Genomic DNA, 230686 nt, shown 5'->3' on the forward strand with positions numbered 1-230686 from the left:
GGCGTGGAAAATTGCTGGAGCTTGCTCGCTCTTAAGCCTGGCTCGATCCTTTGTGGCGAGGGAATTGTGGGAGCAAAGCTTGCTCGCGATACAGGCGCCTCGGTCCCTGAAAGACCGCAGCGCATCCATCGCGGGCAAGCCTTGCTCCCACACAGCGATGCCTCGCCACAAGTTTTTTAGCGGTGCAACACGTACTGCCCCTCAAACTGCACCGCCACCTCCTCGCTGCCGGTATTCATCACCCGCGTGTGCAACGCCAGCCGGGCCCGTCCGTAACGCCGGTAGGTGGCCAGGAAGCGCTTCCAGATCTTTTCCTCGGGCGCTTCGCACACGACCGTCGCATCGCGGGTCACCGGCAGTGGATAGCTGATCTGTCCTTCCTGAATCACGATATGCCCGTCTTCGATGCCTTCCTCGCGCAAGGCCAGGTGCAACCAGCCCCAGCCACCGAGCACCGCGCCGCAATACAGGCTGCCACCGAACATGGTGCTCTTGTGATTGACGTTGGCCGCAAGGGGCAAAGACAGGCGCAGTTGCCGGGCCTGCCAATCGAGCACCTTGAGGCCCATGTCCCGGGTCAAGGGGATGTCGTGGTGCAGGATTGATTCCAGGTAACGACTGTCGCGGTTCATTGCGGGGCCCTTTGCTTGAACGGGAAATGACGATAACTCAATCGGACTCATCGGCCGAACCGTGGCTGCTGTCGCCGAAGTTCAGCCCATGTTTGCGTAATTTGTCGTGCAAGGTCTTGCGTGGAATGCCCAAGGCTTCGGCCAGGCTGCGCACCGAGCTGTGGGGGCGGGCCAGTTCGGCAGCGATCAGGGTTTTCTCGAAGTTTTCCACCTGCTCGCTCAAGCCGCCACTGACCACTTCCACCGGTGCGCCGGGGCTGCCGTCTGGCGCGGCGTTGTCCAGGGCCAGTTCCAGGCCCAGGGCAAAACGTTCGGCGGCGTTCTGCAACTCTCGCACATTGCCCGGCCAACTGTGGCGCAGCAGCAACGCCCGTTGCGCCGGTTGCAATTGATGGGGCGGCAGGCCGTGGCGAGCGCTGGCTTCGTCGGCGAAGTGCTGGAACAGCATCAGCGCATCCTCTCCCCGTTCGCGCAATGGCGGTATGCGTAGCGGGGCGACGTTCAGGCGGTAATACAGGTCGGCGCGAAAACGCCCCTGGTCGGCGGCCTGGCGCAGGTCTTCCTTGGTCGCGGCGATCACGCGGATATCCAGCGGGATCTGTTGATTGCCCCCCAGCCGCTCCACCATGCGCTCTTGCAGCAGACGCAGCAGCTTGACCTGGACATCCAGGCTCATGCTTTCGATTTCATCCAGAAACAGTGTGCCGCCATTGGCGAACTCGAACTTGCCGATGCGGCGTTTCTGCGCGCCGGTAAACGCGCCGGGTTCGTGGCCGAACAGCTCGCTTTCCACCACCGACTCGGCCAGGGCCCCGGCGTTGATCGCCACGAAGGGGCCGTTGCGTCGGCCCGAAAGGTCATGCAATGCACGGGCGACCACTTCCTTGCCGGCGCCGGTTTCACCGAGGATCAACACGTCGGCGCGGGTGGCGGCCAATGCACCGATCTGCTCGCGCAGGCGCAACATCGGTGTCGATTGGCCGACCAGGCGGGCGCTGAGTTCATGGCGATCGCTCAGGGCCAGGCGCAGGCTGCGGTTGTCCAGCACCAATCGGCGCAAGGCCAGGGCCCGGCGTACGCTGTCGAGCAGGTGATCACTGGCGAAAGGCTTTTCCAAAAAGTCATAGGCCCCGGCGCGCATCGCCTGCACCGCCAGCGGCACGTCGCCGTGGCCAGTGATCAGCAGCACCGGCAGCTCTGAGTCCTGGGCGTGGAGTTCGCTCAGCAATTCGAGGCCGTCCATGCCCGGCATGCGAATATCACTGACCACCACCCCCGGCCAGTCACGGGGCAGTTGCGCGGCCACGCCCTTGGCTTCGGCCAGGGGCAGGATTTTCAGGCCGGCCAGGTCGAGGGTCTGGCTCAAGGCCTGACGCAAATGGGGATCGTCGTCGATCAACACCACCTCAATCCGGTTGTCGATGGTCATACACTTCGGTCCTCGGACGGTTGCAGGCTCACCCCGGGGGCGCCAGTGCGCAGTTTCAGGGTAATCAGGGCGCCGCCTTCCTTGTGGTTGGCGAACGACAGTTCGCCGCCAAAGGCGCGCATCAAGGTGTCGCAGATCGCCAGCCCCAGGCCAAGGCCCTGGGTGCGCGTCTTGGTGGTGTAGAAGGGTTCGCCGGCGCGGCCCAGGGCCTCCATGCAAAACCCCGGGCCGTTATCGCGGATGTACAGGTTGACGCCGGTTTCGGTGGCCTGGGCACTGAGCCAGAGTTTGCGCGGCGGGCCTTTCTCGGTGAGGGCATCGAGGGCGTTGGCCAGCAGGTTGCCGAGCACCTGGCGCAAGCGGGTTTCGCCGGCCTCGACCCACAGCGTGGCGGCCGGCAAGTCGCGAATCAGTTCCACTTCCATGCTGCGTCGGCGTTTGGCGAGCAGGGCCAGGGCATCGTCCAGTGCTGGCTGCAGGGCGACGCTTTCCGGGGCATGGCGGTCGCGGCGGGCGAAGGCGCGCAGGTGGGCGATGATCGACGCCATGCGCCCGGTCAGTTCGCTGATCAGCTTGAGGTTGCCCCGGGCGTCGTCGGTGCGTTGGTGATCGAGCAAAATCTCGGCGTTTTCCGCGTAGCTGCGAATCGCGGCCAGCGGCTGGTTGAGTTCGTGGCTGATGCTCGCCGACATGGTGCCCAGGGCCGACAGCTTGCCGGCCTGCACCAGGTCATCCTGGGCGCGGACCAACTCCTGCTGGGCCTGTTCGCGCTCCAGCACTTCCTGCTTCAACCGTCGGTTCAGCCCTTCCAGGTCACTGGTACGCTCGGCCACCCGGCCCTCCAGCTCTTGGCGGGCCTTGGCTTCGAAGGCGATCCGATCCAGGTAATGGCGCCTGCGTTGCATCATCAACCCGAGCAACAGCATCAAGACCAGCAACGCCGCGCCACCGATGGCGACGACGGTGCGCACCGGACGATCAATCAGCGTGCGCGGGGCGAGAATGCTCACGCTCCAGCCAGTTTCCTCGATGGACTGGGTCTGGGTCAGCCAGGCGTTGGCGTCCAGGTTCAGCGGCTTGGGATCACGGGTCGGATACGGTTGTACCGCGCTGATGGCCTTGCGCTCATCGTCATTCAAGGGCCGGGTCGCGCGAAATCGCCATTCCTGTCGCGACGTAAGGATGACCACGCCGTTGTGGTCGGTCACCAGCAATTGTTCGGGGGTCTTGCCCCACAGGCTTTCGGTGTGGTCGAGGTCGACCTTGACCACCAGCACGCCGATGACTTTTTCGCGGTCGTGCACGGCGGCGGCAAAGAAGTAACCGCGCTTGGCCGACGTCGTGCCCAAGCCGAAGAAGCGGCCCAGGCGTCCGGCCATGGCTTCGATGAAGTACGGCCGGAAGGCGAAATTGCGCCCGACGAAACTGTCGTGTTTGTCCCAGTTCGACGCGGCCAGGGTCTTGCCGGAAGGGTCCATCAGGTACATGACTTCGGCGCCGGTCTGGGCGCTGATGTTTTTCAGCAGCCGGTTGGCGTTGCCTTGGGTCACGCCATCGTCCGGGGCCGACAAGGCGGCGCGCAAGGCCGGCAGCTCGCCGAGAATCTGTGGCAGCACCTCATAGCGATGCAGCGTGCCCAACAGGTTGGCGACGTAGAGGTCCAGGGTCTGGCGGTTCTGCCCGGCCAGTTCGCTGCGGTAATAACGTTCTGCCAGGTGCTCCAATGGCCACAGTAACGGCGCCAGGCACAGCGCGAGCAAGGCCAGGCTGCGCCAACGGGGTCTGCGGGGAAGGGTGGAATTCATGAGCCTCGGGCGCCTGTGGTGACAGGCGTATTATGCCTAGTTGCCTCGCAAATACTATTTGTAAGGCCTTACCAGGCTTGTCCGGCAAGGCACTGCTGCAGTGCGCTTCTCCAGTCCGGTTGGCTCACCCTCCATTCCTTGCGCAGGCGGGTGCAATCCAGGCGCGAGTTCAGCGGCCGAGGGGCCGGCGTCGGGTAAGCGCTAGACGCAATGGGCTCCAGCTGCGCACACGGTTTGTGTCGCTCGAGCAGGTTTTCGCCGATGGCCTGGGCGAAACCGAACCAGGACGTCTCACCTTGGGCCGTCAGGTGATAGGTACCCCAGGCGCCGGGGTGGCCGGCCTGCCAGCGCTCGATCAGTTGCGCCGTACTGTCGGCAATGGTACCGGCCCAGGTCGGTGCACCGATCTGATCGGCCACCACCCGCAGCTGCGGTTTTTCCTGCAACAGGCGCTGCATGGTCAACAGGAAATTTCGGCCCGCGGTGGAGTACACCCAACTGGTGCGCAGGATCAGGTGCTGGCCGCCAGCCTGGTGGATGGCGTTCTCGCCGGCCAGTTTGCTGCGTCCGTAGACACTCAGCGGGTTGGGCGTGTCGTCCTCGGTGTAGGGGAGGGGCTTGAGGCCATCGAAGACGTAGTCGGTGGAGTAGTGAATCAGCGGGACGCCCAGTGCAACCGCTGTCTGGGCCAGGATGCCAGGTGCCGTGGCATTGATGGCGAACGCCTGCTCCGGTTCACTTTCGGCCTGGTCGACGGCCGTGTGGGCGGCAGCGTTGATGATCAGGTCAGGCCTCAGCGCCTCGATGGGCGCGCGCAGGGCGTCCGGTTGCGCCAGATCGAGCTGGTCGCTGCCGCGCACGATCAACTCACCCAGGCCGCTCAGGCGCGATTGGAGCGCCCGGGAAACCTGGCCATTCCGGCCGATGATCAGGATACGCAAGGGGGCACTCATGGGAACAGGTCGGCCTCGTGCAGGGCCTTGCCGTTCTGGTCCTTGGCCGAAAGGATCGGCGTGCCGTCGAGCTCCCAATCGATGGCCAGCTGCGGGTCGTCCCAGCGAATGCAGCGTTCGGCCGATGGCGCGTAGTAGTCGGTGGTCTTGTAGAGGAAGTCTGCTGATTCGCTCAGTACGACGAAACCGTGGGCAAACCCTGGCGGCACCCACAGTTGCCGATGGTTCTGCGCCGACAGGCGTACGCTGGCCCACTGGCCGAAGGTCGGCGAGCTGCGGCGGATGTCCACCGCGACATCCAGCACCTCCCCCGCGGTGACGCGCACGAGTTTTCCCTGGGCCTGTTCGATCTGATAGTGCAGGCCCCGCAACACGCCCCGGGTGGAGCGTGAATGATTGTCCTGGACGAACTGCAGGGTGCAGCCGGTTGCTTCGGCAAACGCCCGGGCATTGAAGCTTTCGTAGAAAAACCCCCGGTCGTCGCCGAAGACTTTCGGTTCGATGACCAGGACGTCCGGCAAGCGGGTGGCGATGACGTTCAACGTGTCTCTCCGGCGATCTTGAACAGGTACTGGCCGTAGCCGGTCTTGCCAAAATACTGGGCGCGTTCAAGGACGTGCTCGCGGCTGACCCAGCCTTGCTGGTAGGCAATTTCTTCCAGACACGCGACTTTCAGGCCCTGGCGATGTTCGATTGTCTGCACGTATTGCGAGGCTTCCAGCAGGCTATCGTGGGTGCCGGTGTCCAGCCAGGCGAAACCACGGCCGAAGCGCTCGACGTGCAGGTCGCCGCGTTGCAGGTAGGCATTGTTGACGTCGGTGATTTCCAGTTCGCCGCGCTTGGACGGTTTGATGGCCTTGGCGATCTCGATCACGTCGTTATCGTAGAAATACAGGCCGGTCACCGCGTAGCTGGATTTGGGCGCGGTGGGCTTTTCTTCGATGGACATCGCCCGTCCTTCTGCATCGAAATCGATCACGCCAAAACGTTCAGGGTCCTTGACCCAGTAGCCGAACACTGTCGCGCCACTCTGCCGGTTGACGGCGGTCTGCAATTGTTCGCCGAAATGCTGGCCGTGGAAAATGTTGTCGCCCAGGATCAGGCACACCGAGTCGCTGCCAATGAACTGCTCGCCGATCAGGAACGCCTGGGCCAGGCCATCGGGCGTCGGCTGCTCGGCGTAGCTGAACTGCACGCCAAACTGCTGGCCGTCGCCCAACAGGTTGCGGTATTGCGGCAGATCCTGGGGGGTGGAAATCACCAGGATGTCTTTGATGCCGGCGAGCATCAGCACCGAGATCGGGTAATAAATCATCGGTTTGTCATAGATGGGTAATAACTGTTTGGAAACCCCGAGGGTAATCGGGTGCAGGCGGGTGCCGGAGCCGCCGGCCAGAACGATGCCCTTCATCATGCAATTGCATCCTTGTTGTCGAGCGAGCCCAGGCGCTCGCCCTGGTAGCTGCCGTCCTGGACGCGTTGGCACCACAGCAGGTTTTCGAGGTACCACTGCACGGTCTTGCGCAGCCCGGTCTCGAAGGTTTCCCGGGGTGTCCAGCCCAGTTCCCGCTCGATCTTGCCGGCATCGATGGCGTAGCGCAGATCGTGGCCGGGGCGATCCTGGACGAAGCTGATCAGGTCGGCATAGTGCTCGACCCCTTCGGGTTTGCGTGGCGCCAGTTCTTCGAGCAACGCGCAGATGCTGCGCACCACGTCGATGTTTTTCTGCTCGTTGTGGCCACCAATGTTGTAAGTCTCGCCGACCGCGCCTTCTGTGACGACCTTGAGCAGCGCACGGGCATGGTCTTCGACGAACAGCCAGTCGCGCACTTGCTGGCCGTTGCCGTAGACCGGTAATGGCTTGCCGGCCAGCGCATTGAGAATCACCAGTGGAATCAGCTTCTCGGGGAAGTGAAACGGCCCGTAGTTGTTCGAGCAGTTGGTCAACAGCACGGGCAAGCCATAGGTGCGTTGCCAGGCACGGACCAAGTGGTCGGACGCCGCCTTGCTCGCCGAATACGGTGAGCTTGGGGCATAGGCGGTGGTCTCGGTGAACAGATCATCCACACCGTGCAAGTCGCCATACACTTCGTCAGTGGAAATATGATGGAAGCGAAATGAGCGCTTCTGCGGCTCGGGCAGGGTCTGCCAATAAGCTCGAGTGGCTTCCAGCAGGCTGTAGGTGCCCACGATATTGGTCTGGATGAAGTCCGCCGGGCCATCAATGGAACGATCTACGTGGGACTCGGCCGCCAGATGCATGATGGCGTCAGGCTTGAATCGCGCCAGCACTGCACTGACGGTCGGTTGATCGATGATGTCGGCCTGGACGAATTCGTAGCGGCTGTCGTGATCGATGCTGCTCAGCGATTCAAGATTGCCGGCGTACGTCAGCTTATCGAGGTTCAGGACCTGGTGTCCGGTATCAAGAATCAAGTGCCGTATGAGCGCCGAGCCGATGAAGCCGGCACCGCCAGTGATGAGAATGCGCATCCGGGTAAGCCTTTTTTCGTAAGACGACAGAGCTTTGGGAGCATAGCTTGTCGGCATGGCGGGGGCGGTGCAAGCGAATATCCCATGGACACGTCCTCCCCATATAGCCGTTCAGGAGAGCTGTGCATATTTTTGAACAGGAGGGGTTGCTTATCCCTCGACTCAGTGGCGTGATAGGCATCCGAACAAAACCACCTCAGGGGTCGTTGTATGCCACTCGCTACGTTGGTTCACCGTGCCAGTTTGCCAAGCCCACAGATCAGCGCCGAGCAAGCGCTGGTGCTGTTGCGCTTGAATTACGGACTCAGCGGCGACCTGCGACCCCTTGGCAGCAACCAGGACCTCAATTACCGAGTCGACAGCGAGCTCGGGCGTTTTGTGTTGAAAATTTGCCACGGCGACTACGCTGTCCAGGAATTCCAGGCCCAACACGCTGCCCTCAAGCAGTTGGCCGGGCACGGCGCGGTGAAGGTGCCGCGGGTGATTACCGCCAGCAACGGCCAGGACCTGCTGACATTGGACGTCGACGGGCAAGCGGTTCATATGCGACTGCTGGAGTACATTGACGGGCAGTCCCTCACGCAGCTCAAACACCTGACGCCCGAGCTGGTGACCGGCCTGGGCCGCCTGTGCGCGGAAATGGACCTGGCCCTGGCGACATTCGACCACCCAGGCCTGGAGCGCACCCTGCAATGGGACGCGCGCCACGCCCCCGCCCTGATCGATCACCTGTTGCCTGTCATCGACGACGATCAGCGGCGCCAACTGATCGCCGAGGTCGCGCAACAGGCCGAGCGGCGCTTGCAGCCGCTCAAGGCCAGCCTGCCGGTGCAGGCGATCCACATGGACATCACCGATGACAATGTGGTCTGGCAGCGCGATGCCCACCGCCAGTGGCAATTGCAGGGCGTCATCGATTTCGGCGACCTGATCCGCACTTGGCGCATCACCGACTTGTCGGTGACCTGCGCCGCCCTGCTGCACCACGCCGACGGCGATCCGTTCTTTATCTTGCCGGCGATCAAGGCCTACCACGCGGTCAATCCCTTGCAACGTGAAGAGCTGCTGGCGCTATGGCCACTGGTCGTGGCACGCGCCGCGGTACTGGTGCTCAGCGGTGAGCAGCAGGTTTCCATCGACCCGGACAACCAATACAGCCGCGACAATCTGGCCCATGAGTGGGAGATTTTCCGGGTCGCCCATTCGGTGCCCCTCGAACTGATGGAAGCGGCGATTCTCACCGCCGTCGGCCACAGCCTGCCGGCCATTGCCAGCGAAGGCTTTGCGCCGCTGTTGCCGACCCTGGTGGGGCGTGAGTTCGCGCTGATTGACCTGGGTGTACTGAGCCCGCATTTCGAGGCCGGCAATTGGGAGCAACCGGGGATCGACCAGCGCCTGCTGAGTGAAGCCGCTGGCGTTCACGGCCTGGCCGCCAGCCGCTACGGGCAGTACCGGTTATCCCGCACCCGGCCGGACAGCGCCGTCGAGCCCGATACTTATCCACTGCACGTGGAGTTGAGCGTTCCTCGGGGGACGCCGCTCGAATCCCCGTTCGCTGGGGTCGTGCACAAGACGGCCGACGGCCTGTTGCAGCTGGACAGCGCGCAGTTGAGCGTGCGGCTGTGGGGCGTGACGTCGCCGCTGCATTCCGGCGCGGCACTGGTCAAGGGGCAGGTGCTGGGCGAAGTGACGGGACCGTTGCGGGTCCAGTTGTGCCGGGGCGCCCAGGTGGATCCACCGCTGTTCTGCACACCTTCCAGGGCATTGGCCTGGCAGGCGCTTTGCCCTTCGCCGGCGGTGCTGCTGGGGCTGGCTTGTGATGCCGAGCCGGAGATCGATCCCGAGGCGCTGCTTGCCCGGCGCGATGCGAGCTTTGCCCGTTCGCAGAAGCACTATTACGTCGATCCGCCGCGTATCGAGCGCGGCTGGCGCAATCACCTTATCGACATGCAGGGCCGCTCCTACTTGGACATGCTCAACAATGTCGCGGTGCTGGGCCACGGCCATCCACGCATGGCGGCAGTGGCTGCCCGGCAATGGTCGCTGCTCAATACCAACTCGCGTTTTCACTATGCGGCGATTGCCGAATTTTCCGAGCGCCTGCTGGCGCTATCGCCCTCCAACATGGATCGGGTGTTCCTGGTCAACAGCGGCACCGAGGCCAACGACCTGGCGATCCGCCTGGCCTGGGCCTACAGCGGCGGACGGGACATGCTCAGCGTATTGGAGGCCTACCACGGCTGGTCGGTGGCGGCCGATGCGGTCTCGACCTCCATCGCTGACAATCCCCAGGCCCTGAGCAGCCGCCCGGACTGGGTGCACCCGGTGACCGCGCCGAACACCTATCGTGGCGAATTCCGTGGCCCCGACACTGCGCCGGACTACGTGCGCAGCGTCGAACACAACCTGGCGAAAATCGCCGAGAGCAAACGCCAGCTCGCCGGTTTCATCTGCGAACCGGTGTACGGCAACGCCGGTGGGATCGCGCTGCCGCCCGGTTACCTCAAACAGGTCTACGCGATGGTGCGCGAGCGCGGTGGGGTCTGCATCGCCGACGAAGTACAGGTCGGTTACGGGCGCATGGGCGAGTTTTTCTGGGGTTTCGAAGAGCAAGGCGTAGTGCCGGACATCATCACCATGGCCAAGGGCATGGGCAACGGCCAGCCGCTGGGCGCGGTCATCACCCGCCGGGAAATCGCCGAGGCGCTGGAAGCCGAGGGGTATTTCTTCTCATCGGCCGGTGGCAGCCCGGTCAGCTGCCAGATCGGCATGGCGGTGCTGGATGTCATGGAAGAAGACAATCTCTGGGAAAACGCCCGGGTAGTGGGCGGGCATTTCAAGGCTCGGCTGGAGGCCTTGATCGACCGCTATCCATTGGTCGGCGCGGTACATGGCTCCGGGTTCTACCTGGGCGTGGAACTGATCCGCGACCGCGACACCCTGGAGCCGGCCACTGAAGAAACCACGGCGTTGTGCAACCGCCTGCGAGCGTTGGGGATCTTCATGCAACCGACCGGCGATTACCTGAACATCCTCAAGATCAAACCGCCGATGGTCACCACGCGCCAGAGCGTGGATTTCTTCGTCGATATGCTGGTGAAGGTCTTGGACGAGGGGCTGTAACTCATCTGGAACGCCAGGCTGTAAAGCTGTGTTCTCCTGTGGGAGCGGGCTTGCTCGCGAAAGCGGTGTGTCAGTCACCGCATAGGTCGCTGACCCGACGCCTTCGCGAGCAAGCCCGCTCCCACAGATATCTCGTTATAAAATCGATTTTTGTCGGTGTTTTCAGCTATTTTTTGATGGTGTTTAGTTTTTCTGACTTTATTAGTCGATATTTATCGTTTATAAAGTTGCCACAGCCCATCGCCCAGGAGATGACCCCATGACAACGTTGCACAGCACTCCCCGCGCGGATGGTTTCCACATGCCTGCCGAGTGGGCGACCCAGACCCAGGTCTGGATGATCTGGCCCGAGCGTCCGGACAATTGGCGCTTGGGTGGCAAGCCCGCGCAGGCCGCCCACGTAGCGGTCGCCAAGGCCATCGCCCGTTTTGAACCGGTGACTGTGGCGGTGTCTGCGGCCCAGTACGAAAATGCCCGGGCGCGTCTCGACGTGCCGAATATCCGCCTGGTGGAAATGTCCAGTGACGACGCCTGGGTCCGCGACACAGGGCCGACGTTTGTCATCAATGACAACGGTGAAGTGCGCGGTGTCGATTGGGATTTCAACGCCTGGGGCGGTTTCGACGGTGGCCTGTATGCGCCGTGGAGCCGTGATGCGCAAGTGGCCGGCAAGATCCTCGAGATCGAGCGCAGCCCGCGTTATCGCACCGAAGGTTTTGTGCTCGAGGGCGGCTCGATCCACGTGGACGGCGAAGGCACCCTGATCACCACCGAAGAGTGCCTGCTCAACCGCAATCGCAACCCGCACTTGAGCCGTGAAGAGATCGAGGCGGTGCTCAGCGCGCAGTTGGCGGTGGACAAGATCATCTGGCTGCCTGATGGTCTGTTCAATGACGAGACCGACGGCCATGTGGATAACTTTTGCTGCTACGTGCGGCCGGGTGAAGTCCTGCTTGCCTGGACCGACGACCCGCAAGACCCGAACTACACCCGCTGCCACGCAGCGATGAACGTGCTGCAAAACAGCACTGACGCCAAGGGACGCCCGTTCACAGTGCATAAAATGCCGATTCCGGGGCCGTTGTATGCCACCGAGCAAGAGTGTGCCGGCGTGGATGCGGTGGAGGGTTCCCAGGAGCGTAACCCGTCGGTACGGCTGGCCGGTTCCTACGTGAATTTCCTGATCGTCAACGGCGGCATCATTGCGCCAAGCTTTGACGATCCGCTGGACATGCCGGCCAGGGACATCCTGCAGAACCTGTTCCCGCAGCACGAAGTGGTCATGGTACCGGGGCGTGAACTGTTACTGGGGGGTGGGAATATCCATTGCCTTACACAACAGCAACCTGCGCCGCGGGCAAAATGAGTGGCGATGTAACAGCTGGGTGATATCGACCGCGCCGGCTCTAGGTCGGTGGTTTTGGATCCATCCCGGCAAGCCCGCGGCCCGATGGGGGCGCGGGTTTTTTTGTGCCTGTTTATTGGCGTGACGGATACATTGGCATAGCTCTTGTATCTGTACTTCGGCAGTTCTGGGGAGAGAACTGAGTTGTTTTGTCATAAACCTTGGATAAATTGGCCGCTCATCAACCAGGAGAGGGCGCTGGAATGAATATGATAAGCGAGCGCACATGCCATCCCTTGGCCGTTAATGGTGAGTCGCTTCAAGCCTTGGCGCAGTGGTTGAAGTCCAACGGAACGCGTCAGATCAGAGAACCTGATCCGCGCCGGATGATCGTTGAGCGTTACCCCGCTGGCCTGTTCAGCGAGGCGGAGCTGGAAGCGTTGTGGGATGTGATGCAAGGATAGAATTCGACGGATTGATAAAAAGCGCTGGCCGGGATGGCAGCGCTTTTTTTGTGTCCGCCGGACTTGCGGGCTGATGCAACTCGTGTGGGAGCGGGCTTGCTCGCGAAAGCGGTGTGTCAGGCACCGCATATGTAGCTGACCCGACGCCTTCGCGAGCAAGCCCGCTCCCACAGGATCAGTGTTCACCATGGGTATTCGACCGATCCGCGAAACAGATTGAAAGCCATTCCAGCGTTTTTCCGCAGCGCTCCAGAGACTATCCTGCCGCCATCGAATCCTCGTGGCTAGCGGAGTCCCCATGACCACTCTTCATTATATTTACGATCCGCTGTGCGGCTGGTGTTACGGCGCCAAGCCGTTGGTGCAGGCCGCCCGGACCGTTTTACCGGTCATTGCCCATGGCGGCGGCATGATGACCGGTGCCAATCGCCAGCAGGTCTCGCCGCAGTTGCGCAATTACGTGATGCCCCACGACCGACGCATTGCCGAGCATTGCGGGCAACCATTTGGCGAGGCCTATTTCGAAGGTCTGCTGCGCGACCACAGCGCCGTGTTCGATTCTGCGCCGCCGACCGCCGCCATCCTCGCTGCCGAACAGCTCGGCGGCCACGGCCTGGAGTTGCTCGGGCGCCTGCAAACCGCACACTACGTCGAAGGCCGGCGCATCGCTGACGAAGCCGTCCTGCTGGAGCTCGCCCAAACCATCGGCCTGCCGGCCCAGGCGTTCCTGGCGGCATTGAGCACGGTTGATGTGCAAGGGCATATCAAGGCCAGTCGCACCCTGCTGGCCCAGGTCGGCGGCCAGGGTTTCCCAACCTTGGCCTTGGAACAGGATGGCCAGTTCACGCTGATCGACATCGGCCCCTGGTTCGGCAAGCCCGAGGCATTCGCCCAATGGCTGAGCCAAGCCCTGCCGGAGCAGGCCTCTGCACCCTCGGTGGCCTGCGGTCTGGACGGTTGTTCGTTTTGATCGATTCTTAGATGTTTTTCGCCTAATTACAGACGATTCACGAAATTGACACACCGTTGAGGGCGCGACTAGGATTCGTCCTACGCCTGTGGCTAACAGCCATGACTCTTAAATAATAAAAAGGCCCGACACGATCACTCGTGGGCGGGCCTTTTCATTATTTTCAGGAGCAAGAGTCCGAAAAAGAGCGCAAAAGCGCCATTTCGGTTGCCCGCCGCAGTGCGTATCAACCCGTACAAGGAAAATAATCATGTTGAACAAGCGCATTAGTTTGATCGCACTGGGGATCTTGAGCACGACACACGCCATGGCCAACGACCAGGCGCAGTCCAAAGGGTTCGTTGAAGACAGCAGCTTGAAAGTGCTGTTGCGCAACGCTTATATCAACCGCGACTACAAAGATGGCAACGAAGACAAGGCCGAGTGGGGCCAGGCGGCCATCGCTACCTTCTCGTCCGGTTTCACCCAGGGCACCGTGGGTGTAGGTGTGGATGCGTTCGGCCTGTACGCGCTGCGCCTGGACGGCGGTAAAGGCCGCAGCGGGGCGGGCGGCATCGACTTCTTCAAGCAAGGCGACAGCGGCAACGCCGCCGATGATCTGTCCAAGTTCGGGGCAGCGGTCAAGTTCCGCGTCTCCAATACCGTGCTGGCCTACGGTGACCAGATGCCGGCCCTGCCGGTGCTCAGCTATGACAACTCGCGCCTGCTGCCGGAAAGCTACACCGGCACGCTGATCACCTCCAAGGAGATCAAGGGCCTGGAACTCAATGCCGGCCGTTTCACCGCCGAATCGCGCAAGAGCGCCGAAGGCCGCGACAGCGGTGGCCTGAAGTCGATCAACGTCTTGGGCGGCAGCTATCAGTTCACCGAGCAGTTCAAGGCCTCGCTCTACGCCTCGGATGTCGAGGACGTATTGAAGAAGCAATACGTGAACGCCAACTACGTGTTCCCGCTGGCCAAGGATCAGTCCCTGACCCTGGACTTCAACGGCTATCGCACCAAGCTGGACAACAGCTACGTTCGTGAAAACAACGTCACTGGCGACGACAACAAGATCTGGAGCCTGGCTGCCACCTTCGCCACAGGGCCGCACAGCTTCACGCTCGCCCACCAGCGCAGCACCGGCGACAGCAACCTGGGTTATGCCTACGGCGGCTATCAGCGCGAGCAGAATCGGGTGGGTGATGGCGGTAACACGATCTACCTGGCCAACTCCTACTGGTCCGACTTCAACGCTGAAGACGAACGCAGCTGGCAGTTGGGCTATGGCCTGGACTTCACCACCTTCGGCGTACCGGGCCTGACCTATAACGTCGCTTATGTGCGTGGCGATAACATCACCACGTCCACCAGCGAAGGCGGTACCGAGCGCGAGATCTTCAACCAGTTCAAGTACGTGGTCCAGAGCGGCCCGGCCAAGGACTTGAGCGTAAGGTTGCGCAGCTCCGTGCTGCGGGTGTCGCAGAAGTCCAGCGAGTACAACGTCAGCGGCAATGAGCTGCGGGTGTTCGTGGATTACCCGATCAACGTCTTCTGATGCCTGATCAGGTTGTAAGTCTATAAAATCGTGGCGAGGGAGCAAGCTCCCTCGCCACGATTGATTCATGCCTGCCTGAAGTGAATAGCGTTGCGACCTCAAACTCGGGTCCTTTTGGCTTTCGGCGCAAAAAACACCGCTGTAACCGCCTGTATTCCCGAGCAAATGTCGTACTAATGCAACTTTACCCACCGTTTCAAGCGCCGCTTGAAATGCCTCAAATACTTTCTCATGGACGTAAATCCTGCACCTACTAGATTAGGCCGCTCAACGCAGCGGAGACCTATGAAAAATGATCGTTCTGAACAGGGAAGTGGGCGAAGCGCTAAGACGTGACAAATACGTCAACGTTCGCGGTGGGGACTTCAACCTCTACGGTCATTTCGGCGATTTTGTCCGGCTGACCAAAAGCTGGGAAAACATGGAGCCCGACAGCTACTACGGCCAGGCCGAGTCAGGCATGCGTTTTCGTCGCTACAGCGACTTCGAATACAACCCTACGACCCGTGAGCTCACGCAGCTCGAACACCGGGCCTACGTTCAGTCCAAGGCCAACAATAGCTATGTCGGCGGACTGGAGCGGCACTTCGAGGACTTTTCCAACGAAGTGATCAATTCGCCGGTAATGCGCAGCCTGATCGACACGGACTTCGAGGTTTACAAGAACGTCCTGCCGCAGGAATTGCACGATGAAATCTGGCAGTGCCAGATCCATCAGATCCGCATCGAGATCAAGCCGGGCAAACAACTGGAAATCACCCCCGAAGGGATTCACTGCGACGGCTATCCGTTCAGCGGCGTGCACTTCTGGGGCCGTCAGAATGTGGCAGGTGCGGAAAGCCGCTTGTACAGCGCCCAGGAAGAACAGCTGGCGGCGACGACCTACGAGGACATCCTCGACACGACGTTTTTCCTGGATCGCGACATGCGCCATTACGTGACCCCGGCGCGCAACACCCATAGCCATGACATGGCGTATCGGCAGATCCTGGCCATTTCCTTCTCGCGGCCCGGGACCGCTTTCGACATTGTTCGCTGAACGGCTCGAACCCATGGACGACTCGACGCAGCAGGTTCTGTTGCGCCGGGCCATGGTCCGGGACGCCGAGCGGCTGGAGCGGTTCTTTCGCGGTTTCGACGAGGTGTCGTTCTGCGAATGGCAGGACGCCCGATTCTTGCGCGGCGTGTTGTTGCAGGACACCACCACCGCGTACCTGGCCGTCGATGCGAGCGGTGAAGTGGTGGGCGCGGTGATCGGCGGCATGCTCGGTACCCGTGGCACGATCAATCACCTGGCGGTCAGCCCGCAGCATCGCACCAAAGGCCTGGGCCAGCGCCTGGTCGAAGCCGCATCGGCTGACATGAAGCGGGTCGGCGTGCTGCGCATGTTCCTTTTCGTCGACGATGCTAATCTGGCCGGCAAGCGTTTCTGGGCCGCCCAGGGGTTCTGTGAGCCCCGGGGTGAAATCACCTTCGAGAGGGATTTATGAACAAGACTTCCAGCCAGCCGCTGGCGGTCGAACCACAAGCCTCGCGTACCTTTGCTGAAGCCAGTCCGGTGGTAGCGGGTTATTTCACGGTTTCGTTTGTGTTCGGTCTGATGGCGGTCAACGCCGGGCTGCCCCTGTGGTTGCCGGTGGCGATGTGCCTGTTCGTTTACGCGGGCGCTTCGCAATTCGCCGCGCTGGCGTTGATTTCCAGCGGTGCGTCGCTGACCACCATCGTGCTCACCACGTTCCTGATCAATGCCCGGCACATGCTGATGTCGGTCTACATGGCCAAGGCCCTGCGTGCGCTGGGGCTCAGCCGTTTCGAGCGCTGGTGCTACGCGGCGGGGCTGACGGACGAGTCGTTCGCGTTCCACAGTGTCAAGCTCGGCAGCGGGGCGCCGGTGAGCGTGCGCTACCTGGTCGGCTTCAACCTGTTCTGCCACACATCCTGGGTGCTCGGTGGCTTGCTCGGCGCCGTGTGCGCGCAATACGCGGCGCACCTCATCAAATACCAGCTCGACTATGCCCTGACCGCGATGATGCTCTATGTGCTGGTTTCGTTGTGCAACACCCGCAACAAACTGATCGCGGCCCTGGCGGCTGTCGTCTGCATGGGCGGGCTGAGCCTGCTGGGCAGCTCGCCATTCAATGTCTTCATTGCCACGTTCGTTGGCTGCGGGGTGGGCGTATGCCTGACCAAACGTTCCTGATCCTGGTCGTGGCCCTGATGATGGCCGTGACCTTCCTGCCGCGCGCCCTGCCGTTGCAGATCAATACCGAACACTGGCCGCCCTTCGTCGCCCGTGCCTTGGAATACCTGCCAGTGGCGATCGTCGCTGCCATCAGCCTGACCCCCTTGCTGATCAAGGATCAGCAGATACAACTTGATCGCCCTGAATTCTATGCCGCGATACCGACGCTGTTATGTGCGTATTTCAGCCGCAACCTGTTTCTCAGTGTGGCGGTGGGCACGGCGGCGTACATCGCGCTCGGTTCGTTCCTGTAGCGTCAGGTCCACCACATCGTGCAGCGCCTGGCCGGACAGCTCCGAATTGTTCACCGCCAGGCGGACCTCAAGGAAGTCTTCGAAGTCCGGGAAAATCGCCAGGCCGTTGCGCAACGCCGCTTCCCGGGATACCAGCCCCAGGCCATCGAGTTGCGTGATCAACGACAACGTCAGCGTTTCACTGCAGGAATACACCATTCGCTGGCTCGACCCATATTCGCCCAGGCCTGCATCGAGAAAGCGCAGGAAACTGTGGGAATACGGACATTCTTCTGCCGGACGCACCTGAAACTTGTCACCGAGCATGCCAATGGAATCGTCTGCGTCGCCACAATGGGCACCGACCACCCGCACCTGCACATCCGGCATGGTGATGCTGGTAAAACCGCCCTGCGGCTGCCCGATCAGGATCGCCAGGTCGAAATCTTCGTTCCTGAGCTTGCTCAGGTTCTCCATCGACTCGGCGTAGCTGAATTCCAGCTGATACTGGGGGAACACAGCGATCAACCGGTCGATCATCCGCCGGTTGAATTCCGCCGGCAGGGTGGTATTGAGTGCCACTCTGAGGGTGCGCTGTCGCGGCGTCTTGAGCGCCGCGACTTTCTCCTCCAACTGCCGGGTGGCAACCAACACCTGATCCATGAAGGGGGTCAGTTCCGAGCCTTGGCTCGTCAACGTCAGGCCCTTGTTCGAGCGCCGGAACAACCGGAAACCGAACTGTTCCTCAACCTTGTTCAACTGCGCCGCCAACGCCTGCACCGTGAGGCACGAGTGCTCGGCCGCTGCCGACAACGAGCCGGTCTGCACGATACGCATGAGGTTGCGTAGGGTTCTGCTATCCATGAGGTAATGCCCTCTGCTTAAGTGGGCTCGCTATTGTTGTGCACCTGGTCCGGGCCAGGCAGTGCATGCTGGCTATCATCATGCACCTTGCCACGATTGTCGCGATTTTGTGCCGAAAAACGCTGGGAGGCGATGGTTGGAGCTTATGCGGAATTTGGGGATTTTGCCCAGTCGGTGCTGGCCGGGATCAATTAGCAGGGTCGTAGGTGGACTGTCTTGCGAAAAATCCTGCGTGAGTCTCGGAACACTCCCAACATCATGGCTGATCGCTCTGATATCCGTCCTTGGAAACTCAGGTTGAAATACGCCCCTTAATACAGGCGATGCCAAACCTGCCGTTATCCATGCAAGGCCGCTTATCCACCTGACGTTGACCCATGGCGGCAGTCCCACCACAATGTTTTTGAGGTAGCGCCAATGTAGCTACAAATTTAGCGATGAGGTTTATTTCATGGGTGCATTATTAAAAACCACCGACGTGCGTTGCCGCATTGATGAGGACTTGAAGGCTCGTGCCACCGAGGTTTTGAACGCCTGCGGATTGAGTGTTAGCGACGCGATGCGTCTTTTCCTGCGCCAGGTTGTTGAGACTCAGGGGCTTCCATTCGAGATACGAGTGCCTTCGGACAAGACCGCCCGGGCCATGATTGAGGCACGGGATATCCGTCAACGATTCAACTCGATAGACGACATGCTGAGAGAGGCTGATGGCGAAACCGGGAGAAAAGCAAAAACGCGCTGAATTGCCGAAGCAATGTGCATATACGTCTGAATTCAAAAAGTCCTGGGAGCGTTACAAACGGGCAGGGCGGCGCGATATGAATGAAGTGCGTCATGTGATGGTCATGCTTTTTTTGGGTGAGCAGCTACCGAGCGAATACATGGATCATGCCTTGACTGGTAACTGGGTTGGATTTCGAGAGTGCCATATTGGCGGTGACTTTCTGTTGATTTATGAGCATTCACGCCCGGATCTGGTTACGTTTGTTGACTTGGGAAGTCATGCCGAATTGTTCAAATAGGGGATCTGTTGAGTCCACTTGCGAATAAAAACTTAAAAATAATCCATATATGTACTATCCTCTAAGCACCACCCCGCGACAAAGGAGCCCAAACCCATGGCGACTTCCTCCATCACGCTCAACGCACAGCAACAACTGGACTCCCCGGACGCGGGTCGAGTCGCGTTGAAGTTTTTCTTCAACCTCATGGCGCTCTGGGGCTGCAGCGTCGAGCAGCAGCGAACATTGCTGGGCAAGGTGGGGAACACGACCTTCTACAAATACAAACAGTTGCCGGAAAACGTGAAGCTGCCTCGCGATACGCTCGAGCGCATTTCCTACCTCATGGGTATCCACAAGGCGCTGAGCATCATCTTCAGCAACAGCCGGGACCGTGCCTATCAATGGGTCAGCAGCCCGAACACCGCGGCACCGTTCAACGGCCAGTCGGCGCTGTCCTACATGTTGACGGGGCGGGTGGTGGACATCGCCGATGTGCGGCGATACCTCGACGGAGTACGCGGTTGATGGTGCCACCACTGGCGGACCCGCAATGGAAACGGGCCTATCGGATCGTCAACAGCAGCTTCCCGCCGATTTCGCTGTTTGAAGACGTACTCGACCCGGAAGACCTGCCCACGGCCTACGCCCTGGAAGCGCTGACCAACGATCGGCTGATGGAACAAGCCGGCGTGCTGTCCCGGGTACGCCCCGAAGACCGCATTTCCGGGCCCGGCTCCTCGCCGGTGATGGCGGCGTTTACCCACATCGGCAAAAGCAGCCGCTTCAGCGACGGCACCTTCGGTGTCTACTACGCGGCCAGCAGCCAGGAAGCCGCCATCGCCGAGACCTGCTATCACCAGGCGCGATTCCTTGGCGCGACCAACGAGCCGGACCTGGAGTTGACCATGCGCACCTACGTCAACAAGGTCGTCAAACCCCTGCACGACATCCGCCACGACCACCCCCACCTCCACAACCCGGACCCCACCGCCTACGGCCCATCCCAAGTGTTCGCCCGACAACTGCGTGAAACCTTGTCGTGGGGGCTGCTGTACAACAGCGTCCGCCTGCCCGGCCACGAATGCGTGGCCGCGTTTCGCCCGCCGGCGGTTTCGATTCCGACGCAGGGCAAGCATATTCGGTATGTCTGGAGTGCCCAGAAGCGGGAGATTTCGTTTGTGTTCGAGGTGACTCAGGTGTGAGTTGGAATAGAAAAGCACCTGACAGAATCAGCAACACTGCTTACAGGGAGTGAAATAAATTCGTGGCGAGGGAGCTTGCTCCCGCTGGGCTGCACAGCAGCCCCCGTTTGTGAGTCAACTTGCCGCGATCAACGCTTGTTCTTCCAGCCATATTTCCTGAACGAACGGATCTGTAATCGCGTAGATCCCATGTCCGCGTCGCATGATGATATTTTCGGCCACCAAGGCAATTACCACGGGTTGAATTTCTTCTATACGAACATCGCGACCCACGGCTTTTGAGTATTCTGCTGCCGCGTCAACGGAAAAAATGCCGCGAGCATCACCTGCTGTCGAGGCGATTTTATTGAAGATGGCTTGAGCCAGACTGCCCAGTTGCTCAACCTTCTCGAGCTCTATGTTGGCCGCGGCGGAGCGCAGCGTACTGGCGATGACAGGCAAGAACAGGTCTGGATTACCCTCTTGTTGCAAGACTTGCCTAAGGGCCTTAAGCATTTCTTCCGGGCGGTTGCCAAGTGTATTGAACGCTTCCGTTGCGACTTCAAGCGACGGCAGTTTGTGCTGGCTGACAGTCATTGCCAGGCGGTTCAGCAGGTACTCGACATAATCGCCCTTCAAGACGGGGTACGCCGTGGAAGTAGCGCCGGAAAAAGCCTGGTTACGTTTTGCTGTGAGTTCGCTGACCTGTGCGCGGTGAGAGCCGGTGCCGATGAACAGAAAGTAGCCCGGGGTATCGGGACGAGGGTTGATGGCGTCACGAGCGGCTTTCAACGCGAGCAACATCTGGTTGCCGTCTTCAGAGGCGATGGCGTGTTGTACCTCGTCGACGATAAGCACTAAATCAGTTTTGGCTTGATCGACAACTTCGGTGAACGCTTGCGCGAGCGTCGTGCCTCCAACATCGCCGACGCCTTCAAGTTTGAACCCGAACTTGAATCCTGCCGCACCGACATCGACGCCGCCGACCCGCTTGAGTTTTTCAAGCAGGCCAGAAGTGGGTGTCTGTAACTCCTGTAGCGTTTTACGAATGGCGTCGTGCAGTAAGGTGGCCGGGTTGGCGAGGGTATCGCTCCAGAGGTCCACGTAAATGACCAGCGCACCCTCTTTTTCCAGTGCTGGGATCAGGTCACTCCGCAAAAAAGTCGTTTTGCCGGTTCTGCGCAGCCCGGATAGAAACAGACCTGAGCGCAAGCCTTCGTCAAGAACCCCCGGATTGAGAAGCTGATTGGCCATGCTTTCAGCCAGTTCAGGGCGCTGGAAAATGCTGCTCATGCAATTATCCTGTTTTATGGATTAGCCATAATTATTGCTGAGCCATAATTTAGCATAAGATTTTGCGCAGGCTGAAAGCGAAACGTTTACTTGCTAATCGTGGGGACTGAAGGGCTGCAGAGCAGCCCAGCGGGAGCAAGCTCCCTCGCCACCGATTGATCAAATCTTGAACTGCTGCACCGAAGCCTGCATCGATCCCGCCGCATCGTTCAATTGATCCGCTGTTTGCGTCAGGGTGTGAATCGAGCGGGTGTTCTCGCGGGACTGCTCGGCAATCGACTCCACTCGCTGGGCCATCTCATCACTGGCTTTGGATTGCTCGGCAATGGTCTGGGAAATTTCCTCCACCACTTCGGCCGCATGCCGGGCACCGGTGCGAATTTCGCTGATGGACACCCCGGCCTGCTGGGCGAGGTTGACGCCTTCGTCCACGCGGCTGACGCAAGCCTGCATGTTCGCCACCGCGTCCCGTGCGCTGGACTGGATGCGCTCGATCATCGCGGTGATTTCCTGGGTGGACTGGGTGGTGCGCGCCGCCAGGTTGCGCACCTCATCGGCCACCACCGCAAAACCACGCCCCGCCTCACCGGCGCGGGCGGCTTCGATGGCGGCGTTGAGCGCCAGCAAGTTGGTCTGTTCGGCGATGCTCTTGATCACCTGGATGATGGAATGAATGTCCTCGGAAGACGCGTCCAGCGCCGTGATCTTGCTGGACGATTGGTTGACCACCTCGGCGATCCGGTTCATGCCTTCCACCACCCCGAGAATCACCTGGCCACCGCTGCTCGCCAAATGCTCGGACTGCGCCGAAATCGTCCGGGCGCTGTCGGCGTGCTGATGGATCTGGCTGATATTCGCCATCATCTGCTCCATGCTCGCCGCCATGCTGGTCGCGCTCTGGGCCTGCTGGTCGGCGCTGGACACAATCTGCCGCGCCGTATCGCCCAAATTCCGGGACGTGCCGTGCAACTCATCGCTCTGGCCGCGGATCGTAGCGATCATCTGCCGCAGATTGGTCTGCATCTGCTCGATCACACCTTGCAACTGACCCAGCTCATCCTTGCTCTGAGCCCCCATCGAGCGTTGCAGATCCCCTTGGGAAATCGCCTGGGTATTGAGGATGATCTTGTTCAGCGGCGTCAGGACCGCCTTGAGCAGGCTCCACGACAACAGCGCCAGCGCCACACACGTGGCCAGCAACGTCACGATCAGCCAGCGCTCCGAGGTGTGAATGCTGCGGTCCTGATGCTCGCGCGATGACTGCGCCTGGTTCTCGATCAGTTCGCTCACCGCCTCGTTGCGCTCCTCCAACGCCGAAAACGCCCCATCGAACTCCGCCCGCAACGCCTGGCCATCCTGGGCACCGTTCAGGGCCTTGCCGATGACTTGCTTGGCTTTATCGATGTAGGTTTCGACCTGTGGCTTGAGCTCGACAATCGCCTTGGCGACATCCCCCGGCAACTTCGCCTCGGCATTTTCGGCGATGACCTTGCGCATCCGCTGCGTATGCTCATCGAACGCCTCCAGCACCTCCTTCGCCCCCTGGGCATCCCCCGGCTTCACCAGCAGAGCGGCGAGCACATCGGCACGAATGGCGTCGTGCATCATGTCCGCCTCCATGTGCTTGCGCATGGCCGAAATACTTGTCTCGTTCTGCACCAGGGCCTCGGTCATGGAGTGATAACCCCACAGCCCGATACCGCCGAGCAGCAACGCAAAAGAAAGACTGACCAACCCCGAGCCTATGACCTTGGTGCGGATCTTCATCGCTTACTGCTCCTGGAGCGGGGAATTCTGGGAAAGTGTAGTCGAGCGCCAGCAGAGCCTTGGAGGCAGGCCAAGCTCTTATTCGAGGCTATCGGCGAGGGAACTGATTAGATGAATACGCCGCAAATTGTTTGGGCCAGGGACAGGGTGAACCTGTGGCGAGGGAGCTTGCTCCCGCTGGGCTGCGAAGCAGCCCTTCTTTAATCCGCTCCTGCAAAAATCCAATGCTGCCCCGCTCGTGAGCAGCATTGCGCCAACGCCGGTTAAGCAGGATTACTCCCCGGCGCCTCCAGCACCTTCACCACGTCGTCGATGACGGCCTTGCTCATATCCTGCAAATAACACGACGCCCAGGCATACCGATCCGTACTGCGAATCATCGCCGCGTCCTCGGCTAGGACCTTGGCAATGTGGAGCAGGTCGGAAGCGTGGGACAGGGCTTCGCCGATGGGGATGCCGCTGTTGACGCGGAATAGCGGGCGGTCGGAGTGGTAGGAGAAGGGGGTTAGGCCTGGGGTTTTGAGGTCTCTGGGATGGGTCATTGCGCACCTCCGCTTGCCAATTGGCGGCGGGTGGTGACTAGCAAAGCGGTAAAGCGAGGCTGCAGCAGATCCATGGCATGCATCGATAAACTCCCATATCAAGTGAGAGCTGCCACGTTCGTTCTCAGGCGAATGGGTGGCAGCTGTGCGCAGGCTGAGAAACCGGAGATACAGGAACCCGGCAGACCCGAAGGTCTCCCACGCACAGCCGCCATTGCACGGAATGCGGACATAAAAAAACGCCGCAAAACGTGGTTCGGGCGCTGTAGCGCCTGCATCTTACTCGGGTTCTCAGGCCCGGTCGCTGAATTGGCAGCGACGGTTGGAGAGTAGCGGGCGATTGGGTAGGGTGCAATCGTGGCGCGATGCTGGCGGGGGAGGTTTAGGTGATTTTATGGATGGGCCATAATTCGCGTGTTGGCCGATGTAGCCGACTATACGACGCGCGCGAAGACAAGCGTCTGGAGGAAATTCCTATGGATGATGAACACGAGCAATTTCAGCAGGACGTGCTCGCGTCCGCGCATCAAATGACATCGGGAGAAACCTTGCAGGTTGTGCCCAACCAGGGCCAGTTGCCTTCCATGGCAGTCCTGATGGGCGAGGATGATGTGGTCTTGATCCATAAGGCGCGAGAGCGGCTTGCTGCTCCCCAACGAGTTAAGGTTTCAATGGATGATCTATAGCCTTGAGTTCGATGGGCAGGCAGAAATGACGCAGTTGCAGTCGGAAGGATACCTTCGAGATCGTGAAGGTGGTGCTTGCTCAGGCCGTTGCAACTCCCCAATCAAGCATTGAAAAGGGGGCCGGCCCGGAAAACTTTAGTGAAACATCCTAAAGACGCCCTTCCAAATCTTTGGTTGGACGCTTGACGGTAAGATGCTCAGCAAACGTTCCCCATTGAGGTTGTCATGGCCGAAATATCTTTGATTCTGCCGGAATACCTTTCTAACTCTCTCACTGACCTGCCCAGGCCGAATGGACTCGGCGATGCCATTCCGCGCGACTGCAGCGAGTACGAGAGGGCGCTGATTGCACAGATTGAAATGGTGGTAGGCGAGGCCGATCAAGGGAAATCTGTCTCCGACAATTTGGTGGCAGAGATCCGTGCCCAGCGCTGGGGGAATATGACATGAGCTAGCGCTATAGGGGATGAAGTGCATCAGGCTCAACGGCGATTCCACCAATGCTCAGAAACAACCAAGGCCCGTATTTCTTTGCGGGTTTCGTTTTGTATGGTGCGGCACCAGACGAATGGTTGTGGTCGACGGGGCTAGATTTTCTGCGGGACTGGAGTTCGGTGGAAAGTTTGGCGTACTTCATCGGTAACTATAACTAAATCAGCTATTTATGACGTTTAGCGAATCGAACCGGGAGGGATTCGTATTGCGCCATCAAATTGCTGAACTTTAGTCTCTTAGAGAACTCCCCTACACCACTCGATAATGGCAGAATCCGTGATTTTGATGATTCTTCTAGTGATTGAAGGTAGCCGCCTTGGCTGGGTATCAGTTGGAGTTTAAAGTGGATTGTGCTGGCGACTTGCTAGCCTAAACAGGTGAGAAAACATGGAGCGTTATAAAAATCTCAGTGGTCAGTCCAATGTGGTGGCATATGAACTGGGCCAAGGGGTGATTACCGTACAGTTTGCCTCAGGGCCTATAGAACCTAAGTGTATGACTCCAACCGCCCCGGCCTAGGGGTGGTCGCGGAGTTGCAGCGACTTGCAGTGGCAGGCCGAGGACTCAACAGCTATATCTCAAGCGTGGTTAAGTCTAATTTTTCTCATAACTACTAACCCGTATCACTAAGAGAAGGTAGCGGGTAACCGCTACCATTCTGATCAGATTATGAGAAGGTCGTAGGGTCGATGGGGAAGTGCATCGTTATGGAATCGATGGGACAGACCACGATTTTTGGCTGGAATAATCAAACAGAAATTGTCCGTAGTCTGTTTCTAGCTTCCTTACGCTAGGCGCCATTGCTGTTGATCTTTCCAACTATTTGGAAATCCCATGACTCTCAAATAATCCACTTCCTGCTGATCCATGATTTCGGCCAGGCGAAGCTTCCACTGGCTGTCTGGGCTGACCAAGTCGGTTAGGTAGGCGAGCATCGTCAATACAACGTATAGCCGCTGTTTGGGCTGCGGCCGGTCGGCGGGAGCCGTTGGGATGGCCCATTCTTTAGGCAAGGATGGTCGTATCGAGAGCTCTCGGTTCCATAGCCGTGAGTGGTGGGCACAGCAGTTGCGAATGAAGGTCAGCGTGTGTAGCCAGGAGGCCAGTACTTCGAAGGGCAGGCTGAATCGGTTGGCGATCGCTTTCTTGTCGGCGCTTTTGCCTATGGCATTGAAGAGAGTAGATACCGTCCCAAGGCTGAGTTCTTCCAGGACTGCCCAAGCGGGCGGCAGCTCAGGGTGGGCATAGGTTGCACCGTAGTAGCGGAAATAGTTGTCACGCATGCGGTTTTCGATCCGCTGTTGCTGGAGCCCATCGGCTTGTCGGCCCTTTTTGATGCGGTCGATATCACGTCTGAGTTTGCTGCGCTCCTTACTCATTTGCTCCCGCAACGGACGCAACAGATCGGGGTGAGAGTATGACGAGGAGAAAACTGACGCGTCAGCTATCCAGTCAGGCCCGTATTTTGGACACATATGATTGCTGATGGTCGCTCGTATGGCGACTTCGACACGTTCGATGGCGTCCATGGTGATGCGCCGCAACGAACCATCGAAGCGGTAGATGTCGACGATTACCTTCAGTGTGCTGCCGGGCTTGAAAGTGTGTTCAGGGTCTGGCTCCTGAAAGGGGCGCATGTAGGGACTCAGGCGAAACAGCGTGACCACTTCGAGAAAACGCATGGCCCGATCATCGTTGGCGATGTGCAAGCCTCGTTGCTTTAGCAGTTCCAATTGCTGTTCTACGCTGAGAGCCGGTTTGTCGAAGGGCCTCATGTAGTTTTCTCCAGGCAAAAAAAACCCGCACGATTTGAGCTTGCTGACTGGGTCAACCTAGGCTTGGCGGGTGTGTTGGGGTGCATTATAGGTAGGTGTAAGAGACCGTCAACGTTGCACTGACGTGAAATTGTAACGAGCAGGCGCGCGAGCAAAGTTTGTTCTGTCGATGCTGATAAGGCGGCGCTGATCTTTATCCAGCTTCCAGGAGGTTTAAACCTTCCAGAAACAACAAAGCCCTCGCATTTCTGCGAGGGCTTCGTTTTGTATGGTGCGGCACCAGACGAACGGTATGTTTCGACGGGGCTAGGTTTTTCGGGCGTCTGGAGTTCGGTGGGAAATTCGGCGTACCCCAACTAGTAACTATAAATAAATCAGCTAGTTATGGCGTTCGGTGGAATCGAACTCGGGATTTTTTAGATGTCAGCACGTTGTCGGTCTGCAAGAAATTCAGAGCCGCATACGGAATGGTAAACCTCCTGAATTCGAACGTTGTCGATCATCCCCTCCGTAGAGAATAGTCAGGAGTTCGCCAAAAACTGCCGTGGCGACAGGCCGCAGACGGCCAAGAGCTGACGATCAACTCTGACAAAAATGACGCCGATTCAAACCTTGTGTGCCATCATCTGACGGGCCGCCTAAACTACTCCAGGACCACCATAAGAGTCTGATATGCCGGATTATGACTTCAAGCAATTATCCCCTCATGACTTCGAGCAGCTCGCTCGCGATCTGCTTCAAGCTCGAGAGGGAATCGTTCTAGAGTCATTTAAGGCCGGAAGGGATCAAGGGATAGATTTTCGACATGCCACCGGTACAGATAATGTCATAGTCCAATGCAAACATTACGTAGGTACCGGGCTTTCTGGGCTCATAAGAGACCTGAAAAAAGAAGCAGTGAAAGCTGCAAAAATGAAATCGCCCCGCTATATATTGGTTACTTCGGTAGGGTTAACCCCCCCGAACAAAGATGAAATCAAGTCTTTGTTCGATGGGATGTTGACTACATATGATATTTTGGGTTCCGACGACATTAATAATCTACTCAGCATCTATCCACAAGTTGAGCAGCAGCATTACAAACTCTGGCTTACAAGCCGCGCAATGCTAGATCGTGTGATACACAATGCATCGCTTACGCAAAGTGATTTTGATGTGGCTCAAGTTCACCGTGACATTCATAAATATGTCAGGAATGCGGCGTATCCAAGATCATTGGAGATGCTAACAAGAGAGCACGTTGTAATTATTTCTGGAACTCCTGGTGTAGGAAAAACATCACTTGCTAAAATGCTATTGTATAAACATATTGAGCTTGGTTTTGAAGCAGTTTCAATTCTGACAGATTTTCAGGTTGGTCGCGAACTTTATCATAAAGGTAAAAAGCAAGTTTTCTATTTTGACGATTTTATAGGTGCAACGTTTTTAGGTGAACAAGCATCCGTTTTTAATCGAAACGAAGATCGTGCCATTGTCGAATTTATTGAAATGATACGGTCATCATCTACTGCAAAATTGATTATGACTACACGCGAGCATATTCTGAGGCAGGCTATCGCAACTTCAGAGAGATTCAGTCACGCGAGTTTAATTGACAGTCGCTGCGTGCTATCAATCGGCGACTATAGTCGAATGCAACGTGCGGAAATTTTATACAATCACATTTATTTTAGCGATTTACCTGAAGGTTATCGGGCTGCCTTATTGTCTAATCGCTTTTATATGGAGATCGTCCAGCATCAGAAGTTTAATCCACGGTTGATAAACTGGCTTTCAACTTTTCAACGTGTCAAATCATCCACTCCAGAAAAATACCAGGATTTCGTTAGAGCCTTATTAGCTAACCCTGAAGAAATTTGGCGCCATGCTTACGAGTTTCAGATTAGCGATTCGGCTCGGAGCATCCTCTTGGCTCTTTATACATACAGCGGAATATGTGAACCAGAACTTTTGGAGCGCGCTTTTTATTCTTTGCACGAACTTCGGGCTCAGCGATATCGTTTTCAGATCAAACCTTCCGATTGGCGATCCGGGCTTGGAGAGTTGAATGGGTCATTCATTCGCCCTGGAAAAAAAATTGAAGTAATTGATCCATCGGTACTCGATATGTTGAATGCGGTCGTTCGTAGAGATACGCCAAACGCGCTGGATATGATCGAGAGCTCCATTCGTTTCGAGCAAATTCGGCGCATATGGACCTTTTCTCTAGATGAAGATAGTCGCGATGTGCTTAAACACCTAATCCACGAATCCCATCGGGTGGCAACAGCATTTGAGCGTCTCTTCATGGCTCCTCGGAGAGTATTTGTTAAAAAAGGCTACTCCTATATTGACGATCGTCTTGAGCTTCGCGTAGGTACGATGATCGACGCAGCGGAAAAACTGCAATCAAGTGGACTTCTTCAGGCGTCCGTAGCAGCGCTTAATGCACTTCTTGTCAGCTGGGAGTCGGAAGTTGCGAATATCGAAATAGGCGTGGACTTACTTAGAAAAATAGAAAACTCTACTTTTGAAGCGTTGCGTAGAGATGCAGCACTACATTCTCGTATTATTCGCGCCTTGGCAAAAGAAGCTTCGACAGGTTGTAGCGCTGAGGAATTAAAAGACTTGTTGATTGTAGTAAAGCTTGAGGGTTTGGACGAGGATCTGAGCACTGATCTATATACGGCTGTCGAGTTCTTTCAAGATAATTCTCTTAGTGATGAGATCCATGAGTGCCGCTCGGTTTCTGAATTTGAGGCCCTCGATGAGACGCTTAGGACTATTGCAGACATTACACAGTTTGATTTTAATAGTTCTATCGAATCGGTGCGTGAGAAGATGAGTGAGTTTGAAAATGAGCAAGCTTCCTACACTGATAACATGTACGAAGATTGGAAAGATTTTCGACACGAGCGCAGCAATGACGATAATGAAATTCACGATATTTTTGATTCTTTGCGCGAAATCAAGTGAACTTCTCAGCCTGCGTCTGGCAGGTAATCAGTCGATGTTCGCTAGGCTTCCTTGTCACAAAACATAGAAAAAATTCCATCAGTCGATTTTAATAACGATTACCACAGCATGTCATCGCCCCCTAGAGTCCCTCTTGTATGCAGGGCTGTAGGGCTACACTAAAGGAGGCGCGCCCTATGGCGTCCCCCTTCTTATGAAAGCTTCGAATTTCAATAGTTTTTATCTAACTAGATAAAACTCCTTCGAGGTCGTTGTTCGAAAAAATTTGCATTATGACCTCCTTTATTAGCCTCTCGCCAAACTCAACGATAAATTCCTCATGTGAATCGCTGAAGATGAACTCCCCGATCTTGTTATGAGCTATCGAGCAGCGTATACGGTAAATCCAGTACGCTGTTAAATTCAATATAAATTGATCGAGCAAACTGCCTGTGCTCTGCGCGATTAACGTTAACTGTTTTGCTCTGGCGAAAGTATGGTCATTGCCTTGAAGAAATGTGAGGAGATTAGCCCATTTCGTGTGGTCAGAAGTTACAGGGTTTCCCTCTTTGGAGTAATCTTGGAAAACAGCTTCCATGATTTGAATGTATGGCGTACAGCTTGCCATGATAGAAAGTAGTGCTTGTGAGTCGGTAACATAATCTTTAAAAATGCCCTTAAGCGACTCAAGTTCTTTCCTTTGATAATCCTTTACAACAGAGCTAAATCCTTCAATGGAGTGCTTGGGTAGACTTCTGATTTTTGAAACAAAGATAACATCAAATAGAAGCTCAAGCTGATGATAGTATTTTAGAAATCGATCAAAACCATTCGCCGCTGATATCGCTCTTTCAAGGTCAGCGTTGTGACGAATTGTTGGCGTGAACATCTTCTTCGAAATTGTTATTTTTGTAATTGTTTTTTTGTATTTAGGGGGGCGCGTTTTGTGAGTGAATCCACCCCAAATTGGGGCGGATTCTAGGAAATCTGAAGTGTATTGAGTAATGAAATCTTTATGAATAAGCAAGTAGTGGCTTTTAAAAATATGTGACTGACTCAGCCCAAATTGGTCGTCGTCTATGTCGTGAATAAATGCATTGAGTTTATGGGTGCTCAACTCGTTTACTGAATAAATATCGCCTGGAGCCCCCATCGGGCACAGCACTCCCAGTAAGTTTCCGTGCTCATCATTAATATCAATATCTTCCTCCGCGTTGATTGAGCATTCTAGCTCGAATACAGGCAGGGCAATAAAATTATTAATAATAAAATGTTCTTCTGCGTTCCATTCAGGATTGAATTCACTGCCAGCATTTTCAAACAGCTGAACAATTGAATGAATATTTTTCGAAACCCCTATAACGTTCATTGATCACTCCGCCGCAGAAGGCCAGCATCTGTGCAGTTTTACTTCGCCGTCTTCGCGGAAAAATTCTTTGAATCCCGTTGCGATGAGTTTCCTTGTTGCAAAACCAACGTTTGTTTTTCTCGCATTCAAACCTGACTTGACTGTATTAAAGCTTACAATGCCCAGTGGGTCGGTTATATCTGCATTTTTTGCATCTTCAATTAATGAGGCGAGCGCATTATCAACTCTATTCTTTTTGCCAAGGTTAATGTATTGAGATATAGCACCGAAAAAAGCTAGCATTACGTTTTCTGTGCCCAGCCATGGGGCGGCGTCTTCGAGAGCATCTCGTTGGATTTGCAGATTATCATCGTCTCTTTCTGCAAATAGCTGATCAAAATCTAGATTAGTATAGTGTTGCCAGCATAGTTGATCTAGCTCATAAAATATCCGTAGATATTTTATATAGTCTTCGAATTGCTCTGTGAGTTCTTGCTCGGTGGAATCGAAAGCATCTTCATCAATTAGACGCTGTGCTACGAGGTTTTCCTTGTCGGTCTCGTGTTGTGCTGTGATAAAAGCGTGATACGACGAGGCGATATTGTTTAGAGAGTACTTGTTTGGCTGAGTTCTTCTTTTTGTGTCTTTCTCTCTGATGATTTCGATTCCGTCAACCTTGTTGACAATAGTTTCTCGGAGCGAAAGAAATAATAGCTCAACTTGGTGCCTCATGGACATTGCCTTTTGTCCAGAGTTAAGCACTATCATTCGATAGATTAATTTGCTGATTTCCGGCTCAAGCCAAAACTCTAAAAGAAGCTCTTGATTTTCTTTGAATTGTATTCCTTCTGATTTAATATCAGAAAGAATAAATGTTCTTTGAAGGCCATCGAGGATGTCTACCACATCATGCCCAGATAGCAATCTTTCCAGTGCAGCATCTTCATCGAAACTTTTAGTTATTTCTTCTACAAGATGATGCTTAACAGATAGCGTTATGGAAGGAAGTAAGGAACCTTCAATTATATCATTCTTCAGTCTCTTATATGCTTTATGAGTTTCTCTTTTGCGCTGAATAGAGAACTCTCCAAATCGCTCTCCGACAATGTCTAAATATCGCTCCGGTGATGCCTGGCAGTATATGACGTGAGAACCACTTTTCAGATCGATCGTTTTTCCGATAACTTTAAATGTCATTGGATGCTCCAAGAAAATTTTTTATGGTTTAAATTTTATGTTGTGCTGGGTGATCCGTCACCATCGATGCCGTAAGCGAGACTTGATGTAGCTGATTCTTGGCTTGAGGTTATTGCTCGACACAGAGATCCATTCCGATGAGTAAATGGTCTCAAATTCTCAATCCGCAAGGTGCTTGTCAACCAGGAATCTAGATCGGGCTCCGGCTGCTGATGACCGAATGTACGTAAGTCATACGGCTGCGGGTGCGGTCGACATGTGAGTAAATACCTACAGCGGGGTGGGCTAGCAATTGACTTGGCCTGCGACCGGCGGCTTTTGGCCGTTTTCTGACCTTCGTTTAGCGGTTGAACTGCCAGGATTTTCCTAGGCGATAAATGAGTAATTGAATGGTCAGCAAATAGTAATAGCGCGTCGATTCAGTGTGCTGGTTTAGGTGGTGATTCAAAAACCATGCAAGGTGTTTTCTCTGCCAAGTCCATGGATTGTCGCGTTGCCAGCGCTCAGCGATTGCTGATTGGATAGCCTTCGCCTGACACAGGTGGCGTTGGCACGTGGTATGCGACCCGGTCAGGACGCCCGCCAGGAACAGATTCATATCGAATGCCGTGCTCATCTGCGGCCACCAATGTAAGCCGACACCACGTCGATACGGCCGTGTCCGAGTTCATAGTTGATTTGCACTCGGGCCTCCTGATCGAGGCGTCGCTCGAGTTGGTAGCAATGGCCATCGTTGATAGGCGCGGGATGCTGGGTGATTTGCTCATAGCGTTCGCATGCAAAGGCCGCCCGTAATTCATGAAAGCCTTTGAGGTTGTGCTTATGGAGGAGGTCCCGTGCAGCGCGGACGATTTCCCGTTGGAATCGAGATAGCTTTCGTTCGGCGCAAGCAGGTTGTGGCTGTCGTCGGGTGAGACCTGTTCGGCGAATCTCAGCGCTTCGCGAATATGCTCATCCACCTCGATCCAACGAGGAGCTGACGCACCCGAACGGCCACCTTTAGTGCCATCCTGGATGTTGATCTTCCCGTAATGTTCAGACTCGCGCTTCAGGCGCGGAAGGTCGGCCAAAATCGCTTCGCGTAAGCGCATGCCGGTGGCTCGCGCCTGCTGGTGTTCGCAAAGTACCTCGACGATTCGCTTCACCTGTTCGCGGTCTTGGCCTTGCGGCACCGAGTGACGAACACTGGTGCGCCGCATTCCCAGCGCCTTACTCGGGCTCGGCACTTTCACATACTGATCACCGCGAAGCGCGGCCATGGTCCGGTTGACGCTGGACAACCGGTTTTGCGCTGTGGCGATGGCCAGCTCACCTTGTTCAACTTGTTGGCACAGGTGCCCGGCGTAGTCCAGCAAGGTCTGCCGATTAATCTGTCGCGCATCGTTAAACCCCGGCCCTTCCTCCGACCGACACCAGCGTACAAACGCGTGCCAGCGATCACTGTGCGCTTTGACCGTCCCGTAATGCCCACCGCCAAACAGATCTTTCAGCGCTTGCGGCCCCGCATAGCTCAATTGCCGGCTATAGCCAAAATTGCGCCCATCCCGTCTATCGACCAATGCCATGATCGAACTTCTCTCGAAGCCAAAACTTTTAAAATTTTCCCCGCGTCATCCCGCCAAGAATGTTGAGTGTTATCAGGGATCAAGGCCCCTGCGACCTGTGAGGGTTGTCCGCTAACGCGGGACTGGCGGCTCCTTACGACCGGGAGCTTGGGCATCTCATGATCTGGCCTCCTGAGCACTTCCGAGGAAGTGGGCGGGTGGAGGCTGCGCTGGCTGACGAGACCGACGCCGCGAGATCTTGAGGCAGGTGAAGGCAGTGATGCGATGACCGGGGCATGCCTGACTGTCAGTCAGGTGCAATCCATTCCGTGGCCTGCGGCACCATCGTCGGCATCGCTGTTGCTGGTGACTTCGGTGTTTGTCACGTCGATTGTCACGAGGGGGAATGCCGCAAAGCCTTGTACGAGTTGGGCTGCAGCAGCGGTAGGAGCGCCCGTCTCTTTCCGGGAGAAAGAGACGGGCGCAGGTTGGCTCAATGAAATGGCCAAGCGGATAGGTTGCTGCAGGGCAGCTATGAAAGGGGGAAGTTGCCGCAGTGGGCACACTGGTAAAAGTAGGCATCCATCACATCGCTGTGACCGTGCGAGCCGCCGGACGCTAATCGCACTTTGGGAGAACCACCACGGTGTGGCGTAGCCTTAAAGGTTCTGGCTACCTGGGTTGCTGTCAAAGACAGCGCTTTGCCCGATCTTTTCTACGCCTGTGGATAATTTGGGTCAAGGCTCGAATTTTCGGGAATTCTGCGGCTGTGGATGAAGTTATCCACCGGTGGAAATCTGTGGTTTTCCACAGACAATTTGCGTGGGCTTTAGATTTTTTAAATGAGGTCCATCCAAGCAGGGCGGCTTTGCAGCCCCGCTTGGATGGACCCGCGTGGAAGGGCGGACAACGGTGATCTCACAGGCTTACCCACGTTTGGATGTGCCACGGCTATTTTGTAGGGCAGTGATGTTGTCGCCGACTGGGTGAGCGAATTCGTGGGGTGTCACATGCCCATGGCGGTTGGCATCAATGTAGTTGCTCCACCACGCCATGATCAGCCGGCGCTGCTCCAGAAATTCAGCTTTGTGGATATACGCGGCGCGCACGCGGTTGCGTTCCTTGTGACTCATTTGTCTTTCGATGGCAGCGTCGGTCCATAACCCGGACTCTAGTAGGGCGCTACAGGCCATGGTCCTGAAGCCGTGGCCGCACACGTCCTTGCTGGTGTCATAGCCGACGTTACGGAGCATGGTGTTCACCGTATTCTCGGACATGGGCTTCCAGTACTTGTGGTCGCCCGGTAGCACCAACTCTGAAAAGCGACTGAGGCTGCGCAGGCGCTCCAGTATTTCGATGACCTGCGGCGATAGCGGAACCATTTGAATGTCGCCGTTCATCTTGGTCCCACGTGTGGAGTTGCGTACCCCTTCAATCGGTGCGCGCGTATCGGGAATTTCCCACATGGCGCGTTGTAGGTCGAACTCACTCCATCGAGCGAAGCGCAGTTCGCTGGAGCGGACGAATACATGCAGAGTCAGTAGCACAGCAAGGCGCGTCAGCTCGCGACCGTTGTAGTTGTCGATGCGTTGTAGCAGTTCGGGTAGGCGGTTGAGGGATAGGGCCGGGCGATGGACTGTGCGCGGCGCGTGAATCGAGCCTGCCAGATCCAGTGCAGGATTCGTGGTGATCTGCCGAGCCCTTTTGGCCCCGCGCATGATGGTGGATAAGTAGTTCTGTACCCTTAACGCCACATCCATGGTGCCGCGTTCCTTGATGCGCTGGGTGATCTCTAGCAGGTCATGGGTATCGAGTTCGGCGATGGGGCGTTGGCCGATCAGCGGGAAGACGTGGGTGCGCAGTCGGCTCATTACGGTTTTTGCGTGGCCTTCGGTCCAGCGGCGGGACATATCAGCGTGCCACTCCAGAGCAACGGTTTCGAAAAGCAGTGCCGCCCGCTGGGCTACGATCCTGGCCTTCTTCTTTTCTTCCATTGGGTCGAGGTTGTCTAGCAGCAACGCCTTGGCTTCGTCTCGCTTACGTCGTGCGACGGAAAGGGTAACGATGGGGTAATTGCCGATGATGAGCGTGCCTTCCTTGCCGTTGGGCTTGGTGTACTTCAAGCGCCAGGTCTTCACGCCATTGGGTTTGACGAAAAGGTACATGCCGCCGCCGTCGAACAGTTTGTAGGCGCGTTCGCGGGTTTTGGCCGTGCGGCATTGCAGGTCGCTGAGGGGGATCGCTAGACGTGGCATGGGGGTACGCGCTCCTGACCGGGAAATCGCAGTACCCCTAACATACCCTCGGGGAAGGGGGATTTTGTTGGATCCCGACAGAGGGTCCTGGAACGAAAAAACCCGCCAAAAGGCGGGTTTTCGGGGCTTCCAGAGCATTCGGTGGAATGCAATGGAGCCTAATGTGGTGCCGGCACCAGGAGTCGAACCCGGGACCTACTGATTACAAGTCAGTTGCTCTACCAACTGAGCTATACCGGCGTGTGGGCGACGATTATAGCGATTGAGTGCGTTCTGTAAACCCCTGAATTCTGACTATTTTTGCACGACCCATGCTCAAGCGCGGCACAGCAGGGCGCGTACTTTCTGCAAGGCTCGCCACGCACGGCTATTTTGCATGGCGTGGAGTTGGGCTTCGGCCTGTTCAGCCCGTTGCAGGGCGGCGCTGAGTTGTTGGTCTGCATCTTCGACGGGGTGGCTGAATTTGTGGCCTTTGCAGAGTTGGAAGCCGTCGAGGTTGCACGGTGGGATGTCGAAGGCGGGTTTGAGGGCCAGGTGTTCCTCGGCGAGGTAGTAGGTGTTGATGCCGTCGAACAGGATGGACTGGTAGCCGGCGTCGGTCACCAGGGCTTCCCAGGTCTGGTCGCGGGCCCATGGGGTTTCGATGAGGATGATCCAGGGGCGCCAGCGGCTGAAGTCCATGCCGCGTAGCACGGTTTCTTCGTGGCCTTCGACGTCGATTTTCAGGAAGTGGATGGGGCGGTCCTGGGCGTATTGCTCGCAGATGGAGGCCAGGGTGCGGGACTGGACGGTCTGGTTGCGCACGTCCATGCCGGCGTCGCGGTGTTGTAGGGCGATGCTGGCTTCTACCGTGGACAGGCCGGTGTCGGCGATGGTGTAGAAGGAAAGCGGTTTCGCCGGCCACGCATTGCAGGTTGATGTCGTGGGGGCGTTGTTGGAAATGAACGTTACGGCCAGTCCATGAGCGTGTCGGCATTGTCTCAATCACGATACGTTGGGTTCTTGTATAGCACGGGCACGGCGGACGCAATTACTGGCACGGAGCAGCACTGAATTCGGCGGTTATGTCGTTTTGCTTAGACGCTTATGCACAACGGGCAGGATGAGGCGCGGGACATCTTGCGATTTTGTGACCGCTTTCGCGTTTCGTCGCAAATGCCTGTTTTCATGGTTTTTTATCCATATGAACAAAAAATGACCAATGCTGATTCGGTCAGGAAATCACGGATTTCTTGGATCCAGGTTTATTTCATCAACAGAGTTATCCACAGGCTGTTTCGTCTCAGCAACGCTCTGCCAGCAACAGCAGATTGCGTGGCGTTAGCGGTGTTTCGCAGAAGGCGCCAAGGCGAACCTGATAGCCTTTTTGACTGAGGAAAAGCGCCCGATCCAGTACCAGCCAAAGCTCCAGCGGCCGTCGGAAAAGGCCTCGCAGCAACTCCAGGTTGCGCACTTCGGCCAGGCGCTGATGGCCTGCTGCTTCCAGGGCGACCCAATCCGGCGTGCCGACTGTGGATAAGTCTTTCAGGGCCGCCAGGTCGGTGCAGTACTGGGCGAAGGATTTTTCCAGCCAGGCGCTGGGCAATGAGGGAGTGGGCAGGTAGTCGTCGCACCCTCTGATTTGCCGTTGCAGCACGTCGAAGCCCAGGCGCCAGGCCATGGAGTGGTCCCGTTGTCTTCTGACGCGCGCGCCAGCGGTGACGCTTTCGGTCTGTGGCAGGCTGAGATCGTCGAGCGACAGTTGTAGGGCAGAGCCCCTGGCGGCGTCGGACAGCGCTTGATAACGCTCGCTGCTGATGCGGTTGTAACAGCACGGCGCGATTGCCAGTTGTGCACAACCCACGGCGCTGGCCAGTTGCATCAGGCGCACATGCAGGTCGCCGCAGGCGTGCAGGGCCACGGGGGTGTGTTCGGCGTGGAGCGCCAGGGTTGCGTCTGCCGCCAACACGTCTTGTTGCAGATGGGTGGCGGGCAGGTGATGGCGCAGGCTCAGTTGTTGGCCGCTGGCGACCAGTGCGGGGTCGTACTCCAGGCAGGTCAGTTGCTGCTCACCGTGCAGCAGGCGTCGACCGAGGTGGCCTTTGCCGGCGCACCAATCGAGCCAGTGGGTCGGTTGGGCGGTGAAGTGCAGGCGGCTGGCGAAGGCTTCGATCTGCTGCCATTTGCGCCCGGGCACGTCGACGTTTAGACGATGGCTTGGTGCTGCGAGCGTGCTGGCCGGCAATTCTGCTACAGCGCTCAATGCGCGGGAGATAGCGGCCAATTCCGGGAATGGCGCTGGCGCGTCTTCCATCAACCACGGCTGATGATGGTCGTTTTCCGCAGCTTCCAGTGAACGCTGGCGTAGCCATTGGGCCAATTCCGGGTGGGACGTTTCCCAAGGCAGTTGCAGATGGGTGAACGGACGCGGTTTCCACAGTGCTTGGTGCGCTGTGAGAAAAACGTCCAGCGCCGTGAAGCGGGCGAGCAGGGCCTCGCCCGTCAGCACGCCGCTGTCAGCGCCCTTGGCAGGCATCGACGCGCAACCAGCGCTCCAACTGCTTGAAGCCTTGCACCAACAGGAAGGACATCAGCAGGTAGAACATGCCGGCCGCGAAGAATATCTCCACCGGCAGGTAGGTCCGGGCAATGATGGTGCGGGCCATGCCGGTGAGTTCCAGCAGGGTCACGGTGCTCGCCAGGGCGCTGGCCTTGAGCATCAGGATTACTTCGTTGCTGTAGGCCGGCAGGCCGATGCGCGCGGCGCGGGGCAGCACGATGTAAAGCAGTGCCTTGGACCGGGACATGCCCAGGGCCCGTGCGGCTTCGATCTCGCCACGGGGGATGGCCTGGATCGCACCGCGCAGGATTTCGGCGATGTAGGCGGCGGTGTGCAGGGTCATGGTAGCCGTGGCGCACCAGAACGGATCCCGCAGGTACGGCCACAAGGCACTGCTGCGCACGGCATCGAATTGCGCCAGGCCGTAGTAGACCAAAAACAGCTGTACCAGTAGCGGCGTGCCACGGAAAAAGAAGATGTAGGCGTAGGGCAACGCCCGCACCTGCCACAGGCGCGAAGAGCGGGCGATGCCCAGTGGAATCGCCAGCAGCAGCCCGGCGATCACGGCGATGGCCACCAGTTCCAGGGTCAGTGTGGCGCCTTGGGCCAGCTTCGGCAGCCACTTGATGATGACGTCCCAGTTCATTGGGTGCTCCTGGTGAATCCACGGGCGGCGCGTCGTTCCAGCAAGTGCATGCCGATCATGGCGAGCACCGTCAGGCCCAGGTACATGAATGCTGCGACTGTATAGAAGGTGAACGGTTGCTTGGACACGGTCACGCCGATTTGCGCATGGCGCATGATTTCTTCCAGGCCGATCACTGAGACCAGCGCGGTGTCCTTCATCAGGATCATGAACAGGTTGCCCAGGCCGGGCAGGGCGATGCGCCACATCTGCGGCATGATCAACCGGGTGAAGATCCGCCACTTCGACAGGCCGAGGGCGACGCCGGCCTCGCGGTGGCCTTTGGGGATCGCCAGGATCGCGCCGCGAAACACTTCAGTGGCGTAGGCGCCAAAGCACAGGCCCAGGGCAATGACCCCGGCGGCGAAGGCGTCGAGGGCGAGGTCGGGTTTGCCGAAATACTCACCCAGGGCACGCATCAGGTTGACGGTGCCGAAATAGATCAGCAGTACCCAGAGTAATTCCGGGATGCCGCGAACCAGTGTCGAATAGGTGCCGCCCAGCCATTGCAGCGGCTTGTGCGGCGAGGTCTTGGCCAAGGCGCCGAGCAGGCCGAGCACCAGCCCCAGGCAGAGGGCCGTGAGCGCCAACTTGACGGTCATCAGCGCGCCGGCGGCAAGCGCCGGGCCGAATCCGTAGAGATCGATCATCATGGGTAGGAATTCATATCGCGGCAGGCTTTGCTAAGGGCCGGCGCTGCCAGGGAGCTGCGCCGGCCAGGCACGTCAATATCAATAGATATTGAACGGGAAGTACTTGTCGTTGATCTTTTTATAGGTGCCGTCGGCCACGATTTCTTTCAAGGCAGCGTTCAGCTTGTCGCGCAGCGGATCACCCTTGCGCACGGCGATACCGATCTTGTCGCTTTCCACCACCGGGTCGCCCTTGAATTCGTAAGCACGGCCAGCATCGGTTTTCAGCCAGTCGTAGTTCACGTATTTGTCCGCCAGGATCGCGTCGACGCGGCCGGAGGTCAGGTCCAGGTAGGCGTTATCCTGGGTGTCGTAAAGCTTGGTGGTGATGTCGCTGCCCATTTCATCTTCCAGCCAGGTGCCGGCGAGGGTGGAGCGTTGTGCCCCGATGACCTTGCCGTTGAGTGAGGCTTTATCGGTTTTGAAGTCGACATTTTTTGGCGCGATGAATTGCAGTTTGTTGGAGTAGTACGGGTCGGTGAAGTCCACGGCCTGCTTGCGTTCTTCAGTGATCGACAGCGACGAGACCAGGAAGTCGAACTTCTTGGCGTTCAGGGCCGGGATGATGCCGTCCCAGTCGGAAGTGACCACTTCGCACTCGACTTTCATCTTGGCGCACAGGGCGTCGCCGATGTCTTTATCGAACCCCACGACCTGGCCGCTGGCGTCCTTGTTGTTGAACGGCGGATAGGCCGCTTCGATGCCCATCTTCAGTTTTTCGGCCGCCATGGCGCTGGCCGAAAAGACCAGGCTGGCCGCTGCGGCCAGGAGGAATTTCTTGTAGGTCTGCATGTGTACTGCTCCGTTAGCGGTTGCTGGACATGAATTGTTTGCAGCGCGCCGAAAGCGGGTTCTCGAAGACCTGCTGTGGCGATCCTTGCTCCTCGACCAGGCCTTGATGAAGGAACACGATTTCGCTGGAAACCTGACGGGCGAAGCCCATTTCATGGGTGACCAGCAGCATGGTGCGTCCTTCTTCGGCCAGGGCGCGGATCACACTAAGTACTTCCTGAACCATTTCCGGGTCAAGGGCGGAGGTGGGTTCGTCGAACAGAATCACCTTGGGTTGCATCGCCAGTGTGCGGGCGATGGCTGCGCGTTGTTGCTGGCCGCCAGACAGTTCGGCCGGGTAGGCGTGGCGCTTGTCGGCGATACCGACCTTGGCCAGCAGCGCTTCGGCCACTTCGACGGCTTCGGCCTTGCTCTGGCCAAGTACCCGGCGCGGCGCTTCGATGATGTTATCGAGCACGCTCATGTGCGGCCAAAGGTTGAAGTTCTGGAAGACAAAACCGATCTCGCTGCGCAGGCGGTTGATCTGTTTACCGTCCGCGGCCACCAGTTCACCGTTCTTTGCGGCCTTGAGCTTGAGCTCTTCGCCGGCCACCAGGATCTGGCCCTGGTTAGGGTTTTCCAGCAGGTTGATGCAGCGCAGGAACGTGGACTTGCCGGACCCGGAGGATCCGAGGATCGAGATCACATCGCCGTCGCGGGCGGTCAGCGAGACGCCTTTGAGCACCTCCAGCTGTCCGTAGCGTTTGTGCAGGTTGCGGATTTCAAGCGCGGGCGTGGCCTGGGCCATGTGCGGTCCTCATGGTATGTGCTCCCTTGCTGTTGGCTGCCTTCCTTGGCGAGGCGGCCAAGCTAGCATGCGTCCGAATGGCAGCCAACAGCGCTACGGGCGGTAAACCGGTGATGTGCGGCAGGTTGTCGCATCGGCGCAGCAGACTGTCGCGCCATCAACAACCGAACGGCCGTTTGAACCTGGTTACCGATGAAAAGTCCGGGGAGTCGCGTAAAAAAAGGCGCGATGGTGCCAGCTTTGGGCGGGGGTTGGAAGGGTTAACCGGATGAGCGTTCGTGTTGTGCCTGTTTATTGTCCTGGGAGGGGATTATCTGAATTCCTCTATTCCAATCCGCAGTGTGGGCAAGTTCCAATCGGTCTAAACCCATGTGGACGATTAATAATCAAACAAGAAGCCTCAATTGGTTTTTTCCAGAGAGCGGGAGTTTCCATCATGAAATCCCTCCACCATTTGTTGTTGCCTTTCGTTGCCATCGGCATCCTGCTGTTCCCCATCGCCCTCAATGCCACCAACCTCGCGCCCATAGACAACACCGGCGTGCAGGTCCAACCCATGCAGCAGAACGGCATCACTTACCTGTCGGGCGGTATCGGTGAGGATGAAGCCCGGGCCATCGGGCAGGCCCAGGGTTACAACTTGCACATGACATTCGCGGTTGGCCCGGAAAACAAATACATCCCGGATGTGGAGGTCACCGTGCAGAACGCATCGGGGCAAACGCTGCTGGCGCTGGATGAGGTCGGGCCGCTGGTTTATGTGCAACTGCCGCCGGGCAAGTACAACGTGGTGGCGACGCGCAATGGTGAGGCGCGGCGCGACACTGCTGAGGTAGGCAGCGGGGCCGCGCGCAACCTGGTGTTCCATTGGAACGGTGACGAATAACCGTCCGGTTTATTCGCTGGCGGGTTCTTCCAGGGTCTGGCGGTAGCGGTCCAGCGCCTCGCTGAAGTCCTTGATGAACTCCGGTGTGCTGAGCCAGCGCTGGGCGCTCTCGCGGTCCATTTCATCGACCCACATGCGGTAGTCCACCAGCATGTCGGCGGCCAGGTTGGTCGCCGCCATGCTTTCGTTTTCGGCGTTTTTCAGGTCGAGCAGGCCTGGGCGCTCATTGATCATCACGCTCAGGGATGCGAGCAGCGTATCGAGCATTTCACTGCGGCTGATGGCCTCGGCTTCGCGCAGTTTGGCGAACAGTTCCAGCACGTAGACCGGCGGCTGGGCGGTGGCGTGGGCCGGATCGCCATACATCGGGATCGATTTGCGCCCGGTCATGCGGATCTGTTTGGCTTTGTCTTTGGCGCGCTTGGCGCGTTTTTGCTGTTTGTTCAGTGAGGCCATTGGGCTTCGGTTTCCAATTCGTTAGGGGAGGTCCGCAACACCTGGATTGGAGAGCAATGGGATGCGGCCGGTGACGTGCAGGATAGCGTTCTTGGGGTAGGCGCTGCTGAAAAAACACACTAAAGGCGGTTATTGGGTGTCGGCTGTCACGTCTTCAAGGCGCGCCCGTTCGCGATCCAGCTCGTTGCGCAGCTCTTCTTCCGTGGGCAGCACCAATTGGTATTGGCTGGCGAACAATTGTTCATGGCCTTGCAAGACGGAGTAACGCACCACCGAGTCGTCTTTGCGCGCACAGAAAATGATGCCCACGGTAGGTTTGTCGTCAGGGCCGCGCTTGAGATCATCGTAGAGACGTACATACATATCCATCTGGCCGATGTCCTGGTGGCTGAGCTCGCCACGTTTGAGATCGACGATCACAAAGCACTTGAGCAGGTAGTTGTAGAAGACCAGGTCGATGTAGAAGTCTTTGCTTTCGGTGCTGATGCGTTGCTGACGGGCAATGAAGGCGAAGCCCTTCCCCAGCTCAAGCAGGAAACCCTGTAGCTGGTCGATCAAGGCCTGCTCCAGGTCCGTTTCCAGTAGCGTGCCGGCGTTGGGCAGGCCGAGGAATTCCAGAACCACCGGATCCCTGACGATGTCCCGGGGGCCGAGGTTCATTTCCTTGATATGGGTGCCGGCTTCCTGCTCCACCGCAGGCCTGTCGCGGCTGGCCAGCAAGCGTTCGTAATAGAAACTGCCGATCTGGCGTTCCAGGGCGCGGGTGGACCAGTTTTGGACTGCGGCTTCGTTCATGTACCAATGACGAGCATTGTCATTTTCGATGCGCAGGAGCAAGCGGTAGTGGGTCCAACTCAATTCGTGACGCAGTGCGTCACACATTGGAAAGGCCTGATAGAAAAGTCGCATGTAGCGCAGATTCGAGGCATCAAATCCCTTCCCGAACCGCGCCGTCAGCACTTTCGCCAGTGACGGCAGCAGCCGTGTCCCATAGGCCGCCCGTTCGGCGCCGCCTTGTTCGAATTCAATGATATGCCGGCCGATCTGCCAGCAGGTTTGTACCTGGAGCGTATCGACGGCACGCAGAACCTTCTGGCGTGCCTGGCGAATCAGCTCACCGAGTTCGTTGATCAAGGGGGCGAGCTGTGGGTCATCTTGAGGCAGCATTGGCGTCATCGCAGTGTCCAGCCATTGAGAGGGGCGGACCGCAAGGATGCTCCGGGCGACGTTTCGATGATGCCGGACGGGGCTGATTGCTTGGGAGGAAAAATAACTGGTTTACGCAGGACGGGTATGACGCCGCCCCATGTTGGTTGACCTTGGTTTGTAGGAACTATCCCTGCAGTCTGTCATCCCCTCTGGCCCCTTGGGTGACAGTCAGACCTTGCCTTGCGCCAGTGCCTGGGATGCAGCCACATAATCGGCCTGGAATTGTTTGCTTTCCACCCAATCCAGCGCGGTCTGCTCATCCACACCGGTGGTCAAGCGGCGGTATTCGATCAATGCGGTAAAGATGAAGTCGGTCGCTTCTTCCTCACCTTCCTGCTCCAGCACCAGCTCCAGCAGTGGATGCCCCAGGAAGGCGATGCACATGGCCTGCTGGCTGATCTTTTCGGCAGCGCCCATGAGTCGGAACATGTCCGATAGGTCCACGGTTTCCAGGTCGATGCGCTCGTCGTTCGGGTCGAGGAAATCGTTCGGCGCAGCAGCACGCTTAGTACGGTTCTGCTTGGCTTTCGCCTTGGCGCGCTGGCTGCGCTTCTGCTGTTTGTTCGCCGATGACATGGTCGGATTCCTGATGGATAAGGCCATCTATCCTACAGCTTCAACGCGCACGCTTCGAATCTCAATCCACTATGAAGAGCGTAGCCCCCGATGAAGTGGAGGAACGATGGGGTTCGGCCTGGTCGGCGACCTGGTAGCTCATGCCGGGCTTGAGCAAAAATTGCCGACCGTCTTCGAGTTCAGTATTGAGCTCGCCCTTGAGGCAAAACAGGATGTGGCCCTTGGTGCACCAATGGTCGGCCAGGTACCCCGGCGTATATTCCACCATCCGCACGCGAATGTTTCCGAACTGCTGGGTGCGCCAATACGCGGTTCCAGTGACGCCTTTGTGTTCGGTGGGCTCGATGGTTGACCAATCGGTGGTGCCAAAGGGGATGCCGGTGATTTCCATGTCGACTCGCTTGCTGGAGGGGAGCGGACGAATGTAGCCGAGTCGGTAAGGCGGAGGAAGAAAATCCCGGGCAATAAAAAACCCCGATCAATTGCTTGATCGGGGTTTTCGGTATTTGGTGCCCAGAGACGGAATCGAACCGCCGACACGGGGATTTTCAATCCCCTGCTCTACCGACTGAGCTATCTGGGCAACGGGGCGCATTAAACGGGTTTTTCAGGGGGGCGTCAAGCAAGTTTTCAAAAAATATTTAACTATTACCGTCGCTTACGATCCGTCCCCGTGTTGAACAGCTTATTCGGATGGCGGTACGTAGCCTTCGGCCTTGGCGTAATCTTCGCCGGAAAAGTACTTGTCCATCTCGCCCTGAAGGTATTTGCGATCGTCGGCGTTCATCATGTTCAGGCGTTTTTCGTTGATCAGCAGGGTCTGGTGCTTCTGCCAGTCGGCCCAGGCCTTGGCCGAGACGTGGTCGTAGATGTCCTGGCCCTTGGCACCCGGGAACGGCGCACGTTCCAGGCCTTCCAGTTCTTCTTTGTACTTGCGGCACATGATGGTGCGGGTCATTGCAACTCTCCTGCGTTCATTACGGCGGCCGCGCGTTCGAGCAAGGTTTTGACCGGGGCGGCAAGGCCCAGGCGCGGCGGGGTGGCGAGGTTATACCAGAGCCAGTCGGCCTCGGCCACGTGATGGCCGGTTTCCCGGACCCGGACCAGCCAGGGTTCGATCGCCAACTGGAAGTGGCTGAAGGTATGCACCAGGCTTGGCATCTCCTGTTGGCTGCCCAGTTCCAGCGAGTGTTGCAGGGCCAGGTGCTGCAGATCGTCGAGGTCGTCGAGTTCCGGCAGGCTCCACAGACCGCCCCACAGCCCCGTGGAAGGGCGACGGTAAAGCAGGATTGCGCCTTCGTGGTTGGCCAGCATCGGCATCAAGGTGCGCTTCTTGGGCACTTCCTTGCGGGGCTTGGGAATCGGGTAGCGGGTTTCCAGGCCCAGCATGTGGGCCTCGCAGCCTTGCTTCAGCGGGCAGAGCAGGCAGCTGGGCTTGCTGCGGGTACAGAGCGTGGCGCCCAGGTCCATCATCGCTTGGGTGTAGGCGTTGACCCGGTCCTGTGGCGTGAAGCGCTCGGCGGTGGCCCACAGCTGTTTCGCAACCTTGGGTTCGCCTGGGTAGCCTTCCTGGGCGGTGAAGCGCGCCAGCACGCGTTTGACGTTGCCATCGAGGATCGGCGCCCGCAGGCCCATGCTGATGCTGGCAATGGCGCCAGCGGTGGACAGGCCGATCCCCGGCAACTCAGTGAGTTTTTCCACGTCCCGGGGAAACTCCCCGTCGTACTGTTCGACGACGATTTTCGCGGTTTTCTGCAAGTTGCGCGCACGGGTGTAGTAGCCCAGCCCGGTCCACAGGTGCAGCACTTCGTCTTCCGGCGCGGCGGCCAGGGCTTGGACGGTGGGCAGCGAGGCCATGAACCGGTCGAAGTAGTTGAGCACGGTACTGACCTGGGTCTGCTGCAACATGATTTCCGAGACCCACACCCGATAGGGCGAGATGGCTTGTTGCCAGGGCAAATCGTGGCGCCCGTGGCGGTCGAACCAGTCCAGTACGGCGGTGGAAAACTGCTCGGCTCTCATCGCTTGAACAGCCCCTTGAGCGCATCTTTGAGTTCGGGGCTGACCTTGTCGCCGAGCTTCTCATCGATCTTGTCGCCGAGACGGTCGCCGGCCAGTTTCGCCGCGACCTTGCCCAGCCCTTCGTTGTCCAGGCGGCAGGCCTTGGCGCCCAGTTCCAGCGGACCGCGGCAGCGCAACGGCCATTCGACGTCGACGTAGCGTTCGTTGACCTGGCAGGCCGGGTCGGGCATGTCGCTCTTGTCGCCTTCGACGATGACGCCGACGCGATAGTCCATGCCCAATACCCGTAGGTCGATGTCGCCGTTGCCGTTGACGGTCATGCCGGGAATGCGGACTTTCAGGTCCGGGTTGTGGGCAACGCCATTGTTGAAAGTGAGATTGCCGTTGAGTTGCTGGAACGGCGTGTCCTTGCCCCGGGGTTCGCCGCTGAGGGTCTGGCGATTGAGGGTGGCGATGCCTTTGCACAATTGCTGTTCGAGGTTGGCATTGAGCAGCACGCCATCGTTGATGACGAACCCGGCGGTGCCGTCGAGGCTGTCGATCAGGGCTTTCTGGCTATTGCCGCTGGCGGTGATCGCGCTGTTGACGGTGACCAGGCCTTTGACCGGTGGATTCTTGCCTTGGCTTTCGATGATCTTCTCGGCAGGGACCCGGTTGATGCGCGTTTGCAGGCTCAACTGTGGCGTAGGCTGGCGCACGTCCAGGGTGCCCTTGGTTTCGAAGTTGCCGCTGTACAGGTCGCCTCGCAGGTTCTCCAGGGTCAGCAGGCCGCCCCGGCCGGTGGCCTTGAGCGCAGCGTTCTGGATCGGCAGTTTATCGAGGGTCAGTTGCCCGAAGGTCAGGTCGGCATCGAGGTCCAGCTTGCTCAGGCGTTCCACTGGAAACAGTCGATCGTTACTCCAGGCACCCTGGGTCGGAGCGCTTGGCAGCGGTGTACTGCCGGCACCGGCCATGGCGCTGGCTTCGGTGTTGCTGACTTCGGCTTCGCGGGCGGCCTTGGAACTGTCGGCTTCGGCGGATTTTGGCGCCAGGTAGCGGTCGACGTTGAATGTGTCGGCCTTGAGTTGCGCGCGCAGGGACTGCTTGGCGAAGTCCTCCACGGCAATGCGACCGCTGAAGTTGCTGTCGTCCACTTTCAGGTTGATGTCGTTGAGCTCGATACTGGTTGGCGTGCCGGCAATGCGGCTGGACAGCTCGACCTTGCTCAGGCTGCCTTCGGCCATGGCGGGGAGTTTCTGGCCGACGCTGTCGACGAACTTCGCCAAATCGAACTGGGCGATCGATATTCCGCCATTCAATTGTGGGGTCTTGTCGAGGTCGTTGACCTTCAGTTCACCCAGGGCGCGCAGTTGATTGAGCGACAGCTTGATGCCGGTCCACTCGGCGACGTTGGCCGCCTTGTCCAGGAGCAGTTGGCCTTGGGCGGCGAAATTCAGGGTCTTGCCTTGCAAGGGGTCGCCGGTGGCTTCGCCGGACAGTTTCAGGTCTTCGAACTTGTAGCGCTGCAGGGCGCGCTCGAAGCGCAGTTCACCCGTCACTTCGGTGCGTACGCGTACGGCCGGCTGGTTGCTGGACAGGAATGCGGTCAGGGTGACCGGGATATTGGTGGAGTCGTGGACCGGGCCGGTGCTCAGTTGGATGCTCTCGGCCGTGAACAGCTTTCCGGTCTGCTCGTCGGTGTATTCGACCCGGGCGTTGTTCACGGTCAGGCTGTCGATGTCCAGGCGGGTCGGCTGGGCAGGTTTTTCGGCCGGGGTGCTGGCGGGCGGGGTCGCTTGTTCTGCCGGTGCCGGCGCGTTCGCCGTCGTCGTAGAGGCTGGCGCCTTGCCGATGTCTTCCCAGTTGCCGTGACCGTTCTTGTCACGGTTGAGCCGCAGGTTCAGGCCTTCGACCCGCACATCGCTCATTTGTACTTCCCGGCGCAGCAGCGGTATCACCCGTACCGAAAGACCGAGCATCTGCAGGTCGGCGAAAGGCTGCGTTGGGCTGGCCAGGGTCGCGACGCTGGCGTCGTGCAACTCAAGGCCCAGCCATGGAAACAGGCTCCAGCCGATGTCGCCATTGAGGGTCAGCTCGATGTGGGCCTTGTCGCGGGCTATCTGGCGGATCTCTTCTTTGTAGTCGTTGGGATCGAACAGGTGGCTCAGGGCAAAGCCCAGGGCCACAATGATCAGCAACAGCCCGAGAAGTACCAGACCCAGGATTTTGCCGAACGCTTTCATGGGCGAATCCTTGTAGGTTGAGTTCAAAATTTAGCCGGGAGTATAACGCTGTGGATTGGTGGTGGTGCGTTGGGACCGCAAATCCACTGTGGGAGCGAGCTTGCTCGCGATAACGGTGTGACAGCCAATGAAGGTGTGCGTGTGCGACCGCCATCGCGAGCAAGCCCGCTCCCACAGTGGTTTCTAATCCTGGACCAACATCAGCCCCAGCTTGGTCGCCAGCGCCTGGGCTTGCAGATGCCCGGCCGGCGCCAACAAATGCAGCTCGGCACCGTTTGACGCGGCCATTCGCCGGGCTTCGCTCACCAGCCGTTCAGCCACGCCACGGCGGCGGGTGATGCTTCGTACGCACAGGTGGGACAAGCGCCAGGCGTTCTGGTGCCGTTGCAGGCGTGCGGCACCGAGCAGGCGGTCATTGAACCGTGCTGCTACCAACGAGCCTTCCTCAAGGCATTGCGCGATCAGTTGCGTGGCATCGCCAAAGGGTTCAAACAGCCAGGCCGGGGCATCCCGGTAGATTTTCTGCAGGTCCTGTTGGTCCTGACAATTGGCGTCAGTAATGAGCTCGACAACGATGGGCATGAAAATTCCTGAAAAAATAAATCGTTAGCCCCCTACAGAAAGCGAGCAAGCGTGCGATAAGACAGATGGCACGAAAAAGGTGATATCACTTTGGTTTTTCTGCCGCGAGCAAATGGTAACCTTTGCCCGTTCGTCCGTCCTTCTGCGACTTGATGTCGCACACTATGGAGCTTCACCAGAAAATACAGCCATGCCTGCGTGCAATGAAGGCTGAGGGTGAGGCGTGGCTGACGGACCATTCCAATAACTGGGGGATACACAATGAGCACGAGCATCACGGCGGACGGCATCGCCGACCAGCCAGCGTTCCTCTCCAAGGAACGTATCATCGCCAAGCCCGGTTTCAACCGGTGGCTGGTTCCACCGGCCGCACTGGCCATTCACCTCTGCATCGGCATGGCCTATGGCTTCTCGGTGTTCTGGTTGCCACTGTCCAAAGCCTTGGGTGTCACCAAGCCTGTGGCCTGTGCACCGGATATGAGTTTCATCTCGCAAGTCTTTTCGTCCCAATGCGACTGGCCGATCTCGATGCTCGGCTGGATCTACACCCTGTTCTTCATCTTCCTGGGTTGCTCGGCAGCCATCTGGGGCGGCTGGCTGGAACACGCCGGGCCACGCAAGGCCGGCGTTGTATCGGCCTTGTGCTGGTGCGGTGGCCTGCTGATTTCCGCGCTGGGTATCTATACCCACCAGATCTGGCTGATGTGGGTCGGTTCCGGGGTGATCGGTGGTATCGGCCTGGGCCTGGGCTACATCTCGCCGGTGTCGACCCTGATCAAGTGGTTCCCGGACAAGCGCGGCATGGCGACCGGCATGGCGATCATGGGCTTCGGCGGTGGTGCGATGGTCGGTGCTCCGCTGGCCGCGGCGCTGATGAACCATTTCGCTTCGCCAACCGGCGTGGGCGTATGGCAGAGCTTCCTGGTCATGGCCGCGATCTACTTCGTGTTCATGATCGGTGGCGCCTTGTCGTACCGCGTTCCGCCAACCGGCTGGAAACCTGAAGGCTGGACCCCAGCACCGAAGAAAGCCGCGAACGCGATGATCACCCATCGCCACGTTCACGTGAACGTTGCCTGGAAAACCCCGCAGTTCCGTCTGGTATGGCTGGTGCTGTGCCTGAACGTATCCGCCGGTATCGGCATCCTCGGCATGGCTTCGCCACTGTTGCAGGAAGTGTTCGGCGGCAAGTTGCTCGGCAATGACCTGCCTTTCGGTCAGCTGGACGCCGTGCAACTGGGCCAGATCGCGGCCATCGCCGCTGGTTTCACCGGTCTGTTGAGCCTGTTCAACATCGGCGGCCGGTTCTTCTGGGCCTCCTTCTCGGATTACCTGGGTCGCAAGAACACCTATTTCGTGTTCTTCGCCCTGGGCTTTGCCCTGTACGCGCTGATCCCGAACCTGGGTCACCTGGGCAGCGTCGCGCTGTTCGTGGCGGCGTTCTGCATCATCCTGTCGATGTACGGTGGCGGTTTCGCCACGGTGCCGGCCTACCTGGCGGACCTGTTCGGTACGCAAATGGTCGGCGCGATCCACGGTCGTCTGCTGACCGCCTGGGCGGCGGCGGGCGTGCTGGGTCCGGTACTGGTGAACTACCTGCGTGAATATCAACTGAGCATCGGCGTTGAACGTGCCGCGGCCTATGACATCACCTTGTACATCCTCGCCGGCCTGCTGGTGCTGGGCTTCCTCTGCAACCTGATGGTCCGTCCGGTCGCCGACAAGTACTTCATGACCGATGCCGAACTGGCCGCCGAACAGGCGCTGGGCCATGACAAAGGCGCCGACAGCAGTACTTCGCTGGAGTGGAAAGCCGCACCGGGCACCAAGTCCCTGGCGATCGCCGCCTGGCTGGTGGTGGGCATTCCGTTGGCGTGGGGTGTGTGGGTGACCCTGCAGAAGACGGCGGTGTTGTTCCGCTAAGACCGTTGCCCTGACCATTAGGTCAGGGCAACCCTAAATGTGGGAGCGGGCTTGCTCGCGAAAGCGGTGTGTCAGTTAACGATGATGTCGACTGATACGCAGCCTTCGCGAGCAAGCCCGCTCCCACATTTGATTCTGGGTGATGGCAAAAATTGCTTGTATGGACATGTCTATCGCCGACAGCGCGGGAGACAACCCGTCAGGGATATCACCTCCCGTGTTTCTGTTTGCCGCTCGCGCCCCTATAATGGCTGCCTTTTTCGCCCAATGATTTTGCGGAGCTGGTGATGGCCGAACGTAAGGCGTCTGTCGAGCGCGACACTCTGGAAACCCAGATCAAAGCCTCGATCAACCTGGATGGCACCGGAAAGGCCCGGTTTGATATCGGTGTACCTTTTCTTGAGCACATGCTGGACCAGATCGCCCGTCACGGGCTGATCGACCTGGACATCGTCAGCAAGGGCGACTTGCATATCGACGACCACCACACGGTGGAAGACGTCGGTATCACCTTGGGCCAGGCCTTTACCAAAGCCATCGGCGACAAGAAGGGTATCCGTCGCTACGGCCATGCCTACGTGCCGCTCGATGAAGCGCTGTCGCGCGTGGTCATCGACTTCTCCGGCCGTCCGGGCCTGCAGATGCACGTGCCGTACACCCGTGCCACCGTCGGCGGCTTCGACGTTGACCTGTTCCAGGAATTCTTCCAGGGCTTCGTCAACCACGCCAACGTGACCCTGCACATCGACAACCTGCGCGGGCACAACACCCACCACCAGATCGAAACCGTGTTCAAGGCTTTCGGCCGCGCCCTGCGCATGGCCGTCGAGCTCGATGACCGCATGGCCGGCCAGATGCCTTCCACCAAGGGCGTCCTGTAATGCAGACGGTCGCGGTAATCGACTACGGCATGGGCAACCTGCACTCGGTGGCCAAGGCCCTCGAGCACGTGGGCGCCGGCAAGGTGCTGATCACCAGCGATGCCGACGTGATTCGCGAAGCCGACCGGGTGGTGTTCCCCGGCGTCGGTGCGATTCGTGATTGCATGGCCGAGATTCGTCGCCTGGGCTTCGACACGCTGGTGCACGAAGTCAGCCAGGACCGTCCGTTCCTCGGCATCTGCGTGGGCATGCAAGCCTTGCTCGAACGCAGCGAAGAGAACGACGGTGTCGATTGCATTGCCATGTTCCCAGGCCAGGTGAAGTTTTTTGGCAAGGGCCTGCATGAAGACGGCGAGCACCTGAAAGTCCCGCACATGGGTTGGAACGAAGTGAAGCAGACGGTGGATCACCCGCTGTGGCACAACATCCCGGACCTGGCGCGCTTCTACTTCGTGCACAGCTACTACATCGCCGCCGGCAATGCGCGGCAGGTGGTGGGCAGCGGTCACTATGGCGTTGATTTCGCCGCGGCCCTGGCCGATGGTTCGCGCTTCGCCGTGCAGTTCCACCCCGAGAAGAGCCATACCCATGGCCTGCAGCTGTTGCAGAACTTCGCCGCGTGGGATGGGCGCTGGTAATGGCCCGCAAGAAACCGCCGATCCTCACCCTCACGCCCGAGCAGGAGAGTGAAGCGAACCGCAAGATCCAGCGGTTCATGGAGGACCGGTTCGAGCTGGACCTGGGCTCGTTCGAAGCGGCGGAAATTCTTGACCTGTTTACCCGCGAAATTGCTCCGCACTATTACAACAGGGCGATTTTCGATGTGCAGACGCACCTTAAAGAAAGGTTCGAAAGCATTGAAAGCGACTTGTGGGCGCTCGAGAAAAACTGATTTTCGAGCCAAGCTGAATATTCGTATTTGAAGGTTTGCCAGATGCTGATTATCCCCGCTATCGATCTCAAGGACGGCGCTTGCGTACGTCTGCGTCAGGGCCGCATGGAAGACTCCACGGTGTTTTCCGATGACCCGGTGAGCATGGCCGCCAAGTGGGTGGAGGGTGGCTGCCGTCGCCTGCATCTGGTCGACCTGAACGGCGCCTTCGAAGGGCAGCCGGTCAATGGCGAAGTGGTCACGGCCATTGCCAAGCGCTACCCGAACCTGCCGATCCAGATCGGCGGCGGCATTCGCTCGCTGGAAACCATCGAACATTACGTCAAGGCTGGCGTGAGCTACGTGATCATCGGCACCAAGGCCGTGAAAGACCCGGCGTTCGTCGCCGAAGCCTGTCGCGCGTTCCCTGGCAAGATCATCGTCGGCCTGGATGCCAAAGACGGTTTCGTCGCCACCGATGGCTGGGCTGAAATCAGCACCGTGCAGGTGATCGACCTGGCCAAGCGTTTCGAAGCCGACGGCGTGTCTGCCATCGTCTACACCGACATCGCCAAAGACGGCATGATGCAGGGCTGCAATGTCCCGTTCACCGCCGCCCTGGCCGCCGCGACGAAGATCCCGGTCATCGCTTCCGGTGGCATCCACAACCTGGGTGACATCAAGTCGCTGCTCGATGCCAAGGCGCCGGGCATCATCGGCGCAATCACTGGCCGTGCGATCTACGAAGGCACTCTCGATGTCGCTGAAGCGCAAGCTTTCTGCGATTCGTACAAAGGCTGAGGACTCACCATGGCGCTGGCCAAACGCATCATCCCTTGCCTGGACGTGGACAACGGCCGGGTGGTCAAGGGCGTCAAGTTCGAGAACATCCGTGATGCCGGTGACCCGGTGGAAATCGCCCGTCGCTACGACGAACAGGGTGCGGACGAGATCACCTTCCTCGACATCACGGCCAGCGTCGATGGCCGCGATACCACATTGCATACCGTCGAGCGCATGGCCAGCCAGGTGTTCATCCCGCTGACCGTGGGCGGTGGCGTACGCACCGTGCAAGACATCCGCAACCTGCTCAATGCCGGGGCCGACAAGGTGTCGATCAACACTGCGGCGGTGTTCAACCCGGAGTTCGTCGGCGAAGCGGCCCAGCACTTTGGCTCGCAGTGCATCGTCGTGGCTATCGATGCGAAGAAGGTCTCCGGCCCGGGCGAAACCCCGCGCTGGGAAATCTTCACCCACGGCGGGCGCAAACCCACTGGCCTGGACGCCGTCGAGTGGGCGAAGAAGATGGAAGGCCTGGGCGCCGGTGAGATCCTGCTGACCAGCATGGACCAGGACGGCATGAAAAACGGCTTCGACCTCGGCGTCACTCGCGCCATCAGCGATGCCCTGGGCATTCCGGTGATCGCTTCCGGCGGCGTCGGCAACCTGCAACACCTGGCCGACGGCATCCTCGAAGGCCACGCCAGCGCGGTGTTGGCGGCGAGCATTTTCCACTTTGGCGAATACACCGTGCCGGAAGCCAAGGCCTACATGGCGCATCGCGGTATCTGCATTCGCTGACTGCTGGACACCATGGCGGGCCCAAGGCACTCTTGGGCACACCATGGATTGCGGTAGCCCGACATGCTCAAACGCCTCGTTCTTGCCTTTGCCGGTGCCACGCTGCTGCTCGCCGGTACCGTCCGCGCCGCTGATACATCGCTGGTGTTACTGACGGAAAACTTCCCGCCGTACAACATGGCCAAGAACGGCAAGAACTTCGCCCAGGACGAAAACATCCATGGCATTGCCGTGGACATTGTCCGCGAAATTTTCAAGCGTGCCGATATCTCCTACAGCCTGACACTGCGTTTCCCCTGGGAACGGATCTACAAACTCGCCCTGGAGAATCCTGGTTACGGCGTGTTTGTCATGGCGCGGTTACCGGAGCGTGAAAAGCTGTTCAAATGGGTCGGCCCCATCGGCCCGGATGATTGGATCATGCTCGCCAAGGCCGACAGCAAGATCGCCCTAGGCTCGCTGGAGCAGGCGCGCCAATACAAGGTCGGTGCCTACAAGGGCGACGCGATTGCCGAGACATTGGCCAAGCAGGGGCTGAACCCGATTGTCGTGTTGCGCGATCAGGACAACGCCCGGAAACTGGTCAACGGCCAGATCGACCTGTGGGCCACCGGCGACCCTGCCGGGCGTTACCTGGCGCGTCAGGAAGGGGTGAACGATCTCAAGACCGTGCTGCGATTCAACAGTGCCGAGCTGTACCTGGCCTTGAACAAAGACGTGCCTGACGACGTGGTTGCCCGGCTTCAAAAGGCCCTGGATGAGTTGCGCAAGGAAGGTCAAGTGGACGCGATCATGGCGCGGTATCTCTGACCGCTGTGCAGGACTGTGCCGCCTTCATCGTCGGATCGCCGCCCGGAGCAAGCTCGCTCCCACAGTGGTTCTGAATCGGACACAAAATTTGTGTTCACAGCAGATCCCCTGTGGGAGCGAGCTTGCTCGCGATGGCGGCGACGCGGTTTTGAAATGGTTCTCAGCGGCTACCGATAAACCCCATCTTTCCCATGCCCGACCATCGCCCGATTGCTGCGCAGGCTGATCATCGACTTGATGTCGATCCATTCGATGCCCTGGGCCTTGAGCTTGGGTAGCTCGCGTTCGAGCACCGCCAGGGTCTGTGGGTAGGGGTGGCCAATCATCACGGCTGAGCCCTGCCGGCGGGCCAGGTCGATGGCGGTCTGGAGTTGCTGGGCGATGGCGGCTTCGGTGCGCTCGTCGTCCAGGAACACATCCCGCGACACGCTGGCGAGGCCGATCTTCTGCGCCTCGGCGGCGGCGACGGTCTGGGCGCTGGTGCGGCTGTCGACGAAAAACTTGTGGCGCTGCTGCAAATTCGCCATCAGCCACGCCATGGCCTGGGGCTGGGCGGTCATGCGGCTGCCCATGTGGTTGTTGATCCCGCTGGTGTAGGGCACTGCCGCGAAGGCGGCGTCGAGGCGCTTGCCCAGTTCTTCGACGGGCAGCTCAGGATGCCAGGCGAACGGCCCGGTGGCCGGGTCCATGGGCATGTGCAGCATGACCAGTTTGCCGGCGCGATGGGCCTCGCGGGCGAGTTCGGCGGCGTGGGGTGTGTCCGGCATGATCGCGGCGGTGACCGGGCCGGGGAGGGCCAGTACCCGGCGATCCCGGGGCAGGTTTTGCCCCAGGTCGTCGATGATCAGGCTCAGGTACGCCTTGTGCGGCGAAGAGGGTGTGGCGGGCGCCGCGTTAACGGCCCCCGCCAGCAGGCACAGCAGGACGAAGGTGAAACGCAGGCCCATCTCAGCGGCCGGACGTGATGTTCAACCCTTTGAGCAGGCTCAGGGCCTGGGCCAACTGATAGTCGTCATCCTGCGGCATTGGCTTGGCCTTGGCGCCTGAGCCGGTCGGCTTGTCGGCACCGCCGTTGCCATTGCCCAGATGACCTTGCAGGTCGGCTTCCTTGAAATATTCGCTGTCCTGCTCGTTGGTGATCTTGGCCTTGCGCACCTCGATGTCCGGGACGATGCCCTGGGCCTGGATGGAACGGCCGTTGGGCGTGAAGTACAGCGCAGTGGTGATCTTCAGGGCGCGGTCGTTGTTCAGTGGCAAGACGGTCTGCACCGAGCCCTTGCCAAAACTGGTGGTGCCCATGACCACGCCACGCTTCTGGTCCTGCAGGGCGCCGGCGACGATTTCCGATGCCGAGGCGCTGCCGCCGTTGATCAGCACCACCAATGGCACGGCTTCGCTCAGGTCGTTGCCGGTGGCCGAGAAGCGCAGCTCGGAGTTGGCGATACGCCCCTTGGTGTAGACGATCAGGCCCTTGGTGATGAAGTGATCCACCACTTCCACTGCCGATTGCAGCACACCCCCGGGGTTGTTGCGCAGGTCCAGGACCAGGCCGTTGAGCTTCTTGCCGTTTTCCTTGCGCATCTTGGCCAGGGCCTTGGCGACTTCTTCGCCGGTCTTGACCTGGAACTGAGTGATGCGGATGTAGCCGTAGCCCGATTCCAGCAACTGGCTCTTCACGCTCTTGACCTGGATGACCGCCCGCGTGAGGGTCACGTCGAACGGCGTGCCACCGTCGCGCACCAGGGTCAGGGTGATCTTCTGGCCGATCTTGCCGCGCATCTTGTCCACGGCTTCGGTCATGCTCTGGCCGCGGGTCGGCTGGCCGTTGATCTTGACGATGAAGTCACCGGCCTGGATGCCGGCCTTGGAAGCGGGTGTGTCGTCGATCGGCGAAACCACTTTGACGAAACCGTCTTCGCTGCCGACCTCGATGCCCAGGCCGCCGAATTCGCCGCTGGTGCTTTCCTGCAACTCGGCAAAATCCTCCGGCCCCAGGTAGGCCGAATGCGGGTCAAGGTTGCTGAGCATGCCTTTGATGGCGTTCTCCAGCAGTACTTTGTCGTCCACCGGTTCGACATAGGCGGCCTTGATCCGGTCCATGACCTCGGCAAAGGTGCGCAGTTCGTCCAGCGGCAGCGGGGCCTTGGTGGTCGCGGCTGTGGCGGCGGGTACCGACGGGGCCGGTTCGGCGGCGAAAGCCAGGGGCGCAGCGATCACGAGGGCGATCGTCAGGGCCAGCGAGGTAAGGCGGGACAAATGCAGCATGTCGAACGAACTCCTTAATAGGATGGGCGCGCTTATCCTTGCGCACGACACCATTGGGCCGGGTCACTGGGGCGACCCTGCTGACGAATAGCGAAATACAGTGCTGGCGTATCCTGCCCGCCACTGTTACCGACCGTGGAGATGGACTCGCCGGCCTTGACCACATCCCCCGCCGCCTTGAGCAGCGTCTGGTTGTGGCCGTACAGGCTCAAATAACCGTTGCCGTGATCCAGGATCACCAGCAGGCCGGCACCGCGCAACCAGTCGGCGAAGACCACGCGCCCGCCATGTACGGCATGTACCTGGCTGCCGGCGGAGGCGCTGATCATCACACCGTCCCACTTGGTGCGGGTGTCGTCGCCGCGGGTTTCACCGAAGCGCGCAAGCAATCGACCATTGACCGGCCATGGAAGTTTGCCTCGTGCCGAACCAAAAGCGCCGCCGAAGGTTTCTCCGGCACTGGAAACCAGTGCGCCGGGGCTGGATTTTGCCGGTTTGCGCGGTGCGTCGCCGGCGTCTGCGTCGGCCTGGGCTTCACGCAAACGCTTTTTTTCGGCTTCCTGCTGGGCGATCAGCGCTTTCTGGCGCGCTTCTTCCGCCTCTCGGGCCTGGCGGGCCAGGGTCTCTTCGATGGTTTTCAACACATTGGCCAGTTCGGCCTGGTCCTGCTCGCGGGCCTTGAGTTTGCTGTCGCGGGCCTTCACGTCGTCATTGAGCTTGGCCAGGGCCACCTGGCGTTCCTTGCGGACCTTCTCGAGCTCTTCGCGCTGGGTGTCGAGGCTGCTTTTCTGCACCAGCAACTGGGCTTGTTGCAGCTCGATGTCTTTTTCGACATTGGCCAGTTGGCGCAGGGTTTCGTTGAAGCTCTTGAGCTGTTCCAGGCGTGCCTGGCTCAGGTAATCGTAATAAGTCAGGGTGCGGGCGAATTTCTCGGGGTTCTGCTGGTTGAGCAGCAGCTTGAGATATTCCTGGCGACCGTTCTGGTAGGCGGCCCGGGCCTGGATGGCGATCAGCTTTTGCTGTTCAGTGCGCGCGCTCTGGAGTTTTTTTTTCTCTCCATCGAGCCGCTGCAGCTCGGATTCGCTTTTCTTCAGCTCTTTTTGCAGGGCCTCGACCTGCTTCTCCAGATTGCCCATCTCGGTCTCGGTGCCGCGCAGGTCTTTCTGCACGCTGGATTTCTCTTCCTGCAACTTGCCCAGCAGCTTTTTCAGCTCGGCAATGTCCTGGCGCGTGGCTTCCAACTGTTGTTGGGTTTGCGCGCGCTCGTCGGCAAAGGCCGGTTGGAGCAGGCAGGTCAGAGCGAGGGCTATCAGGACGCGAAGCATAGAGGCGGGCGACACCAGGGAAAGGGACGGCCTAGTATGCCCGCCCCACGCTGCAAAAAAAACGCCCATTTGGGGCTGTGTGATAACTGGAGCGGTGCAGGGCACTTATTTCCCGCCAAACCCCCGTGGGAGCAAAGCTTGCTCGCGATGACGTCAGCACATCCAACGAAAATGTAGATGGTTAGATTGCTATCGCGAGCAAGCTTTGCTCCCACAGGGTTTGCGGTGATTGATGGATCAATCAGACCAGGATCGAAGTCCCGGTCATCTCCGCCGGCTTCTCCATGCCCAGCAGCATCAGCATGGTCGGTGCCACGTCGGCCAGCACGCCACCGTCGCGGACCTTGAAGTTGCGCTTGCCGACATAGATGAACGGCACCGGCTCGGTGGTGTGGGCGGTGTGGGCCTGGCCGGTGGACTCATCGGACATCTGCTCGACGTTGCCGTGGTCGGCCGTGATCAGTGCTTCGCCGCCGACCTTTTCCAAGGCTTCGACGATACGGCCAACGCAGGTGTCCAGGCATTCCACGGCCTTGACCGCCGCGTCGAACACGCCACTGTGGCCCACCATGTCGCCGTTGGCGTAGTTGACCACGATCACGTCGTAACGCTGGTTTTCAATGGCGTCGACGATGCGGTCGGTCACTTCCGGCGCGCTCATCTCCGGTTGCAGGTCGTAGGTGGCGACTTTTGGCGAGGGGATCAGGATGCGTTCTTCGCCCGGGAAGGGTTCTTCACGGCCGCCGGAGAAAAAGAACGTCACGTGGGCGTACTTTTCGGTCTCGGCGATGCGCAGTTGGGTCTTGCCGTTCTTCGCCAGGTAGTCGCCCAGCACGTTTTCCAGGCTTCCGGCGGCGAAGGCCGATGGCGCAGGAATGCTGGCGGCGTATTGGGTGAGCATCACGAAACCGGCCAGTTTCGGCTGGCGAGCGCGTTCGAACTCCTTGAAGTCGTCCTCGACAAACACGCGGGTCAGTTCGCGAGCGCGGTCGGCGCGGAAGTTCATGAACACCACGGCGTCGCCGTCTTCAACCTTCACCGGCTCACCGATGGTGGTGGCCTTGACGAATTCGTCGCTTTCGCCGCGCTCGTAGGCGGCTTGCAGGCCTTCCTGGGCGGTGGCGGCGTTGAACTCGGCGCTGCCGTCGACGATCAGGTTGTAGGCCTGGGACACGCGGTCCCAACGGTTGTCACGGTCCATGGCGTAGTAGCGGCCAATGAGGCTGGCGATGCGCCCCTTGCCGAGTGCCTGGAACGCTGCGTCCAGCAGTTCGATCGACGACGTGGCGCTTTTCGGCGGGGTGTCGCGGCCATCGAGGAACGCGTGCAGGTAGATCTGCTCGGCGCCGCGCTTGAAGGCCAGTTCGGCCATGGCGATCAGGTGGTCCTGGTGGCTGTGCACGCCACCGTCGGACAGCAGGCCCATGAAGTGCACGGCCTTGCCGGCGGCCACGGCTTTATCCACGGCGGCGCAGATGGTCGGGTTTTCGAAGAATTCACCGTCGCGGATCGATTTGGTCACGCGAGTGAAGTCCTGGTACACCACGCGGCCTGCGCCGAGGTTCATGTGGCCGACTTCGGAGTTGCCCATCTGCCCGTCCGGCAGGCCGACGTCCATGCCGCTGCCGGAGATCAGGCCGTTGGGCACGGTGGCCCACAAACGGTCCAGCACAGGCTTGTTGGCCGAATACACGGCGTTGGATTCGTGGCTGTCACTGTGACCGAAGCCGTCGAGAATCATCAGGACCAAAGGTTTAGGCGTGGTAGTCATGGAATCCACTCGTGGCGGGTTAAAAGAAGACGATGGAAAAGGGACGGGCAGTTTAAAGGTAAGTTCCGACGGCGTCACCGCCGGGCGGGGTTTGGCCGGCCTTGTGTGCTGTGTATACTGGCCGACATTTTAACGCCCTGGAACCTCCTTCGATGGTTGCTCACCTGATTGAATTTGCCACTAACCACTACCTTCTCGTCGGTATCTTCGTCGTACTGCTGGCGTTGCTGGTAGCCCATACGATGCAGGGCGGCGGCCGCAGCCTCAGTACCGCCGAGCTGACGGCGCTGGTCAACAAGGATGCCGGCGTGGTGGTGGACATCCGCCCGAGCAAGGACTACGCCGCCGGCCACATTGTCGGGGCGGTGAATATTCCCCAGGACAAACTGATCGCCCGTATCGGCGAGCTGGAAAAACACAAGGCCAAGACGCTGATCCTGGTAGATGCCCAAGGCCAGCACGCCGGCACCCACGCCCGCGAGCTGATGAAGTCCGGTTTCACCGCTGCCAAGCTGTCCGGCGGCGTTGCGAGCTGGAAAGCCGACAATCTGCCCCTGGTGAAGTGAAATGCCCCACGTTGTTGTCTATTCCAGCGATTACTGCCCCTATTGTTCCAGAGCCAAGTTCCTGCTCCAGAACAAAGGCGTGGCTTTCGAAGAGATCAAGGTCGACGGCAAGCCGCAACTGCGCGCCGAGATGACCCAGAAGGCCGGGCGCACGTCCGTGCCGCAGATCTGGATCGGCAGCACCCACGTGGGCGGTTGCGATGATCTGTTCGCCCTGGAGCGCGCCGGCAAGCTCGACGCACTGCTCAAGGCCTGAATTTCCCACTGAAAGAACCTGAAAGTAAGAAGGATCTGCGATGACTGACCAACAGAACACAGCTGCCAGCGAAGACGAAGCCGCACCGCAATTCTCCTTGCAGCGCATTTATGTACGTGACCTGTCCTTCGAAGCCCCGAAAAGCCCGGCGATCTTTCGCCAGCAGTGGGAGCCGAGTGTAGGCCTGGACCTGAACACCCGCCAGAAAGCCCTGGAAGATGACTTCCACGAAGTGGTGCTGACCCTGTCGGTCACCGTAAAAAACGGTGACGAAGTGGCGTTCATCGCCGAAGTGCAGCAGGCCGGGATCTTCCTGATCAAGAACCTGGATGCGGCCTCGATGAGCCACACCCTGGGTGCATTCTGCCCGAACATCCTGTTCCCTTATGCCCGCGAAACCCTGGACAGCCTGGTGACCCGCGGCTCGTTCCCGGCCCTGATGCTGGCCCCAGTGAACTTCGATGCCCTGTATGCGCAAGAACTGCAGCGCATGCAGCAAGAAGGCGGCGCGACCGTTCAGTAAACGGTCGACGCAAGTCCAATGTGGGAGCGGGCTTGCTCGCGAAAGCGGTGTTTCAGGCGACATTGATGTCAACTGACACACCGCTTTCGCGAGCAAGCCCGCTCCCACATTTGTTATGTGCTGCTATTGAAAGCCGTTCTGCCGCCACGCCTCATAAACCGCCACTGCCACGGTATTGGACAGGTTCAGGCTGCGGCAGCCTTCGCGCATCGGCAGGCGCAGGCGTTGGTCGGCGGGCAGGGCGTCCAGCACGTCGGCCGGCAGGCCACGGCTTTCCGGGCCGAACAGGAACGCATCACCGGCGACGAAGCTGGCGTCATGGAACGGCCGCGAACCCTTGGTGGTAAAGGCGAACAGGCGCGGATGCCCCAGGCTCTCCAGACAACTGGCAAGGTCGGCGTGACGCTGCAAGGTGGCATACTCGTGGTAGTCGAGACCGGCACGGCGCAGGCGCTTGTCGTCCATCTCGAAGCCCAGCGGTTCGATCAAATGCAGGTGGCAGCCGCTGTTGGCGCACAACCTGATGACGTTGCCGGTATTCGGCGGAATTTCCGGTTGAAAAAGGATGACGTGAAACATGCACGGCTCCGCAGATAAAGATGAGCGGCATTCTACGCCGCAAATTGATCGACGTTCGAAGCTAATGCCTCGGGTGATGGGCTCGTTGGCGATCTTTGGCTTGATGGTGGGATTGATGATCGGTCGCTTGACCACGCCTGAGCCGAGTGCGCTGCAGCAGGTCGAGGTGACTGATGGCGTGCTTGTGGTCTGGTTCAACAATGAACCCAAGCTCCATGGGGAAATCGTCGACGGCTCAGTAGCGCTGCTGTTCCAGGCAGAAGGTCGGCCGCAGAAGGGCCAACTCAAGCTCAACGGCAAGGACGTGAACTGGCGGGTGCGTTTGAGTGACAAAGGGTTGTTGCTGACGCTGGTGGCGGCGCGTGCGTTGCGGGGAGAGTGGACCGGCAGCGAGGTCGATGACCGCTGGCGGCTGGAGGTCCGTCTCCAGGAGCAATAAAAGAGGGAATCCCCGGCCTGCCTGTACCAAGGTCCCCAAAACGGGAGGGCGTGCGCTAAGCGCATGGCCCTGGATGTAAAGAAGGGAAACCTTGACCTGCCTGTATCAAGGCCCCCAAAACAGTGGGCTCGATGAGCCCGGTATAAAATGGGGAATCCCCGGCCTGCCTGTACCAAGGTCCCCGAAACTGGGTAGTGATTGGGTTATTGCAGGTGGCGTGCCAGTTTTAAATGGTTTGTCACAAAAACACTGCTGGTGATGCGAAAAGCCCCGTATTCCGGGGCTTTTGCTTTTGTTTGTGCGGTTTTTTTCGAACTGGATCGATTGGTTTTGGCTCGTTGTGCATGCGCAATTGCGGTTCGCAGTGCATTGATGCGGTGCACACAGTCCTTTAAAAAGCATCGCGAGCAAGCTCGCTCCCACAGGGGATCTGCGGTGAACACAAATTTTGTGCCTGATGCAGAACCATTGTGGGAGCGAGCTTGCTCGCGATTGGCCTTCAAGATCAGCGAAGGGTTAAAGGCCGATCAGCCCTCATCCCCGTCATCATCATCCCCACCGTCAACCTTCATCCCCAATTCCTTGATCTTGCGGGTCAAGGTATTGCGGCCCCAGCCCAGCAGCACGGCGGCGTCGCGGCGGCGACCGGCGGTGTGCTTGAGGGCGGTCTCGATCATGATCCGCTCGAAACTGGGCACGGCGCTGTCCAAAAGGCTCGACTGGCCACGGGCCAGGGCCTGGTCGGCCCACTGGCGCAGGGCTTGCTCCCAGTTGGTCACCGGGGCTGAATCCTGCGGCAGGCTCAACAGCTCCGGCGGCAGGTCGCTGATGTGCACTTCGCGGCCCGAAGCCATCACCGTGATCCAGCGGCAGGTGTTCTCCAACTGACGCACGTTGCCCGGCCACGGCAGGTTCTTGAGGTATTCCTCGGTTTCGCTCTTGAGCAGCTTGGGCTCGACCGCCAGTTCCTGGGCCGCGCGGCTGAGGAAGTGCCGGGCCAGGGTCGGGATGTCTTCGCGACGATCCGCCAGGCGCGGGATATGAATGCGGATCACATTCAGGCGGTGGAACAAGTCCTCACGGAATTTGCCGGCGTGAACCAGGGTTTCCAGATTCTGGTGGGTTGCGGCGATGATTCGCACGTCCACCTTGACCGGCGTATGCCCGCCGACCCGATAGAACTCGCCATCGGCCAGTACGCGCAGCAAGCGGGTCTGGGTGTCCGCCGGCATGTCGCCGATTTCATCGAGGAACAACGTGCCGCCGTCGGCTTGCTCGAAGCGCCCGCGCCGCAGGTTGGCCGCGCCGGTGAATGCTCCTTTTTCGTGGCCGAACAGCTCGGACTCCATCAGGTCCTTGGGAATCGCCGCCATGTTCAGCGCGATGAACGGCGACGCCGCCCGTGGACTGTGGCGGTGCAGGGCGTGGGCCACCAGTTCCTTACCGGTGCCCGACTCGCCGTTGATCAGCACGGTGATGTTGGAGTGGCTCAGGCGCCCGATGGCGCGAAACACTTCCTGCATAGCCGGCGCTTCGCCGATGATTTCCGGGGTACGGGCCAGGGCCGGCACCTCTTCCATGCCCTGTTGTTCCTGGGCATGTTGATTGGCGCGCTTGACCAGCGATACCGCTTCATCGACGTCGAACGGTTTGGGCAGGTACTCGAAGGCTCCGCCCTGGTAGGACGCCACGGCGCTGTCCAGGTCGGAATGGGCGGTCATGATGATCACCGGCAGCCGCGGATGCTGTTCGCGAATCCGCGCCAGCAGGTCCAGGCCGCTGGCGCCAGGCATGCGGATGTCGGAGATGATGACGTCCGGTTGCTGACGCGCCAGGCGACTCATCACCCCATCGGCGCTGTCGAAGCTCTGGGTGGTCATGCCTTCCTGTTGCAAGGCTTTTTCCAGGACCCAACGGATAGAACGGTCGTCATCGACGATCCACACGGTTTCACTACGGCTCATGTCGATGTGGCTCCTTGTTCCAGTGGCAGGAAGATCGAGAAGGTGGTGTGGCCGGGGTGGCTTTCACACTCGATCAAGCCCTGATGCTGACTGATGATGTTCTGGGTAATGGCCAGGCCCAGCCCGGTACCGTCCGGACGGCCGCTGACCATGGGAAAAAAGATGGTTTCCTGCAGCTCGGCAGGGATGCCCGGGCCGTTGTCGATGATTTCGATCTTGGTCACCAGGCGATGGCGCACGTGGCCGATGGTGAACTGGCGCATGGCGCGGGTGCGCAGGCTGATGCGACCCAGGCGCAGCTCGTTCTGGCTGCTGATGGCTTGCATTGCGTTGCGCACGATGTTCAGCACGGCCTGGATCATCTGCTCGCGGTCGATCAGGACATCGGGGATGCTCGGGTCGTAGTCGCGCACCAGCGTGATGCAACCCTGGCTTTCCGCTTCCACCAGGCTGCTGACGCGCTCGAGCACCTCATGCACGTTGCACATCGCCAGTGATGGCAGCTTGTTCGAGCCGAGCATGCGATCCACCAGGTTGCGCAGGCGGTCGGCTTCCTCAATGATGACGTTGGTGTAGTCCTTGAGGCTTTCTTCCGGCAGTTCGCGGGCGAGCAACTGCGCCGCGCCACGAATCCCGCCGAGGGGGTTCTTGATCTCATGGGCCAGGCCGCGCACCAGCATCTTGCTGGTTTCCTGCTTGGACAATTGCGCTTCTTCCTTGGTGATGCGCAGCAGGCGATCACGCGGGTGGACTTCCAGCAGCAGCAGGGTGGCGCCGTTGTTCAGGATCGGCGTAACCGCGTAGTCCACGGTCAGGGTCTGGCCGGTCAGCGCGGTGAGCATTGCCTCGCGCTTGGTGAACGGATGGGCCTGTTCCACCGCCTGGCGCAAGGAGTTGAGCGCTTCGGTGGATTCGGTGAACAACTCGCTGATGAACTGCCCGTGGCTGCGCTGGCCACTGACGGCCAGGAGCATCTCCGCCGCCGGGTTCATGTACTCGAGGCGAAGTTCGGCGTCGAGCAGGATGGTCGCGGTAGTGAGGTTGTCGAGCAGCAAGCGGTGTAGTGCGTCGCTAATGGTCATCAGGACCTCTTTTGGAGCGTAGCAACTCGGGACCGGTCCCAAATTGCGCGCGCGATTAATGCGCTGTTACAAGGAAAATGCAAAAACCAAACCAAGGCTCCGAAAAGAAGCGTTTAGAGCCTCAAAAAGGTGTTTTTCGCCCGGTTGCGTGGCATTCAGCCAGCTTTTACGGGTACTTTCGAACCAAAATGGGTTTGTGATCTGAGTAGTGTGCAATGTATTGCACCAATATAGTGCGCAGTCCTGAGTGACGTTAGAAGAACGGCAGGATGCTGCTTTTTTCTTCTTCAGGCTTTTCGGCGAGGGGGCATTCGGGGCGTTGACCGTAGTCGGTCGTGGTGCAGGGCTTGATGCGGCGCTTTTGCGCCAGGGACATGCGTTGCATATGGAAGGGCTGGTTGGCGGTGCGTTCGACGATGCGGTCCTGCTCATCGAGAATTTCTACCGCCAGGTGATGGGTGCCTCGATCAATGTTGCTCAAGGCAAATACCGGGCTCGGCCCCGGCGCGCCCGTCGGCTGGCCGTCGAGCAGCAGGCGGTAGCGGTGGCCTTTTTTCAGGCCGGGTTCGCTGGTGACGCTGACGATCAGTTCGCCTGCGGTGCTGCGTATCGTCGCGTCCGGCTCGGGTATCAACAGTCGGAGCATTTCGTAACGAAACAGCGGCTCGGGCCGGGCTTCGGCGGTGGGCGCCGTTGTTGTGCCCGGCGGCGTTGGCATCCGGTTGCCGGGTGGCAGTTGGACTTTCTTCGCATTGCCGGGGCGCGGCTGGTCGGTGAAGACGCGATTACCCTGGGCATCGATGTAGGTGTAGACCTGCGCCACCCCAGGCAGCGCCGCCAGCGCCAAGCTAAGCGCGAGCAGCCAGCGGATCATGGTTGGTGCACCCGCTGCACGGTGAACGTGACGGTTTCGCTTTGTTGCACGAGGGTGTCCCCGTCGATGATTTGCACCGCCAGGCTGTGCTCGCCCCGATCGATGTTCACCAATTGCAGGCGCGGCACGTTGGTCGGCTGGCCATAGGGTTGCCCGTCCAGCAGCAGCCGGAACAGGTGAGGGCTGCGCAGGCGCGGTTGCGCCCGCACGCCAACGGTGAAGGTGCCGTTGTTGGCGCGCAGGGCTTCTTCGGTGGGGATGTCCGTCAGTTCCAGTACCTCGTAGGCATTGCGCGGCTCGTCGCTGTTGGTGGGGGCTGGCGGTGTGTCCGGGCTGGCCGGGGATTGGCGTTCGATACTGTTGAGCGGCGGCAACTCCACCGTCTGGGCTGGTACGCCTTGGGGCGGCTGGTTGCTGTAGGCGGTGTTGCCGTCGGCGTCGGTGTACTTGTAGATCTGCGCGGCGGCGGGCAGTGCCAGCAGCAACAACAGGATGATTGAAAAGCCGCGACCCATGGAAAATCGACCGAAAACGAAAAGTGATGGATTGCAGCATAGGTCAGGGAGGGTGATTGACCCAAGTTGTTGCACCCAAACCCTGTGGGAGCGAGCTTACTCGCGATAGCGGTATGTCAGTCACTGAGATATTGGCTGTGCCGACCTCATCGCGAGCAAGCTCGTTCCCACAGGGGAAGGGGGGCTGTCTTAAGCTTTTGTGGAGATACACAGCTCTCCGGTCGCTCGGATCAGGGCGAGGCGGTGCACCGGATGTTGCTTGTTGTGGTGGGTGGCTCGGGCCAGCCATTGCGGGCACTGCGGGTCGGTGCGGTAGGGGGCGAAGTCGGCCAGTTGTTGCAGCAGGCGTTTTTGCAACCGGTCGAGTTGCGGGCGGATCTGTCCCACCAGGTCCGGGCGCGGGAGGTCCGGGGCCTTGCCTTCCTGGGCCCAGTCGGACAGGTTGATGTACTGCACCATTTTGTTGGCTTCTATCTGGGCGGAGAAAAACGCTTCCACGGTTTCGCCACTCAGCTTGTAGGCCGGCGCCTGGGCGACAGCCGCGGCAATGACTTCACGCTCGCGCTGACGGTCTTCTACCGGTTTATGGCTGTCCCATTTGCTCAGGGCCACTTGATCGGCCAGGGCCAGGCGTTCGCCAATGGCGTTAAGCAGCGGGGTCAGGGCCTCGGGGGCTTGAGTCGAGGCGGCTTCGGCGGTGGTGGCCAGCAGCGCGGCTGACAGGGCAAGGCAGAGTTTGAAGCGCAAAGTCATGGACAGTCTCGTCTTCTATGGGGGGGGGCGACGGGGCATCATGCACGTAACTGGCGCCCATAAAAAAGGCCTCCCGAAGGAGGCCTTTCTTTATTGCACGCCGTGCGTGGCGGCGCTTACTGGATTAGCAGCTGTAGTACAGCTCATATTCCAGTGGGTGTACGAAGGTGCGAACCTTGATTTCTTCTTCGCTTTTCAGTGCGATGTAAGCGTCGATGAAGTCATCGCTGAATACGCCGCCCTTGGTCAGGAACGCACGGCCCTTGTCCAGCTCTTCCAGGGCTTCTTTCAAGCTGCCACACACCTGTGGAATTTCCTTGGCCTCTTCAGGCGGCAGGTCATACAGGTTTTTGTCAGCGGCGTCGCCAGGGTGGATCTTGTTCTGGATACCGTCCAGACCGGCCATCATCAGTGCAGCGAAGGCCAGGTACGGGTTGGCAGCCGGATCCGGGAAGCGCGCTTCGATACGGCGGGCTTTAGGGCTGTTCACGTAAGGAATGCGGATCGAGGCGGAACGGTTGCGAGCCGAGTAGGCCAGCATGACCGGGGCTTCGAAGCCAGGTACCAGGCGCTTGTAGGAGTTGGTCGACGGGTTGGTGAAGCCGTTCAGGGCCTTACCGTGCTTGATGATACCGCCGATGAAGTACAGGGCGGTGTCCGACAGGCCGGCATAGCCTTCGCCTGCGAAGGTGTTCTTGCCGTCCTTGGAGATCGACATGTGAACGTGCATGCCCGAACCGTTGTCGCCGTACAGAGGCTTCGGCATGAAGGTCGCGGTGCGGCCGTAGGCGTCAGCAACGTTGTGTACGCAGTACTTCAGGGTCTGGACTTCGTCTGCCTTCTTCACCAGCGTGTTGAATTTCACGCCGATTTCGTTCTGGCCGGCAGTTGCCACTTCGTGGTGGTGAACTTCTACGGTCTGGCCCATTTCTTCCAGTGCGTTGCACATGGAGGTACGGATTTCGTGGTCGAAGTCGAACGGTGGAACCGGGAAGTAACCGCCTTTGATACCTGGACGGTGGCCTTTGTTGCCGCCTTCCACGTCCTGGTCGGACATCCACGAACCCTGTTCGGAGAAGATCTTGAACATGGAACCGGAGATGTCGGACTTGAATTTGACCGAGTCGAAGATGAAGAACTCAGGCTCAGGACCGAAGAAAGCGGTGTCGCCGATACCGGTGGACTTCAGGTATTCCTCGGCGCGGTGGGCGATGGCGCGTGGGTCGCGGTCATAGCCTTGCATGGTCGAAGGTTCGATGATGTCGCAGACCAGGATCAGGGTCGGCTCTTCGGTGAACGGGTCCAGGACGGCAGTTTCGTCGTCCGGCATCAGGATCATGTCGGAGGCTTCGATGCCTTTCCAGCCGGAGATGGAGGAACCGTCGAACATTTTCCCGATTTCAAAGAATTCGTCGTCCAGCGCATCACGGGCCGGCATGGTCACGTGATGTTGAGTACCTTTGGTGTCAGTGAAGCGCAGATCAATCCACTTGACGTCATGATCTTTGATGAGTTGAACCGACTTCGACATATGTCCTCCGGGTGGCTTCGGGCGGGTAGTGGAGTGCCCTTAGATATGGGTGATGCCGGCGCGAATACTCTGCCATGGCAACCTGCCTCACAAGGGAGCAAATTGCATGCCAGTGCCCCAGCATGGGTTTTTTGCACCAAATCCACGCTTTTAAAGGCGTAAATCAAAGATTGTCAGACAATAACGCACTGCAATGTGGCGCCGTCAATCGATAATGACCTGTTTTGGTGCATGCAAAACCATCTGCACATAAACTGGTTAAACCTTGAGCAATTTCCGCTATAATCCGCGCCCCCCTTTTTCGGCTGGCCGTTCGCGCGCTGTTTTCATGAAACTAATCGTAAAAGTCTTCCCCGAGATCACCATCAAGAGCCGCCCGGTACGGATGCGTTTCATCCGCCAGTTGGCCAAGAACATCCGTGCCGTGCTCCGAGACCTGGACCCGGCCGTGGTGGTGAATGGCGTGTGGGACAACCTCGAGCTGGAAACCCGTGTCAGCGAACCCAAGGTCCTGAAGGAAATGACCGAGCGCCTGAGCTGCATGCCGGGCATCGCGCATTTCCTGCAAGTCGATGAATACCCGCTGGGGGATTTCGACGACATCCTCGCCAAGTGCATGCTCCATTATGGTGATGCCCTGGCCGGCAAGATTTTCTCGGTGCGCTGCAAGCGTGCCGGCAAGCACCCGTTCAGTTCGATGGATGTGGAAAAGTACGTCGGCAGCCAGTTGCGCCGACAGTGCGGCGCGGCCGGTATTTCGCTGAAAGACCCGCAGATCGAAGTGCGCATCGAAATTCGCGACCAGCGGCTGTTCGTGATCCACAGCCAGCACAACAGCATTGGCGGTTATCCGCTGGGTTCGCTGGAGCAGACCCTGGTGCTGATGTCCGGCGGTTTCGACTCCACGGTGGCCGCCTACCAGATCATGCGTCGCGGGTTGATGAGCCATTTCTGCTTCTTCAACCTCGGCGGACGCGCCCATGAACTGGGCGTGATGGAAGTGGCGCACTTCATCTGGAAGAAGTACGGCAGCTCCCAACGCGTGTTATTTGTGAGTGTGCCGTTCGAAGAAGTCCTGGGCGAGATTCTCGGCAAAGTCGATAACAGTCATATGGGCGTCATTTTGAAGCGTATGATGTTGCGCGCCGCTTCACGAATTGCCGACCGCCTGCAAATCGATGCGCTGGTGACCGGCGAGGCGATCTCCCAGGTGTCGAGCCAGACGTTGCCGAACCTGTCGGTGATCGACTGCGTGACCGAGAAGCTGGTCTTGCGGCCGCTGATTGCCAGCCACAAGCAGGACATCATCGACCAGGCCAATGAAATCGGCACCGCCGAGTTTGCCCGGCACATGCCGGAGTACTGCGGCGTCATCTCGGTCAATCCGAAGACGGCGGCCAAGCGCGGGCGGGTGGAACACGAAGAGAAAGAATTCGACATGGCAGTGCTCGAGCGTGCGCTCGAAAATGCCAGGCTGGTGCCAATCGATCGAGTCATCGATGAGTTGGGCCAGGACATTCAGATTGAAGAAGTCGGCGAAGCGCTGGCCGGTCAGATCATCATCGACATCCGTCACCCGGACGACGCTGAAGACGACCCGCTGAGTATCGCCGGCATCGAGGTAAAAACGATGCCGTTCTATGCAGTGAACGCGCGTTTCAAGGAACTGGACCCTACTCGCCAGTACCTGCTGTATTGCGACAAAGGCGTGATGAGTCGCCTGCATGCCCACCATTTGCTCAGTGAGGGGCATGCCAATGTGCGCGTTTATCGACCGAGCTAAGTGCCCGGGGCTGTTTGCCTGTGGCCTGCGTCACCGGCCCCCCGACGCCGCCGACAGGCTGTAACGGCTTTGTCGGACTCAACGTAAATCGCTGCCACGACCTGTCAGCACACCGAATCCTCTGATCGAGATACACAAGTGATCGAAAATCTACGCAACATCGCCATCATTGCTCACGTTGACCATGGTAAGACCACCCTGGTAGACAAACTCTTGCGTCAATCCGGCACCCTGGAGCGCAACGAGCTCAACGACGAGCGCGTGATGGACTCCAACGACCAGGAAAAAGAGCGCGGTATTACCATCCTGGCGAAAAACACCGCCATCAACTGGAATGGCTACCACATCAACATCGTGGACACCCCGGGCCACGCCGACTTCGGTGGTGAAGTAGAGCGCGTGATGTCGATGGTCGACTCCGTGCTGCTGCTGGTCGATGCCCAGGACGGCCCTATGCCGCAAACCCGCTTCGTGACCAAGAAGGCTTTTGAAGCCGGCCTGCGTCCGATCGTGGTGATCAACAAGGTTGACCGTCCAGGCGCGCGTCCGGACTGGGTTCTGGACCAGATCTTCGACCTGTTCGACAACCTGGGTGCCACCGAAGAACAGCTGGACTTCAAAGTCGTCTACGCCTCGGCCCTGAACGGTATTGCCGGTCTGGACCACACCGCCATGGCTGAAGACATGACCCCGCTGTACCAGTCGATCGTCGACGACGTACCAGCGCCGAAAGTCGACCGTGACGGTCCGTTCCAGATGCAGATCTCGGCACTGGACTACAACAGCTTCCTGGGTGTTATCGGTGTTGGCCGTATCGCCCGTGGTCGCATCAAGCCGAACACTCCAGTGGTTGCCATCGACGCCGACGGCAAGAAGCGCAACGGTCGTATCCTCAAGCTGATGGGTCACCACGGCCTGCACCGCATCGATGTTGAAGAAGCAGCGGCCGGCGACATCGTTTGCATCAGCGGCTTCGAGCAACTGTTCATCTCCGACACCCTGTGCGACCCACTGAACGTCGAAGCGATGAAGCCGTTGACCGTCGACGAGCCAACCGTTTCCATGACCTTCCAGGTCAACGACTCGCCATTCTGCGGTAAAGAAGGCAAGTTCGTGACCAGCCGTAACATCAAGGAACGCCTGGACAAAGAGCTGCTCTACAACGTTGCACTGCGCGTTGAAGAAGGCGACTCGGCCGACAAGTTCAAGGTCTCCGGCCGTGGTGAGCTGCACCTCTCGGTACTGATCGAAACCATGCGTCGCGAAGGCTTCGAAATGGGTGTGGGCCGTCCTGAAGTGATCATCCGCATGGTTGATGGCGTCAAGCACGAACCGTACGAAAACGTGACCATCGACCTGCCGGAAGAATCCCAGGGCGCGATCATGGAACAAATGGGCCTGCGTAAAGGCGACCTGACCAACATGGTTCCGGATGGCAAGGGCCGTGTGCGCCTTGAGTACAACATCCCGGCTCGTGGCCTGATCGGTTTCCGTAACGAGTTCCTGACCCTGACCTCCGGTGGCGGTATCCTGACTTCGATCTTTGATCGTTACGACGTGATGAAGTCCGGCGACATGTCCGGCCGTCAGAACGGCGTCCTGGTATCGGTTGCGACCGGCAAGGCACTGACCTACTCGCTGGAAACCCTGCAAGCGCGCGGCAAGCTGTTCGTCGAGCACGGCCAGGATATCTACGAAGGTCAAATCGTCGGCCTGAACAGCCGCGACAACGACCTGGGCGTGAACCCAACCAAAGGCAAGAAGCTCGACAACATGCGTGCTTCGGGCAAAGACGAAACCATCGCTCTGGTTCCGCCGGTCAAGTTCACCCTGGAGCAGGCTCTGGAGTTCGTGCAGGAAGACGAGCTGTGTGAAGTCACTCCTAAGTCCATCCGTCTTCGCAAGAAGATCCTGGGCGAAAGCGAGCGTACCCGCGCTGCCAAGAAAAGCGGCAACTGAGTTTCGACTTAGTTAGCAGCTAAAAAAACGCCCCTGATTGTGAAATCAGGGGCGTTTTTTATGCCTGGGGTTTGTGTGTCGCTTGTCAGGGCCCTATCGCGAGCAGGCTCGCTCCCACAGTGGATCTTCAGTGGATACAGACCTCGTGTGGGAGCGAGCTTGCTCGCGATAACGGCGGTTCAGACACAGCTGAATCATCAGTCGATCAGAATTTGTCCAGCGTCCGCGGATTACGCTCGCGCTCCACTTCCTTGGGCTTGTAGGCGCAATAGCCTGGCCGTGGCCCGACCCGTGGGTGGTTGCGGCAAGTGTCCGGGCGTTTCTCGTAAATGGTGCACAATCGGCTTTTGCGGTCCAGATAAAGGCAATCGTTGTTGCTCATGCGCTGGAGCGTGAAGATTTCCGACTTCTGGTTGTAGCGCTCGACGATCCCTTCCTTTTGCAGGCGCTTGGCGATGTTCTTCGGCGGGTCGCCCAGTTCGAACTCATCGACGATGCCGATGCGGATCAGGTCCTTGATCTTGACCTCCACCGGCAGCGTGCAGCAGCTCGACACGCAGGAACCGCACATCGGGGCAGAGTACTTGGCCCAGGTATCGAGTCGGTCGATCTCCGCGGCGGCGATCAGGTTGGGCTTCATCATCACGGTTTACCAGCATGCATCAGGGCGCGCGATCATACCGGGACTGGTGAAATTTTGAACGACCATCCGCCAGTTTTTTTTCATCCAGGCCAAACCCGCTCGGATCGGCACGGCCCCTGCATTCATTCGATCATCCGGCAATTCCATGGCGACGATTCTCCGACACTCGGGAAATCCACCGAACCAAGAGCCTGTACCGTCTGTCAGACCGTCTAGGCTCAGACAATTCCATGCTCGTTCGAGGTCTTATCAATGACTCAAGAACCACTTGTTCGCGAAGCCGAAGTTGCCGCATTTCGCGACGCCGTGTTGACCAAGCTCACTTATGCCGTTGGCAAGGACCCGGATCATGCGTTTGATCACGACTGGTTCGAAGCCATTGCCCTCGCCGCCCGCGACCACATGGTCGATCACTGGATGGACCACACGCGACAGATCTACCGCAAGGGCCAGAAGCGCGTTTATTACCTCTCCCTGGAATTCCTCATCGGTCGCTTGCTCTACGACAGCCTGAGCAACCTCGGCCTGCTGGATACCGCCCGCGAGGCGCTGACCGAGCTGGGTGTGGACCTGGAGCGCATCCGTCTGCTCGAGCCGGATGCGGCGTTGGGCAACGGTGGCCTTGGCCGCTTGGCCGCATGTTTCATGGAAAGCATGTCCACACTGGGCATCGCCGGCCATGGCTACGGTATTCGTTATGAACACGGCCTGTTCCGCCAGGCGATCGTCGATGGCTGGCAGCAGGAGCAGACCGAACACTGGCTGGATTTCGGCAACCCGTGGGAGTTCGAGCGGCCGGAGGTGGTCTACCCGATCGGCTTTGGCGGTGGCGTCGAGACCGTGACCGATGAGGCGGGTAAAACCCGGCAAGTCTGGTCCCCGGCCGAAACCGTGCGGGCCATCGCCTATGACACGCCTGTGGTGGGCTGGCGCGGTGCCAGCGTCAACACCCTGCGCCTGTGGCGTGCCCGCGCCGTGGAAGACCTGCACCTGGAGCGCTTCAACGCCGGCGACCACCTGGGCGCGGTAGCCGAAGTGGCCCGGGCCGAAAGTATTTCCCGCGTGCTTTACCCGGCCGACAGCACTGAGGCCGGCCAGGAACTGCGTCTGCGCCAGGAATATTTCTTCGTGGCCGCCTCGCTGCAAGACCTGCTGCGTCGTCATCGCAACATGCACACCTCAGTGCTGACCCTGGGCGATCACGCCGCGATCCAGCTCAACGACACTCACCCGTCCATTGCCGTGGCCGAGCTGATGCGGCAACTGGTGGATGTCTACGACGTGGCTTGGGACGCGGCCTGGCAGATCACCCAGGACACGCTGTCCTACACCAACCACACGTTGTTGCCCGAAGCCTTGGAAACCTGGCCGGTGGGGCTGATGGAGCGCATGTTGCCCCGGCACATGCAGATCATCTACCTGATCAACGCCCAGCACATCGATTCGCTGCGAGCCAAGGGCGTGCACGACTTTGATGTGCTGCGTTCGGTTTCGCTGATCGAAGAGGACAACGGTCGCCGGGTGCGCATGGGCAACCTGGCATTCCTCGGTTCCCACAGCGTCAACGGCGTGTCCGGGTTGCATACCCAGCTGATGCGTAGCACGGTGTTTTCCGAGCTGCACAAACTCTATCCGGATCGGATCAACAACAAGACCAACGGCATTACCTTCCGCCGCTGGTTGTTCCAGGCCAATGCCGAATTGACCTCGATGATGGTCGATGCCCTCGGCCCGAGCGTGCTCGACAACCCCGAGGAGCGCTTGATCGAGCTGGAGCCGTTTGCCGACAAGCCAGCGTTTCGCAAGCTGTTCGCCGAGCAGCGCTTGCACAGCAAGAAGGCCCTGGCTTATCTGATCCACGAACGCCTGGGCATCGCCGTGAACCCAGCGGCGATGTTTGACGTGCAGGTCAAGCGGATCCATGAGTACAAGCGCCAGTTGCTCAACCTGATGCACACCGTGGCGCTGTACCAGGCGATCCGCGCCGAGCCGGAAGTGGACTGGGTACCGCGGGTGAAGATCTTCGCCGGCAAGGCCGCCGCCAGTTATCACCAGGCCAAGCTGATCATCAAATTGACCAACGACATCGCCCGGGTGGTGAACAACGACCCGACCGTGCGCGGCCTGCTCAAAGTGGTGTTCCTGCCCAACTACAACGTCAGCCTGGCCGAAAGCATCATTCCGGCGGCGGACCTGTCGGAGCAGATCTCCACGGCCGGTTTCGAAGCGTCGGGCACCAGCAACATGAAATTCGGCCTCAACGGCGCACTGACCATCGGCACCATGGACGGCGCCAACGTGGAGATGCATGAGCGCGTCGGCGGTGAGCACATGTTCATCTTCGGCCTGACTGCCGAGCAGGTGGAGGCCCGCAAGCAAAACGGTGAGTTCAGCGCCGCGCCGGATATCGCCGCGTCCCATCGGCTCAACGATGTGTTGCAGGCGATTCGCGGCGGGGTGTTCTCGCCGGATGATCCGATGCGCTACGCCGGGTTCGTGGACTCGTTGGTCGATTACGATCGCTTCCTGGTCTGCGCCGACTTCGACTCGTACTGGAACGCCCAGGCCAAGGTCGAAGAGCGTTGGCACGACTCCAAGCAATGGTGGCGTTCGGCGGTGCTCAACACCGCGCGCATGGGCTGGTTCTCTTCGGACCGGACCATCCGTGAATACGCGACCGACATCTGGAAAGCCCTGGAGTAGCATTTGCTGTAAGAAATGTGAGCGAAGCCCAACGGCGGTTGGGCTTCGTCGATATACTAGGCGCCAGTTTCGCCGGGCTGGGGTGTGGCCGGGCTCAGCACTGGAAGTGCCAACAATCCAAATGTGGGAGCGAGCTTGCTCGCGATAGCAGCAGGTCAGGCAATATGAGTGTCGCCTGACACGCCGCTATCGCGAGCAAGCTCGCTCCCACAGGGTTTGGGGGTTTCCACTAGACTGATCCAGGCACCGCATCACCCCGGTTACGCCCGCAACGGGCCGCTTAGGGATATCGACCATGCAATGGATCTTGACGCTGTTGGGCCTGGCACTCGGCTGGGTGGTGGACGAGTCGTTCGCCGATGCGCTGATAGGCGCGCTGGTGGGGCTTGGCATCGCTCAGTCGTTTCGATTGGGGCGCCTGGGTATCCAGGCGGCCAAGCAACAGATCTTGTTGCAAGAGGCCCAGCAGAGCTTGCTCGCGTTGGAGGCACGGCTGGCAGTGTTCGAGCGCGGGGCCGTTGCCGCATCGAGTGAGCCTGCGCCAGCGCCCGAGGTTGTCGTGCCCCAGGCCGCGAAGCCCGAAGCGCGCACCGAGCCAGAGCTGGTCTGGGAGTTGCCGCCAGATCTCGAGCCCGTTCCCACGATGGCCACCCAAGCCAGCCAACCGTTGCCCGATGACGTTTGGAAACCCGCGCCAACCACGTCCAGTCGGCGTGCCGACCGCGACTTCGCGCCGTTGCCCCTGGAACCGAGGGTTTCGAAACCCGCGGCCCCCCGTGGCCCGAATCTATTCGACCGCGCCGTGATTGGCGCGCGCAACTGGCTGTTCGGTGGCAACACGGTGCTGCGGGTCGGTGTGGTGCTGTTGTTCCTCGGCCTGGCGTTTTTGCTGCGCTACGCCACCGAAGGCATGGTGGTGCCGATCGAATTGCGTTACGCCGGCGTCGCGGCCAGCGCGTTGGGCCTGTTGGGCCTGGGTTGGTGGTTGCGCCAACGCAACAGCAACTATGCGCTTATGCTCCAGGGCACCGGGATCGCGGTGCTGTACCTGACGGTGTTCGCGGCCATGCGCCTGCATCCGTTGCTCGATTCCAAGGCGGCCCTGGGCTTGCTGGTGGCGGTGACGGTGTTCTCGGCAATCCTGGCGATTACCCAGAACGCCCTGGGCCTGGCTGCGGCTGCGGCGCTGGGCGGGTTTGCCGCGCCGATCCTGACCTCCACCGGCAGTGGCAACCACGTCGCGCTGTTCAGCTATTTCATCCTGCTCAATGCCGGCATCCTTGCGATTGCCTGGTTCAAGACCTGGCGCCTGCTCAACCTGATCGGTTTTGTCGGCACCTTCGGCATCGGTTTCGCCTGGGGCATGCGTTCCTATATACCGGAATTGCTCTGGAGCACCGAGCCTTTCCTGATCCTGTTCTTCCTTGTCTACCTGGCGATTGGCTTGCTGTTCACCCGGCGCAAGTTGCTGGAAATGAGCGATGCTCCCGAAGATGCCAGCCGCGATGCGCTGTTGCACTGGTCGGCGCGCAAGGGCGATTACGTGGACGGCACCATGCTGTTCGGCCCGCCGCTGGTGGGCTTCGGCTTGCAGTTCGCGTTGGTGCAGCATTTTGAGTTCGCCGCTGCGTTCAGCGCCCTGGCCCTGGGCATGATCTACATGGGCCTGGCGCGGGTATTGATGGGCGGTCGCGCCCTGCTGCTGGCGGAAACCTGCCTGGCCCTGGGGGTGATTTTTGCCAGCCTGGCGATCCCCTTGGGGCTCGACGCCCGTTGGACCGCAGCGGCGTGGGCCGTGGAAGGCGCGGGGATCTTCTGGCTGGGCCTGCGCCAGCAGCGCCCATTCGCCCGGGCTTTTGCCTTGTTGCTGCAGTTGGGCTCGGCACTGGCGTTCGTCAGCGAGTTGCGCAGCGGCGACGGCAGCTTGCTCGATGGCTCACCGCTGGGCGCATTGATGCTCGGCGGTGCCTTGCTGTTCACCTTCCACCAACTGCACAAGGCTGAACCTGAGCACAGCGCCCATTGGGAGCGCCGAGGACTGCCGGTGCTGGCTGTGCTGGGGTTGAGTTTCCTCTATCTGCTGGCACCGCTGTTCTTCTTCACCCACGGCACCGCCATTGCCTGGGCCCTGGCTGGATTGGCAACGCTGTTTGTCGGCCTGCGCCTGCAGTCGCGCAGCTTCCTGTTCACAGCATTCGCGGTGCAATTACTTGGCGGCGCGCTGTTCCTGTTGCGCTTGCAAGGCGCCGAGGGGGATTCGGCGGCGGTGTTCAGCGCGGGCTGGAGCGGTTTGCTCAGCGCCTCGCTGATCGGCCTGGCGTTGATTGGCGGCATGTTGCTGGCGGCACGTGACGACATGGTGCGCAACGATGTCCGGTTGCTGCGCGGCTTGTCGGTGGTGTTGTTGGCGGGGTTGGTGCTGATCAACCTTGCGGTGCTGTTCGTCCTGCCGTGGCAAACGGCGAGCGGTGTGTGGGCGGCCAGCGGCCTGTTGATCATCTGGCTGAGCCTGTACCTGAAGCAACGTGTGAGCTTTGTCTTCGGCCTGCTACTGCAGCTGCTTGGCGGTGCGGCGTTCCTGACGGCGGGGCCGGCGCTGTTGGGGCCGCTCAATGCCGAGGATCTGCGACCGCTGGCCCATAGCGGCTTCTGGACGCCGCTGGTGCTGGGGCTGGCAGCGCTGGTGGGCGCATGGCGCCTGCAACGGGCACACGCGGCGCAGGAACTCGAGACCTTGAGCTTGCAGCGCCTGTCCGAGCTGCTGCTGATCTGGGGCGCCGGTTGGTGGGCGCTGGCGTGGGTCAGCGAAGTATTGCGCTTTGCCCCGGCGAACCTGCAAGGCAGCTGGCTGCTGCTGGTTGCGGCGATCAGCGTGGCGGTATGGACGGTCTTGGCGCAGCGGTTGAAATGGCCGGCGCTGGGGCTGCTGTGCACCTTGTCGATCCCGGCGGCGGGCTGTGTGCTGGGAGCAACGTGGCACAGCCACTATCACCCCGCCGCGAATTTCGGCTGGCTGGCCTGGCTGGCGGTATTTGCCGTGCATTTCCTCTCTCTCAAACGCCTGGCGCCGATGCTGCCGGCCTCTGCGCGCAGTACGGCCCACGTGCTGGGCTGCTGGTTGCTGATGGCGGTGTTGATGCTGGAGTTGCGTTATGGCCTGCTGTTGCTGTCCGAGCAGTACAACGCCTGGCGTTGGCTGGCCTGGGCGATCCTGCCGGGCCTGTACCTGGTGCTGATGGCCACGCCGCGTACCTTGCCATGGCCGGTTTCGGCGCAACCACGGGAATACCGTGTCTACGCGGCGGCGCCCATGGCGCTGTTGATGCTCGGTTGGTTCTGGCTGACCAACACCTTCAGCGATGGCAACTCAGAGCCGCTGCCTTATGTGCCGTTGCTCAACCCCTTGGAGCTGGGCCTGCTGTTCGCCTTGTTCGGTATCTATGTGTGGGCTCGCAACGCCGTGGCGCAATCGACGAACCGTTGGAATCGCGTCGGGCACATCGCCCAGTTGATCGCCGGGGTGTCGCTGTTCGCGTTCTTCACCGCCCTGGTGATGCGCACTGCCCACCAGTGGATGGGTGTCCCGTACGAGCTGGATGCGCTGCTTGAATCGATGTTCGTGCAGGCCGGGCTGTCCATTGTCTGGACCCTGATCGCTTTGGGCCTGATGATCGGCGGGCATTTGCGCCACCGTCGTGAAGTGTGGCTGATCGGCGCGGCGTTGATCGCCGTGGTCGTGGCCAAGCTGTTCTTTGTCGAATTGAGTAACCGTGGCGGTCTGGCGCGGATTGTTTCGTTTATCGGTGTAGGCGTGTTGCTGCTGGTAGTGGGCTATTTTGCCCCGCTGCCACCCAAGCGCCCAGAGACGGTCGCGCAGGATGAACCGCCTATGCCTGTCAGTGAGGGAGTGTCATCTTGAGTCGCAAGTTGAGTCGGATCGGGCTGGGCGTGGTGGGGTTATGGGCGGCATTGTCGGCCGTGGCCCAGGAGCAATCGACGGATTTCGCCCATCAGGTGCCCTTGGCCTTGAGTGGCGAAGGGCCGTGGTATCGCCTCCCGTTGCCACTGGAGGTGCAGTTGCAAGCGCGGCAGACCGACCTGAGCGACCTGCGGGTCTTCAACGTCGCCGGCCAGGCCCAGGCTTACGCCTTGGTGCGCGAGTCGGCCCAGAGCCGGGAAAACCGCACCCTTACCGATGTGAAGTGGTTCCCGCTGTACAACGCCGCCGATGACAACGAGCGCGCGCCCAGTGTGCGGGTGCAATCGAACGCCAACGGCACCCTGGTGGAGGTCCAACCCTCCAGCCGGCTCGAAGCAGGCGAGGAGGAGTTGCGTGGCTGGTTGTTGGATGCCAGCGCGATCAAGGCACCGTTGCAGCAGTTGATCCTCGACTGGACCAGTGAGCGCGACGGTTTCCAGCGGTTCACCATCGAAGCCAGTGACGACTTGCAGCACTGGCAGTCGTGGGGCGAAGGCCAGGTGGCGCGCTTGACCTTTGCCGATGAGCGAGTCGAGCAGCATGAAGTGAGCTTGCCGGGGCAATCGGCGCGTTACCTGCGGTTGCTGTGGGATTCGCCGTCCTCCGCGCCGGTGCTGACCTCGGCCCAGCTGCAAAGCGCCAGCCGCGAAAGCCTGCCGTTGCCGCTGGTCTGGTCGCAGCCGTTGGCAGGCAGCACTGCGAAGGCCGGTGAATACACCTGGCAGTTGCCCATGGGGCTGAACATCGAGCAGGTGCAGGTCGAGCTGAGCCAGGCCAACAGCCTGGCGCCGGTGATCCTGGCCGGTCGCCGTGAAAGCAGCCATCCGTGGCAGCCGCTGGGCAGTGGCTTGCTCTATCGCCTGACCCAGAACGGCCAGGATGTGCTGCAAAACCAATTGCAACTGTCCGGCCAGACCGTACAGCAATTGAAATTGACCGTGGACGAGCGTGGCGGCGGCCTGGGTAGCGAAGCCCCGGCCCTGCGCTTTGCCGTGCGTCCGACCCAGGTGGTTTTCCTGGCGCGCGGCGAAGGGCCCTACCGCCTGGCCCTGGGCAACGCGACAGTGAAAGCGGCCAGCTTGCCCTTGACCACGCTGGTGCCCGATTACAAACCGTCGCGCCTGGCGACGCTGGGTACGGCGACCGTGAACGGCGCGGCCACGTCGACCCCGGCTGCGGCCACGGCAACCGCGCCAGCGACGGTCGATACCAATTGGAAGAAAATCGGCTTGTGGTCGGTGCTGCTGCTCAGCGTGCTGTTCCTCGCGGCGATGGCGTTCAGCCTGTTGCGCAAGCCGCCGGTCAAGAGTTGAGGTGATTCATCGCGAGCAAGCTCGCTCCCACAATAGATCGCGTTCGTCGGAACAACTCGGTCAACTGTGGGAGTGAGCTCGCTCGCGATAGCGTCCTCTCAATCAACAGAAATACCCAAGCGAACCGCTACCCCGTGAACTCAATCCTCCATTCCCCGTCTCATAGGAGGAATTAAGTCCCGACTCGCGCTAAACTGCGCTGGTTTTTCCGTCCCCTATTCTTCGGAGCCGTCCATGTCCCGCGTTACCTTGAGTCGCTATTTGATTGAGCAGACCCGCAGCAACAACACCCCTGCCGATCTGCGCTTTTTGATCGAAGTGGTGGCGCGTGCGTGCAAGGAAATCAGCCACGCCGTCTCCAAAGGCGCGCTGGGTGGTGTCCTGGGCAGCATGGGCACCGAAAACGTGCAGGGCGAAGTGCAGAAGAAGCTCGACGTGCTGTCCAACGAAATCCTGCTCGAAGCCAACGAGTGGGGCGGTCACCTGGCCGGCATGGCGTCCGAGGAAATGGACAATGCCTACCAGATCCCGGGCAAATACCCCAAGGGTGCCTACCTGCTGGTGTTCGACCCACTGGACGGTTCGTCGAACATCGACATCAACGCACCGGTTGGCACCATCTTCTCGGTACTGCGCTGCCCGAACGAGTACCTGAGCCAGAACGAAGCCTTGAATGAAAAGGCCTTCCTGCAGCCAGGCACCGAGCAGGTCGCTGCCGGTTACGCCATCTACGGCCCTCAGACCATGCTGGTGCTGACCCTGGGCGACGGCGTCAAGGGCTTCACCCTGGACCGCGAAATGGGCAGCTTCGTACTGACCCACGAAGACATCACCATTCCTGAAACCACCCAGGAATTTGCCATCAATATGTCCAACCAGCGTCACTGGGAAGCCCCGGTAAAACGCTACGTCGAAGAGTTGCTGGCGGGCGAAGAAGGCCCTCTGAAAAAGAACTACAACATGCGCTGGGTTGCCGCGATGGTTGCCGATGTGCACCGCATCCTGACCCGTGGCGGTCTGTTCATGTACCCGCGCGACAGCCGTGAGCCGTCCAAGCCGGGCAAACTGCGCCTGATGTACGAAGCCAACCCGATGTCGTTCCTGGTGGAACAGGCTGGCGGCGCTTCCACCGACGGTCACCAGCGCATCCTCGATATCAAGCCCGACGGTCTGCACCAGCGCGTGGCGGTGTTCCTCGGCTCGAAGGAAGAAGTGGCGCGCGCCACGGCCTACCACAAGGAATAAATCATGGCCGAGCCCTGGCAGCCGTTGCTCGATTGGTGGTTTGGTTCAGCCAAGACACCGGACGAAATATCGGCTGACAGAGGCAAGCTGTGGTTCGGCAAACGCCATGATCGCCAGGCCAACGAGCGCTTTGGCGATCAGGTCGAGCTGGCACTGGCCGGCGGATTGACCGACTGGGCGCAACGCCCGGAAGGTTGGCTGGCCCTGGTGCTGCTACTCGACCAACTCCCGCGAATGATCTTTCGCGACACCCCCAAGGCCTTCTCCGGTGACCTGCGTGCCCAAGCGCTGGTGGCCCAGGGCATGGCGGCGGGTTTCGACCGGCAACTCAAACCGATCCAGCGGGTATTCATCTACCTCGTACTCGAACACTGCGAAAACCTCGCGGTGCAGAACGAGGCCGTGTCACGGTTTATCGATTTGGTTCGAGAACAGCCGGAGGCGCAGCGGGCGGTGTTTGAAGACAACCTGGATTATGCCGAGCGGCATCAGAGGATCATTGCCCGGTTTGGGCGCTTCCCCCATCGCAATGCGGTGTTGGGGCGCGAGTCCACGGCTGATGAAGTGGAATTCTTGAGCAGGCCTGGGTCCAGGTTCTGATTTTGCTGTGAGGCTGATACCGTCTTCGCGAGCAGGCTCGCTCCCACAGTAGATCACTGTCTCTGTGGGAGCGAGCCTGCTCGCGAAAGGGGCCCGCAAAAGCGCTAGATCCGGAAGCTTCCCACCAACTGCTTCAACCGCGCCGCCTGCTGCTCAAGGTCGGCACAGGCCCGCAAGGTGGCTTGCAGGTTTTCCACGCCTTCCTGGTTCAGGGTGTTGATCTCGGTGATGTCGACGTTGATCGACTCCACCACGGCGGTCTGTTCTTCGGTGGCGGTCGCCACGGACTGGTTCATGCCGTCGATTTCACCGATACGCTGGGTCACGCTGCCCAACCGTTCGCCGGCCTGGTTGGCGATGCTGACGCTGCCTTCGCTCTGGCGCTGGCTGTCGGTCATGGTCAGTACCGCTTCCCGTGCGCCAACTTGCAGCTCTTCGATCATCTTCTGCACTTGCTGCGCCGAGTCCTGGGTGCGGTGAGCCAGGTTGCGCACTTCATCGGCCACCACGGCGAAGCCACGGCCGGCTTCACCGGCGCGGGCCGCTTCGATGGCGGCGTTGAGGGCGAGCAGGTTGGTCTGCTGGGAAATGCTGGTGATCACCTCAAGAATCTGGCCGATGTTCACCGTGTTGCTGTTCAAGGTTTCGATGTTGCCGCACGAATCGCTGATCTTGGCCGACAACTGCTGCATGGCCGCGATGGTTTTATCCACCACTTGTTGGCCATCTTCAGCCAGGCTGCGCGCATCGCTTGAATGTTGCGAGGCGAGGGCGGCGTTCTGGGCGATTTCCTGGGCGGCGGCACCGAGCTGGTTGATGGCCGCGGCCACGCTGCTGGTGCGCGAAGCCTGCTGGTCGGAGTTGTACATCGACGAGTTGGAGGCGCTGACCACGCGCAGGGCAACTTCGTTGACCTGGCCGGTGGCCGAGGCCACTTCACGGATCGAGGTATGAATGCGTTCGACAAAGCGGTTGAACGAAGTCCCCAGCGCGCCGAATTCGTCGTGGCCGTGGATGACCAGGCGCCGGGTCAGGTCGCCTTCGCCTTCGGCGATGTCGTGCATGGCGCGGCCCATGGCCAGCAGCGGTTGCATCAGCACGCGGATCAACATGCCGAGCAGGGCGATGATGAACACCACGGCGATGACCATGGCGATCAGCGCCGAAGTGCGGAACTCGCTGAGCATCGCCAGTGCGGTGTCCTTGTCGAGCACCAGCGCAACGTACCAGTCGGCTCCCGGCACACCGTTGACGTGGGTGAAGGAGATGAATTGGGTCTTGCCGTCGAGGTCGACTTCTTTCACGCCCGGGCTGATTTGAGGCGCGCCGTTAGGGTACGCCTCGGCCAGGGTCTTGAGCACGCGCTTGCTGTCGGGGTGGATCAGGATCTTGCCGTCGGCGCTGACGATGAACGCGTGGCCGTGGCCGCCGAAGTTCAGCGAGTTGATGATGGCGCTGACGCTGGACAGGTCGATGTCCGCGCCGGCTACGCCGATCATCTGGTTCTGGCGCTGTACCGGCGTGGCAACGGTGATCACCAGCTTGCCCGACGAGGCGGCGATGTAGGGTTCGGTGACGATGGTTTGCTGTGCGCTGTTGGCGGCCTTGTACCAGCCACGGGCGCGCGGGTCGTAGTCGGCGGCGCGATTGCCGGCCGGTACCGAGAACATCACACCATCGGTGCCGCCGAAATAGCTGAGCTGGAAGTTGCCGGTGTAGGCCGGCAGGCCCACGGCGCGCTTGAGGCTGTCGGCACCATTGCCGTCCACGGCGATCTGCTGGGCCAGCGATTGCAGCAACTGAATACGGCCGTCGACCCACGTCTGGATGTTACGGCTGGTCAGGTTGCCGAGTTCCTGCATGGAGGTCTCGGTGCTGGCGTGCAGGCTCTGGCGTTGACGATAGTCGTTGAACAGGATGAAACAAGCGAATGCAATGGCTACCACGAGGGCGGCAGCCAGCAGGATTTTATGGCTGAATTTCATGTTTCTGGTCATTAAGAACACTACCGCGGAGGGACGGGTCAGGAAGGGCTGTCAATTTGCCATAACGCAGGATTTTGCGCTGTTACTTTTTATCGGCGCAAAAGCCCGGCCCATCAGGCGCCAAGGGCCCAATCCCGACGAAAGGTACGACGGCGTCACAAACCGGGTGATTCACCGATGAAACACCTCTGCACAGCCAATAAATACTGGGCGCGTCAGGGAACCAGATAGGGGTTTTCTCTTCTAAGGATCAGGTTGGCACCCTGCCACCTCCCTTCGTTCCAGGAGTTACTCCATGTCGCTGCGATCTATCGCCCTGCTGTTTATGTGCGTCGTGTTGACTGCATGCAGCAAGGTCAACCAGGAAAACTATTCGAAACTGTCGGCTGGCATGCCCAAGTCCGAAGTCGAAACGTTACTGGGGAAACCGACCGATTGTTCAGGTGCGCTCGGCATGTCCAGCTGCACCTGGGGCGACCAGAAAAGCTTTATCAGCGTGCAGTACGCCGGTGACAAAGTGTTGATGTTTTCCGGCCAAGGCCTGAAGTAAACCGAGGCCAGAGGCCTGCGGGAGAAAAATAATGATGCGGTTAGTTTTTGTGCTTTTAGCTGGCCTGGTTTTGGCTGGCTGTGCCACTTCTGGCGAAGATCCGCTGGCACCCAAGACGGTCAACAGCGTCAATCTCAAGCGTTACCAAGGGACCTGGTATGAATTGGCCCGCCTGCCCATGTACTTCCAGCGCAATTGCGCGCAATCGGAAGCTCACTACACCCTCAAGCCAGACGGCAACGTGGGTGTGCTCAATCGCTGCCTGACTTCTGACTGGCAGTGGGAAGAAGCCAGGGGCACCGCCACGCCGCAGGTGCCGGGCAAGACCGACAAGCTCTGGGTCGAGTTTGATAATTGGTTTTCGCGGATCGTGCCGGGCGTGGCCAAAGGGCAATACTGGGTGCTGTACGTCAGCGATGACTACAAGACCGCCATCGTTGGCGACCCGAGCCGTCGCTACATGTGGCTGCTGTCCCGTACACCGACCGTCAATAGCGTCGTGCGCGAGGAACTGCTGAGCAAGGCACGCCAGCAGGGCTACGACACCACACGCTTGATCTGGCGCGCGTCGGATCGACAGATGGCCAAAACTTCGGATTGATCGACGCCTGGGACCACAATGTGGGAGCGGGCTTGCTCGCGAATACGGTGTATCAGACACATAGATGTCGGCTGTCACACCGCATTCGCGAGCAAGCCCGCTCCCACATTTTTATCCGCGTTAGCCCAGCAGTTCGCGCAGTACCTGGGTAAACGCCCGGGCGCTTTGCTCTTCGCCGGCATGACGCCCATCGCGCACCACCCACTGCCCGCCGACCATCACATCGCGCACCTGACGATCGCCGCCAGCAAACAGCCAGCGATTGAGGATCCCGTCGCCCTGGGCCGTGGCCAAATAGGGGTCGCTGCCATCGAGCACCAGCCAGTCGGCGCGCTTGCCGATTTCAAGGGCGCCGACCGGTTGCCCCAGAGCCTGGGCACCGCCTTCCAGCGCCGCGTCAAACAAGGTGCGGCCGACCATCGGCTGATCCGCTCGATACAAGCGGTTGCGCCGTTGATCCCGCAGGCGCTGGCCATATTCCAGCCAGCGCAATTCTTCGACCACGCTCAACGACACATGACTGTCGGAGCCGATCCCCAGGCGCCCGCCCTGGGCGAGGAAATCCACGGCTGGGAAAATCCCGTCCCCTAGGTTGGCTTCGGTGGTAAGGCACAGGCCGGCAATCGCCCGGCTCCTGGCCATGATGCTGACTTCCTGGGCGTTGGCGTGGGTGGCGTGGACCAGGCACCAGCGCTGGTCGACTTCGGTGTTTTCGTACAGCCATTGCAGTGGGCGGGCGCCGCTCCAGTTCAGGCAGTCGTCGACTTCCTTCTGCTGTTCGGCGATGTGGATGTGCACCGGGCATTCACGGTCGCTGGCGGCCAGCACGTCGTGGATTTGCCCGGGTGTCACGGCGCGCAGCGAGTGGAAGCACAGACCCAGCGCCTGGGACGGCTGCCCGGCCAGGATCGGCTGCAAGCGTGACTGAAGCTTCAAGTAGTTTTCGGTGCTGTTGATGAACCGGCGCTGCCCGTCATTGGGCGCCTGGCCGCCAAAACCGGAGTGGCTGTAGAGCACTGGCAACAGCGTCAGGCCAATGCCGGCGGCGCTGGCGGCGTGGCTGATGCGCAGGGCCAGCTCAGCCGGGTCGGCGTAGGCCGCGCCGTCGATATCATGGTGCACGTAATGGAATTCGGCGACCGAGGTGTAGCCGGCCTTGAGCATTTCGATGTACAGCTGGCGGGCGATGATACCGAGTTGGTCGGGACTGATTTTTCCGACGAGGCGGTACATCAAGTCGCGCCATGTCCAGAAACTGTCGTTGGGATTGCCCACCACTTCCGCCAGCCCGGCCATCGCCCGTTGGAAGGCGTGGGAGTGCAGGTTCGGCATACCCGGCAACAGCGGACCGCCCAGCCGTTCGGCGCCGTCTGCGTGGGAACCGGCCTGGACATGGGTCAGGACGCCTTCGGCATCGACCTCAAGACGTACATCATGGGCCCATCCACTAGGCAGCAGCGCGCGTTCGGCAAAGAAGGCGGACATGGTTCAACCTCATCGTGCGTAATTTGTATATACATATACAGACGTTTGCCTGGCCGGTAAACTCCGGCAAGCTAGCATTCTTATCCGCAGAACAGGGAACCGCCGTGCCGACTCCGCCTGCCAAACCGCCGCTGGCCGCAAACATGGGTGACAGTCCGGCACCCCTGTACGCCCGCGTCAAACAGATGATCACCCAGCAGATCGACAGTGGAAACTGGCCGCCGCATTACCGCGTGCCGTCGGAAAGCGAACTGGTCAGCCAACTGGGCTTCAGTCGCATGACCATCAACCGTGCGCTGCGGGAAATGACCGCCGACGGCCTGTTGGTGCGCATGCAGGGTGTCGGCACCTTCGTGGCCGAGCCCAAGAGTCAGTCCGCGTTGTTCGAAGTGCACAACATCGCCGACGAAATCGCCTCCCGTGGTCATCGCCACTCCTGCAAGGTCATCACCCTGGAAGAAGAGGCGGCCGGTTCCGAGCGGGCCCTGGCCCTGGACATGCGCGAAGGCCAGAAGGTGTTCCATTCGCTGATCGTGCATTTCGAGAACGACATCCCCGTGCAAATCGAGGACCGTTTCGTCAACGCACTGGTGGCGCCGGACTACCTCAAGCAGGATTTCACCGTGCAAACGCCCTACGCCTATCTCAACCAGGTCGCGCCGCTGACCGAAGGCGAGCATGTGGTCGAGGCGATCCTGGCCGAGCCGAGCGAATGCAAGTTGCTGCAGATCGAAAGGGGCGAGCCGTGCCTGTTGATCCGCCGCCGTACCTGGTCCGGACGCCAGCCGGTGACCGCCGCACGCCTGATCCATCCAGGCTCCCGTCACAGTCTGGAAGGGCGCTTTCATAAATGAGCCATTTGAAGGTTTTGCGCGCGGCAGACTACCCACGCATGCCGTGGAAAAACGGCGGCGGCAGCACTGAGGAAATCACTCGCGATGCCGGCGCCGGCCTGGAAGGTTTCGGCTGGCGCCTGTCGATTGCCGATATCGGTGAGTCGGGCGGTTTTTCCACCTTCGCCGGTTACGAGCGGGTCATCAGTGTCTTGCAGGGGGACGGCATGACGCTGAACGTCGATGGCCAGGCCACGCGGGCTCTGCATCCGCTGGACCCCTTTGCCTTCAGCGGCGAGAGCCATGTCTATTGCACGTTGCTGGGCGGACCGATTCGCGACTTCAACCTGATCTACGCGCCGCAGCGTTACCGCGCGCGGTTGCAGTGGTTGGGCGGCCAGCAGCGGTTTTTCAGTGAGGCGGGAACGGTGCTGGTGTTCAGTGCCGCTCCTGGACTGGCTATCAAGATCGGTGAGTCTGCCGTGGACTTGGGCCTCTACGACTGTTTGCAACTGAGCGGTAACACCGGGTTGGTGGATGTCTCGACCCACGGTCAATGCTGTGTGATCGAACTGACCGCCTGTTAAGAAAACCTGTGACAGAGCTTTTGTGGCGAGGGAGCTTGCTCCCGCTGGGCTGCGCAGCAGTCCCAAAAAGAGGGCCGCTACGCGCCCCAGCGGGAGCAAGCTCCCTCGCCACAAAAAACGCGCTCATTGTTTCCTGTTAGCGCACCAACTTGTTACCGAATGCCCCAGCGTGGCGCAATACCACGCTTTTATGCCCCTCCGATTTCCCCCTCGAAAACCCTCTTGAAAAATTTCATTCGGCTCGGCAGCCCTTAAATCATAAGGCTTGCAGCCAATCCCCCAACCGTTCCTGAGCACCGCCTCCAGCAAGTTGGCCGCTTGATTGCATATGCTTGTACATACAAGTAAAGACGTATGCGTATGAGTCACCGATATTCAACGCAACGTCCGCTGAATCGCTGCCCACTGCCCGGGCTGGTCTGGATTGATCGCTGAGGAGTTTTTGCTGTGACCGACGCTACCCGCAAACCCGAAAAATACCGTGACGTTGAAATCCGTGCCCCTCGCGGTAACACGCTGACCGCCAAGAGCTGGCTGACTGAAGCGCCGCTGCGCATGTTGATGAACAACCTCGACCCGGAAGTGGCCGAGAACCCCAAGGAACTGGTGGTCTACGGTGGCATTGGCCGCGCGGCGCGCAACTGGGAGTGCTACGACAAGATCGTCGAAAGCCTGACCAACCTGAATGACGACGAAACCCTGCTGGTGCAATCCGGCAAGCCGGTGGGCGTGTTCAAGACCCACAGCAACGCCCCTCGCGTACTGATCGCCAACTCCAACCTGGTACCGCACTGGGCCAGTTGGGAGCACTTCAACGAACTCGACGCCAAGGGCCTGGCCATGTACGGCCAGATGACCGCCGGCAGCTGGATCTACATCGGCAGCCAGGGCATCGTGCAAGGCACTTATGAAACCTTCGTCGAGGCCGGTCGCCAACACTACGACTCCAACCTCAAGGGCCGTTGGGTCCTGACCGCCGGCCTGGGCGGCATGGGCGGTGCGCAACCCTTGGCCGCGACCCTGGCCGGTGCGTGCTCGCTGAACATCGAGTGCCAGCAGGTGAGCATCGATTTCCGCTTGAAAACCCGCTACGTCGACGAGCAAGCCAAGGACCTCGACGATGCCCTGGCGCGCATTGAGAAATACACCGCCGAAGGCAAGGCGATTTCCATCGCGCTGTGTGGGAACGCTGCCGAGATCCTGCCGGAAATGGTCCGTCGTGGGGTGCGCCCAGACATGGTCACCGACCAGACCAGCGCCCACGACCCACTCAACGGCTACTTGCCGGCCGGCTGGACCTGGGACGAATACCGTGCCCGTGCCAAGACCGAACCCGCCGCCGTGGTGAAGGCTGCCAAGCAATCGATGGCCGTCCACGTCAATGCCATGCTGGCCTTCCAGAAAATGGGCGTGCCGACCTTCGACTACGGCAACAACATCCGCCAGATGGCCCAGGAAGAGGGCGTCGAAAATGCCTTCGACTTCCCAGGCTTCGTCCCGGCCTATATCCGTCCGCTGTTCTGCCGCGGTATCGGCCCGTTCCGCTGGGCCGCGCTGTCGGGTGATCCGCAGGACATCTACAAGACCGACGCCAAGGTCAAGGAACTGATCCCCGACGACGCCCATCTGCACAACTGGCTGGACATGGCCCGCGAGCGCATCAGCTTCCAGGGCTTGCCGGCACGTATCTGCTGGGTTGGCCTGGGCCAACGCGCCAAGCTGGGCCTGGCCTTTAACGAGATGGTGCGCAGCGGCGAATTGTCGGCGCCGATCGTCATCGGCCGCGACCACCTCGACTCTGGCTCCGTGGCCAGCCCGAACCGTGAAACCGAGTCCATGCAGGACGGCTCCGACGCCGTTTCCGACTGGCCGTTGCTCAACGCCTTGCTCAACACCGCCAGCGGCGCGACCTGGGTTTCGCTGCACCACGGTGGCGGTGTCGGCATGGGCTTCTCCCAGCATTCGGGCATGGTCATCGTTTGCGACGGTACCGACGAAGCGGCCGAGCGCATTGCCCGCGTGCTGCACAACGACCCGGCCACGGGCGTGATGCGTCATGCCGATGCCGGTTACCAGATCGCCATTGATTGCGCCAAGGAACAGGGGCTGAACCTGCCGATGATCACCGGTAAATAACGCAACACCCATGTGGGAGCGGGCTTGCTCGCGAAGGCGGTTTTACATCCGAGGCATGTGTTGAATGACACACCGCTTTCGCGAGCAAGCCCGCTCCCACAAAAAAGCATCGCCCGAACGAGAACAATCCACAGAGGTTGAACCATGGCTGTCACCAGCACACGTGCAAGCAGCAAGCCGTTGATCGAGAAACGTTCGATTGACTACATCCCGGAAGCGGAGAGACACGGTCGGCTGTTGAGCCAGTTCACTCTCTGGATGGGTGCCAACCTGCAAATCACAGCCATTGTCACCGGTGCATTGGCGGTGGTGCTGGGCGGTGATGTGTTCTGGTCGTTGATCGGTTTGCTGATCGGCCAACTGCTCGGCGGTGGCGTCATGGCGCTGCATGCCGCGCAAGGGCCCAAGCTGGGCCTGCCGCAGATGATCTCCAGCCGGGTGCAGTTTGGTGTGTATGGCGCAGCCATCCCGATCGTGCTGGTGTGCCTGATGTACCTGGGTTTCACCGCAACGGGAACCGTGCTTTCCGGCCAGGCGCTGGGCCAGTTGTTTGGCGTCAGCGACAGTGTCGGCATCCTCATTTTCGCCAGTGTCATCGTGCTGGTCACGGTGCTCGGCTATCGGGTGATTCACTTCATTGGCCGTGTCGCCAGCGTTATTGGTGTGATTGCCTTTGTTTACCTGTTCGCTCGCCTGATCAGCCAGACGGACGTTGGCGCACTCCTGCAAATCCGCCATTTCAGCTGGAGCAGTTTTCTGCTTGCGGTGTCGCTCGCGGCATCCTGGCAGATCGCCTTCGGCCCCTACGTGGCGGACTATTCACGTTACCTGCCGAGCAAGACTTCTTCGGTGAAAACCTTTTTTGCCGCAGGCGCCGGTTCCGTCATCGGCGCACAGGTGGCGATGATCCTCGGCGTGTTTGCCGCCGCCTCGGCCAATGGGCAGTTCGCCGGTCACGAAGTGGCCTACATCGTGGGCCTGGGGGGCACCGGTGCCACCGCTGCGCTGCTGTATTTCAGCATCGCGTTCGGCAAGGTGACCATCTCGACGCTGAACTCCTACGGCAGCTTCATGTGCATCGCGACCATCATCAGCGGTTTTCGTGGTCACCTGAACGTAACGCGCCTGCAGCGCCTGGTCTTCGTGCTGGTCATCGTCGGCGCTGCGACGCTGATCGCGCTGCTCGGCCAGCACTCGTTCCTCGGTGCATTCAAGTCCTTCATCCTGTTCTTGCTGGCGTTCTTTACGCCTTGGAGCGCGATCAACCTGGTGGACTACTACTGCATCACTCGCGAGCGCTATGACGTGCCGGCACTGGCCGATCCGAACGGCCGCTACGGTCGTTGGAACGCCCTCGGCATCAGCGTCTATGTCTTCGGTGTCCTGGTCCAACTGCCGTTCATCGCCACCAAGTTCTATACCGGTCCGCTGGTGGAGGCCATGGGTGGTGTGGACATTTCCTGGATCATCGGCCTGGTGGTTCCGGCGGCGCTGTATTACGTCGTCGCCAAGAAGTGGCACAGCGCTGTACCCGATCAATTGATCCTGCCAATCGAGCAGGACACGGTTGACGCACAACCGAGCAGGGCGGGCCGCATTCAAGCGGTCTGATGGGACGTTGACAGGGCTGGATGCCTCTTGACTGCCGTAAGCCAATCCAACTGATTAGGAGCGTCACATAATGAAGTCGAACAAGACCCTGCTGACCACATTGCTTTCCATGGGCCTGCTGGCCAGCGCCGGCGCCACACAAGCGGCGGGTTGGTGCGAGTCGGGCAAACCGGTGAAGTTCGCCGGCCTGAATTGGGAAAGCGGCATGTTGCTGACCGACGTCCTGCAAGTGGTGCTGGAGAAAGGCTACGACTGCAAGACCGACAGCCTGCCAGGCAACTCCATCACCATGGAGAACGCCTTGAGCAGCAACGACATCCAGGTGTTCGCCGAAGAGTGGGTCGGCCGCAGCGAAGTCTGGAACAAGGCCGAGAAGGCCGGCAAGGTAGTCGGCGTTGGTGCCCCGGTCGTGGGTGCCATCGAAGGCTGGTACGTGCCGCGCTACGTGGTTGAGGGCGACGCCAAGCGCAAGCTCGAAGCCAAGGCCCCGGGCCTTAAGAACATCGCTGACCTGGGCCAGTACGCGGCTGTGTTCAAGGACCCGGAAGAACCGTCCAAGGGCCGCTTCTATAACTGCCCGGCCGGCTGGACCTGCGAGCTGGACAACAGCGAAATGCTGAAAAGCTATGGCCTGGAAAAAACCTACACCAACTTCCGTCCAGGCACCGGCCCGGCACTGGATGCGGCGGTGCTGTCGAGCTACAAGCGTGGCGAACCGATCCTGTTCTACTACTGGTCGCCCACGCCGCTGATGGGCCAGGTGGACCTGGTGAAACTGGAAGAAAAACCAGGCGTGGATAAAAGCGTGAGCATCAAGGTCGGCCTGTCCAAGACCTTCCACGACGAGGCTCCGGAACTGGTGGCGGTGCTGGAAAAGGTCAACCTGCCGATCGATATCCTGAACCAGAACCTTGGGCGCATGGCCAAGGAGCGGATCGAGTCGCCGAAACTGGCGAAGATCTTCCTGAAGGAACATCCTGAAGTCTGGCACGCCTGGGTCAGTGAAGACGCTGCCAAGAAAATCGACGCGGCTCTGTAGGTCGAATACTTCCCGGCCAACCGTGGGGCTGGCCGGGACGTTCACCGCATCCACTTGATCGAGAGTCTCTTATGTTTCCCGAAAGCTTTACCTTCTCCATCGCCGATTGGGTCAACGGTTGGGTCGACTCCCTGGTGACCAACTATGGCGATGTGTTCCGGCACATCTCCGACACCCTGCTGTGGGCCATCGTCAACCTTGAAGGCCTGCTGCGCATGGCGCCCTGGTGGCTGATGCTGGCCATCGTCGGCGGCATCGCCTGGCACGCCACCCGCAAGGTCGTCGCCACGGCGGTGATCGTCGGCCTGCTGTTCCTGGTGGGCGCGGTGGGCCTGTGGGACAAGCTGATGCAGACCCTCGCCCTGATGCTGGTGGCGACACTGATCTCGGTGTTGATCGGCATTCCGCTGGGCATTCTTTCGGCGCGCAGCAATCGCCTGCGTTCGGTGCTGATGCCGTTGCTGGACATCATGCAGACCATGCCGAGCTTCGTGTACCTGATTCCGGTGTTGATGCTGTTCGGCCTGGGCAAGGTCCCGGCGATTTTCGCCACGGTGATCTACGCCGCGCCGCCACTGATTCGCTTGACCGACCTGGGCATCCGCCAGGTAGACGGCGAAGTGATGGAAGCCATCAACGCCTTCGGCGCCAACCGTTGGCAACAGCTGTTCGGCGTGCAACTGCCCCTGGCCCTGCCGAGCATCATGGCCGGGATCAACCAGACCACCATGATGGCGCTTTCGATGGTGGTCATCGCCTCGATGATCGGCGCCCGTGGCCTGGGTGAAGACGTGCTGGTGGGCATCCAGACCCTCAACGTCGGACGCGGCCTGGAAGCCGGGCTGGCGATCGTGATTCTCGCCGTGGTCATCGACCGCATTACCCAGGCCTATGGTCGTCCTCGGCACGAGGTGAGCAAATGAGCAACGCAGCCATCAGCAAGATCGAAGTCAAGAATGTCTTCAAGATTTTCGGCAATCGCTCCAAGGAAGCCCTGGAGCTGATCCGCCAGAACAAGACCAAGGACCAGGTGCTGGCCGAAACCGGTTGCGTGGTCGGCGTGAACGACCTGTCGCTGAGCATCGGCACTGGCGAGATCTTCGTGATCATGGGCCTGTCCGGCTCCGGCAAGTCCACGTTGGTGCGCCATTTCAACCGGCTGATCGACCCTACCAGCGGCGCGATCCTGGTGGACGGCGAAGACATCCTGCAACTGGACATGGACGCCCTGCGCGAATTTCGCCGGCACAAGATCAGCATGGTGTTCCAGAGCTTCGGCCTGCTGCCCCACAAGAGCGTGCTGGACAACGTTGCCTACGGCTTGAAAGTGCGCGGCGAGAGCAAGCAGGTGTGCGCCGAGCGAGCGCTGCACTGGATCAACACCGTGGGCCTGAAAGGCTACGAGAACAAATACCCGCACCAGCTCTCCGGCGGCATGCGCCAGCGCGTCGGCCTGGCCCGGGCCTTGGCGGCGGACACCGACATCATCCTGATGGACGAAGCCTTCAGCGCCCTCGACCCACTGATCCGCGCGGAAATGCAGGACCAGTTGCTGGAGCTGCAAAAGACCCTGCACAAGACCATCGTCTTCATCACCCACGACCTCGACGAGGCCGTGCGCATCGGCAACCGCATTGCGATCCTCAAGGACGGCAAGCTGATCCAGGTCGGCACGCCCCGGGAGATCCTGCACTCGCCGGCGGATGAGTATGTCGATCGGTTTGTGCAACGGCGGGCGGCGGTGGTTTGAGGTTGTGGTGGTCGGCGCGCTTTTGTGGCGAGGGAGCTTGCTCCCGCTCGGGCGCGCAGCGGCCGCTTCTTTTGGGCCTGCTGCGCAGTCCAGCGGGAGCAAGCTCCCTCGCCACAGAGGCTATGCCTTAAGCCAGATGTGATGCTGAAATGAATTTTTCATGAGGTTGAAGATGTCCCAGGCTGAAAAAATCGTAATCACCGGCGCCCCGCTGCGCTGGCAGGAGGTCGTCGCCGTCGCGCGCTTCGGCGCTGTGCTCGAGCTGTCGACCCAGACCTGGGCGCGGATCGACAATGCCCAGGCCATCGTCCAGCGCATCGTCGCAAGCGGCGAGCGTGCCTATGGCGTCAACACCGGCCTGGGGGCCTTGTGCAATGTTTCGCTCAAGGATGAACAGCTCAGCCAGCTGTCGCGCAACACCCTGCTCAGCCATGCCTGTGGCGTCGGTGCGCCGCTTTCCGATGAGCAGACCCGGGCGATTATCTGCGCCGCGATCCTCAACTACAGCCAGGGCAAGTCCGGCATCCATCGCCGGGTGGTCGAAGCGCTGCTGGCGCTGCTCAATCGCGGCATCACACCGCAAGTGCCGTCCCAGGGTTCGGTGGGTTACCTGACCCACATGGCGCACATTGGCATCGCACTGCTGGGTGTCGGCCAGGTCAGCTATCGCGGGCAAATCGTCCCGGCGCAAGAAGCCCTGGCCGCAGAGGGTTTGCAAGCGGTGCAACTGGGGGCCAAGGACGGTTTGTGCCTGGTCAACGGCACGCCGTGCATGACCGGTCTGAGCTGCCTGGCCCTGGCCGATGCAACGCGGCTGCTGCAATGGGCCGATGTGATCGGCGCCATGAGCTTCGAAGCCCAGCGCGGGCAGATTGCCGCGTTCGATGCCGAAGTCATCGCCCTCAAGCCGCACCCGGGCATGCAGAAGGTCGGGAGCAATTTGCGGGCGTTGCTCGACGGCAGCGAAGTCATCGCCGCGAGCCTGGGCATTCGCACCCAGGATGCCTTGAGTATCCGCTCGATTCCCCAGGTGCACGGTGCGGCTCGCGACCAGTTGGCCCACGCCCGGCAACAGATCGAAACCGAGCTCAACGCGGTGACCGATAATCCGCTGCTGCTGGGTAGGCCGGAAAACTTCCGGGTCATGTCCCAGGCCAATCCCCACGGCCAGTCGGTCGCCTTGGCGGCGGATCTGTTGGCGATTGCCGTGGCTGAGATCGGCTCCATCGCCGAGCGTCGCCTCGACCGCTTGATCAATCCCCACGTCAGCGGCCTGCCGGCCTTCCTGGTGGCCAACCCCGGCGTGAACTCGGGGATGATGATCGTGCAATACGTCGCCGCATCGCTGTGCGCGGAGAACAAGCAACTGGCGCAACCGGCGGTGCTCGACAATTTCGTCACCTCCGGGTTGCAGGAAGACCATTTGAGCATGGGCACCAACGCGGCCCTGAAGCTGCACCGGGCGCTGGAAAACTGCACGCAGATCCTCGCCATCGAATACCTGCTGGCGGCCCAGGCCTTTGAATTTCTCAAGGCCCAACGCTTCGGCGCCGGCACCGACATCGCCTGGAAACTGCTGCGCGAGCACGTCCCGGCCTATGACCAGGATCGCTGGCTGGCGCCGGACATCGCCAGTGCCGCCGGCCTGCTCAAAGACCCGAACGTGCTGCACAACGTATTACCGAATTTGAATTGATCAAAAAAGCGCCAGCGTGCCAAGGCACCTCTTGCCCACAAGGCATCGCCCAAAAAGCGAAGGTGACGGATAACGGAACATTCCGGAGCGACTGGCGGGTAAAAACAAAACTCTCAAAAGGAGCAATACATGACTGCCTTAAACCTGATTCCCGGCCAATTGAGCCTGGCTCAATTGCGTGACATCTATCAGCAACCCGTGACCTTGAGCCTCGACGCCAGCGCGTCGGCGCAGATCGAGGCCAGTGTTGCCTGCGTTGAACAGATCCTTGCCGAGAACCGCACCGCCTACGGCATCAACACCGGTTTCGGCCTGCTGGCCTCGACCCGCATCGCCAGCGAAGACCTGGAAAACCTGCAGCGCTCCCTGGTGCTGTCCCATGCTGCCGGCGTGGGCGAGCCGATCAGCGATGCGCTGGTGCGGCTGGTCATGGTGCTCAAGGTCAACAGCCTGAGCCGGGGTTTTTCCGGCATCCGCCGGCAGGTGATCGATGCGCTGATTGCGCTGATCAATGCCGAGGTCTACCCGCACATTCCGCTCAAGGGTTCGGTCGGTGCTTCCGGTGACCTGGCGCCACTGGCCCACATGTCCCTGGTGCTGCTGGGCGAAGGCAAGGCCCGCTACAAGGGCGAATGGCTGCCGGCCGTCGACGCGCTGAAAGTGGCTGGCCTCGCGCCGCTGACCCTGGCCGCCAAGGAAGGCCTGGCGCTGCTCAACGGCACCCAGGTGTCCACCGCGTTTGCCCTGCGTGGCCTGTTCGAAGGCGAAGACCTGTTTGCCGGTGCCCTGGCCCTGGGCGGCCTCACGGTGGAAGCGGTGCTCGGCTCGCGTTCGCCATTCGATGCACGCATCCATGCCGCCCGTGGCCAGAAAGGCCAGATCGACGCCGCCGCTGCCTACCGCGATCTGCTGGGCGAGCGCAGCGAAGTCTCCGATTCGCACCAGAACTGCGACAAGGTCCAGGACCCGTACTCCCTGCGCTGCCAACCGCAAGTGATGGGCGCCTGCCTGACCCAGTTCCGCCAGGCCGCCGAGGTGCTGGTGATCGAGGCCAACGCGGTGTCGGATAACCCGCTGGTGTTCGCCGCCGAGGGCGACGTGATTTCCGGAGGCAACTTCCACGCCGAACCGGTGGCGATGGCGGCCGACAACATGGCCTTGGCGATTGCCGAAATCGGCTCCCTGAGCGAGCGGCGCATTTCGTTGATGATGGACAAGCACATGTCGCAACTGCCGCCGTTCCTCGTCGCCAATGGTGGGGTGAACTCCGGCTTCATGATCGCCCAGGTCACCGCTGCCGCCCTGGCCAGTGAAAACAAGGCGTTGTCCCATCCCCATTCGGTGGACAGCCTGCCGACCTCGGCCAACCAGGAAGACCACGTTTCCATGGCCCCGGCCGCTGGCAAGCGTCTGTGGGAAATGGCCGAGAACACCCGTGGGATCCTGGCGGTGGAATGGCTTGCGGCTTGCCAGGGGCTGGATCTGCGCGGCGGTTTGAAGACCTCCACGAAGCTGGAACGGGCCCGGGGTCTGTTGCGTGCGCAAGTGCCGTTTTACGAGAAGGACCGCTTCTTTGCGCCGGACATCAATGCGGCCAGTGAATTGCTGGCGAGCCGGTGCCTGAACGAATTGGTTACGGCGCAGCTGTTGCCGAGCCTGTAAGGGCCTCATCGCGAGCAAGCTCGCTCCCACACTCATTTGGGGTACACCCTGCCCCTTGTGGGAGCGAGCTTGCTCGCGATTCGATTTTGAATGCGACGAGGAAACCGGGATGAAAACCCTCTGGCAAAACTGCCACGCCGCCACCATGGCCCAGGGCGTCTACTCGATCATCGAAGACGCCGCCATCGTCACCCAGGGTGAGCACATTCAATGGATCGGCCCGCGTGCCGAGTTGCCGGCGGGGGACTACCCGGCGGTCAACGACCTCAAGGGCGCCTGGGTCACGCCGGGGCTGATCGACTGCCATACCCACACGGTATTTGGCGGCAACCGCAGCAGTGAGTTCGAGCAGCGTCTGCAAGGCGTCAGCTATGCCGAGATCGCCGCCGCCGGTGGCGGCATCGCCAGCACCGTGCGCGCCACCCGCGCCGCCAGTGAAGACGAGCTGTTCGCCAGCGCTGCCAAACGCCTGGGAAGCCTGATGCGCGACGGCGTGACCACGGTGGAAATAAAATCCGGCTACGGCCTGGACCTGGCCAGCGAACGCAAGATGCTGCGGGTCATCCGCCGCCTCGGCGCCGAGTTGCCGGTCAGCGTGCGCAGCACCTGCCTGGCGGCACACGCCTTGCCGCCGGAATACAAGGATCGCGCCGACGATTACATCGAGCACATCTGCAGCGAGATGCTGCCGGCCCTGGCGGCCGAGGGGCTGGTGGATGCGGTGGACGCCTTTTGCGAATACCTGGCGTTTTCCCCGGCGCAGGTCGAGCGGGTGTTTATCACGGCGCAACAACTGGGGCTGCCAGTGAAGTTGCACGCCGAGCAACTGTCATCCCTGCACGGTTCCAGCCTGGCGGCGCGTTACCAGGCGCTGTCGGCCGATCACCTGGAGTTCATGACCGAGGACGATGCCAAGGCCATGGCCGAATCCGGCACCGTGGCGGTGCTGTTGCCAGGGGCGTTTTACTTCCTGCGCGAAACCCAACTGCCGCCCATGGATGCGTTGCGCAAGCACGGTGTGAAAATCGCCGTGGCCAGCGACCTCAACCCCGGCACCTCGCCGGCGTTGTCGTTGCGCTTGATGTTGAACATGGCCTGCACCTGTTTCCGCATGACCCCGGAAGAAGCCCTGGCGGGGGCGACGATTCATGCGGCCCAGGCCTTGGGCATGGCTGATACCCACGGTTCGCTGGAAGCTGGCAAGGTCGCGGATTTTGTCGCATGGCACATCGACCGCCCGGCCGACCTGGCGTACTGGCTCGGTGGTGATCTGGAAAAACGCGTCGTGCGTCACGGCGTGGAAATCGATTGAGGAGAACGGTTGTGGAGAAGGTCCTGAATTTCAAGCAAGGGCGCGTGCCGCTGTTGATCAGCATGCCCCACGCCGGCCTGCGCCTGACCCCGGCGGTACAGGCCGGGTTGATCCCCGAGGCCCAAAGCCTGCCGGACACTGACTGGCACATCCCAATGCTCTATGAGTTCGCCGCCGAGCTGGGTGCCAGCACCCTGGCCGCCGAGTACTCGCGGTTCGTCGTCGACCTGAATCGCCCCGCCGATGACAAGCCGATGTACGTCGGCGCCACCACCGGTTTGTACCCGGCGACACTGTTCGATGGCGTGCCGCTGTTTCGCGAAGGGCTGGAGCCGTCGGCCGAGGAGCGGGCGACGTATCTGCAACAGGTCTGGATGCCGTATCACCAGGCGCTGCAGCAGGAACTGGCGCGGCTCAAGGCCGAGTTCGGCTATGCCTTGCTGTTCGACGCCCATTCGATCCGTTCGGTGATCCCGCACCTGTTCGACGGCAAGCTGCCGGACTTCAACCTCGGCACGTTCAACGGTGCCAGTTGCGACCCTGCCCTGGCCAGCCAGCTCGAAGCCATCTGCGCCCGCCATGGCGAATTCACCCACGTGCTCAACGGGCGGTTCAAGGGCGGACACATCACCCGGCACTACGGCAACCCGGCCGAACACATCCACGCGGTGCAACTGGAACTGTGCCAGAGCACCTACATGGAAGAGTTCGAACCGTTCAACTACCGCGCGGATTTGGCGGCGCCGACCCAGGTGGTGCTCAAGGAGCTGCTGGAAGGCTTCCAGGCGTGGGGGCAGCAGGCTTACAAGAAATAAAGATCTAGCCATGACTCCTGTGGTGAGGGGAGTTATCTGTGGGAGCAAAGCTTGCTCGCGATACAGGCGCCGCTGTTTCAGAGAGACCGCGTTGTTTTCATCGCGGGCAAGCCTTGCTCCCACAGAACCCCCTTGCCACAGGTTTGTTTTTGTCCTTGAGTCTCGGGAGCAACTGTCGCCACCGTGCAAAACCGAGTCGCCACAGTTCATCTTGACCCCCTCGGCGCTGCGTAATGTTTTGGGCACGGTGCAGCAAGACACCGACCTACAATAATCCGCTGCCGCACGAGACCTTCCCGATGAAAAGACTGTTCAAACGCTGTCTGTCGATCCTCTGCGGTACCACCCTGTTGAGCGCCGGGGCGATGGCCGCCGAGCCGGCGTCGTGCCAGACCGTGCGCATGGGCGTGGTCAACTGGACCGACGTGATCGCCACCAGCGGCATGGCCGATGTGTTGCTCACCGGGTTGGGCTACGAAAGCAAACAGACCAGCGCCGTGCAGCAGATCATCTTCGCTGGCATCCGCGACAAGCGCCTAGATATTTTCCTGGGGTATTGGAAGCCGGCGATGGACAAGAACATCGCGCCGTTCCTGGCGGCCAACCAGGTGAAGGTATTGGACAAACCGAGCCTGGCCGACGCCCAGGCCACCCTGGCCGTTCCAGACTACGTGGCGGCGGCAGGGCTCAAGACCTTTGCCGACATCGCCCGGTTCAAGGATCAGCTCGGTGGCAAGATCTACGGGATCGAGCCCGGCAGCGGTGCCAACACCACCATCAAGACCATGATCGAAACCAATCACTTCGGCCTCAAGGACTTCAAACTGATCGAGTCCGGTGAAGCGGGCATGCTGGCCGCGGTGCAGCGCGCGGTGAATCGCAAGGAGTTCGTGGTCTTCGTCGGCTGGACCCCACACCCGATGAACATCAACATGAACATCACCTACCTGACCGGCAGCGAGGATGTCTATGGGCCGAACGAAGGCGCCGCGACCGTCTCCACCGTCACCGCACCGGACTATGCCCAGCGTTGTCCGAATGTGAACCGGTTGCTGGAAAACCTCACCTTCACCGCCGCCCAGGAGAGTCAGTTGATGGTGCCGATCATGGAGCGCAAGACACCTCAGGACGTCGCCCGGCAATGGCTGCGCGATCATCCCGAGGATTTGCAGAAGTGGCTGGCCGGAGTCACCAGCTTCGACGGCAAGGATGGCGTGGCGGCGGTGCAGGCCAGTATCAAGAATTGACACAACCTTCTGGAGACTGATAACCCCTGTGGCGAGGGAGCTTGCTCCCGCTCGGTTGCGCAGCGACCGCCAAAAGCGAGGACTGCTTCGCAGCCCAGCGGGAGCAAGCTCCCTCGCCACAAAAGCCTTCCGGGCTACACCTTAGCGATCCACGGCAAACCACGATGGCCTACCCACTCTCCCAGGCAATGTCAGCCTTCATCGACAAAACCCTGAGCTTCACCAGCCCGGACGACAGCCTCGCCGGTTTGCGCCAGGCCTACAGCCAGATGTGCCGGGCTTTCACCCCGGCATGCCCGCCAACGCTGGCCATCGAGGATTTCGAGCTGGCCGGCGTGGCGGTGCGGGCCTATTACCCGCAACGTGCGGCGCCGCTCGCCGGCTGGCCATGCCTGCTTTACCTGCACGGTGGCGGTTGGGTAGTGGGGGACCTGGACTCCCATGACTTCATCTGCATGGAACTGGCGGCTGAGCTGGGCGCGTTGGTGGTGGCGGTGGATTATCGGTTGGCCCCGGAGCATCCATTTCCGGCTGGTTTCGAAGATTGCCTCGCAGTGTGGCGCCACCTGACGGATGCCCCGTTTGCCATCGACCCCCGTCGGCGGCTGGTGGTCGGTGACAGTGCCGGCGGCAATCTCGCCGCTGCGTTATGCCTGGCCTTGCGCGATGCCGGGCAAGTATTGCCCCGGGCCCAGGTGCTGATCTATCCGGCGCTAGGTGGCTCGGCAGCACTGCCATCGCGCCGTGAGTGTGCCGATGCGCCGCTGTTGAGCAGCCAAGACCTGGACAGCTATCACGCGCTGTACCTGGGCGACGTTGCACCCTCTCCCTGCGCTATGCCGTTGCTCGCCGAGCACCTGGACGGCTTGCCGCCGGCGTTGATCGTCGTGGCGCAATGGGACCCGCTGCGCGACGACGGCGTCCTTTATAGCGAGCGGTTGAATGCCGCAGGTGTAGCCTCTGTGTTGTACATGGGCGAAGGGTTGGTCCACGGTTGCCTGCGCGGCCGGGGCCAGGTACCGGAGGTCGATCGGATGTATAGCACGCTGCTGGCGTACCTGGCTGACATGCTTTGACTGCGCAGGGGACATGCTCATTCAGGTAATTCGGGTTTATGATGCCGGACGGCAGATTAAATAGACGTCCCTACAGGGATGACTCGACCCCTTACGGAGCGCGCAATGCAGACTTTGTACCCGCAGATCAAACCCCATGCCCGGCACGATCTGGCTGTCGATGACACCCACACGCTCTATGTCGATGAAAGCGGTTCCCCGGAAGGCCTGCCAGTGGTGTTCATTCACGGCGGCCCGGGTGCTGGCTGCGATGCGCAGAGCCGCCGCTACTTCGATCCGAACCTGTACCGCATCGTCACCTTCGACCAGCGCGGCTGCGGTCGGTCCACCCCCCATGCCAGCCTTGAGAACAACACCACCTGGGACCTGGTCGAAGATCTGGAGCGCATCCGCAAACACCTGGGCATCGAGAAATGGGTGCTGTTTGGCGGTTCCTGGGGTTCGACCTTGGCCCTGGCCTACGCCCAGACTCATCCAGAGCGGGTACACGGCCTGATCCTGCGTGGGATCTTTCTCTGCCGACCGCAGGAAATCGAGTGGTTCTACCAGGCCGGCGCCAGTCGCCTGTTCCCTGACTATTGGCAGGACTACATCGCACCGATCCCGTTGGACGAGCGCGACGACCTGCTCAGCGCTTTTCACAAGCGCCTGACCGGTAACGACCAGATCGCCCAGATGCACGCGGCCAAGGCCTGGTCCACCTGGGAAGGTCGCACCGCGACCCTGCGTCCGAACCCGCTGGTGGTCGATCGCTTCTCCGAGCCGCAGCGAGCGCTGTCGATCGCCCGGATCGAATGCCACTACTTCACCAACAATGCCTTCCTCGAACCTAACCAGCTGATTCGCGACATGGGCAAGATCGCCCATTTGCCGGGCGTCATCGTGCATGGCCGCTACGACGTCATCTGCCCGCTGGACAATGCCTGGGAGTTGCATCAGAACTGGCCCAACAGCGAACTGCAGGTCATTCGCGACGCCGGTCACGCCGCTTCTGAGCCGGGGATCACCGACGCACTGGTGCGCGCCGCTGCGCAAATGGCCCGGCGCCTGCTCGACCTGCCACCCGAAGAAGCATGAAGGGGCTGTTGCAACGCGTTCGCGGCGCACGGGTCGAAGTATCAGGCGAGATCGTCGGGGCCGTGGATCAGGGCTTGCTGGTGTTGGTGGCCGTCGAGCCCGGGGATAGCCGGGCCAGCGCCGACAAACTCCTGCATAAGCTGCTTAACTATCGAGTGTTCAGCGACGCCGACGGCAAGATGAACCTGTCCCTGGCGGATGTCGGTGGTGGGTTGTTGCTGGTGTCGCAGTTCACCCTGGCGGCAGACACCAAAAGCGGTTTGCGCCCGAGTTTTTCGACAGCCGCGCCTCCGGCCTTGGGCGAAGAGTTGTTCAACTATTTGCTCACCCAGGCGAAACAGGTGCATGGCACTGTGGCATCAGGTAGATTCGGCGCCGACATGCAGGTTCATTTGGTCAATGATGGCCCGGTAACCTTCCTGTTACAGGTCTGAAAGCGTTTGAAACATCTTTTCGGTTCTGTTTCGAGGCAAAACAGGGAGTTTTCTCGATAAATACTTTGCTGCCCCTGATGCGTTGTCACGCGTGCTACTAGATAATCGCGCGCTACGGGGGATCAGCGTTCGCTGGTCCATTTGACTTAGGTAGAGACTTGTCCTGGACCGTTTGGGGAATCATTTTGTCCCATCGGAGTCGGAACAATGCTCGCCAACTTGGCAAGAGTGGTCGGCAGGGACGGTTTTTCAGCGCCGTTACCGTGCAGATACTTTATCTGGCCGTTGGTTTTTTGATCAGTTTTCGGCGAGGGTTGCTCGTGATTGTTAGTCCCTGTAATGCACCAAAAATGACTGCCAAACGGTTTAGAAGCGCCTTGGTAGCGGGCTCGGCCCTGCTGTGCCTGTTCGGCGCGGGCCAATTGTGGGCATTCAGCCTGGATGATGTATCGGCGAAGGCACAAGAACTGGCCGGGCAGAAGTTCGAAGCCCCGCGCAGCAATTTGCCGAACGAATTCCGCGAAATGAAATTCGCCGATTATCAGAAAATTCGTTTCCGCACCGAAAAAGCTGAATGGGCCGACCAGAAGACGCCGTTCCGGCTGTCCTTCTATCACCAGGGCATGCATTTCGACACGCCGGTGAAGATCAACGAAATCACCGCGACCACCGTCGACGAGATCAAGTACGACCCGACCCGTTTCGATTTCGGCGACGTGAAGTTCGATCCCAAGGCCACCGAACAGCTGGGTTACGCAGGTTTTCGCGTGTTGTACCCGATCAACAAGGCCGACAAGCAAGACGAAATCATGACCATGCTGGGCGCGAGTTATTTCCGCGTCATCGGCAAGGGCCAGGTCTACGGTTTGTCCGCTCGAGGCATGGCCATCGACACCGCGTTGCCGTCCGGTGAAGAGTTCCCGCGCTTTCGCGAGTTTTGGATCCAGCGTCCGAAACCGACCGACAAGCACCTGGTGATCTTCGCCCTGCTGGATTCGCCACGGGCCACGGGTGCTTATCGCCTGACCGTGCGTCCGGGCACCGACACCGTCGTCGACGTGAAATCACGGGTGTTCCTGCGTGATCGCGTCAACAAGCTGGGTATCGCCCCGTTGACCAGTATGTTCCTGTTCGGCGCCAACCAGCCGTCCAAGGTGCTGAACTACCGTCGTGAGCTCCACGATTCCAGCGGCCTGTCCATCCATGCCGGCAACGGCGAGTGGATCTGGCGTCCGCTGAACAACCCGAAACACTTGGCCGTAAGCAACTTCTCGGTGGAAAACCCGCGTGGTTTCGGCTTGCTGCAACGGGGCCGTGACTTCAGCCACTACGAAGACCTGGATGACCGTTACGAAAAACGTCCAAGCGCCTGGATCGAACCGAAAGGTGATTGGGGCAAGGGCAGCGTCGATCTGGTTGAGATTCCGACCGCCGACGAAACCAACGACAACATCGTTGCGTTCTGGAGCCCGGAAAAACTGCCTGAGCCTGGCCAGCCGCTGGACTTCGCCTACCGTCTGCATTGGACGCTCGATGAAGCCAACCTGCACTCGCCAGACAGTGCCTGGGTCAAGCAGACCCTGCGCTCCACCGGTGACGTGAAGCAGTCCAACCTGATCCGTCAACCGGACGGCAGCGTCGCCTACCTGGTGGATTTCGAAGGGCCGTCCCTGCAAGCGTTGCCTGAAGACGCTGAAGTGCGTAGCCAGGTGAGCATTGGCGACAACGGCGAGATCGTCGAGAACAGCGTGCGCTACAACCCTGAGACCAAGGGCTGGCGCCTGACGTTGCGCTTGAAGATCAAGGACCCGAGCAAAGCGACCGAGATGCGTGCCGCATTGGTCAGGCCGCTTGTCCCTGTCGAGCTGCCAGCCACCGCGCACTCCGTGGCCACGCTGGCCAAGGCCGACAAGGTCGCCAAGCAGCAGAGCGAAAAAGAGAAAGCCAACGAGCAAGCCGGCGAGCAGAAAGAAGCCAAGGCCGTCAAGGCGGCCACCGCCGCCGCCGAGCCGACCCCAACCCCACAGGAACCGGAACAGACTGAACAAGTCCTGACCGAGACCTGGAGCTACCAGTTGCCTGCCGATGAGTAATACGTCCGTACAACCAGAGTCTCTGCGTGAGTATCTGGCCCATTTGCCGATGACCGACGAGCAGCGTGCCGAGCTGGCAGGCTGCTCGTCATTCAGCGAATTGCATGAGCGCCTGGCTTCTTCGACATTCGACGCACCCAACGAGGCGGCGCAAGCCTCGGTGGGCCGTCGCCTGACGCTGAGCACCGCCGAGGAACTCGAGGACGCCGAAATGCTGGCCCTCGATTCCAGCGGCCGGGTGTGCTTGAAGGCGACACCGCCGATTCGCCGGACCAAGGTCGTGCCGGAGCCGTGGCGCACCAATATCCTGGTGCGCGGCTGGCGGCGCCTGACCGGGCGTACCAACCCGCCGAAGCCGCCCAAGGATGAGCGCGTGCTGCCCCATGCACGCTGGCGTACCGTGGGTTCGATCCGCCGCTACATCCTGCTGATCCTGATGCTTGGCCAGACCATCGTCGCCGGCTGGTACATGAAGGGCATCATGCCTTACCAGGGCTGGTCGCTGGTGGACCTGGACGAAGTCCTGCACCAACCGCTGATGCAGACGGCCACGCAAGTGCTGCCGTATGCGTTGCAAACCAGCATCCTGATTCTGTTCGGGATCCTGTTCTGCTGGGTGTCGGCGGGTTTCTGGACGGCGCTGATGGGCTTTCTCGAATTGCTCACCGGCCACGACAAATATCGCATCTCCGGCGCTAGCGCTGGCAACGAGCCGATTCCCAAGGACGCCCGCACCGCGCTGGTGATGCCGATCTGCAACGAAGACGTGGCTCGGGTATTCGCCGGTTTGCGCGCGACCTTCGAGTCGGTGGCCGCCACCGGTGACCTGGATCGCTTCGACTTTTTCGTGCTCAGCGACAGTAACGAAACCGACATCTGCGTGGCCGAACAACAGGCCTGGCTGGACGTCTGCCGTGAAGCCGGGGGCTTCGGCAAGATCTTCTACCGCCGTCGTCGCCGTCGCGTGAAGCGCAAGAGTGGCAACCTCGACGACTTCTGCCGTCGTTGGGGCGGTGACTACAAGTACATGGTTGTACTCGACGCGGACTCCGTGATGAGCGGTACGTGCCTGACCAGCCTGGTGCGCCTGATGGAAGCCACGCCGGACGCCGGCATCATCCAGACCGCGCCACGGGCCTCGGGCATGGACACGCTGTATGCGCGCATGCAGCAGTTCGCCACTCGGGTGTATGGTCCGTTGTTCACTGCCGGCCTGCACTTCTGGCAGTTGGGCGAATCCCATTATTGGGGGCACAACGCGATCATCCGCATGAAGCCGTTCATCGAGCACTGCGCCCTGGCGCCATTGCCCGGTAAAGGCGCGTTCGCCGGTGCCATCCTGTCCCACGACTTTGTCGAAGCTGCGTTGATGCGCCGTGCCGGCTGGGGCGTGTGGATTGCCTATGACCTGCCGGGCAGCTACGAAGAGCTGCCGCCGAACCTGCTGGACGAACTCAAGCGTGACCGTCGCTGGTGCCACGGCAACCTGATGAACTTCCGGCTGTTCCTGGTCAAGGGCATGCACCCGGTCCATCGTGCGGTGTTCCTGACCGGCGTGATGTCCTACCTGTCGGCGCCGCTGTGGTTCTTCTTCCTGGTGCTGTCCACCGCGCTGCTGGCGGTGAACACGCTGATGGAGCCGCAGTACTTCCTCGAGCCACGCCAGCTTTATCCGCTGTGGCCGCAATGGCATCCGGAAAAGGCCATCGCCCTGTTCTCGACCACCATCGTGCTACTGTTCCTGCCCAAGCTGCTGAGCATCGTGCTGATCTGGGCCAAGGGCGCGAAGGAATTCGGTGGCAAGTTCAAGGTGACCATGTCCATGTTGCTGGAGATGCTGTTCTCCATGCTGCTGGCGCCGGTTCGCATGATCTTCCACACCCGTTTCGTGCTCGCCGCTTTCCTGGGCTGGGCCGCGACCTGGAACTCGCCGAAACGTGACGACGACTCCACGCCATGGAGCGAAGCGGTCAAGCGCCACGGTCCGCAAACCTTGCTGGGCTTTTTCTGGGCCTTGCTGGTGATCTGGCTGAACCCAAGCTTCCTCTGGTGGCTGGTGCCGATCGTCGGGTCGTTGATCCTGTCGATCCCGGTGTCGGTGATCTCCAGTCGCGTGGGCCTGGGCTTGAAGTCCCGCGATGAGAGCCTGTTCCTGATCCCTGAGGAATACGCCCCGCCCCAGGAGCTGCTGTCGACGGACCAGTACACCCATGAAAACCGTTGGCATGCGCTGAACGACGGTTTCATCCGGGCGGTGGTCGATCCGCAACAGAACGCCTTGGCGTGTGCGTTGGCCACCTCGCGTCACGGCCAGGCCGAGCCGATTGAATGGCTGCGGGTCGAACGTGTTCGTCACGCCCTGAAGGTTGGTCCTGCCGAGCTCAGCAACACTGAGCGACTGGCGTTGCTAAGTGACCCGGTGGCCCTGTCCCGCCTGCATGAGCAGGTCTGGAGCGAGGCTCATCCGGAGTGGCTGGCGGCGTGGCGTGAGTCGGTCAAGGCCGATCCTCATGCACCGTTGCTGCCGCTACAGCCGGTGAGCGCACAGCCTCAAGTGGCCTGATACGCAAAAAGCCCCGCTTCTGGAAGGAAGCGGGGCTTTTTGTTGGGCGCTATTTCAGTATTTGAGCGCTATCCGTGGCGAGGTCAGGACTGTGTATTGACGTTGTCCAGTACCCGATTCGCCAACAAACCAATGGTTGACGCTCCTTGATTGATGGAGCCGCCAGACATCGCTGCTAAACGAAAAGGGTGGCGACTGTGCGCGGGTTAGCAGACCAGGAATCAAGGAACCCGGCGCACCGAAGTGCCCCACGCACAGCCGCCATAAAGCGGACCTGCGTGCCTTGATATTGTGCCGAGCTGCTAAACCCGATCGCTGAACTGACAGCGACCTGCAAACGTTAGAGCCCAGGGCCAAGGCGCACAAGCCAGCGGATTCTGGCGTAGTTGTAGGCGATGGCGCAAGGCGCCGTAGCCTTGGGATGACGGCTTGCGGGACGCAGGTATTTTTGTATGTATATCAGTTGGTTAGGTAAGGGCTACTTAGGGTTCCGCCCTTACGGCGGGTCACTTTCGAAAAGCGCGAAAGTAACCAAAGCGCTTCTGCCCCTCCACTTGGTGCCTCGCCTAGGCTCGGCATGCCCGAACGAAGGCATTGCTCCGTGGGCCCGCCGCGAAGGGCCATCCATGGCCCAGCGCGGCTATCCCGGCATCCATGCCGGGATGCCCACTCCACAATGCCTGCGTTCGGCCAGCGTGGTTAACGGGGCGCCGAGATCAACGTCCACCGCGAGGCGGCCTAGTAGCCGACCTGGCTCTCTCGGTCGTACACCCCTCAGATCTGTTTGAGCAGGACCTGTGGGAGCAAAGCTTGCTCGCGAGGCGGCCTGACAGCCGACCTGGCTCTCCCGGTCGCACACCCATCAGATCTGTTTGAGCAGGACCTGTGGGAGCAAAGCTTGCTCGCGAGGCGGCCTGACAGCCGACCTGACTCTCCCGGTCGCACACCCATCAGATCTGTTTGAGCAGGACCTGTGGGAGCAAAGCTGAACTGGCCTAATAATTCCGGACACCTCTTAAGGGCGATATGATTTCGCCAATTTGGAGGTTCCATGAAAGAAAGAAGAGTCTTTTCCCGCGAGTTCAAACATCGTGCGGCCAGCATGGTGATTGATGACAACTGTTCAGTACAGGAAGTCTGCGCGTCGCTGGACATCAGTGCCACCGCATTACGACGGTGGGTGGACCAGGTTCGCAAGGAGCAAAAAGGTCAGCCAGTTCAAGGCACCAAGGCCATTACTGAGGATCAACGGCAGATTCAGGATCTGAAAGCCAAGATCAAACGCATGGAAATGGAAGCCGAAATCTTAAAAAAGGCTACCGCTCTCTTGATGTCGGATCCCGATCGTTTTCGATGATCGCGGAGCTAAGAGAGTCATTCCCGACCGCCATTCTGTGTCGCGTTTTCGATGTGAAGCGCAGCAGCTTTTACGAGTGGCTACAGCGTCTCTCGCGGCCTAAGATCGAGCGCGAAGAACTCAAGGGGAAGGTGGTTGAACTGCACAGCGAAAGCCGGGAAGCCATGGGGTCCAGAACGATCAGCAAGCATCTGAAGGCCCAAAACATAGCGGTCGGCAGAAGCCTTGTTAGAACACTGATGAGGGAAGCCAACATTGTCAGTAAACAACGCCAGCCTCACCCATTCAGGTCCAAAGGAGTTGAAGCATTTGTCGCACCCAATCTGCTCAAGCGTAATTTCAAGCCGACCGTGGTCAATCAGGTCTGGTGTGGCGACGTTACAAGCTTGATGGTGGGTAAACGCTGGGTTCATCTGGCCATTGTGATCGACTTGTTTGCTCGCCGGGTCATTGGCTGGGCATTTTCGCTGGTCAATGACGCCAACCTGGTCAGCAAGGCGTTACGCATGGCGATAGAGCTTCGAACATGCCCACCTGGATTGATGTTTCATTCGGACCAGGGCTGTCAGTACACCAGCCGCAAGTTTCAAGAAGAGTTGATGCGTCATGGCATTTTGCAAAGCATGAGTCATCGCGGGCAGTGCTGGGACAATGCTCCAACAGAACGTTTTTTCGGCACCCTGAAGTCAGAATGGGTCCCTCGCAACGGTTACAGCACGAGCGAGGAAGCACAAACCGATATGGTGCGCTTCTTCATGTACTACAACCGCACCAGGCTCCACAGCTACAACGACTACCTATCGCCAATAGCCATGGAGCAAAAAGCAGCATAAACACCGTAACTGGTGTCCGGATTTACTTGACCAGTTCAAGCTTGCTCGCGAGGCGGCCTGACAGCCGACCTGACTCTCCCGGTCGTACACCCATCAGATCTGTTTGAGCAGGGCCTGTGCGGGCAAAGCTTGCTCGCGAGGCGGCCTGACAGCCGACCTGGTTCTCCCGGTCGTACTTCGATCCCATTGTGGGAGCGAGCCTGCTCGCGAAGGCGGCGGGGCAGTCAGTATTGATGTTGCCTGACAGACCGCTATCGCGAGCAAGCTTTGCTCCCACAGATCTAACGGGTGTACGACCGGGAGAGCCAGGTCGGCTACTAGGCCGCCTCGCGGTGGACGTTGATCTCGGGCGCCCCGTTAACCACGCTGGCCGAACGCAGGTATTGCGCAGTGGGCACCTCGGCATGGATGCCGAGGTAGCCGCGCTGGGCCATGGATGGCCCTTCGCGGCGGGCCCACGGAGCAATGCCGGAGTGAGGGCATGCCGAGCCTAGGCGAGGCACCAAGTGGTGGGGCAGAAGCGTTTTGCTTACTTTTGCGCTTCTCAAAAGTGAGCCGCTGTAAGAGCGGAACCCTAAGCCGCCGTCACCTAAATAACGGATATACACACAAATCCTAAGTAAGGCAGCCGCAAGGCATCAAACCCGGAACCGCCCCACCAACGCCTGCAAATGCACCCCCAACCGCGCCAGCTCAGCACTGGAGGCGGCAGTCTCCTCACTGGACGACGCCGTTTGCTCCGACACATCACGCACATTCAGCACACTACGGTTGATCTCCTCAGCCACAGCACTCTGCTGCTCGGCCGCCGCCGCGATCTGTTGGTTCATCGCCTGGATCGCTGAGACGGTGCGGGTGATGTTTTCCAGCGAGCCACCAGCGCGGCGGGTCAGTTCGACACTGGTGTCGGTCAGGCCGCGGCTGCTGTCCATGATCGTCGAGACCTTTTCGGTACCGCTCTGCAGGCCAACAATCAATTCCTCGATTTCCTCGGTGGACTTCTGGGTGCGCTGCGCCAGGCTGCGAACCTCATCGGCCACGACCGCAAAGCCACGTCCGGCTTCCCCTGCACGGGCCGCTTCGATGGCGGCGTTGAGGGCCAGCAGGTTGGTCTGTTGGGCGACGGACTTGATCACGTCCAGCACGCTGCCGATCTTGTCGCTTTCACGCTTCAAATCGCCCATCGCCGTGGTGGAGTTCCCCACTTCCTTAGCCAGGCGCTCGATCTGGGCGATGGCTTCGCCGACGACCCTTTCGCCCTCGCGCGCCTGCTGGTCGGCGGCGACGGCGGCTTCGGAGGCTTCTTCGGCGTTGCGTGCCACTTCCTGCACTGTGGCAGTCATTTCATTCATCGCAGTGGCGACCTGATCGGTTTCCATTTTCTGGCTATTGACCCCGGCACTGGTCTGCTCGGTGACGGCCGAGAGCTGTTCGGCGGCGCTGGCGATTTGCGTAACCCCATCGCTGATACCGCCGATCAGTTGCCGCAGGCTGATCACCATGCGTTGCAGGCTGCTTTGCAACTGGCCCATTTCGTCGCGACGATTGACTTCAAGGTTATGGCTCAGGTCGCCCGAAGCGACGCGTTCGACTGCAACCAGGGTGTGTTGCAGCGGAACGACGATCTGCCGGGTAATGATCCACGCTGCCAGCAGGCCAAACGCCAAGGCCAGGAGGGTGACGGTGATCAACGCCTCTTTCGCGTGAATCGTTTCCTGATCACGTCTCTCGGTCTGGGAGGCAGTCAATCGGTGGCTTAAATCGTTCAAACGGGTGTCTTGCTCCACCATTCGCTTGAGGGCTGAGGCATTGGCTACCTGAGAGTCTCGAAACTGACTGACTGCGGCGCGATAGGCCTTCATCGATTCGGAGGCCTGTTGCAGGTTGGCGGCGTATTGCTCCGGCAGCTTGCTTGGCAGGGCCTCCAGGTTTTTCAAGGCGTTATCAATGGCCTCCAGCGCCGGTTGCTCGGCTTCGGCCTTGCCGCTGTAGGTGTAGCCACGGACCTGGTAGCGCGCTTGCTGGATGAGTTTGCTCAGCTCAACCACGTCGTTGAATAGAGGGACACTGTCGCCTTGGCGCAAGGCATCTTCGACTTCCTTCACCTTGGCCACGGCGTTGTCGGCGTTGGCTCCCAGCTTGGATCGGGCCGATTCGCGGTTCTGCGTCGCCTGGGTCATGTCGGCAAAGGCGCGCTTGTACTCGTCGAGCGTCGCCAATTGCTGGTTGAGCATTTCCAGGTCCGAGGCACGCGTAAACGTTTTGAGAGAGGCGTGGGTGCCTTCCAGCAGCTTGACCAAGAGTTCGCTGACGGCTGTCGGGCCCTGTTCACCCCGACGCATTTCGTAGTCGAGACGGGCGACGCGCAGATCCTTGTCCAGCTCGTTGAGCTCGGCGATCGACGCCTGCTTATCTGCGCGGCTGATCACACTACTCAGGCTGTTCCAGCCGGCGAAGGTGCTCAGGACGGTCATGAGCAGTACCAGGCCAAAACCGAAACCCAGTTTGCGATTGACGCTTACATTTCCCAGCTTCTCGGTCAGCCAACTGAACATGCTGATACTCCCTCGAACCTTTTATAGGCTTTATGAGAAGAGTATCGACCATGTTGTAGCGATCTGTAGGAAATAGGCGGGTGTATTCCCGTGGCGAAGGAGCAAGCTCCCTCGCCAGGGTGTCAGACCTTGAAGCGCCCCACCAACGTCTGCAAATGAACGCCCAGCCGCGCCAGTTCAGCGCTCGAGGCGGCGGTTTCTTCACTGGAGGCGGCGGTTTGTTCGGACACGTCGCGTACGTTCAGCACGCTGCGGTTGATTTCCTCGGCCACGGCGCTTTGTTGCTCGGCGGCTGCGGCGATCTGTTGGTTCATCGACTGGATCGCCGAGACCGTGCGAGTGATGTTTTCCAGTGAACCACCGGCGCGGCGGGTCAGCTCGACGCTGTTGTCGGTCAGGTTGCGACTGTTGTCCATGATGGTCGCGACCTGCTGGGTACCCGATTGCAGGCCGACGATCAGCTCTTCGATTTCTTCGGTGGACTTCTGGGTGCGCTGCGCCAGGCTGCGAACCTCATCGGCCACGACCGCAAAGCCACGTCCGGCTTCCCCTGCACGGGCCGCTTCGATGGCGGCGTTGAGGGCCAGCAGGTTGGTTTGCTGGGCGACGGACTTGATCACGTCGAGCACGCTGCCGATCTTGTCGCTTTCACGCTTCAAGTCGCCCATCGCCGCGGTGGAGTTGCCCACTTCGAGGGCCAGGCGTTCGATCTGGGCGATGGCTTCGCCAACCACTTTTTCACCTTCGCGTGCCTGCTGGTCGGCGGCGAGGGCGGCTTCGGAGGCTTCCTCGGCATTACGTGCCACTTCCTGCACGGTGGCGGTCATTTCGTGCATCGCGGTAGCGACCTGGTCGGTTTCCACTTTCTGGCTGTTGACGCCGGCGCTGGTCTGCTCGGTAACGGCCGAGAGCTGGTCGGCGGCGCTGGCAATCTGTGTGACGCCTTGGCTGATGCCGCCGATCAATTGGCGCAGGCCCACGGTCATGCGCTGCATGGCCCGCTGCAGCTGGCCCAGCTCGTCGCGGCGCTCGGAGTTGAGGTCGTGGGTCAGGTCACCGGCGGCCACGCCCTCGGCGATCTTGAGGGTCTGGCTCAAGGGGCCGACGATCTGCCGAGTGATCGCCACGGCTGAGATGATGCCGAACAAGAGGGCCAGGGTTGCGGCCACGATCAGGAAGGTCTTGGCCTGGGCCGCATCACGGTCACGCACGCCGGTCTGGGAGATGGTCAACTTTTGGCTGGCTTCGAGCAACACTTCGCCTTGCTCGGCCATGCGCTTGAGTGCTGCGGCGGTATCAAGCTGGGAATCGCGGAACTGACTAACCGCTGCTCGATAGACGTTCATCGAGTCGCTGGCCTGCTGGAGCCTGTCGGCGTGTTCTTCAGGCAACTGGGCCGGCAAACGTGCAAGCAGTTTCAGGACATCGGTAATTGCATCGATGGCCGGTTGTTGGGCCTCGCTTTTGCCACTGTAGGTGTAGCCGCGAACCTGATAGCGCGCCTGTTGGATCGCCTTGCTCAGGCTCACCACGCTGTTGAACTGGGTGACATCGCCGCCTTGCAGCAGCGCTTTTTCCACTTCGGTGACGCGGGCCACGGCGTTGTCGGCGCTGGCGCCGAGTTTGCTGCGGGCGTCTTCACGGCTGGCGGTGGCGAGGATCATCTCGGCGAAGGCGCTTTTGTATTCGGCGACGGCGGCCAACTGCTGGTCGATCAATGCAACATCGTCCGGCTGCTCAATCAGCTCGCGAGCGGTCTTGAGCCCCGCGTCGAGCTTGCCAGTCAGATCGTTGACCTCCTGCGGACCGTTTTCACCACGAGAGTTGTAGTAGTCCATGCGCGCCAGGCGCAAGTCCTTGGTCAACCCGCTGAGTTCGGAAATGAACCCCAGCTTGTCGCCACGGCTGATCACGTTGCCCAGGCCGGTCCAGCCGGTAAACGCGATCATCAAGGTCAGGAACAGCACAAGGCCGAAGCCTGCGCCGAGTTTGCGATTGACGCTTACATTTCCCAGACTCTGGGCAAACCACTGGAACATGCCGATACTCCCTCGCAGCGCTTATTTTGTTTTATCCGTGCTATATCGGCCTTCAGGGAGGGATCTGTAGAAATGAGCGGAAGATATTGAGCTCGCTGACTTGTGGCGAGGGGAGCATCAGGCCGCAGAGGATCAGAACAGACGCGCAAGCAGCGCTGTAACCGCGGTCTCGACCCGCAGGATCCGCTCACCCAGTTGTACCGGTTGCAGGCCGGCCTTGCCCAGCAGGTCGATCTCGTAGGGAATCCAACCGCCTTCGGGCCCGATGGCCAAGGTCACCGGTTCTGTTAGCGCTCGCGGGCAGGGCGGGTGGTTGCCAGGGTGGCCGACCAGTCCGAGGGTGCCGTTCACGATGGCCGGCAGGCGGTCCTCGACGAAGGGCTTGAAGCGTTTTTCGATGATGATTTCTGGCAGCACGCTGTCCCGGGCTTGTTCCAGGCCCAGGATCAGTTGCTCACGGATGGCCTCGGGCTCGAGGAACGGTGTCTGCCAAAAGCTCTTTTCCACGCGATAGCTGTTGACCAGCACCACACGCGGCACGCCCATGGTGGCGACGGTCTGGAACACCCGTCGGAGCATTTTCGGACGCGGCAGGGCCAGTACCAGGGTCAGCGGCAACTTGGCCGGTGCTGGCTGGTCGAGGGTCACTTGCAGTTCAGCTTCGCGGGCTTCCAGGCGCAGCACTTGGGCCGTACCCATCAACCCACCGATGCGCCCGACCCGCAGGCTGTCACCGACGGCGCTGCGATGGACTTCCTGCATGTGGGTCAACCGGCGATCGCTCAGGATCACGCGGTCAGGCCCGATGAAGTCGACCTCTTCGAGCAGCAGCAGGTTCACGCTTGGGTCGCTGGCGGCTGGTCGTTGTGGTCATCGACCGGTTGTTCCTCGGGCTCTTCTTCCCGGCGCTTGCGCACCAGGCCACCGAACAGGATGCCGATCTCGAACAGCAGCCACATCGGCACCGCCAGCAGGGTCTGGGAAAAGATGTCCGGCGGGGTCAGGATCATGCCGACCACGAAGCAGCCGATGATCACGTAGGGGCGGATCTTCTTCAGGTAGGCAACGTCAACCACGCCGATCCACACCAGCAGCACCACCGCCACCGGGATTTCGAACGCCACGCCGAAGGCGAAGAACAGCGTCATGACGAAATCCAGGTAGCTGCTGATGTCGGTCATCATTTCCACGCCCGCCGGGGTGGCGGCGGCGAAGAACTTGAAGATCAGCGGGAACACCAGGTAATAGGCGAAGGCCATGCCGGTGTAGAACAGCAGGATGCTGGACACCAGCAGCGGCACGGCGATGCGTTTTTCATGCTTGTACAGGCCCGGTGCAATGAAGCCCCAGATCTGGTGCAGGATCACCGGGATCGCCAGGAACAGCGAGACCATCATCGTCAGTTTCAGTGGCGTCAGGAACGGCGACGACACGTCGGTGGCAATCATTGTCGCCCCTACCGGCAGGTACTGGCGCAGCGGCGTGGAGACGAAGGTGTAGATCTGCTGGGTGAAGGAAAACAGTCCGGCGAAAATGATGAAAACCGCCGCGACGCAACGCAGCAGGCGGGTGCGCAACTCGGTGAGGTGCGATACCAGCGGCATCGGCTGGTCGTTTTCAGGGATATCGCTCATGGGGCTCGCGGCGGCAAAGTAGGGTCGTTAGGCGCAGGGACAGCAGCGGGCGCTGCGTCCGCTACCGTCGGTGTCACTGGCGTCGGTTCAGCCGCCGACCCCACGCCATCCGCGGGTGCCTGGGGCGCAATCGCCTGTTCGGCCACGGGCTGGACCGGCGTCGGCTCCTGTTGGGTCGGCGTGAAGATTTTCCGCGCTTCCTGCTCCAGGGACAGAATATGTTCGTTGTGAAGTTGCCGGCGGATGTCGTCGGCACCGATTTCACGTTCAACTTCCTGTTTGATCGCATTGAAGCTGCGCTTCAGACGGCCGATCCAGAGACCGGCGGTGCGCGCAGCACCCGGCAGACGCTCGGGACCCAGTACCAGCAGGGCGACGAGGCCGACGAGCAGCAGTTCAGTGAAGCTGATCCCAAACATTAGTCAGTGCTCACGAGTCTTTGCGGATTGGCTCTTCGACTTTCTGGGCCTGCACGTCGATGGTATTCGGCGCATTCACAGGTTGAGTGGCCTGCGGGTGTACCGGTTGGGTCGGTTGTGCGGGCTGAGCCTGGGTTGTCGTCGGATCGGCTGGTTTCTCATCATCGTTCATGGCCTTGCGAAAACCCTTGATCGACTCGCCGACATCGGTGCCGAGGTTTTTCAGTTTCTTGGTACCGAACACCAGCACCACGACGACCAGGATGACGACCCAGTGTTTCCAGTCAAAAATACCCATGTGGCTATTCCTCTCAAAAGTTGATCAGGCGGACGGGCGCGAGGCTTTCTCGACATGCCCGGACAGACCGAAGCGACGGTCCAGTTCATCCAGTACGGCCTGCGGATGCTGCCCCAGTTGGGCCAGCATGACCAGGCTGTGGAACCACAGGTCGGCGGTCTCGTAGATCACGTCGCTGCAATCGCCACTGATGGCGGCGTCCTTGGCGGCGATGATGGTCTCGACCGACTCTTCGCCGACTTTCTCCAGGATCTTGTTCAAGCCCTTGTGGTACAGGCTGGCGACATAGGAACTGTCAGCCGCGGCGCCCTTGCGCTCTTCCAGCACCTGGGCCAGGCGGGTCAGGGTGTCACTCATGGGTATGTCCTGAATAGATGGCATGCGGGTCCTTGAGCACCGGGTCGACGGTTTTCCAGTCGCCGTTCTCGAAGACGCGATAGAAGCAGCTTTGACGGCCGGTGTGGCAGGCAATCTCACCGACTTGCTCGACCATCAGGATGATGACGTCGCCGTCGCAGTCCAGGCGCATCTCATGCAGGTGCTGCATATGCCCGGACTCTTCACCTTTGCGCCACAGTTTGCCACGGGAACGTGACCAATAGATGGCGCGGTTCTCGGCGGCGGTCAAGGCCAGCGCTTCGCGGTTCATCCAGGCCATCATCAATACGCGCCCGGTCTTGTGGTCCTGGGCGATGGCTGGCACCAGGCCTTCAGCGTCCCATTTGATCTCGTCCTGCCAGTTTTTCATCTTTGACTCCGACCATGGGCCGCGCACCTGGAGTCGGCGGGCCCAGCGTTGAAACAGTGTGCCAGCGCGAACCGGTGCTGGCTATCGGCGAACGACCAGATACAGACCGACCACCATCATGATACCGGCGGGCCAGTGCCCCAGCTGGCTCAGCGGCCCGCCGGTCGCCAGCACCGCGCCGCCACCCAGGTGAGCGGCGCCCAGCAGGCGCAACAGCCAGTCGTCCTTGCGTCGGTGCCACGGCGGCGCGGGGTCGTGGGCGTGGGGTTGGGACATGCGTTCGAGCAGGTCGCGGGTCATGTTGGCCAGGTGCGGGAGCTGCTCGAACTGGCTTTGCACGTTGCCCAGCAAGGTTTTGGGGCTGACGCGCTCGCGCATCCAGCGTTCGAGGAACGGTTGGGCGGTGTTCCACAGGTCCAGGTCCGGGTACAACTGGCGGCCGAGACCTTCGATGTTCAACAGGGTTTTCTGCAACAGCACCAACTGTGGCTGGACTTCCATGTTGAAGCGTCGCGCGGTCTGGAACAGGCGCATCAACACCTGGCCAAAGGAAATATCTTTTAACGGTTTTTCGAAGATCGGTTCGCACACGGTACGGATCGCCGCTTCGAATTCGTTGAGCTTGGTCTCGGCCGGCACCCAGCCCGAATCGATGTGCAACTGGGCGACGCGACGGTAGTCACGCTTGAAGAAGGCGAACAGGTTGCGCGCCAGATAGTCCTGGTCTTCGGGGGTCAGGCTGCCGACGATGCCGCAGTCGATGGCAATGTATTGCGGGCTCCACGGCTGCACCGTGCTGACGAAGATGTTGCCTGGGTGCATGTCGGCGTGGAAAAAACTGTCGCGAAACACCTGGGTGAAAAAGATTTCCACGCCGCGTTCGGCGAGCATCTTCATGTCGGTGCGCTGGTCGGCCAGGGTCGCAAGGTCAGTCACCTGGATGCCGTAGATACGCTCCATCACCAGTACTTTCGGCCGGCACCAGTCCCAATAGACTTGCGGCACATACAGCAGCGGCGAGCCTTCGAAGTTGCGACGCAGTTGGCTGGCGTTGGCCGCCTCGCGCAGCAGGTCGAGTTCGTCGTAGATGGTTTTTTCGTAGTCCTGGACCACGTCCACCGGGTGCAGCAGGCGGGCATCGGCCGACAACCGTTCGGCGGCGCGAGCGAGAATGAACAGCCACGCCAGGTCTTGGGCAATGATCGGCTTGAGGCCTGGGCGAATGACCTTGACCACCACTTCTTCGCCGCTCTTGAGCTGGGCGGCGTGAACCTGGGCCACGGAGGCCGAGGCCAGGGGCTCGACGTCGAAACGGCTGAAGACTTCGCTGATCTTCTTGCCCAGTTGTTCCTCGATCAGCGCCACCGACACCTTGGAATCGAACGGCGGCACGCGGTCTTGCAGACGCATCAGTTCATCGGCGATGTCTTCGGGCAACAGGTCGCGCCGGGTCGAAAGGATCTGCCCGAACTTGATGAAGATTGGCCCCAGGTCCTGCAAGGCCAGGCGCAAGCGCGCGCCGCGACTCAGGTCCAGCGTTCGCCGGGGAAACCAGCGCCACGGCAGCACGAAGCGCAGGGCCAGGAGAAACCAGGGCAGCGGCAGGGCGAACAGCAGGTCATCGAGGCGGTAGCGGATCACGACGCGCTGGATGCGCAACAAACGGCGGACGGCAAGCAGCTTCATGCGTTATCGCTTGGTTTCAAGGGATCGGGAAAGGCGCTCGAAACGCGCCTCGAGACGTTCCAGGTCAAGCTTGACCTGGTCCAGTTCATTAAAACGGGCTTGTGCTTCGCGTTGGCCTACGAGGGTACGCGATTCTTCGGCCAGGTATTCACTCAGATTCTGTCCCAGGCTGGCGAAGCCCTGGCGATACCAGCGGCTGCGGCTGCGCAAATGGCCGCTGAGCAATTGGGTCGCCACCGGACCGATCCAGCGGGACACTTCGTATTCCCAGTCCAGCTCCAGGTCCTGGAGAATTGCCGCCAGCTCCAGCAGTACGCCGCTGTCGCCGTCGAGCTCCACGTCGGGGCTGTGCAGCACCGCGGTCTTGTCCTTGCCCAGGGCCAGGTTCAGCAGGCTCGACGCCGGGGCGCGCAGCGTGCAATCCGCTGCGGCCTCCCAGTGCGCGGCGAGCAGCAGGCCTTCGTCGCTGGGCAGGATGAACAACCGCAACGTCGGGTTGCGGCAGTCGACGGCGATCACGCTACCGCTCAAGTGCGCCAGGCGCGCGAGCGCCGTGCTGTCCAGGCGCAGCACCCGGTTGAGGCCCAGTTCGACGCTGGCGAGCAGGCCGGTGAGCAGCATCAGGGCTTGATGCCGCGATGCAGGGCAACGATGCCTGCGGTCATGTTGTGGTAGGTCACGCGGTCGAAACCGGCCTCGACCATCATCGACTTCAGGGTTTCCTGGTTCGGGTGCATGCGGATCGATTCGGCCAGGTAGCGATAGCTTTCCGAGTCGTTGGTGATCAGCTTGCCCATCAGCGGCATGAAGGCGAATGAGTAGGCGTCATAGGCCTTGGACATCAGCGCATTGGTCGGCTTGGAGAACTCCAGCACCAGCAGGCGGCCACCGGGCTTGAGCACGCGCAGCATCGAGCGCAGGGCATCTTCCTTGTGGGTGACGTTGCGCAGGCCGAAGGCGATGGTCACGCAGTCGAAATGGTTGTCGGGGAACGGCAGCTTTTCAGCGTCGGCCTGGACGAACTCGACATTGCCGGCCACACCCAGGTCCAGCAGGCGGTCGCGACCGACCTTGAGCATGGATTCATTGATGTCGGCCAGGACCACCTGGCCGGTCGGCCCGACAATGTGGGAAAACTTCTTCGTCAGGTCACCCGTGCCACCGGCGATGTCCAGCACGCGATTGCCGCTGCGCACGCCCGACAGCTCGATTGCGAAACGCTTCCACAGGCGGTGCATGCCGCCCGAGAGCAGGTCGTTCATCAAGTCATACTTGGCGGCTACGGAGTGGAAAACCTCAGCGACTTTTTCCGCTTTCTGGCTTTCCGGCACGTTCTTGAAGCCGAAGTGAGTGGTGGGTTCGGCATCGCTGCCTTTGCGCTGATCAGTCATATCGCGGTCACCAAAAAAGAATGCGGGACATTCTAATCCCGGTAGAGGGCTTTGTCTTGGCAAGGCTGAAGGTAAGATGGGCTACCGCCGGGACGTTTTGACGCAGCCAGGGTCTGAAACGTTCAGGCAAGTCCCGATAAAACAGGAGTCACCCGATGGCCCGTATAACTGTTGAGCGAGCCCATGGCCTGGGCAAGGAAGCGGCGCGCGAGAAAGCCGACAAGTTGGCGCAGAAGTTGTCCGACAGCTATGGCCTGGAGCCGCAGTGGGTGGGCGACACCCTGAAACTCAAGCGTTCCGGGGTCAAGGGCGAAGTGCATGTGGGCGACGACTCGATCCGCGTCGACGTGGAGCTGGGCATGTTGATGTCAGCCATGAGTGGCACGATCAAAGGCGAAATCGAAAAAGCGCTGGATAAGGCGTTGGCTTGATTGACCGGAAGGGTGATTGGAATGGATGACTCAAGTCCACCACCAATCCACCTGTGGGAGCGAGCCTGCTCGCGATAGCGGCGTGTCATTCAACATCAATGTTGCTGGTCCACCGCAATCGCGAGCAGGCTCGCTCCCACAATGGGAAGTCATCGCCCTCAGGTTTGTGTCAGTTGTTAGGGTGCCCTTTCTAATTATTGTCACTACTTTGTGCCTGAGCCCGTCCATGTGCGGGCAGTTCCTCAAACCTTTTTTCGAGTGAGGTGCACCATGGCCAAAGTTATTTTGAAGAAAAAAACCGACGTTGAATCTTCCACGCTCAGCGACGTGAAAACGTACGCGCGCAAGATCTGGCTGGCGGGCCTGGGCGCCTACACGAAGGTCGGCCAGGAAGGCAGCGAGTACTTCCAGGAGTTGGTAAAGGCTGGCGAAGTTATTGAAACCAAAGGCAAAAAGAAAATTGCCGGAAAACTTGAAGCGGCCAACAGCGAGTTGATTGAAGCCAAGAGCGAGGTCAATACTTTCAAGGCCCGGGTTGAAGTACAACTCGATAAAGTCGAGAAGGTATTCGATGCCCGTGTTGCAAGTGCCTTGAATCGTATCGGCATTCCGTCTAAACATGACGTTGAGACACTCTCTGCTAAGCTCGATGAGCTGACAGCATTGCTCGAACGTGTCGCGCGTAAACATTAAGGAGAACGGGATGGCTGGCAAAAAAATCACAGAAAAAGAGGGCAGCTCGTGGGCCGGGAAGATTGAAAAGTATTCCCGCAAAATCTGGCTTGCTGGTTTAGGCGTGTACTCGAAGATCGACACTGACGGCAGCAAGCTCTTCGAGTCTCTGGTTAAGGACGGCGAAAAGGCCGAAAAACTCACCAAGACGGCAGTCGGCAAGCAAGTCGATGCAGCCAAGGACTCTGCCGAGTCCGCCAAGTCGCGAATCGGCGGCGTGAAGGATCGTGCACTGGGCAAATGGGACGAACTGGAAGGGGCTTTCGACAAGCGCCTGAACAGTGCGATCTCGCGCCTGGGTGTGCCGAGCCGTAATGAAGTCAAGGCGCTGCACAGCAAGGTCGACACCTTGACCAAGCAGATCGAAAAACTCACCGGCGCCAAAGTCGCACCCGTGGCGGCCAAGACTGCAGCGGCCAAGCCGGCCGCTAAAACGGCGGCCAAGCCACTGGTCAAGGCTGCGGCAAAACCCGCCGCCAAACCTGCGGCGAAAGCAGCGGCCAAGCCCGCGGCTAAAACTGCTGCGGCCAAACCTGCTGCCAAGGCGGCGGCCAAACCGGTAGCGGCCAAACCTGCGACCAAAGCGGCAGCCAAGCCTGCGGCCAAACCCGCGGCTAAAACGGCAGCGGCCAAACCGGCAGCGAAACCCGCCGCCAAGCCTGCGGCAAAAGCGGCGGCCAAACCTGCTGCGGCGAAAAAACCGGCCGTGAAAAAACCGGCCGCGCCGAAAGCCGCTGCACCGAAGGCGCCGACCGCGGCCGCCAAACCGACAACCCCGACGAGCCCGGCGAACTCCGCCGCCGCTCCAACCCCGGTCGCCACGCCAACTCCAGCGCCGGCTCCATCGACGCCTACCACCCAGTCCTGATACCCAGGGCAAACAAAAAAGCGCCCGGCCTGTAAAGGTCGGGCGTTTTTGTTTGTACGCAGGTCAACCTGTGGGAGCGAGCTTTGTGGGAGCAAGGCTTGCCCGCGATGAAAACGCCGCGGTCTCTTGAGGACCGCAGCGCCTGGATCGCGAGCAAGCTTTGCTCCCACAATGGATCTGCCACTGCCGGTGGTTACTCGTGTTCTTCCAGGTAGCGCAACGCCAGTTGCTCAGTCGCCACTTTGGTCGCGGGCGGCAGGTGCGGGGCCACCAGCATCATGATCTGGTAGACCACCAACCGAACCTCGCCTTCGCGGTCCAGGATCCGCTGGTAGTCCAGGGAGAACAGCAAGGTCATGGTGATCTGCTCCACCAACTGCCCCAGGGCCTGGGTATCGCTGACCAGCAATCCCTGGGCCTTGAGTTGCGCCAGCAGTGAGGCGAGGGTGCGCTTCAGGGCATTGAGCAACTGGCGGATGCCCTTGGCCAGCTTCGGCAGGCGCCCGGCCAGGTTCGACAGGTCCTGGAACAGGAACCGGTACTGCGCCAGGCGCTCGACGATCAAGTGCAGGAACAGCCAGTAATCCTCCGGCGCCAACTGCACGTCCGCCGGAGGGTCCAGCAGCGGTGCCAGTTCGCCCTGGAATCGCTCGAATAGCCCGAGGATCAGCGGCTCCTTGCCATGAAAGTGGTAATAGAGGTTGCCCGGGCTGATGCCCATTTCGTTGGCAACTTCCATGGTGGAGACGTTCGGTTCGCCCTTTTCGTTGAACAATTGCAGGGCACATTCAAGGATGCGGTCGCGGGTTTTCATCCGGTCTTCTTAATGATCAAGTCATGCCACGGCCAATCGCCTGGCCGTGGGGTGAGGCCTTCAGCGCACGCGAACATAGGTCCCGGGAGCGGCGTCCAGGGGCGGGTAGTTCGCGTTGCCCAAGGTCATCTGGGTTTCGTGTTGGGCGCCGGAACGTTCCTGGATCCAGCCCAGCCATTGGGTCCACCAACTGCCTTCGACGTGCTTGGCGTCGTAGTACCAGGCCCGTGGGTCGCTGCTCAGTTTCGCGCTTTCGATGAAGTTGGCCTTGGGGTTGCCCGGCGGGTTGAGGATGCTCTGGACATGGCCGCTGTTGGAAAGCACGAAGCGTTTTTCGCCACCGAGCAGCAACGTCGAGCGATACACCGCGTCCCAGGGCGTGATGTGGTCGTTGATGCCGCCCACGCTGAAGCTGTCCACCGTCACTTTCTGCAGGTCGATGGGCGTGCCGCACACTTCCAGGCCGCCGGGATGGGTCAGTGGGTTGTGCTTGAAGAAGTCCAGTAGGTCGCCGTGGTAAGCCGCCGGCAGCCGGGTGCAGTCGTTGTTCCAGTAGAGGATGTCGAAGGCCGGTGGCTCCTTGCCCAGCAGGTAGTTGTTGATGAAGTAGGTCCAGATCAGATCGTTGGGGCGCATCCAGGCAAACACCCGGGCCAGGTCGCGGCCATCGAGGATGCCTTTCTGGTAGGAACGACGCTTGGCGGCTTCGAGAGTCTGCTCGTCGATGAACAGCGTGGCCTGGCTGTCGATCTGGCTGTCCAGCAGGCTCACCAGGTAGGTGGCACTGGCAACCCGGCGCAACTGGCGCTTGGCTTGCAGGTGGCCTTGCAGGGCCGCGATGGTCAGGCCCCCGGCGCAGGCGCCCATCAGGTTGACCTCGCGGGCACCAGTGATCGCCCGGCAGACGTTCATGGCCTCTTCCACGGCCTCGACGTAGCTGGACAGGCCCCATTCGCGGTGGCGTACGTCAGGGTTGCGCCAGCTGATGATGAAGACCTGCAAACCGTTTTTCAGGGCGTACTGGACGAAGCTGTTGGAAGGGCTCAGGTCGAAAATGTAGAACTTGTTGATCTGCGGCGGCACGATCAGCAACGGCTTGGCGTATTGCTTTTCGCTCATGGATCGGTACTGGATCAGCTCGAGCAATTCGTTGCGAAACACCACCGCGCCTGGGGTGGTCGCCAGGGTCTTGCCGACTTCAAAGGCATGGGGCGTGGTTTGTCGCGGCAACCCGTCGTTGTGCAGCAGGTCGTCCACCAGATGGCTGAGGCCTCGGACCAGGCTGCTGCCGCCGGAGTTGAACAGTTCCTTGACCGCCAGCGGGTTGAGTAAGGTATTGGACGGTGATACGGCGTCGTTGAGCAGGGCGAAGGCGAAGTGGGCTCGGGCGCGGTCATCCTGGCTCATGGTGCTGTCGTCGATCCAGCTCGTGACCTGCTTCTGCCAGCTCAGGTAAGCCTGCAGGCTGCGGCGGTAGAACGGATTGAGCTGCCAGGTGGGGTCGGCAAAACGCGGGTCGTTGGGGTTGGTGGGGTGCAGGGTCTCGCCCAGCAGCACGCGGCCCAGTTGGCCGCCCAGTTTCAACGCGTGCCGGGCACTGTGCACCGGGTTGCGCAAGCCGTGTGCGGCGACGCTGCGCAAGGTCGACAGCAAGTCCCTGCCACGCAGGCCGGTGACCGCACTTTGTGCGTTGATGAAGTTGGCAGGGGCGGGTATGGAACCCTTCGCCGGTTTGTCGCGCATGAGTCAACTCCTTCGTCATCAGGCTAAAAACAAACACACCGAACCAGACAACATAGTCGCTGTTTCGGGTCGCTGCGCGGTCCGGCGTCCTGCCAGGCGCTAATGGGCGGTTTCAGCCGCCGCCCAGCGGCGAGGGATGCGGATGCATCACGGCACGCTGACGTTCTTCCTCGAGGAATTTCATGATGATCGGCGCCACCGCCTCGGCCCGGGTGATCAGGAACAGGTGGCCGTCATCGATGATGTGCAATTGGGCGTTGGGAATGCGCCAGGCCAGCATGCGCATGTTGATCAGCGGGATCAGCGGATCGTCGTCGCCGGCCAGCACCAGGGTCGGCTGGTGGATCTTGTGCAGCCAGTGGATGCTGGTCCAGCCCAGGCCGGCGAACAGTTGCCAGTAATAACCGAGCTTGCCCGCCGAACGAACCTTGGCCGCATGGCTGGCCGCCAGGCTCGGGTCGCGGCGGAACGAACCGCCGTAGATCAGCGGTGCGATACGCATCACGTGGGACGGTTGAACGTAGCGCCGGGGGCTGGCCATCATCCACAGCACCTTCGGTTTGCCCGGCACCATCACCGCCCCGGCCGCCGTGGCCGCCAGGACCAGCTTCTTGCAGCGCTCGGGGTAGTCGTAGGCGAACTGCTGGGCCAGGGCGCCCCCCCATGACACGCCGATCACGTTGACCTGCCCGTAGTCCAGGTAATCGAGCATCCGCGCGGTGAGTTTGGCCAGGCCAGGAAAGCGATACGGCCGGTTGGGCGTCGATGAACCGCCAACGCCGGGCACGTCAAAAGCGATGACTTCCAGGTCCGGGTCCAGGGCCTGGATGAACGGGAACACCAGCTCGAGGTTGGCGCCAATGCCGTTGAAAATCAGCAGGGGCGTCAAGTGAGGCTTGCCGGGACGTACCGCGGTGCGCAAGGTCTGGCCATCCAGATCGACGGTACGGAAGATGTACGGTTGCGGCATGCTTCAAGCCCTGTGGGTTGGGTCGCTGTCTTTCATTTTTCCCCTATCCCCTGTGGGAGCGAGCTTGCTCGCGATTGCGATGTGTCAGCACATACAGGTGTTGAATGTGCCGCCGTCATCGCGAGCAAGCTCGCTCCCACATGGGATCTGCTGTGAACATGAGTTTTATGTTCGCCAGCGCTGTGGGCCTTGCATTCAGTGTCGGCTGGCGAGATGTATTCGTGAGCAAGCCCACTCCCGCAGCAGACGAGTTGCATCCATTACCGCTCATGCACATAAGTGCCGGGCGCCGCTTCACCGGCCGGGTAGGCCTTGTTGCCCAGCACGGTCGGGGCTTTCTTCAGTTTGCCCGAGCGCTCGGCCTGCCAGGCCTGCCAGTGCAGCCACCAGGAATCGGTGTGCTTGGTGGAGTTTTCCTGCCAGTCCTCGGCCTTGGCCGGCATGTCCTCGCTGGTCATGTAGCGCGACTTGGGGTTGCCTGGCGGGTTGAGGATGCTCTGGATATGGCCGCTGCTCGACAGCACGAACTCCACCTTGCCGCCAAACAACTGCGCCGACTTGTAGCAGGACTTCCACGGCGTGATGTGGTCGTTGGTGCCGGCCAGGGAGTAGATGTCGGCGGTGACCTGCTTGAGGTCGATGGGCGTGCCGCACACTTCCAGTGCATTGGGACGGATCAGTGGATTGTTCTTGAACATTTCGATGAGGTCGCCGTGGAACGCCGCCGGCAGCCGTGTGGTGTCGTTGTTCCAGAACAGGATGTCGAACACGGGCGGCTCGTTGCCCAACAGGTAGTTGTTGACCCAGTAGTTCCAGATCAGGTCGTTGGGGCGCATCCAGGCGAACACCTTGGCCATGTCGCGGCCTTCGAGTACACCGGCCTGGTAGGAGTGACGCTTGGCCGCCTCCAGGGTCTGTTCGTCGACGAACAGTGCCACGTCGGTGTCCAGGGTGGTGTCGAGCACACTCACCAGCAAGGTCAGGGCATTGACCTTTTTCTCGCCGAGGGCGGCGTAATGGCCCAGCAGCGCGGTGCAGGTGATGCCGCCCGAGCAGGCCCCGAGCATGTTTATGTCCTTGCTGCCGGTGATGGCCGTGACCACGTCCACCGCCTCCTTGAGCGCTTCGATGTAAGTCGACAGGCCCCACTCGCGCTGCTCCTTGGTGGGGTTGCGCCAACTGATGACGAAGGTCTGCACGTTGCTGCGCAGGCAGAAGCGCGCCAGGCTCTTGTCCGGGCTCAGGTCGAATACGTAGAACTTGTTGATCTGTGGCGGCACCACCAGCAGCGGTCGCTCGTGGACCTGCTCGGTGATGGGCCGGTAGTGGATCAGCTCCAGCACGTCGTTGCGAAACACCACGGCGCCTTCGGTCACGCCCAGGCTCTTGCCGACCTCGAACGCACCCATGTTGACCTGGCTCGGCATCCCGCCGTTGTGCACCAGATCCTTGGCCAGGTGGGACAGGCCGTCCAGCAGGCTCTTGCCGCCGGTTTCGAAGAAGCGCTTGACCGCCGCCGGGTTGGCCGCCGAGTTGGTCGGGGCCATGGCTTCGGTCATCAGGTTGATCACGAAATGCCCGCGGCTGATGTCCGCAGGCGAGAGGTTGCTGTCGTCGATCCAGGCGTGCAGCTCCTTGCGCCACGCCAGGTAGGTTTGCAGGTAGCGCTTGTAGAGCGGGTTCTGGCTCCACGCCGGGTCGGCGAAGCGACGGTCGTCGCCGGCCGGTTGCAGTTCGGATTTGCCGAACAGGACATTCTTGAGTTCGACGCCGAAATGGGCGACGTGCTTGACGCTGTGCAGCGGTTGCTTGATGGCCTGGGTCAGCACCATGCGGGCAGAGGCCAGCAGATCTTTTCTGCGCAAGCCGACGACGGGATTCAACCCCAGGGTATTTTCCGAGGCTTGATACTTCAGGTCATCGTTGTTCTTGTTGCTCATCTACGACGCTCCATTGTCCTTCAGACGAGTACCCGGATCGTGCCATGAAGCCACACAGCCGATACCAGATACGCTGCTCGGGTGACCATTAATTCCGCATCGAGGCCCAATGAGGAAACGTATGCCAGGAACTCGTCGGTTCCTTTGCAGGTAACTTGCCAGCTCCATTGGTTACCCGAGTTTAATTTTTTTCGCAAGCAGGCCAGTCATTGACGTTGCCGCGCGGGCATTCAAGCAGATGAGTCTAGAAAATTCGCCCTAAAGCGCCAGCCCTTGAGTTAGAGCATCAGCTTGACGACGGACTCGTTCGGATCGCGGGTTTTCCCGGCAGCCTTTAGTTCGCCAAGATAATCGTTCCACAAGTCTTCCTGACGCACCGCCAACTGATAGAGATAGTCCCACGTGAACAGTCCGCTGTCGTGGCCGTCGTCGAAGGTCAGTTTCAGTGCGTACTGGCCGGCCGGTTCGACCTTGGTCAGGGCAACGTTGAGCTTGCCGTATTGCAGGATAGGTTTGCCGTGGCCCTGGACCTCGGCGGAAGGCGAGTGTACCCGCAGGAACTCGGCGGGCAGGTGATACTCCTCGTCCGGCGCGTATTTGAGCGTCAGGGTCCTGGAGGCTTTGTGCAGGTTGATGGCGGTGGGGAGTTTGGTCATGGGATCGTCAGTCTCTTGAAGCCTTGCGTGAACAATATGTGGCGAGGGAGCTTGCTCCCGCTGGAGGGCGAAGCCCTCCCAAAAAGACTAGCGACCATCCGCCTGATAAGCGGCGGCCTCGGGTTTTTGGGGCCGCTTCGCGGCCCAGCGGGAGCAAGCTCCCTCGCCACAGAAGCTCGCTCACACTGGGTGTGGCTTACAGGATATACCGCGACAGGTCTTCGTTCTGCGCCAGCTCACCCAGGTGGCTGTTGACGTACTCGGCGTCGATGAGGATCGGCGCTTCGTTGTGGGCGCTCGCCAGATCACCAGCGCTGAACGAGACTTCCTCGAGCAGGCGTTCGAGCAGCGTGTGCAGGCGACGGGCACCGATGTTCTCGGTCTTCTCGTTGACCTGCCAGGCGATCTGGGCCAGGCGCTTGATGCCTTCTGGCGTGAACTCGATGTTCAGGCCTTCGGTCTTGAGCAGCGCGCAATACTGTTCGGTCAGGGACGCGTGGGGCTCGCTGAGGATGCGTTCGAAGTCTTCCGGCGTCAGCGCCTTGAGTTCGACACGGATCGGCAGGCGACCCTGCAGCTCCGGCACCAGGTCGCTCGGCTTGCTCAGGTGGAACGCGCCGGAAGCGATGAACAGGATGTGGTCGGTCTTGACCATGCCCAGCTTGGTGTTGACCGTGCAGCCCTCGATCAGCGGCAGCAGGTCGCGTTGTACACCTTCGCGGGACACATCGGCACCGCCGACATTGCCGCGCTTGGCGACCTTGTCGATTTCGTCGATGAACACAATGCCATGCTGCTCGACCGCCTCCAGCGCCTTGGCCTTCAACTCTTCTTCGTTGACCAGGCGGCCGGCTTCCTCATCGCGCACCAGTTTCAGGGCTTCCTTGACCTTGAGCTTGCGGTTTTTCTTCTTGCCCTTGCCCATGTTGGCGAACAGGCTCTGCAACTGGTTGGTCATCTCTTCCATGCCGGGCGGCGCGGAAATATCGACGCCGGCCATTTCGGCCACTTCGATCTCGATTTCCTTGTCGTCCAGCTGGCCTTCGCGCAGGCGCTTGCGGAACAGCTGGCGGGTGTTGGAGTCCTGGGTCGCGGCGGCGTCGGCGTTGAAGCCCATGCGCGCCGGTGGCAGCAGGGCGTCGAGGATGCGCTCTTCGGCGGCGTCCTCGGCGCGGTGGCGGACCTTGGTGATTTCCTGTTCGCGCAGCAGCTTGATGGCGGCATCGGCCAGATCACGGATGATCGACTCGACGTCGCGACCGACATAGCCGACTTCGGTGAACTTGGTGGCTTCGACCTTGATGAACGGCGCGTTGGCGAGTTTGGCCAGGCGACGGGCGATTTCGGTTTTACCGACACCGGTCGGGCCGATCATCAGGATGTTCTTGGGGGTCACTTCGACGCGCAGTTCTTCGGGCAGTTGCATCCGGCGCCAGCGGTTACGCAGGGCGATGGCGACGGCGCGCTTGGCATCGTCCTGGCCGATGATATGGCGGTTGAGTTCGTGGACGATTTCGCGGGGAGTCATGGACATAATAATGGGTGGTCCTCAAGCAAGAATGGGCCGTGGCGTGGGTCGCCTGGACAGGCTTATTCCGCGAGGTCCTGCTCCTCAATGGTCTGGGTGTGGTTGGTGAAGACACAGATGTCGCCGGCAATGCCCAAGGCAGTCTCGACGATCTCACGGGCCGACAGGTCGGTTTTTTTCAGCAGGGCGCTGGCCGCAGCCTGGGCGTAGGCTCCGCCGGAACCCATGGCGATCAGGCCGTCTTCGGGCTCAACGACGTCGCCGTTGCCAGTGATGATCAGCGAGGCGTCCTTGTTGGCGACCGCGAGCATGGCTTCGAGGCGGCTCAGGGAGCGGTCGGTACGCCATTCCTTGGCCAGTTCCACGGCGGCACGGACCAGGTGGCCCTGGTGTTTCTCAAGCTGGCCTTCGAAACGTTCGAACAAGGTGAAGGCGTCGGCAGTGGCCCCGGCGAAACCGGCGATGACTTCGCCGTGATACAGGCGGCGGACTTTCTTCGCGTTGCCTTTCATCACGGTGTTGCCCAGTGAAACCTGGCCGTCGCCGCCCATGACGACTTTGCCATGACGGCGGACTGAAACGATGGTGGTCAAGGGAGAGTCTCCACGCAGCGGGGCGAAAATGCCCGGATGGAACTCATATGGGGGTGGCGCGGGTTTTTTCAACTGCGGGGTGGGGGAGGGGACGAGTGGTGTCTGGCTGTTTTGACAGAGAGCTTTTCTGTGGCGAGGGAGCTTGCTCCCGCTGGAGCGCGCAGCGGTCCCAAGCTTTTGGGGCTGCTACGCAGCCCAGCGGGAGCAAGCTCCCTCGCCACCAAAGACCGTCGCCACCACTCAGTACCGCAGGGATGCGGAGATCAGCGGCTCTGGCGTTGTTGTAACAACAGGTTGCTGAAACCGCTGCCAGCCAGTTGCTTCTGGGCCTTGGTCAGTTCCTCGCGGTTGCTGAATGGCCCGACCAGTACCCGGTACCAGGTTTCGTCCTTCACGGTGCCGGACTCCACCGACACGGACTGGCCCAGCAGAATGATCTGCGCCCGGACCTTGTCGGCGTCGGCTTCCTTGCGGAACGAACCGGCCTGGAGGAAGAACTTCGTCACCGGCGCGGCTTTCTGCACCGGTGGGGCCGGTGGCGGCGTGATGCCGGCCAAGGCCGCCTGGGCGCGAGCGGTGTCGATTTTCGCCGCTTCGGCCGGGGTCACCGGCGTGGTGGGCACCTGAGGCACTTGCGGCGTCGGCAGGGTTTTCTCCGGCACGGCCTCGGGCGGCACGATGACTTCCGATTCCGGCAGCAAGGTGTAGAAGTCGTACTTCGGCTTCACCGGTTGCGTCGGGCTCGGCGGGGTCTTGTTCGCCTCGGCGATCCGCGTGGCTTTCTGCTGTTCTTGTCGGACGCGCTTGACGTCATCGCCCTGGCCCGGCTCCAGCTTCATCAGGAACACAATGAACGCGCCGACGGTCAGGCCGATGGCCATCCACAACCAGCCCGGAATCGGTTTTTTGGCTGGAGGCTGGTAACGACTGGCGCCGCGCTTGGGTGCAGGTTTTTTCTTGGCGGCCAACTTACATGCGCTCCAGGGTTTCCAGGCCCAGCAGTTCCAGGCCTTGCTTGAGCGTACGCCCGGTCAGCGCGGCGAGGCGTAGGCGGCTCTGCATTTGCTCTGGGGTTTGCGCGTTGAGGATCGGGCAGTTCTCGTAGAAGCTGGAGAACAGGCCGGCGACATCGTACAGGTAGGCGCACAGGGTGTGCGGTGTGCCCTTGTCGGCGACGTTATTCAGTACCTCGCCGAACTGCGCCAGCTTCGCCGCCAGCTCCTGTTCATGAGGGGCCTCGAGCACAATCTGGCCGTCCACTTCATTGAAGCTTTTGCCGAGCTTGCGGAACACCCCCGCCACGCGGGTGTAGGCGTACAGCAGATACGGCGCGGTGTTGCCTTCGAAATTGAGCATCAGGTCGAAGTTGAAGCTGTAGTCGCTGGTGCGGTGCTTGGACAGGTCGGCGTATTTCACCGCGTCGATGCCCACGACCTTGGCGATCTTGCGCAGTTCGTCTTCGGCCAGCTCGGGGTTCTTGCCCTTGACCAGGGTGTAGGCGCGGTCCTGGGCTTCGGTCAGCAGGTCGATCAGCTTCACCGTGCCGCCATCGCGGGTCTTGAACGGGCGGCCGTCGGCGCCGTTCATGGTGCCGAAGCCCATGTGTTCCATTTCCATCGGATGGGTCACGAAACCGGCCAGGCGTGCGACTTCGAACACTTGCTGGAAGTGCAGGGCCTGGCGCTGGTCGACGAAGTACAGCACGCGATCGGCCTTGAGCACGCCGTTGCGGTAGCGCACGGCCGCCAGGTCGGTGGTGGCGTAGAGGTAGCCACCGTCGGCCTTGACGATGATCACCGGCAGCGGCTCGCCATCGGCGGTCTTGAACTGGTCGAGGAACACGCACTGGGCGCCGTTGCTTTCCACCAGCATGCCCTTGGCCTTGAGGTCGTTGACCACGTTGATCAGGTCGTCGTTATAGGCGCTTTCGCCCATCACGTCGGCCATGGTCAATTTGACGTTCAGCAGCTCGTAGATTTTCTGGCAGTGGGACAGGGAGATGTCCTTGAACTTGCTCCACAGCGCCAGGCACTCGGCATCGCCGGCCTGCAGCTTGACCACCAGGCCCCGGGCGCGGTCGGCGAACTCGGGCGACTCGTCGAAGCGTTGCTTGGCGGCGCGGTAGAAGTTCTCCAGGTCCGACAGCTCGTCACTGGTGATCGGGTTTTCCTGCAGGTAGGCCATCAGCATGCCGAACTGGGTGCCCCAGTCGCCAACGTGGTTCTGGCGGATCACCGTGTCGCCGAGAAACTCCAGGACCCGGGCCACGCCGTCGCCGATGATGGTCGAGCGCAGGTGCCCGACGTGCATTTCCTTGGCCAGGTTGGGGGCCGAGAGGTCGACCACGGTGCGCTGCAACGGGCCGGCCTTGCGCACGCCAATGCGTTCGTCGGCCAGGGCCGCATCCAGGCGCGCAGCCAGGGCCTGGGTGTTCTGGAAGAAATTGATGAACCCGGGCCCGGCGATGTCCGCCTTGCTGACGTTCTCGTCGGCCGGCAGCGCATTGATGATTTTCTCCGCCAGGTCCCGTGGCTTCATGCCAGCTGGCTTGGCGAGCATCATCGCGATGTTGCTGGCGAAATCGCCGTGGGTCTTGTCGCGGGTGTTTTCGACCTGAATCGCCGGCGACAGGCCTTCTGGCAGCACACCTTCAGTGACGAGTTGGGCGATGGCTTGCTGGATGAGCTGGCGAATGGTGTCTTTCATGGTCTTCTCTTTCAACCGCAGGCGCGGCGGCGCTTCGATGCGCTGGTGGAAAAACTGGGCATTATCCGTGGCGAAGACGGGCTTGCCAACTGTAGCGGGTCGGTTGGGGATGTGTGGTGACTATTCTTGGTGACCTGGATGTACACAATCCCCTGTGGGAGCGAGCTTGCTCGCGATGGCGGCGGGTCAGCTTGCATTGATGTTGAATGCCAGACCGCTATCGCGAGCAAGGGGTTGCTAATACAAATCCACTGGATCCACATCCAGCGACCAGCGCACCGCCCGCCCGCTGGGCATCTGTTCCAGCACCAGCAGCCAGGCGCTCAGCAGTCGATGCAGCGGTGCCCGGGCATTAGCCTGTAATAAAAGCTGCGCGCGATAGCGCCCGGCCCGCCGTTCCATCGGTGCTGGCACCGGGCCCAGGAGTTCGATGCCGGTGAGATTCTGCTCCGCCAGCAAGCGCTCTGCCTCGCTGCAGGCCTCATCGAGAAAACCTTCGGCCTGCCCCGGCTTGTGGGCTTCGGCCCGCAACAGCGCCAGGTGGGCAAAAGGCGGCAGGCCGGCGCTGCGGCGTTCGCTCAAGGCCTGTTCGGCGAAGGCGAAATAACCTTGTTCGGTCAGTTGGATCAACAGCGGATGATCGGCCAGGTGGGTCTGGATGATCACCTTGCCCGGCTCCTCGGCCCGCCCGGCCCGGCCTGCGACCTGGACGATCAACTGCGCCATGCGCTCGCTGGCGCGGAAATCACCGGAAAACAGTCCGCCATCGGCGTCGAGGATCGACACCAGCGTGACCCGTGGGAAGTGGTGCCCCTTGGCGAGCATCTGCGTGCCCACCAGGATGCACGGCTGGCCCTTCTGGATCGTGGCGAACAACTGGTTCATCGCGTCCTTGCGCGAGGTGCTGTCGCGATCCACCCGCAGTACCGGGTAATCGGGGAACAGGATGCCCAGCCGTTCTTCGGCACGCTCAGTGCCGGCACCGACCGGGCGCAAGTCCACTTTGCCGCACTGCGGGCAATGCCTTGGCACGCGCTCGACGTGACCGCAATGGTGGCAACGCAGCTCGCCATGGCGTTGGTGCACGGTCATCCGTGCGTCGCAGCGCTCGCAGCCGGACATCCAGCCGCAGTCGTGGCACAGCAGGGTCGGGGCAAAACCGCGGCGATTGAGGAACACCAGGACCTGTTGCCCGGCGGCCAGGGTCTGGCCGATGGCTTGCTGCATTGGCCCGGAAATGCCGCTGTCCAGCGGGCGACTTTTCACGTCCAGGCGCAGGAAGCGCGGTTGCTTGGCGCCGCCGGCCCGCTCATTGAGGCGCAGCAGGCCGTAGCGGCCAGTGTAGGCGTTGTGCAGGCTTTCCAGCGATGGCGTGGCGGAGCCGAGGACGATCGGAATGTTTTCCTGGCGGGCGCGCACCAGCGCCAGGTCGCGGGCGTGGTAGCGCAGGCCTTCCTGCTGTTTATAAGAGCCGTCGTGTTCTTCGTCGATGATGATCAGGCCAGGGTTCTTCATCGGTGTGAACAGGGCCGAACGGGTGCCGATGATGATATCGGCCTCGCCGTCACGGGCGGCGAGCCAGGCCTCCAGGCGTTCGCGGTCGTTGACCGCCGAATGCACCAGGGCGATCCGGGCGTTGAAGCGCTGTTCGAAGCGCGCCAGGGTTTGCGGGCCGAGGTTGATTTCCGGAATCAGCACCAGGGCCTGCTTGCCGGCCTCCAGGGTCTGGCGGATCAGTTGCAGGTAGACCTCGGTCTTGCCGCTGCCAGTGACACCGGCCAGCAGAAAGGCGTGATAGCTGTCGAGACCTGCGCGAATCGCTTCGCAAGCAGCCCGCTGTTCGGCGTTGAGCGGCAGTTCCGGCTGGGCCAGCCAATGTTCATGGCGGACACCGGGGGCGTGCCTGCGCACTTCCACCTGCACCAGGTCCTTGGCCAGCAGCAGATCGAGACTGTCCTTGCTGAGCATCAGTTTGCTCAGCAATTGATGCGCCACGCCGTGGGGATGCTGGGCCAGGGTCGTCAAGGCCTCACGCTGGCGCGGGGCACGGGCGATGCGCGGGTCGTCCAGCGAGGCGCCAGGGGCCACCGACCAGAAACGCTCCTGGCGCGCCTCGGCCGGTTCGCCCTGGCGCAGCAGCACCGGCAGCGCCCAGCTCAGGGTGTCGCCGAGGCTGTGCTGGTAATACTGGGAGGTCCAAAGGCACAACTTGAACAGCGAGGCGGGCAGCGGTGGCGTGGCATCGAGCAGGGCCAGGGCCGGTTTGAGCTTGTCGACCGGAACCTCGCTGTGGTCGGTGACCTCCACCAGGATGCCGATCATCTCCCGTCGGCCAAACGGCACCCGCAGACGCATGCCCGGCTGCAACTGGGCGCGCAGGACCCCGGCCGGGGCGCGGTAGTCGAACAGGCGGCGCAGGGGCGAAGGCAAGGCGAGGCGCAGGATGGCGTCGGGCACGCGGGGGATCTCGATAGGCGGACAAGTTCGCAAGGCTGAGCACGATTCAATGTGGGAGCGAGCTTGCTCGCGATGGCTGCGGCACAGCCAGTATCACTGCAACTGACCCACCGCTATCGCGAGCAAGCTCGCTCCCACAGGGATTGTGCTTGAGGCCGGGAGCCTAGCAGACGGTTGGTACAAGTCATAGCTTGCGTGATTGATGTTGTCTGGTAGAATCCGCGGCCTAATTACGTGCGGTATTCAACAATAGTGTTGGATGGCGGCACGCTAGCCTGAGGAAAACAGCATGAAAACCGATATCCATCCGGAATACCCAGCAATTGCCGTAACCTGCAGCTGCGGCAACAAGTTCGAAACGCGTTCGACCTACGGCAAAGCCTTGGCGATCGACGTTTGCAACGAATGCCACCCGTTCTACACCGGTAAGCAAAAGACTCTGGATACCGGCGGCCGTGTTCAGAAGTTCGCCGATCGTTTCGGTGCTTTCGGCAAGGTTACTCCAAAAGCCTGAGGCTGATCATTCTGGAGGGTCGTCTCGACTGCTCCAGATTGATAAAGAAGGCGTCCCTTGTGGACGCCTTTTTTGTGTCTGCGATAAATCGAGGTATCGGGTTTCGTCGCGTTCAATGGGCGGCGCGCGATGTCTCGACGAAAAATTGTAGACATTTTTCTATCTGATTGTATGCATATAGGCCTTGTGTTTCGCGGCCCTTGGCCCAAAGTCGTAGGGCTGGGCGCTTGACAGTAGTGACTGGTCAGTCTTGTGGGGACTTTACGAGGCGCGTATCCTCGGCGGTCCGTCTGTCCAACACAGTAAAAAGCGGAATGCCCACATGTCTGATCTGAAAACTGCCGCTCTCGAATATCACGCTCATCCTCGTCCAGGAAAGCTGAGTGTCGAGCTCACCAAGGCCACCGCTACTGCTCGCGACTTGTCGCTGGCCTACAGCCCCGGCGTAGCCGAACCAGTCCGCGAAATCGCTCGCGACCCTGAACTGGCCTACAGATACACCGGTAAAGGCAACCTGGTTGCAGTCATTTCCGATGGCACCGCGATTCTCGGCCTGGGTAACCTCGGCCCATTGGCTTCCAAGCCGGTCATGGAAGGCAAGGGTGTGCTGTTCAAGCGCTTCGCCGGTATCGACGTATTCGACATCGAAGTCGACTCCGAGAGCCCGCAAGCCTTCATCGACACCGTCAAGCGCATCTCCATCACCTTCGGTGGCATCAACCTGGAAGACATCAAGGCACCTGAGTGCTTCGAGATCGAGCGCGCCCTGATCGAACAGTGCGACATTCCGGTATTCCACGATGACCAGCACGGCACCGCGATCGTTACCGCGGCCGGCATGATCAACGCCCTGGAAATCGCCGGCAAGACCCTGCCGGAAGCCAAGATCGTCTGCCTCGGCGCCGGCGCTGCGGCCATCTCCTGCATGAAGTTGCTGGTGAGCATGGGCGCCAAGATCGAAAACATCTTCATGGTCGACCGTACCGGTGTGATCCACTCTGGCCGTGACGACCTGAACCAGTACAAGGCTGTGTTCGCCCATGCGACCGAGAAGCGCTCCCTGGCCGACGCGCTGGACGGTGCCGACGTGTTCGTCGGCCTGTCGGGCCCGAACCTGCTGAGCGCGGAAAACCTGCTGCGCATGGCGCCGAACCCAATCGTGTTCGCGTGCTCGAACCCGGATCCGGAAATCTCCCCGGAACTGGCTCACGCGACCCGTAACGACGTGATCATGGCCACCGGCCGTTCGGACTACCCGAACCAGGTCAACAACGTACTGGGCTTCCCGTTCATCTTCCGTGGTGCCCTGGACGTTCGCGCCAAGCGCATCAACGAAGAAATGAAAGTCGCGGCCGCCAACGCCCTGCGCGAACTGGCCAAGCTGCCAGTGCCTCAGGAAGTGTGCGACGCCTACGGCGGCATCAAGCTGGAATTCGGTCGTGAGTACATCATTCCGAAACCAATGGACGCCCGCCTGATCACCTTGATCTCCGATGCCGTGGCCAAGGCCGCCATCGAGACTGGCGTGGCCACCCTGCCGTATCCGAAGAACTACCCGCTCAAGAGCGTGGATGACGTGTTCAACGGCTAAGTCGTTGTAGCGCTTCAACGAAAAGCCCCGGCTCCTGTGAGTCGGGGCTTTTTATTTCGATAGGAACAACCCTTCAAGAAAACCACAGAGCCCGTGGCGAGGGAGCTTGCTCCCGCTGGGCTGCGCAGCAGCCCCAAAAGAGGCGGTCGCTGCGCAACCGAGCGGGAGCAAGCTCCCTCGCCACGGGTTATCTACACAATGTCCGATTGAAAAAAGCCCCGCACTTCTTCCGAAGGCGGGGCTTTTTTTGGGGGGGGGCGGTCAGAACAGATCGATCGGCGCCGCTTCGTCCGCCGGCAGCGGGCTGCCCGGTGCCACGCCGTTGCCCAGTTCGTTGACCGACGGTGGCGTGTCTTCGCTCTTGAACAGTTCGAAGTACGCACCCGGGGTGCCTGGCGTGGCGGCGCGGCCACTGACCGGGTCGACCCGCAGGCTGAGGATGCCTTCCGGTTCCGGCTGGGTGTGCGGCGGCTTGTCCTTGAGGGCGGCGCCCATGTAGCTCATCCAGATCGGCAGCGCCACGGTGCCGCCGAACTCGCGGCGACCCAGGCTTTCGGGCTGGTCGAAACCGGTCCAGACGGTGGTTATGTAATCGGCGTTGTAGCCGGAGAACCAGGCGTCCTTGGATTCGTTGGTGGTACCGGTCTTGCCCGCCAGGTCGGTGCGGCCCAGGGCCAGGGCGCGGCGGCCAGTGCCGAGCTTGATCACGTCCTGCAGCATGCTGTTGAGAATGTAGGTGGTTCGGCCATCGACAATGCGTTCCGCGATGGCAGGCGCTTGGGGCAGGCCAGGGGGCGTGGTCGCTTCGCCCGGTGTCGCATTGACCGTGAACGTCTCGGTGGACGGTGCGGCGACGCCATCGCTGGCCTGCTCACCCGTGGGAACGCGTGGCGGGTTGGCGACGAACAACGTTTCACCGTTGCGGCTTTCAATCTTGTCGATGATGTACGGGGTGATCTTGTACCCGCCGTTGGCGAATGCGCTCCAGCCCGTGGCGATCTCCATCGGCGTCAAGGTCGCGGTGCCCAGGGCCAGGGACAGGTTGCGCGGCAGGTCCTGCTTGTTGAAGCCGAACTTGCTGATGTAGTCGATGGTGCGATCCACGCCCAATGCCTGCAGCAGGCGGATCGAGACCAGGTTGCGGGATTTGTACAGTGCCTCGCGCAGGCGAATTGGGCCGAGGAACGTATTGGTGTCGTTCTTCGGTCGCCAGACCTTGTCCAGGTACTCATCGACGAACACGATTGGTGCATCGTTGACCAGGCTGGCGGCGGTGTAGCCGTTATCCAGGGCGGCGCTGTAGACGAACGGCTTGAAGCTCGAGCCCGGCTGGCGCTTGGCCTGCAGTGCCCGGTTGTAGTTGCTTTGCTCGAAGGCGAAGCCGCCCACCAGGGAACGGATGGCACCGTCCTGCGGGTCGAGGGACACCAGTGCACCTTGGGCGGCCGGGATCTGGCTGAACTTCAGGGTGTTGTCCGCCTGGCGCTGGACGCGGATCAGGTCGCCGACCTGGGCGACGTCCGACGGCTGCCGTGGGTTGGCACCCATGCTGTTGGTATTGAGGAACGGGCGGGCCCATTTCATGGTGTCCCAGGCCACGTGTTCTTCCTGTTCGGCGTTGCGGGTCAGCACCTTGATGCCGTCCTTGTCCACCGACGTGACGATCGCCGGCTCCAGGCTGCTGATGGTGCGCTGCTTGGTCAGCTCCAGTGCCCAGGCTTCCTTGGTCTTGCCTGGCAGGCGCGATTCAGGGCCGCGGTAGCCGTGGCGCTGGTCGTAGGTCATCAGGCCTTCGTGCAGGGCGGTGTTGGCCATTTCCTGCAAGTTGCTCGGCACCGTGGTGGTCACGCGGAAACCTTCGGTATAAGCATCGCTGCCATAGCGCCCGACCATCTCGGCACGGGCCATTTCGGCGATGTACGGGGCGTTCACTTCCGGGGTCGGTACGTGATAGCTGGCGTTCAGCGGCTCATTGATCGCGGTGGTGTAATCGGCCTCGCTGATCTTGCCGAGCTTGTACATACGCCCCAGGATCCAGTCGCGACGCTCCTTGCTGCGCGCCGGATTGGCCAGCGGGTTGAAGCGTGACGGTGCCTTGGGCAGGCCGGCGATCATCGCCATCTGCGCCAGGCTCACATCGCGGATCGACTTGCCGTAATACACCTGCGCCGCCGCCTCGATGCCGTAGGCACGGTTGCCCAGGTAAATCTTGTTCACGTACAGCTCGAGGATTTCATCCTTGGTCAGCTGCCGCTCGATCTGCAGGGCCAGGAGGATCTCGGTGGTCTTGCGCGAGAAGCTGCGCTCGCTGGTCAGGAAGAAGTTCTTGGCCACCTGCATGGTGATGGTGCTGCCGCCGGACTGGATGTGCCCGCTCTTGACCAACTGGCTGGCGGCGCGCATCAGGCTGCCTGGATCGACGCCATAGTGATTGGCGAAGTTATCGTCTTCAGCACTTAGTAACGCATTGATGAAATTAGGGGGAATGTCGGCGAAACGGATGGGTGTGCGGCGCATTTCGCCAAATTCGGCAATCAACTTGTTGTCGCTGCTGTACACCCGCAGGGGAATCTGCAACTGAATACTTCTCAGCGCCTCCACGGACGGCAATCCCGGACTAAGGTAAAGAAAGGCACCGCTCAGGCCCAAGAGCAGTCCGCAGAAAACGGCGACGATGGACCATCCGAAAAATTTCAGCAGACGAATCAAGGCTTTTGGATATCCAGGCAAAGAATGAAAAAGGCGCCAGGTGCAGGGATGGACCCGTGCTTGCAACAAAGCGAAAAAAAACGCTGGGCATTATAAGCATTTTTTTTCATCGGGAATGCCATCCGGGCATCCGTCGGACGGCCGTGATTGAACGCAATGCATATTAGAGAGTCCGTAACTCACGGATAGTCATAGGGAATTGGTAGTGCTACGACTCTTCAATAAAAAAGCCCATGCGCTTCTGGGGATCGACATCAGTTCGACGTCGGTGAAGCTGCTCGAGTTGAGCCGCCAGGGTGAACGCTACCGCGTCGAGTCCTACGCGGTCGAACCGTTGCCAGCCAACGCCGTGGTCGAGAAGAACATCGCCGAGCTCGAAGGGGTGGGCCAGGCGTTGTCGCGTCTGTTGGCCAAGGCCAGGACGCCCTTGCGTAGCGTGGCGGTGGCCGTGGCAGGCTCGGCGGTGATCACCAAGACCATCGAGATGGACGCCGGGCTGTCCGACGATGACATGGAAAACCAGCTCAAGATCGAGGCCGATCAGTACATTCCCTATCCCCTGGATGAGGTGGCCATTGATTTCGAAGTGGTGGGTGTTTCTCCACGTAGTACCGAGCGCGTCGAAGTGCTGCTGGCGGCGTGCCGCAAGGAAAACGTCGAGGTCCGCGAGGCCGCGTTGGCGCTCGCCGGGCTGACGGCCCGGGTGGTCGATGTGGAAGCTTATGCGCTGGAGCGCGCGTTCGGCCTGCTCGCCACGCAACTGGCTGCCTCCCAGGAACGGCTGACCGTGGCGGTTGTCGACATCGGCGCCACCATGACCACCCTCAGCGTGCTGCACAACGGGCGCATCATCTATACCCGCGAACAATTGTTCGGCGGCCGCCAGCTGACCGAGGAAATTCAGCGCCGCTATGGCCTGACACCCGAGCAGGCCGGCTTGGCAAAGAAGCAGGGTGGCCTGCCCGACGATTATCTCGGCGAAGTGCTGCAACCTTTTCGCGAGGCCCTGGTACAGCAGGTGTCGCGCTCCCTGCAATTCTTTTTCGCCTCGGGCCAGTACAGTGCGGTGGACCACATTCTGCTGGCCGGGGGCACGGCTTCGGTCGCCGGCCTGGATCGGTTGATCGAGCAGCGCCTGGGCACGCCGACCCAGGTGGCTAACCCGTTTACCAACATGGCCCTGAGCAGCAAGGTCAATGCCGGCGCCCTGGCCGGTGATGCGCCGGCACTGATGATTGCCTGTGGGCTGGCCCTCAGGAGTTTCGACTGATGGCGCGGATCAACCTGCTCCCCTGGCGCGAAGAGCTGCGTGAAGAACGGCGCAAACGCTTTTTGCTGGCCTTGGTGGGGGCACTGGTCGGTGCGGTCGGTGTAGTCCTGGTTGCGGTCCGGTACATTGACAGCGCCATCGACCAACAGGTTGCTCGCAATAGCCATCTCTCAGGGCAGATCGCCGTGCTGGACGAGCGCATCAAGCAGATCAGCGAATTGAAAGCCCGGCGCCAGCAATTGCTGGAACGCATGCGCATCATCCAGGACTTGCAAGGTAACCGACCGGTCAGTGGGCGCATCTTCGACCAGTTGGTGCGGACCTTGCCGGACGGGGTGTATTTCACCGAAGTGAAGATGGAAGAGCGGACGCTCTCGATCAAGGGGGCTGCGGAGTCGAACAACCGGGTCTCGGACTTGATGCGCAACCTGGACTCGTCGGACCTGTTCGGCACGCCCAGTCTGACGGAGGTCAAGGCTACCACCGCAGGGCAGCTCGACCAGGCCAACGTTTTCCAACTGACGGTTCGCCAGACCCGCCCGGCCGATGTGGAGGACGTCCAATGAAGCCGGGGGAGTGGTTCGACGCACTGCGCAAGATCGATATCAGTGACCTGGACACCAACAACATCGGTTCCTGGCCGGCGCCGATCAAATGGCTGGCCGGGGTCCTGCTGGTGGTCCTGGTGCTGGGGCTGGGCTATAACTTTGCCTTGAGTGACCTGGAGAACCAGTTGCAGCAGGTGCGCGAGGAAGAAAACACCCTCAAGGCGCAATTCGCGGGCAAGGCCCACATGGCCGCGAACCTGGAGCGCTACACCGAGCAGATGAAGCAGATGGAAACGTCTTTTGGTGTGCTGTTGCGGCAATTGCCCAGCGATACCGAAGTGCCGGGCCTGCTGGAGGACATTACTCGCACCGGCCTGGGCAGTGGCCTGGAGTTCGAGGAAATCAAGCTGCTGCCGGAGGTCACCCAGCCGTTCTACATCGAGTTGCCGATCCAGATCACCGTCACCGGCGGCTACCACGACCTGGCGACGTTCGTCAGTGGGGTGGCGGGTCTGCCCCGGATTGTCACGCTGCACGATTTCGAGATCGCACCAATGGAGCCCGAGGCAGGCGCGAAACTGCGCATGAGCATCCAGGCCAAGACCTACCGGTACAACGAGCAGGAGGCGCAACCATGAGGCCGGTGTGTCGCATCTGCCTGCTGGCAGGCCTGGTCACGCTGGCGGGCTGCGGGAACGACAACGGTTTCAGCGACCTGGATGCCTACATGAATGAAGTGCGCCTGCGGCCGCCCGGCAAGATCGAGCCGACGCCGACGTTCAGGCCCTACGAAACCTTTACCTACAGTGCCGCCAACCTGCGCAGCCCGTTTTCCCGGCAGGTCCGCGTGGACCAGGCCGAGCGTCAGCGGGGCTCGCGCAACGTCCGGCCCGACCCCAACCGAGTCAAGCAGTACCTGGAAGGCTTCAACATCGAGCAGTTTGAAATGGTCGGTACGATCTCCAACGTCAGTGGCTCCTTCGCGCTCCTGCGGGGCGCGGGCGGGGTGCATCGGCTCAAGGTCGGTGACTATCTGGGGCGCAACGACGGGCGGATCGTCAACATCAGTGCCACCCAGGTCGATGTGGTCGAAATCGTTCCCGATGGCGAGGGTGCCTGGCTGGAGCGACCACGGACCATTCCTTTGAAAGAGCATTCATAGTGGAACTCGAACAATGAACAGGTTTTTTTCAGCCCTCGGTATTTCGCTATGGATAGCGCTGTTGTCGCCGATGGTTCATGGGGCCAGTCTGAAGACGCTGGATGTGGCGGCGTTGCCGGGGGACCGTGTCGAGTTGAAGCTCACCTTCGATGGGCCGCCGCCGACACCCCGGGGCTACACCACCGAACAACCGGCGCGGATTGCACTGGACCTGCCGGGCGTGACCAATCAACTTTCCAGCAAGCGCCGCGACCTGGGCGGGGGCAATGCACGCAGCGCCACCGTGGTCGAGGCTGGGGATCGCACCCGGTTGATCATCGGCCTTACCCAACTGGCGCCGTATGACACCCGGGTCGAAGGGAATAACCTGTTCGTGGTGGTTGGCAAGGGCTCCGCCCCAAAGAGCGCTGCCCCGAAGAACTCCGCCCAGACCCAGCGCCCGGCGGTTGCCAGCGCTGCGCCGGCGAGGGCCAGTGCGCCGGTGGGCAAGGCGATCCGTGGGGTGGACTTCCAGCGCGGGACCCAGGGCGAAGGCAACGTGGTGATCGATCTGTCTGATCCGTCCATCGCCCCGGACATCCAGGAGCGCGAAGGCAAGATCATCCTCAATTTTGCCAGGACCCAGTTGCCAGAGCCGCTGCGGGTGCGCCTGGACGTCAAGGACTTCGCCACCCCGGTGCAATTCGTCAATGCCAGCGCCGGCAGCGACCGGGCGACCATCAGTATCGAACCCAGCGGCACCTTCGACTACTCGACCTACCAGACCGACAACAAGCTCACGGTCAGCGTCCGGCCCATGACCGTCGACGACCTGCAGAAACGCAACGCCGACCGCGCGGCCTACAGTGGCGAGAAGCTCTCACTCAACTTCCAGGACATCGAGGTGCGTTCGGTCCTGCAACTGATTGCCGATTTTACCAACCTGAACCTCGTGGCCAGCGACACGGTGCAGGGCGGCATCACCCTGCGGCTGCAGAATGTGCCTTGGGACCAGGCGCTTGACCTGGTACTCAAGACCAAGGGGTTGGACAAGCGCAAGGTTGGCAACGTGCTGTTGGTGGCTCCGGCCGATGAAATTGCCGCCCGTGAGCGCCAGGAGCTGGAGTCGCAGAAGCAGATTGCCGACCTGGCGCCGCTGCGGCGTGAGCTGTTGCAGGTCAATTATGCGAAGGCGGCGGACATCGCCAAGCTCTTCCAGTCGGTGACCAGTGCCGAGGCAAAAGCCGATGAGCGCGGCACGATCACGGTCGATGAGCGAACCAACAACATCATTGCCTACCAGACCCAGGACCGCCTCGACGAACTGCGCCGGATCGTGGCGCAGCTGGATATTCCGGTGCGCCAGGTGATGATCGAGGCGCGGATTGTCGAGGCTAACGTCGACTACGACAAAAGCCTGGGCGTGCGCTGGGGCGGTTCGATTCAAAACAAAGGTAACTGGAGCTCCTCGGGGGTCACCACGGGCGACTCCACCACCATCGGCACGCCGGGCAGCACCAGCACCAACCAGCCGTTCGTCGACCTGGGCGCCTCGGGCAATACCTCGGGCATCGGCATTGCCTTCATTACCGACAACGTGTTGCTGGACCTTGAGCTGACGGCCATGGAGAAAACCGGCAACGGGGAAATCGTCTCCCAGCCCAAGGTAGTGACGTCCGACAAGGAGACGGCAAAGATCCTCAAGGGCACGGAAATCCCTTATCAGGAAGCCAGTTCCAGCGGTGCTACGTCGGTGTCGTTCAAGGAGGCTTCGCTGTCGCTGGAGGTGACCCCGCAGATCACTCCAGACAACCGGATCATCATGGAGGTCAAGGTCACCAAGGATGAGCCGGACTACCTGAACAAGGTGAATGATGTACCGCCGATCAAGAAAAACGAGGTCAATGCCAAGGTCCTGGTCAATGATGGCGAGACCATTGTGATTGGTGGGGTTTTCTCAAATACTCAGAGCAAGGTTGTAGATAAGGTGCCATTTCTTGGCGATGTGCCGTATCTTGGCCGCCTTTTCCGGCGTGATGTGGTTTCGGATAGCAAATCCGAGCTGCTGGTGTTCCTCACTCCGCGTATCATGAATAACCAGGCGATTGCTGTGAGTCGTTGATTCTGTGCGAAATTTGATTCTTGTTGGGCCGATGGGCGCTGGAAAAAGCACCATCGGCCGTTTGCTGGCCAAAGAGCTGCGCCTGCCGTTCAAAGATTCCGACAAGGAAATTGAATTGCGCACGGGCGCCAATATCCCATGGATTTTCGACAAGGAAGGCGAACCGGGCTTTCGTGACCGTGAGCAGGCGATGATCGCCGAGCTGTGCGCGTTCGATGGCGTGGTGCTTGCCACCGGTGGCGGCGCGGTGATGCGCGAAGCCAATCGTCGGGCGCTGCATGCCGGTGGACGAGTGGTCTATCTGCATGCTTCTGTCGAGCAGCAGGTCGGTCGCACCGCCCGGGATCGCAACCGCCCGCTGTTGCGCACCGCCGACCCGGCCAAGACCCTTCGAGACCTGCTGGAGCTGCGTGACCCGTTGTATCGGGAGATCGCCGACCTGGTGGTGGAAACCGACGAGCGGCCGCCGCGAATGGTGGTGCTGGATATTCTCGATCGCCTTCAGCAACTGCCTCCCCGTTAATGCGCTTGGCGAAATGCGCTATCCTCGACGTCCCGTCATGGCCCGCCTGGGGCGTGGCGGATGGCCATTAACTGGTATCAAAACAAGCACCGTGGACTTTCGTTAATTGCAGGCAGGACGCCTGATTCCATCTTCACTGTGGGGACACATGCAGACACTTAAGGTCGACCTGGGCGAGCGCAGCTACCCGATTCATATTGGCGAAGGCTTGCTGGACCAGCCCGAACTGCTGGCACCGCATATCGCTGGGCGGCAAGTGGCGATCATTTCCAATGAAACCGTCGCCCCCCTGTATCTGGAACGTCTGACCCGCAGCCTGTCGGCCTTCTCGGTCATTTCCGTGGTATTGCCCGACGGCGAAGCCTTCAAGAACTGGGAAACCTTGCAACTTATTTTCGACGGCCTGCTGACCGCGCGCCACGATCGCCGCACCACGGTGGTTGCCCTGGGTGGCGGCGTGATCGGCGACATGGCCGGTTTTGCAGCCGCTTGCTATCAGCGCGGCGTCGATTTCATCCAGATCCCCACCACGCTGCTGTCGCAGGTCGACTCGTCGGTGGGCGGCAAGACCGGGATCAACCATCCGCTGGGCAAGAACATGGTCGGGGCTTTCTATCAGCCCAATGTGGTGTTGATCGACACCGCGACCCTCAATACCTTGCCGGCCCGCGAACTGTCTGCGGGGCTGGCGGAAGTCATCAAGTACGGGCTGATCTGCGACGAGCCATTCCTGGGCTGGCTCGAGGAGAACGTCGACCGCCTGCGTGCGCTGGATCAAGCGGCCCTGACCTACGCCATCGAGCGCTCCTGCGCCGCCAAGGCTGCCGTGGTCGGTGCCGATGAGCGTGAGTCAGGGGTGCGCGCCACCCTCAACCTGGGTCACACCTTTGGCCACGCCATCGAGACCCACATGGGCTATGGTGTCTGGCTGCACGGTGAAGCGGTTGCGGCCGGTACGGTCATGGCCCTGGAGATGTCTGCGCGCCTGGGCTGGATCAGCGAACAGGAGCGTGATCGCGGTATTCGTCTGTTCCAGCGCGCCGGGCTGCCGGTGGTTCCGCCCGAGGAAATGAGCGAGGCGGATTTTCTTGAACACATGGCAATCGACAAAAAAGTGATCGACGGTCGTCTGCGCCTGGTGCTGCTGCGCCACATGGGCGAAGCGGTGGTGACCGACGATTATCCGAAAGAAGTTCTACAGGCCACGCTGGGAGCGGACTACCGCGCCCTGGCTCAGCTTAAAGGTTAATAAGATTCCGATGACTAGTTTGCATGCCGACGAGGCTTTCCTCGGCCATTTCCAATTGAGTCATGACCCTTTCGCACCGCGGGTCCCGGGCTTCAAGTTCTTCCCTGCCCAGCGCAAACCAGTACTGGGCCAGTTGCATCACCTGGCGCGCTACAGCCAGTTGCTGCTGGTGGTCACCGGTCCCCAGGGCAGCGGCAAGACCTTGCTGCGCCAGGCCCTGGTGGCCAGCACCAACAAGCAGTCCGTGCAAAGCGTGGTGGTGTCGGCCCGTGGCGCTGGCGATGCCGCCGGTGTATTGCGTCAGGTGGCCCAGGCGCTGAACGTCGCCCAGGCCGAAATCGGTGCAATTCTCGATCAGATCGTGCAACTGGCGCTGACCGGGCAGGAAGTCTATCTGCTGGTGGACGATGCCGAGCAGCTCGACGAGTCGGCTCTTGAGGCCCTGCTGGCCCTGGCAGCCGGTGCGCCGGAGGGTCGTCCTCATGTGTTCCTGTTTGGTGAGTCGTCGCTGATCGCCGACCTGGACCAATTGAGCCTTGAGGAAGAGCGCTTCCACGTCATCGAGCTGGCGCCCTACACCGAGGAAGAAACGCGTGAATACCTGGCCCAGCGTCTTGAGGGTGCGGGCCGGGGTATCGAACTTTTTACCGCCGATCAGATCTCTGAGATTCACGAAAGCTCCGACGGTTGGCCTGGCAACATCAACCAGGTCGCCCGCGATGCTCTGATCGAAGTCATGATTGCCAGCCGCTCAGCGGTGAAGCGTCCAAGTATGGGGTTCAACATGCCGAAGAAACACGTATTGGCAATTTCCGCCGTCGTCGTGGTCGCGGTTGCCGCCGCCTGGCTGATGCCGGGTCGCACCAAGGCACCCACCACGGGTGCCCCTGCCAACGAACAGGCGCAACTGCCCCTCGGCCAAGGGACGCCGCAACCCAACGGTGGTGCGCCGGCCGTGGAATTCGCCGGCAACACCCAGCCGATGCCGTTGCCGCTGGTCGGCCAGTCGCAGCCAGTGATGCGCGGCCCGCTGGCCGAAGCGGCCGGTGGCATCACCGAAGGCGACGACGGTGCAGCGCCACCGATCGACGACAGCAGCGACGTGCCGCCAACCGTGACCACCACCGCACCGCCTGTGGGCGTGCCGGCTGGTCCCGCACCGACGCCAACGCCTGCCCCGGCCGCCAAGCCGACCCCAGCGCCCACCCAGGTGGCCACCGCCAAGCCAGCCCCGGTTCCAGCGCCCGCTGCCAAGCCCGCGGCGCCAGCACCTGCCGCCAAGCCTGCTGCTGCCCCGGCCAAGGCCGCAGGCGGCAGCTGGTACGCCGGCCAGGCACCGGGTAACTACGTGGTGCAGATCCTCGGCACCAGCTCCGAAGCCACGGCACAGAACTTCGTCAAGGAGCAGGGCGGCGAGTACCGCTATTTCAAGAAAGTGCTCAATGGCAAGCCGCTGTATGTCATCACCTACGGCAGCTTTGCCAACCGTGATGCAGCCGTTTCCGCCATCAAGGCCTTGCCAGCGAAGGTTCAGGCTGGTAAACCTTGGCCTCGCACTGTCGCCAGCGTCCAACAGGAACTGGCAGCAACTCGCTGAAGATTCGGCGGCCTTACCCAGGCCGCCTCTCCCGGCAACCTCAAAATTTCCGCAGGGGCGGGCGACCTTTCAGGCCGCGCGCCTTGTGGTGTCTGCGTCACAGTAGCGTTTGAGTCGTAGCGGTCGAACCCAAAAAAGTTTTGACTAGCACAGCATATAGCTTTAAACCTTTCACAAATGCGACATGGATTTGCGACAGTTCGTCGTCAAATTTGTGAGCCTCTGTGTCGGTGTGTACAATGACCTCCCTTTTGCCCCCGCAAAGCTGGCGTACGTTCGGCGCGGCATGCAACTGGTTGAATTGAAAAGAAATTTGCCTCGATTAGAGGCAGCCTGGTGAGAAAGTGTCTATGAAAGCAGGTCTGTACCAACCAGATGAATTCAAGGATAACTGCGGTTTCGGCCTGATAGCTCATATGCAGGGCGAGCCCAGCCACACCCTTTTGCAAACGGCCATTGAGGCCCTGACCTGCATGACCCACCGCGGTGGGATCAACGCCGACGGCAAGACCGGCGATGGTTGTGGCTTGCTGATTCAAAAACCCGACGAGTTCCTGCGTGCCGTAGCCCAGGAAACGTTTGGCGTGACCCTGCCCAAGCAGTACGCCGTGGGCATGGTGTTCTTCAACCAGGACCCGGTGAAGGCCCAAGCGGCTCGCGAAAACATGAATCGCGAGATCCTGGCCGCCGGCCTGCAACTGGTCGGCTGGCGCAAAGTGCCGATCGACACCAGCGTCCTCGGCCGCCTGGCGCTTGAGCGCCTGCCGCAGATCGAACAGGTGTTCATCGCCGGCGAAGGCCTGAGCGACCAGGACATGTCGATCAAGCTGTTCAGCTCCCGTCGTCGTTCGTCCGTGGCCAATGCCGCCGACACCGATCACTACATCTGCAGCTTTTCCCACAAGACCATTATCTACAAAGGCCTGATGATGCCGGCGGACCTCACCGCCTTCTATCCGGACCTGAGCGACGAGCGCCTGAAAACCGCGATCTGCGTATTCCACCAGCGCTTCTCCACCAACACCCTGCCGAAATGGCCGCTGGCCCAGCCATTCCGCTTCCTCGCCCACAACGGCGAGATCAACACCATCACCGGCAACCGCAACTGGGCCGTGGCCCGTCGCACCAAGTTCGCCAACGACCTGATGCCGGACCTCGAAGAGCTCGGCCCGCTGGTCAACCGCGTGGGCTCGGACTCCTCGAGCATGGACAACATGCTGGAACTGATGGTGACCGGTGGCATCGACCTGTTCCGCGGCGTGCGCATGCTGGTGCCGCCGGCCTGGCAGAACGTCGAGACCATGGACCCGGACCTGCGCGCCTTCTACGAATACAACTCCATGCACATGGAGCCGTGGGACGGCCCGGCCGGTATCGTCATGACCGACGGTCGCTACGCTGTGTGCCTGCTGGACCGTAACGGTCTGCGTCCGGCGCGTTGGGTCACCACCACCAACGGGTTCATCACCCTGGCTTCGGAAATCGGTGTCTGGAACTACCAGCCCGAGGACGTCATCGCCAAGGGGCGCGTGGGCCCGGGCCAGATCTTTGCCGTGGACACCGAGACCGGCCAGATCCTCGACACCGACGCCATCGACAACCGCCTCAAGTCCCGTCATCCATACAAGCAATGGCTGCGCAAGAATGCCCTGCGCATCCAGGCGACCATGGAAGACAACGACCACGGCTCGGCGTTCTACGACGTCGACCAGCTCAAGCAGTACATGAAGATGTACCAGGTGACGTTCGAAGAGCGTGACCAGGTGCTGCGTCCGCTGGGCGAGCAGGGCTACGAAGCGGTCGGCTCCATGGGTGACGACACGCCGATGGCCGTGCTGTCGCAGCGCGTGCGTACGCCGTACGACTATTTCCGCCAGCAGTTCGCCCAGGTGACCAACCCACCGATCGACCCGCTGCGCGAAGCGATCGTGATGTCCCTGGAAATCTGCCTCGGTGCCGAGCGCAACATTTTCCAGGAGTCGCCGGAACACGCCTCGCGGGTGATCCTCAGCTCGCCGGTCATTTCCCCGGCCAAGTGGCGCTCGTTGACCAACCTCGACCGCCCGGGCTTTGCGCGCCAGGTCATCGACCTGAACTACGACGAAAGCGTCGGCCTGGAAGCGGCGATCCGCAACGTTGCCGATCAGGCTGAAGAAGCCGCGCGCGCCGGTCGTACCCAGATCGTGCTCAGCGACCGTCACATCGCCCCGGGCAAGCTGCCAATCCACGCCTCGCTGGCCACCGGCGCGGTGCACCATCGCCTGACCGAAAAAGGCCTGCGCTGCGACTCCAACATCCTGGTAGAGACCGCCACCGCCCGCGATCCGCATCACTTCGCGGTGCTGATCGGTTTCGGTGCCTCGGCGGTGTATCCGTTCCTGGCCTATGAAGTGCTGGGCGACCTGATCCGTACCGGTGAAGTGCTGGGCGACCTCTATGAGGTGTTCAAGAACTACCGCAAGGGCATCACCAAGGGCTTGCTCAAGATCCTGTCGAAGATGGGTATCTCGACCATCGCCTCGTACCGTGGCGCGCAACTGTTCGAGGCCATCGGCCTGTCCGAAGAGGTCTGCGAACTGAGCTTCCGTGGTGTGCCGAGCCGCATCAAAGGTGCGCGTTTCGTCGACATCGAGGCCGAACAGAAAGCCCTGGCCGCCGAAGCCTGGAGCCCGCGCAAGCCGATCCAGCAGGGCGGTTTGCTGAAGTTCGTCCATGGTGGCGAATACCACGCCTACAACCCGGACGTGGTCAGCACCTTGCAAGCCGCCGTGCAGCAGGGCGACTACAGCAAGTTCAAGGAATACACCTCGTTGGTGGACAACCGTCCGGTGTCGATGATCCGCGACCTGCTCAAGGTCAAGACCCTCGACACGCCGCTGGACATCAGTGAAATAGAGCCGCTGGAATCGGTGCTCAAGCGCTTCGATTCGGCCGGTATTTCCCTGGGCGCCTTGTCCCCTGAAGCCCACGAAGCCCTGGCCGAAGCCATGAACCGCCTCGGTGCGCGTTCCAACTCCGGTGAAGGCGGCGAAGACCCGGCGCGCTACGGCACCATCAAGAGTTCGAAAATCAAGCAGGTGGCAACCGGCCGCTTCGGTGTGACGCCGGAATACCTGGTCAACGCTGAAGTGCTGCAGATCAAGGTTGCCCAGGGCGCCAAGCCCGGCGAAGGCGGCCAGCTGCCCGGCGGCAAGGTCAACGGCCTGATCGCCAAGCTGCGCTACGCGGTCCCTGGCGTGACCCTGATCTCGCCGCCACCGCACCACGACATCTACTCGATCGAAGACTTGTCGCAACTGATCTTCGACCTCAAGCAGGTGAACCCCAAGGCGCTGGTCTCGGTGAAACTGGTGGCGGAAGCCGGCGTTGGCACCATCGCGGCCGGCGTGGCCAAGGCCTATGCCGACCTGATCACCATCTCCGGCTACGACGGCGGCACCGGCGCATCGCCGCTGACGTCGATCAAGTACGCGGGTGCACCGTGGGAACTGGGCCTGGCTGAAACCCACCAGACCCTGCGCGGCAACGATTTGCGCGGCAAGGTCCGGGTGCAGACCGACGGCGGCCTGAAAACCGGCCTGGACGTGATCAAGGCCGCCATCCTCGGCGCCGAGAGCTTCGGCTTCGGCACCGCGCCGATGATCGCCCTGGGCTGCAAATACCTGCGCATCTGCCACCTGAACAACTGCGCCACCGGCGTGGCGACCCAGAACGACAAGCTGCGCAAGGACCACTACATCGGCACCGTCGACATGGTGGTGAATTTCTTCACCTACGTGGCCGAAGAGACCCGTGAGTGGCTGGCGAAGCTGGGCGTGCGCTCGCTTGAAGAGCTGATCGGCCGTACCGATCTGCTGGAAGTGATCGAAGGCCAGACCGCCAAGCAGCATCACCTGGACCTGACCCCATTGCTGGGCAGCGATTACATTCCGGCAGACAAGCCACAGTTCTGCCAGGTTGATCGCAACCCGCCATTCGACAAGGGTGAGCTGGCCGAGAAGATGGTCGACATGGCCGCTGCGGCGATCAACGACCTGAGCGGTGCCGAGTTCGACCTGGATATCTGCAACTGCGACCGTTCCATCGGCGCACGGATCTCCGGCGAAATCGCGCGCAAGCACGGCAACCAGGGCATGGCCAAGGCGCCGGTGACCTTCCGCTTCAAGGGCACCGCAGGCCAGAGCTTCGGCGTCTGGAACGCCGGCGGCCTGAACATGTACCTGGAAGGCGATGCCAACGACTACGTGGGCAAGGGCATGACCGGTGGCAAGCTGGTCATCGTTCCGCCCAAGGGCAGCGTCTACAAGACTCAGGACAGTGCCATCATCGGCAACACCTGCCTCTACGGCGCCACAGGCGGCAAGCTGTTCGCCGCCGGCACCGCGGGCGAGCGTTTTGCCGTGCGTAACTCCGGGGCCCACACTGTGGTGGAAGGCACCGGCGATCACTGCTGCGAGTACATGACCGGTGGTTTTGTCTGCGTGCTGGGCAAGACCGGTTATAACTTCGGCTCTGGCATGACCGGCGGTTTCGCCTACGTGCTCGACCAGGACAACACCTTCGTTGACCGGGTCAACCACGAACTGGTGGAAATCCAGCGGATCAGCGGCGAGGCGATGGAAGCCTATCGCAGCCACCTGCAAAACGTGCTGAACGAGTACGTCGCGGAAACCGACAGCGAGTGGGGTCGTGAACTCGCCGAGAACCTCGATGACTACTTGCGCCGTTTCTGGCTGGTCAAGCCCAAGGCTGCCAACCTGAAGTCGTTGCTTTCCAGCACTCGTGCCAACCCGCAGTGATATGCGCCTGAAGAGTTTGATGAGGTTTTAACAATGGCTGAACGTCTGAATAACGACTTCCAGTTCATCGATGTCGGGCGCAAGGATCCGAAGAAGAAACTGTTGCGTCAACGCAAGAAAGAGTTCGTGGAAATCTACGAACCTTTCAAACCCCAGCAGTCGGCCGACCAGGCCCACCGCTGCCTGGGCTGCGGTAACCCGTATTGCGAATGGAAGTGCCCTGTGCACAACTTCATTCCCAACTGGCTGAAACTGGTGGCCGAGGGCAACATCCTCCAGGCCGCCGAGCTGTCCCACCAGACCAACACCCTGCCGGAAGTCTGCGGCCGGGTGTGCCCGCAGGATCGCCTGTGCGAAGGTGCGTGCACCCTCAACGACGGTTTTGGCGCGGTGACCATCGGTTCGGTGGAGAAGTACATCACCGACACCGCGTTCGCCATGGGCTGGCGTCCGGACATGTCCAAGGTCAAGCCGACCGGCAAGCGCGTGGCGATCATTGGTGCCGGCCCGGCGGGCCTGGGCTGTGCCGATGTGCTGGTGCGTGGTGGCGTGACCCCGGTGGTGTTCGACAAGAACCCGGAAATCGGCGGTCTGCTGACCTTTGGCATCCCCGAGTTCAAGCTGGAAAAGACCGTGCTGAGCAATCGTCGCGAAGTCTTCACCGGCATGGGCATCGAGTTCCGCCTGAACACCGAGGTGGGCAAGGACGTGACCATGGAGCAACTGCTCGAAGAATACGATGCGGTATTCATGGGCATGGGCACCTACACCTACATGAAGGGCGGCTTTGCCGGTGAGGACCTGCCGGGCGTCTACGACGCACTCGACTTCCTGATCGCCAACGTCAACCGCAACCTGGGCTTTGAAAAGTCGCCGGAAGATTTCGTCGACATGAAAGGCAAGAAGGTCGTGGTGCTCGGCGGTGGCGACACGGCGATGGACTGCAACCGTACGTCGATTCGCCAGGGCGCCAAGTCGGTGACCTGTGCCTACCGTCGTGACGAAGCCAACATGCCCGGCTCGCGCAAAGAGGTAAAGAACGCCAAGGAAGAAGGCGTGAAGTTCCTCTACAACCGCCAACCGATCGCCATTGTCGGTGAGGACAAGGTCGAAGGCGTGAAGGTGGTCGAGACCCGTCTCGGCGAACCGGACGCCCGTGGCCGCCGCAGCCCCGAGCCGATTCCCGGTTCCGAAGAGATCATCCCGGCCGACGCCGTGGTCATCGCCTTCGGCTTCCGCCCAAGCCCGGCGCCGTGGTTCGAGCAGTTCAGCATCCAGACCGACAGCCAGGGCCGCGTCGTGGCACCGGAACAGGGCCAGTACAAGCACCAGACCAGCAACCCGAAGATCTTCGCCGGTGGCGACATGGTCCGCGGTTCCGACCTGGTGGTGACGGCGATCTTCGAAGGCCGCAATGCGGCGGAAGGGATCCTGGATTACCTGCAAGTCTGACCAGGCGACACAACCCCCTGTGGGCGAGCTTTGTGGGAGCAAAGCTTGCTCGCGATCCAGACGCCTTGGTACTCAAGAGACCGCGGTGTTTTCATCGCGGGCAAGCCTTGCTCCCACAATAAAACTGTCTCCACTGGTGTTTTGTGGTGTTGCGAAAGTTGTGCTGCCCCGCGACAAATTGCCCCGATAGATAAAAGGCACGGCTCTTGCCGTGCCTTTTGCGTCGCGCTCTGAGAAAATGCCCGCACTTTTTTTCCGGATGCCGACATGACTGCCCTGAAGAACGACCGTTTCCTTCGCGCCCTGCTCAAGCAACCCGTAGACGTCACCCCGGTGTGGATGATGCGCCAGGCCGGTCGCTACCTGCCGGAATACCGCGCCAGCCGAGCCAAAGCCGGTGACTTCATGAGCTTGTGCATGAACCCCCAGTTCGCCTGCGAAGTGACGATGCAGCCGCTGGATCGATATCCGCAGCTGGACGCTGCCATCCTGTTCTCCGACATCCTGACCATTCCCGATGCCATGGGCCAAGGCCTGTACTTCGAGACCGGCGAAGGCCCGCGCTTCAAGAAAGTCATCAGCACCCTGGCCGACATCGAGGCCCTGCCGATTCCCGATCCGCAGAAAGACCTGGGCTACGTCATGGACGCGGTCAGCACCATTCGCCGTGAACTCAACGGTCGTGTGCCGCTGATCGGTTTCTCTGGCAGCCCATGGACCCTGGCCACGTACATGGTCGAAGGCGGCTCGTCGAAGGACTTCCGCAAGACCAAGGCAATGCTCTACGACAACCCGCAAGCCATGCACCTGTTGCTGGACAAGCTGGCCCAGTCGGTCACGTCCTACCTCAACGGCCAGATCCTGGCCGGTGCGCAAGCGGTACAGATCTTCGATACCTGGGGCGGCAACCTGTCGGCGGCGGCGTACCAGGAGTTCTCCCTGGCCTACATGCGCAAGATCGTCAGCGGCCTGATCCGCGAGCACGAGGGTCGCAAAGTCCCGGTGATCCTGTTCACCAAGAACGGCGGCCTGTGGCTGGAAAGCATCGCCGATGCCGGTGCCGACGCCCTGGGCCTGGATTGGACCTGCGACATTGGCAACGCTCGTGAGCGCGTCGGTCACAAGGTCGCCCTGCAAGGCAACATGGACCCGACCGTGCTCTACGCCAAGCCTGAAGCCATTCGTGCTGAAGTCGGGCGCATCCTGGCCAGCTACGGCAGTGGTAGCGGCCATGTGTTCAACCTCGGCCATGGCATCACCCCGGAAGTCGACCCCGAACACGCCGGTGCCTTCCTGCGGGCGGTGCATGAGTTGTCGGCGCAATATCACGTCTGATTGCAACCCTGTCACCCAGCCTGTCCGGACCCGTGCCGGACAGGCTTTTTATTGTCCGGTCGTTGATGTGTCCTGCATGAAACTAGTCAGTTGTTTTGTCTGGTGTTTCTGTTTGTTTGTGTTTGATAGCTATTTCTATTTGTAAGAGTTTTCTCTAGTTATGTAAGAGAAATGGAATCAGAGATCATTCCTTCTGTCTTGAGAGATTTGTCCTACATAGTGAAAGTTAAACTTTCTATAAGGTTCCGGGCACTTGCAAGGTCAGGCGCTGAGCGGTCTGGCGCACCTTTCAAGAGGACGGTGATTCGTCTTTCAATTTTGATGACTAGTCTGGAACTTATATGAAGAATAACTTCAACAAGAGCAGTGTGTTAACAGGGTGTGCATCGTCATTAGTTCTGTTATCGGCCATGGCGGCGTCCCAGGGCGCGATGGCTCATGGTTATGTCGAAGTGCCGCCTTCCCGTGCGCTGTTGTGCCAGCAAGGTGTCAACCAACACTGCGGCGGCGCGCAAAGCGAGCCACAGAGTACCGGTGAAACCTTCAAGGGGTTTCCTAATGGCGTAGGCGGTGCGCCGATGCAAGGTCCTATCGACGGCAAAATCGCCAGCGGCGGCATCGCCCGGTTTTCTGCCCTTGATGCGCAGTCGGCCACGCGCTGGCACCTGACTGAAATCAGGGACCGTAACTTTGCCTTTCAATGGCAATACACCGCGGCACACCCGGCGACCAAACACGAATACTTCATTACCCGCGACGGTTGGAATCCAAACGAAGTACTCAAGCGTGCCTCGTTCGATAGCACGCCGTTCTGTACGGTGGATGGCGGTAATCAACCCCCGATAGGGGGGGCCAAGCACAACTGCGTCATTCCCGACAGCAAGTCGGGACATCACGTCATCCTGGCGGTCTGGACAGTCGCCGACACCGCCAACGCATTCTATGCCCCGGCGGATGTGAACATCCTCGCCGAAGCCGCATTGCCGGGCGGCTGGCAGCCGGTGGGCAGCATTGCGCCATCGACCCCATTGCTGGTGGGTGACAAGGTCAAGGCCCGGGCATTCTCCGCGACCGGTGAAAGTGCCGAATACAGCGTAGAGATCAGCATCGACAACGCTGAGGAAGGCAAGCCTGAGAACTGGTCGTTCAAACTGGCCGAAGCCATCAACAACGCCCATACCCTGATTCGTGCAGGTGTTCGGGACGCGGAAGGCAATATCACACCGGTCAATGGTGCCAACAGCCTGTACGCCCAGGACGAAAGCGGCGTTAAGCGCTATGAAGTGCAACTGGACATGAAGGAAGACGCTGGCGCCAGCATGGCGATTTCTTCCCTGCAGCCAGAGTACGTGCTCGACAAAGGTCGGGTCAGCATGGCCTTTACCGCGCAGACGAACCGCAGGATGAACCTTGAAGCCACGTTGTTCGATGAGAAGAACAAGCAGGTGGGTATCGTGCAGACCGTAGGTGAAGGCAATACTGGCCTGAGCCTGGACCTGCGTGGCGCTGCCCCTGGCGCGCACACCTTGACGCTGGTGGGCACCACCGAAGACGGCCGCACCACGCGCCAGGAGACCCAGACCGTCACCCTGACCGGTGAAGGCGCAGACATCGAGTACGACTTCGTCTTCCCTGAAGGCCTCAGGGACTACACCGCCGGCACGAAAGTGCTGCAGCCCAAGACTGACGAAGTCTTCGAGTGCAAGCCGTTCCCAGCGTCCGGTTTCTGCAAGCAGTACAGCCCGTCGGCGAACGGTTTCGAGCCGGGTGTCGGTGCCGCCTGGCAGAGCGCCTGGGACAAGCTGTAAGTCCTGACAGGCATGGCTCCAGGCGATCCACACGGATCGTCTGGAGCCTTCAGACGAGGGCGCAATGATGCCAATCCATTACTCCAGGCGACGGGTGCTGCTGCACTGGGTGTCGGCGGCCATTATCTTATGGGCGTTGGCGTCCGGTTTTTATGTGGCGTTCAACCCGGTTTCAGCTTCGACCGAACAGTGGGTCGGCTCACTCAATGTGTCGCTGACCACGCTGTTCATTCCGCTGTTTGTGTGGCGGGCCTGCCTGTTTTTCGGTGGGCTGGAAGCCCGTGGAACGGCGCCTTCATTTACACAGCGGCTGGCCCTGGTGGTACACGCGTTGATCTACTTGATCATCGGCATCGTGCTGGTGACCGGTGTGCTGATGATGAAAAGCGCCATCAGCGTATTCGGCCTGGTTCGCATCCCCCAGCCACTGGGCGATCCGGCGCTGATCGAACTGGCCCACACCCTCCATACCCTGTCTTGTGCGGGGCTTTCGGTGCTTGTCGCGCTGCATCTGTGCGCGGTGCTCTGGCATGAGTTTTCCGGACGCAGGGTGGTGCGGCGAATGTCCTTCGCCAAACCGGCGGGCACGATCCGGAGAGCACAACGGTGAGCCTGTCTTTTCGGGGCGGCAGCCGTCTGCCGAAGCTGCTGCTGGTGCTCCTGCCGCTGCTGTACGGGATCTTCCTGGCCGGGCAAGAGTGGCGCTTTCGCCAGGCATTGGGTCGTGATCTGCCGGTGCTGAGCAACCCGCCGGTGGCTCCTGTTCGCGACGTGCCCAACGTCCAAGCCGTGGCCACGGTGCTTGGCCTGGCGCCTGAAGGTGCCCATGCACCGAGCGCCGAACCGATTACGTTGCAGGCCAGCTTTGTCGCCGACCAAGGCTTGTCCCGGGCATTGCTGGCGGACGCCGCCGGCCCGCGCATTTACCAGGTGGGCGAGCGCTTGCCTGGTGGCAGCGTGCTGCGCCGGGTCGAGGCCAGCCATGTGATGTTGTGGCGCAACGGACGTGAAGAACGGTTGGCCCTGCAACACGCGGTCAAGCCCTTGCTACGCCGGTTGGAGCCCGAAGACGGGCGCCATGCCGCGCTGCATTCCTCGCAATACCTACGCCCGGTGGCCGGGCAATCAGAGTGATCGAATTCATGAACAGCTTTATCCGGGGCGGTGTTTCGCGCGCCCTGTTCTGCCTGGCCGTGTCCTGCCCACTGGCGTTCTCCGGTTCGCTGCAGGCCGAGGAGACCCAATGGCAACTGGCGATGAACAATGCGGAACTGCGCGACGTGGTCGAGGAGTTTTCGGCGATCCTGGGCAAGACCGTGGTGCTCGATCCCCGGGTGTCCGGGCGCATTACGGTGATGTCCCGCCAGGCACTGGACCGCGAAGGGGTGCGTCGGTTGTTTTATTCGGTACTCGATGCACACAACTTCACCGTGATCGACGAGGGCGAGCGGATCCTGATCACCCCGGTCAGCGAGGCCAAGACCCGCGCGGGAATCGCTGATGCAAAAAGCGCCACGCCGTCGCAGTTCGTCACCCGGGTCATCGACCTGCAATCGAGCATTGCCGCCGACGTCGCCGGGCTGGTTCGACCCTTGGTATCGGCCAATGGTTATGTCGGCCCTTCGGTATCGTCCAACGCGCTGGTGGTCACCGACACGGCTGCCAATGCCCAGCGCATTGCCGACGTGGTTCGGCAGTTGGACTCAGGGCGCAACCGCAATCATGTAGTGGTGCGGTTGCGGCATGCCCAGGCCGGCGATATCGCACCGCTGATGGAGGCCGCCGGTGGCAAGCGCGAGGGCGATATGGCGGGCCTGGTGATCGCCGATGCCCGCAGCAATCGCCTGGTGATCATCGGCGCACCGGCGGTGCGTCAGCGCTTGGTCGACCTGGCTCGGACCCTCGACGTCCCTGCCGTCGTATCCCAGGACAACGCCCGGGTCATCCGTCTGCGCCATAGCGATGCCAAGCAATTGGCCGAGGTGCTGGAAGGCGTCGGGCAGGATAAAAAAACCACGCCGACCCTGGCCGGCCAGCGGGACAGTGCCACCACCAGCCCGTTCATGATCAAGGCCGATGAAAGCCAGAATGCCTTGGTGCTGATCGCCGATTCGGCCCAGGTCCGCATCATCGAAAACATCGTCCGTGAGTTGGATCAACCCCGGGCCCAGGTACTGATTCACGCGGCCATCGTGGAGATTTCCGGGGATATTTCCGAAGCGCTGGGGGTGCAGTGGGGCCTCAGCAGCGGCAGCGCGGCGGGGTTCATCAACTTTCCAGGGACCGACATCCCGATCATCGGCGACCTGAACTTCAATGAGCTCGACAAGGCACCGGAAGGCGCGGTCCTGCGGCTGGGCGGCGATCGTTTCAGCGCGCTGGTCTCGGCGCTGGCGAGCAATACCCACAGCAACCTGCTGTCTACGCCCAGCCTGCTGACCCTGGATAACCAGGAGGCGGAAATCATCGTGGGCCAGAACGTCCCGTTCAAGACCGGCTCCTACGCCACCAGCGGTAACGGTGCGGACAATCCGTTCACCACCGTGGAACGCAAGGACGTCGGCATCAGCCTCAAGGTCAAGCCGTACATCAACGAAGGCTCGACCTTGCGCCTTGAAGTCGAGCAGGAAGTTTCGGACATCGCGCCGTCGGTCTCCGGTGTGGACTCCTCTGACCTGATCACCAACAAACGGGCCTTGAAGAGCACGATCCTGGCGGACGATGGCGAGATCATCGTGATCGGCGGCCTGATCCGCGACAGTGTCCGCACCCAGCAAAGCGGTGTGCCGTTGCTGCGCAGTATTCCGTACCTGGGCGCGCTGTTTCGCTGGAACCGTGACACCCAGACCAAAAGCAACCTGATGGTGTTCCTGCGCCCGACCATCGTGCGCAGCAACGAAGACCTCGCCGAGGTGAGCCGCCAGCGTTATGACGCGCTCCGGGACCTGAGCAAGCCGGGCTCGCGGAAAAACAATTCGCTGCTGCTGCCCAGGGACGCTCGCCAGTTGTTCGAATCCTCCCCGCAAGCGCCGGCGGCCGCCCCGCGCCCACAGCGCTCCGGTGACCTGTGAGCGAGCCGTTGCCCTTTGGTTTCGCCAGGCGCCTGGGGGTGCTGCTGGAAGGCGAGGGGTCGACCTTGAGCCTGGTCATGCGCCGCGATACACCCCTGACCGCCGTGGCAGAAGTGCAGCGCCTGTGCGGTCGGGATTTGCCTATCCTGGTGCTGGAACCGGCGCCGTTCGCCGCGCGCCTAGCCAGCGTCTATCGCCAGGGCCAGAGCGCCGCCGAACAGGTCGCCCAAGGCCTGGACGAGGAACTGGACCTGCTCAGCCTGGCCGACCAAATGCCGCAGACCACCGACCTGCTGGAGCAGCAGGGCGATGCGCCGATCATCCGGCTGATCAATGCCTTGCTCAGCGAGGCCGTCCGCGAACACGCGTCGGACGTGCACCTGGAAACGTTCGAGCAGTACCTGTCGGTGCGCATGCGCATCGACGGTCAGTTGCGGGAAATGCTCCGTCCGCGTCGGGAACTGGCGAGTCTGCTGGTGTCGCGAATCAAGGTCATGGCGCGCCTGGACATCGCCGAGAAACGCGTGCCCCAGGACGGTCGAATGGCCTTGCGCCTGGCCGGGCACGAAGTCGATGTGCGGGTCTCGACCCTGCCTTCGGCCCATGGCGAGCGCGTGGTGTTGCGCCTGCTCGACAAGCAGGCCGGGCGCCTGGAGCTGCAGCGCCTGGGCCTGCCCGACGACACCCTGGCCGGCCTGCGCCAGTTGCTCGGCAAGCCCCATGGCATCGTGTTGGTCACCGGGCCCACGGGGTCGGGGAAAACCACCAGCCTGTACGCGGCGCTGAGCAGCATCAACGACCAGAGCCGCAACATCCTCACCGTCGAAGACCCCATCGAATATCACCTGCCGGGCATTGGCCAGATGCCGGTCAATCCGAAAGTCGACATGACCTTTGCCCGTGGTCTGCGGGCCATTTTGCGCCAGGACCCGGACGTGGTGATGGTCGGCGAAATACGTGACCGCGAGACCGCCGAAATCGCCGTCCAGGCGTCGCTGACCGGGCACCTGGTGCTCTCGACACTGCACACCAACACCGCCGTCGGCGCGGTCACGCGGCTGGTGGACATGGGCGTGGATGCCTATCTGCTGGCGTCGTCCCTGGCCGGCATCGTCGCCCAGCGCTTGTTGCGCAGCCTGTGCCCGTCCTGCAAGACGGCCTATGTGGCCGACGCCGCCACCTGTCGGCGTCTGGGCCTCGACGCCGACGCCGCGCCCCGGTTGTTCAGGGCCCAGGGCTGCGAGCACTGCCAGAAGGGTTATCGCGGACGCTTCGGTATCTATGAGCTGGTGAATGTCAACGCCGCCCTGTCGCAACTGATTCATCAGGGCGCCACCGAGCAGGCGCTGGCCGCCGAGGCGCGCAAGACCTCCCGCAGCCTGTTTCAGGACGGCCGCCAGCGGGTGCTGGAAGGCCGGACCAGCGTCGATGAACTGCTGCGCATCACCCAGGAGGATTAGCACCGTGCCGACCTTCGACTATCGGGCCGAAGACGCCCAGGGCCGACGTTGCAAGGGCCGCGTGGAAGCCGATGGCCCGCGCCATGCTCGCCAGTTGCTGCGCGAGCGCGGCTTGCTGCCCAGCGAACTGGCTGAAGCCAAGGAACCGCGAACCTTGGGCGGGCGACATGCCGGGGCGCGTTTGAGCCCGGCAGATCTGGCGTTGCTGACATTGCAGCTGTCCACCTTGATCCAGGCCGGCCTGCCCCTCGAAGAGTCCCTGGGAGCGGTGGCGCAACAGAGCCAGAAGCGCCGCGTCGCCCATCTGCTGGCGGCGGTGCGCAGCCGGGTGATGGAAGGCCATGCGTTGGCGACGGCACTGAGGGCCTTTCCCCAGGCGTTCCCCGAGCTGTTCTGCGCCACGGTCGCGGCAGGCGAGCAATCCGGGCACCTGGGGCAAGTGTTGGAACAGCTGGCGAGCTACACCCAGGCGCGCCAGGCGTCACGCCAGCGCATTCAACTGGCGTTGGTGTACCCGCTGATCCTGATGCTGGCCTGTGTCGCGATTGTTGGCTTCCTGCTGGGTTACGTGGTGCCGGATGTGGTGAAGATTTTCATCGACAGCGGCCAGCCGTTGCCCTGGCTGACCCAGGCGTTGATCGCCGTGAGCGATGGCTTGCGCCGCTATGGCCTGCTGCTGCTCGGTGCGCTGGCCGGGCTGCTCGGGCTATGGCGTTGGAGCCTGCGCCAACCGGCGTGGCGCCTGCGCTGGCACCGTGTGTTGCTGCGGCTGCCGGTGTTGAGTGAAGTGATGCGGGCGATGGAGGCGGCCCGATTCGCCAGCACCCTGGCGATCCTGAGCAAAAGCGCCGTGCCTTTAGTGGATGCCTTGCACATCGCCGCGCAGGTGATCGGCAACCTGACGATTCGCGCCCGCATGGCCGACGTCGCCCGTTCGGTTCGCGAAGGCGGGACCCTGACCCGCGGCCTGGAGCAGGGCGGCGATATCCCGCCGCTGATGCTGCACATGATCGCCAGCGGCGAACGGGCCGGCGAGCTCGACAGCATGCTGGCCCGGGCCGCCGAACAACAGGAAGCCAGCCTCGCGGCGCGTATCGCGCTGGTGGTGAGCCTGTTCGAACCGGCCATGTTGGTGTTGATGGGCGGCGTCGTGCTGCTGATCGTCATGGCCATCCTCCTACCGATCCTGAGCCTCAACCAATTGGTGAATTGACCGATGAAACTCCAAAGCAAGCAACCTGCACGCCCTCAACGCGGCTTCACCCTGATTGAAATCATGGTGGTGGTGGTCATCATTGGCGTGCTGGGCGCCATCGTGGTGCCGCAGTTCATGAGCCGACCCGACCAGGCCAAGGTCACGGCCGCCCGCACCGATATCCAGGCGATCGCCACGGCCCTGGAAATGTACCGCCTCGACAACTTCCAGTACCCATCGACCCAACAAGGCCTGGAGGCGCTGAGCAAACGCCCGTCCGGTACGCCTGCGGCAAGGAACTGGAACCCCCAGGGCTATCTGAAAAACCTGCCGATCGACCCCTGGGGCACGCCCTATCAGTACCTCAATCCGGGGCACAAATCCCTCGATGGCAGCTATGACCTCTACTCCCTGGGCGCCGATGGCGTGTCGGGCGGCGAAGGCATGGCGGCTGACATCGGCAATTGGGTCGAGTGAACATGGGTCGTCATTGCCGGGGCTTCACCTTGCTGGAACTGATGGTCGTCATCGTCTTGATCGGGATTTTGGCAGGCATGGTCAGCTTCGCCACGGGTTCGAGCCCGATACGTGAGGCCCGGCAGCAAGCTCAAGACTTCGTGCGTGTGGTCCAGCAGTTGCGCGAGCGGGCGGTATTGGACGGGCAGGAATACGGTGTGCGCGTGCAGCCTCGCAGCTACCAGGCGTTGCGCCTAGAAGCCCAGGGCTGGACGGCGGTGTCGGCGTTGCATCGATTGCCTGTGGGGCTGACGCTCGGGTTGGAGCAGGACGGTCATGTCCTCAGGCTCGATGATGTTCAAGGTCCACCGCAGTTGCTGATGCTCAGCAGTGACGAGATCAGCCCGTTCAGGCTGCAACTCAAAGTCGCTGGGCAGACGATTTCCCGGGTGGCGAGCGATGGCCTGGCGGAGCCGTTGATCGATGATTAACCCTCGCAGGCCGGCTGCCGGTTGCCGCGGCTTCACGCTGTTGGAAGTCATGATCGCCCTGGCGATTTTCGCGACGCTGGCGGCCGCCGTGCTCTCGGCCAGTCAGTTCGTGCTCAAGCAAAGCGCCGGGCTCGAGGACCGTCTGTTCGGCGCCTGGCTGGCGGACAATCAGTTGAGCGAACTGCGCCTGCAAGCCGCTACGCCACCAGGGCAACAGCGTCTGAGCCGCCTCCTGGATCGCCGCGACTGGGTCTTGCAACAGCGTGTCGCCCCCGCCGCTGATGGGCGCCTGCTGCAGGTCGAGATCCAGGTCAGCCGTGTCGACAACGCGAGCGTCGTGCATCGCACCACCGGATGGATCCGCAGCCGTGATGAATAAGCAGTCGGGCTTCACTTTGCTGGAGCTGGTCATCGCCATCGGCATTTTTGCCTTGCTCGGCCTGGCCAGTTGGCGGTTGTTCGATGGCGTCGTGCGGACCCAGCAGGGAGCCGGTCAGCATGAGCGCGACATCCGGGCCTTGCAGCGTGCCGTCGGCGTGATCGAGCGGGATGTGTGGCAGGCGGTTGCCGGTTCGGTCGTGCTCGCGCCGGGGCGTCTGCAACTGCAGCGCAGCCATTGGCGCAATCCACGGGACCAGCCACGCAGCGAACGGCAGACGGTGGGCTATCGACTAGAGGGCGCAGTGTTGTGGCGCGACGGTGTCGGCGAAGGCACGTCCCTTGTGCAGCAGCAGAAGCTGCTCGACGACGTACACGGTTTGAGCTGGCGGGTGTTCGACCGGCAACGTGGCTGGCACAGCGAAACCGCGGGCGACATTGCGCCGCTGGCGTTGGAGTTGATCGTGTCGACGGGGCGTTTCGAACAGGTCCGTCGAGTGCTGCTGTTGCCGGGGGCGTTGCCATGAGCCGACAACGCGGTGTGGCGCTGATCAGCGTGCTGTTGGTGCTGAGCCTGGCATTGCTGCTGATCGGTGGCCTGTTGCGCAGTCATCGCCTGTTGTTGCACAGCAGCGCGCAGCAGTTGCAACAGGTCCAGTTGCGGCAATTGGGATTGGCAGGGGAAGACTGGGCGCGGGTGGTGTTGGAAAGCAGTGGGATAACGCCGTCCGGGCCCGTTGACCTGAGCCAGGATTGGGCTCGGCTTGAGCCTGTCTTCGAAATGGAAGACGCCAAGCTTCACATCGATATCGAGGATTTGTCCGGGCGCCTGAATCTCAACGCGCTGCTGGCCCTGGGGCAAATCGATCAGGTCACCCTCGGCCGCTGGACTCGCTTGCTGGCCTTGCTGGATTTACCGCCGCTGTCGTTGCCCCAGGTCGGGCCGGTGCAGGAGCTGAGTCAACTGCGCCTGCTGCCGGGCATCGACGGCCAGACACTGCGGTGCCTGGAGCCTTGGGTGGTGTTGCTGCCTAAAGACGCGCGGCTGAATATCAATACCGCACCGTGGCAATTACTGATGACCCTGGACGGCATGGAGGACGGGCCGGCTAAAGCGTTGCTCAACCAGCGGCGCCACGCGCCCTACGCCAGCGTGCAGGCGTTTACCAACGACCCGGTGTTGTCCGGGCTGGGCCTCAACAGCCACGGTCTGGGGGTGGGCAGTCGCTGGTTCCGGATCACCGTGAGTGTGACCCACGCCGGCAGCCGTCTGCGCCTGGCCTCGGATGTTGAGCGCGATTCCGTTAGCGGGCGCTGGACTGTTCGTCAGCGTCGTTTCCTACCCTTGAGCACCAGCGAGCTTCCCTGATGAAAACCTGGCTTTACCTGACGGCCGAAGGCCTGGGCGCGCCTTGCGCCAACTGGCCATGCTGCGTGTGGTCGCCCACCGGCGAGCGTCGTCGCCTGCCTCTGCATGAGGCGGCCGGTGAGTTGAACGGGCGGCTTGTCGATGTGCTGTTGCCGATGGAAATGTGCAGCTGGTTGCGCAGCGATCCGTGGCCCTCTCGACGCCAGCCCCGCCCTCAGGCCCTGGCATTCGCCGTCGAAGAGCAACTGAGTGAAAACCTGGAGGCGCTGCACATCAGCATCGGCCCGCGCGACCGTCAGCACCGCTATCCGCTGATGGTGACGGAGCGGGCCCGGTTCCGGGCGCTGCTGACGTTGCTGACGGCACAAGGCATTGAGGTGCGTGCGGTGCATGTCGATGCCGATCTGCTTGCCGATGACCAGGCATTTGGCGTGCACTGGTTTGGGCGTTGGTTGTTGGGAGGAGGGCTGCCGGCGCGGATGTCGTTGTCGGCCCGAGGCTTGGCGACGCTCAAGCCTGGCCTGCCTGAAGACATCCACTGGCTGGACGAGGAGCGTGATCGCCAGGGCATCGATGAGTGGTTGTTGAGCGCTGGCGGACAGCCCATCGACCTGTTGCAGGGCGCGTTCCGTCGGCGCCGCCAACCGCTGCCATGGCGCGGCGCTTCGGCGGCTGTGCTGGGCGCGTTGGTGCTCACCTGGGCGTTCAGTGAAGCCCGCCTACGTTTTCTTGAAAGCGAAACCCGGTTTCTCTATGCCCAAAGCGAACAGCGATTCAGGTCGTTGTATCCCGGGCAGGAGCGGATCGTCGACCTGGCGGCGCAGTTCCAGGCATCGCAGAGTCGTCGTGGACAACGTCAGGACACCCAGGTCGCGCGTCTGGCGCGTCTGACCGAGCAGGTCATTGGCGCCAGCAGCGTCGAGGTGCAGCGCATCGATTTTCGTGAAGGCGAGGGTTGGAAGATCCAACTGACGGCCAACAGCTTCGTCGAACTTGAACAACTGCGTGAACGCGGGCAGCAGAACGGATTGCCCGTCACCCTGGGCAGCGCGAGCAAACAGAACAATCGCGTGCAGGCCATTCTCACGCTGGAGAACAGTTGATGAACGTCAAGGGATGGCTGGCTTTGAAACAGGCCTGGGGGAGAACATCGCGCCGTGAGCAAGGACTGTTGCTGGGACTTGCCGGGTTGGTGCTGGTGGCGCTGGCCTATACCGCGATTTGGCAACCGACTCGGCAACGGCTGGAGGTTGCCGAACGACAGCATCGCCAACAGGCCGAACTGATGGCCCGGATCCAGCGCGCCGAACCCACCCGGGATGCGGCTGCCGCCACGCGGCCCTTGTCGGTGCGCGTCAACGAGGGTGCGACAGCGGCGGGATTGGAAATAGCGGAAATGGAGGTCGACGGCGACTCGTTGCGGCTTGTCGTCAGTGGCGAGGCCAATTCGTTGCTTCGTTGGTTGGATCAACAAGAGCGGGAGGGGGCGGTGCTGCAATCGCTCACGCTGGAAGCTGAGAATGGTGTGCTGGGTGCGCGGGTGGTTTTGCGTCAATGACCGACCGCAACAATCTTGACCAGGAGTATGGGCTCTTGTGGCGAGGGAGCTTGCTCCCGCTCGGCTGCGCAGCAGACGCAAACCGGTCGGCAGGATTTACCAGTTGCACCGCGGCGTCTGGCTTTTGGGGCGGCTGCGCCACCCAGCGGGAGCAAGCTCCCTCGCCACAAAGTGTCCACGCTGTCCCTGGCTTGGGTCGTGAAGTCGTGATGGCTTAAACCTGCACATTCCCCGGCAGCAACGGCAATTTCGCCAGTTTCACCGCCACCCACAATGCGATCACCAGCAAACCACCGATGAACAAACCGACGCCGTTCCACCCGCCCAGGTGCCAGGCCACGCCGCCCGCCGTACCCGCAACGCTGGAGCCGGCGTAATAGCTGAACAGATAGAGTGACGAGGCCTGGCCCTTGGCCTTGAGGGCGCGGCGGCCGATCCAACTGCTGGCGACCGAGTGGGCACCGAAGAAACCGAACGTGAACACCAGCATGCCCAGCACGACCAGCCACAGCGGGGTGGCCATGGTCAGCGCGAGGCCAGCCAGCATCAGTGCGATGGTTGCCCAGAGCATTTTGCGCCGGCCGAGTCTGTCCGCCAGTGCGCCGATTTTTGCCGAGCTGTAGATGCCCGACAGGTACACCACCGACAGCAGCCCGACAAAGGCCTGGTCCAAGTGATAAGGCTCGGCCAGCAGGCGGTAGCCGATGTAGTTGAACAGCGTCACGAACGCGCCCATCAACACGAAGGCTTCGAGAAACAGCAGCGGTAACCCGGCGTCGCGAAAGTGCATGGTAAAGCCGTCCAGCAAACTGCGCGGGTGCAGCGAGCGGGGACGGAAGTTGCGTGACTCGGGGAGGATTCTCCAGAACACCGCCGCCGCGATCAGCGCCAGACCGCCAATCACCAGCATCGCCGTGTGCCAACTGACAAAGTCGATCAAGACCCCGGTGATCAGGCGTCCGCACATGCCGCCGATGGCGTTGCCGGCGATGTACAGCCCCATCGCCAGGCCGATGTGCTTGGGATGAATTTCTTCGCTCAAATACGTCATCGCAACAGCTGCCAAGCCACTCAACGACAGCCCCACCAAGGCGCGCAGCAGCAATACACCCTGCCAGGTCGGCATCATGGCGCTGGCAATCGTGCACACCGAGGCGGCGAACAGCGCGGCGACCATCACCGGCTTGCGCCCGATGCGGTCGGAAATCGGGCCGGTGATCAACAGGCCGATGGCGAGCAGGCCGGTCGCCACTGACAGGATCAGGCTGCTCTGTGCCGCGTTGATGGAAAATTCCTTGGACAACAGCGGCATCATTGGTTGCACGCAATACAGCAGGGCAAAGGTCGCAAAGCCACCGCTGAACAGCGCCAGCACCGTGCGCATGAACATCGGCGTGCCCTTCTCGATATAGATGTCCTTGAGTTCGGCGACGACATCATCCTGCACACGCGGCGGGATTTCATGGGTCAGTGGAGCGACAGCAGTTTTCACGGTGGACCTCGCAAGGGCACGATCAGGCAGGCAATGAAAAAAGCATATAGCCGGCTAATGATTCTATCCAATATATTGTTCGACCTGTTTAAGACGTTTTGCGACCTATTGGATAGCCCATGGAATTGCGTCACCTGCGTTACTTCATCGCCGTTGCCGAAGAACTGCATTTCGGCCGTGCCGCGCTGGCCCTGGGCATCTCCCAGCCGCCCTTGAGCCAGCAGATCCAGGCGCTGGAGCAGGAGATTGGCGCACGGCTGTTCGAGCGTACCAATCGTCGGGTCGAATTGAGCGAGGCCGGACGGTTGTTCCTTGAAGAAGCGCGACGGGTATTAGTCCAGGTCGACAAAGCCGCCGACGTCGCCCGCCGCGCCCAACTGGGGGAATTGGGCGAGCTGAAAATCGGCTTCACCTCCTCGGCGCCGTTCAACTCCACCATCCCCCAGGCGATTTTTTCATTCCGGCAACGCTTCCCGGCGGTGCACCTGAACCTGCGGGAAATGAGCAGTACCCAAGTGGCCGATGCACTGGTGGATGAAGAGATCGAGGTGGGCATCATGCGACCGTTGCCGTTGCCTGACTCCTTGGCGGAAATCGAGCTCAGCCGCGAACCGCTGGTAGCCGTACTCAGTGCCAAACATCCCCTGGCCCAGGGCAATGAAGACGGCCTGTTCCTCTCGGCCTTGGCCCAGGAACCATTCGTGTTCTTCCCCCGCAGCTACGGCAGCGGTCTCTATGCCCAACTCCTGAACCTGGCCCGCGACGCCGGCTTCAGCCCGCACTTCGCCCAGGAAGCCGGCGAAGCCATGACCATCATCGGCTTGGTGGCGGCGGGGCTGGGTGTCTCGGTACTGCCGGCGTCTTACCAGCGCATGCGTATCGATGGGGTGGTCTATCGGCCGTTGCTCGATCCAGCGGCGGTGTCGGCGGTGTGGCTGGTCCAGCGCAAGGATCAGCGTTCACCGATGGCGAAGGCGTTTGTGGCGTTGTTGACTGGCAATACCGAGTAGCGGGTTAAGCGGAAAAACACCTGTGGGAGCGGGCTTGATCGCGATGCAGATATTGGATGTGCCGACGCCATCGCGAGCAAGCTCGCTCCCACCCTTGATCGTCGGTGGTCGCAGAACCTTCAATCACCGCAAATCTCCTGTGGGAGCGAGCTTGCTCGCGATAGCGGTGCATCAGCCACCAAAGATGTTGGACGTGCCTACGCCTTCTGGGCTCTCTATCTCAATCCCCCCAGACGGTCGCCGGTTTGTTTACGTGATAATTATAAAAACCCTGGAGTGTCCACGTATCGCCCTGGCGTTCGAACGCGGCGCGCCACAAGCCCCGGCCACCTCCTGGAACCAGTCGAGCCATGTCGTACCAGTAATACTGATTGATTTTCTTCGTCGTCACCCTACCAGCACGAATGTCATCCATGATTTCCACCACTTTCGCTCTGGCTGTTTCAGGGAAGTTATCGTAGGACATTTGCGTGTCCGCCAGTGGGCTGGTATCGACCGTGAACTTGTCGGCCGCAGGCGACGGAACCGCTGAAGTAGGTGGCGTGGTTGGAGGTCGGGTGCCCGTCACTCTGTTTGTCCGGGCCTGTGTCACGACCTCGATGTCGAACGCATCATAGCGGGATAAGTTTCGGGTGAATTTTGTAATCTCCTCTTCGGTAACAACCATCATCCTGCGTTGCGACTTGCCTTTGTTGGCGATGATGTAAGGGATTTCATGTTGCCTGATTTCTGTCAGTAGCCCGAGTCTGTTTCTGCGGCGCATTTCCGTACTGAAGGCATTGATGAATTTTATTTTGTATTCGTCTTGGCGTTCGGGGGCGTTGACGTATCTTCGCTTGGCAGCCTCTACATCCGGGCCGCTCCCTGGGAACAGCGGCTCCAGCTCGTCGAGGAGTTTGGCTTGTGCGACCTCCAATATTTCGGTGTGGGTGTCTGCAATATTTTGGACGGCGTCTCGCTTTTTTCCTCGTTCGGGGGTGATCGCTAGAAATACAGCCCCGGTAACGTTATCTGGCAGTATGGTGATGGCCGTATTGAACTCGCCTCGGTGATTGAACAGCTTTGGGCCAAGTATTTCTATCTTGTCAAATATCAGTATTTGTTGGGCGGCTGTAAGGTTGAAGCCATCGCCTCTTGATTCGATGACTTTGGTTGCAGTATCGACGTGCATCCATATGTTGATTTTATGCTTCAAGTTTGCGTGGGGAATTATCTGCGTTTGATAGAGGGAGGTTATTTGTGCGCGATAAGAATCCAAGTCTCGCATGCCAACATCCTCCATGCTCTCATGGAGTATTCGTACAGCCAGCTCATCAGGCATTGAATCAACAAGATTCTTTACGGTGTTGACCAATTCAACGGAGGGCCTGCGTTGGTCCGCCAAAGCACCTTCCAGCAATATGTTGCATCGCTTCTGTTGCAGGGTCTCTGGAGACCGGCCGATCAGGCTCTGTAATGCCCCGCCACCCAACAACCGGTTTTGCGCTTCAACCTGCCATCCGCCATTTCTCCAGGTCACCGTCCGCTGGTTTGTACGGTTGTTAGGCGCGTAGATAATCCGTTCGCCTCCCTGAATCGCCGATTTGTAGAAGTACTTTCCTATGGTCAGGTAACCCTGCCCGCTGGTGTCCCTGTACCGATTGCGGCCTTCGGGGATCAACCCCTTGCTGTCAAAGCCCCTGAGGTGAAAAGGCTCCAACTCCGGATCTGGCATGCGGGGCAGGGAGGACAGCGCCGGGCGCGCCTGATGACGCCTTGCGCGGGCCATGATCAGATCCTGCCCGGCTTCGGCGATGACCTCACCCAGTCCGCTGATAAAGTCACGTGTCCACTGGCTGAAGTGACCGCCTTCGACATCGATTGCCGCCACCGCCGCCCCTCCGGCCATCGTCGGCAGGATCGCGCGTCCCAGTATCCCGCCCAGCCGGCCCGCAGGCGCCATCGACATCGCCCCGGTCAATAGCATGACGCCGTTTCTGCGCCCCTCCCGCGCGGCTACGCTGTCGCGTTCGGCGTTGGTCACCGTCAACATGTCCGCGGTTTTCATCGCGTGGGTTATTTGCGTTTCATACAGTGCTTGGAGCAAGTTCCCTCCAACCACGGGCGAGGAGATTTTCGTCGCAAAGTCGTTCTGTGCCCTGGCCCTCGCCCAGACGAAGGCCGACTGTGTGACTTTTCTTATCTTCTCCTCGAACGTCAGCTTTTCCGAGGCCGGCACCATGCTGGCAAGCTGTACGGCCTGCTCCAGCAGCGGCAGTTGCGAAATGAGCCAGCGGGTCATTTGTGGCGTGGCAGTGAGCGTCTGCGCCAAGGTGCTTTCCAACGTCCGGCCGCTGGCCGCATCCACGTCCCTGAACACCTTGCCGTCCGGTGCCCCCGGCGTGTACAGCGTCAGCGACGGGCGGCTCGACACGGTTTTCACCCCAAACGCCAGTATCGACTTGAGCACGCTGTTGCCCCACTGCAGTTGACGGACCACCACGTCGTGCCCGTTGACCTTGGCGCGCCGATCCGGTGTCGGACTGTCCAACGCTGCCAGCACCAGGTTCAGTCCGATACTGTCCTTGTCGTGCCTCAGGTCGCCCGAGATATGGGCGGTCCACGCCTGCGCCCGGATCTGTTGCGCTTTCAGGGTCATCCATTGCGCTTGTGATTGGCGGGCGGCGAGCTGCACATCGGCCGCCAGCCGGGTGCCGATGTCTGCGCGCTCGATGGTCTCTATAATCTGTGCAAAGCTCAGCGGCCCGACGACGGTAGGCTGAGCGGCGTTGCGTTCGTCCTGGGTCAGGTTGGACATCGCCCACTCGGTCATGGAACGGCGGTCATCCATGACCCCCCTCACGCCACCTTGCGAAACCCCGGACCCGAACGGTGAGGCGCCCGTTGGTGCATGCGGGTCAGTCAGTTGTTTTCTGATACTCAGCGACACATCTTCAGGATCGGCTGGCGGGTATTTCTCTCCGATGAAGCCGGCGAGCAGGCGGCGGGCCCGCTCCCGAAGCGCCTGCGCGGTGGCCAGCGTCACCGGGTCCGCCGGGGGCGGTGTATCGACCAGACTGCTGTGCAGAGCCTGCGCCGCCCTCCACCATGCCAGGCGGTCATCACCAGTGATGTGGGGGAGGTCGTGCAGCCAGTCATTCAAGTTCTCCAGGTTCAGCCGCAGCTCGCGCTCGTCCATGGCGCCTGCCAGGTCCAGCTTATCGCCGATGTCCGCCGCGGCATCCAGCCTGCTCACCCAGGCGGCGATTTCCTCTTCGTCGGTCGGGCCGTTCAACAAGGTATTGCTCATGGCTGCTTTCTGCACCGCCCGTAAATCGCTGACCAAATGAACAAGGAAACTCCCTGGGATTGGCGCGGTGCCCAACCGGTCCTCGACGTTATCGTCCTCCTTCAGGCTGGCCTTCAGTTCGGTCAGGCTGCCATGCACCGCCAGTGGATGACCCGGACGGTACAGCACAGCGTCCGCTGAATGATCGGTATGGTCGGGCCGTGTCAGCACGACGGCACCCGGCACCGGCAGGCTGAATCCCCAACCTTGGGGAGTGAGGCTCAGGCTGAAAACCCCGGGTCTGGTGGGCTGCGCCGCCAGATGGTCTGTCACTGCCTTGTGCATTGCCTGGCTCAGCGTTGTATCCAGCAAATGAAGATCCGCTTGTACCCGCAGTTGCGTACCCAGTTCTTCCGCCAGCCAGTCACCGACGTTGCGGCCCCGGGTGAAGTCGGCCGGTTTATTCCAGAAGTCGTCCAGTACCTGCGCCAGCAGCCGTTCATACGACGTTGGCGTGGTATTCAGCAGGTGTTTGATTTCTTCCTTTGCTTCACGACTGTTCAGGGCGCCGGGTACTTGGGTGATGTTGTCTTTCGTCACTACAACCTCAAGGTTGTCGATCTCGAGGAAAAACTCACGGGTATTCATCTGACCGGCAACGGCGCGCCAGAAAAGGGTCTCGAGGAAAACGATGTCTTTCACTGTCCGCCGGGACATCGGCCCGTTGGGGACGCGTTCCGATGGGGGGATGGGCTCCTCTTGCAGCGTGCACACCGACAACGTTTCGACGTCCATGGTGCCCGCCAAGGCGGGGAAGGTTCTTTTGAACCAGTAGTCCAGATGCTGTCTCGTGGCCGTCGAGGGCCAGGGAACGGCACTGTTCAAGCAGATCATGTGCTGCTGCGAGGTCGTGAGCCGGCTTATCAGTGAGGCACTGGGGTCAGTGGCGCTATCGGCCTGGGGAAGGTTGAAAGACAGTATGGGGGCGGTATCTTCCTGCATGTGCTCTTCCTGAGAGATTTTCGGAAGAACAACCTATTGAAGGCAAGCGACGATAGGGTGGTAGATAGATACCGCACATATAAAAGGGAGGCGCTGTACGAGCGCCTGCAACAAAGCGAATTTGACTTACTGTTTATTGTGCAAGAAGGTCAGGATCGCGTCGCGGGTAGCCTGCGGTTGTTCTTCCAACAGCCAATGTCCGGTATTGATCAGTGTTAATGAGTGCGGTTGCGTAGCAATGTGCAAGGCCTGTTCGGCCAAGGTTTTACCTCTCGAATGGTCCCCACCGATGGTGAGCAGCGGGACCGTCAACTTATTCTGGGCAAATGCCAGATTGTCATTCGCGTCATGCTCTACCCAGGCGGAATAAAGTTTGAATGCCGCCTCCATGCGCCCAGGTCGGGAGTAATCCTCCACCAGCGCCTGGCGCACCTCATCAGGTACCGTATCGTTGCCCTCGAATACAAAATCATCAAAAAACATGTCCAGGTAGGTTTTCTCCTGCCTCTGGATCATGGCCAGGGCCGTTTTACCAAAAAAGCGAAAGTGCCATTTACTTGCCATGCCCACTTCAAGATCACCGTTGTAAGCGGTTTCCCACCCAGGAATGCCAGGAATGAATCCATCCATCAAGATGATGTGCCTGGTTTCATCCGGGTAAAGAGCGCCGTAGGCATAGGCAATGATCAAGCCCATGTCGTGGCCAATAATATCGACCTGCTTGATGTTCAGGAGGGTTATCAGTTCGTGTAAATCATGCGCCATGCTTTTTTTGTCATAGCCACTTGTTGAAATATCAGTTTCGCCAGCACCGCGATAATCAGGAACGATCGGTGTAAAACCCGCACGCACCAATGGCCCCACCAACTCTCCCCAACTGCGCCAGCTTCCCGGAAACCCATGCACCAACAACACCGGGTGTTCACCATCACCGCCCATCAGATAGTGAAGGCGAATGCCGTTCACGTAAGCATAGGCGCGGGTAAATAGCACACCGTCCACAACAATGCCGCCTTGTTCTACAGAAGGCGTTGTGGCGTGGCGTTGAGCAGAAACGGCCGTGACGCCTGACCAGGCGATCGTATTCATCAATTTTTTATCCATTTTTGAAACCGGGTTTAAACATCTGAAAATGGAAAGGCGCTTTTTCAAGTGGTTAAAGCCTGATGGGATCCGGAACCCCACCGATACTGTCGAAGATGACAGTTCCGACAAACGGCAAAACAGAATTGGACTGTCAGATTCCTCTCGGCTGTAGGAACGCGCGCATTTTCTTTTCCGAAATTTCCTGTTCGCTCTTAATACCGTGCTGCCGGGATTGCGACTTGCTAGCGCTGCAACGTCTTATTCATTGCTCTGATGTTCGTCCGGCTTAGCGTTCTTGCCCAGATGTAAGGAGAAAGGCAGTCCAAAGGCCAACGGATAACGTCCCTTGAACAGGAGCCTTAGTAATGAATGAGCCCTTGCTGTCCCCATACACCAACGAAGTCTCTGCTGAATACCTCCTCCATTTGGACGACTTGTACTTGGAGCAACAGCAACTCGACGGTTACAGCGAAGAAGTCGTGGCATGGATTAATCGACAAAAGGCGTTTGTCGAAGCCCATCCTCCCATCGCTATTTACCGAGTGGCCACCGAGGGCAGCCAGACGCGTAGCGGCGGAACGATCCAGCAAGTGTCATCGTCGTTGACGTTCACCTTGGACAATGGCTGGAAGGTACGGGCCGCGCAAAAAGGCGATGAGGTGGTGTACGCCGATGGCAGCACGGCACGGATCATCACTGGCGCAGGGAAAAACAATAGCAACATTGCATTGGTCGGCAGTCGCCTGAGCAATGGCGACGAGATCATCAATACGCTTCAGAGACGTTTCCTGATCATCGTGCGCGAAGGTGTGCCGATGGCGGAGGATTTTTTGCCTGCTCTCAGGCTGGCGGATGTTCATCGCCTGCACTCGAATGCGATGAAGGAGAATATCCAATGAACGAGGGTTACTTCATCGGTCTGGGCGACAAGACCACTTGCGGTGGGAAAGTGCTGGATGGCGATGGCAAGGTGAACATGTTTGGCCTGCAGCATGCCCGCGAAGGTGACCGCGTCTCTTGTGGAAAGGACGGGAACACCTATCAGATCAGGGGCGGTATCGGGCACATGGTCAGCCATGGCAGGCATATGGCTGGCACCCTGGATAGCCACAGTACCTGCTCCTGCAAGGCGCGACTGATCCCCTCGGTATTCTGGATCACCTACAAAAATGCAGACCCCGCACCGCAAGCCAGCCGAGCCGCTCAACTGGCTTAACGACCTGTGGGAGCGAGCCTGCTCGCGATGACGGCGGCACAGCCAACATCGCCGACACTGACCCACCGCTATCGCGAGCAGGCTCGCTCCCACAGTGGATCTATGGTGCATGCAATATCTGGGTACACCACCCAACCCTGTGGGAGCGAGATGTACGCATTATCGGTGTATGCAGGCGCGAACTCGCACACCAGCCCCCCAGTCTTATTGCACCTTCGCCAAATCCCCTTTCAACGCGACGCCGGCCATGATCGCGCCGGCGTGGCATTCGTAGGTGGTGGGATCCTTGCGTTCGTTGCGCTTGTAGAAGCTGACGATATTGGTGACGGCGTTGGCACCGGCGTTCTTGGCCGCCTCGTGCAGGCTGATCAGGGCCGATTGCAGGACCCATTCGCAGGCTACTTCATCGGATTTGTTGAAGGCGTTGGTTTTCTTGTTGGTCACCGCTCCTGGGCTGATCACGGTGACGTTGCCGGACGGTTTGTTTCCGGCCAGATAGAACTTCACGCTGCCGTCGATCTTGCCGGTGCGGATGGCTTCGGCGACGACTTTGTCGAACGGCAGGAACAGCGTGGTATCACGGGCCTGACTGAGGCTTGGCAGGCTGCTGAGCAACAGGACGGCGGTCACGGCGATTCTCTTCAACGACATCAGGGTCTCCTTGACGGGGGTAACAGGGTTTTGAATCCGATTCAGTGCCAGCGGCGGAAAATCAGCGAGGTGTTGACCCCACCAAAGGCGAAGTTGTTGTTCATCACGTATTCGTTGCTCATCGACCTGAACTCGTTACGCAGGTAATCGAGCTTGCCGCATTGGGGATCAACCTCATCAAGGTTGAAGGTGTGCACGTAGAGGTCGCGGTTCATCATCTCGATGCTGAACCAGGATTCCAGTGCCCCGCAGGCACCCAGGGTGTGACCGAGGAAACTCTTCTGTGAGCTGATGGGCATGTGTTCGCCAAACAGGCTGCTGGTGGCCAGGGTTTCGGCGATGTCGCCCTGTTCGGTGGCGGTGCCGTGGCCGTTGACGTAGCCGATGGCCGAAGGTTCGAGGCCGGCATCTTCCAGGGCCAGTTCCATGGCCCGGCGCATGGTGAGCAGTTCGGGGCGGGTGGCGTGCTGGCCGTCGGCGTTGCTGCCAAAGCCGACGATCTCGGCATGGATCCGGGCGCCACGGGCCAGGGCGTGTTCCAGTTCTTCAAGCACGAGCATGCCGGCGCCTTCACCGATCACCAAACCGTCGCGGTCCTTGTCGTAGGGGCGCGGGCTGGTTTGCGGTGCTTCGTTTTTCAGGCTGGTGGCGTAGAGCGCATCGAAGACCATCGCTTCGGTCGGGCACAGCTCTTCGGCGCCACCGGCGAGCATCAACGGCAGGCGTCCGAACTTGATGGCCTCGTAGGCATAGCCGATGCCATGGCTGCCGCTGGTGCAGGCGCTGGAGGTTGGGATCAGGCGCCCGGTCAGGCCGAAGAAGATGCTGATGTTGGCCGCCGTGGTGTGGGGCATCATCCGTACATAGGAGTTGGCGTTCAGCCCTTCGGCCACGCTGTTGAGCAGCATGTTGCCAAAGGCCTTGATCTCGTCGGTGCTGCCGGTGGACGAACCGCAGGACACGCCCATGCGCCCGTCCTTGATCGACTCGTCGCCCAGCAGGCCGGCGTCGGCCAGGGCCTGTTCCGCCGCGCCCACCGCCAGGCGCGAGACCCGGCCCATGCTGCGCAATTGCTTGCGGGTCCAGTGGGCCGGGACCTGGAAGTCGTCGATGGGCCCGGCCAGGCGGGTGTTCAGTTCAGTGAAACGGTCCCACTCATCCATGCGCCGGATGCCGCTGCGGTTGGCGGCGAAGTTGGCGGCGATGGTGTCCCAGTCGCTGCCTATGGAGGTGATACCGGCCATGCCGGTGACGACGACGCGCTTCATCAGCACAAGCCTCCGTTGACGGCCAGGACCTGCCGGGTGATGTAGCCGGCTTCGGCGGACATCAGGAAATTCACCGCACCCGCCACTTCTTCCGCGGTACCCATGCGTTGGGCGGGGATCATTTTCATCAGTTCTTCCACGGGTACGTTTTCATCGAGCATGGCAGTGTCTATCAAGCCTGGCGCGACGCAATTGACGGTGATCTTGCGCTTGCCCAGCTCGATTGCCAACGCCTTGGCCGCGCCGATCAAACCGGCCTTCGAGGCGCTGTAGTTGACCTGGCCGCGATTGCCGATCAGCCCGGAAACCGAGGTGATGCAGACGATCCGCCCGGCGGCGCGACGACGGATCATCGGCATCATCACCGGATGCAGCACGTTGTAGAAACCGTCGAGGTTGGTGCGCATCACCACATCCCAGTCGTCTTCGCTCAGGGCCGGGAAAGCACCATCGCGGGTCAGGCCGGCGTTGAGCACCACGCCGTAATAGGCACCGTGGGTTTCGACGTCGGCTTCGAGGATGGCCTTGCACGCGGCACGGTCGGCCACGTCGAATTGCAGCACCCGGGCGTTGCGGCCCAGGGCCTGGATTTGCGCCTGGACCGTCTCGGCCTCGGCGCGGCCACTGCGGCAGTGCAGCACGATGTCGTGCCCGGCCTGGGCCAGGCGCAGGGCGATGGCGCGGCCGATGCCACGGCTGGAGCCGGTGACCAGTACGGATTCAGTCATGACGGGTTTCCTGTTGCGGACGGTTCATGAAGGTAATGGGCGGCCTGGGGCGGACGGAATACGTTGAGCCGGGCCGTGGCATGAATGCCGGGGGCGTGGATGTGGCATTCGAACACGCCCATGCCGTTGTCGTCTTCCAGGGAGCGCACGCCGTGGATGGTCAGCTCGACGCCGGCTGGAAAACACTCGACGTTGCATTCGAACTTGCGGGTGCCGAGCAAAAAGCCCAGGGCCACGGCATCACCCCGTTGGCGTGCATGGCAACCGGCAAAGGCGGCGACGCTTTGGGCCATCAGCTCGATGCCGACCCAGGCCGGCAGCGCGCCATCGTCGCGGCTGAACAAACCGCCGGGCTTGACGGTGGCGTGGGTATGGATCTGTTCGTCATCGAACGACAGGATCCGGTCGATGAGGATCATGTCGCCGGCATGGGGCAGCAGTTCGGCGAGCGGCCAGTCAATCATGGGGCGTCTCCGATAATCAGGCTGACGTTGTTGCCGCCGAATGCAAATGAATTGCTCATCAGGCGACGCGGGGTGGCCGGGTTCAGGTGGGTGCCGGCGGTGACCCAGTCCAGCGCCGGCAGGGCCGGATCGGCCTGGCCGTCCCAGACATGCGGCGGCAGGGCCAGGGCGATATTCTCTGCGCTCAGGGCCAGCCAGCAGAACGCCGCTTCCAGTGCCCCGGCCGCGCCGAGGGTATGGCCGGTCATGGGCTTGGTGGACGAGCAGGGCACGCCCGCCGGAAACAGCCCGGCCACCGCCTGGCTTTCCATGGCGTCGTTGTGTTGCGTGGCGGTGCCGTGCAGGTTCAGGTAGTCGATCTGGCTGGCCTCGAGGCCGGCGCAACGCAGGGCTTTTTCCATGGCCTGGCGGGCGCCGCGACCGCTGGGTTCAGGTGCGGAAATATGGTGGGCATCGGAACTGGCACCGTCGCCGAGCAAGGCAATCGGTGCTCCTTCGCCCGGCGTCTTGCTCATGAGGAACAGCACGGCTGCTTCGCCAATGTTGATGCCGCTGCGGTTCACCGAAAACGGATTGCAGCGTTCGTTCGACACCGCTTCCAGTGCGGAAAAACCGTTGAGGGTCAGTTTGCACAGGCTGTCCACGCCACCGCACAGCACCGCATCGCACAGGCCCAGGTCGAGCAGGCGCCGGGCGCTCATCAAGGCGCGGGCGCTGGAGGTGCAGGCCGTGGAAATCACGTAGGAGGGGCCGCTCAGGCCGAGCCAGTCGGAAAGAAAGTTGGCCGGCGCGCTGAGTTCCTGTTGCTGGTAGTCGTAGCCGTCGGGGAAGTGTTGCTCGCGCAGGTAATGGGCAATGCCCTGGCTGGCCTCATCGATCCCCGAAGTGCTGGTGCCCAACACGATACCGATGCGGGCGCGACCGTAGGCCTGGATGGCCTGGTCGATCTCGGCGCGAATCTGCAGCCCGGCTTCCAACAGCAGTTGATTGTTGCGGCTGCGGTGCGCCAACAGGGTTGGGGGAATGGGGGCGAGTTCACCCGGCACCGCGGCAACCGGCAACGCACGTTCGGCGACCCAGCCGTCCTTGATACGCACGCCCGAGCAGTCGCCGGCAAACAGGTTGCGCGCGACGGTGTGCTTGTCGCGGCCCAGGGCACAGATCACCCCGAGGGCATTCAAATAGGCGGTCATGGGGCGTTCTCGGTCAACGGTGTGATGCGGTAGCGGGGGCCTTGGGGCAGGCTCATTTCAAAATCCAGCGGCTGCGTGTAGCGCACCTGCCAGCGACTATCGAGGGTCCGTTGCGACGCCTGTTGCCGGGCGGCCGGGTAGTTGCCGGGCAGTTCGGCTTCGGGGGTCAGGGCGAACAACAGCGCGGCGAACAACTCCCGGGCCTCGGCATTGGGCGGCAGCAGACCGTCGGCTTGCCACTGGCCTGCAACCAGGCGCTGGCGGGCCACGGGAATGCCCAGCGGGTCCATCATCGACCAACGGATGCCGGCGTCTTCGCGCTGGATCACCAGCAGCCAATCCTGGCGTTGGCCGGCCAATGTCCGTTCTATGTGCAGTTGCATCGGCAAGGCCAGGGTTGGTGTGCGCTCGGGCAGTGGCGCATGGCTGGCGCAGGCACTGAGCAGCAACAGGCAGCCGATAAGCAGGGCACGAATCATCCGATGGCCCCTTCGACGGGCTTGCGCGCCACCACATTGACCAGGGTTTCCTCTCGCTCGCCGAACGGTTTGGCCCGGCGCAGGCCAAAACGCTCCAGCAAGCCAAAGTCCTTGGCGCGGCTCCACCACAGATACGGATAGGACACGTTGCAGGCTTCGAACTGGAAACCCTGCCCGCGGATCATCTCCAGGTATTGCGCGGCACTTTTCTGCACGTGCATGGGATGACGGAACAGCCAGCGAATCACCCAGGTGTCGATATAGGCTTCGGTGGATTCGGCGAACATCAAATAGCCGCCGGGCTTGAGTACGCGGTAGAACTCGGCGAGGGCGTTTTCCTGTTCCACCAAGTGATGGAACGTCTGGTGGCAGAACAGCAGATCGACGCTGGCATCCGGCACTGCCAATGTCGCGCAGTCGCTGCCAATCAGCTCCACGGTCATGCCCTGGCGCGCGACCTCCTCCCGGCTCAGGTCCAGGCTGTGGGGGTCGGCATCCACGCCGATCAGGCGGTGTGGCGCGAACACCTGGCGCAGGTACTGGAAGGATTTGCCCTGGCCGCAGCCGGCGTCCAGCAGCACCGGGTTGCTCGGCAGCGGGGTGCTGAACAGGCTGCGCAGGTCGTTGATCGCCACGCGCAACACATGGTGCTGCCAGGTGTGGCTGCGCAGGAACCAGAAACCGAAGCGGGTTTCTTCGACGTAGTTGTCGCTCAGGTAGCTCATGGTTGCTGACTCATGGCGTCGGGCTCGCGCAGATTTCCGAGAGCATGCGCAGGCGCCGCTTGGGTTCGCTGACGAACGGGTTGCGCTGATCCCAGGCGTAGCCGGCCAGGATCGAGCTGATCATGCGGCGGATGTCGGCCGAGCCTTCGGTGTAGAAAATCACGTCCTGGAAGGTGCCGGCGTACCAGCCCTCGACATAGCAGCGGAAGGTGTCGACGCCGCGCTTGAGCGGCTCGGCAAACTCGCTTTGCCAATCCACGGATTCACCTTGCAACTGACGGTGGAGCACGTCGGCGGCCATGCTCGCCGAGCGCATGGCAATGGTCACACCGGAGGAGAACACCGGGTCGAGGAATTCCGCAGCGTTGCCCAGCAGGGCGAAGCCTTGGCCGTGCAGGGTCTTGACGTTGGCCGAGTAGCCGCCGATGGTCCGCGCCGGGGTGTCCCACACGGCGTTCTGCAGCACGCCGGCCAGGCTTGGGGTTTCATCGATGAAACCGCGCAGGCAGGCATCGAGGTCGTCGGTGCGGCCGGTGAAATGTTCCGCCGCTGCAACCACACCCACCGAGCAGCGCCCGTCGCTGAACGGAATGGTCCAGAACCACACGTCGCGTTTGCTCGGGTGAGTGGTGATGAGGATCTTGTCCCGATCAAAAGCCGGGGTGTCGATGCGATCTTCGATGTGCGTGAACACCGCTTGGCGCACCGGGAAGTTCGACGGCGCCTCAAGGTCCAGCAGGCGCGGCAGGACTCGGCCATAGCCGCTGGCATCGAGCACGAAGTCGGCCTCGACGCAGTATTCGCTGCCATCTTCGCGCTGCACACCAAGTTGTGGCTTGGCGAGGCTGAAATCGGCGCTGGTGATTGCTTGGCCGTAGCGGATCTCCACGCCTTGCAGGGCGGCCTGGTCGGCCAGCAACTTGTCGAAGTCGGCGCGTTGCACCTGGAAGGTCGTGGGCTTGCCGTTGCTGAAGGTGTCGCCGAAATCGAAGGCACTGTAGCGCTCGCCCCAGGCAAACGCGGCGCCGTTCTTGCGCTGGAACCCGGCGGCATTCACCGCGTCGAGCATGCCGGCTTCTTCGACGAAATCCAGGCAATGGGACAACAGGCTCTCACCGATGGAGAACCGGGGGAAATGCTGGCGCTCGATGACCAGCACATCGTGGCCCTTGCGCTTGAGCAGCGCGGCGGCAATGGCGCCGGAAGGGCCTGCGCCGATGATGACGACCTGTCGACGTTCCGTTTCAACTGTTGGCACTGGAGCTCCTGGCCGGGACGGCAAGCGAGGGAATACGGTGGAAACCGGCCACGGCCGGCAGCAATGTGGCGATCAGCCCCATCAGCATCAGCGTGAAATACAACGCCGGGCTGATGAGTTGTTGTTGCAGGAGCAGGTTGAGGAAGACAATTTCACTCAAGCCGCGAATGTTCAGCAGGACACTTTCGCGCCAGCGACTGGCGCCGGCGAATGACGCGGCGGCCCAACCCAGGCCCAGCCAGTTGCCCAGCAGTTTGCTGGCAATGGGCAACAGCAGCAACGCGGCCAATTGCACCCAGTCGAGGCTGTTCATGGCGCTGTGGACGTCGATCTGCACAATGCCGAACGTGAGGATCAGCGGGATCGCCAGGTACGTCTGTAAATCCTGCATCCAGGCAGCATTGAGCGGCAGCCTCAAGGGTACTTTGAGCGCGGCCATGCACAGCAGATAGCCGATGCCGACGATCAGTGCATTGAGCCGGTAGTGTTCGGCCACCACCAGCAAGGCAAAAAACACGCCGCTGTACAGCAACGGCTGGCGCAGGCCAAACAGGCGCAACAGCAGCGGCACACAGGCGCCGGCCAACGGCAACAACAGGCTGTCCAGGTGGAGACTGCCCTGGGCCAGGCCGAACAGGCTCCAGCAGGCCAGGTCGATCAGGATCGCCGTTTGCACCAGTCGTCGAGTGGCGGCGGGTGGGTAATCGATGTGACGCAGGTACAGATACAGCACCGGGATCGCCGTGATCGCAAACAGCAGTCCCACCGCCAGGGAGCTGATCCAGGGCTGGGGCGGCAGCAGCCAGAACGCTGTCGCCAGACCGCAGGTGAACGGAACGACGAAGCTTGGCAGGGCGATTTTCACGCTCTGGCGGTCCAGGCGCAGGTCGATCACGTCGCTGAGGATGTGCCCCAGCAACAGCGCAAACGCGAAGCTGTAGAGGTTCTTCAGCCACACTGGCGACACCAGTTGCGCGCCGCTGAGCTGCCAGCCCGGCTCGATCCAGAAATACATCAGCAGCGGCAGGCCGAACGTCGCCAGCAACAACTGGCTGACAATCGGGATCAACCCGAAGCGACGGCCTATGTGGGTCGCGACTGCGAATAGCCCCAGGGCCATGAGCCAGAACAGTAGGATCATCATGGGGCGGGCTCCGCGACCGCTGCCGCGTGGGCCTGATGTCCGACCCACGGCGCCAGCATGAAGCTGAAGGCCAGCCCCAGGCTTACTGCCAGGCCGAAGTTGCTCACCGCCGGGGTGCTGGACAGCGCCAGCAGGCCGAACGACAGCCAGGTGGTGACCGCCGCCAGCAACGTGCCCAGCAGGCTCACGGCGGCACCGCCGATCTGCTCGCGCATCAGGATCGCGTAATCGACACCGATGGCCGTCACCAGCAGCAGGCCGAACAGGCTGAACAAGGTCAATGGCTGCCCCAGCCAGCCGAGGCTCGCCAGGCTGCACAGCGCGGCCAGCAGCGGCAGGGCCACGATGCGCAAGGCGCCGCCGACGCCAAACGGCCAGACCAGCACCAGCACAATCAACACGCAGGAGGCCAGTTTCAATTCGGCGGCGCTGACCTGCGTGGCGGCGAAGACCCGGTTCAGGTCGCCCAGGCGATCCACCAGTTGTACGCCCGGCAAATCCACCGCCTGAACCCGCAGCAGCGCCGCATCGTTCAACCCTTGTAAGCTGACCACCGCCGCGACGCCTTGCGCTGTTGGTCCGAGCCAGAGTGTGCGATACGGCTCGGCCAACGGACCTGCCAGCGCGGCGTCAATGTCGGTCACCGGCAGGGCCTGTAGTTGCGCCAGCTCCGCTTGCAGCGCGGCGACCGGCACGCCCAGGTCCAGCAGCGGTTGCCAGAAGCCCGGCAACCGGGCCAGGGCCTCACGTACTTTCTGCTGTTCGGCGGGCGGGCTGACCAGTTGGTTCAGCGACAGGTAGCCCTGGAGTTTTTCCAGGCCGATCAACTGGTCCAGCCGCTCATTGAGGGCGGTCTGGCGCTCCAGCAGTTGTGCCTGGTCGTCGGCGCGGATCAGGAAGAACTGGCTGGTGGGCTGGAAGCCGGTGATGCGCGCGATGTCGCGGGCCTCGTCGGTGAGGTGCTGGGGCGTGCCGATCCACTGGCGGATGTCGTTTTTCGTGGTCAGGTGCCAGAGGCCGCCTGCGCAAAAGCTCAGCAGCAACACCAGCAGCACTGGCGTGGGTACCCGCGCCAACAGCGCTTGGCGGGTCTGGAGCAGGCATTCGCACAGCCGCAGCGGCCACTGGGCCGGACGCAAGTCGGCACCCTTGAGCAACGCTGGCAGCAGGCAGACGGCAGTCAAGTAGGCGCCCACCAGCCCGGCGGCGGAAAAGATCGCGATCTGGGTCAGGGCCGGGAACGGCGTCCAGGCCAGGGCCAGGTAGCCGATGCAGGTGGTCGCCAGGCTCAGGCTCAGCCCTGGCAGGGTCAGGCGCAAGGCCGGCCAACTGCGCCATGGCTTTAGGCTCCAGCTCTTGGACAGGTAGTGCAACGGGTAGTCCACCGCGACGCCGATCAGGCTGGAACCCAGTACCAGGGTCATCACATGCATGCGCCCGAACAAGGCCACGCAGGCCACCGCGCCGAACAGCATGCCTACCAGCACCGGCACGAACGCCAGCCACACGCGCAGGCGCCGGAAGGCCAGCAACAGCAGCAACAAGATGCCGACGGTCGCGCCACCGCCGACCCAGGTGATTTCCCGCGACGCCTGTTGCTGGCCGCTGGCGGCGTACAGCAGGCCGCTGGCCGCTAGCAGTTGCCCTTGGGCCTGGGCTGCCTGGTCGCGGCTGTGTTGCAGCAGCTCGGCCACTTGCAGCGGCAGGTTCATGTCGAAGGCGTTGCCTTGGGCGCGGGCCCGCAGCATCACCCAGCTTTTACCGTCGGCATCGGCGACCAACGCACCGCTGCCGATGTCGAATTTTATCGCGCCGCGTTGTGGCTGGCTGTTCTGGATGCGCCCGGTCAGGCCCAGCCAGTCGTCCTGGTTCGGCACCAGGCTGAAGCCGCTGAATGGGTCGAATAGGGCCTGCACCCGCTGTTGGATGAACGCCTCGGGTTGCTCGATCAATTGCTGCCGGTCCGCCGCCGAGAGCATCGCCAGTCGCCCGTCGAGCAATTGCCTGCGCAGCGCCGGCAAGTCGGCCTGCAACGTCCACTGGACCTTGTCGAACAGGCCGCTGGCCTGCCATTGCTCGCCCAGGGTTTGCGCCAGGGTGATGGCTTGCTGGCGATCGGTGTGACCCACCAGCACCAGCACCTCGCGATTGAGCGGCTCCTGCATGCGTTGTTCGGCGATCAGCTCCAGGGCATCGGGCGACGTACCCGGCACCAGCTCCATGAGATTGGCCGACAGCGGCGCGCCGTTACGCCATTGCCAACCGGCGAGCGCGAGCACCGCCAGCAGCAGGATCAGGAACAGCCGGGGCAGCATCCGTTCACTCGGCAAAGTCATGTTGCTCCGCTTCGCTCAAAGGCTGCGTGCTCGTGCTGTCTTGCATGCGCAGCACGGTACTGTCGCCTTGGGTTTCCAGCAGTTCGATGCGCTGTACCAGTTCGCCGCCGTCGATGTTGATCTGGTTGAAAACCTGTTTGAGCAGCACCGAGCGCGGGGTCAGGGTGAGCTTCCATTGTTGTGGCTCACCCGACAGGCTCAGTTCGAAATCCCGCTGCAGGCCTGTGCTGTCACCCTGCAATACCGCCAGGAACAGTCGGTTCTGTTCGGCGCCGGCGCTCTTGTTCGGCAACATCTGCCAGGTGCTGCCGTCTCGTCGGGCGATGCCCTGGGTGGTGATGCGGTAGTCCTGTTGCAGCGGGGTTTGCAGCAGCCACAGCAGGCCGTGGTTTTTCGCCAGCACGAAGCGCCCCTTGCTGGTGAGGGGCTGGGGCAGGGCGCGCAGGTGTTTTTCCTGGATGAACTGCCCGTGGATCACCTCCGGGCGGGCCAGTTGGTCGCTCAGTTGTTGCAAGTCGAACGCTTGGGCAGCGGGCGCCAGGCAGCACAGCAACAGCCAGATAACCAGGCGCTTCATGGCAGTTTCCTTTCCACGGCTTGAACAAAGACCCGGGGCGAGGCCAGCAGCATTTCGCGACTGGCGAGGTCCACGGCCACTTGCACCGAACTGGCACGGGTCAAGCGCTCGCCCGTGGCTGCGTCGCTGATCAGGTAATTGATCTTCAGCCGGTTTTCCCACTCCACCAGGCTCGCGCGCACGGTCAGGGCCTGGCCGAACACGGCGCTGCGCACGTAGCGCAGTTGCAGGTCGATGATCGGCCACGCATGGCCGGATTCGAGCATGTCGTTGTAGTTGTGGCCGATCAGGTCGAGCAAGGCACAGCGGGCCACTTCCAGGTATTTGACGTAGTGGCCGTGCCAGACCACGTTCATCGAATCGACATCGAAGAACGGCACCACGATGTGTGTGTCAACGTGCAAAACGCCTTGGCTACGCATGCAGCCTCCAGTGTTGCTCGGCGATGCGTTGCAGGCACAGGCGCAGTTCGCCTTCCAGGGCGCGGTCTTCGATCACAGGGGGGAAATCCTCGGCCAGTTGCTCGTGCATGGCGGCCAGCGCCGGCGGCAGTGGGCGCGCGTCTTCGGCACGGCTGCGCAGCCACACGCCTTGGTTGGCGGCCAGCAAGGTGGCGGCGGCGACTTGTTCGGTCAGCTCCAGTACGCGGATCGCGTCCCGGGCGGCGATGGTGCCCATGCTTACCTTGTCCTGGTTGTGGCACTCGGTGGAACGCGAGAACACGCTGGCTGGCATGGTGTTTTTCAGGGCTTCGGCGGTCCAGGCACTGGTGCCGATCTGCACGGCCTTGAAGCCATGATTGAGCATCGCCCGCTCGGCGCTGGCGCCGGACAGGTTGCTGGGCAGGCCATGGTTGTAGCGCTCGTCCACCAGCAGTGCGAGCTGGCGATCCAGCAGGTCGGCGACGTTGGCCACCAGGTTCTTCAGGCTGTCCATGGCAAAGGCGATGTGCCCGCCGTAGAAATGCCCACCGTGCAGCACGCGCTCGGCTTCGGCGTCGATGATCGGGTTGTCGTTGGCACTGTTGAGTTCGGTTTCGATGAACGCGCGCAGCCAGCCCAGGCTGTCGGCCAGTACCCCAAGCACATGGGGCGCGCAGCGCAGGGAATAGCGGTCCTGCAGACGATGCAACGGCGCGGTGGGGGCGTCGATCGCCAGGTCCTTGCGCAGCCAAGCGGCGACTTGCATTTGTCCCGGGTGTGGCTTGGCGGCGAACAGGCGTTCGTCGAAGTGTTCCGGGTTGCCTTGCAGGGCGACGACGTTCAGCGCGGTGATGCGGGTCGCCAGTTGCAGCAGGTAGTCGGCGCGGGCGAAGGCCAGGCAGGCCAGGCCGGTCATCACGGCGGTGCCGTTCATCAGCGCCAGGGCTTCCTTGGGCCGCAGCACCAATGGGGCCCAGCTCAGTTCGCGGTGCACATCAGCGGCCAGGCGCCGTTCGCCACGGAACATCACTTCCCGTTCGCCGGACAGCGTGGCGGCGACGTAGGACAGCGGCGTCAGGTCGCCGCTGGCGCCCACCGAGCCTTCTTCCGGGATCAGCGGCAGGATGTCGTGTTCGAGAAAGGCCTGCAGGCGTTCCAGCAGCTCCACCCGCACCCCCGACATGCCGTGGCACAGCGACTGCAAACGCGCCGCCAGCACCGCACGGGTGGCCTGGGCGTCGAGCAGCTTGCCCAGGCCGCAGCCGTGGAACGTGTACAGGTGACGCGGCAGGGCCTCGACGTGGTGCAACGGCACGGCCACTACGCAAGAGTCGCCGTAACCGGTGGTCACGCCGTAGATAACGCCTTCCTTGTCCAGCAGGGAATCGAGGAATTGCGCACCCTTGGCGATACGCTGGCGGAACGCCGGGTCATCCTGCAACTGCGTCGGTGCCTGACGGTTGGCCAGGGCCAGCACATCTTCGATGCGCAAGGGGCGTTCGCCGAAGGTTACCGGCTCAAGAGTGGGCATCGTCATCGGTCTTCCAGAAAGGGTAAAAGTTGAACCACTGTTGGGGGGCCTGGAGGCAGTATTGCGCCAGGCGCTCGGCGTAGCGGCCAGCCCAGTGGGCGATCACTTGTTCGCGGTCGTTGCGTTTCCACACCACGGCATCGGCGAAGGGTTCGAGGGTGACGCGATAGCGTCCCTCGTGCTTGAGGCACATCAGCAGGTTGACCGGGCATTTCAGCAGGCCGGCCAACAGCCAGGGGCCCTGGGGGAATGCGGCCGCAAGCCCCATGAAGTCCACGGTCACGCTGCGCCCGCCGTGCAGCGGTACGCGGTCGCCGGCAATCGCCAGCCACTCGCCGCGCTCCAGGCGCTCGCTCAACTGCAACATGATCACCGGGTCCAGCTCGCTGACCTGGATCAGCCGCAAGTGCGTGGCACCGGCTTCGCCCAGCAGGCGGTTGAACCGCTCGGCGTGCTTGGTGTGCACCAGCACGTTCATGGTGACTTTCTCGCCCAGCTCGGCCAGGGCCCGGCACATCTCCAGATTGCCCAGGTGCGCGCCCACCAGCATTTGCCCGCGGGCATCGCGCAGATGATTGCGCAGCAGCGCCGGGTCGACGATTTCGATCTGGTCGATGCTCAGCTTGCCGTTCCAGACGTCGAGCTTGTCCAGCAGGGAGTCGGCAAAGGCCATGAATTGCCCGAACACCCGCCAGCGGGTCGGGCGCAGCTCGGGACGTGCGCTCCAGTCGGCCAGGCGCTGCTGGTATTGCCAGGCGGCCTGGCGAGCGCTGCGGCCGAAAATGAAGAAGTACAGGACGATGCCGTACAGCACCGGGGTCAGCAAACGCCGACCGAGCACCTTGGCGGCGAGCGCGGTGAGTTTCATCAGCCAGAAACTGCCGCGCTCCTGGCGGTCGGCCCAATGCTGCTTGTCTTCCTGAAGGTTCATGCCCGCCACCGTCGCCAGAGAATCAGGGGAAAGCGCACGAGCATGCCGAAGAACAACCGGGTGTGCATGCTGGAAATCAGCACGTTGTCGTGGAACAGGCGAAAGTGCGAGACTCCGTGCTGGGGGTAATGGACCCGCGTGTGCAGCCAGTGCATCGGCTGATTGCGCCAGGACAGGCGCACGAGGATGTCCGAATCGAAATCCATCCGCTTGCCGATATTGGCCGAGTCGATCAGCGCCAGGGTCGGTGCCAAGGGATAGACCCGAAAGCCGCACATGGAGTCGCGGATTTGCAAGGACAGGCTGTTGATCCAGACCATCACGTGGGTCAGGTAGCGCGCGTACAGGCGACCTTTCGGCACGCTGGCGTCGTAGCGCGGATAACCACAGATCACTGCGTCCGGGTGGGCACGGGATTGCTCGATGAACGTCTTCACGTCGCCAAGATCGTGCTGCCCGTCGGCGTCCACCTGCAAGGCGTGGCTGAAGCCCAGGCGCGCCGCTTCCCGCAAGCCGGTCATCACCGCGCCGCCCTTGCCCTGGTTGACGGCCAGCCTGACCAGATGGACCTGATCGCCCTCGGCCAGCCGATCGAGCACGGCGGCACACGCCGGGCTGCTGGCATCATCCACCAGCACGCAGGGCAGGCCGTTGGCGAGCAACGCCTGGACCACCGCCGGGATGGCGGTTTCGTGGTTGTAGACCGGGATGACGGCGCAGGGGTTATGCATGCGGCATGTCTCGGTGGCCAAGGAGCATTTTGTGGCGAGGGAGCTTGCTCCCGCTTGAGTGCGGAGCACTCGCTCTTGAAAAACCAGGGGCTGCTTCGCAGCCCAGCGGGAGCAAGCTCCCTCGCCACAGTGATCTGTGCAGATGCCTAGGCATTGTTTTCCCCCAACACAATCCGCCCACTGGAGCAGGCCGCCGTGTCATTGCGGTAGGCGAAGTACAGCTTGCCGCGCTCGCGGTCGAAGCGCAGGTGCAGTTGGATTTCATCGCCGGGCCGAACCAGTTGCTGGAATTTCAGCACTTCCATACCGACGAACCGGGGCGGCAGGTCCAGCAATTGCCGGCCAAGGCTCAAGGCCCAATCGACCTGCACCACGCCCGGCAGTACCGGCGCGGTGGGGAAGTGGCCGCTGAAGTACGCCAGGTCTGGCGGTACGATCAGTTGCAGGCTCCACTCACCGTCGGTTTCGACGTGTTCCAACACTTCGGGAGCCTTGGGGCGTGGCGCCATCAGCAGCGCCTCGACTTCGGCCTGGGGCAGCTTGCCCTGGGCGTTGAGCGGCAACTGCCGTAACCAGCGCCAGCGCCGTGGCAGGGCGAGGGTTTCGCAATGTTCGCTCAGGTGCCGGCGCAGGCCCTCGGTGACGGCGCGCCGGCCCTGGTTGCGCAAGGCTCGCAGGCCAGCGTCGCTCAGCACCAGCAGCGCGCCGAGGGAGGCGCGATTCTCCTGCACCACCCCCAGCCGCGCTTCGCTGACCCAGTCGTGGGCCACCAGCGCTTGTTCGAGCATCGGCAGGGAGATGCGTTTTTCTTCGAGCTTGACGATACGGTCCAGTCGCCCGAGCAACTCAAAGCGCCCATCTTCGGCGATTCGTGCCGCGTCGGCGGTGTGTTCCACATGCCCGGTCGGCAGATAGGGCGAGGCGATCAGCAAGGCGCCGTCGCTGTCCTGGCTCAGTTCGACGTCGGCAAAGGGTTGCCACAATCCGCTACCCTGACGCCAGGCGATGCCGCCGGTTTCCGAACTGCCGAAAATTTCCGTCGGCCATTGCCCCAGGCGCTGCTGCAGGCTTTGCGCAGCCTCGGCGGGCAAGGCGCCGCCAGAGGAGAACACCCGGCGCACGCAGCTCAAGGCCGGCCAATCGAGGTTGTCGCCCATGCGCTTGAGCAGCGCTGGGCTGGCGACCCAGGCGAAGGCCGGTCGCTCACGGCTGGCACGTTGCAGGTCTTCGGGGAAGGCCAATTGCCGACGCACGAAGGTACGCCCGGCGCACAGCGGCCACAGCACCCGGAACAGCAACCCGTAGATGTGCTGGGTAGCAACGCTGCCGATCATGCAGGCCGGGCCCAGGTCGGCGCCCCACAGGTGCTCCAGGGCCTGGACCTCGTTACTCAACTGGCGCAGGGTTTTCTCGATGCGCTTGGGCTCGCCGCTGGAGCCGGAGGTGCACAGGCTCAGCCAGCAGTGATCGAGGTCCAGTTCGGCGGCGTCCATCGGCGCTTGTTGCAGGTCGCCGGGATGTGTATCGCCGGGCTGGTCGGTCAGCCACAGGTCCACGTCCGCCGCCCAGCGCTGGCGTGTCTGCGCTTGCAGGTCGGCGGGAAGCAGGACCCGGACCCCGGCGCGCCAGGCACCCAGCAGGGCTACGGCCAGGTCGGCGGCATCTTCCAGGTGCACCGCCACATGCCGCACGCCCCGAGCTTGCAGGCCGGTCGCCAGGCGCAACGCCGCGTCCCGCAGTTGCGAGTGATTCAGCGCCGGATCGACCGCAACGGCGCGTTCCGGCTGAGCCTTGAGCAGCATCTGCTCAAGTGTTATCCAATTCATGGGCGGCCTCTTACCCGTTGTCGTATGAGCCATTCAATGGCAAACAGCAGCCCCATCAATCCGTAGGAAATCAGGCCGGTGTACAACATCCACCAGCTCAGCGGCGCCCAGAGGGTCAGGGCGGCGGCGAGCAAACCGTTACACAGGAAAAACACACTCCAGGCCACCGTGACCTGACGCGTATACACCACCGCCTTGGCCGGCAGCTGCGGTTCGCGCAGGCGGGCCAGGCGTTCGATCATCGGCGGGCCGTATTTCAGGCTCAGCACGAACAGCCCGAGCATGAACGCGCTGATCAGCACCGGGTACCAGCGCAGCAGGATCGGGCTGTCGAACAGCGCGAGCAATATGCAAAACACGATCGCCGTGGCCGCCATCCAGCGGCTACCGGCTTCGCCTTTGCCAAGCAACGCCCGGGCCAGCCACAGGCTGCCCAGCAGCAGCCCGAACTGCCACGGGGCGAAGTGCTCCATGCCGAAATACACCGCAAAGGGGTAGAGCAGGCCCGCCAGCAGCAGGCCGAGGCCAATCAGCCGGGTCATGCGGCCGGTTGGACCAGTCGATAAACCGCCTCGACCACGTCATTGACGGTGCGCACCGACTTGAATTCTTCGGCGGCGATTTTCTTGCCGGTCTGGCGCTTGATATGGTCGATCAGGTCGACCGCGTCGATGCTGTCGATTTCCAGGTCCTGGTACAGGTTCGATTCCAGCGTCACACGCTCAGGGTCCAGCTCGAAAAGCTCGACCAGAGCATCGCGCAGGGTGTGGAAAATATCGTCACGAGTTTGCATGATCCGGTCTCAGGGGCGTTTTGCAGTGACGAAGGCCGCAAGGCTTGCCACATTGCTGAAATGGTTACGGGTGTCCTTGGCGTCGGCGTCTATCTTGATGCCGTACTCCTTCTGGATCGCCAGGCCGAGCTCCAGGGCATCCACCGAGTCCAGGCCCAGGCCTTCGCCGAACAGGGTCTGGTGGTCACCGATATCGTCGATGCCGATGTCCTCCAGGCCGAGGGCGTCGATGATCAGCTGTTTGATGTCACGGTGCAGATCGCTCATCTTCGGCGAGCTCCTTGATGTAATAGTGATGCAAAAAATCGTTGAGCCTGCGCGAAGCCTGGGGTGGCGGGCCGAGCGCAGCGAACGCCTGTGGGTCTATATCGGCCCCGACGTGGAAACTGAAGTGCACGCGGCGTCGGGGGATGCGATACCAGGGTTCAGCCTTGGTCAGGGTCGTGGGGCAGACCTTGATCGTGACGGGTGTGAGGATTTTCGCACCCCGCAGGGCGATGGCCGCAGCCCCCCGATGAAAGGCTGGCACCTGGCCTGGCTGGGTGCGCGTCCCTTCGGGGAATACGATCAGCGTCTGGCCCTCTTGCAAGGCGTCGCTGGCGGCATCGAGCATGTCCATGCTGCCGTCGTTGCTGATGTATTGGGTCGAACGCAGTGGACCCCGGGTAAAGGGGTTGTCCCAGAGGCTTTGCTTGACCACGCAGTTGGCGTCGCGCACCAGCCCGATCAGGAACACCACGTCGATCAGCGACGGGTGGTTGGCAATGATCATCTGCCCGGGGCGCCCGAGCCGTTCGGCGCCATCGATCTGGTAGGTGAGCACGCCGGTACGGGCCATGAACCGAATAAAGAACCAGAACAACCGCCCGACCGTGCGGCGCGCCCTTTGGCGGTGGGCCTGGGCATCGCCGGGCCACCAGGCCAGCAACGGGAACACCAGCAAACGCAGGCACAGCCCGCCCAGCCCGAACAGGGCGAAGCTTGCAGCGGTCGCGACCAGGCGCCAGTAATAGGCGTCGCGATGTTTACCGGTCACCGGTTGCGTTGCCAGGTCCATACACGATTCTTCCAGGCATGTTGGCAGGTGGTTTCGTTGTTCAGCAGGGTACGCAACAGATCCAGGGCATGGGGCCAGTTGCTGCCCGGCGATTGGCCGGCCTGCGCGCACAGGTCCAGTTGCCAGTCATTGCCCGGGGTCAGCAGCAGGCCCATGGCATAGGGAAATGGCACGTCATCGACCCACGGTGCATAGACTTGCGGAGGTTGTTCTTCGGTGATCACCAGCAGCACCGCAGGCGATCCTTCGTTCAATAGCGCGACGGCCTCCAGCACACCGTGTTCCAACCCGTCGCCGGTCGCGGCCAGGGCGGTCATTTCGCTGGTTTCACCGCGCATGATCGACCACAGGCCAATCACCGCGTTGTGCACCGACAGGCTGAATTGGGTCGGCGACAATGGCTGGTCGGCTGCCAGGTCCTTGAGAATCTCAAAAGTGCGCGGGGTTTCGCCGTGGCGGGAAATAAAGACCAACGGTAGGTCCGGCCGGCCCTCGGCCAGTGGCCAGCCGACACTGAAGGCCATTCGCGCCAAGCGGCTGAGGCGCCGGCGCTGCATGGCCGGCAGGAACGATACGTCAGGGGCGGCATCGCTGGGCGGCAATACGACCGGCTGTCGGCTCCATGCCTGCCAATCGTCCACGCTTTCGAGCCCAGGGGCCCACGCGCGCCATTGGGCGATATTGAAATTGATCACAAACTTCACCCCACCCCTGCGGGCTTTTATTGTCACGGTTCAGTGGTTTGACCCGCGTCCAACCCTGCATGGCCTTGCGACCCAAGTGGCGCGCATTATCCCGGTGCGGTTGGCTTGTAGCAAATACTGGTTACATTTTGCTCAGCGAAATGTACGAGTTGGTCCGCTCAATGCCAGGCTGGGACCATTGTCGCTATCAGCACGAGCCTGTCTGTCGGTTGTTTCTGTCATTGTCTGGTCGAATTGACGCCTGAATCGTTGGAAAAGCCACTGTTGCTGTAGTCCTTCTACGCAGAAGGTAGCTAAGCGGTGTCGCTGCCTACTACACTCGGGAATCTTTGATACACGGAGGTTTTGACATGCGGCGTGTGGTGTTCAATCAGAAAGGTGGCGTGGGCAAATCCAGCATCGCCTGCAATCTGGCGGCAGTCAGCGCCAGCGAAGGCTATCGCACGCTGTTGGTGGACCTGGATGCCCAGGCCAACTCCACTCAATACCTGACTGGCTTGACCGGCGATGACATTCCCATGGGCATTGCCGATTTCTTCAAGCAAACCCTGTCGTCCGGGCCGTTCTCGAAAAAGAACAAGGTGGATATCTACGAAACGCCGTTCGACAACCTGCACGTGATCACCGCCACGGCGGAGCTGACGGATCTGCAGCCCAAGCTTGAGGCCAAGCATAAGATCAACAAGCTGCGCAAACTGCTTGAAGAGCTGGAGGAGGATTACGACCGGATTTACCTGGATACCCCGCCCGCACTGAATTTCTATGCGGTTTCAGCATTGATCGCCGCCGATCGGGTGCTGATCCCCTTCGACTGCGACAGCTTCTCCCGACAGGCCCTGTACGGCCTGCTGGCGGAAATCGAAGAGCTCAAGGACGACCATAACGAAGGCCTGGAAGTCGAAGGCATCGTGGTCAACCAGTTCCAGGCCCGGGCCAGCCTGCCACAGCAGATTCTCGACGAACTGATCGCCGAAGGGCTGCCGGTATTGCCGGTGTACCTGAGCAGTTCGGTGCGCATGCGCGAATCCCACCAGGCCAGCCTGCCGCTGATCCACCTCGACCCGCGGCACAAGCTGACCCAGCAGTTCATGGAGTTGCATAGCCTGCTGGAAAGCGCCTGATTCTGACCTGTGCAAAACCAATGTGGGAGCAACCGTGTGGGAGCAAGGCTTGCCCGCGATGAAAACGCCGCGGTCTCTTGAGGACCGCAGCGCCTGGATCGCGAGCAAGCTTTGCTCCCACAAAGCCGCTCCCACAGTTATCTCATGGCTTCAAATCCCCTGGCTGCGCAACCAAGCCATCAACTGCGGCAACGGCAGCGCCCCACTCTGGCGCGCCACTTCCCGGCCGTCCTTGAACAGAATCAGGCTGGGAATCGAGCGAATGCCCAACTGCGCCGACAGTTGCTGGTTGGCCTCGCTGTCGAGCTTGGCCAACCGGCATTTGCCCGCCAGCTGCGCGGCGGCTTGTTCGAACACGGGCGCGAAGGACTTGCACGGCCCACACCAATCGGCCCATACATCCACCAGCAACGGCAGGTCACCCTTGATCTGGCTGGCGTAGTCGCCTTGTTTGAGTTCGAACGGTTTGCTCAATAACACCTGGGCCTTGCAGCGCCCGCACTTGGGCTGGTCGCCCAGGCGTTCGGCGGGTATGCGATTGAGCCCGTTGCAATGGGGGCAGGGGATCAGCATCAGATCAGTCTCCAGAAAATCATTGGCACAGATTGAACACTATATAGAAACCACCACAAAAACCTGTGGGAGCGAGCTTGCTCGCGAATGCGGTGTGTCAGACACATAGATGTCGACTGACACACCGTCTTCGCGAGCAAGCCCGCTCCCACATTTAGTTCAGTGTTGCTGATTATTTAGCGTTGGTCAGCGTGTTATAGCTGGTCATCAGGTTGCGGTAGTCCGGGATGTGGTTGGAGAACAAGGTCGCCAGCCCTTCCACGTCGTTGCGCCAGTCGCGGTGCAGTTCACAAGCCAGGCCGAACCAGGTCATCAGCTGCGCACCGGAGGATGACATGCGGTCCCAGGCCGATTGACGGGTCAGCTCGTTGAACGTGCCGGACGCATCGGTGACCACGAACACTTCGAAGCCTTCGGCCAGGGCCGACAGTGCCGGGAAGGCCACGCAGACTTCAGTCACCACGCCAGCGATGATCAGTTGCTTCTTGCCGGTGGCCTTGATCGCCTTGACGAAATCTTCGTTGTCCCAGGCATTGATCTGGCCAGGGCGAGCGATGTACGGCGCGTCCGGGAACAGGCTCTTGAGCTCGGGCATCAACGGGCCGTTGGGGCCGGTTTCGAAGCTGGTGGTGAGGATGGTCGGCAGTTGGAAGTACTTCGCCAGGTCAGCCAGGGCCAGCACGTTGTTCTTGAAGCGGTCCGGGTCGATGTCGCGTACCAGGGACAGCAGGCCGGCTTGGTGATCGACCAGCAGAACGGCGGCGTTATCTTTGTCGAGACGGTTGTAGGAAGTGGTCATGGCGTAGCCCTCATTAAGTTTTGGTTGCCGAAGGTTTCGGCGTGGTTAAGGTTTTTAATGGCGGTGTAGCGATTGATCAGTGACTCATCCGGTCGAAGCGCCCCGGCTTCAATCCGTGTTGCGTTTCGATGGGTGTAGATTAAAACTGGCACCTTTGGTGCGCTAGACTGCAAAAATCCGCCTTAGCGTTCTATTTGGAGAACGATCATCGAAGACCTCAACACGCTTTACTACTTCACCCAGGTGGTCGAGCACCGTGGGTTCGCCGCTGCGGGCCGGGCGCTGGACATGCCAAAGTCCAAGCTCAGCCGGCGTATCGCCCATTTGGAGGAGCGGCTCGGGGTGCGGCTGCTCCATCGCACCAGCCGCCACTGCACGTTGACCGAGATCGGCCAGGCCTATTACCAGCGCTGCCTGGCGATGCGGGTCGAAGCCGAGAGCGCGGCGGAAGTGATTGAACGCAACCGCTCCGAGCCCCAGGGGCTGGTGCGCATCAGTTGCCCGACGGCGCTGCTCAACAGTTGGGTCGGGCCGATGCTGACCCGCTACATGCTCAAGTACCCGCGGGTGGAGTTGTTCATCGAGAGCACCAACCGCCGGGTGGACCTGATCCATGAAGGGTTCGATATCGCCTTGCGGGTGCGCTTTCCGCCGCTGGAAAACACCGACATGGTCATGAAAGTGCTGAGCAACAGCACCCAGTGCCTGGTGGGCAGCCCGGCGTTCCTGGAGCGCTTGTCTTCACCGGCCTCCCCGGCAGACCTCAACGGCTTGCCCAGCGTGCACTGGGGGGCGGCGCAGCGTGAGTACCAGTGGGAATTGTTCGGTCCGGACGGCACCCGTGCGCTGATCCGCCATGAACCGCGCATGGTCACCGACGACCTGCTGGCCCTGCGTCACGCCGTGCTGGCCGGCATTGGCATCGCCCACCTGCCCACCGTGGTGGTGCGCGAAGACATAGCGGCCGGCCGATTGGTGGAACTGGTGCCGGGCTGGACGCCCAAGTGCGGGATCGTCCATGCGATCTTTGCCTCGCGACGCGGGTTGCTGCCGTCGGTGCGTACGCTGATTGATTTTCTGGCGGAGGAGTTCAGCCACAGTGATATGGCGTAGCGTGGAGGCAGCCATGCCATGTATTTCCCTTGTGTGGGTTTGCTTGGGGTGGTGGCCTGATAGTTGGTCGGGGGTTTTGACCGGGTACATATCCATTTCTGCGGTAACGGCCACTTAGGGTTCCGCTCTTACAGCGGGTCACTTTCGAAAAGCCCGGAAGCCGGCCCAGTCGAAAGTAACCAAAGCGCTCATGCCCCACCACTTGGCACCTCGCCTAGGCTCGGTGTGCCCTCACTCCGGCATTGTTTCGTGGGCCCGCCGCGAAGGGCCATCCATGGCCCAGCGCGGCTATCCCGGCATCCATGCCGGGATGCCCACTCCACAATGCCTGCGTTCGGCCAGCGTGGTTAACGGGGCGCCCGAAATCAACGTCCACCGCGAGGCGGCCTAGTAGCCGACCTGGCTCTCCCGGTCGTACACCCGTCAGACTCGTTTGGGCTGGTCCTGTGGGAGCAAAGCTTGCTCGCGAGGCGGCCTGATAGCCGGCCTGGCTCTCCCTCTCGTACTCCAATCCCATTGTGGGGCTTGCACAAGGCTGCCATTCATCAGGTGCGCCGCACTGAAAAGGTGTCGCGGCCTCAAAAAGACACCACGTACCTGTTTGCAATCCCAGGAGGTCCCATGAGCCATTCTCAAGACCCAGCCACGCCCCAGGCAGTGGACAACCCCAACGACGACGGCTTCGTCCTCGGCACCGCCGGCCGCGACGAAGACCCCAATGCCGCCCCGTCCTACGCCACCGACCGCCGCCACGACCGGGACGAACTGACTCCTGAAGACGCCCGCGGCATGCCCGGCTATCCCGAGGAAAAGCCAGCGGCCAAACCCAAGGAGAAGGGGGTTGAAGAGGCAGAGCCGGGGATCGAGACGCCTGAGCAGGGGAACGATAAGGTTGGGTGAGCAGGCGGCGATGAATTCAAGCTCGCTCCCACATGGGGGCTGTGTGATCGCGATATTTGCGACAACAGCCCGCCCCTGTGGGAGCTAGCTTGCTCGCGATGACTCTCGTCCAGACATCCTGAATCCGTGGCGAGGGAGCTTGCTCCCGCTCGGCGGCGAAGCCGTCGTAAAACCGGTAGACGCGGTTTACCCGGAAGAACGCGTTGGCCCATTTGGGGCTGCTGCGCAGCCCAGCGGGAGCAAGCTCCCTCGCCACAAAAGCTGCGTAATCTCTCTTGCCGAGGTTATCGCAATTTACGATAGATCCAATCTGTGGTTAGCTCATCCATAGCAAAATGCGATGAGAAAAAAGATGAGTCCCCTAATAGAACAAGTCGCCGCCCATTGGGAGTTTGTGTCGCCCCTGCTGCGTAAGCCCAGGAGCGAAGAGGATTACGACCGGTTGGTTGCAGCGCTCGATGAATTGTTGGAGTTGGTTGGCGAAGAAGAAGCCCATCCGCTGATGAGCCTGGTGGACATCATCGGTGAATGGATCGTGGCCTGGGATCATCAACACCGGCCGATGCCCAAGGCCACTGGTGTTGAGGCGCTTCGTTATCTGATGCGCGAACACGGTTTGAGCCAGAGCGATTTGCCGGGCATAGGCGCCCAGTCGGTGGTATCGGAGATATTGAGCGGCAAGCGCCAGCTCAATTTAAGGCAGATCCGCTGGTTGGCGGAGCGCTTCGGCGTATCGGTTGAGACCTTTATTTGATGGCTTGGCGCCGCGCACTAACTGCGGCGAGGGAGCTTGCTCCCGCGCCACAGGGGGAGGCGCTATGTCGACTGGCGTGGGTCGACGTTGTCCAGTGCCCGGTTCGCCAATAAGCTGCTCAGTTCGATCAACTGCTGAATGCCCAGGGCAATGTGCCGCTTGGGGCCTTCCAAATCGAACGCCAGGTCACTGACCATGGCGTTGGCCGAGGCCAGGTTTTCGCTGAGGTTGGCGAGCAGGGTTTCGGTGTCGACGGCGTTGACGACGGCGAACAGTTGGCCTGGATCGGTATCGGGCGGATTGGGGGTTGCTTTGCACATGGTGAATCTCCGTGATTGGTTGAGCCACCACGACCTATCGCTAAACAAGTAAAGGTGGCGGCTGTACGCAGGTTAGCGATCCGGGTCACAGAAGCCCCGGGTAGACCAGAAGGTCTCCCACGCACAGCCACCATTAAGCGAGTTGCAGACGTAAAAGACTGCAATCGAGACTGGGCATTGTTGCGTCTGTGTTGAGTCGGATCGCTAAACCCGATCGCTGATTTTCAGCGACGGGGAAAACGATAAAGCCCGACCCCCAGGCGCACAAGCCGGCGGATTCTGGCGTAGTTGTAGGCAATGGCGCAAGGCGGCGTAGCCTGCTCCTGAATGGTCCTACATCGAAATAAACGCGGTGATCGTCAAGGGGAGTGGATTGGCTTCATGTGGTGAATTGAAGATCGCCATCGCGAGCAAGCTCGCGATGACTTTTTCCCAGGCAACCCCGAACCTGCGGCAAGGGAGGGTTACGACGAGCAACTGATCTCCAGGTGCTTGCCCCACTCCGGCGGACGTTGCGCATAGCTGTCCATGCCTGGTTGGTCTTCGAACGGCTTGCTCAGCACGGTGTGCAGGCGGCGAACTTCTTCGTAGTCGCCAGATTCGGCAGCGTCGATGGCTTTCTGTGCCAGGTAGTTGCGCAGCACGTACAGCGGGTTGACAGCGTGCATGCGGGCGCGGCGTTGGTCTTGGTCGACGGGGCCTTCGCGGTTGACGCGGGCGACGTAGAGTTCGCCCCAGGCGTCGAAGCCCTTGAGGTCGACGAAGTCATCGCGAAGGGTGGCGACGGCTTGCTCGGGCGCCTGGTCGCCCAGTCGGCGGAAGAACAGGCTGTAGTCGACGCCGCTGTTCTGCATCAATTGCAGCAGACGCTCCAGTAACTTCTGGTCATCTTCCTCGGCGCAGGTCAGGCCGAGGCGGCGGCGCATCAGGTCCAGGTAGTGGGCCTGGTACAGCGGCAAGTACAGGCCAAGGGTCTCACGCAGGGCTTCGACGCTGATGAACGGCGTCAGGGCCTGGGCCAGGGCGCTGAGGTTCCACTGGCCGATGGGCACCTGGTTGCTGAATGAGTAGCGGCCCTGGTCATCGGAATGGTTGCAGATGAAGTTGGCGTCGAAGTCGTCGAGGAAGGCGAACGGTCCGAAGTCGAAGGTGATGCCCAGGATCGACATGTTGTCGGTGTTCATCACGCCGTGACAGAAACCGTAGGCCTGCCATTTGGCAATCAGCTCGGCGTTGCGCTCGACGATTTCGCGGAACATTGCCAAGTACGGTTCCGGTTGCTCACGGCACTCGGCGAAGTGCAGGTTCAACACGTGTTCGGCGAGGGCCGCATGCAGCTCGGGTTTCTTGGTGTAGTAGAAATATTCGAAATGCCCGAAGCGCACATGGCTGGGTGCCAGGCGCAGCACCATGGCGGCGCGCTCCTGCTTTTCGCGCCACACCGGGGTGTCCGAGCCGATCACGCACAAGGCGCGGGTGGTGGGGATGCCCAGGGCATGCAGGGCTTCGGAGGCGAGGAATTCGCGGATCGAGGAGCGCAGCACCGCGCGCCCGTCGCCCATCCGTGAGAACGGTGTCTGGCCAGCGCCCTTGAGGTGCAGGTCCCAATGCTCGCCGGCCTCGTTGTAGACCTCGCCCAGCAGCAACCCACGGCCATCGCCCAATTGCGGGTTGTAGTGACCGAACTGATGCCCCGAATACACCATCGCCCGGGGCTCGGTTTCAGCCCACAGCTTATGACCGCCGAAAATCTCGGCAAACAGCGGTGCCTGGGCTTCGGCCGGGTCCAGGTCCAGCAGCGCCATGGCCGCCGGGCTGGCGACGACCAGCCGTGGATTGTCGATGGGCTCGGGCAGCACGTGGGTCGATAAACCGTCGCCCAGGCGGGCGAAACGGTTATCGAAGGTCAAGGTTTCCAGCGTTTTCATGGCCGTCTCCGGCGCGCCGCCTTCAGGCAGCGCGCATCAGTCGAGTGTGTCTTGCGGCGGCTCGGGCACCGGTTTGATGCTGGCTACGGCCGAGGGTACGGGGCCGAGGGTTTTGTGCTCGGGCTCGGCGGGCACCAGCTTGTACTCCTGGCCTTGAAGGTTCTTCAGATAGATTTCCATTTGCCGGAAGGAGATGTTGATGTGCTCCTTCTTGAACTCACGGTTGATGAACCGGTTGATCTCGTCCAGCACCGGGTTACGGTCGCCGAGGTCGCGTACATGCATGCGCAGCTCATGGTCGAGGGTACTTTCACCGAAGTTCAGGAAGTACACGATCGGTTCCGGCTCCTTCAACACCCGTGGGTTCTCGCGAGCGGCCTTGAGCAGCAGTTCGCGCACCCGATCCAGGTCCGAGCCGTAGTCCACGCCCAGTTTCAGGGTCACCCGGGTGACGGTGTCGGTCAGCGACCAGTTGATCAGTTGCCCGGTGATGAAGGTCTTGTTCGGGACGATGATGTCCTTGCGGTCGAAGTCGGTGATGGTGGTCGCCCGAATGCGGATCTTGCTGACCGTGCCCGACAGGTTGCCGATGGTGATGGTGTCGCCGATGCGCACCGGGCGCTCGAACAGGATCATGATGCCGGAGATGAAGTTGGCGAAGATCTCCTGCATGCCGAAGCCCAGGCCCACCGACAGCGCGGCCACCAGCCATTGCAGTTTGTCCCAGCTCACGCCCAGGGTGGACAGGGTGGTGACGAAACCGAAGCCTGCGATCACATAGGACAGCAGCGTGGTGGTGGCATAGGCACTGCCCTGGGCCAGGTTCAGTTTCGACAGCACGAACACTTCCAGCAGGCCCGGCAGGTTGCGCGCCAGGGCGAAGGTGATGCCGATGATGATCAGCGCCCCGAGCATGTCGCCAATGCTGATGGGCACCATGCTCATGTTGGCGCCGGTGCCGCTGGTGTATTCGTAGAGGGTGATGTTGTCCAGGTACGAGAACACGCTGATCAGATCCGACCAGACCCAGTACAGCGCGGCGATGAAACCGCCCAGCAACGCCAGGCGGATCAGGCGCAGGGACTGCTCGTTGACCTTCTCGATGTCCAGGGTCGGTTCCTCGACCACCGTTTCGCCGTCGCCGGCTTCCTTGGCGGCCTGGCGCTTGGCCAGGGCACGCTGGTAGGCCAGGCGCCGCGCCGCGACCGACAGGCCGCGGACGAAGGTGGCTTCGATCACCAGCCAGAACATCAGCAGGTACAGGGTGTTGATCAAGCGGTCGCTGAGTTTCAGCGCGGTGTAGTAGTAGCCGAAGCACACCGCCACGAACAGCGCGATCGGCAGCGCGGTGAACAGCACCCCGACCGCCTTGCGGAACAGTGAAGTGTTCTTGTGGGTCGGGCTGCTCAGCAGCAGACGGCTGAGCAACCACGCCATCAGCGCGTAGCAGGTCAGCACCACCGGCATGCCGAGCACGTCATCGGCCAGGGTCGAGGGTTGCAACTCGGCCACGGCCACCACCGCCACCAACGCCAGCACCACCAGCCCGAGCCGGCGGATCCAGCCCTGGAGGAATTCGACCTGGGGTTTCTCCCAGCGGAAATGCAACTCGGCCACACCGCCTGGTGCCAACACCCGGTAGGCGGTGTAGAACACCAGCCAGGCCTGGCCGATCTGCAGCAGCGCCGCACCGAGGTTGGCGTTCTGGCCGCGGGCGTCGATCTGCAAGGCGTAGCCGCAGAGGGTCAGTGCCAGGGCCACCGGCATCGCCAGGAGGATATTGATCAGGATCGCCTGGGGGGTGTGCCACTGGCTGTCGCGCTTGAAGTGACCGACGTCCTGGTGAACCTTGTTCAGGCGAGCATAGAGATTCTTGCGCCGCCACAGCAGCGCCCCGATCAGCAGCGCCAGGGGCAGGAACAGCAGTGGCCGCTGGGTCAGGCCATCGGCCAGCTCACTGAGACTCGAAGCCCAGGGCAGTGAGTCGATCTGCTTTTCCAGGCGCACCGGCACCGCACGCATCCATTCGAAATCCAGCGGCTTGTTGCTGGGAATCCAGAACATCTGCTCTTCGAGGGTCGCCCGCAGGTTCTGGGCGGTGCTGAGCAGTTGCTTCTGGTTGAGCTGCAAGGTGATGGATTCGTTGAGTACCGCACTCAACTCGCGGTTCAGGCGTTCCAGCAGGTCGACGCGGGTCAGGGCCAGTTCCAGCAAGGTCTTGCGCAGTTGCGGCGTGGCTTGTTCAGATGGCTGGGAGGCCAGCAGGTTGTCGACATAGGTGCTGGGATTGTTCAGCAGCTCACGTTGTTGGCTGACTTCGAACTGGTACAGGCGGATGTCGGCGATCTGGTCGGCCAGGTTCTGGTCCAGCTTCAAGCGCGGCAAGGTCTGGCGCTGCTTGTAGAGGATCTTGGAGAGCAGCAGGCTGCCCTTGAGCACGCTGATCTGCTCGTCCAGGGCGGCGTCGGTCTGGGTGACGCTGTCCAGCAGTTGCTTGGTCTGCAAGTTCTGCTGGGTGACCTCGTTGAGGCGGTCGGTGCTTTTGAGCAGGTAGTCGGAGAGCTTCAGGTTGGCCGCGCTTTCGGTCGCCAGCAAGCTGCTGCCACCGGCCTTCTGGGCTTCGATGGATTGCTGGGTCACCGTTTCCTGGGACTGGGCCAGGCGCTTCTGGTTGATCAGGTTTTGCAGCTCCTGGATTTCCTGCTCCGTGCGGGCGATTTTTTCCATCAGCAAATCGTGCTGACCGTTGCCCAGGTCCTGCAGTTGGCTATTGCCGGCCAGCTCTTGGCGGCGCAGCGGAATCAGCGCATTGAGCGCCGCCAGCTCGGCGTTGAGCTGGTCGCGCTGCTCGGCGCTCAAGGTCTTGCCGGCATCTCGGCCGGCCTTGAGGATGGTGTTGATCTGCTGGATGCGGGTCTGGCTGCTGGAAATTTCCGCCTGGGCGCGCTCGGGGCGGGTCTGGGCGGTGATGATCAGGCTGTTGGCGTCGGCCAGGGCTTTTTGCAGATCACCCTGCTGGGTGGAGCGATCCGAGAGCATTTGCTCGAGCTGGGGAATCGGCAGGTTGGCATAGCGTTGCGCCACCGGCACCACCGTGGTGCCCTTGAGTCGCGCCAGCTCGCGCTGGTTCTCGATGTTCTGCTTGGGCGCGGTCGCCAGTTGCTGCTTGAGCGCCTGCAGCTTCTGTTCGTAATCAGTCTTGTTGTTGAGCTGGGTCAGCGTGTTCTGCAACAAGGTTTGCAGGGCTTTCTGCTCGGCTTCCGGCAGTTTGCGGTCGGCGATCTTGTCCAGGCTGGCCTGCACCGAAGCGCTGGCGGGAAGATCAGCGGCTTGCAGTGTGCAGACGGAGAAACTCAGGCCCAGCAGGGCGATGGCGAAAAAGGAGCGCAGGGTAGGCATAGAGACCGGTCAAGCAAGTGAGAGTGGGAGCAGTTTAGAGGAACAAGCCGGGACCCGGGCGACTTCCTTCGGGGAATCTGACGCCCACTTTGCCGATCTTGTTCCCGTCCATGGCCGCGACGGTCCATAGGGTGTTGTTCCAATCCACCTGGTCGCCGACCACTGGCGCACCGCCGACTTTCTGGGCAATGAAACGCCCCAGGGACATGTCCGGATCGATGCCGTCCAGCTTCAACCCGTACAGCGCCGCAACCGCGGCCAGCTGGGCGTCTCCTTCGAGTACGAAGTCGCCGAAGAAGCGCAAATCCAGGCCCCGTTGTGGCGCCTGGCTGAACAGTTTTCCAAGGGCCGGCAAGTTGTGTTCGTGGCCGATAACACACAGCAAATCATCGACTTCCAGCACGGTACTACCCGACGGATGGAGCAGTTGCTGGCCCCGAAACAGGGCGGCGATGCGTGTGCCGTCCGGCATTTTCAGGTCCCGCAGGGGTGAGCCGATGCACCATTTTTCCGCGCCCAGGCGATAGATGAACAACTCCCACTCACTGGTGACGTGGACTTCCAGCGCCGCCCGGGAAATCGGCAGCGGCTCGGGCGGGACGGTCACATGCAGCAATTTGGCGACCCATGGCAGGCTCGTGCCCTGCACCAGCAGCGAGACCAGCACGATAAAGAACGCCAGGTTGAAATAGAGCTGGGCGTGGGGCAGCCCGGCCATCAACGGGAACACCGCGAGGATGATCGGCACCGCGCCGCGCAGGCCGACCCAGGAGATAAAAGCTTTTTCGCGACCGTGGAACGCCTTGAACGGCAACAGGCCGACCATGACCGACAGTGGGCGGGCAAACAGGATCATCCACAACGCCAGGCCCAGAGCGGGCAGGGCGATCGGCAACAGGTCGTGGGGCGTGACCAGCAGCCCCAGCACCAGGAACATCCCGATCTGCGCCAGCCAGGCCATGCCATCGAGCATGTGCAAGATACCGTGGCGGCTGCGCACTGGACGGTTGCCGATCACCAGGCCGCACAGGTACACCGCGAGGAAGCCACTGCCGTGCAAGGCGTTGGTCAGGGCGAACACGGCCAGGCCGCCGCTGATGACCAGGATCGGGTACAGGCCGTTGGCCAGGTTGATGCGATTGACCAATTGCAGCATCAGCCAGCCACCGCCCAGGCCAATCACCGCGCCGATACCGAACTCGCGCATCAGATGCCCCAGCAGGCTCCAGTGCAAGCCGGTTTCGCCACTGGCGAGCATGCCGATCAGGGTGACGGTGAGGAATACCGCCATGGGGTCGTTGCTGCCGGATTCGATCTCGAGGGTGGCGCTGACCCGTTCGTTCAAGCCCTTGCCACCCAGCAGCGAGAACACCGCGGCGGCGTCGGTGGAGCCGACGATGGCGCCGATCAGCAGACCTTGCATCAGGTTCAGGTTGAACAGCCATGCCGCTGCCAGGCCGGTCAGCCCGGTGGTGATCAACACCCCGACCGTGGCCAGCGACAACGCCGGCCACAGCGCCACGCGAAAGCTCGACACCCGCGTGCGCAAGCCGCCGTCCAACAGAATGACCGCCAATGCGAGGTTGCCGACCAGGTAGGCCGTTGCGTAATTGTCGAAAAGAATACCGGCGCCGTCGACACCGGCCACCATGCCCACGGCCAGGATGATCACCAGGATCGGGATGCCCAGGCGGGACGAAAGAGAACTCACCAGGATGCTCGCACCTACCAGCAACGCGCCGATCAAGAACAGGCTGTTGATGGTCGTTGCAGTCAAAGGCGTTACTCCGGGAATACTGAGGGGCGGGCGCAGACTGACCATGCAGTCTGCGTGCCAGCGATTCTAACCTGTTGAAATGTGATGCTGTCAAAAAAGGTTGGGAGATCGAGGTCTGGGCGCAGCCCTTGTGGCGAGGGAGCTTGCTCCCGCTCGGCTGCGAAGCAGTCGTCGCTTTTAAGGACGGGGCCGCTGCGCGACCCAGCGGGAGCAAGCTCCCTCGCCACAGAAGCTGGATTGTTGATTGCTCACTGTCTGTGAACAATCAACAGCTGCGTGGATTAAAGGCTGAACCGCCCAACCATGCTGTTGAGGTCCACGGCCAGCCGTGACAGTTCCGCGCTGGCGGCACTGGTCTGGTTGGCGCCGGTGGCCGACTGCACCGACAGGTCGCGAATGTTCACCAGGTTGCGGTCCACTTCACGGGCGACCTGGGCCTGTTCTTCGGCGGCGCTGGCGATCACCAGGTTGCGTTCGTTGATCTCGACAATGGCCGTGTTGATCGTGTCCAGGGACATGCCGGCACCGCGAGCGATGTTCAGCGTCGACTCCGCGCGTTCGGTGCTGTTGCGCATCGAATCCACGGCGTGTTCGGTGCCGCTCTGGATGCTGCCGATCATGCGCTCGATCTCGCTGGTCGACTGCTGGGTGCGGTGCGCCAGGGCGCGTACTTCGTCGGCGACCACGGCAAAACCACGGCCGGCCTCACCGGCGCGGGCGGCTTCGATGGCGGCGTTCAGCGCCAGCAGGTTGGTCTGGTCGGCCAGGCCGCGAATAACGTCCAGCACCTTGCCGATGTCACGGGACTCATTGGCCAGGTTGCCGATCAAGGCGGCAGTGCTTTGCACATCGGCGCTCATGCGTTCGATGGCGCTGACGGTTTCCTGCACCAGGTCGCGGCCATCGCCTGCGGAGGTGGTGGCGTTTTTCGATGCTTCGGAGGTGCTGACCGCATTGCGCGCGACTTCTTCCACGGCGCTGGTCATCTCGTTGACCGCGGTGGCGGCCTGTTCGATTTCGTTGTTCTGCTGCGTCAGGCCGCGAGCGCTCTCGTCGGTGACACTGTTGAGTTCTTCGGCGGCGGAGGCCAGTTGCGTGGCTGAACCGGAGATCCGCTGCAAGGTGTCGCGCAGTTTTTCCTGCATGGTCGACATCGCCCGCAGCAGTCGACCGGCTTCGTCGCTGCCATCGACGACAATCGGGCGGGTCAGGTTGCCCTTGGCGATTTCTTCGGCCGCATCCAGCGCGTTGGCAATCGGCTTGGTGATGCTGTTGGTCAGCAGCCAGGCGAACAGCAGGGTCAGGGCGGTGGCGATGACCAGCAACGTGATGACCAGATTGAAGGCTTTTGAATACTGTTGCTCTGCGCCCCGACTGAAAGCGTCGGCTTGTTGGTTATTGATCTCCAGCAGGCGGCCGAGTACCGCGTTCACGGCTTCGGAGTTGCTCAACAGTTCGGTGTTGAGCAGAGCCCGCAGATCTTCGATCTGATTGTTGCGCGACAGGGTTTTCATCCGCTCTTCGAGCTGGCGATATTGCCCCAGCAGTTGCACGTATTGATCGTAGGCGGCCCGTTCTTCCGCAGAGCTGATCAGCTTTTCATAGGCCGTCTGGGCGGCGCGGATCTGCTGGTTGCGTTGTTCGAACAGATCGTAGGTTTTCTGCTGGATGTCCGGTTCGCGGTTGGTCAGCAAGCGATAGGACAGCACCCGCAAACGCAGGGTGAGCTGGGTGAACTCATCCAGGGCCTTGATGCTGGGCACACTGTTCTCGGCGATGCTTTTGCCGGATGCGCGGATGGTGCTCATCTGGGTCAGGGCAAATACCCCAAGGGCGAGCATCAGGGCGCCGATCAGGGCAAACCCCAGGAACGCCCGCGGCGCGATGTTCATATTACGTAGGGACATGGGAAGTACCGGAAGTAGACGCGTCCGTGCGGGGCTGTGACTGCTGTTCCCTGACTTATCGGTCATACGACTAAAGTCTTGAGTGACATGCGTGCTTTTGTCACAGAGCAACGGCTGCGGCGCGACGAAGGGTCGGAACCAGATTCTCCATTCGCAGTCTCTAAAACTCGCCGGAAAGCCCTGCCACCCCGTAAAGCGTGGCATTGGCAGTGACTTTTCTTTATCGTACGCGCCCCTTGAAAAAGCCTGGAAATCAATATGTTGGAAACATCCCTCAGCCAGCTGGAGCAACTGGTCAATGACCTGGTGCAACAGAACCGTCACCTCACCGGCCTGAACGAAACCCTGGGCGCGGAGCTTGCCAAGGTCAAGGATGAAAACGAAAGCCTGCAACTGAGCCTGATGGAACAGGAAGAACTGCACGGCACCACCGCCGCCCGCATCCAGGCCTTGATCGAGCGCGCCAGCGCCGGGCCTGTCAGCGCATGAAGCACGGCGCCGATGGGGTGACAGTCATCTCGATCCTGGGAGAAGACTATTCAATCAAAGCGCCGACCGGGCAGGAACAGGCCCTGTTGGACGCCGCTGCCATGCTCAAGGCCGCACTGGCCGACACGAAAAGGAAATACCCGACGCTGATCGGTGATCGCCTGTTGGTATTGGCGGCCATGAACCTGTGTTCGCAGCAGATGGAAATGCAGAAGCAACATCAAGCGGAACTCGACCGTTACCAAGAGCAAGTCAGCGCCACGGTCGATGTGATTGCCAAGACCATTCAGCAGGCCTGAAACCGTTAGCGAACGGTGACTGTGGGGCTTGTGTGGGAGCGAGCTTGCTCGCGATAGCGTCAGCACAGTTACCTGTGTGTTGGCTGAAACACCGCTATCGCGAGCAAGCTCGCTCCCACAGTGGATCGGTGGTGAACGCAGATGTTACGTCCACTTGAAACCCCTTGTGGGAGCGAGCCTGCTCGCGATGGGATTCAGCCCCGCTGCATGACCCGGCTCAGAACCACTCATCCCGCATCCCCAGGCACGTATCATCCCGCGCCTCAAGAATCGCCAGCTCATGATGGCAACCCGGCACTTCCCAGGTCAGGAAGTAGCGCGCCGCTTGCAGCTTGCCTTTATAGAAGTCGCTGTCTGCGGTATTCCCCTTGGCCAGGCCTTCCTCGGCACGAATCGCCTGTTCCAGCCAGCGCCAGCCGATCACCATGTGCCCAAACACCTTCAGGTACAGCGCCGAGTTGGCGAGGCTGGTGTTGACCTTGCCTTGGCCCAGGTCCGTCAGCAGGCCGAGGGTGACGGTTTGCAGGCGCGCCACCAGCGCTTCCAGCGGCTGGCGTAACGGTGTCAGTGATGCGTGCGCCTGGGCGCGTTCGGTGGTGTCGGCCACCAGCCGGATCAATTGTTTGAGCCCGGCACCGCCGTTCTGCGCCAGTTTTCGCCCCAGCAGGTCCAGGGACTGGATGCCGTGGGTGCCTTCATGGATCGGGTTCAGGCGGTTGTCGCGGTAATACTGCTCCACCGGGTATTCGCGGGTGTAGCCGTGGCCACCGAGAATCTGGATCGCCAGTTCGTTGGCTTTCAGGCAGAACTCCGAGGGCCACGACTTAACGATGGGGGTCAGCAGGTCCAGCAGTTCATGGGCGCGCCGGCGCTCGGCTTCGCTGTCCAGGGTGGTGGTGTCGTCGAACAAGCGCGCCGCGTACAGGCCCAGGTCAAACGAACCTTCAACGTAGGCCTTCTGGGTCAGCAGCATGCGGCGCACATCGGCGTGCTGGATGATCGCCACGGGGGCAGTGGTCGGATCCTTGCTGTCGGGCACCCGGCCCTGCGGGCGTTCGCGGGCGTATTCCAGGGAATACAGGTAGCCGGCGTAACCGAGCATCACCGCGCCCATGCCGACGCCGATCCGCGCCTCGTTCATCATCTGGAACATGTAGCTCAGACCGTGGTGCGGTTTGCCTACGAGGTAACCGACACATTCGCCGTTGTCGCCGAAGTTCAGCGCGGTGGAGGTGGTGCCACGCCAGCCCATCTTGTGAAACAGCCCGGCCAGCAGCACGTCGTTACGCGGGCCGAGGCTGCCGTCGTCGTTGACCAGGAACTTGGGCACGATAAACAGTGAAATGCCTTTCACGCCCGGCGGCGCGTCCGGCAATTTCGCCAGGACCATGTGCACGATGTTTTCCGACAACGGATGATCGCCGCCAGAAATGAAGATCTTGTTGCCTTTGAGTCGATAGGTGCCGTCGGACGCAGTCTCCGCGCGCGTACGAATATCCGACAGCGAAGAGCCTGCATGGGGCTCGGTCAGGGCCATGGTGCCGAAGAAACGACCGTCGATCATCGGTTGCAGGAAGCGTTGCTTCTGCTCCTCGCTGCCGAAGCTCTCGATCAGGTTCGCCGCGCCCATGGTCAGGAACGGATAAGAGGTCGAAGCGGCGTTGGCCGACTGGAAGTGCGCGAAGCAGGCCTGGGACAGCAACGTCGGCAGTTGCATGCCGCCCGCCTCGAAGCTGCGTGCGGCGTTGAGAAAGCCCGCCTCGAGGAAGGCGTCCACCGCCGGTTTTACCTCGGGAATCAGAATCGCCTCGCCGTTCTCGTAGCGCGGTTCGTTTTCATCGTTCTTGCGGTTGTGGGGCGCGAAAAATTTCTCGGCGATGCTGCGGGCCGTACCGATGGCGGCGTCGAAGGTTTCGCGATTGTGCTCGGCAAACCGCTCGCGCTGGGTCAGGCCCTCGGCATCGAGGACTTCATACAGCTCGAAAGCCAGATTGCGGGAACTGAGCAGCGTCTCGGACATGGCGGCCTACCTTTTCTTGGGATGGGCCGAGTCTAGGCGTGCTGATAAAGGCTGAACAGGATGATTGATGACAGTGATGCAGAGGTGAGGGCAACACTAATCCCAATGTGGGAGCGAACTCTGTGGGATCAGGCTTTGTGGGAGCAAGGCTTGCCCGCGATGAAAACGCCGCGGTCTCTTGAGGACCGTAGCGCCTGGATCGCGAGCAAGCTTTGCTCCCACAAAGTTCGCTCCCATAGGGATTTCCTACTACCAGGCACCCATTGCGGGTGCCTGGTTTACAGCGGTTTAGCCGATAGTCATCAAGCTGGCGTTACCCCCCGCGGCCGCGGTGTTGACGCTCAAGGCTCGCTCGATCACCAGGCGCTCCAGCGCCACGCTGGTTTCGCCTTGGGACAAACCATGCACCCCGACGATGGCGCCGGCACGCTTGGCCACCTGCTGGCAAACACCGCGCAGCTGGTCTGAATCGCCGTGATGCAGGACCGCGTCGAACAGCACCTCGTCCTTGCTCCAGTCGGCCACCCGCTGGATGCGCGTCTGCAGGTCTTTCGGCAAGCGTGCGAACAAGGCCTTGCTGGTGTCGGTTTCCGGCCACACGGCTGAGCCGCCCACGGCCAGTACGGCCGCCAGTTGCGTCAGCAGGTCGCCTTCCACGTCGGCCAGGCACAACACGTGCTCGCGCGGCAGGATGGCGTAGCTGTTGCGCTCGCCGGTCGGGCCGGTCAGGGTCCGGGTAATACCGCTTTGCGACTGGGCTGCGAATTGCACGCACACGGCACTCAGTTCGGCGAGCTTCTGGCTGTCGGCCCAGGCTTGCAGCGCGGCCAGCGGTTTACCCATGGCCTCGCGCAAACGCAGGTCCGGCGCCACCAGGGCATCGCCACGGACGAAGGATTGCTGGATCGCATCGGTAGGACGGGTCGACAGCAGGCGGTACAGGTACAGCGGGCCACCGGCCTTGGGACCGGTGCCCGACAGGCCTTCGCCACCAAACGGCTGCACACCGACCACGGCGCCGACAATGTTGCGGTTCACGTAGACGTTGCCGGCATGCACATTGTCGATGACCTTGGCGATGGTCTCGTCGATGCGCGTGTGCACACCCAGGGTCAGGCCGTAGCCGGAAGCGTTGATCTGGTTGATCAACTGATCCAGTTCCTTGCGCTTGTAGCGCACCACGTGCAACACCGGACCGAAGATCTCGCGTTGCAGTTCATCGAAGCTTTCCAGCTCGATCAGGGTCGGCATCACAAAGGTGCCGCGCTTGCACTCGTCGCTGTCGGCGATTGCCATCTGGTACACGGTGCGACCTTTGTCGCGCATGGCCTGGATGTGCTTCTCGATGCCAGCCTTGGCTTCGGCGTCGATCACCGGGCCGATGTCCACGGACAGGCGCTCGGGGTTGCCGAGGCGCGATTCGGCCATGGCGCCCTTGAGCATTTCGATGACGCGGTCGGCGGAATCTTCCTGCAGGCACAGGACCCGCAGGGCCGAGCAACGCTGGCCGGCACTGTCGAAGGCCGACGACACCACATCGATAACCACTTGTTCGGTCAGCGCCGAGGAGTCGACGATCATGGCGTTCTGGCCGCCGGTTTCGGCGATCAGTGGGATCGGACGACCCTGGTTGTCCAGGCGGCCGGCGATGTTGCGTTGCAGCAGGCGCGCGACTTCGGTGGAGCCGGTGAACATTACGCCTTTGACCCGATCGTCACCCACCAGGCGGGCACCGACGGTTTCGCCGCGACCCGGCAGCAGTTGCAGCACGCCTTCCGGAATGCCGGCTTCGAGCATCAGGCGCACAGCCTGGGCAGCCACCAATGGCGTCTGCTCGGCGGGTTTGGCCAATACCGGGTTGCCGGCGGCCAGGGCAGCGGCGACCTGGCCGCTGAAAATCGCCAGCGGGAAGTTCCACGGGCTGATGCAGACCACCGGACCCAGTGGGCGGTGGGCATCGTTGGTGAAATCGTTGCGCGCCTGCACCGCGTAGTAGCGCAGGAAATCCACGGCTTCACGCACTTCAGCAATGGCGTTGGCGAAGGTCTTGCCGGCTTCGCGGGCCAGCAGGCCCATCAGCGGCTGGATCTCGCCTTCCATCAGGTCGGCGGCGCGTTCGAGGATCGCGGCGCGCTCGGCTGGCGGCGTGGCTTGCCAGATCGGTGCGGCGTTGAGGGCGCACTGAATGGCGTTGTCGACGTCGGCAACCGTGGCTTCCTGCACATGGCCGACCACGTCGCGGTGATCGGACGGGTTCAGTACGGGAGCCGGGGTTTCTTCGCTGGCTGCACAGCCGAGCATCGGCACGGCTTTCCAATCGTTATGGGCAGTGGCAAGCAGGGCGCAGGACAGCGACGCCAAACGATGTTCGTTGGCCAGGTCGATGCCGCTGGAGTTGGCGCGGTCGCTGCCATACAGGTCGCGCGGCAGTGGGATGCGCGGGTGCGGCAGGCCGAAACCGCCTTCCAGCGTCGCCATCTGCTCGATGCTGGCCACTGGATCGGCCACCAGCTCCTGAATCGAGATGGACTGGTCGGCGATACGGTTGACGAACGAAGTGTTCGCGCCGTTTTCCAGCAGGCGACGTACCAGGTACGCCAGCAGAGTTTCGTGGGTGCCGACCGGTGCGTACACACGGCACGGACGGTTCAGCTTGCCTTCGGAAACCTTGCCTACAACCTGTTCGTACAGCGGTTCACCCATGCCGTGCAGGCACTGGAATTCGTACTGGCCCGGGTAATAGTTCTGACCGGCGATGTGGTAGATGGCTGCCAGGGTATGGGCGTTGTGCGTGGCGAACTGCGGGTAGATGACTTCCGGCACCGACAGCAGCTTGCGGGCGCAAGCGATGTAGGACACGTCGGTGTACACCTTGCGGGTATAGACCGGATAGCCTTCCAGGCCTTCGACCTGGGCGCGCTTGATCTCGCTGTCCCAGTACGCACCTTTTACCAGACGAATCATCAACCGGTGGCGGCTACGGCGGGCCAGGTCGATGACGTAGTCGATCACATACGGGCAACGCTTCTGGTAGGCCTGGATCACGAAACCGATGCCGTTCCAGCCGGTCAGTTGCGGCTCGAAGCACAGGCGCTCCAGCAGATCCAGCGACAGTTCGAGACGGTCGGCCTCTTCGGCGTCGATGTTCAGGCCGATGTCGTATTGCTTGGCCAGCAGGGTCAGCGACAGCAGGCGCGGGTACAGCTCGTCCATGACGCGCTCGTACTGGGCGCGGCTGTAACGCGGGTGCAGGGCCGAGAGCTTGATGGAAATGCCCGGGCCTTCATAAATCCCGCGACCGTGGGAGGCTTTGCCGATCGAATGGATGGCTTGTTCGTACGAGGCCAGGTACTTCTGGGCGTCATGTTCGGTGAGCGCGGCTTCACCCAGCATGTCGTAGGAATAGCGGAAGCCCTTGGCTTCGAACTTGCTCGCGTTGGCCAGGGCCTCGGCGATGGTTTCGCCGGTGACGAACTGTTCGCCCATCAGGCGCATGGCCATGTCGACGCCCTTGCGGATCATCGGCTCGCCGCTCTTGCCGATGATGCGGCTCAGGGAAGAGGTCAGGCCCGCTTCGTTATGGGTGGCGACCAGCTTGCCGGTCAGCAGCAGGCCCCAAGTGGCGGCGTTGACGAACAGCGACGGGCTGTTGCCCAAGTGCGGCTGCCAGTTACCGGTGCTGATCTTGTCGCGGATCAGCGCGTCACGGGTGCCTTTGTCCGGGATGCGCAGCAGCGCCTCGGCCAGGCACATCAGGGCCACGCCTTCCTGGGACGACAGGGAAAATTCCTGTAGCAAGCCCTGAACGATACCGGCACGGCCGCCGGCACTTTTCTGGTTGCGCAGCTTTTCCGCTATGGAGGCGGCCAACTTGTTGGTGGCTTCGGCCATTTGCGCCGGCAGGCGGGCCTGCTCGATCAGCATCGGCACCACTTCCGGCTCAGGGCGACGGTAAGCGGCGGTGATGGAGGCGCGCAGCACCGACTGCGGCAGGATGCTCTCGGCAAATTCGAGGAAGCATTGGTGAGCATGGTCGACCTGCACATCGCCGGCATCATCGCTGTCGACGCGAGGTGAACCGTTCAGCTCGGTCAGGGTTGCACCACCCTCGAGTTTTTCCAGGTAATTGAAAATTGCCTGCTTGATCAGCCAGTGCGGCGTGCGATCAATCGAGGTTGCGGCCGCCTTGAGGCGTTCGCGGGTCGGGTCGTCGAGTTTGACCCCAAGGGTGGTGGTAGCCATATTTTTATCCTCATGTTTACCACGTATTGCGTGGCATCAGCTGGCGGCAAGATTAGCTGCGGGATGATTGAGGTGCAACCGGGTGCAACCCTTTTTTTCTCGAAATGACAGGCAGCTCATCCGGAAGCAAATGTTGCCCGGTTGATCCTGCACCGGCTTAGTGCTTTAGCTTCTAGCTGAGTGCCGGAAACTGCACTAAAAGGGAGCAAAAAACACAGATTTTGCGATAAAACCGATCAGGTGCAACTTATTCGAACGAAACTGGTTGCACCTTATTTGATTTGTTGAATAGCATTCGCGGCCAAGGTGCAACCGACTTCAACGTCGAGGGGCATCGGCTGATGGCTTTCCTGGGGAAACATCAGTCATAAATTCGCGGGACTGCAAATCGTCGCTATAACGTCCGTGTTGTCGACGCTTTCAACTGCCACCGCTACATAAAAACAAAGCCAGGGCGTAACTCATGAGTGTTAGTAATCCCACCTTGATCACTTTCGTGGTCTATATCGCAGCCATGGTCCTGATCGGTCTGATGGCTTACCGCTCCACCAACAACCTTTCCGATTACATCCTGGGCGGTCGCAGCCTGGGCAGCGTGGTAACGGCATTGTCCGCCGGTGCTTCGGACATGAGCGGCTGGTTGTTGATGGGGTTGCCGGGTGCCATCTACATGTCCGGCCTGTCGGAAAGCTGGATCGCCATCGGCCTGATCGTCGGCGCCTACCTCAACTGGCTGTTCGTGGCCGGTCGCCTTCGGGTGCAGACCGAGCACAACGGTGACGCACTGACGCTGCCGGACTACTTCTCCAGCCGTTTCGAAGACAAGAGTGGCCTGCTGCGGATCATCTCGGCGGTGGTCATCCTGGTGTTCTTCACCATCTACTGCGCTTCCGGCATCGTGGCCGGCGCCCGTCTGTTCGAAAGCACCTTCGGCATGTCCTACGAGACCGCGCTGTGGGCCGGTGCTGCGGCGACCATCGCCTACACCTTCGTCGGTGGTTTCCTGGCCGTGAGCTGGACCGACACCGTGCAAGCCACCCTGATGATCTTCGCGCTGATCCTTACGCCGATCATCGTGCTGCTGGCCACCGGTGGTGTGGACACCACGTTCCTGGCCATCGAAGCGAAAGACCCTTCGTCCTTCGACATGCTGAAAAACACCACCTTCATCGGCGTGATCTCGCTGATGGGCTGGGGCTTGGGCTACTTCGGCCAACCGCACATCCTGGCGCGCTTCATGGCGGCGGATTCGGTCAAGTCGATCGCCAAGGCGCGTCGCATCTCCATGGCCTGGATGATCCTGTGCCTGGGTGGCACCGTGGCCGTGGGCTTCTTCGGTATCGCTTACTTCTCGGCACACCCTGACGTGGCCGGGCCAGTGACCGAGAACCCTGAGCGCGTGTTCATCGAGTTGGCGAAGATCCTGTTCAACCCATGGGTTGCCGGTGTGTTGCTGTCGGCCATCCTGGCGGCGGTGATGAGTACCCTGAGCTGCCAGTTGCTGGTGTGCTCCAGTGCCCTGACCGAAGACTTCTACAAGACCTTCCTGCGCAAGGGCGCTTCCCAGCTGGAACTGGTCTGGGTCGGCCGTGCCATGGTGCTGCTGGTGGCCTTGGTCGCCATCGCCCTGGCTGCCAACCCGGAAAACCGTGTACTGGGCCTGGTGAGCTACGCCTGGGCCGGTTTCGGTGCCGCCTTCGGCCCGGTTGTCCTGATCTCCGTGATCTGGAAGAACATGACCCGCAATGGCGCGCTCGCCGGCATCCTGGTGGGTGCGATCACCGTGATCGTCTGGAAGCACTTCGAGCTGCTGGGCCTGTACGAAATCATCCCGGGCTTCATCTTCGCCAGCCTGGCCATCTACATTGTCAGCAAGATGGGCGCGCCTACCGCGGGTATGCTGCAGCGCTTCGAAGCAGCCGAGAAAGATTTCCGTCTGAACCAGTAAGGCCTTCAGCGAGGCCTCGATGGCTCGCAGGAGGGTTTGCATGAAAAACGGCCCGTCTCCAATGGAGGCGGGCCGTTTTTTCATGGGCGTCAGTCCGGGTTGGCATCAGGCTGGTTGAGAAAGATCAGCACGCCCAAAATCGCCATATAGAACCTGAACGCAGCGTCCTGGCCGTTCCAGATTTCTGATTGCCACATCAGGAACCATTCGCCGCCGACCACCATGAAACCAAAGAACCAGACGAAGAAACCCACCGTCAGGCCGGCAATGGTCCATTCCTTGGCGCGGGCGAACACCAAGGCCTCGGCCCGACGTGCCTGCCACAGTTTCACTGCTCCGTAGCCCAAAAGTCCCGCCGTCAGCGCTTCGCCGAAGATGATCAGCCAATAGGCAACGTGCCACATCCAGGCTTGATCGATGGCGCGATAGCGGGCGGCATTGTCGGGAAAGGTGGTATCCATGCTAAGTACGTGATGGACGAAATTGAAGTTGGAGCTGTAGTCCGTGACGTTGTTGAACACGGTCAGGAAGGCGAATGCGGCGAGCGCCAGGGTCATTGCGATTTTTGCGTAACGTGTCGTCATGCCGTGCGTCCTTTGCTTTTTTGCGACCAAGGCACGTTATCACGGCCACCACAGCCCAGAAATCGGTGACCTTGCAAGAAGTGGCTGATTCATACGTAGGACGGTTGCGGTTGGTCGCGATACCTCAAATGTCTATCGGAAAATGCATCACGTTTTGCGGCTTTTAGCTTCTTGGATGTAGGGCAAATCTGTTTTTCCTGACCCCCCATGCACTCCCCCTATCGCTCGTGCAGAATCGCCCGCCTCCATTTCGCAGAGGCACATCGGATGTTCCCGCCTGCCAACTCATCGCGTTTCACGCTGACGCTCGACAGCGGGCCGAATGAACTCAAGGTGCTTGAGTTCAAGGGCAAGGAAGCCATCAGCCAGCCCTATCGCTTCGACCTGGAACTGGTCAGCGAACGGTCCGACCTGGCACTGGAAGAGCTTCTGCATCGCCAGGCATTCCTGGGGTTCGACGACTGGGGCGGCGGCATACACGGCCAGGTCTATAGCGTGGCCCAGGGGGATTCGGGCAAGCGCCTGACCCTTTACCAGGTCAGCCTGGTGCCCCGCCTGGCCTACCTGCGTCATCGCATCAACCAGCGTATTTTCCAGCACCTGAGCGTGCCCGATATCGTCGCCCGGGTGTTGAAGGAACACGGGATCCTGGCGGATGCCTGCCAGTTCACGCTTGGCGGGCAATACCCCGAGCGTGAATATTGTGTGCAGTATGGCGAAAGCGACCTGGCCTTCATCGAGCGGATTTGCGCCGAAGTCGGTATCCACTATCACTTCAGGCACAGCCCTGACGGCCATCTGCTGGTGTTCGGTGACGACCAGACGGTGTTTCCCCGCCTGCCCGAATCGACGCTGTACCTGCCAGACAGCGGCATGGCCGCCGCCGAGCCGGCCATCAAGCGCCTGGCGGTGCGGCTCCAGACCCGTACCACTGCCGTGACGTTGCGCGATTACGACTTCCGCAAGCCCGGTTTGTTACTGCAAACCCACCTCGACAATCGGCAGAGCCCGATGCTCGAGGACTATCACTATCCCGGCGGATTCTGCGCCCGTGACGACGGCAAGCATCTGACCCGGCGGGCCCTTGAGCGCCATGGCGCCGACCACCGCTTGGCGGAGGGCGGCAGTGATGAACGCGCCTTCGTCAGCGGACATTTCATGCGGATCAAGGAACATCCCCGAGAGCCGTGGAATGATCTCTGGCTCCTGACGCATATCGATCATCATGGCCGTCAACCGCAGGTGCTGGAAGAAACAGCCAGCGCTGGCCCGGATGAATTCCAGGGCTACAAAAATACCTTTCTTGCCACGCCATGGGACGTGTTCTTTCGGCCACCTTTGCATCACGAAAAGCCCCGTGCCCATGGTTATCAGTCGGCGGTGGTGACCGGGCCGGTCGACAGCGAGATCCATTGCGATGAATTCGGACGGGTCAAGGTGCAACTGGTCTGGGATCGCGACGGTCAACGCGACGAGCACTCCAGTTGCTGGCTGCGAGTGGCCTCCGGTTGGGCTCACGATCACTATGGCGCAGTGATGATTCCCCGGGTCGGTATGGAAGTCCTGGTGGGGTTCATCGATGGTGACGTGGACAAGCCATTGGTGGTGGGGTGTCTGCCCAATGGCGCCAACCCGGTGCCGCTGGACCTGCCGGCAGACAAGACTCGCAGCGTGTTGCGCAGCCAGAGCAGCCCGGGCGGGGGAGGCTACAACGAATTGCGCATCGAGGATCGCAAGGGCGCCGAAGAGATCTACCTGCGGGCCCAGCGCAACTGGACCCAGCATGTGCTGCATGACCAGCGAGTGCAGGTCGATCACGAGCGCAGCATCGTTGTCGCCGGTACGGCGCGACACGAGCTCAAGGCCGATGAGCAGCGCCTGACCCACGGTCGGCGCCGGGCAGAAGTGCGGCAGGACGACCATCTGCTGGTGAGCGGCGAGCGGCATATTCGTGTCACCAGCCAGGTCCTGAACGCCAGCCAGCAGTTTCATGTCAGCGCCGGCCAGCAAGTGGTATTGGAAGCGGGTGCCAGTGTGACCCTCCAGGCCGGCGGCCACTGGATCAACATCGGCGCCGGTGGGATTTACAGCAGCGTGCCGATCGAACTTGGAGGGGCGCGGATGACGGCCATGAGTGCGGCATCGGGCTCTGCGGGCAGTGCCGAGAAGCTGGTCGCTGCAGAGGCACTTGCTCTTTCCGTTGCACAACGCCTCAGTTTCCAAGGCTCGGCACCGTTCTGTGAGGAGTGTGAGCGTTGCAGGAATGGCGCCTGTGCAGCGCCGCCGGTCGTTCACAAACCTGTCGATGTCCGGGGGCGTGCATGAACAGCGATCAATCTCCCCGCGCCTGGCTTGAGGAACACCCCTTACAGGCCTCCGAGCAACTTTTCGCCATTTTCAGCAATGCCAGTAGCGCCGGGACGTTGTCGGCCTGGCGGCGTTCGATGAGCTCGGCAGCCAGCCCGATCTGGGCCGACACGCCCTACGCCGAGTGGGAAGCGGTCATGCCCTATGTAGGGCTGGTCAGCGCAGACAGTGGGTTTCTTGATTGGATAGCCGCCAGCGACTCCCTCGATTGGGGGTGGCTGGCGGTTTCGTGTGTGAGCCAGGAAACCCTTGCCGAACACTTGCGAGGGCTCACGCAGGTGCTGTTGCCCGGTGGCAAGCCGGTCTTCCTGCGTTTTTGGGATGGGCGCTTTGTCCGGCCGATACTGCAATCGACGGCGGTGGAGGCCGGGCAACTCTTGCCGGTCATCAAGCGCTGCCTGATCAATGGGCAATCCCTTGAGGTCGTGGGAAATGCCCAGCGGCCGGCCCAGGCTTTTCCCTGGTGGCAAGTGCCCGTCGCACTATTGGACGCAATGGCCGAGGGCCCAACGGACTGTCTGTTGGATAACTTGCTCGCTTGGCTGGGCGAGGAGCATCCGTATGTGTCCGAGCGGGTCGATCGCAGCATCTTGCGCTGCAAGATTGCCCACTTTCTTGAGCGATCGGAGCCGGTTGAGGTGAAAAAGGCGCCATTGCAGGCGTATTTGCTGCGAGAGCTGGGCTGATGGTGGCCTCTCCGCCGGGCTGCGAACCCCTGACGTCCGGCGCGCTTCAAGGTAAACTCATCGCCCTTCGCAGGAGCCGCCATGAATTATCGCCACGCCTTCCACGCCGGCAATCACGCCGATGTGTTCAAACACCTGACCTTGACCCGCCTCATCGCGCTGATGTCGCGCAAGGAGCAGCCCTTCGCCTATCTCGATACCCACGCGGGCATCGGGCTGTACGACCTGCAGGGTGACCAGGCCAACCGTACCGGTGAGTACCTGGAAGGCATTGCGCGGTTGTGGGGCGAGAGCGATCTGCCGCCGTTGACCGCCGATTACATGAAGGTGCTGCACGAAATGAACCCGGACGGCCAGTTGCGCTACTACCCGGGCTCGCCGGAGCTGGCGCGGCGCCTGACCCGCTCCCAGGACCGTGTGCTGCTCAATGAGAAACACCCTGAAGACGGCGTGTTGCTCAAGGACAACATGAAAGGCGACCGTCGCGTGGCGGTGCACTTGGGTGAGGGCTGGCATGTGCCGCGGGCACTGCTGCCGGTGGCAGAGAAGCGTGCCCTGATGCTGATCGACCCGCCCTTCGAGCAGCTTGACGAGATGCAGCGCTGCGCCGCCTCCCTCAAGGAGGCTATTGGCCGGATGCGCCAGACGGTGGCCGCGATCTGGTATCCGGTAAAGGACCAGCGGATGTTGCGCCGCTTCTACCAGGACCTGGCCGGTACGGGCGCGCCGAAGCTGTTGCGGGTGGAACTGCTGGTGCATCCACTGGCGACGCCCAACAGCCTGAACGGCTCCGGCCTGGCGATTGCCAACCCGCCGTGGGGGCTGGAGGAGGAGTTGCGTGAGCTGCTGCCGTGGCTGTCGAAAAAGCTGGGGCAGACCCAGGGTGGGTGGCAGATGGATTGGTTGATCGCTGAGAGCTGATCGTTGAACCGATGCATTCAGGTCGTCAGGAAGGACGCCTTCACGAGCAAGCCCGCTCCCACTTGGGTTGTGGGGTGTTCACAGGACTGCAACCGACACAAATCCCTGTGGGAGCCAAGCTTGCTCCCACAAGCTCAGCTCCCACACTGGATCTGGGGCCCGGCTGTCAGATCGGGCAGGTCACGCCCGTACCGCCAATCCCGCAATAGCCTTCAGGGTTCTTCGCCAGGTACTGCTGGTGGTAGGCCTCGGCGAAGTAGAGCGTCGGTGCTTCTTCGATTTCGGTCGTGATGGTGCCTTTGCCGGCCTTGGTCAACTCGGCCTGGAACACTTGCTCGCTGTGTTTGGCCGCCGCCAGTTGAGCGGGGTTGGTGGCATAGATCACTGAGCGGTACTGGGTGCCGATGTCATTCCCCTGGCGCATGCCCTGGGTCGGGTTGTGCAGTTCCCAGAACATTTTCAAAAGCTGCTCGTAGCTGACTTTTGCCGGCTCATAGACCACCAGTACCACTTCACTGTGGCCGGTCAGACCCGAACAGACTTCTTCATACGTCGGGTTCGGCGTGAAGCCCCCGGCGTAACCCACCGCCGTACTGACCACGCCTTCGCGCTGCCAGAACTTGCGCTCTGCGCCCCAGAAGCAGCCGAGGCCGAAGATCGCGAAATCCACGTCCATGGCAAACGGGCCCAGCAGCGGCGCGTCGAGGACGAAGTGTTTTTCCGGCACGCTCATCGGGGTTTCACGGCCAGGCAGGGCTTGTTCTTTAGTAGGGAGCACGTTTTTGTTCACCAGGATTTCCGAGCGCAAGACCATCATCAGTCCTCTCAGTCAGATTGAGTTGAGCGAAATAGACAGTCAGTGTGCCTCAGAAAAGCCGCCGCAAGCTATACGCGGCTGTCAGACCAGAGGCCCACGCGGGTAGCGCTTGAGCTTTTCGACCAGCTCGGCGCCGGGGATCGGTCGGTCAAACAGGTAGCCCTGGCCGACGTCGCAACGGTGACGCCGCAGGAACGCCAGTTGCTGGGCGGTTTCGATGCCTTCGGCCACGACCTTGAGTTTCAGGTTGTGGGCCATGGCGATCACCGCCGAGGTGATTTCCATGTCGTCCTGGTTGTCCGGGATCTCGTGGATGAAGCTGCGATCGATCTTGATGATATGTCGATCGGGAATTTCTTCAAATAGCTCAGGGACGAGTAACCGGTGCCGAAGTCGTCCATGGCGAGGGTCAGTCCAAGGCGCTTGAGCTGGTCGAGCTGCAAATGGGTGTCTTCGGTGGCTTCCAGCAACAGGCCTTCGGTCAGCTCCAGTTCCAGCAGCCGGGCCGGCAGTTGTTCCTCCTTGAGGATACTGGCGATGGAGGCGACCAGGTCCGGGTCGGAAAACTGCTTGGGCGACAGGTTGATCGCCACTTGCAGGTTGCCCAGGCCGGCTGCGGTCAGCTGTTTGCTCATGCGGCAAGCCTGGCGGGCAATCCATTTGCCGATGGGGATGATCAGGCCGGTTTCTTCGGCCACGCTGATGAACTGGTCCGGACGAATCATGCCCTTTTCCGGATGGTTCCAGCGCAGCAACGCCTCCATGCCCAGAAGACGGCCGCTGCGCAGGCACAACTTGGGCTGGTAGAACACGTCCAGTTCGTTCTGGGTCAAGGCGCGACGCAGGTTGTTTTCCACGAACAGCTTGTAGCTGGCCTCGGCATTCAGTGCCTCGGTGAACACCTGGACCTGGTGCTTGCCGTTGGCCTTGGCCTTGTGCAGGGCGAGGCCGGCGTTGCGCATCAGGGTCTGCGGATCGCGGCCGTGCAACGGCGCACAGGCCAGACCCACGGAGCCGGTCACGCTGATCAACTGGTTATCGACGAACATCGGCTTGTCGAGGGTCATCAGCAACTGGCTGGCGATCTGTTGCCCGGCTTCCAGGCTCGTGTCGTCCAGCAGCACCGCGAATTCGTTACTGGCAAATCGCGCCAGGCTGCCGCTGGGGCTCAAGCTGTTGCGCAGGCGCCGGGCCAGGCTGATCAGCAGTTTGTCACCGGTCTGGTGGCCGAGGCTGTCGTTGATGCGCTTGAAGTTGTCGATGTCCACCAGCAGCAGGCTGATGGGCGAATCACTGTCCCGGGCGAAGCGTTCATCGAGGTTGCGAATGAACGCCGGACGGTTGCCCAGGTTGGTCAGGTTGTCGGTGTACGCCAGGCGCTCGATGCGCTGCTGGGCCAGCTTGGTCTGGGTGATGTCTTCGTAGATGCCGATGTAGTGGGTCAGCTCGCGGTTGTCGCCATAGACCTTGGAAATCGACAACTGGCCCCAGTAGGGCTCCAGGTTCTTGCGCCGACTCTTGAACTCACCCTGCCAACTGTTGCTCTGGGCCAGCGCCGAGGGTGCGTCGAACAGCAGTTCGCTGAGGTTCTCCAGGGCCGGCAGTTCCGAGAGGCGTTGGCCGTGGACTTCCTCGGTGGTGTACTGGGTGATCGCGGTGAAGCTCGGGTTGACGTACTCCACCACGCCGTCGCAATTGACCAGCAGGAACGCGTTGGCGCTCTGCTCCACGGCGCGCTGGAACAAGTGCAGGGCGCTTGTGGCGGTGCGTCGGTTGTGGTTGTTGATGACTTGGGCGAACTGGTCCGCCAACTCACCGGCAAAGGCGATTTCATCCGACTGCCAGGCGCGGGTGACGCCTACTTGCTCCAGGCACAGCACGCCCACCACCTGGCCGTCGATACGCACGCTGGCGTCGAGAATGGCATTGACGTCACGGGCGCGCAGGCTCT

General features: G+C 61.1%; 199 protein-coding genes, 2 tRNA genes and 7 pseudogenes (2 of these 208 running past the window's edge). 100 read left to right on the forward strand and 108 right to left on the reverse strand.

The window, feature by feature from the left end:
• On the forward strand, positions 1-35 hold the 3' end of the coding sequence (cysQ, locus tag HU749_RS02440) for a 3'(2'),5'-bisphosphate nucleotidase CysQ (RefSeq protein WP_186651433.1). Its footprint begins 793 nt before the window's first position; the window shows 35 of its 828 coding nt (coding positions 794-828); its start codon lies off the left edge, out of view; its stop codon occupies positions 33-35.
• 141 nt (positions 36-176) lie between these two features.
• Here cysQ and HU749_RS02445 read toward each other — a convergent pair whose 3' ends face one another.
• The 7 genes from HU749_RS02445 to rfbB form a co-directional block, all read right to left on the reverse strand.
• Entirely contained in the window at positions 177-632 is a 456-nt protein-coding gene (locus tag HU749_RS02445; RefSeq protein WP_095974105.1) for a YiiD C-terminal domain-containing protein, read from the reverse strand.
• Positions 633-669: 37 nt separating this feature from the next.
• The gene (locus HU749_RS02450; protein WP_014336055.1) at positions 670-2061 is read right to left on the reverse strand and encodes a sigma-54-dependent transcriptional regulator; all 1392 of its coding nucleotides are present in this window, start codon (positions 2059-2061) and stop codon (positions 670-672) included.
• On the reverse strand, positions 2058-3866 hold the full coding sequence (locus HU749_RS02455; protein ID WP_079301503.1) for a sensor histidine kinase: 1809 nt from the start codon (positions 3864-3866) through the stop codon (positions 2058-2060). The genes HU749_RS02450 and HU749_RS02455 overlap by 4 nt, the downstream gene beginning before the upstream one ends.
• A 68-nt stretch (positions 3867-3934) precedes the next feature.
• Positions 3935-4819 (reverse strand): dTDP-4-dehydrorhamnose reductase, encoded by an 885-nt coding sequence (gene rfbD / locus HU749_RS02460; RefSeq protein ID WP_186651431.1) that lies wholly within the window; start codon positions 4817-4819, stop codon positions 3935-3937.
• Positions 4816-5361: a dTDP-4-dehydrorhamnose 3,5-epimerase gene (gene rfbC, locus HU749_RS02465; RefSeq protein ID WP_186651429.1), complete on the reverse strand. Its 546-nt coding sequence runs from the start codon at positions 5359-5361 to the stop codon at positions 4816-4818. The genes rfbD and rfbC overlap by 4 nt, the downstream gene beginning before the upstream one ends.
• Positions 5358-6233, reverse strand: coding sequence for a glucose-1-phosphate thymidylyltransferase RfbA (rfbA, locus tag HU749_RS02470; protein ID WP_046064058.1), 876 nt, complete (start codon positions 6231-6233; stop codon positions 5358-5360). The genes rfbC and rfbA overlap by 4 nt, the downstream gene beginning before the upstream one ends.
• Positions 6230-7312, reverse strand: coding sequence for a dTDP-glucose 4,6-dehydratase (gene rfbB, locus HU749_RS02475; protein ID WP_046064059.1), 1083 nt, complete (start codon positions 7310-7312; stop codon positions 6230-6232). Before rfbB ends, rfbA begins: the two co-directional genes overlap by 4 nt.
• 210 nt (positions 7313-7522) lie before the next feature.
• Between rfbB and HU749_RS02480 the strand changes: the two genes are divergently transcribed.
• The 9 genes from HU749_RS02480 to HU749_RS02520 all read left to right on the forward strand — a co-directional run bounded on the left by HU749_RS02480 (position 7523) and on the right by HU749_RS02520 (position 17247).
• Complete coding sequence (locus HU749_RS02480; protein WP_186651427.1) at positions 7523-10435, forward strand: aminotransferase; 2913 nt, start codon at positions 7523-7525, stop codon at positions 10433-10435.
• A gap of 259 nt (positions 10436-10694) precedes the next feature.
• Complete coding sequence (gene aguA / locus HU749_RS02485; RefSeq protein WP_079301506.1) at positions 10695-11801, forward strand: agmatine deiminase; 1107 nt, start codon at positions 10695-10697, stop codon at positions 11799-11801.
• Positions 11802-12043: 242 nt separating this feature from the next.
• Entirely contained in the window at positions 12044-12244 is a 201-nt protein-coding gene (locus tag HU749_RS02490) for a hypothetical protein (protein WP_041475659.1), read from the forward strand.
• Positions 12245-12542: 298 nt separating this feature from the next.
• Positions 12543-13214 carry a DsbA family protein gene (locus tag HU749_RS02495; RefSeq protein WP_095974102.1) on the forward strand — a complete coding sequence of 224 codons (672 nt, stop codon included), beginning with the start codon at positions 12543-12545 and terminating at the stop codon, positions 13212-13214.
• A 250-nt stretch (positions 13215-13464) separates the two neighbouring features.
• Complete coding sequence (locus HU749_RS02500) at positions 13465-14751, forward strand: OprD family porin (protein ID WP_095962990.1); 1287 nt, start codon at positions 13465-13467, stop codon at positions 14749-14751.
• 292 nt (positions 14752-15043) lie between these two features.
• Positions 15044-15790: a 2OG-Fe dioxygenase family protein gene (locus HU749_RS02505; RefSeq protein ID WP_014336066.1), complete on the forward strand. Its 747-nt coding sequence runs from the start codon at positions 15044-15046 to the stop codon at positions 15788-15790.
• A gap of 13 nt (positions 15791-15803) precedes the next feature.
• Positions 15804-16241: a GNAT family N-acetyltransferase gene (locus tag HU749_RS02510; protein WP_186651425.1), complete on the forward strand. Its 438-nt coding sequence runs from the start codon at positions 15804-15806 to the stop codon at positions 16239-16241.
• Positions 16238-16951: an AzlC family ABC transporter permease gene (locus HU749_RS02515; RefSeq protein ID WP_003196767.1), complete on the forward strand. Its 714-nt coding sequence runs from the start codon at positions 16238-16240 to the stop codon at positions 16949-16951. The genes HU749_RS02510 and HU749_RS02515 overlap by 4 nt, the downstream gene beginning before the upstream one ends.
• Positions 16930-17247, forward strand: a complete 318-nt coding sequence (locus tag HU749_RS02520) for an AzlD domain-containing protein (protein WP_018606370.1) — start codon at positions 16930-16932, stop codon at positions 17245-17247. Before HU749_RS02515 ends, HU749_RS02520 begins: the two co-directional genes overlap by 22 nt.
• Here HU749_RS02520 and HU749_RS02525 read toward each other — a convergent pair.
• The gene (locus HU749_RS02525; protein ID WP_046064064.1) at positions 17164-18090 is read right to left on the reverse strand and encodes a LysR family transcriptional regulator; all 927 of its coding nucleotides are present in this window, start codon (positions 18088-18090) and stop codon (positions 17164-17166) included. The genes HU749_RS02520 and HU749_RS02525 overlap by 84 nt on opposite strands.
• 451 nt (positions 18091-18541) lie before the next feature.
• Here HU749_RS02525 and HU749_RS02530 point away from each other — a divergent pair, with 451 nt between their 5' ends.
• From HU749_RS02530 to HU749_RS02545, 4 genes are all read left to right on the forward strand, one after another.
• The gene (locus tag HU749_RS02530) at positions 18542-18832 is read left to right on the forward strand and encodes a type II toxin-antitoxin system RelB/DinJ family antitoxin (RefSeq protein ID WP_041475661.1); all 291 of its coding nucleotides are present in this window, start codon (positions 18542-18544) and stop codon (positions 18830-18832) included.
• Positions 18798-19112: a type II toxin-antitoxin system YafQ family toxin gene (locus HU749_RS02535; RefSeq protein ID WP_041475662.1), complete on the forward strand. Its 315-nt coding sequence runs from the start codon at positions 18798-18800 to the stop codon at positions 19110-19112. Before HU749_RS02530 ends, HU749_RS02535 begins: the two co-directional genes overlap by 35 nt.
• 96 nt (positions 19113-19208) lie before the next feature.
• Positions 19209-19619, forward strand: a complete 411-nt coding sequence (locus HU749_RS02540) for an MbcA/ParS/Xre antitoxin family protein (protein ID WP_003196771.1) — start codon at positions 19209-19211, stop codon at positions 19617-19619.
• A complete protein-coding gene (locus HU749_RS02545; protein WP_018606363.1) occupies positions 19619-20296 on the forward strand; it encodes an RES family NAD+ phosphorylase in 678 nt (225 codons plus the stop codon). The genes HU749_RS02540 and HU749_RS02545 overlap by 1 nt, the downstream gene beginning before the upstream one ends.
• A 114-nt stretch (positions 20297-20410) precedes the next feature.
• Here the strand turns inward: HU749_RS02545 and HU749_RS02550 are convergent, their stop codons facing one another.
• The 3 genes from HU749_RS02550 to HU749_RS02560 form a co-directional block, all read right to left on the reverse strand.
• Positions 20411-21568 carry an AAA family ATPase gene (locus tag HU749_RS02550; protein ID WP_014336073.1) on the reverse strand — a complete coding sequence of 386 codons (1158 nt, stop codon included), beginning with the start codon at positions 21566-21568 and terminating at the stop codon, positions 20411-20413.
• A 159-nt stretch (positions 21569-21727) separates the two neighbouring features.
• Positions 21728-23335, reverse strand: a complete 1608-nt coding sequence (locus tag HU749_RS02555; RefSeq protein WP_095962987.1) for a methyl-accepting chemotaxis protein — start codon at positions 23333-23335, stop codon at positions 21728-21730.
• A 263-nt stretch (positions 23336-23598) separates the two neighbouring features.
• The gene (locus HU749_RS02560) at positions 23599-23877 is read right to left on the reverse strand and encodes a DUF3077 domain-containing protein (RefSeq protein ID WP_186651423.1); all 279 of its coding nucleotides are present in this window, start codon (positions 23875-23877) and stop codon (positions 23599-23601) included.
• Positions 23878-24353: 476 nt separating this feature from the next.
• Between HU749_RS02560 and HU749_RS02565 the strand changes: the two genes are divergently transcribed.
• Both HU749_RS02565 and HU749_RS02570 read left to right on the forward strand, forming a co-directional pair.
• Complete coding sequence (locus HU749_RS02565) at positions 24354-24563, forward strand: hypothetical protein (RefSeq protein WP_052719950.1); 210 nt, start codon at positions 24354-24356, stop codon at positions 24561-24563.
• Positions 24564-24788: 225 nt separating this feature from the next.
• Positions 24789-25013, forward strand: coding sequence for a CopG family transcriptional regulator (locus HU749_RS02570; protein ID WP_186651421.1), 225 nt, complete (start codon positions 24789-24791; stop codon positions 25011-25013).
• Between the two features lie 830 nt (positions 25014-25843).
• Here HU749_RS02570 and HU749_RS02575 read toward each other — a convergent pair.
• A complete protein-coding gene (locus tag HU749_RS02575; protein ID WP_186651419.1) occupies positions 25844-26833 on the reverse strand; it encodes an Abi family protein in 990 nt (329 codons plus the stop codon).
• Positions 26834-27505: 672 nt separating this feature from the next.
• Here HU749_RS02575 and HU749_RS02580 point away from each other — a divergent pair.
• Positions 27506-29788: an nSTAND3 domain-containing NTPase gene (locus HU749_RS02580; protein WP_186651417.1), complete on the forward strand. Its 2283-nt coding sequence runs from the start codon at positions 27506-27508 to the stop codon at positions 29786-29788.
• A gap of 223 nt (positions 29789-30011) precedes the next feature.
• Here HU749_RS02580 and HU749_RS02585 read toward each other — a convergent pair whose 3' ends face one another.
• The 12 genes and pseudogenes from HU749_RS02585 to HU749_RS02640 form a co-directional block, all read right to left on the reverse strand.
• The gene (locus tag HU749_RS02585) at positions 30012-31136 is read right to left on the reverse strand and encodes a hypothetical protein (RefSeq protein ID WP_186651414.1); all 1125 of its coding nucleotides are present in this window, start codon (positions 31134-31136) and stop codon (positions 30012-30014) included.
• A 3-nt stretch (positions 31137-31139) separates the two neighbouring features.
• Positions 31140-32312 (reverse strand): hypothetical protein, encoded by a 1173-nt coding sequence (locus HU749_RS02590; protein WP_186651412.1) that lies wholly within the window; start codon positions 32310-32312, stop codon positions 31140-31142.
• Between the two features lie 340 nt (positions 32313-32652).
• Positions 32653-32928, reverse strand: coding sequence for a hypothetical protein (locus HU749_RS02595; protein WP_186651410.1), 276 nt, complete (start codon positions 32926-32928; stop codon positions 32653-32655).
• Positions 32925-33877 (reverse strand): annotated as a pseudogene (locus tag HU749_RS02600) (site-specific integrase). Before HU749_RS02600 ends, HU749_RS02595 begins: the two are co-directional and overlap by 4 nt.
• Positions 33878-34782: 905 nt before the next feature.
• On the reverse strand, positions 34783-36111 hold the full coding sequence (locus HU749_RS02605) for a tyrosine-type recombinase/integrase (protein ID WP_186651408.1): 1329 nt from the start codon (positions 36109-36111) through the stop codon (positions 34783-34785).
• A 164-nt stretch (positions 36112-36275) separates the two neighbouring features.
• Positions 36276-36351, reverse strand: a tRNA-Thr gene (locus HU749_RS02610).
• A gap of 75 nt (positions 36352-36426) precedes the next feature.
• Positions 36427-37078: pseudogene (locus tag HU749_RS02615) on the reverse strand (FkbM family methyltransferase); the annotation flags it as partial.
• Positions 37079-37393: 315 nt separating this feature from the next.
• Entirely contained in the window at positions 37394-38626 is a 1233-nt protein-coding gene (locus HU749_RS02620; protein ID WP_186651406.1) for a methyltransferase, read from the reverse strand.
• Positions 38607-39296, reverse strand: coding sequence for an ABC transporter permease (locus tag HU749_RS02625; RefSeq protein WP_046064078.1), 690 nt, complete (start codon positions 39294-39296; stop codon positions 38607-38609). Before HU749_RS02625 ends, HU749_RS02620 begins: the two co-directional genes overlap by 20 nt.
• Positions 39293-39988, reverse strand: coding sequence for an ABC transporter permease (locus HU749_RS02630; RefSeq protein ID WP_046064079.1), 696 nt, complete (start codon positions 39986-39988; stop codon positions 39293-39295). Before HU749_RS02630 ends, HU749_RS02625 begins: the two co-directional genes overlap by 4 nt.
• Before the next feature lie 78 nt (positions 39989-40066).
• Entirely contained in the window at positions 40067-40819 is a 753-nt protein-coding gene (locus HU749_RS02635) for an ABC transporter substrate-binding protein (RefSeq protein WP_014336085.1), read from the reverse strand.
• 13 nt (positions 40820-40832) lie between these two features.
• On the reverse strand, positions 40833-41606 hold the full coding sequence (locus tag HU749_RS02640) for an ABC transporter ATP-binding protein (RefSeq protein WP_079301527.1): 774 nt from the start codon (positions 41604-41606) through the stop codon (positions 40833-40835).
• Positions 41607-42042: 436 nt separating this feature from the next.
• Here HU749_RS02640 and HU749_RS02645 point away from each other — a divergent pair, with 436 nt between their 5' ends.
• A complete protein-coding gene (locus HU749_RS02645) occupies positions 42043-42492 on the forward strand; it encodes a carboxypeptidase regulatory-like domain-containing protein (RefSeq protein WP_186651404.1) in 450 nt (149 codons plus the stop codon).
• 9 nt (positions 42493-42501) lie between these two features.
• Here HU749_RS02645 and HU749_RS02650 read toward each other — a convergent pair whose 3' ends face one another.
• From HU749_RS02650 to panM, 9 genes are all read right to left on the reverse strand, one after another.
• On the reverse strand, positions 42502-42948 hold the full coding sequence (locus HU749_RS02650; protein WP_014336088.1) for a hypothetical protein: 447 nt from the start codon (positions 42946-42948) through the stop codon (positions 42502-42504).
• A gap of 129 nt (positions 42949-43077) precedes the next feature.
• The gene (locus HU749_RS02655) at positions 43078-44124 is read right to left on the reverse strand and encodes a PDDEXK nuclease domain-containing protein (protein WP_186651402.1); all 1047 of its coding nucleotides are present in this window, start codon (positions 44122-44124) and stop codon (positions 43078-43080) included.
• Positions 44125-44325: 201 nt separating this feature from the next.
• On the reverse strand, positions 44326-44733 hold the full coding sequence (locus HU749_RS02660) for a hypothetical protein (RefSeq protein ID WP_014336090.1): 408 nt from the start codon (positions 44731-44733) through the stop codon (positions 44326-44328).
• 61 nt (positions 44734-44794) lie between these two features.
• On the reverse strand, positions 44795-45124 hold the full coding sequence (locus HU749_RS02665) for a DHCW motif cupin fold protein (RefSeq protein WP_046064082.1): 330 nt from the start codon (positions 45122-45124) through the stop codon (positions 44795-44797).
• Positions 45125-45240: 116 nt separating this feature from the next.
• Positions 45241-45316 (reverse strand) — tRNA-Phe (locus HU749_RS02670).
• Positions 45317-45418: 102 nt separating this feature from the next.
• Positions 45419-45691, reverse strand: coding sequence for an oxidative damage protection protein (locus HU749_RS02675; RefSeq protein ID WP_186651400.1), 273 nt, complete (start codon positions 45689-45691; stop codon positions 45419-45421).
• The gene (mutY, locus tag HU749_RS02680) at positions 45688-46755 is read right to left on the reverse strand and encodes an A/G-specific adenine glycosylase (RefSeq protein WP_046064083.1); all 1068 of its coding nucleotides are present in this window, start codon (positions 46753-46755) and stop codon (positions 45688-45690) included. The genes HU749_RS02675 and mutY overlap by 4 nt, the downstream gene beginning before the upstream one ends.
• Entirely contained in the window at positions 46752-48977 is a 2226-nt protein-coding gene (locus HU749_RS02685) for an AsmA family protein (protein ID WP_095963318.1), read from the reverse strand. The genes mutY and HU749_RS02685 overlap by 4 nt, the downstream gene beginning before the upstream one ends.
• Positions 48978-49160: 183 nt before the next feature.
• Positions 49161-49559, reverse strand: a complete 399-nt coding sequence (gene panM, locus HU749_RS02690) for an aspartate 1-decarboxylase autocleavage activator PanM (protein ID WP_079301532.1) — start codon at positions 49557-49559, stop codon at positions 49161-49163.
• Positions 49560-49820: 261 nt separating this feature from the next.
• Here panM and HU749_RS02695 point away from each other — a divergent pair, with 261 nt between their 5' ends.
• The 7 genes from HU749_RS02695 (at position 49821) to HU749_RS02725 (ending at position 55625) form a co-directional block, all read left to right on the forward strand.
• Entirely contained in the window at positions 49821-51482 is a 1662-nt protein-coding gene (locus HU749_RS02695; protein WP_018606324.1) for an OFA family MFS transporter, read from the forward strand.
• A gap of 287 nt (positions 51483-51769) precedes the next feature.
• On the forward strand, positions 51770-52363 hold the full coding sequence (hisB, locus tag HU749_RS02700; protein ID WP_003186751.1) for an imidazoleglycerol-phosphate dehydratase HisB: 594 nt from the start codon (positions 51770-51772) through the stop codon (positions 52361-52363).
• A complete protein-coding gene (hisH, locus tag HU749_RS02705; RefSeq protein ID WP_014336096.1) occupies positions 52363-53001 on the forward strand; it encodes an imidazole glycerol phosphate synthase subunit HisH in 639 nt (212 codons plus the stop codon). The genes hisB and hisH overlap by 1 nt, the downstream gene beginning before the upstream one ends.
• A complete protein-coding gene (locus HU749_RS02710) occupies positions 53001-53255 on the forward strand; it encodes a DUF2164 domain-containing protein (RefSeq protein WP_018606317.1) in 255 nt (84 codons plus the stop codon). The genes hisH and HU749_RS02710 overlap by 1 nt, the downstream gene beginning before the upstream one ends.
• Before the next feature lie 42 nt (positions 53256-53297).
• Positions 53298-54035 (forward strand): 1-(5-phosphoribosyl)-5-[(5-phosphoribosylamino)methylideneamino]imidazole-4-carboxamide isomerase, encoded by a 738-nt coding sequence (hisA, locus tag HU749_RS02715; RefSeq protein ID WP_186651398.1) that lies wholly within the window; start codon positions 53298-53300, stop codon positions 54033-54035.
• A 9-nt stretch (positions 54036-54044) separates the two neighbouring features.
• On the forward strand, positions 54045-54815 hold the full coding sequence (gene hisF, locus HU749_RS02720; RefSeq protein ID WP_003196830.1) for an imidazole glycerol phosphate synthase subunit HisF: 771 nt from the start codon (positions 54045-54047) through the stop codon (positions 54813-54815).
• 63 nt (positions 54816-54878) lie between these two features.
• Positions 54879-55625 (forward strand): substrate-binding periplasmic protein, encoded by a 747-nt coding sequence (locus HU749_RS02725; protein ID WP_186651395.1) that lies wholly within the window; start codon positions 54879-54881, stop codon positions 55623-55625.
• Between the two features lie 167 nt (positions 55626-55792).
• Here HU749_RS02725 and HU749_RS02730 read toward each other — a convergent pair whose 3' ends face one another.
• The 4 genes from HU749_RS02730 to gpmI form a co-directional block, all read right to left on the reverse strand.
• A complete protein-coding gene (locus HU749_RS02730) occupies positions 55793-56572 on the reverse strand; it encodes a divergent polysaccharide deacetylase family protein (protein ID WP_186651393.1) in 780 nt (259 codons plus the stop codon).
• 1 nt (position 56573) lies between these two features.
• Positions 56574-57890 carry a S41 family peptidase gene (locus tag HU749_RS02735; protein ID WP_079301536.1) on the reverse strand — a complete coding sequence of 439 codons (1317 nt, stop codon included), beginning with the start codon at positions 57888-57890 and terminating at the stop codon, positions 56574-56576.
• A 32-nt stretch (positions 57891-57922) separates the two neighbouring features.
• Positions 57923-59215 (reverse strand): murein hydrolase activator EnvC family protein, encoded by a 1293-nt coding sequence (locus HU749_RS02740; protein ID WP_014336103.1) that lies wholly within the window; start codon positions 59213-59215, stop codon positions 57923-57925.
• A 241-nt stretch (positions 59216-59456) separates the two neighbouring features.
• Positions 59457-60986, reverse strand: coding sequence for a 2,3-bisphosphoglycerate-independent phosphoglycerate mutase (gene gpmI, locus HU749_RS02745; RefSeq protein WP_079301537.1), 1530 nt, complete (start codon positions 60984-60986; stop codon positions 59457-59459).
• Positions 60987-61138: 152 nt separating this feature from the next.
• Between gpmI and HU749_RS02750 the strand changes: the two genes are divergently transcribed.
• The 3 genes from HU749_RS02750 to secB are packed head-to-tail and all read left to right on the forward strand — an operon-like array spanning position 61139 to position 62331.
• A complete protein-coding gene (locus tag HU749_RS02750) occupies positions 61139-61552 on the forward strand; it encodes a rhodanese-like domain-containing protein (protein WP_014336105.1) in 414 nt (137 codons plus the stop codon).
• A 1-nt stretch (position 61553) separates the two neighbouring features.
• Positions 61554-61808: a glutaredoxin 3 gene (grxC, locus tag HU749_RS02755; RefSeq protein WP_014336106.1), complete on the forward strand. Its 255-nt coding sequence runs from the start codon at positions 61554-61556 to the stop codon at positions 61806-61808.
• 40 nt (positions 61809-61848) lie between these two features.
• Positions 61849-62331 (forward strand): protein-export chaperone SecB, encoded by a 483-nt coding sequence (gene secB, locus HU749_RS02760; protein ID WP_014336107.1) that lies wholly within the window; start codon positions 61849-61851, stop codon positions 62329-62331.
• A gap of 123 nt (positions 62332-62454) precedes the next feature.
• Here secB and trmL read toward each other — a convergent pair whose 3' ends face one another.
• Positions 62455-62910 carry a tRNA (uridine(34)/cytosine(34)/5-carboxymethylaminomethyluridine(34)-2'-O)-methyltransferase TrmL gene (trmL, locus tag HU749_RS02765; protein ID WP_079301538.1) on the reverse strand — a complete coding sequence of 152 codons (456 nt, stop codon included), beginning with the start codon at positions 62908-62910 and terminating at the stop codon, positions 62455-62457.
• On the opposite strand from trmL, the gene HU749_RS02770 reads away from it, so the two are divergent.
• On the forward strand, positions 62909-63349 hold the full coding sequence (locus HU749_RS02770; RefSeq protein ID WP_186651391.1) for a hypothetical protein: 441 nt from the start codon (positions 62909-62911) through the stop codon (positions 63347-63349). The genes trmL and HU749_RS02770 overlap by 2 nt on opposite strands.
• Positions 63350-63876: 527 nt before the next feature.
• Here the strand turns inward: HU749_RS02770 and ntrC are convergent.
• From ntrC to glnA, 6 genes are all read right to left on the reverse strand, one after another.
• Positions 63877-65313, reverse strand: a complete 1437-nt coding sequence (gene ntrC, locus HU749_RS02775; RefSeq protein WP_014336110.1) for a nitrogen regulation protein NR(I) — start codon at positions 65311-65313, stop codon at positions 63877-63879.
• Positions 65310-66395, reverse strand: a complete 1086-nt coding sequence (glnL, locus tag HU749_RS02780; RefSeq protein WP_014336111.1) for a nitrogen regulation protein NR(II) — start codon at positions 66393-66395, stop codon at positions 65310-65312. Before glnL ends, ntrC begins: the two co-directional genes overlap by 4 nt.
• Before the next feature lie 253 nt (positions 66396-66648).
• Positions 66649-67269, reverse strand: a complete 621-nt coding sequence (locus HU749_RS02785) for a DUF4124 domain-containing protein (RefSeq protein ID WP_014336112.1) — start codon at positions 67267-67269, stop codon at positions 66649-66651.
• Positions 67266-67784: a DUF4124 domain-containing protein gene (locus tag HU749_RS02790; protein WP_186651389.1), complete on the reverse strand. Its 519-nt coding sequence runs from the start codon at positions 67782-67784 to the stop codon at positions 67266-67268. The genes HU749_RS02785 and HU749_RS02790 overlap by 4 nt, the downstream gene beginning before the upstream one ends.
• 189 nt (positions 67785-67973) lie before the next feature.
• Positions 67974-68537, reverse strand: coding sequence for a chorismate mutase (locus tag HU749_RS02795; protein WP_186651387.1), 564 nt, complete (start codon positions 68535-68537; stop codon positions 67974-67976).
• Between the two features lie 124 nt (positions 68538-68661).
• Positions 68662-70068, reverse strand: a complete 1407-nt coding sequence (glnA, locus tag HU749_RS02800; protein WP_014336114.1) for a type I glutamate--ammonia ligase — start codon at positions 70066-70068, stop codon at positions 68662-68664.
• Between the two features lie 328 nt (positions 70069-70396).
• Here glnA and thiI point away from each other — a divergent pair, with 328 nt between their 5' ends.
• Entirely contained in the window at positions 70397-71851 is a 1455-nt protein-coding gene (gene thiI, locus HU749_RS02805) for a tRNA uracil 4-sulfurtransferase ThiI (protein WP_003196863.1), read from the forward strand.
• Between the two features lie 138 nt (positions 71852-71989).
• Positions 71990-73810 carry a translational GTPase TypA gene (gene typA, locus HU749_RS02810; RefSeq protein ID WP_003186725.1) on the forward strand — a complete coding sequence of 607 codons (1821 nt, stop codon included), beginning with the start codon at positions 71990-71992 and terminating at the stop codon, positions 73808-73810.
• A gap of 205 nt (positions 73811-74015) precedes the next feature.
• Here the strand turns inward: typA and HU749_RS02815 are convergent, their stop codons facing one another.
• Positions 74016-74453, reverse strand: coding sequence for a YkgJ family cysteine cluster protein (locus tag HU749_RS02815; RefSeq protein WP_003196865.1), 438 nt, complete (start codon positions 74451-74453; stop codon positions 74016-74018).
• A 252-nt stretch (positions 74454-74705) separates the two neighbouring features.
• Here HU749_RS02815 and HU749_RS02820 point away from each other — a divergent pair, with 252 nt between their 5' ends.
• From HU749_RS02820 to HU749_RS02840, 5 genes are all read left to right on the forward strand, one after another.
• On the forward strand, positions 74706-77156 hold the full coding sequence (locus HU749_RS02820; RefSeq protein WP_095974086.1) for a glycogen/starch/alpha-glucan phosphorylase: 2451 nt from the start codon (positions 74706-74708) through the stop codon (positions 77154-77156).
• Between the two features lie 295 nt (positions 77157-77451).
• Complete coding sequence (locus HU749_RS02825) at positions 77452-81075, forward strand: DUF2339 domain-containing protein (RefSeq protein ID WP_186651384.1); 3624 nt, start codon at positions 77452-77454, stop codon at positions 81073-81075.
• Positions 81072-82448: a DUF3999 domain-containing protein gene (locus tag HU749_RS02830; RefSeq protein WP_186651382.1), complete on the forward strand. Its 1377-nt coding sequence runs from the start codon at positions 81072-81074 to the stop codon at positions 82446-82448. The genes HU749_RS02825 and HU749_RS02830 overlap by 4 nt, the downstream gene beginning before the upstream one ends.
• A gap of 234 nt (positions 82449-82682) precedes the next feature.
• Positions 82683-83693 (forward strand): class 1 fructose-bisphosphatase, encoded by a 1011-nt coding sequence (locus HU749_RS02835; RefSeq protein ID WP_003196872.1) that lies wholly within the window; start codon positions 82683-82685, stop codon positions 83691-83693.
• A 3-nt stretch (positions 83694-83696) separates the two neighbouring features.
• A complete protein-coding gene (locus HU749_RS02840; RefSeq protein WP_079301544.1) occupies positions 83697-84293 on the forward strand; it encodes a DUF924 family protein in 597 nt (198 codons plus the stop codon).
• Positions 84294-84397: 104 nt separating this feature from the next.
• Here HU749_RS02840 and HU749_RS02845 read toward each other — a convergent pair whose 3' ends face one another.
• A complete protein-coding gene (locus tag HU749_RS02845; protein ID WP_200899359.1) occupies positions 84398-86290 on the reverse strand; it encodes a methyl-accepting chemotaxis protein in 1893 nt (630 codons plus the stop codon).
• Between the two features lie 283 nt (positions 86291-86573).
• On the opposite strand from HU749_RS02845, the gene HU749_RS02850 reads away from it, so the two are divergent.
• Positions 86574-86828 (forward strand): lipoprotein, encoded by a 255-nt coding sequence (locus HU749_RS02850; RefSeq protein WP_018608002.1) that lies wholly within the window; start codon positions 86574-86576, stop codon positions 86826-86828.
• A 31-nt stretch (positions 86829-86859) separates the two neighbouring features.
• Positions 86860-87429, forward strand: coding sequence for a lipocalin family protein (locus HU749_RS02855; protein ID WP_079301546.1), 570 nt, complete (start codon positions 86860-86862; stop codon positions 87427-87429).
• Between the two features lie 120 nt (positions 87430-87549).
• Here the strand turns inward: HU749_RS02855 and HU749_RS02860 are convergent, their stop codons facing one another.
• The gene (locus tag HU749_RS02860) at positions 87550-88914 is read right to left on the reverse strand and encodes a formimidoylglutamate deiminase (RefSeq protein WP_186652517.1); all 1365 of its coding nucleotides are present in this window, start codon (positions 88912-88914) and stop codon (positions 87550-87552) included.
• Positions 88915-89057: 143 nt separating this feature from the next.
• On the opposite strand from HU749_RS02860, the gene hutC reads away from it, so the two are divergent.
• The 19 genes from hutC (at position 89058) to HU749_RS02950 (ending at position 113035) form a co-directional block, all read left to right on the forward strand.
• Positions 89058-89768: a histidine utilization transcriptional repressor HutC gene (gene hutC, locus HU749_RS02865; RefSeq protein WP_172436109.1), complete on the forward strand. Its 711-nt coding sequence runs from the start codon at positions 89058-89060 to the stop codon at positions 89766-89768.
• Positions 89765-90334, forward strand: a complete 570-nt coding sequence (locus HU749_RS02870; protein ID WP_046064103.1) for a HutD/Ves family protein — start codon at positions 89765-89767, stop codon at positions 90332-90334. The genes hutC and HU749_RS02870 overlap by 4 nt, the downstream gene beginning before the upstream one ends.
• A 447-nt stretch (positions 90335-90781) precedes the next feature.
• Positions 90782-92470 carry a urocanate hydratase gene (gene hutU, locus HU749_RS02875; protein WP_186652516.1) on the forward strand — a complete coding sequence of 563 codons (1689 nt, stop codon included), beginning with the start codon at positions 90782-90784 and terminating at the stop codon, positions 92468-92470.
• A gap of 144 nt (positions 92471-92614) precedes the next feature.
• Positions 92615-94081, forward strand: a complete 1467-nt coding sequence (locus HU749_RS02880; protein WP_186652515.1) for a purine-cytosine permease family protein — start codon at positions 92615-92617, stop codon at positions 94079-94081.
• A 70-nt stretch (positions 94082-94151) separates the two neighbouring features.
• A complete protein-coding gene (locus tag HU749_RS02885) occupies positions 94152-95120 on the forward strand; it encodes an ABC transporter substrate-binding protein (RefSeq protein WP_014336129.1) in 969 nt (322 codons plus the stop codon).
• A gap of 71 nt (positions 95121-95191) precedes the next feature.
• On the forward strand, positions 95192-96043 hold the full coding sequence (locus tag HU749_RS02890; protein ID WP_003196893.1) for an ABC transporter permease: 852 nt from the start codon (positions 95192-95194) through the stop codon (positions 96041-96043).
• Positions 96040-96870: a quaternary amine ABC transporter ATP-binding protein gene (locus HU749_RS02895; RefSeq protein ID WP_050586211.1), complete on the forward strand. Its 831-nt coding sequence runs from the start codon at positions 96040-96042 to the stop codon at positions 96868-96870. Before HU749_RS02890 ends, HU749_RS02895 begins: the two co-directional genes overlap by 4 nt.
• Positions 96871-97042: 172 nt before the next feature.
• Complete coding sequence (hutH, locus tag HU749_RS02900; protein ID WP_186652518.1) at positions 97043-98566, forward strand: histidine ammonia-lyase; 1524 nt, start codon at positions 97043-97045, stop codon at positions 98564-98566.
• Positions 98567-98695: 129 nt separating this feature from the next.
• A complete protein-coding gene (gene hutH, locus HU749_RS02905) occupies positions 98696-100228 on the forward strand; it encodes a histidine ammonia-lyase (protein WP_095974083.1) in 1533 nt (510 codons plus the stop codon).
• Between the two features lie 109 nt (positions 100229-100337).
• A complete protein-coding gene (gene hutI, locus HU749_RS02910) occupies positions 100338-101540 on the forward strand; it encodes an imidazolonepropionase (protein WP_186652514.1) in 1203 nt (400 codons plus the stop codon).
• Positions 101541-101551: 11 nt separating this feature from the next.
• Positions 101552-102355, forward strand: a complete 804-nt coding sequence (gene hutG / locus HU749_RS02915; protein ID WP_186652513.1) for an N-formylglutamate deformylase — start codon at positions 101552-101554, stop codon at positions 102353-102355.
• 299 nt (positions 102356-102654) lie between these two features.
• Complete coding sequence (locus tag HU749_RS02920; protein ID WP_095963325.1) at positions 102655-103602, forward strand: choline ABC transporter substrate-binding protein; 948 nt, start codon at positions 102655-102657, stop codon at positions 103600-103602.
• Between the two features lie 164 nt (positions 103603-103766).
• Positions 103767-104678, forward strand: coding sequence for an alpha/beta hydrolase (locus HU749_RS02925; protein ID WP_186652511.1), 912 nt, complete (start codon positions 103767-103769; stop codon positions 104676-104678).
• Positions 104679-104783: 105 nt separating this feature from the next.
• A complete protein-coding gene (pip, locus tag HU749_RS02930) occupies positions 104784-105755 on the forward strand; it encodes a prolyl aminopeptidase (RefSeq protein ID WP_003196909.1) in 972 nt (323 codons plus the stop codon).
• Positions 105752-106189 carry a D-aminoacyl-tRNA deacylase gene (dtd, locus tag HU749_RS02935; RefSeq protein ID WP_186652509.1) on the forward strand — a complete coding sequence of 146 codons (438 nt, stop codon included), beginning with the start codon at positions 105752-105754 and terminating at the stop codon, positions 106187-106189. The genes pip and dtd overlap by 4 nt, the downstream gene beginning before the upstream one ends.
• A gap of 350 nt (positions 106190-106539) precedes the next feature.
• Positions 106540-108282, forward strand: coding sequence for a glucan biosynthesis protein G (locus HU749_RS02940; protein ID WP_186652508.1), 1743 nt, complete (start codon positions 106540-106542; stop codon positions 108280-108282).
• The gene (gene mdoH / locus HU749_RS02945) at positions 108275-110845 is read left to right on the forward strand and encodes a glucans biosynthesis glucosyltransferase MdoH (RefSeq protein WP_079301555.1); all 2571 of its coding nucleotides are present in this window, start codon (positions 108275-108277) and stop codon (positions 110843-110845) included. Before HU749_RS02940 ends, mdoH begins: the two co-directional genes overlap by 8 nt.
• A 1051-nt stretch (positions 110846-111896) precedes the next feature.
• Positions 111897-112202 carry a transposase gene (locus HU749_RS29135; RefSeq protein WP_038858942.1) on the forward strand — a complete coding sequence of 102 codons (306 nt, stop codon included), beginning with the start codon at positions 111897-111899 and terminating at the stop codon, positions 112200-112202.
• The gene (locus HU749_RS02950; RefSeq protein ID WP_225919112.1) at positions 112199-113035 is read left to right on the forward strand and encodes an IS3 family transposase; all 837 of its coding nucleotides are present in this window, start codon (positions 112199-112201) and stop codon (positions 113033-113035) included. Before HU749_RS29135 ends, HU749_RS02950 begins: the two co-directional genes overlap by 4 nt.
• Before the next feature lie 317 nt (positions 113036-113352).
• Here the strand turns inward: HU749_RS02950 and HU749_RS02955 are convergent, their stop codons facing one another.
• The 13 genes and pseudogenes from HU749_RS02955 to ubiE form a co-directional block, all read right to left on the reverse strand.
• Positions 113353-113541 carry a nucleoid-structuring protein H-NS gene (locus tag HU749_RS02955; protein WP_172898832.1) on the reverse strand — a complete coding sequence of 63 codons (189 nt, stop codon included), beginning with the start codon at positions 113539-113541 and terminating at the stop codon, positions 113353-113355.
• A 132-nt stretch (positions 113542-113673) separates the two neighbouring features.
• Entirely contained in the window at positions 113674-114537 is an 864-nt protein-coding gene (locus HU749_RS29510; protein WP_412177594.1) for a methyl-accepting chemotaxis protein, read from the reverse strand.
• Positions 114529-115590, reverse strand: a pseudogene (locus tag HU749_RS29515) (methyl-accepting chemotaxis protein); the annotation flags it as partial. The pseudogene HU749_RS29515 and the gene HU749_RS29510, both read right to left, overlap by 9 nt.
• Positions 115591-115712: 122 nt before the next feature.
• Complete coding sequence (locus HU749_RS02965; protein WP_046064114.1) at positions 115713-117629, reverse strand: HAMP domain-containing methyl-accepting chemotaxis protein; 1917 nt, start codon at positions 117627-117629, stop codon at positions 115713-115715.
• A 132-nt stretch (positions 117630-117761) separates the two neighbouring features.
• Complete coding sequence (locus HU749_RS02970) at positions 117762-118469, reverse strand: 16S rRNA (uracil(1498)-N(3))-methyltransferase (protein ID WP_046064115.1); 708 nt, start codon at positions 118467-118469, stop codon at positions 117762-117764.
• Entirely contained in the window at positions 118466-119263 is a 798-nt protein-coding gene (gene tatC, locus HU749_RS02975) for a twin-arginine translocase subunit TatC (protein ID WP_014336144.1), read from the reverse strand. The genes HU749_RS02970 and tatC overlap by 4 nt, the downstream gene beginning before the upstream one ends.
• Entirely contained in the window at positions 119260-119682 is a 423-nt protein-coding gene (gene tatB / locus HU749_RS02980; protein WP_046064116.1) for a Sec-independent protein translocase protein TatB, read from the reverse strand. Before tatB ends, tatC begins: the two co-directional genes overlap by 4 nt.
• A gap of 10 nt (positions 119683-119692) precedes the next feature.
• A complete protein-coding gene (locus HU749_RS02985; protein WP_046064117.1) occupies positions 119693-119980 on the reverse strand; it encodes a twin-arginine translocase TatA/TatE family subunit in 288 nt (95 codons plus the stop codon).
• Positions 119981-120004: 24 nt separating this feature from the next.
• Positions 120005-120337: a phosphoribosyl-ATP diphosphatase gene (locus HU749_RS02990; RefSeq protein ID WP_003186671.1), complete on the reverse strand. Its 333-nt coding sequence runs from the start codon at positions 120335-120337 to the stop codon at positions 120005-120007.
• Entirely contained in the window at positions 120330-120728 is a 399-nt protein-coding gene (hisI, locus tag HU749_RS02995) for a phosphoribosyl-AMP cyclohydrolase (protein WP_186651182.1), read from the reverse strand. The genes HU749_RS02990 and hisI overlap by 8 nt, the downstream gene beginning before the upstream one ends.
• An 81-nt stretch (positions 120729-120809) precedes the next feature.
• Positions 120810-122414, reverse strand: a complete 1605-nt coding sequence (ubiB, locus tag HU749_RS03000; protein WP_046064119.1) for a ubiquinone biosynthesis regulatory protein kinase UbiB — start codon at positions 122412-122414, stop codon at positions 120810-120812.
• Positions 122411-123035: pseudogene (locus tag HU749_RS03005) on the reverse strand (ubiquinone biosynthesis accessory factor UbiJ). Before HU749_RS03005 ends, ubiB begins: the two are co-directional and overlap by 4 nt.
• Complete coding sequence (gene ubiE, locus HU749_RS03010) at positions 123035-123805, reverse strand: bifunctional demethylmenaquinone methyltransferase/2-methoxy-6-polyprenyl-1,4-benzoquinol methylase UbiE (RefSeq protein WP_003196937.1); 771 nt, start codon at positions 123803-123805, stop codon at positions 123035-123037. The pseudogene HU749_RS03005 and the gene ubiE overlap by 1 nt, the downstream one beginning before the upstream one ends.
• Positions 123806-123960: 155 nt before the next feature.
• Here ubiE and HU749_RS03015 point away from each other — a divergent pair, with 155 nt between their 5' ends.
• The 3 genes from HU749_RS03015 to HU749_RS03025 all read left to right on the forward strand — a co-directional run bounded on the left by HU749_RS03015 (position 123961) and on the right by HU749_RS03025 (position 125836).
• Entirely contained in the window at positions 123961-124236 is a 276-nt protein-coding gene (locus tag HU749_RS03015) for a polyhydroxyalkanoic acid system family protein (protein WP_046064120.1), read from the forward strand.
• Between the two features lie 270 nt (positions 124237-124506).
• Entirely contained in the window at positions 124507-124929 is a 423-nt protein-coding gene (locus tag HU749_RS03020) for a phasin family protein (RefSeq protein ID WP_046064121.1), read from the forward strand.
• Between the two features lie 10 nt (positions 124930-124939).
• The gene (locus HU749_RS03025; protein ID WP_186651184.1) at positions 124940-125836 is read left to right on the forward strand and encodes a phasin family protein; all 897 of its coding nucleotides are present in this window, start codon (positions 124940-124942) and stop codon (positions 125834-125836) included.
• A gap of 193 nt (positions 125837-126029) precedes the next feature.
• On the opposite strand, the gene HU749_RS03030 is transcribed toward HU749_RS03025, so the two are convergent.
• The 10 genes from HU749_RS03030 to HU749_RS03075 form a co-directional block, all read right to left on the reverse strand.
• Positions 126030-126650, reverse strand: coding sequence for a TetR/AcrR family transcriptional regulator (locus HU749_RS03030; RefSeq protein WP_014336152.1), 621 nt, complete (start codon positions 126648-126650; stop codon positions 126030-126032).
• Between the two features lie 60 nt (positions 126651-126710).
• On the reverse strand, positions 126711-128393 hold the full coding sequence (phaC, locus tag HU749_RS03035; RefSeq protein WP_095963518.1) for a class II poly(R)-hydroxyalkanoic acid synthase: 1683 nt from the start codon (positions 128391-128393) through the stop codon (positions 126711-126713).
• Positions 128394-128505: 112 nt separating this feature from the next.
• Complete coding sequence (phaZ, locus tag HU749_RS03040) at positions 128506-129363, reverse strand: poly(3-hydroxyalkanoate) depolymerase (protein WP_003186648.1); 858 nt, start codon at positions 129361-129363, stop codon at positions 128506-128508.
• 260 nt (positions 129364-129623) lie between these two features.
• The gene (phaC, locus tag HU749_RS03045; protein WP_024619669.1) at positions 129624-131303 is read right to left on the reverse strand and encodes a class II poly(R)-hydroxyalkanoic acid synthase; all 1680 of its coding nucleotides are present in this window, start codon (positions 131301-131303) and stop codon (positions 129624-129626) included.
• 278 nt (positions 131304-131581) lie between these two features.
• Positions 131582-131959 (reverse strand): gamma-butyrobetaine hydroxylase family protein, encoded by a 378-nt coding sequence (locus tag HU749_RS03050; protein WP_018606686.1) that lies wholly within the window; start codon positions 131957-131959, stop codon positions 131582-131584.
• Between the two features lie 196 nt (positions 131960-132155).
• The gene (gene hslU / locus HU749_RS03055; RefSeq protein WP_003196955.1) at positions 132156-133493 is read right to left on the reverse strand and encodes an ATP-dependent protease ATPase subunit HslU; all 1338 of its coding nucleotides are present in this window, start codon (positions 133491-133493) and stop codon (positions 132156-132158) included.
• A 56-nt stretch (positions 133494-133549) separates the two neighbouring features.
• Positions 133550-134080, reverse strand: coding sequence for an ATP-dependent protease subunit HslV (hslV, locus tag HU749_RS03060; protein ID WP_003196958.1), 531 nt, complete (start codon positions 134078-134080; stop codon positions 133550-133552).
• A gap of 263 nt (positions 134081-134343) precedes the next feature.
• Complete coding sequence (locus HU749_RS03065) at positions 134344-135048, reverse strand: SPOR domain-containing protein (protein ID WP_014336156.1); 705 nt, start codon at positions 135046-135048, stop codon at positions 134344-134346.
• Between the two features lies 1 nt (position 135049).
• On the reverse strand, positions 135050-136786 hold the full coding sequence (gene argS / locus HU749_RS03070) for an arginine--tRNA ligase (RefSeq protein WP_046065069.1): 1737 nt from the start codon (positions 136784-136786) through the stop codon (positions 135050-135052).
• 237 nt (positions 136787-137023) lie between these two features.
• On the reverse strand, positions 137024-139243 hold the full coding sequence (locus HU749_RS03075; RefSeq protein WP_095962300.1) for a primosomal protein N': 2220 nt from the start codon (positions 139241-139243) through the stop codon (positions 137024-137026).
• A 289-nt stretch (positions 139244-139532) separates the two neighbouring features.
• Here HU749_RS03075 and rpmE point away from each other — a divergent pair, with 289 nt between their 5' ends.
• Together rpmE and HU749_RS03085 are read left to right on the forward strand one after the other, a co-directional pair.
• On the forward strand, positions 139533-139757 hold the full coding sequence (rpmE, locus tag HU749_RS03080) for a 50S ribosomal protein L31 (RefSeq protein ID WP_014336159.1): 225 nt from the start codon (positions 139533-139535) through the stop codon (positions 139755-139757).
• 322 nt (positions 139758-140079) lie between these two features.
• Complete coding sequence (locus HU749_RS03085) at positions 140080-141348, forward strand: malic enzyme-like NAD(P)-binding protein (RefSeq protein ID WP_186651186.1); 1269 nt, start codon at positions 140080-140082, stop codon at positions 141346-141348.
• 261 nt (positions 141349-141609) lie between these two features.
• Here the strand turns inward: HU749_RS03085 and HU749_RS03090 are convergent, their stop codons facing one another.
• Entirely contained in the window at positions 141610-144054 is a 2445-nt protein-coding gene (locus HU749_RS03090; RefSeq protein ID WP_437127838.1) for a penicillin-binding protein 1A, read from the reverse strand.
• Positions 144055-144262: 208 nt separating this feature from the next.
• Between HU749_RS03090 and HU749_RS03095 the strand changes: the two genes are divergently transcribed.
• The 24 genes from HU749_RS03095 (at position 144263) to HU749_RS03210 (ending at position 171879) form a co-directional block, all read left to right on the forward strand.
• A complete protein-coding gene (locus HU749_RS03095; protein WP_079301563.1) occupies positions 144263-145327 on the forward strand; it encodes a pilus assembly protein PilM in 1065 nt (354 codons plus the stop codon).
• Positions 145327-145893, forward strand: a complete 567-nt coding sequence (locus HU749_RS03100; protein WP_186651190.1) for a PilN domain-containing protein — start codon at positions 145327-145329, stop codon at positions 145891-145893. The genes HU749_RS03095 and HU749_RS03100 overlap by 1 nt, the downstream gene beginning before the upstream one ends.
• Positions 145890-146513 (forward strand): type 4a pilus biogenesis protein PilO, encoded by a 624-nt coding sequence (pilO, locus tag HU749_RS03105; RefSeq protein WP_095962298.1) that lies wholly within the window; start codon positions 145890-145892, stop codon positions 146511-146513. The genes HU749_RS03100 and pilO overlap by 4 nt, the downstream gene beginning before the upstream one ends.
• Positions 146510-147037, forward strand: coding sequence for a pilus assembly protein PilP (locus tag HU749_RS03110; RefSeq protein ID WP_024616290.1), 528 nt, complete (start codon positions 146510-146512; stop codon positions 147035-147037). The genes pilO and HU749_RS03110 overlap by 4 nt, the downstream gene beginning before the upstream one ends.
• Before the next feature lie 13 nt (positions 147038-147050).
• Positions 147051-149138, forward strand: a complete 2088-nt coding sequence (locus tag HU749_RS03115; protein ID WP_079301565.1) for a type IV pilus secretin PilQ — start codon at positions 147051-147053, stop codon at positions 149136-149138.
• 4 nt (positions 149139-149142) lie between these two features.
• Entirely contained in the window at positions 149143-149661 is a 519-nt protein-coding gene (aroK, locus tag HU749_RS03120; RefSeq protein WP_003196983.1) for a shikimate kinase AroK, read from the forward strand.
• A gap of 148 nt (positions 149662-149809) precedes the next feature.
• On the forward strand, positions 149810-150910 hold the full coding sequence (gene aroB, locus HU749_RS03125; RefSeq protein ID WP_046065075.1) for a 3-dehydroquinate synthase: 1101 nt from the start codon (positions 149810-149812) through the stop codon (positions 150908-150910).
• 10 nt (positions 150911-150920) lie between these two features.
• Positions 150921-152507, forward strand: a complete 1587-nt coding sequence (locus HU749_RS03130; protein ID WP_186651192.1) for an AAA family ATPase — start codon at positions 150921-150923, stop codon at positions 152505-152507.
• Positions 152508-152857: 350 nt separating this feature from the next.
• The gene (gene gltB / locus HU749_RS03135) at positions 152858-157306 is read left to right on the forward strand and encodes a glutamate synthase large subunit (protein ID WP_014336171.1); all 4449 of its coding nucleotides are present in this window, start codon (positions 152858-152860) and stop codon (positions 157304-157306) included.
• 33 nt (positions 157307-157339) lie between these two features.
• Positions 157340-158758: an FAD-dependent oxidoreductase gene (locus tag HU749_RS03140; RefSeq protein WP_003196992.1), complete on the forward strand. Its 1419-nt coding sequence runs from the start codon at positions 157340-157342 to the stop codon at positions 158756-158758.
• 267 nt (positions 158759-159025) lie between these two features.
• Positions 159026-160093 (forward strand): uroporphyrinogen decarboxylase, encoded by a 1068-nt coding sequence (gene hemE / locus HU749_RS03145; protein ID WP_014336172.1) that lies wholly within the window; start codon positions 159026-159028, stop codon positions 160091-160093.
• Between the two features lie 341 nt (positions 160094-160434).
• Positions 160435-161901 carry an N-acetylglucosamine-binding protein GbpA gene (gene gbpA, locus HU749_RS03150; RefSeq protein ID WP_079301566.1) on the forward strand — a complete coding sequence of 489 codons (1467 nt, stop codon included), beginning with the start codon at positions 160435-160437 and terminating at the stop codon, positions 161899-161901.
• Positions 161902-161968: 67 nt separating this feature from the next.
• Positions 161969-162511, forward strand: coding sequence for a cytochrome b (locus HU749_RS03155; RefSeq protein ID WP_079301897.1), 543 nt, complete (start codon positions 161969-161971; stop codon positions 162509-162511).
• Positions 162508-163035, forward strand: coding sequence for a type II secretion system protein N (locus HU749_RS03160; protein WP_186651194.1), 528 nt, complete (start codon positions 162508-162510; stop codon positions 163033-163035). Before HU749_RS03155 ends, HU749_RS03160 begins: the two co-directional genes overlap by 4 nt.
• A gap of 8 nt (positions 163036-163043) precedes the next feature.
• Positions 163044-164972, forward strand: coding sequence for a type II secretion system secretin GspD (gene gspD, locus HU749_RS03165; protein ID WP_186651196.1), 1929 nt, complete (start codon positions 163044-163046; stop codon positions 164970-164972).
• Entirely contained in the window at positions 164969-166432 is a 1464-nt protein-coding gene (gspE, locus tag HU749_RS03170) for a type II secretion system ATPase GspE (RefSeq protein WP_186651198.1), read from the forward strand. Before gspD ends, gspE begins: the two co-directional genes overlap by 4 nt.
• Before the next feature lie 4 nt (positions 166433-166436).
• Positions 166437-167645, forward strand: a complete 1209-nt coding sequence (gene gspF, locus HU749_RS03175) for a type II secretion system inner membrane protein GspF (RefSeq protein WP_186651200.1) — start codon at positions 166437-166439, stop codon at positions 167643-167645.
• A gap of 3 nt (positions 167646-167648) precedes the next feature.
• Positions 167649-168104: a type II secretion system major pseudopilin GspG gene (gene gspG, locus HU749_RS03180; protein WP_079301571.1), complete on the forward strand. Its 456-nt coding sequence runs from the start codon at positions 167649-167651 to the stop codon at positions 168102-168104.
• Positions 168105-168106: 2 nt separating this feature from the next.
• Complete coding sequence (gene gspH / locus HU749_RS03185) at positions 168107-168574, forward strand: type II secretion system minor pseudopilin GspH (protein ID WP_186651202.1); 468 nt, start codon at positions 168107-168109, stop codon at positions 168572-168574.
• Positions 168567-168953, forward strand: a complete 387-nt coding sequence (gspI, locus tag HU749_RS03190; RefSeq protein WP_186651205.1) for a type II secretion system minor pseudopilin GspI — start codon at positions 168567-168569, stop codon at positions 168951-168953. The genes gspH and gspI overlap by 8 nt, the downstream gene beginning before the upstream one ends.
• Positions 168946-169479, forward strand: a complete 534-nt coding sequence (locus tag HU749_RS03195; RefSeq protein WP_046065085.1) for a type II secretion system protein GspJ — start codon at positions 168946-168948, stop codon at positions 169477-169479. The genes gspI and HU749_RS03195 overlap by 8 nt, the downstream gene beginning before the upstream one ends.
• The gene (locus tag HU749_RS03200) at positions 169476-170321 is read left to right on the forward strand and encodes a type II secretion system protein GspK (protein WP_186651207.1); all 846 of its coding nucleotides are present in this window, start codon (positions 169476-169478) and stop codon (positions 170319-170321) included. Before HU749_RS03195 ends, HU749_RS03200 begins: the two co-directional genes overlap by 4 nt.
• Positions 170321-171424, forward strand: coding sequence for a type II secretion system protein GspL (gene gspL / locus HU749_RS03205; protein ID WP_186651209.1), 1104 nt, complete (start codon positions 170321-170323; stop codon positions 171422-171424). Before HU749_RS03200 ends, gspL begins: the two co-directional genes overlap by 1 nt.
• A complete protein-coding gene (locus HU749_RS03210) occupies positions 171424-171879 on the forward strand; it encodes a type II secretion system protein M (RefSeq protein WP_186651250.1) in 456 nt (151 codons plus the stop codon). The genes gspL and HU749_RS03210 overlap by 1 nt, the downstream gene beginning before the upstream one ends.
• 214 nt (positions 171880-172093) lie before the next feature.
• Here the strand turns inward: HU749_RS03210 and HU749_RS03215 are convergent, their stop codons facing one another.
• Positions 172094-173350, reverse strand: a complete 1257-nt coding sequence (locus HU749_RS03215) for an MFS transporter (RefSeq protein WP_437127839.1) — start codon at positions 173348-173350, stop codon at positions 172094-172096.
• A gap of 140 nt (positions 173351-173490) precedes the next feature.
• On the opposite strand from HU749_RS03215, the gene HU749_RS03220 reads away from it, so the two are divergent.
• A complete protein-coding gene (locus HU749_RS03220) occupies positions 173491-174381 on the forward strand; it encodes a LysR family transcriptional regulator (protein WP_186651213.1) in 891 nt (296 codons plus the stop codon).
• Positions 174382-174601: 220 nt separating this feature from the next.
• Here the strand turns inward: HU749_RS03220 and HU749_RS03225 are convergent, their stop codons facing one another.
• Positions 174602-178651 (reverse strand): dermonecrotic toxin domain-containing protein, encoded by a 4050-nt coding sequence (locus HU749_RS03225; RefSeq protein WP_186651215.1) that lies wholly within the window; start codon positions 178649-178651, stop codon positions 174602-174604.
• Between the two features lie 126 nt (positions 178652-178777).
• Entirely contained in the window at positions 178778-179803 is a 1026-nt protein-coding gene (locus HU749_RS03230; RefSeq protein ID WP_225919123.1) for an alpha/beta fold hydrolase, read from the reverse strand.
• Positions 179804-180102: 299 nt separating this feature from the next.
• Between HU749_RS03230 and HU749_RS03235 the strand changes: the two genes are divergently transcribed.
• Both HU749_RS03235 and HU749_RS03240 read left to right on the forward strand, forming a co-directional pair.
• On the forward strand, positions 180103-180636 hold the full coding sequence (locus HU749_RS03235) for a PAAR domain-containing protein (RefSeq protein ID WP_186651217.1): 534 nt from the start codon (positions 180103-180105) through the stop codon (positions 180634-180636).
• On the forward strand, positions 180633-180953 hold the full coding sequence (locus HU749_RS03240; RefSeq protein WP_186651219.1) for a PAAR domain-containing protein: 321 nt from the start codon (positions 180633-180635) through the stop codon (positions 180951-180953). Before HU749_RS03235 ends, HU749_RS03240 begins: the two co-directional genes overlap by 4 nt.
• 204 nt (positions 180954-181157) lie before the next feature.
• Here HU749_RS03240 and HU749_RS03245 read toward each other — a convergent pair whose 3' ends face one another.
• The 21 genes from HU749_RS03245 to HU749_RS03345 form a co-directional block, all read right to left on the reverse strand.
• Complete coding sequence (locus tag HU749_RS03245; RefSeq protein ID WP_186651221.1) at positions 181158-181604, reverse strand: excinuclease; 447 nt, start codon at positions 181602-181604, stop codon at positions 181158-181160.
• Between the two features lie 41 nt (positions 181605-181645).
• Positions 181646-182872, reverse strand: coding sequence for a beta-ketoacyl-ACP synthase (locus tag HU749_RS03250; protein WP_046065094.1), 1227 nt, complete (start codon positions 182870-182872; stop codon positions 181646-181648).
• Positions 182872-183600 (reverse strand): 3-oxoacyl-ACP reductase FabG, encoded by a 729-nt coding sequence (fabG, locus tag HU749_RS03255; protein ID WP_014336201.1) that lies wholly within the window; start codon positions 183598-183600, stop codon positions 182872-182874. The genes HU749_RS03250 and fabG overlap by 1 nt, the downstream gene beginning before the upstream one ends.
• Positions 183597-184064: a hotdog family protein gene (locus HU749_RS03260; protein WP_014336202.1), complete on the reverse strand. Its 468-nt coding sequence runs from the start codon at positions 184062-184064 to the stop codon at positions 183597-183599. Before HU749_RS03260 ends, fabG begins: the two co-directional genes overlap by 4 nt.
• Entirely contained in the window at positions 184061-185257 is a 1197-nt protein-coding gene (locus tag HU749_RS03265) for a beta-ketoacyl-[acyl-carrier-protein] synthase family protein (RefSeq protein ID WP_186651223.1), read from the reverse strand. The genes HU749_RS03260 and HU749_RS03265 overlap by 4 nt, the downstream gene beginning before the upstream one ends.
• Complete coding sequence (locus tag HU749_RS03270) at positions 185254-185736, reverse strand: DUF3261 domain-containing protein (protein WP_046065096.1); 483 nt, start codon at positions 185734-185736, stop codon at positions 185254-185256. Before HU749_RS03270 ends, HU749_RS03265 begins: the two co-directional genes overlap by 4 nt.
• Positions 185733-186461: a class I SAM-dependent methyltransferase gene (locus HU749_RS03275; RefSeq protein WP_079301584.1), complete on the reverse strand. Its 729-nt coding sequence runs from the start codon at positions 186459-186461 to the stop codon at positions 185733-185735. Before HU749_RS03275 ends, HU749_RS03270 begins: the two co-directional genes overlap by 4 nt.
• Before the next feature lie 10 nt (positions 186462-186471).
• Positions 186472-187719 carry an NAD(P)/FAD-dependent oxidoreductase gene (locus HU749_RS03280; RefSeq protein ID WP_186651225.1) on the reverse strand — a complete coding sequence of 416 codons (1248 nt, stop codon included), beginning with the start codon at positions 187717-187719 and terminating at the stop codon, positions 186472-186474.
• Positions 187706-188863 (reverse strand): sodium:proton antiporter, encoded by a 1158-nt coding sequence (locus tag HU749_RS03285; protein ID WP_186651227.1) that lies wholly within the window; start codon positions 188861-188863, stop codon positions 187706-187708. The genes HU749_RS03280 and HU749_RS03285 overlap by 14 nt, the downstream gene beginning before the upstream one ends.
• Positions 188860-191199: an MMPL family transporter gene (locus HU749_RS03290; RefSeq protein WP_186651229.1), complete on the reverse strand. Its 2340-nt coding sequence runs from the start codon at positions 191197-191199 to the stop codon at positions 188860-188862. The genes HU749_RS03285 and HU749_RS03290 overlap by 4 nt, the downstream gene beginning before the upstream one ends.
• On the reverse strand, positions 191183-191776 hold the full coding sequence (locus HU749_RS03295) for a LolA family protein (protein WP_014336209.1): 594 nt from the start codon (positions 191774-191776) through the stop codon (positions 191183-191185). Before HU749_RS03295 ends, HU749_RS03290 begins: the two co-directional genes overlap by 17 nt.
• Positions 191773-192198: an acyl-CoA thioesterase gene (locus HU749_RS03300; protein WP_014336210.1), complete on the reverse strand. Its 426-nt coding sequence runs from the start codon at positions 192196-192198 to the stop codon at positions 191773-191775. The genes HU749_RS03295 and HU749_RS03300 overlap by 4 nt, the downstream gene beginning before the upstream one ends.
• Positions 192191-193735, reverse strand: a complete 1545-nt coding sequence (locus HU749_RS03305; protein ID WP_186651231.1) for an HAL/PAL/TAL family ammonia-lyase — start codon at positions 193733-193735, stop codon at positions 192191-192193. The genes HU749_RS03300 and HU749_RS03305 overlap by 8 nt, the downstream gene beginning before the upstream one ends.
• Positions 193716-194660 (reverse strand): lysophospholipid acyltransferase family protein, encoded by a 945-nt coding sequence (locus HU749_RS03310; protein ID WP_186651233.1) that lies wholly within the window; start codon positions 194658-194660, stop codon positions 193716-193718. Before HU749_RS03310 ends, HU749_RS03305 begins: the two co-directional genes overlap by 20 nt.
• Positions 194657-195391, reverse strand: a complete 735-nt coding sequence (locus HU749_RS03315) for a glycosyltransferase family 2 protein (RefSeq protein ID WP_186651235.1) — start codon at positions 195389-195391, stop codon at positions 194657-194659. The genes HU749_RS03310 and HU749_RS03315 overlap by 4 nt, the downstream gene beginning before the upstream one ends.
• 146 nt (positions 195392-195537) lie before the next feature.
• On the reverse strand, positions 195538-197217 hold the full coding sequence (locus tag HU749_RS03320; protein WP_079301590.1) for an ApeI family dehydratase: 1680 nt from the start codon (positions 197215-197217) through the stop codon (positions 195538-195540).
• Positions 197214-197759 carry a COG4648 family protein gene (locus tag HU749_RS03325; RefSeq protein ID WP_186651237.1) on the reverse strand — a complete coding sequence of 182 codons (546 nt, stop codon included), beginning with the start codon at positions 197757-197759 and terminating at the stop codon, positions 197214-197216. Before HU749_RS03325 ends, HU749_RS03320 begins: the two co-directional genes overlap by 4 nt.
• Positions 197756-198010, reverse strand: a complete 255-nt coding sequence (locus tag HU749_RS03330) for an acyl carrier protein (protein WP_003197040.1) — start codon at positions 198008-198010, stop codon at positions 197756-197758. Before HU749_RS03330 ends, HU749_RS03325 begins: the two co-directional genes overlap by 4 nt.
• Positions 198011-198019: 9 nt before the next feature.
• Entirely contained in the window at positions 198020-198277 is a 258-nt protein-coding gene (locus HU749_RS03335) for a phosphopantetheine-binding protein (protein WP_014336216.1), read from the reverse strand.
• Positions 198258-199067 (reverse strand): lysophospholipid acyltransferase family protein, encoded by an 810-nt coding sequence (locus HU749_RS03340; RefSeq protein ID WP_046065107.1) that lies wholly within the window; start codon positions 199065-199067, stop codon positions 198258-198260. Before HU749_RS03340 ends, HU749_RS03335 begins: the two co-directional genes overlap by 20 nt.
• Complete coding sequence (locus tag HU749_RS03345; RefSeq protein ID WP_186651239.1) at positions 199043-199762, reverse strand: beta-ketoacyl synthase chain length factor; 720 nt, start codon at positions 199760-199762, stop codon at positions 199043-199045. The genes HU749_RS03340 and HU749_RS03345 overlap by 25 nt, the downstream gene beginning before the upstream one ends.
• A 359-nt stretch (positions 199763-200121) precedes the next feature.
• Here HU749_RS03345 and HU749_RS03350 point away from each other — a divergent pair, with 359 nt between their 5' ends.
• Complete coding sequence (locus tag HU749_RS03350) at positions 200122-200892, forward strand: ParA family protein (RefSeq protein WP_014336219.1); 771 nt, start codon at positions 200122-200124, stop codon at positions 200890-200892.
• A 150-nt stretch (positions 200893-201042) separates the two neighbouring features.
• Here HU749_RS03350 and trxC read toward each other — a convergent pair whose 3' ends face one another.
• Together trxC and ycaC are read right to left on the reverse strand one after the other, a co-directional pair.
• Positions 201043-201465, reverse strand: coding sequence for a thioredoxin TrxC (gene trxC, locus HU749_RS03355; protein WP_079301591.1), 423 nt, complete (start codon positions 201463-201465; stop codon positions 201043-201045).
• Positions 201466-201637: 172 nt separating this feature from the next.
• On the reverse strand, positions 201638-202264 hold the full coding sequence (gene ycaC / locus HU749_RS03360) for an isochorismate family cysteine hydrolase YcaC (RefSeq protein WP_014336221.1): 627 nt from the start codon (positions 202262-202264) through the stop codon (positions 201638-201640).
• Between the two features lie 207 nt (positions 202265-202471).
• Between ycaC and HU749_RS03365 the strand changes: the two genes are divergently transcribed.
• From HU749_RS03365 to HU749_RS03380, 4 genes are all read left to right on the forward strand, one after another.
• Positions 202472-203377 (forward strand): LysR family transcriptional regulator, encoded by a 906-nt coding sequence (locus tag HU749_RS03365; RefSeq protein WP_217870578.1) that lies wholly within the window; start codon positions 202472-202474, stop codon positions 203375-203377.
• 202 nt (positions 203378-203579) lie between these two features.
• Positions 203580-203768 (forward strand): nucleoid-structuring protein H-NS, encoded by a 189-nt coding sequence (locus HU749_RS03370; RefSeq protein ID WP_172436040.1) that lies wholly within the window; start codon positions 203580-203582, stop codon positions 203766-203768.
• 230 nt (positions 203769-203998) lie between these two features.
• Positions 203999-204277 (forward strand): hypothetical protein, encoded by a 279-nt coding sequence (locus HU749_RS03375; RefSeq protein WP_079301593.1) that lies wholly within the window; start codon positions 203999-204001, stop codon positions 204275-204277.
• A 352-nt stretch (positions 204278-204629) separates the two neighbouring features.
• Positions 204630-205031: a helix-turn-helix domain-containing protein gene (locus HU749_RS03380; protein WP_186651241.1), complete on the forward strand. Its 402-nt coding sequence runs from the start codon at positions 204630-204632 to the stop codon at positions 205029-205031.
• Positions 205032-205093: 62 nt separating this feature from the next.
• Here HU749_RS03380 and HU749_RS03385 read toward each other — a convergent pair.
• The 6 genes and pseudogenes from HU749_RS03385 to HU749_RS29525 form a co-directional block, all read right to left on the reverse strand.
• Positions 205094-205336: pseudogene (locus tag HU749_RS03385) on the reverse strand (DUF6124 family protein); the annotation flags it as partial.
• Positions 205337-205815: 479 nt separating this feature from the next.
• Positions 205816-207279 (reverse strand): protein adenylyltransferase SelO, encoded by a 1464-nt coding sequence (gene selO, locus HU749_RS03390; protein ID WP_095962284.1) that lies wholly within the window; start codon positions 207277-207279, stop codon positions 205816-205818.
• Positions 207280-207315: 36 nt separating this feature from the next.
• Positions 207316-210678 (reverse strand): mechanosensitive channel MscK, encoded by a 3363-nt coding sequence (gene mscK / locus HU749_RS03395; RefSeq protein ID WP_186651245.1) that lies wholly within the window; start codon positions 210676-210678, stop codon positions 207316-207318.
• Between the two features lie 34 nt (positions 210679-210712).
• The gene (locus HU749_RS03400; RefSeq protein WP_079301596.1) at positions 210713-212455 is read right to left on the reverse strand and encodes a potassium/proton antiporter; all 1743 of its coding nucleotides are present in this window, start codon (positions 212453-212455) and stop codon (positions 210713-210715) included.
• 281 nt (positions 212456-212736) lie between these two features.
• On the reverse strand, positions 212737-213609 hold the full coding sequence (locus HU749_RS29520; RefSeq protein ID WP_409556748.1) for a methyl-accepting chemotaxis protein: 873 nt from the start codon (positions 213607-213609) through the stop codon (positions 212737-212739).
• A 30-nt stretch (positions 213610-213639) separates the two neighbouring features.
• Positions 213640-214566, reverse strand: a pseudogene (locus tag HU749_RS29525) (MCP four helix bundle domain-containing protein); the annotation flags it as partial.
• Between the two features lie 54 nt (positions 214567-214620).
• On the opposite strand from HU749_RS29525, the gene HU749_RS03410 reads away from it, so the two are divergent.
• Positions 214621-214851: a hypothetical protein gene (locus HU749_RS03410; RefSeq protein ID WP_003197071.1), complete on the forward strand. Its 231-nt coding sequence runs from the start codon at positions 214621-214623 to the stop codon at positions 214849-214851.
• Entirely contained in the window at positions 214848-215150 is a 303-nt protein-coding gene (locus tag HU749_RS03415; RefSeq protein ID WP_018601295.1) for a cell division protein ZapA, read from the forward strand. Before HU749_RS03410 ends, HU749_RS03415 begins: the two co-directional genes overlap by 4 nt.
• Before the next feature lie 217 nt (positions 215151-215367).
• Here HU749_RS03415 and HU749_RS03420 read toward each other — a convergent pair whose 3' ends face one another.
• Entirely contained in the window at positions 215368-217170 is a 1803-nt protein-coding gene (locus HU749_RS03420; RefSeq protein ID WP_079301599.1) for an acyl-CoA dehydrogenase, read from the reverse strand.
• A 288-nt stretch (positions 217171-217458) separates the two neighbouring features.
• A complete protein-coding gene (gene putA, locus HU749_RS03425; RefSeq protein ID WP_079301600.1) occupies positions 217459-221412 on the reverse strand; it encodes a trifunctional transcriptional regulator/proline dehydrogenase/L-glutamate gamma-semialdehyde dehydrogenase in 3954 nt (1317 codons plus the stop codon).
• Between the two features lie 463 nt (positions 221413-221875).
• On the opposite strand from putA, the gene putP reads away from it, so the two are divergent.
• Positions 221876-223360 (forward strand): sodium/proline symporter PutP, encoded by a 1485-nt coding sequence (gene putP / locus HU749_RS03430; RefSeq protein ID WP_186651247.1) that lies wholly within the window; start codon positions 221876-221878, stop codon positions 223358-223360.
• 89 nt (positions 223361-223449) lie between these two features.
• Here the strand turns inward: putP and HU749_RS03435 are convergent, their stop codons facing one another.
• Positions 223450-223944 carry a DUF2165 family protein gene (locus tag HU749_RS03435; protein ID WP_079301602.1) on the reverse strand — a complete coding sequence of 165 codons (495 nt, stop codon included), beginning with the start codon at positions 223942-223944 and terminating at the stop codon, positions 223450-223452.
• A gap of 267 nt (positions 223945-224211) precedes the next feature.
• On the opposite strand from HU749_RS03435, the gene HU749_RS03440 reads away from it, so the two are divergent.
• From HU749_RS03440 to HU749_RS03450, 3 genes are all read left to right on the forward strand, one after another.
• Complete coding sequence (locus HU749_RS03440) at positions 224212-226269, forward strand: type VI secretion system Vgr family protein (protein WP_079301603.1); 2058 nt, start codon at positions 224212-224214, stop codon at positions 226267-226269.
• Positions 226266-226997: a DUF4123 domain-containing protein gene (locus tag HU749_RS03445; RefSeq protein WP_079301604.1), complete on the forward strand. Its 732-nt coding sequence runs from the start codon at positions 226266-226268 to the stop codon at positions 226995-226997. The genes HU749_RS03440 and HU749_RS03445 overlap by 4 nt, the downstream gene beginning before the upstream one ends.
• Before the next feature lie 81 nt (positions 226998-227078).
• On the forward strand, positions 227079-227918 hold the full coding sequence (locus HU749_RS03450; protein WP_003197086.1) for a 23S rRNA (adenine(2030)-N(6))-methyltransferase RlmJ: 840 nt from the start codon (positions 227079-227081) through the stop codon (positions 227916-227918).
• 166 nt (positions 227919-228084) lie between these two features.
• Here HU749_RS03450 and msrA read toward each other — a convergent pair whose 3' ends face one another.
• Positions 228085-228732 carry a peptide-methionine (S)-S-oxide reductase MsrA gene (gene msrA, locus HU749_RS03455; protein ID WP_046065711.1) on the reverse strand — a complete coding sequence of 216 codons (648 nt, stop codon included), beginning with the start codon at positions 228730-228732 and terminating at the stop codon, positions 228085-228087.
• 84 nt (positions 228733-228816) lie between these two features.
• Positions 228817-230686, reverse strand: a pseudogene (locus HU749_RS03460) (putative bifunctional diguanylate cyclase/phosphodiesterase); it runs 826 nt beyond the window's last position.

Origin of the sequence: Pseudomonas ogarae (assembly GCF_014268695.2) — a bacterium.
Classification (GTDB): Bacteria; Pseudomonadota; Gammaproteobacteria; order Pseudomonadales; family Pseudomonadaceae; genus Aquipseudomonas; species Aquipseudomonas kilonensis.

Excerpts from the sequence above, each read along its gene's own strand:
- HU749_RS02445 (WP_095974105.1), bottom strand. The coding sequence starts at position 632 with ATGAACCGCGACAGTCGTTACCTGGAATCAATCCTGCACCACGACATC.
- HU749_RS02450 (WP_014336055.1), bottom strand. The coding sequence starts at position 2,061 with ATGACCATCGACAACCGGATTGAGGTGGTGTTGATCGACGACGATCCC.
- HU749_RS02455 (WP_079301503.1), bottom strand. The coding sequence starts at position 3,866 with ATGAATTCCACCCTTCCCCGCAGACCCCGTTGGCGCAGCCTGGCCTTG.
- rfbD (WP_186651431.1), bottom strand. The coding sequence starts at position 4,819 with ATGAGTGCCCCCTTGCGTATCCTGATCATCGGCCGGAATGGCCAGGTT.
- rfbA (WP_046064058.1), bottom strand. The coding sequence starts at position 6,233 with ATGATGAAGGGCATCGTTCTGGCCGGCGGCTCCGGCACCCGCCTGCAC.
- rfbB (WP_046064059.1), bottom strand. The coding sequence starts at position 7,312 with ATGCGCATTCTCATCACTGGCGGTGCCGGCTTCATCGGCTCGGCGCTC.
- HU749_RS02480 (WP_186651427.1), top strand. The coding sequence starts at position 7,523 with ATGCCACTCGCTACGTTGGTTCACCGTGCCAGTTTGCCAAGCCCACAG.
- aguA (WP_079301506.1), top strand. The coding sequence starts at position 10,695 with ATGACAACGTTGCACAGCACTCCCCGCGCGGATGGTTTCCACATGCCT.
- HU749_RS02490 (WP_041475659.1), top strand. The coding sequence starts at position 12,044 with ATGAATATGATAAGCGAGCGCACATGCCATCCCTTGGCCGTTAATGGT.
- HU749_RS02495 (WP_095974102.1), top strand. The coding sequence starts at position 12,543 with ATGACCACTCTTCATTATATTTACGATCCGCTGTGCGGCTGGTGTTAC.
- HU749_RS02500 (WP_095962990.1), top strand. The coding sequence starts at position 13,465 with ATGTTGAACAAGCGCATTAGTTTGATCGCACTGGGGATCTTGAGCACG.
- HU749_RS02505 (WP_014336066.1), top strand. The coding sequence starts at position 15,044 with ATGATCGTTCTGAACAGGGAAGTGGGCGAAGCGCTAAGACGTGACAAA.
- HU749_RS02510 (WP_186651425.1), top strand. The coding sequence starts at position 15,804 with ATGGACGACTCGACGCAGCAGGTTCTGTTGCGCCGGGCCATGGTCCGG.
- HU749_RS02515 (WP_003196767.1), top strand. The coding sequence starts at position 16,238 with ATGAACAAGACTTCCAGCCAGCCGCTGGCGGTCGAACCACAAGCCTCG.
- HU749_RS02520 (WP_018606370.1), top strand. The coding sequence starts at position 16,930 with ATGCCTGACCAAACGTTCCTGATCCTGGTCGTGGCCCTGATGATGGCC.
- HU749_RS02525 (WP_046064064.1), bottom strand. The coding sequence starts at position 18,090 with ATGGATAGCAGAACCCTACGCAACCTCATGCGTATCGTGCAGACCGGC.
- HU749_RS02530 (WP_041475661.1), top strand. The coding sequence starts at position 18,542 with ATGGGTGCATTATTAAAAACCACCGACGTGCGTTGCCGCATTGATGAG.
- HU749_RS02535 (WP_041475662.1), top strand. The coding sequence starts at position 18,798 with ATGGCGAAACCGGGAGAAAAGCAAAAACGCGCTGAATTGCCGAAGCAA.
- HU749_RS02540 (WP_003196771.1), top strand. The coding sequence starts at position 19,209 with ATGGCGACTTCCTCCATCACGCTCAACGCACAGCAACAACTGGACTCC.
- HU749_RS02545 (WP_018606363.1), top strand. The coding sequence starts at position 19,619 with ATGGTGCCACCACTGGCGGACCCGCAATGGAAACGGGCCTATCGGATC.
- HU749_RS02550 (WP_014336073.1), bottom strand. The coding sequence starts at position 21,568 with ATGAGCAGCATTTTCCAGCGCCCTGAACTGGCTGAAAGCATGGCCAAT.
- HU749_RS02555 (WP_095962987.1), bottom strand. The coding sequence starts at position 23,335 with ATGAAGATCCGCACCAAGGTCATAGGCTCGGGGTTGGTCAGTCTTTCT.
- HU749_RS02560 (WP_186651423.1), bottom strand. The coding sequence starts at position 23,877 with ATGACCCATCCCAGAGACCTCAAAACCCCAGGCCTAACCCCCTTCTCC.
- HU749_RS02565 (WP_052719950.1), top strand. The coding sequence starts at position 24,354 with ATGGATGATGAACACGAGCAATTTCAGCAGGACGTGCTCGCGTCCGCG.
- HU749_RS02570 (WP_186651421.1), top strand. The coding sequence starts at position 24,789 with ATGGCCGAAATATCTTTGATTCTGCCGGAATACCTTTCTAACTCTCTC.
- HU749_RS02575 (WP_186651419.1), bottom strand. The coding sequence starts at position 26,833 with ATGAGGCCCTTCGACAAACCGGCTCTCAGCGTAGAACAGCAATTGGAA.
- HU749_RS02580 (WP_186651417.1), top strand. The coding sequence starts at position 27,506 with ATGCCGGATTATGACTTCAAGCAATTATCCCCTCATGACTTCGAGCAG.
- HU749_RS02585 (WP_186651414.1), bottom strand. The coding sequence starts at position 31,136 with ATGAACGTTATAGGGGTTTCGAAAAATATTCATTCAATTGTTCAGCTG.
- HU749_RS02590 (WP_186651412.1), bottom strand. The coding sequence starts at position 32,312 with ATGACATTTAAAGTTATCGGAAAAACGATCGATCTGAAAAGTGGTTCT.
- HU749_RS02595 (WP_186651410.1), bottom strand. The coding sequence starts at position 32,928 with ATGAGCACGGCATTCGATATGAATCTGTTCCTGGCGGGCGTCCTGACC.
- HU749_RS02605 (WP_186651408.1), bottom strand. The coding sequence starts at position 36,111 with ATGCCACGTCTAGCGATCCCCCTCAGCGACCTGCAATGCCGCACGGCC.
- HU749_RS02620 (WP_186651406.1), bottom strand. The coding sequence starts at position 38,626 with ATGCCTGCCAAGGGCGCTGACAGCGGCGTGCTGACGGGCGAGGCCCTG.
- HU749_RS02625 (WP_046064078.1), bottom strand. The coding sequence starts at position 39,296 with ATGAACTGGGACGTCATCATCAAGTGGCTGCCGAAGCTGGCCCAAGGC.
- HU749_RS02630 (WP_046064079.1), bottom strand. The coding sequence starts at position 39,988 with ATGATGATCGATCTCTACGGATTCGGCCCGGCGCTTGCCGCCGGCGCG.
- HU749_RS02635 (WP_014336085.1), bottom strand. The coding sequence starts at position 40,819 with ATGCAGACCTACAAGAAATTCCTCCTGGCCGCAGCGGCCAGCCTGGTC.
- HU749_RS02640 (WP_079301527.1), bottom strand. The coding sequence starts at position 41,606 with ATGGCCCAGGCCACGCCCGCGCTTGAAATCCGCAACCTGCACAAACGC.
- HU749_RS02645 (WP_186651404.1), top strand. The coding sequence starts at position 42,043 with ATGAAATCCCTCCACCATTTGTTGTTGCCTTTCGTTGCCATCGGCATC.
- HU749_RS02650 (WP_014336088.1), bottom strand. The coding sequence starts at position 42,948 with ATGGCCTCACTGAACAAACAGCAAAAACGCGCCAAGCGCGCCAAAGAC.
- HU749_RS02655 (WP_186651402.1), bottom strand. The coding sequence starts at position 44,124 with ATGACGCCAATGCTGCCTCAAGATGACCCACAGCTCGCCCCCTTGATC.
- HU749_RS02660 (WP_014336090.1), bottom strand. The coding sequence starts at position 44,733 with ATGTCATCGGCGAACAAACAGCAGAAGCGCAGCCAGCGCGCCAAGGCG.
- HU749_RS02665 (WP_046064082.1), bottom strand. The coding sequence starts at position 45,124 with ATGGAAATCACCGGCATCCCCTTTGGCACCACCGATTGGTCAACCATC.
- HU749_RS02675 (WP_186651400.1), bottom strand. The coding sequence starts at position 45,691 with ATGACCCGCACCATCATGTGCCGCAAGTACAAAGAAGAACTGGAAGGC.
- mutY (WP_046064083.1), bottom strand. The coding sequence starts at position 46,755 with ATGAGAGCCGAGCAGTTTTCCACCGCCGTACTGGACTGGTTCGACCGC.
- HU749_RS02685 (WP_095963318.1), bottom strand. The coding sequence starts at position 48,977 with ATGAAAGCGTTCGGCAAAATCCTGGGTCTGGTACTTCTCGGGCTGTTG.
- panM (WP_079301532.1), bottom strand. The coding sequence starts at position 49,559 with ATGCCCATCGTTGTCGAGCTCATTACTGACGCCAATTGTCAGGACCAA.
- HU749_RS02695 (WP_018606324.1), top strand. The coding sequence starts at position 49,821 with ATGAGCACGAGCATCACGGCGGACGGCATCGCCGACCAGCCAGCGTTC.
- hisB (WP_003186751.1), top strand. The coding sequence starts at position 51,770 with ATGGCCGAACGTAAGGCGTCTGTCGAGCGCGACACTCTGGAAACCCAG.
- hisH (WP_014336096.1), top strand. The coding sequence starts at position 52,363 with ATGCAGACGGTCGCGGTAATCGACTACGGCATGGGCAACCTGCACTCG.
- HU749_RS02710 (WP_018606317.1), top strand. The coding sequence starts at position 53,001 with ATGGCCCGCAAGAAACCGCCGATCCTCACCCTCACGCCCGAGCAGGAG.
- hisA (WP_186651398.1), top strand. The coding sequence starts at position 53,298 with ATGCTGATTATCCCCGCTATCGATCTCAAGGACGGCGCTTGCGTACGT.
- hisF (WP_003196830.1), top strand. The coding sequence starts at position 54,045 with ATGGCGCTGGCCAAACGCATCATCCCTTGCCTGGACGTGGACAACGGC.
- HU749_RS02725 (WP_186651395.1), top strand. The coding sequence starts at position 54,879 with ATGCTCAAACGCCTCGTTCTTGCCTTTGCCGGTGCCACGCTGCTGCTC.
- HU749_RS02730 (WP_186651393.1), bottom strand. The coding sequence starts at position 56,572 with ATGGGCCTGCGTTTCACCTTCGTCCTGCTGTGCCTGCTGGCGGGGGCC.
- HU749_RS02735 (WP_079301536.1), bottom strand. The coding sequence starts at position 57,890 with ATGCTGCATTTGTCCCGCCTTACCTCGCTGGCCCTGACGATCGCCCTC.
- HU749_RS02740 (WP_014336103.1), bottom strand. The coding sequence starts at position 59,215 with ATGCTTCGCGTCCTGATAGCCCTCGCTCTGACCTGCCTGCTCCAACCG.
- gpmI (WP_079301537.1), bottom strand. The coding sequence starts at position 60,986 with ATGACTACCACGCCTAAACCTTTGGTCCTGATGATTCTCGACGGCTTC.
- HU749_RS02750 (WP_014336105.1), top strand. The coding sequence starts at position 61,139 with ATGGTTGCTCACCTGATTGAATTTGCCACTAACCACTACCTTCTCGTC.
- grxC (WP_014336106.1), top strand. The coding sequence starts at position 61,554 with ATGCCCCACGTTGTTGTCTATTCCAGCGATTACTGCCCCTATTGTTCC.
- secB (WP_014336107.1), top strand. The coding sequence starts at position 61,849 with ATGACTGACCAACAGAACACAGCTGCCAGCGAAGACGAAGCCGCACCG.
- HU749_RS02770 (WP_186651391.1), top strand. The coding sequence starts at position 62,909 with ATGCACGGCTCCGCAGATAAAGATGAGCGGCATTCTACGCCGCAAATT.
- trmL (WP_079301538.1), bottom strand. The coding sequence starts at position 62,910 with ATGTTTCACGTCATCCTTTTTCAACCGGAAATTCCGCCGAATACCGGC.
- ntrC (WP_014336110.1), bottom strand. The coding sequence starts at position 65,313 with ATGAGCCGTAGTGAAACCGTGTGGATCGTCGATGACGACCGTTCTATC.
- glnL (WP_014336111.1), bottom strand. The coding sequence starts at position 66,395 with ATGACCATTAGCGACGCACTACACCGCTTGCTGCTCGACAACCTCACT.
- HU749_RS02785 (WP_014336112.1), bottom strand. The coding sequence starts at position 67,269 with ATGATCCGCTGGCTGCTCGCGCTTAGCTTGGCGCTGGCGGCGCTGCCT.
- HU749_RS02790 (WP_186651389.1), bottom strand. The coding sequence starts at position 67,784 with ATGGGTCGCGGCTTTTCAATCATCCTGTTGTTGCTGCTGGCACTGCCC.
- HU749_RS02795 (WP_186651387.1), bottom strand. The coding sequence starts at position 68,537 with ATGACTTTGCGCTTCAAACTCTGCCTTGCCCTGTCAGCCGCGCTGCTG.
- glnA (WP_014336114.1), bottom strand. The coding sequence starts at position 70,068 with ATGTCGAAGTCGGTTCAACTCATCAAAGATCATGACGTCAAGTGGATT.
- thiI (WP_003196863.1), top strand. The coding sequence starts at position 70,397 with ATGAAACTAATCGTAAAAGTCTTCCCCGAGATCACCATCAAGAGCCGC.
- HU749_RS02815 (WP_003196865.1), bottom strand. The coding sequence starts at position 74,453 with ATGATGAAGCCCAACCTGATCGCCGCCGCGGAGATCGACCGACTCGAT.
- HU749_RS02820 (WP_095974086.1), top strand. The coding sequence starts at position 74,706 with ATGACTCAAGAACCACTTGTTCGCGAAGCCGAAGTTGCCGCATTTCGC.
- HU749_RS02825 (WP_186651384.1), top strand. The coding sequence starts at position 77,452 with ATGCAATGGATCTTGACGCTGTTGGGCCTGGCACTCGGCTGGGTGGTG.
- HU749_RS02835 (WP_003196872.1), top strand. The coding sequence starts at position 82,683 with ATGTCCCGCGTTACCTTGAGTCGCTATTTGATTGAGCAGACCCGCAGC.
- HU749_RS02840 (WP_079301544.1), top strand. The coding sequence starts at position 83,697 with ATGGCCGAGCCCTGGCAGCCGTTGCTCGATTGGTGGTTTGGTTCAGCC.
- HU749_RS02845 (WP_200899359.1), bottom strand. The coding sequence starts at position 86,290 with ATGACCAGAAACATGAAATTCAGCCATAAAATCCTGCTGGCTGCCGCC.
- HU749_RS02850 (WP_018608002.1), top strand. The coding sequence starts at position 86,574 with ATGTCGCTGCGATCTATCGCCCTGCTGTTTATGTGCGTCGTGTTGACT.
- HU749_RS02855 (WP_079301546.1), top strand. The coding sequence starts at position 86,860 with ATGATGCGGTTAGTTTTTGTGCTTTTAGCTGGCCTGGTTTTGGCTGGC.
- HU749_RS02860 (WP_186652517.1), bottom strand. The coding sequence starts at position 88,914 with ATGTCCGCCTTCTTTGCCGAACGCGCGCTGCTGCCTAGTGGATGGGCC.
- hutC (WP_172436109.1), top strand. The coding sequence starts at position 89,058 with ATGGGTGACAGTCCGGCACCCCTGTACGCCCGCGTCAAACAGATGATC.
- HU749_RS02870 (WP_046064103.1), top strand. The coding sequence starts at position 89,765 with ATGAGCCATTTGAAGGTTTTGCGCGCGGCAGACTACCCACGCATGCCG.
- HU749_RS02880 (WP_186652515.1), top strand. The coding sequence starts at position 92,615 with ATGGCTGTCACCAGCACACGTGCAAGCAGCAAGCCGTTGATCGAGAAA.
- HU749_RS02885 (WP_014336129.1), top strand. The coding sequence starts at position 94,152 with ATGAAGTCGAACAAGACCCTGCTGACCACATTGCTTTCCATGGGCCTG.
- HU749_RS02890 (WP_003196893.1), top strand. The coding sequence starts at position 95,192 with ATGTTTCCCGAAAGCTTTACCTTCTCCATCGCCGATTGGGTCAACGGT.
- HU749_RS02895 (WP_050586211.1), top strand. The coding sequence starts at position 96,040 with ATGAGCAACGCAGCCATCAGCAAGATCGAAGTCAAGAATGTCTTCAAG.
- hutH (WP_186652518.1), top strand. The coding sequence starts at position 97,043 with ATGTCCCAGGCTGAAAAAATCGTAATCACCGGCGCCCCGCTGCGCTGG.
- hutH (WP_095974083.1), top strand. The coding sequence starts at position 98,696 with ATGACTGCCTTAAACCTGATTCCCGGCCAATTGAGCCTGGCTCAATTG.
- hutI (WP_186652514.1), top strand. The coding sequence starts at position 100,338 with ATGAAAACCCTCTGGCAAAACTGCCACGCCGCCACCATGGCCCAGGGC.
- HU749_RS02920 (WP_095963325.1), top strand. The coding sequence starts at position 102,655 with ATGAAAAGACTGTTCAAACGCTGTCTGTCGATCCTCTGCGGTACCACC.
- HU749_RS02925 (WP_186652511.1), top strand. The coding sequence starts at position 103,767 with ATGGCCTACCCACTCTCCCAGGCAATGTCAGCCTTCATCGACAAAACC.
- pip (WP_003196909.1), top strand. The coding sequence starts at position 104,784 with ATGCAGACTTTGTACCCGCAGATCAAACCCCATGCCCGGCACGATCTG.
- dtd (WP_186652509.1), top strand. The coding sequence starts at position 105,752 with ATGAAGGGGCTGTTGCAACGCGTTCGCGGCGCACGGGTCGAAGTATCA.
- HU749_RS02940 (WP_186652508.1), top strand. The coding sequence starts at position 106,540 with ATGACTGCCAAACGGTTTAGAAGCGCCTTGGTAGCGGGCTCGGCCCTG.
- mdoH (WP_079301555.1), top strand. The coding sequence starts at position 108,275 with ATGAGTAATACGTCCGTACAACCAGAGTCTCTGCGTGAGTATCTGGCC.
- HU749_RS29135 (WP_038858942.1), top strand. The coding sequence starts at position 111,897 with ATGAAAGAAAGAAGAGTCTTTTCCCGCGAGTTCAAACATCGTGCGGCC.
- HU749_RS02950 (WP_225919112.1), top strand. The coding sequence starts at position 112,199 with ATGATCGCGGAGCTAAGAGAGTCATTCCCGACCGCCATTCTGTGTCGC.
- HU749_RS29510 (WP_412177594.1), bottom strand. The coding sequence starts at position 114,537 with ATGGTGATCAGCCTGCGGCAACTGATCGGCGGTATCAGCGATGGGGTT.
- HU749_RS02965 (WP_046064114.1), bottom strand. The coding sequence starts at position 117,629 with ATGTTCCAGTGGTTTGCCCAGAGTCTGGGAAATGTAAGCGTCAATCGC.
- tatC (WP_014336144.1), bottom strand. The coding sequence starts at position 119,263 with ATGAGCGATATCCCTGAAAACGACCAGCCGATGCCGCTGGTATCGCAC.
- tatB (WP_046064116.1), bottom strand. The coding sequence starts at position 119,682 with ATGTTTGGGATCAGCTTCACTGAACTGCTGCTCGTCGGCCTCGTCGCC.
- HU749_RS02985 (WP_046064117.1), bottom strand. The coding sequence starts at position 119,980 with ATGGGTATTTTTGACTGGAAACACTGGGTCGTCATCCTGGTCGTCGTG.
- HU749_RS02990 (WP_003186671.1), bottom strand. The coding sequence starts at position 120,337 with ATGAGTGACACCCTGACCCGCCTGGCCCAGGTGCTGGAAGAGCGCAAG.
- hisI (WP_186651182.1), bottom strand. The coding sequence starts at position 120,728 with ATGAAAAACTGGCAGGACGAGATCAAATGGGACGCTGAAGGCCTGGTG.
- ubiB (WP_046064119.1), bottom strand. The coding sequence starts at position 122,414 with ATGAAGCTGCTTGCCGTCCGCCGTTTGTTGCGCATCCAGCGCGTCGTG.
- ubiE (WP_003196937.1), bottom strand. The coding sequence starts at position 123,805 with ATGACTGATCAGCGCAAAGGCAGCGATGCCGAACCCACCACTCACTTC.
- HU749_RS03015 (WP_046064120.1), top strand. The coding sequence starts at position 123,961 with ATGGCCCGTATAACTGTTGAGCGAGCCCATGGCCTGGGCAAGGAAGCG.
- HU749_RS03020 (WP_046064121.1), top strand. The coding sequence starts at position 124,507 with ATGGCCAAAGTTATTTTGAAGAAAAAAACCGACGTTGAATCTTCCACG.
- HU749_RS03025 (WP_186651184.1), top strand. The coding sequence starts at position 124,940 with ATGGCTGGCAAAAAAATCACAGAAAAAGAGGGCAGCTCGTGGGCCGGG.
- HU749_RS03030 (WP_014336152.1), bottom strand. The coding sequence starts at position 126,650 with ATGAAAACCCGCGACCGCATCCTTGAATGTGCCCTGCAATTGTTCAAC.
- phaC (WP_095963518.1), bottom strand. The coding sequence starts at position 128,393 with ATGCGCGACAAACCGGCGAAGGGTTCCATACCCGCCCCTGCCAACTTC.
- phaZ (WP_003186648.1), bottom strand. The coding sequence starts at position 129,363 with ATGCCGCAACCGTACATCTTCCGTACCGTCGATCTGGATGGCCAGACC.
- phaC (WP_024619669.1), bottom strand. The coding sequence starts at position 131,303 with ATGAGCAACAAGAACAACGATGACCTGAAGTATCAAGCCTCGGAAAAT.
- HU749_RS03050 (WP_018606686.1), bottom strand. The coding sequence starts at position 131,959 with ATGACCAAACTCCCCACCGCCATCAACCTGCACAAAGCCTCCAGGACC.
- hslU (WP_003196955.1), bottom strand. The coding sequence starts at position 133,493 with ATGTCCATGACTCCCCGCGAAATCGTCCACGAACTCAACCGCCATATC.
- argS (WP_046065069.1), bottom strand. The coding sequence starts at position 136,786 with ATGAAAGACACCATTCGCCAGCTCATCCAGCAAGCCATCGCCCAACTC.
- rpmE (WP_014336159.1), top strand. The coding sequence starts at position 139,533 with ATGAAAACCGATATCCATCCGGAATACCCAGCAATTGCCGTAACCTGC.
- HU749_RS03085 (WP_186651186.1), top strand. The coding sequence starts at position 140,080 with ATGTCTGATCTGAAAACTGCCGCTCTCGAATATCACGCTCATCCTCGT.
- HU749_RS03100 (WP_186651190.1), top strand. The coding sequence starts at position 145,327 with ATGGCGCGGATCAACCTGCTCCCCTGGCGCGAAGAGCTGCGTGAAGAA.
- pilO (WP_095962298.1), top strand. The coding sequence starts at position 145,890 with ATGAAGCCGGGGGAGTGGTTCGACGCACTGCGCAAGATCGATATCAGT.
- HU749_RS03110 (WP_024616290.1), top strand. The coding sequence starts at position 146,510 with ATGAGGCCGGTGTGTCGCATCTGCCTGCTGGCAGGCCTGGTCACGCTG.
- HU749_RS03115 (WP_079301565.1), top strand. The coding sequence starts at position 147,051 with ATGAACAGGTTTTTTTCAGCCCTCGGTATTTCGCTATGGATAGCGCTG.
- aroB (WP_046065075.1), top strand. The coding sequence starts at position 149,810 with ATGCAGACACTTAAGGTCGACCTGGGCGAGCGCAGCTACCCGATTCAT.
- HU749_RS03130 (WP_186651192.1), top strand. The coding sequence starts at position 150,921 with ATGACTAGTTTGCATGCCGACGAGGCTTTCCTCGGCCATTTCCAATTG.
- gltB (WP_014336171.1), top strand. The coding sequence starts at position 152,858 with ATGAAAGCAGGTCTGTACCAACCAGATGAATTCAAGGATAACTGCGGT.
- HU749_RS03140 (WP_003196992.1), top strand. The coding sequence starts at position 157,340 with ATGGCTGAACGTCTGAATAACGACTTCCAGTTCATCGATGTCGGGCGC.
- hemE (WP_014336172.1), top strand. The coding sequence starts at position 159,026 with ATGACTGCCCTGAAGAACGACCGTTTCCTTCGCGCCCTGCTCAAGCAA.
- gbpA (WP_079301566.1), top strand. The coding sequence starts at position 160,435 with ATGAAGAATAACTTCAACAAGAGCAGTGTGTTAACAGGGTGTGCATCG.
- HU749_RS03155 (WP_079301897.1), top strand. The coding sequence starts at position 161,969 with ATGCCAATCCATTACTCCAGGCGACGGGTGCTGCTGCACTGGGTGTCG.
- gspD (WP_186651196.1), top strand. The coding sequence starts at position 163,044 with ATGAACAGCTTTATCCGGGGCGGTGTTTCGCGCGCCCTGTTCTGCCTG.
- gspG (WP_079301571.1), top strand. The coding sequence starts at position 167,649 with ATGAAACTCCAAAGCAAGCAACCTGCACGCCCTCAACGCGGCTTCACC.
- gspH (WP_186651202.1), top strand. The coding sequence starts at position 168,107 with ATGGGTCGTCATTGCCGGGGCTTCACCTTGCTGGAACTGATGGTCGTC.
- gspI (WP_186651205.1), top strand. The coding sequence starts at position 168,567 with ATGATTAACCCTCGCAGGCCGGCTGCCGGTTGCCGCGGCTTCACGCTG.
- HU749_RS03195 (WP_046065085.1), top strand. The coding sequence starts at position 168,946 with ATGAATAAGCAGTCGGGCTTCACTTTGCTGGAGCTGGTCATCGCCATC.
- HU749_RS03200 (WP_186651207.1), top strand. The coding sequence starts at position 169,476 with ATGAGCCGACAACGCGGTGTGGCGCTGATCAGCGTGCTGTTGGTGCTG.
- gspL (WP_186651209.1), top strand. The coding sequence starts at position 170,321 with ATGAAAACCTGGCTTTACCTGACGGCCGAAGGCCTGGGCGCGCCTTGC.
- HU749_RS03210 (WP_186651250.1), top strand. The coding sequence starts at position 171,424 with ATGAACGTCAAGGGATGGCTGGCTTTGAAACAGGCCTGGGGGAGAACA.
- HU749_RS03220 (WP_186651213.1), top strand. The coding sequence starts at position 173,491 with ATGGAATTGCGTCACCTGCGTTACTTCATCGCCGTTGCCGAAGAACTG.
- HU749_RS03225 (WP_186651215.1), bottom strand. The coding sequence starts at position 178,651 with ATGCAGGAAGATACCGCCCCCATACTGTCTTTCAACCTTCCCCAGGCC.
- HU749_RS03235 (WP_186651217.1), top strand. The coding sequence starts at position 180,103 with ATGAATGAGCCCTTGCTGTCCCCATACACCAACGAAGTCTCTGCTGAA.
- HU749_RS03240 (WP_186651219.1), top strand. The coding sequence starts at position 180,633 with ATGAACGAGGGTTACTTCATCGGTCTGGGCGACAAGACCACTTGCGGT.
- HU749_RS03245 (WP_186651221.1), bottom strand. The coding sequence starts at position 181,604 with ATGTCGTTGAAGAGAATCGCCGTGACCGCCGTCCTGTTGCTCAGCAGC.
- HU749_RS03250 (WP_046065094.1), bottom strand. The coding sequence starts at position 182,872 with ATGAAGCGCGTCGTCGTCACCGGCATGGCCGGTATCACCTCCATAGGC.
- fabG (WP_014336201.1), bottom strand. The coding sequence starts at position 183,600 with ATGACTGAATCCGTACTGGTCACCGGCTCCAGCCGTGGCATCGGCCGC.
- HU749_RS03260 (WP_014336202.1), bottom strand. The coding sequence starts at position 184,064 with ATGATTGACTGGCCGCTCGCCGAACTGCTGCCCCATGCCGGCGACATG.
- HU749_RS03265 (WP_186651223.1), bottom strand. The coding sequence starts at position 185,257 with ATGACCGCCTATTTGAATGCCCTCGGGGTGATCTGTGCCCTGGGCCGC.
- HU749_RS03270 (WP_046065096.1), bottom strand. The coding sequence starts at position 185,736 with ATGATTCGTGCCCTGCTTATCGGCTGCCTGTTGCTGCTCAGTGCCTGC.
- HU749_RS03275 (WP_079301584.1), bottom strand. The coding sequence starts at position 186,461 with ATGAGCTACCTGAGCGACAACTACGTCGAAGAAACCCGCTTCGGTTTC.
- HU749_RS03285 (WP_186651227.1), bottom strand. The coding sequence starts at position 188,863 with ATGATGATCCTACTGTTCTGGCTCATGGCCCTGGGGCTATTCGCAGTC.
- HU749_RS03290 (WP_186651229.1), bottom strand. The coding sequence starts at position 191,199 with ATGACTTTGCCGAGTGAACGGATGCTGCCCCGGCTGTTCCTGATCCTG.
- HU749_RS03295 (WP_014336209.1), bottom strand. The coding sequence starts at position 191,776 with ATGAAGCGCCTGGTTATCTGGCTGTTGCTGTGCTGCCTGGCGCCCGCT.
- HU749_RS03300 (WP_014336210.1), bottom strand. The coding sequence starts at position 192,198 with ATGCGTAGCCAAGGCGTTTTGCACGTTGACACACACATCGTGGTGCCG.
- HU749_RS03305 (WP_186651231.1), bottom strand. The coding sequence starts at position 193,735 with ATGACGATGCCCACTCTTGAGCCGGTAACCTTCGGCGAACGCCCCTTG.
- HU749_RS03310 (WP_186651233.1), bottom strand. The coding sequence starts at position 194,660 with ATGAACCTTCAGGAAGACAAGCAGCATTGGGCCGACCGCCAGGAGCGC.
- HU749_RS03315 (WP_186651235.1), bottom strand. The coding sequence starts at position 195,391 with ATGCATAACCCCTGCGCCGTCATCCCGGTCTACAACCACGAAACCGCC.
- HU749_RS03320 (WP_079301590.1), bottom strand. The coding sequence starts at position 197,217 with ATGAATTGGATAACACTTGAGCAGATGCTGCTCAAGGCTCAGCCGGAA.
- HU749_RS03325 (WP_186651237.1), bottom strand. The coding sequence starts at position 197,759 with ATGACCCGGCTGATTGGCCTCGGCCTGCTGCTGGCGGGCCTGCTCTAC.
- HU749_RS03330 (WP_003197040.1), bottom strand. The coding sequence starts at position 198,010 with ATGCAAACTCGTGACGATATTTTCCACACCCTGCGCGATGCTCTGGTC.
- HU749_RS03335 (WP_014336216.1), bottom strand. The coding sequence starts at position 198,277 with ATGAGCGATCTGCACCGTGACATCAAACAGCTGATCATCGACGCCCTC.
- HU749_RS03340 (WP_046065107.1), bottom strand. The coding sequence starts at position 199,067 with ATGGACCTGGCAACGCAACCGGTGACCGGTAAACATCGCGACGCCTAT.
- HU749_RS03350 (WP_014336219.1), top strand. The coding sequence starts at position 200,122 with ATGCGGCGTGTGGTGTTCAATCAGAAAGGTGGCGTGGGCAAATCCAGC.
- trxC (WP_079301591.1), bottom strand. The coding sequence starts at position 201,465 with ATGCTGATCCCCTGCCCCCATTGCAACGGGCTCAATCGCATACCCGCC.
- ycaC (WP_014336221.1), bottom strand. The coding sequence starts at position 202,264 with ATGACCACTTCCTACAACCGTCTCGACAAAGATAACGCCGCCGTTCTG.
- HU749_RS03375 (WP_079301593.1), top strand. The coding sequence starts at position 203,999 with ATGAGCCATTCTCAAGACCCAGCCACGCCCCAGGCAGTGGACAACCCC.
- HU749_RS03380 (WP_186651241.1), top strand. The coding sequence starts at position 204,630 with ATGAGTCCCCTAATAGAACAAGTCGCCGCCCATTGGGAGTTTGTGTCG.
- selO (WP_095962284.1), bottom strand. The coding sequence starts at position 207,279 with ATGAAAACGCTGGAAACCTTGACCTTCGATAACCGTTTCGCCCGCCTG.
- mscK (WP_186651245.1), bottom strand. The coding sequence starts at position 210,678 with ATGCCTACCCTGCGCTCCTTTTTCGCCATCGCCCTGCTGGGCCTGAGT.
- HU749_RS29520 (WP_409556748.1), bottom strand. The coding sequence starts at position 213,609 with ATGTCGACCATGCAGGAAAAACTGCGCGACACCTTGCAGCGGATCTCC.
- HU749_RS03410 (WP_003197071.1), top strand. The coding sequence starts at position 214,621 with ATGTTGGAAACATCCCTCAGCCAGCTGGAGCAACTGGTCAATGACCTG.
- HU749_RS03415 (WP_018601295.1), top strand. The coding sequence starts at position 214,848 with ATGAAGCACGGCGCCGATGGGGTGACAGTCATCTCGATCCTGGGAGAA.
- HU749_RS03420 (WP_079301599.1), bottom strand. The coding sequence starts at position 217,170 with ATGTCCGAGACGCTGCTCAGTTCCCGCAATCTGGCTTTCGAGCTGTAT.
- putA (WP_079301600.1), bottom strand. The coding sequence starts at position 221,412 with ATGGCTACCACCACCCTTGGGGTCAAACTCGACGACCCGACCCGCGAA.
- putP (WP_186651247.1), top strand. The coding sequence starts at position 221,876 with ATGAGTGTTAGTAATCCCACCTTGATCACTTTCGTGGTCTATATCGCA.
- HU749_RS03435 (WP_079301602.1), bottom strand. The coding sequence starts at position 223,944 with ATGACGACACGTTACGCAAAAATCGCAATGACCCTGGCGCTCGCCGCA.
- HU749_RS03440 (WP_079301603.1), top strand. The coding sequence starts at position 224,212 with ATGTTCCCGCCTGCCAACTCATCGCGTTTCACGCTGACGCTCGACAGC.
- HU749_RS03445 (WP_079301604.1), top strand. The coding sequence starts at position 226,266 with ATGAACAGCGATCAATCTCCCCGCGCCTGGCTTGAGGAACACCCCTTA.
- HU749_RS03450 (WP_003197086.1), top strand. The coding sequence starts at position 227,079 with ATGAATTATCGCCACGCCTTCCACGCCGGCAATCACGCCGATGTGTTC.
- msrA (WP_046065711.1), bottom strand. The coding sequence starts at position 228,732 with ATGGTCTTGCGCTCGGAAATCCTGGTGAACAAAAACGTGCTCCCTACT.